Origin of the sequence: Burkholderia sp. JKS000303 (assembly GCF_002563755.1) — a bacterium.
In the GTDB taxonomy this organism is placed as follows: domain Bacteria; phylum Pseudomonadota; class Gammaproteobacteria; order Burkholderiales; family Burkholderiaceae; genus Burkholderia; species Burkholderia anthina_B.
On sequence record NZ_PDBZ01000005.1, the window covers coordinates 110896 to 275371 of the forward strand.

Sequence of the window (164476 nt, forward strand, 5' to 3'; positions counted from 1 at the left end):
CCTTCGTGCTGCAGATCGGCCTGCCTCAGCCGATGATCATCGACAGCGGCGGCGGGATTCACGCCTACTGGCCGCTCGCGCGCGAGGTGCCCACCGCCGACTGGCGGCCGGTCGCCGATCAGTTCAAGAATATCTGCGTGCACGAGAAGTTCCGCGTGGACCGCTCCGTGCCCGCCGACCAGGCACGCGTGCTGCGCGCGTTCGGCAGCTTCAACGTGCGGCGCGGCGCGGCCGTCAAGATGCTGGCTGATGCGCCGGCCATCGCCTTCGAGGATTTCGCGCGGTGCGTGTCGCAGTACGGCGCACAGCACAGCATCAGCGCGCCGGCGCGCGCTCCGCTTGCCGGCTCGGCCGCCAGTGGGGTGTGGGACGACGCGGACAACCTGGGGGCGACGAACGATCCGCTGCACTTCGACCGCATCGTGTTCCACTGCGCGCAGCTGCAGGCTCAGGTCGCCGCGCGTGGCCGCGACGTCGGCGAACAGCTCTGGCGCGCGGCGCTGGGCATCGTCAAGTTCTGCGAGCCGGCCGAGCCGGCATGGCGCGCTGTGTCGGACGGACACCCGGAGTTCAGCGTGCAGGCGACGCTGCACAAGCTGGACAACTGGCGCGCGGGGCCGACAGCCTGCACGCACTTCCACCAGCACAATCCGAGCCAATGTGAAGCCTGCCCGCACTGGCAGAAGATCACGTCGCCCGCGCAGCTCGGCCGCATCGTGGTCGAGGCGCCGGCCCCCGTCGTGACCGTAGTTCCTGCCGCCGGCGTCGCGCCGGTGCAGATCAAGCTGCCCAACCCTCCGAAGGGTTACACGCGGAGTCCGAGTGGCGCGGTTGTGTTCGAGACGGAGAACCAGGACGGCACGCCGGTATTCGTCGAGGTTTCACCGTACGACCTGTACCCCCTGTCCATCGGCCGACAGAACGGCCTGGACAACGAGGTGGATGAGGCAAGCCGCTGGCGAGCGCACCTGCCGCTGGAGCCCGGCAAGCCGGCCACCGCATGCGATTTCTCGGTGCCAAGCGGACTCTTTGCTGATTCGCGCGCGCTGGCAAAGCTGCTCTTTTCTCAGGGGATTATCTTGGTGGACGATCAACCGAAGCTGACCCAGCGGTACATGGGCGCATACCTCCAGAAGCTCGCCAGCGAGCAAGGCCGCGAGCGCATCTACGAACGTCTTGGCTGGCACGACGACCGAGACGCGTTTGTGCTCGGCACGCGCGCAGTCCATGCCGATGGCACCGTGACACAACATAACGTGAGCGCCAATGTCGAACAGGTGACGAAAGGCGGCATGACCCAATCCGGTACGCTCGATGGGTGGAAGCGTGCGATGCAGTTCTACGCGCGGCCGGGCTACGAGGCGCACCGCTTCTTCATCTACTGTGCGCTCGGCGCCCCGCTGCTCCACATGAGCGGCCACAAGGGCATCATGATCTCGGCAGTCGGCGAGTCAGGACGCGGCAAGACCACCTGCCTGAAGGCGTGCAGCTCGATCTGGGGCACGCCGGACGCGTTGGTGATGAACGGCAACGCCAATGGCTCGACCGTCAATGGATTGCGCCGCCAGCTCGGCATCACCCATTCGCTGCCGTTCCTGTGGGATGACATCACCGAACGCAACCCGAAGGAGGTCGGTGAATTTCTGCTCGAAGTCCCGCAGGGCACTGGCAAACAGCGACTCAAGCAGGACGGTACGCTGTCGAAGATCCGCGATCACTGGGAGACGATCGTACTGGCGTCATCCAACGTGGACGAGATCTCGCGGCAGACTGCCGAAGGTAAGGATTCTGACGCTCACCTGAAGCGCCACCTGGGCATTGAGTTCACGCTGCCAGACACGAGCGCGCAAGCGAAGACCGATGCGGACAACTTCCTGCGCGCGCTGGCTGAGCACCACGGGCATGTGGGCGCGGCGCTGATGTCGTATGTGTGCAAGCACTACGCGGTGGTCATGGTCGAGTACACCGCGTTTCTTAAGAAGGTCGACCGCGATCTCGCGGCGCCGGACGCGTCCGCAGAACGATTCTGGGCCGCCGCCGTAGCTGCGGCGTGCCTTGGGGCCGCGATCGCTGAGCGGCTCGGGCTGTTGCCTTTCTCACCCAGGGCTGACTATCAGTGGATGACCGCTCAGATTACCGCGCAGCGCGCCGCCGTCAAGTCGGCGCGCCTGACGCCGGTTGAGCATCTGGTGGAGTTCCTGAACGCCAACCTGCGAGGCACGATCGCCGTATCATCACCACATGCATCGAACCTCGCCAACGTGGTGGTGACGCCGTACGACAAGCTGATCATTCACCGCGACCTGGACGCTAAAGTCATTTACGTCGCGGCGCGCGCAGCCGACGAATACTTCGCCGTACGGAACCTGTCGGCTCGCACGCTGAAATCCAAGCTGAAAGCTGCCGGCATCGTCTTGCAAGGAGATCGCTTCTGCCTCGGCGCGGGCACTGTCCACGCTGTCGGCCAATCTCAATGCTGGAAGATCGACGCCACGAAACTTGACGGTCTTGCCACCCCGCAGGTGCCGCCTGCAGTCGCGCAGGGGGCGAGCAACGTCGTGCCCATCACCGGAGGTAAAGCAGCATGACTATCAATATCCCGAACACGATCTCGCAGATCGGAGCGCAGATCCAAAAGGAGCGGCGCGAGGCCGAACAGCGCAGGCAATTCGACCAATTAGAACAATTCGATCAGATCGCCCGCGAAGTGCAGGTCACGCCGTACGAAACGGTCATTCCCTACGCGCCGGGCGGCCCGGTCCCAATTGCCGGCCTCGGCGACGTCACGTCGGACGCCAAGGGCTCTGGCGCTCGGTTTAATGCCGGCAAGCCTGCGCTGGACCTGATCCCGCTGCGGCTGATCCACGACCACATGCGTGGCGCCTGCATCCACGACGGCCGCGTCCTCGACGCGCTGCTCGGTCTAGCCGAGTTCCAGGAAGGTGGCGGCGCGATGTGCCTGCAACAGGCGATCGACGCAGTCGGCCCGGCGTGGGACGAGTGCGCGGCCGTGTTCGAGTACGGCAAGCGCAAGTACGCTGCGTGGAACTGGGCCAAGGGCATGCCGTGGAGCGCGCCGATCGCCTGCGCCGCGCGGCACCTCGTGTACGGCATTCTCGCCGGCGAGGAAAACGACAAGGAGTCGGGACTGCCGCACCGCGGGCACTTCCTGTGCAACATCGTGATGCTGCTAACCTATATCCGCACTTACCCGGAAGGTGATGACCGCCCCTCGCAGTGGCTTTCGGTTGCGAGTAAAACTCAGGAATCCTAATGTATTTCGCGGGGCGCCCTATCCTTCGCCGCGGCCGGCACCGCGGCACCTAGCCCTGGCTCGCTAACTGCTGCCCCCCGCCGGATCTTTCTCAGGGCAGCAGGATGCGCAAACCGCGGGCGCTGAAATCAGACAGCGGAAAGCCAGGGAACGCCGGACTTATCCAAGGAGATCATGATGGACAGCCACAAGAGCCGCGCTGATGCGCTGACCGAAGCTGCAACGGTTTGTGACCGGCTGGCGAGCGCCAATGAACGCCTCGGGCCAGCAACCGGACGGGGCAGCTATATCCAGAAGATCGGCACCGACTCGATGCGGCGATGCGCGGCAGCAATCCGCGACCTACACGCCGCATCCCCTGTCGAGCGGCCGCGCACGCATACCACTCAGCCGGGCGAATCGGTGGCGGGCATCGCACTTCGCCAATGTGGCAACGAGGACCAGTGGCGCAGCATCATCGCGCTCAACCCGGAATTCAGCGATCACACGGCATGCGATTACTTTCCGGTCGGCACGGTCCTGACGCTGCCTCCGCGCCCTGTCGAGCAGCACGAAGCAGCGCCCACAGACCCGCAGATTTTGAGCAAAGCCGCTCATCGCGCATATTCGCCCAAGATGGCCGAGGTCACGCACTACGACTTCAGCGAAAGCGAGCTGATTTCGTTTGTCCGCGATGTGCTCGCAGTGCCCTCCGCCCCGCGCGAAGGCACGGGCAATGGGGCGGATGCATGGATGACCGACGACGGCCGCGTTATCTCCGACGCCCAAAAGCAGCAGGCACTTCGCGACGGCAGCGCATCGGCGTCGTCGGTTCAGCCGTTCTCGATCGCCCTGTCCCGTGCCCCTCGCACTGAGGTGGCGGGAGCGGTGCCGGATGGGTGGAAGCTGGTGCCGATCGAGCCGACCGAGGAAATGATCGCGGCGTGGACTGCCGCACCAACCTCAAACGTGTCCTATGCAGCGTCGTGGACGCTCGCACATCGCGCCATGCTCGGCGCTGTCCCTACGCCTCCCTCCGCAAATGCAGCGGCAGCGCCGGCAGACGAGCGGGCGGCGTTTGGTTTGGCTGATTTCTGCGAGCTTATAGACGCATACCAGTGCGCGCAAAAGGACGGAACTCATGACGAGCGGGCAAAGGCGCGTATTGCGCTTATGGATGCGTACCGCGCGGCAGCATCGCAGCCCGCAGCGGCAGCGGGGCAAGAGGCGGTAGGCATCGTTCATCGGGCCGCCCCGAACGGCGATGATTTCAGCGTCGAATGGCTGTCGCCGCCTGCCGGCGGGGCGAAGCTCTACGTCGCACCGGCCGCCCCGCCCGCGCAGGTCGACACTCGGCTGTTGACGGACGAGCAGATCACCGCGGTCTGGAACAGCATGCCGGGCGGCTTCGACGGCTTCCTTAAATCGTGGGGCTACATCCAGTTCGCCCGCGCCCTTCTCGCACTGAGGTGGCGGGAGCCACCGACTTTCGAGGCCAAGCACATCAGCCTGAAGCAGAAAGGCATGAAGTTGATCCTGACGCTCGAACTCGACGGCGTGGAAAGCTCCCCCCGCTATGCCGTGACACCGATCAACCCCTGCGTGGTGCGCGCCGGAGTGCCACGATGAGCCGCAGCTACAACGTCCGCTGCAGCCGGGAGAAGTGCAAGCTGCGCTACGTGTTCGCCAAGCACCCCGACGACTACAAGACGCCGCGCAAGTGCGTCGGGTGCAAGGGCACGAAGTTTCGCATCATCCCCAACATGGCGGTCGACCGCGGCAAGCACACGCTCTGTACGTGCGGCGGCTACCAGTGGGGCAACAACTACACCGCGAGCCGGCCGCCGCACCGCATGGGCAGCCCGGCATGTTGGTACCGCGCGGACGGCTCTCAGCGTCTGCCAGGGGACGCCGATTTTGTTGGCAATTTTATTCAGGATTCCGAAGTATTGGAGACGACATCATGAGCACGCAAAAGACGTTCGGTTCGCAGCTGCGCGAGCTGCGCGAGGAAAAGGGCTGGACGCGGGAATACCTCGCGGAGCGGGCCGACATCGCAGGCAGCCAGCTTTCCCGGTACGAGCGCGGTGAGGCGCTGCCGAACTACCGCCCGCTCATCTCGCTGGCTCGCGCGCTCGACGTGGCGCTCGACGAGCTGTGCTGCATGGATCAGGTGTAGGCCGCGCCATGATCCAGCTTTCTTTTTCCGATTGGCACCCGCGGCGCAAGAACACATTCGGCGCGCGGGCCTGCCGCCGCGTCCGGGAGCGGATCCTCGCCGGCGCGATCGACACCCTGCCCCGCACCTGGCAGCGCAAGTGGATCATCCAGCGCATCGTGGCGACCCCACCGTGGGCCGATATGCGCGCCATCCGTACCGTCTACGACGAGGCCGCGCGCCTCACGTTCGAGACGGGCGTGTTCCACGAAGTCGACCACATCGTGCCGCTCAACCATCCGCGCGTGTGTGGGCTGCACGTCCACTGGAACCTGCGCGCCATCCCGGCCGGCCCGAACAACGCAAAGGGCAACACGTGGTGCCCTGAACAGCTGGAGCTGGACCTATGCTGATGTCCTGCCAAGAAAGCGCCGATAAGCGCTTCCGCATGGTGCTCGAACGCAACTGGGACGAGTCGCGCCCGGTCGTGCTGTTCGTGATGCTCAACCCATCCACAGCTGACGGCATGTCCGACGATCCGACGGTACGCCGCTGTGTTGCCTTTGCGAAGGCGTGGGGCTATGGGGGATTGCGTATCGTGAACCTGATTGCGTACCGCACGGCGAGCCCTGACGAGATGTACGCGTGGCTACGGACTGCCAGCGCCGATGAGCTGCGCCAGTCTGTCACTTCGCTTCGTATAGAGGCGTTCCGCGCCGACGTCGATCGCGTGGTTTGCGCGTGGGGCAATCTCCAGAAGGGGCTCGTACCTTACGCGGCTATGGTCGTGGAACGGCTCCGAGCACGGCGGCGCCTGTGGGCCATCAAGATCAACGGTTCGGGCCAGCCCGCACACCCTCTTTATCTGAAAGGCGATCTTCAGCTCGTCGAATTTGCTCGGGAGTCCTAACATGCGCCCGCTTCAACAATCCATCGTCAAGATGATGACCGCCACCCCCGATCGCCACTTCACGATCGAGGACATCCGCAAGCAGATCGGCCACTCGCGCGTGAAGATCCGCTGCGCGCTGACGTCGTTGATGCACGACGGCCACGTCAAGCCCGGCACACCGATCGGCTACAATCGGCTCAACAAGACGTACCGTCTCGCGGAGGCAGCATGAAGCCCATCTACCTCGACCTGCCCGGCGTGGCCGCGGCGCTGTCGCTGTCGGAGTCGACCGTCAAGAAGCTGGTGCGCGAGAAGAACCTGCCGGCGCCGCGCGAGCTGTCCGGCCGGCGCGTGGCGTGGCTCGTGCGCGAACTGGAGGAATGGGCCGAAGGCCGGCCCGTGTCCGCTATGCTGCCGCCGAGCGGGCCAGCAACTCCAGGTGATCTGCAAGGCGCGTGAGCCACACGCGCTTCTCGGCGTCATAAGTATGACGGTTGTAGATGCCCTCGACGCCCGGAAGCATGTGCCCAACGATCGCCTCACCTACCTCCCTCGGGCACCCCAACGCTGCAAGCTGAGTGCGTGCCGTCCGGCGGAGATCGTGCGGCGCCCAGTGCGTCACTGGAACCTGCCCCTCCGCCGGCCGCCGGCCCGAATACGGTTGGCGTTCCCACGCTGCCTGTTGGACATCTCGCTGGGTAATATGTGGGCCTTCCGCGTCGGGGCCCTGATGCGGGAACAAATACCCCTTGCCGTACTGCTTCATGCGGACACGTACAATCGCTTCAGCTCGACCGACCAATGGGACTCGGTGGTCGGTGGCCGCCTTACGCCGCCGGTTCTTCGTCATCTCCTTCGGGATCGTCCACCATAGGCCGTCTGATTCGGCAGTCACGTGCTGCCCTTCCATTGCGACCAGCTCGGCGCCACGGAGCGCAGTCCACAGGTACATCGTGAGCACGTCCCTAACTTCATCACGATAGTTCGGCAGCCACTTTACCAACGTGGCAATTTCATCCTGGCTGAGCACGCGCTTCGCAACAACCTGTTTTCCCGCCACCCTCTTACCCTTGCTCTGCAGCTTCCCTTTCATGACCGTCCGCCACCAGTTGGGCGTCGTCTCGGGTATCCGGCCAGCATCGAGCGCGTAATCCCACGCGGCGCCCAGTTCGTTGCGTAGGCTCGATGCATAGACCGGTGTGGACGACAAGCCAGCGAGCAGGTCGAACGCTTGCTTACGGGTCACGCCGATGGGCGCCACATTTGCGATGGGGGCTATCTTCGCCATAACCCGACGGCGGACAGCGGCAGCGCCGGCCGGCGCCCGGTTCTTGTCGATGTACCCCGACAAGAAGTCGAGACAGAGCTGGCGCACCGTATAGGTGCCATCGTCGCCCCCGCCTCCTTGCCCTGCTTTCCGTGCCTCCCGCCGTGCATGGCGCATATCCTCGCCAGCGGCGCGCTTGGCCCGCGCCTGCTCCCACGCCGATATAGCTGCCGCATATGACATGGCCGGCCACTCGCCTAGCTTTACCTGCCGCATCACCCCGTCTACGGGTGACTTGTACCGGTAGATCCAGCTGCGACGCGTAGCGCTCGCCTGCAGGCGCAGGCCGGGGAAGTCGTCGAACGTGAGGTGGCTGCCAGGCAGCATTTGCTTGGCGGTGCGGGTGTCGAATCGCATGGCGTGGAGTCTCCGGCGTGACTTTTCTTGTCGGCACCAAAAAGTTACGCCTACCCACGAACTTTAGCAACCCGCAGTGAACCGTCAATACCAACAGTATTCCTAACTATTATCCACAAAACCGTTGCCGGATAAACGTTTCACGGAACAACCTATAATTTACGGGGCTGAGCGGGCGATATGGATCTTTCCGTGTGCCGTCTTCAACACCCACTACAGCGCGTCCTGATGCGCTGACTCGCCCGCCGCCGCTCGTGCAGCGGCGGCACGGCATGCTGCGGATGTCCGCAGACCATCACGACCGGGAAGCTGCCGCGCGCATCGAGCATGCGTGCCCGAGTGCGGCACGCCGTCACCGCGCCGGTTCCGTGCGCTCGGTCGTCGCCTGCGCAACGCGCTCCGCGCGCGGACGACGCGTCAGCAGCCAGCGCGCCGCACCGTCGAGCGACGTGCACAGCACCAGATAGATCACCGCGACGAACAGGAAGATCGGCGCCGGGTAGATCATCAGCCGGTTGTTCACCTGCGTCGCGACGAACGACAGTTCCGGCACGCCGACGATATACGCGAGCGACGTGTCCTTCACGAGCGCGACCCACTGGTTGACGAATGACGGCGTCATGATCCGGATCGCCTGCGGCAGCAGCACGTAGCGCACCGTCTGCCAGCGCGTGAGCCCGAGCGACAGCCCGGCCTGCCACTGCCCGTCGCCGGCCGCGACGATGCCCGCATGCACCGCGTGCGCGAGATACGCACCGCCGATGAGTGCCAGCGCGCAGACGACCGTCGCGAGCCCCGGCACGTCCATGTGCAGCAGCATCGGCATCAGGAAGTACGTCCAGAAGATCAGCATCAGCACCGGAATCGCGCGAAAGAAGCCGATGAACGCGAGCAACAGCACGCGTGCCGGGCCGCGCGCGAGCGCCATCGCGACACCAAGCGCCACGCCGAGCACGGCCGACGCAAGCGCCGACGCGATCGCCAGCACGAGCGACAGCGCGGCGCCGCCGAGCGGGCCGTCCGGAAACGCACCGACGAGCAGGTACGGCAGGTTGGAGAGCAGCAGCGAGACATCCATCGTCAGCGCCCCGCCCCGAGCCGGTCGCGCCATTGCGTGGCCGCGTATGCGCCGGCCTCGATCGCGGCGACTGCGGCGACGTACAGCACGGTCGCGACGCCAAACGCGGCAAACGTCTTGAACGTTTCCGTCTCGACCTGCCGCGATGCGTACGACAGCTCGGCGACGCCGATCGCCATCGCGAGCGACGAATTCTTCACGAGATTCATGTATTGACCGAACAGCGGCGGCAGCGCGATGCGCACGGCCTGCGGCAGCACCACGTAGCGCAGCGACTGCAGCGGCTTGAGGCCGAGCGCCGCGGCCGCGTCGTGCTGCGCACGGCGCACGCCGCGCAGGCCCGCTTCGCACTCCTCGGCGACGAACGCGGCCGTATACGCACTCAGTCCGATCCAGCCCGCGACGAATTCGAACGACGGCCATGCGAGCGTGAGCGGCCCCATGCTCACCTCATGCCGCGCGTTCAGCCACGCGGTCCACGTGTCGGGCAGCAGCGACGCGACGCCGAAATACCAGAACAGCAGTTGCACGAGCAGCGGCGTATTGCGAAACGCGATGACGCAACCGGTCGCCAGCCAGCGCGGCGCGTTGCCGCGCGCATGCCGCATCACCGCGAGCAACAGCCCGCCGACGGTCGCGGCAACAGCCGACGCGGCCGCGAGACCCAGCGTGAGCAGAAAGCCCTGCCAGAGCCAGGACAGATATTTGGGAGCCAACCCGAGCATGCTGTGATGCGCGCGCAGGACGCGCGACAAGAAAAGACGGATGGAAACGGAAAACGCCGCGAACCGCGCACACGGGCACGGCCGGCGGCGGAACGCGGCGCACGTCGCGCTCGGCTCAGGTCTTGTCGCCGATACGGAAGATGCGCGTGAGCGGCGTCTTCGTCGTCGGCCCGAACCACGCGTCGTAGATCTGCGTCGCACGGCCGTTTGCCTCGAGCCCCTTGAGCGTGTCGTTCACGAAGCCGAGCAGGCGCGTCTCGCCCTTCGGCACGCCGACGCCCATGTAGTCGTTCGAAATCGTGAACGCCGGGATCTCGTAGTTCTGCTTGTCGGGCACGTTCGCGAGCAGGCCGATCAGCTTCGGTCCGTCCTGCGTGATCGCCTGCACGTTGCCCGCGCGCAGCGCGGCGAATGCGAACGGCGTGTCGTCGTACGCGACGATCGTCGCCTTCGGGAATTTCTCGCGCAGCGTGATTTCGTTCGTCGTGCCCTTGTCCGCACCGACGCGCAGGCCGTTCAACTGGTCGGCCGATTTCAGCACGCCCTTCTTCGCGAGGAACTGCTGGCCCGACGAGAAATACGGAATGCTGAAGTCGACCTGCTTCGCGCGTTCGTCGGTGATCGTGAAGTTCGCGAGCACCAGATCGACCTTGCCGGAGGTCAGGAACGGAATGCGGTTCGCCGGGTTGGTCGGCTGAAGCTGAAGCTTCACGCCGAGCTTGTCGGCCAGCGCCTTCGCATAGTCGATGTCGAGGCCGACGATGTGATTGCTCTTGCCGTCGACATAGCCGAACGGCGGATTGCTGTCGAACGTCGCGACGCGTAGCACGCCGGCCTTCTTGATGTCGTCGAGCCGGTCCGCATGCGCGACCGTGCCGGCCGTCACGAGTGCTGCCCCGACGAGCCACGTAGCGAGAGTGTGGAATTTCATGAGCACGACCTGATTTGTTATGAAGGCCGCCGCGGATCGCGCGGCGGCGGGTTCGAGGAACATCGCGACGCAGTGTGTTGTCGCGAAGCCGCTAACGTATCAGCGCGTGCGGCGAATCCGAACCAACAAATGGTGCTTTGCTCTGCGGCATTCGTGATGAGGCGTGCAGGTCGCGGGCACGCCGATTCCGGCCACCAAAAAAGACGCCCGCTGCACGCAGCGGGCGAGAATCCCAGTCAAGGAGGTGTCACACGAACTACGGGTTCAGAATAAGCGCATCGGCCGCGGCGGACAACGAAGCGATTTCGATAACGATATCGCGCGCGCCGCGATGCGCTTGCACGTGTGGATGCGATCCCGCGCCGGATGAAAAAACGGCGCGCTGCCTGTGTGGCGGCGCGCCGTCGTATTACGTGCTGCGTACTGCCGTGCTGCATGCCGCAGCGGACGACCCGGCCACATCGGCCGGGCTGCCCGATCGATCACGCGATCACGGTTCGTGACGCAGATACCCTTCCTTGCTCGGATCGCGCATCCGCCACGACACGATCAGCGAAATCGCGCACAGCACCGTCACGTACCAGTAGAAGGTTTCCTCGCTACCGATCGACTTGAACCACAGCGCAACGTACTCGGCCGAGCCGCCGAAGATCGCGTTCGCGACCGCATACGACAGGCCGACACCCATCGCGCGCACCTCCGGCGGGAACATCTCGGCCTTGATCAGGCCGCTGATCGACGTGTAGAAGCTGACGATCGCCAGCGCGATCGTGATCAGCACGAACGCAGACACCGGGCTCGTCACCGTCTTCAGCGTATGCATCAGCGGCACCGTGCCGATCACCGCCAACGAGCCGAACAGGATCATCGACGTGCGGCGGCCGATCTTGTCGGACAGCGCGCCGAACACCGGCTGCATCAGCATGTAGACGAGCAGCGCGACGGTCATCACGTTGCTGGCCGTCTTCGCATGCATGCCGGCCGTGTTCACCAGGTACTTCTGCATGTACGTCGTGAACGTGTAGAAGATCAGCGAGCCGCCGGCCGTGAAGCCGACCACCGTGAAGAACGCCCCTTTGTGCTGCCACACGCCGCGGATCGTGCCGGCGTCCTTCTTGTCGCGCGATGCGCTCGTCGACGTTTCGTCGAGCGACTTGCGCAGGTACAGCGAGATCAGCGCGGCCGCCGCACCGCAGACGAACGGAATGCGCCAGCCCCACGCCTTCAGTTCGTCATGCGACAGCGTCTGCTGCAGGATCACGAGCACCAGCAGCGCGCACAGCTGGCCGCCGATCAGCGTCACGTACTGGAACGACGCGAAGAAGCCGCGCCGCCCCTTCAGCGCGACCTCGCTCATGTAGGTTGCGCTCGTGCCGTATTCGCCGCCCACCGACAGGCCCTGGAACAGGCGTGCGACCAGCAGCAGCGCCGGTGCGAGCGCGCCGATCTGCGCATAGGTCGGCAGCACCGCGATCACGAGCGAGCCGCCGCACATCATCAGCACCGAGATCATCATCGCCGCGCGGCGCCCGTGCCGGTCGGCGATGCGGCCGAACAGCCAGCCGCCGATCGGACGCATCAGGAAGCCCGCCGCGAACACGCCGGCCGTGTTCAGCAGCTGCGTCGTCGTATTGCCGCTCGGGAAGAATGCCGGTGCGAAATACAGCGCGCAGAACGAGTAGATATAGAAGTCGAACCACTCGACGAGGTTGCCCGATGAGGCGCCGACGATGGCGAACACGCGCCGCCGGGTGTCATGCGCGGACAGCGCAGCTTGGTCGGTCTGGACGTCCATGGGTTGGTCTGTTCCTTTTAGTGCTTTCTGGGCGAGACGGCTGGGGGCCGCCGCGTGCGGTCGCACGTGGCACCGGTTCCGGCGCACGGCGCTACGGGATTTTAGCGAAATGTAAAGTAACAGGCTCTCCGGGTTCGTCCGGATGTAGAAAATTTTTCTCTCGTCGCGCGCTCGTCATATGAAAACGCCAGCCCTCAGGCTGGCGTTTCATGCAAACAATGTTCGATCGACGCTCAGACGTGCACCTCCGGCGGCACGTAGCGGCACTCGTAGCGCTTGCGCACGGTGCCGGCCTCGTCGACGCTTTCCAGGAACACGTCGAACTGCCAGAGCCGCGCCATGTGCTTGAGCACTTCGTCGCTGTCGTTCGATAGATGGCGGTTGTCGGTCATGAAGTGACGCAGCGTGAGACTGCGGTCGCCGCGCGTGTTGACCGCCCACACCTGGATGTTCGGTTCGCGGTGATGGATGTCGTACTGCCGCGACAGCGCCTGCCGCACGTACTGGTAGCCGGATTCGTCGTGGATCGCCGACACCTCGAGCGAATCGCGCATGTCATCGTCGAGCACCGAGAAGAGCCGCATCTCGCGAATCAGGTTCGGCGACAGATACTGCGCGATGAAGCTCTCGTCCTTGAAGTTGCGCATCGCGTAGTGCATCGCCGGCAGCCACGGCGTGCCCGCGATCTCCGGAAACCACTTGTAGTCCTCTTCCGTCGGCGACTCGCAGATCCGCCGGATGTCGCTCATCATCGAGAAGCCGAGCGCATACGGATTGATCCCGCTGTAATACGGCTTGGTGACAGGCGGCTGGTAGACCACATTGCTGTGCGAATGGAGGAACTCCATCATGAAGCCGTCTTCCAGCTTGCCCTGGTTGTAGAGCGTGTTCAGCAGCGTGTAGTGCCAGAACGTTGCCCAGCCTTCGTTCATCACCTGTGTCTGCCGCTGCGGATAGAAGTACTGGCCGATCTTGCGCACGATGCGGATCACTTCCCGCTCCCACGGCTCGAGCAGCGGCGCGTTCTTCTCCGCGAAATACAGCAGGTTCTCCTGCGGCTCCGGCGGGTAGCGCTCTTCCTGCTCCTCCATCTGCTCGGGCTTCTTGCCCGGCAGCGTGCGCCACAGCTCGTTGACCTGCGACTGCAGATACGCCTCGCGTTCGCGCCGCAGCGCGGCTTCCTTCGACAGCGACGGCTTCTGCGGCCGCTTGTAGCGGTCGACGCCGTAGTTCATCAGCGCGTGGCACGAATCGAGCAATTCCTCGACGCGATCGAGCCCGTAGCGTTCCTCGCATTCGGCGACGTAGTTCTTCGCGTACACGAGATAGTCGACGATCGCGTGCGCGTCGGTCCACAGCCGGAACAGGTAGTTGCCCTTGAAGAACGAGTTGTGTCCGTACGCCGCGTGCGCGATGACGAGCGCCTGCATCGTCATCGTGTTCTCTTCCATCAGATACGCGATGCACGGATTCGAATTGATGACGATTTCGTACGCGAGGCCCATCTGGCCGCGGCGATAGCTCTTCTCGGTCGCGAGGAAGTGTTTGCCGAACGACCAGTGACGGTAGTTGACCGGCATCCCGACCGACGCGTACGCGTCCATCATCTGCTCGGCGCTGATCAGTTCGAGCTGGATCGGATAGATGTCGAGCTCGTATTGCTCGGCGACCTGCGCGATGTGCGTGTCGTATTCCTCGAGCAGTTCGAACGTCCAGTCGGACGGGCACGGCAGCGGCTTGCGTTCGGCAACGTTCATACGCGCTTCCTTTCGCCCGGCTCCGGGCAAGTCGGCGGCCGGCGCCGACGCGTCGGTCCGGCCGCTTTGCTGCGATGCGGCAGGGCCGGTCGTGTCGTCGCCGGAAGGGCGCGGCGCATAGCCGCGCGACTCGTTGTGCAGGTGGCGAGTCGTCATGACATTTCCACCTGTTTTTCGAACAATTCGCGAAACACCGGGTAAATGTCGGCAGCCGATTCGACCTTTTTCATCGCGAGATGCGGTTGCGACAGCGCCAGTTGCGCGTACTCCAGCCACAGGTTCTGCTCTTCCGGTGCGACCTGGATATACGCGAAGTAGCGCGTCTTGGTGAGGATATCCTCTTCCAGCATTTTGCGACACTTCGGCGAATCGTCGGTCCAGTTGTCGCCGTCCGACGCCTGCGCGCCGTAGATATTCCACTCCGTCGGCGAGTAGCGCTCGTTCATCACCTTGCGCATCAGCTCGAGCGCGCTCGACACCACCGTGCCGCCGCTTTCGGTCGAATGGAAGAAGGTGTCCTCGTCGACTTCCTCGGCACGCGTATGGTGACGGATGAACACGACCTCGATGCGCTCGTAGTTGCGCTTCAGGAACAGGTACAGCAGGATGAAGAAGCGCTTCGCGAGATCCTTGCGCTGCTCGTCCATCGAGCCCGACACGTCCATCAGGCAGAACATCACGGCCTGACTCGACGGCTGCGGCTGCTTCACGCGATTGATGTAGCGCAGGTCGAACGGATCAATGAACGGAATCCGCCAGATGCGCCCTTTCAGGTGATGGATCTCGGCTTCGAGCGCCGCGATTTCGGTGCGACGGTCCTCGGTGTCGTTCTTCAGCGTCTCGAGTTGCGCCTCGAGTTCGCGCAGCTCGTTGACGAGCGGCGAGCCGAGCGCGATGCGCCGGCCGAGCGCGCTTCTGAGCGAACGCACGACGTCGATGTTGTTCGGCGTGCCTTCCGCCGACCAGCCCGCGCGCACGTTCTTCCAGCTCGGCACCGTCAACAGGTGCGTCTTCACGAGGCGCGGCAGTTCGAGATCGTCGAAGAAATACTGCATGAATTCGTCGCGGGACAGCTCGAACACGAAGTCGTCCTGCCCTTCGCCCTCGTTGCTCGCCTGACTGCCGCCGCCGCCCGAGCCGCCTTGCGGACGCGGAATCTTGTCGCCGCGGACGTAGTCTTCGTTGCCCGGATGCACGTACTCGCGACGCCCGCCCGGCGCGTGCCGAAAATTCGGCTCCGCGATGTCCTTGCGCGGGATCGTGATGCTCTGCGTGCTCTGGATATCCTTGATGCTACGGTCGCGCACCGCGTCGGACACGGCACGACGAATGTAGTTCTTGACGCGACGCAGAAAGCGTTCGCGATTGGCGATGCTCTTGTTCTTGCCGGCCAGCCTGCGGTCGATGATTTGATGAAGCACTCCCGGTCTCCCGCTCGAAAGTCGATCTGCCGGGGCACTCGCCGCGCATGCCGTCTGCCGTCATGCGGGCGGCGCCTCTGAAGGCGCCCGCGCGGACGAACCGCACGGGCGCGGTACCGCGCGCGTCATGACGACTTGCGCACGCGCAGGTACCAGTCGCAAAGCAGCCTCACCTGCTTCGGCGTATAGCCCTTCGCGACCATCCGGTTCACAAAGTCCTCATGCTTGCGCTGCTCCTCTGCCGAACCCTTCGCGTTGAACGAAATGACCGGCAACAGTTCCTCGGTATTCGAGAACATCTTCTTCTCGATCACGACACGCAACTTCTCGTAGCTCGTCCACACGGGGTTCTTGCCGGCGTTGGCCGCCCGCGCACGCAACACGAAGTTCACGATCTCGTTGCGGTAATCCTTCGGGTTGCTGATCCCGGCCGGCTTCTCGATCTTCTCCAGCTCCGCATTCAGTGCGGCGCGGTCGAAGCTCTCGCCCGTGTCGTGATCGCGGAATTCCTGATCCTGAATCCAGAAGTCCGCATACGTGACGTAGCGATCGAAGATGTTCTGCCCATACTCCGAATACGATTCGAGGTAAGCCGTCTGGATCTCCTTGCCGATGAACTCCGCATAGCGCGACGCGAGCACGTCCTTCACGAACGACAGGTATTTCTGCTCCGTTTCCGGCGGGAACTGCTCGCGTTCGATCTGCTGTTCGAGCACGTACATCAGGTGCACCGGGTTGGCCGCGACCTCGCTCGAATCGAAGTTGAACACGCGCGACAGGATCTTGAACGCGAAGCGTGTCGACACGCCCGTCATCCCTTCGTCCACGCCCGCGTAGTCGCGATACTCCTGGTACGACTTCGCTTTCGGATCGGTGTCCTTCAGGTTTTCGCCGTCGTACACCTGCATCTTCGAGAACAGGCTCGAATTCTCCGGCTCGTGCAGGCGCGACAGCACCGAGAACTGCGACATCATCTTCAGCGTGCCCGGCGCGCACACGGCTTCGGCCAGCGACGAATTGCGGATCAGCTTCTCGTAGATCTTCGTCTCTTCCGACACGCGCAGGCAGTACGGCACCTTCACGACGAAGATCCGGTCGAGCAGTGCCTCGTTGTTGCGGTTGTTGCGGAAGGCCTTCCATTCCGACTCGTTCGAGTGCGCGAGAATCACGCCGTCGAACGGAATCGCGCCGAATCCTTCGGTGCCCTTGAAGTTGCCTTCCTGCGTGGCGGTCAGCAGCGGGTGCAGCACCTTGATCGGCGCCTTGAACATTTCGACGAACTCGAGCAGGCCCTGGTTCGCCAGGCACAGGCCGCCGGAGTAGCTGTATGCGTCGGCATCGTCCTGTGCGTACTGTTCGAGCTTGCGGATGTCGACCTTGCCGACGAGTGACGAGATGTCCTGATTGTTCTCGTCGCCTGGCTCGGTCTTCGCGATGCCGACCTGCCGCAGGATCGACGGATAGCGGCGCACCACGCGGAACTGGCGGATGTCGCCGTTGTATTCATGCAGGCGCTTGACGGCCCACGGACTCAGGATGCTCTTCAGGTAGCGGCGCGGAATGCCGTATTGCTCTTCGAGGATCGGGCCGTCCTCGTCGTAGTCGAACAGGCCGAGCGGCGATTCGTTGACGGGCGAACCCTTCAGCGAATAGAACGGCACGCGCTCCATCAGTTGCTTCAGGCGCTCGGCGATCGACGACTTGCCGCCGCCCACCGGGCCGAGCAGGTAGAGGATCTGCTTCTTCTCTTCGAGCCCTTGCGCAGCGTGCCGGAAGTAGGCCACGACCTGCTCGATCACTTCCTCCATTCCGTAGAACTCACGGAACGCGGGATAGACCTTGATAACCTTGTTCGCGAAGATCCGCGACAGGCGCGGCTCGTTGCGAGTATCGATTTGTTCTGGTTCCCCGATTGCAGCCAGCATGCGTTCGCCGGCCGTGGCGTACGCTGACGGATCGTTCTTGCAGAGCGCGAGATACTCCTCCAGCGAGAGCTCTTCCTCTCGCGTTTTTTCGAAGCGGTTCGCGAAGCTGCTGTAAATATCCATGCTACCTCCCTCGCCTGAGTCTGAAGACGTGCTTGCCTTCGTATGACTGCGCAGAAGCAAGCGCGTTCGAATTCATCCTAAACCCTTTCTTATTTTTTTTCACGAACTCTTCGTATGAAGTTCGTCATTCTCGACAACACCGGTTGGACAATGCATTTCTACGCTTTACAATCAATCTCCCGAGCCGCAGAAACTGCATCCGCGGTGTCTCGTCGAGCATCGGAACATCTCGTGCGTTGGACGCTTCGGTCGTCGTCGCGGCGCCTCCACTTCTTCGTTCACACTCCCCTTCATCCCTATACGTTCGAGCGCTCGTGTGCGATGACGCGCGACGCGCACCGTTACAAATTTTTTTCACATCCTCGGAGATACCCGTACGCAGCACGGCGACAAAAATACGACGCGCGACGATACCCGATCGTTCACGTGCGCTGTCACATTCTGTCGGTCGCCGAAACGACGACGCCCGCATGCCGCGGGCGTCGTGCGCTACCAAATGGGGATAGATGCGCGATGCACGCGAATCAGAACGTCTCCCAGTCGTCGCCGCCGGCGGTGGCTGCAACCGGCGCGGGCGCCGCGGACGCAGTCACGGGTTTGCGAGCCGACGGAGCAATTGCCGTGCGCTTCGCCGGCGCATCGCGATCGTCGCGTGCCGGCGCCGGCGCGGGTGTCGCAGTCGATACAGGGGCAGGCATCGTGCGCGGCGCGTGACGCGCGGCAGCGACAACCGCTGCCGGCCGCGCCGCTTCGTCGTCGATCCGGAACACCGAAACCGTCTGGCGCAGGCGCGCGGCCTGTTCGTCGAGCGATTGCGCCGCCGCAGCCGCCTCCTCGACGAGCGCCGCGTTCTGTTGCGTCACCTCGTCCATCTGCGCGACCGCACGCGCAACCTGGTCGATGCCGCCGCTCTGCTCCTCGGATGCCGCTGCGATCTCGCCCATGATGTCCGTCACACGCTGCACCGCACCGATCACGTCGCTCATCGTGCGCCCCGCTTCGTCGACCAGTGTCGAGCCGATACGGATGCGGTCCACCGATGCGTCGATCAGCGCCTTGATCTCCTTGGCCGCGCTCGACGACCGCTGCGCGAGGCTGCGCACTTCGCCGGCGACCACCGCGAAGCCGCGCCCTTCCTCGCCGGCGCGTGCGGCCTCGACGGCCGCGTTCAGTGCGAGGATGTTGGTCTGGAATGCGATCCCTTCGATGATCGCGATGATGTCCGCGATCTTCGCGGAGCTGTCGTTGATCTCGCCCATCGTACCGACCACCTGGCCGACGACCGTATTCCCCTTGTTTGCAATGTCGGATGCGTTCGCGGCCAGCGAGCTTGCCTGCCGTGCATTGTCCGCGTTCTGCTTCACGGTGCCGGTCAGCTGCTCCATGCTCGATGCGGTTTCCTGCAGCGCCGCCGCCTGCTCTTCCGTGCGCGACGACAGGTCGATATTGCCGGCCGCGATCTGCCGCGCCGCGGTCGCGATCGACTCGCTGCCGCCGCGGACGGTGCGCACCGTATCGACGAGCCCGTGCTGCATCTTCGCGAGGCCCTCGAGCAGTTGGCCCATTTCGTCGCGGCGGCGCACGACGATCGCGCGTCGCAGGTCGCCCGCGGCGATCGCGTCGAAATGCGCGAGCGCATCCGCGAGCGGACGGCCGATCGCACGGCTGAGCGTCAGCCACGACAACGCCGCCGCGCCGAAACCGGCGACCAGCACGACGATCGACAGCACGCGCAGCATCTCGTACACCGATTCCGCGTGATTGAAGCTCGTCTGCGCATCGCGGAACTGGAAGCTGCGTAGCGCTTCGCTCGCGACCGCGAGTTCGTTGTAGCGCACCTGCAACTGTTTCGCGCCGTCGCCGATCCGGTCGTGCTGGTCCGAACCGACGATCCCCGCGAACGCGTCGCACGCGCTCTGCAGCGCCCGTCGCTTCGCGGCAACGTCCTGGGCGAGCCCGTCCTCCTCCGGCCCGCGCGGCAGCGCAAGGTACTTCTGCCACCATGCGTCCGACTGCGTACGCATGCTGCGGCTGCGCTCGACCGCTGCCGCCGCGTCGGGCGTGCCGGCCAGCATCACCGCGCGGTCGAGCGCCAGCCGCTCGCGCGCCGCGTACATTTCCGCGACGGCCACATTGACCGCGCTCGGCATCTGGTCGGTGAAAATTTCGCGCGTCGAGTCGTTCGAGCGCGTCATCCCGTACAGGCCGAGCACGCCGATCACCCCCAGCAGCACGGCGAGAAACGCCATCGTCAAACCGATGCGCGCACGAATCGTCAGGTTTGTGAAGACCATCATCCTTCCTGTTTTGCGTCGTCATGAACGGGCCGGGCCCGTTTTCGAAACAGTGTTTCGCCCGCTGCATTTACGACCGTGCGCCGCTCAACTTGATGGTATTGATCACTCTTTTTTCACCAATCACTCCAATAATTACAGATGCCTGAATAATGGGGGCGATTCAATGCCGATTCACGGAGCAGGAAGACGAGGCCAACGCCGCTTGCGCGACGACGCTCGAAATGAAACGGCCGGCCGCCTGCTGCTGCAGGCGGCCGGCCGCAAGGGAGGCAATCCGGTTTATTCGCCCAGTTCGGCGAGAGTGGGAATCGACGGCTGCGCACCCGCGCGGGTCACCGACAGTGCCGCCGCGCGCTGCGCGAAGCGAATCGCGCTATCGACGTCCTGGCCGGCTGCCAGCCGCGCGGCAAAACCGCCGATGAAAGTATCACCGGCCGCGGTCGTGTCGACCGCTTGCACGACCGGCGCCGGGTAATGCCGCGCCGTCCCGTCGGCCGTCAGCACCAGCACGCCGCGTGCGCCGAGCGTGATCAACACGTTGCGCGCCCCGGCCGCCTGCAGCGCGCGCGCCGCGACCTGCGCGTCGTCCGGATCGCGCACCGGCAGTCCGGTCAATGCGGCGGCCTCGACTTCGTTCGGGATCAGGTAATCGACGAGCGGCAGCCAGCCGTCCGGCAGCGGCGCGACGGCCGGGGCCGGATTGAGCACCACCGTGCGGCCGAGCCGCCGCCCGGCCGACAGCGCCGCGAATACGGCGTCCGGCGGGGTTTCGAGCTGGCAGATCAGCACGTCGGTCGCAGCCAATGCAGCGTCGTGCCGCGCGACCGTATCGGGCGTGACGTCGCCGTTGCCGCCCGCAACGATCACGATCGTATTCTGGCTCGCGTCGTCGACGACGATCAGCGCGACGCCGGTCGACGCCGCCGCACTGGTCGCGAGCCCCGTGCAGTCGATGCCCTCCGCTTCGAGACCGGCCCGCAACGCCGCGCCGTGCGCATCCGCGCCGACGCAGCCGATCATCGCAACCTGCGCACCGAGCCGCGCGGCCGCGACGGCCTGGTTGCCGCCCTTGCCGCCCGCCGCCTGCGCATACGCATGGCCGGCGAGCGTTTCACCCGGCAGCGGCAGCCGCGGCGAGCGCACGACGAGATCCATGTTCAGGCTGCCGACCACCGTCACGCGGCCGGCCGCCGCTGCGCGCGCCGTCATGCGTGGGTGCCGGGTACGGCCGGCTCGCGGTACACCGACGTGGATTCGCGCAGCACGAGGCGCGGCGACACGACGCGACGACGGCTCGGCGCGGACGTCGAGCCGCCGCCGATCCGCTCGATCAGCGTCTGCGCGGCCATTTCGCCGAGCGCGCGCACCGACTGGCCGACCGTCGACAGCGCCGGATACGTGTAACGCGAGAATTCGATGTCGTCGAAGCCGATGATCGAGCAATCGTCCGGCACGCGCATGCCGCGCTCGGCCGCCGCACGCAGCGCGCCGACGCCCATCAGGTCGTTGCCCGCGAAAATCGCGCTCGGATGCACCGACTCGAACAGCCGCGACGCCGCGTGATAGCCACCGAGACACGAGAAATCGCTTTCCGCGATCGCGCCCGGCACGATGTCGATCCCGCGCTCGGCCATCGCGCGGATGAAGCCGTGCACGCGCATTGCGCTGACGGCCGTGTCCGTCGGCCCCGTGATGCAGCCGATCTTCGCGTGCCCGAGTTCGAGCAGGTGGCGGGTCGCCAGGTACGCGCCGCGTTCGTGATCAATCTGCACGAGATCGGCCGCAAGCCCCTCGATGTTGCGATCGACGACGACGAGCGGCGCATGCGCGTCCGCGAGCGTCTGTGCCAGCACCGCGTCCTCGCCCGCCGACGCGACGATCAGCCCGTCGATGCGCTTTTCCTGCAGCACGCGCAGGTAGTTGCGCTGCTTGACGGGGTCGTCGTCCGAATTGCAGAAGAACACGCAATAGCCGTTGGCCGCGCACTGATCCTCGATGCCGCGCGCAAGCTCCGCAAAATACGGATTCGTGCTGTTCGGCACGACGAGGCCGATGGTCGCCGTCGAGCGCGCCTTCAGCGAGCGCGCCACGGCCGATGGCACGTAGTTCAGCTCGCGGATTGCGCCCTCGACCTTCGCACGCACATCCGCGGACACCGGCCGCGAATTGTTCACCACGTGCGAGACGGTCGTAAACGACACGCCCGCCATGGCTGCCACATCCTTGATCGTCGCCATTTCCCGTTTCTCTCTGGTCTGCCTGCTATGTAGTTCTACCGCGCGCGCGTGCGCCGGCTGCGATACGTATCGAGCACGACCGCCACCACGATCACCGCCCCGGTGATGATTCGTTTGGTCGGCTCGTTCGCGCCGATCTGCGCAAGCCCGGCAGCCAGCACGGAGATGATCAACACGCCGAAGAACGTGCTGATCACCGAGCCGCGCCCGCCCATCAGGCTCGTGCCGCCGATCACGACGGCTGCGATCACCTGCAGTTCGAGGCCGACGCCCGCATTCGGGTCGGCGGCCTCGAGCCGCGAAATCTGGAACAGCGACGCGAGTCCCGCGAGCGCGCCCATCAATGCGAATACGAGGATTTTATACGGCCGCGGGTTAACCCCGGCAAGTCTTACCGCCTCCTCGTTCGTGCCGATCCCGACCAGGTAACGCCCGAACACCGTACGCGTGAGCACGAACTGTGCCGCGATCATCACCGCGACCGCGATCAGGAACGCCGGCGAGATGCCGAGCGCGATCGGGTTCGACAGGAAATCGAACGCGTCGCCGATGTACGCGGTGCGCGAATTCGTCAGCTGGTACGCGACGCCGCGCGCCGCCTCCAGCACACCGAGCGACACGATGAACGACGGAATCCGCCAGCCGACCGTGATCGCCCCCGTCAGCGAGCCGGTGACGGTCGCGATCGCGATCCCGCTCAGCGCCGCTGGAAACGGCCCCCATTGCCATTTCAACGCGGCCACGCTGACCATCGACGCGGCCAGCGCGAGCACCGAGCCGACCGACAGGTCGATCCCGGCGATGATCAGCACGAAGGTCATCCCGACCGACATCACGACGAGATCGGGAATCTGGTTCGCGATCGTACTGAACGTATCGTAGGTCAGGAAATGCGAGCTCAGTGTCGAGAACAGCGCGATCATCGCGACGAGCGCGCCGGCGAGCCCGAGATAGTTCGACACGCCGAGCCGCGTGCCGGACAGCGCGCGGGCACGACGGGTCTGCTGGGCGCCTGCATCGGTCGGGGATACGGGAGGCTGGGTCATTGCTGTCGTCCTGTCGTCGAAGTGCCGCTCGGTGTGCCGGAAGCCGCGCGCGGCGCGGCCTGCGCATCCGGCTGCCGCGCGCCGTCCGGCAGCGCTTCGCGGCCGAAGCCGGCGAACGCCGCGGCCAGCAGCGCATCCTGGGTCCAGTTGCCGCGCTCGAACACGGCGGTCATGCGGCCGGCCGACATCACGCCGATCCGGTCGCAGATCAGCATCAGTTCGCGCAGGTCGCTCGAGACGACCACCAGCGCGCGGCCCTCGCGCGCGAGCGCGCCCATCAGCGTATAGATCTCGAATTTGGCGCCGACGTCGATGCCGCGCGTGGGTTCGTCGAACAGCAGCACGCCCATGTCGCGCGCGAGCCAGCGGCCGATCACGACTTTCTGCTGGTTGCCGCCCGACAGTTCGCCGACCGCCTGCGCGGCGCTGTGGGTGCGAATCCGCAGCGCGTCGATCTGCTGCTCGGCCAGCGCCGTCTCGCGCGCCGTATCGACGACACCGCCGCGCGCGAGCTGGTCGAGCTGCCCCAGCGACACGTTCGACGTGACCGACTGCGACAGCAACAGCCCTTCGCCCTTGCGATCCTCGGTGATCAGCGCGATGCCGTGCTTCACCGCGTCGACCGGCGAGCTGATGCGCGCGGGCTTCAGCGGATCGCCGACCGCGATCATCCCGGCGTCCGGCGTATCCGCGCCGTAGATCAGCCGCAGTAATTCGGTGCGCCCCGCGCCGATCAGCCCGGAGATCCCGAAGATTTCACCCGAGCGCACCTCGAGCGACACGTCCTGCACGGCCGTGCCGCGCGTCATGCCCGACACGACGAGTCGCGGCGCGCCGATATGGCGTGCGCCGAGATCAATGTGTTCGCCGATCTCGCGCCCGACCATCAGCGTGACGAGCCCGTCGGACGTCGTCTCGGCCATGGCGCCGACGTGCACCAGCCGGCCATCGCGCAACACCGCGACGCGCTCGGCCACGCGCGCGAGTTCCTCGAGTCGATGCGAGATGTAGACGATCGCCACGCCGCGCGCCTTGAGCCGGTCGATCTGCTCGAACAGCAGTTCGACCTCGCGTGCGGTCAGCATCGCGGTCGGCTCGTCGAGGATCAGCACGCGGCAGTCGCCGATCAGGTTGCGCGCGATCTCGACCATCTGCTGGTGGCCGATGCCGAGCGCGCCGACCGGCGTATCGGGATCGACCGCGTCGAGGCCGACCTGCGCCATCGCGGCGCGCGCGTCCTCGCGCAGCCGCGCGCGGTCGATGATGCCGAAGCGGCGCGGCAAGCGGTTCAGGAACAGGTTTTCGGCGACCGTCAGCGTCGGCAGCAGGTTCAGCTCCTGCATCACCATGCGCACGCCGAGCGCCTCGGCCTGCGTGCGGCTCGCCGGCGCATAGGCCTGGCCGCCGAGCTGCATCGTGCCGGTCGTCGGATCGACGAGCCCGCCGATGATCTTCGACAGCGTGCTCTTGCCCGCGCCGTTCTCGCCCGTCAGCGCGAGCGCTTCGCCGGACGCGAGCGTCAGCGTGACGTCGGCGAGCACCGGTTCGGCATAGGTTTTGCCCACACCGGAGACGGACAGCACGGGAACGGCTGAACGGGAGGGTTGGAAGGTCGGTTCCATCGCGATCCTGGTTGCGGCCGCGCGCACGCGGCGCGCGGGTATGACGCTCACAAGTGCATGTGCATGCAGTGGCCGTGATCGCGCTCACTCCGGATAACGGCCGCCGGCCCGAATACTTGAGGGCGGCGGCCGCGACCGGCAGCGGCGTTACTTCGTCACGAGATCCACCGGCGTCTCGACCACACCGGACAAGTCGGCCTGCTTGCGATGCTCGGCGATCGCCTTGAGCGCCGTGTCGATGCCGAACACCGCCTGCTTCGCCGCGTACTGGTCGGCGGTCGCGAGCACACGGCCGTCCTTCAGCATCGGCTTGATCGCGTTGATGTTGTCGTAGCCGACCACGAACACCTTGCCCTGCTTGCCTGCCGCGCGCACGGCCGACACGGCGCCGATCGCCATGTTGTCGTTGCCGCACAGCAGCGCGCGCAGGTTCGGGTATTCGTTGAGCATCGCCGACGCAACCGCATTGCCCTTGTCGATTTCCCATTCGCCCGACTGCACCGACACGACCTTCATCCCGCCCGCCTTCATCGCGTCCTGGAAGCCGGCCGTGCGCTGCTGCGCGTTGGTCGTCGTCGACACGCCTTCGATGATGCCGACCTGGTCGCCCGCCTTCAGCCGCTTCGCGAGGTAGTCGCCGATCTTGCGTGCGCCCTTGCGGTTGTCCGGGCCGACGAACGGCACGTTCAGGTTCTTCGACTTCAGCACGTCCGGGTCGAGCCGGTTGTCGATGTTCACGACGATGATGCCCGCGTCGACCGCCTTCTTCACGACCGGCACGAGCGCCTTCGAATCGGCCGGCGCAAGCACGATCGCGTCGACCTTCGAGACGATCATCTGCTCGACGATGCGGATCTGGTTCGCGGTGTCGGTTTCGTCCTTGATGCCGTTCGTGATCAGGTCGAACTGGCTGGCGTTGTGCTTCTGGTATTCCTTCGCGCCGTTTTCCATCGTGAGGAAGAACTCGTTGGCGAGCGACTTCATCACGAGCGCGACCTTCGGCTTGGCCGCTGCTTGCGCGTGAACGGCCGGTGCGGCAGCGACCGCGACGGCGGCAAGCGCGGCGGTCAGGAAGCGACGGCGAAAGAGGACATTCATACACATCTCCTGGCGACTGGCCCGACGGGCCGGATGGTTGTTTGACTGTTGTTTTAATGTGAGCAAACGTTTGCGCCACATTTCCCGGATATTGGCCATCGATGCTGCTTGTCGGTACCACGGAATGGAAGCAAGGCAGACGGCCGACTGCCTGACGCGTGCTGTCATTGACGCGCCACCGCCGGCGGGACGCCGGCAGAGTGAGGGCTATGCTGTACCGTTTCGGTTCGACGCGCAACCCGTCTGATCAATATTTAGGGTTTATTCGGAGCGCCCCACCGCAGGCGTCGTGGGGCGACGGCAACGCATGCGCCGGTTGCCGTGCATCACGCCGGACCCTGCGGCGCCGCTTCGTCGCGATCGTCCGACGGCGGCTCGCCGAAGCGGTTCGCGTGCGGCGTGCCGGCGATGAAACCGTTCATCACGAACAGCGCGATTGCGCCGACGATCGGCACGAAGATCCGCAGCATCCACCAGCCCGACTTGTCGATGTCGTGCAGGCGCTTCACGCCGACCGCGATCGACGACCATATCGAGACGACGGCAATCGCGAAAAAAACGAGCAGCACCAGCAGCGGCAGATCCTCGGCCGACGAGCCGCGCTGCTTCGCATCGAAGAGCGCGCTGAGCGCGGCATAGGCGAGCGCGTAAATCCACCACGGCAAACGCCCGATCCGGCCTTCGAAGGAAAAGAGAAACCATTTCAGATTCATTGTTCCGCCCTGTGTCGTGCGCGACGCGCGTCGTGATGCGATGCGCGCCGACGAAGGCCGTGCAGCCTGCGGCGCCGGCCGCCCGGTATTGCGGCGAATTAAATCATATCTTCGTAAAAATGCCGCATGCGACAGGGTCGATGCGAGGCGTTCGAACGTGCCGTCTTGTTTTTCTGTTAATCGGCAAACGCTTGAAAGACCTCGCTTGACGTGAACCGGATCGGGTGCGGCAGGCGCAACCGAGAGCCCAACGCGCCGACGCGCCACGACGCCGTCAAATCCGTCGTCATGGCGCGCCCCTGGAACACATCCGGCACGCGCATGCCGCGCCGCCGACATCTCGCTCCCGCAATCAGACCGCTTCGCGCAGCAGCCCCGCGATTTCCGCTTCGTTCAGATGCGGCGCGAACATCTCGATCAGCCGGTACGCGTACGCGCGCAGGAACGCGCCCTTGCGCAGCCCGACGCGCGTCGTGCTCGCCTCGAACAGATGCTGCGTGTCGAGGGCGACCAGGCCCGTGTCGCGCTGCGGATCGAAGGCCATCGCGGCCACCACGCCGATCCCCATCCCGAGCTCGACGTAGGTCTTGATCACGTCGGCGTCGATCGCGGTCAGCACCACGTCCGGCACCGCGCCGGCCTGCGTGAACGCCTGGTCGATGTGCGAGCGGCCCGTGAAGTCCTGGTCGTACGTGATGATCGGGTACTCGGAAATTTCCTCGAGCGTCAGGTTCTCGCGGCCGACGAGCGGATGCCCCTTCGGCACGACGACCGTGTGGTGCCACGAATAGCACGGGAACGTGACGATGTCCGGATAGCGGTCGAGCGCCTCGGTCGAGATGCCGAGATCGGCCTCGCCGTTCAGGATCATCTGCGCGATCTGCTGCGGGCTGCCCTGGCGCAGCGCGAGATGCACCTTCGGAAACACGTCGGTGAACTGCCGGATCACCTTCGGCAATGCGTAGCGCGCCTGCGTGTGGGTCGTCGCGACGACGAGGTGGCCGCTGTCCTGGTCCGCGAACTGACGCGCGACGCGGCGCAGGTTCTCGGCGTCGAGCAGCATCCGCTCGATCAGCTGGTGCACGGCCTTGCCGGGTTCCGTGAGCCCGGTGAGGCGCTTGCCGCGCCGAATGAAGATGTCGACGCCCAGTTCGTCCTCCAGATCCTTGATCTGCTTCGACACGCCCGACTGCGACGTATACAGCACGTTCGCGACTTCCGTCAGGTTCATGTTCTGACGCACGGCTTCGCGCACGAAACGCAATTGCTGAAAATTCATGGGTATGCCTCTTAGGCTGTCGTTGTTCGAATGTCGATTCGGAGCGGTATCCGCTCTCTTCTCTTTAACTGGTTCGGGCGTCAGTGTGCGGGAAATACGCGCACCGCGCGCGGTACCGCCGTCGCGCCGTCGCCGACCTGCAACGCGAGCGCACGCCACGCGTCGCGATCGAGTTCGGCTTCGAGCGCGCCGCCTGCGCGCGCTTCGAGTTCGACCCGCACCGAGCCGCCGAGCGGAATCACGCGGCGCACGTCCACTGCGATGCCGTCACGATGTCCGTCGCCGACCGGCCAGAGCTGCAGGTCGTGCGGCCGCACGTAGGCGTTCGCGGGGCCCGCGAAATCCGCGTCGACCGCGATCGGCGCCGCCGCACCTTCCGCGACGAAGCCGCGCCCGGCGACCGTGCCCGGCAGCCGGTTCGCCGCGCCGAGGAACTCGTAGACGAACGCGCTTTGCGGATGATCGTAGACGTCCTGCGGGCTGCCGACCTGCTCCACGTGACCGCGGTTCAGCACGACGATCCGGTCGGCCACTTCGAGCGCTTCCTCCTGGTCGTGCGTGACGAAGATCGTCGAAATGTGCAGGTCGTCGTGCAGGCGCCGCAGCCAGCCGCGCAGTTCCTTGCGCACCTTCGCGTCGAGCGCGCCGAACGGCTCGTCGAGCAGCAGCACCTTCGGCTCGACCGCGAGCGCGCGGGCCAGTGCGATCCGCTGGCGCTGGCCGCCCGACAGCTCGGACGGATAGCGCTGCGCAAGCCAGTCGAGTTGCACGAGCTTCAGCAGTTCGTGCACTTTCTCGCGGATCACGGCTTCCGACGGCCGCTCGCGACGCGGCTTCACGCGCAGCCCGAACGCGACGTTCTCGAATACCGTCATGTGGCGGAACAGCGCGTAGTGCTGGAACACGAAGCCGACCTGGCGCTCGCGCGCGCCGACCGACGCGACGTCGAGCCCTTGCAGCACGACCTGGCCGGCGTCCGCGTGCTCGAGGCCCGCGATCACGCGCAGCAGCGTGGTCTTGCCGCAACCGGACGGCCCGAGCAGTGCGACGAGCTCGCCCGGCGGGAAGTCGAGCGACACGTTGTCGAGGGCGGTGAAATCGCCGAAGCGCTTTTGAAGGTGACGGACAGTGATACCCATTCTGGTTGCCTCTTTACGATTTCGACGAAATGGCGGCGACGGGGCCGGCATGAGCGGGAACGTCATCGCGTGCGCCGGCCAGTTCGGCGGCGAGGTGACGTTCGGCGAGCAGCTTCAGCGCGAGCGTGACGAGTGCGAGCAGCGCCAGCACCGACGCCACCGCGAACGCCGCCGCGAAGTTGTATTCGTTGTACAGGATCTCGACGTGCAGCGGCATCGTGTCGGTCACGCCGCGGATGTGGCCGGACACGACCGACACCGCACCGAACTCGCCCATTGCGCGCGCGTTGCACAGGATCACGCCGTACAGCAGGCCCCACTTCACGTTCGGCAGCGTCACGCGGCGGAAGATCTGCCAGCCTGACGCGCCGAGCACGCGTGCGGCCTCTTCCTCGTCGGTGCCCTGCGCCTGCATCAGCGGAATCAGCTCGCGCGCGACGAACGGGAACGTGACGAAGATCGTCGCGAGCACGATGCCCGGCACCGCGAAGATGATCTGCACGTCGTGATCCTGCAGCCACGGGCCGAACCAGCCCTGCGCGCCGAACAGCAGCACGTACACGAGGCCCGAGATCACCGGCGACACCGAGAACGGCAGGTCGATCAGCGTGGTGAGCAGCGCCTTGCCGCGGAATTCGAATTTCGCGATCGCCCACGACGCGCACACGCCGAACACAAGGTTCAGCGGCACCGCGATCACGGCGACGGTCAGCGTCAGCTTGATCGCCGACCACGCATCCGGATCCGCGAGCGATTCGAAATAGAAGCCGACGCCCTTGCGCAATGCCTCGAAGAACACCGCGGCGAGCGGCACGACGAGGAAGAATGCGAGGAACGCCAGCGCGACGCCGATCAGCAGCCAGCGCACGACGCGCGACTCGCTGACGGGGTCGATCTGTTTCGCGGCGCGCGCACGCGAGGCGGACGGATTATTCAACACGACGGTGGACTCCCGGCTCATTACTGGCCTCCTGCTGCGGCAACGGTGACGGTCGTCGGCGCGGGGCCGCTCGCCCCCTTGCTCGTGCGTCGCTGCAGATACCACTGCAGCGTGTTGATCAACAGCAGCATCAGGAACGACACGACCAGCATCACGACCGCCAGCGCGGTGGCGCCCGCGTAGTCGTACTGCTCGAGCTTCGTGATGATGAGCAGCGACGTGATTTCGGATTTCATCGGCACGTTGCCGGCGATGAAGATCACCGATCCGTATTCGCCGAGCGCGCGCGCGAATGCGAGCGCGAAGCCGGTGAGCAGCGCGGGCAGCACGGCCGGCAGCACGACGCGACGGAACGTGAGCCAGCGCGATGCGCCGAGGCACGCGGCCGCCTCTTCCTGCTCGCGCTCGAAATCCTCGAGCACCGGCTGCACGGTGCGCACGACGAACGGCAGCCCGATGAAGGTCAGCGCGACCAGCACGCCGGCCGGCGTGAACGCGATCTTGATGCCCAACGGCGCGAGATACTGGCCGACCCAGCCGTTGGTCGCATAGACGGCCGCTAGCGAGATGCCGGCGACCGACGTCGGCAGCGCGAACGGCAGGTCGACGATCGCGTCGACGACGCGCTTGAACGGGAACGTGTAGCGCACCAGCACCCACGCGACGAGAAAGCCGAACACGGCGTTGATCAAGGCACCGCCCAGGGCGGAGGTGAACGTCAGCCGGTACGACGCGAGCACGCGCGGCGACGTGACGGCGGTGACGAACTGGTCCCACGACAGCGTCGCGGTCTTCAGGAACGTGGCGGCGAGCGGGATCAGCACCACGAGGCTCAAATAGGCCACCGTGATGCCGAGCGTCACGCCGAAACCGGGCAGCGCGCTCGGCTTGCGAAAGGTGTACGTCGTCATCGGATGCTCTTGCTGGGTCGATGCTGCTCACGGGCCCGACGCACATGCCGGCGCGGGGAGTCGCGCCGGCATGTGCGTCGGGGATGCGGCGCGCTGTCGTGGCGCGCCGCTGTCGTTATGGTTCGTTGCGTGGCGTTACTGCGGCTTGTAGATCGAATCGAACACGCCGCCATCCGCGAAATGCGTCTTCTGCGCATTCGTCCAGCCGCCGAAGGTATCGTCGACCGTGTACAGCTTCAGCTTCGGGAACTGCTTCGTCAGCTCCGCCGGCACGTTCTTCGAGCGCGGACGGTAGTAGTTGCGTGCCGCGATCTCCTGGCCCTGCGGGCTGTACAGGAAGTTCAGGTAGGCCTCGGCCAGCTTGCGCGTGCCCTTCTTGTCGACCACCTTGTCCACCACCGCGACGGGCGGCTCGGCCAGGATGCTCACCGACGGCACGACGATCTCGAACTTGTCGGTGCCGAATTCCTTGATCGACAGGAACGCCTCGTTCTCCCACGCGATCAGCACGTCGCCGATCCCGCGCTGCACGAAGCTCGTCGTCGCGCCGCGCGCGCCCGAATCGAGCACGCCGGCGTTCTTGTAGAGCTTCGTCACGAATTCCTTCGCGGTCTGCTCGTTGCCGCCCGGCTTGTGCACGGCATACGCCCATGCGGCGAGGTAGTTCCAGCGTGCGCCGCCCGACGTCTTCGGGTTCGGCGTGACGATCGAGATGCCCGGCTTGGTCAGGTCGTCCCAGTCCTTGATCCCCTTCGGGTTGCCCTTGCGCACCAGGAACACGATCGTCGACGTGTACGGCGACGCGTTGTCCGGCAGGCGCTTTTGCCAGTCCTTGTTGACGAGGCCCTTGTTCGCGAGCGCGTCGATGTCGTATGCGAGCGCCAGCGTGACGACGTCGGCCTGCAACCCGTCGAGCACCGAGCGCGCCTGCGCGCCCGAGCCGCCGTGCGACTGCTTGAAGTTGACCGTCTCGCCCGTCTTCGCCTTCCACTCCTTGCCGAACGCCTGGTTGAAGTCCTGATACAGCTCGCGCGTCGGGTCGTACGACACGTTCAGGAACGTCGTATCGGCCTGGGCATGCGTCGCGACACCCAGCGCCGCCGCCGCGCCCAGCGCGAGTGTTGCGATCAGGCGGCCTACTCCGCCCACCAGCCCCGTATTGCGCTTCGCCATTCTTGGTTCTCCAGTGTTGTCGGTATTGCGATGTCGGGCCAGTCTAGCGAACGGGTTACATGATTAAAAATAATCGTTCTTCATTTTTTAATACTCAAAAGTGCTAACGCATACTGGATGGACGGTTGCGGCAGACGAACCGGCGTCCGGACGTCGCGACATCGCGCCGGAATCGGCGTGATCGCGTCGAATCTCAAGTAACACTTGAAATTCGCGAAGTACTGTATAAAAATACAGCTCACTGTCTATCCATACAGTTAAGCCATGACCAAACTCACTGCCCGTCAGCAGCAAGTGTTCGACTTGATCCGCCGCGCGATCGAGCGCTCCGGATTCCCGCCCACGCGCGCCGAGATCGCGGCCGAACTGGGTTTCAGCTCGCCGAATGCAGCCGAGGAACACCTGCGTGCGCTGGCGCGCAAGGGCGTGATCGAGCTGGCCGCCGGCGCATCGCGCGGCATCCGCCTGCTCGGCCTCGACGACTCGCCGCACCAGTTCACGCTGCCGCATGCCGGCCTGATGCAACTGTCGCTGCCGCTCGTCGGCCGCGTCGCGGCCGGTAGCCCGATCCTCGCGCAGGAACATATCTCGCAGCATTACGCATGCGATCCCGCGCTGTTCACCAGCAAGCCGGACTACCTGCTGAAGGTGCGCGGCCTGTCGATGCGCGACGCCGGCATTCTCGATGGCGATTTGCTCGCGGTGCAGAAGCGCACCGAAGCGAAGGACGGCCAGATCATCGTTGCGCGCCTGGGCGACGACGTCACGGTCAAGCGCCTGATGCGCCGGCCCGGCGGCCTCGAGTTGATCGCGGAGAACCCGGATTACGAAAACATCTTCGTCAAGGCCGGCAGCGCGGAGTTTGCGCTGGAAGGCATCGCCGTCGGGCTGATCCGCTCGGGCGAACTCTGACAATCGGTCTCGCTGAGGAGAACATCATGGAACGCCTTGCCCGTCTGCTGCCTTTCCGTCAATTCGGTCGCCTGCGTCACCTGCGCGGCCGCACGCCCTGCGCGCCGCTGTCCGCCGCAGCGCCCGTGGTGAGCCAAGAAGTCGCAGTTGAACGGCAGGCGTCGCTGCTGCCGTCAGCGCTGCCCGCATTCGCGCGAGTGTCGCTGAACGCCGGCCTGAATCACGCCGAGCCGGCGCGCCGCGCACCCGTGCGCGTGTATCACGGCCGGTCGCGCCTGATCATGGTCGGCACGATCGACGCCGTGTGCCGGATGATCGATCGCTGCATCGCAGAGGAACGATCGGCCCAGCAAGGCGGTCTCTGATTGCGGAACCTGTCCGCACCGGAGTCATCGTGACTGAATCATCGGGCCGCACGTCGCGGCTCAAACCCCTGCTGATCGTTGCACTGGCCGTCGTCGTCATTGCGGCGATCGGCTACGCGTACGCATCGCCGTACGTCGCGCTCGGTCGTCTGAAATCGGCGATCGACGCACGCGATGCGCAGGCGGTCAGTGAATATGTCGATTTCCCGTCCCTGCGCATCAGCCTGAAGCAGCAGGTCACGGACGAATTGATGCGCCGGATCGACTCGGTCAAGAAGAACAATCCGTTCGCGGTGATCGGGGCATTGATCGGATCCGCATTGATCGGCCCGCTGGTCGATGCGTATGCGACGCCTGAGGGGGTGGCAGCGTTGATGAGCGGCATACCGCCGCGCGGCAATCCGGGCGAACGCCCGCCGGAATGGTCTGGCCCGCCGCCGGGTACGACTGCCGGCAATGAACCGGCCGCGCCGGCAAGCGCCCCCGCACCGGGCAGTAACGCCGCGCCCACGGTTGCGTCGGCACCGACACCGTCGTCCGCACCGGCCAGCGCGAGCGACGCAGGCCATCCGCAGCAAACGAGCGCCGGCTACCGGAATATCGATGAATTTGTCGTGACCTACCAGCGCAGCGGCGACGGCACGCGCTATGCGGCGATCTTCCACCGCTTCGGTCTGTTCTCGTGGAAGCTGTCCGCGATCGACCTGCACGGGTAATCGGTCGCAATCGCTACGCATGCCGCTGATACGGCACTGCGCGTGACCGACGTGAATCTCGGGTCGAGTCAGTCGGTCACGCCGTCACTGCGTCACTTGCCGTTCGTGGTCGCCGCTTCGCGCTCGCGCGCCATCTCGGCCTTTTGCTCTTCGGCCGACGAACACGCCACCAGAATGCTGCAGTTCACGCGATCGAGCAGTTGCGTGTTGCCCGACCCCATCCACCATCTCGACAACCCGCTGCGGCATCGATGGCCGACAACGACGAGATCCGCCTGCAATTCCGTTGCGAGATTCGCGATTTCGTCGATCGGATAACCGAACGCGAAATGGCCTTCGGCCTGAACGCCGCGCTCGCGCAGCCAGTTCACGCCTTCCTGCAGGATCTCGCGAGCCGTTTCCTCGAAACGACCGCATGCGACATCGGTCAACAGACCCGCGCTCTGGGCGATGCTCGAGCGCATGTCGACGACCGACAGCAAATGCGTTTCCGCCTTCAGGTCCAGCGCGAGATTAGCGCCACATCGCAATGCCTTGCGCCCTTCGCGCGTGCCGTCGTAGCACAGCAGAATCTTGTTGTAGCAAGCCATGAAGCCTCCCTATCGCGAATACGTACCGATGCTTTCATCATGGTGCGCCGCAATTCCAGACGCAAGGGATGGAAAACGCTGATTCGCCCCGCATGGCGGGTCGGCGATGATGCAGTGCACGATCCGTGCATGCAATCGCCGTGCCGCGCGCGGCATGCCCTGAAGAGACGCAGCCGATGCACTAGAATGGCCCGTTCGTGCCGCCGGCACGCGTTCGCTTCGGTCATGCCCGTGTGACACACATTCGCCCGATCCGTTCGCATGCCGGCACACGCACCGGCCGGCAGCGACACGCACCGCGCCCGCTTACAACGACAAATTGCCCATGTCCGTTGCACCGATCGATATCCGGAACGTCGAAAAACGCTATGGCGACAAGCTCGTCGTCAACGGTCTGTCCTTTCACGTCGAGGCGGGCGAATGCTACGGCCTGCTCGGGCCGAACGGCGCCGGCAAGACCACGACGCTGAAGATGCTGCTCGGCCTCGCCTATCCCGACGCAGGCTCCATTTCGCTGTGCGGCGAACCGGTTCCGTCGCGCGCGCGGCATGCGCGCCACCGCGTCGGCGTCGTCCCGCAGTTCGACAATCTCGACCCCGACTTCACGGTTCGCGAAAACCTGCTCGTGTTCAGCCGCTATTTCGGGATATCGGCGCAGGCCGCGCGCGCACTCGTACCGCCGCTGCTCGAATTCGCGAAGCTGGAAAACAAGGCCGATGCGAAGGTCGGCGAACTGTCGGGCGGGATGAAACGCCGCCTGACGCTCGCCCGCGCGCTGGTCAACGATCCCGACGTGCTGGTGCTCGACGAGCCGACCACCGGCCTCGATCCCCAGGCGCGGCACCTGATGTGGGAGCGGTTGCGCTCGCTGCTTGCGCGCGGCAAGACGATCCTGATCACCACGCACTTCATGGAGGAAGCCGAACGCCTGTGCGATCGGCTGTGCGTGATCGAGGAAGGCCGCAAGATCGCCGAAGGCGCGCCGCACGCGCTGATCGAGTCGGAAATCGGCTGCGACGTGATCGAGATCTACGGGCCGGATCCGGTCGCGCTACGCGACGAGCTGGCGTCGTTCGCGAAGCACACCGAGATCAGCGGCGAAACGCTGTTCTGCTACGTGACCGACCCGGAACCGCTCAGCGCGCGACTCAAGGGTCGCCCGGGGTTGCGCTATCTGCATCGTCCGGCCAATCTGGAAGACGTGTTCCTGCGGCTCACGGGCCGCGAAATGCAGGACTGATCGATCATGGACGTACGCAACTATTCCGCCACCGCGCCGTCCGCACCGCCGCGCGAGTCGCGCTTCGCGATCGCGCTGCCCGCGAACGCGACCAACTGGATCGCCGTGTGGCGGCGCAACTATCTCGTGTGGCGCAAGCTGGCGCTGGCGTCGATGTTCGGCAATCTCGCCGATCCGATGATCTACCTGTTCGGGCTGGGGTTCGGGCTCGGCCTGATGCTCGGCCACGTCGACGGCGTGTCGTATATCGCGTTCCTCGCGGCCGGCACGGTCGGGTCGAGCGTGATGATGTCCGCGAGCTTCGAGTCGATGTATTCGGGCTTCTCGCGGATGCACGTGCAGCGCACGTGGGAAGCGATCATGCACACGCCGCTCGCGCTGGGCGACATCGTGCTCGGTGAAATCGTCTGGGGCGCGAGCAAGGCGATGCTGTCGGGCATCGCGATCATGATCGTCGCGGGGCTGCTCGGCTATGCGCAGTTTCCGTCGATGCTTGCGGCGCTGCCCGTGATCGTGCTCGCCGGCCTCGCTTTCGCCAGCACCGCGATGATCGTCACGTCGCTCGCACCGTCCTACGATTTCTTCATGTTCTATCAGACGCTCGTGCTGACGCCGATGCTGCTGCTGTCGGGCGTGTTCTTCCCGATCACGCAGTTGCCACCGGTCGCGCAGCACGCCGCATATGCGCTGCCGCTCGCGAACGCGGTCGAGCTGATCCGGCCCGCGATGCTCGGCCGGCCGGCGACCGACATCGGCCTGCACGTCGCGGTGCTGGCCGGCTACGCAGTGGGCGGATTCGTGGTCTCCGCGTGGCTGTTCCGGCGGCGGATGATGCGCTGACGGCCGGCGCGCATCGCGCCGGCTCGATACGACGTGGCGACGACCTTACTCGTCGTCGTCGCTCCACGGAATTTCGACGTCGGTCAGGAATGCGACGGTCGCGAGCGGGCCGCCTTCCTGGCGACCGAGCTTGCCGTCCGCACGATGCCATTCGACGCGAAACTGCGTACCCGGATCGTCGGCAACCAGATAGACCGCGCGCAGTTCTTCCGCTTCGGCTTCGTCGACCGGGCCGTCGAACGACACCAGCATCTTCTGCGGCCACAGGCCGTTGACCGGGTCATAAATGCGATCGCCCTGCGGAATGTCGATGCTCGCGTCGACGCCGATCGTGGCAGAGGCTTCGATGATCATCGTGCCGAGCGCGTTCAGCACGGCAGTCGCCCGCGCGGAATTGGCCTGGCGGATCGCGAGATCGCCGCGCGTCAGCGCCTTTTCGAGTCGAGGATGAATCTTCGGTTGGGTCATGCGTTTTCCTGTTTGCTTCTTGTAAAGGGCGCCGCACGCATGAAGCGGCGACGCCGGATGAATATGACTGGCGCGTGGCGGAAGCAGCCTGCGCGTACGTCGGTGCGCCATCACGCCCCCTTCGACGCCGGTGGCCGGGCATCTCGCCCCCGGCTTGCCGACCGCCCACGCGAGCCGGCTGGCCGGGATGGCGCGCCGAATTACCGTCCCGTCCGCGCGTCCGTCAGAACCCGAACGCGATCGCGAGCAGCCCGCTCGCAATCCCGAACACGATGACGAGGCCCGTGACGATCGCCAGCATGGACGGCTTGAACGAGCGCGCGAGCATCGCGAGCGACGGCACGCTGATCGGCGGCAGCGTCATCAGCAGCGCGGCGGCCGGGCCGACGCCCATGCCGAGCGACAGCATCGCCTGGATGATCGGCACCTCGCCGGCCGTCGGGATCACGAACAACGTGCCCGCCACCGCGAACGCGATGATCCAGCCGAGATGGTTGCCGATGTCCGGACCGATATGCGGGAACAGCCACGCGCGCGCCGCGCCGAGCAGCAGCACGAGCACGATGTATTCGGGGATGAGCCGCACGGCCATGCGCGCGAACAGCTTCACCCAGCGCACGAACGGATTGCCCGCCGCGGCCTGCTCGGCCACCAGCGCAGCCAGCTGTGTGTCGTCGATGCCGCGGTCTTCCGGACGCGTGATCCGGTTCAGCAGATAGCCGATCCCGAACACCATCGCGAGGCCGAGCACCAGCCGCAGCGCGCTCCAGTGCCAGCCGAGCACGAATCCCATGAACACCAGCGCGGCCGGATTCAGCACCGTGTTGCCGAGCCAGAACGCGACCGCGCCGCCCGGCGACGCGTGCCGCGCGCGCAGGCCCGCGACGACCGGCGCCGCGCAGCACGTGCACATCATGCCCGGCAGCGACAGCAGGCCGCCTGCGGCGACGCTGCCGAAGCCGGTGCGGCCGAGCATGCGCGCGACCCAGTGCGCGGGCAGCAGCGCCTGCACGGCCGAACCGAGCAGCAGGCCAAGCACCATCGCCTGCCAGATCGCCTTGCCGTACGCCCATGCGTAGTCGAGCGCCGCCTTCAACGACGGCTCGGGTGCCGTCGCCGACGTGCCCATCAGGATCGACTGGCCGATCGAATGATGCTCGGCGGCAACGAACGCCTTGTTGTAGTACGGAAACCATTTCACGTAGAACAGCCCTGCGACCGCGATCAGCAGGAAGGTCATCCAGCCGAGCGCCGGACTGGGTTGGGTGCGTGTGGTCGTCATCGTGTGGTAATCGATTGGTCTTTGTCGGTTGTGGATGCCATGCCTGCCGCCAGCGCGGCCGACGCCGGCAGCCCCGCTTGCGCGAGCCGGGCCAGCAGCGTGCGCGCCTGATCACGCACGTCGGCCGCATTCGGCTGGAACGTGAACGTCAGCGCCCGGTTCGGCTTGTTGTACGTTGCACGGTAGGTGCGCGCATAGGCGGGATCGTAATGCTTGTCGATCAGTTCTGTGAACAGGTCGGCCCGCGCGTCGGCATCGATCAACGCATCCCAGTGCGTCACCTGGTCGCGGCTGTGCAGGCCGATCAGCCGCTGGAGCTGCGCCTTGAACGCGACCGGCGCGTCGAACAGATGGGCATAGTCTTCAAGGAGGAACGCGATGCGCTCGTCGTGCGCCGCGTCGACCTGCACCCACGGCCCGGCATGAAACGCGTCGATCAGCGCGATCGGCAGATGCACGAGCCCGATCCTGCGGCTTTCCGATTCGACGAACACCGGCCATGCGGGGTCGAAACGCCCGAGTGTCTCGACGAGTCCCGAATCGAACCCCTTTTGCGACGGCTGCGGTTTGCCCGGCAGCGCGCCGAGCAGCGAGCCGCGATGACAGGCGAGCGCCTCGAGATCGAGCGTCTGCGCCCCCACGTCGCCCAGCGCGTTCAGCAGTCGCGTCTTGCCGCAGCCCGTATGACCGACGAGCGCGATGTAGCGAAAGCGCGTCGGCAGCGTGTCGAGCGTCGCGCATACCGACTGGCGGTAAGCCTTGTAGCCGCCGTCGAGCTGGCGCGCCTGCCAGCCGATCAGGTTGAACCAGTTCGTCATCGAGCCCGAGCGCTTGCCGCCGCGCCAGCAGTAGATCAGCGGCCGCCAGTTGCGCGGACGGTCGGCGAACGTGGTGTCGAGATGGCGCGCGATGTTGCGCGCGACCATCGCCGCGCCGACGCGCGTCGCTTCGTACGGCGATACCTGCCGGTACATCGTACCGACGATCACGCGCTCCTCGTTGCTGAGCACGGGCGCGTTCAATGCGCCGGGAATATGGTCCTCGGCGAACTCGAGCGGCGTACGCACGTCGATGATCTCGTCGAACTCGCCGGCGCGATCGAGGGTGACAATCAGGTTCTTCAATTTGGCGTCGAACAGGGGCGATGCGGCTCGGTGAGCCGCACGGGCACGGAAGGCGGATCCGCGATTATCTCACGCCCGGGCGTCTCGGGCCGCGCGCGGCAACCGGCGGCGCAGAAGCGGCGCTCATCACGTCGACCAGATGGTCGCGAAACGCGCGCACGGATGCGGGCAGATCGCGCCCCGCCATGGTCTGCACCTGAATGCTGCGCTCGTGCAACTGCGGGTTCGTCACGGGCACGATGACGAAGCCGTCCGCGTCGATACGGTCCCGCACCGACAGCAGGCCCGTGAACATCACGGCCCCGATGCGCTGCGCATAGCGATACATCACCGCGGTGTTGTTGCTGGTCAGCTCGGGTTCGAGCATCAGCCCGTCGAGCACGCACGCGATGTCGATCAACTGGCGCACCGTCGTGCCGGCCTCGGGCAGCACGTGCGGGTGCTGCGCGACATCGGCGAGCGACACCGACTCGCGCGCCGCGAGCGGATGGTCGCGCCGCACGAGCGCGAAGATCGGCGCGCGTTCCGTATGTTCGACCCGCACGCCCTGCTCCGGCGCGAGGCTGAACGTCAGCCCGATATCGGCATCGCCATCGCGCACGCGTCGCGTCGCGTCCGCCGGCGACACGACCCACACCGAGAAATCGACACCCGGATGGCGCGCCTTGAAGCTCGCGAGCGCGCCCGGCAGGAAATCGATCGCGAACCCTTCCGAGCAGGCGACTTTCAACAGGCTGCCGTGCAGCGCCTCGAGCCCGCCGATTTCCTTCATCACGTGCTCGGCCTCCAGCAGGCTGCGCTGCGCGAAGCCGAGCAGCCGCTCGCCCGCCTCCGACAGCGCCATCCCGCGCGGCCGACGCTCGAACAGCGGCGCGCCGAGCTCGCTCTCGAGCTTCGCGATCTGGCGGCTGATCGCCGACACGGCGACGTGCAGTCGCGCGGACGCGTCGCTGATCGACCCGGTGCGCGCCACTTCGACGAAGTACCGCAGTGCAAGACCGTGCAGGAAAGCCGCCATCGTTCTGTCCCCGTGCCGCTGCGGGCTGTCGAGCTTTGCCTTTTCGGCAAAGAAATGTTCGAAATTCGATCATTGTGACAAAAAAAACGGCTTTCTAGAATCGTTCGCACCCCCGGTTGCGCGCACCGTGCGCGCGCTGGCAATACGACAGAGGAGACACGTCTTGAGCCGTACCGCCGCCATCCAGCACGCGCTGAACCAGTTCGAATCGGGCGCGTTCTTCACCACCCTCGGCCGCCGCGTCGGCCTGCGCACCGAAAGCCAGGACAGTGGCACGGGCGCCGCGCTGCGCGCCTACCTGACCGACGAGATCGCGCCCGAGGCCGCCCGCCTCGGCTTCACGTCACGGATCGTCGACAACCCCGTCGACGGCGGCGGCCCGTTCCTGCTGGCCTCGCGCCACGAGGACGACGCACTGCCGACGGTGCTGATCTACGGTCACGGCGACGTCGTGCGCGGCTACGACGCGCAATGGCGCGCGCCGCTGTCGCCGTGGACGCTGACCGCCGACGGCGATCGCTGGTACGGTCGCGGCAGCGCCGACAACAAGGGCCAGCACACGATCAATCTCGCCGCGCTGGCGAGCGTGCTCGACGCGCGCAGCGGCCGGCTCGGCTTCAACGCGAAGCTGCTGATCGAGATGGGCGAGGAAACGGGTTCGCCCGGCCTCGACGTGCTGTGCCGCCAGGAGCGCGACGCGCTCGCGGCCGACGTGCTGATCGCATCCGACGGGCCGCGCCTCACCGCCGAGCGCCCGACCGTGTTCCTCGGTTCGCGCGGCTCCGTCAACTTCAAGCTGAGCCTGCGCGCACGCGACGGCGGCCATCACTCCGGCAACTGGGGCGGGCTGCTGCGCAATCCGGCGACCGTGCTCGCCAACGCGCTCGCGTGCCTCGTCGACGCGCGCGGTGCGATCCGCGTCGCGGGGCTGCGTCCGCCGCCGATTCCCGCCGCGGTGCGCGCCGCGCTGGCCGACCTGAGCGTCGGCGGCGGTCCCGGCGATCCGGCGCTCGACGCCGACTGGGGCGAGCCCGGCCTGTCCGCCGCGGAGCGCGTGTTCGGCTGGAACACGTTCGAGATCCTCGCGTTCAAGGCCGGCAATCCCGACCATCCGGTCAACGCGATTCCGCCCGCCGCGTATGCGCACTGCCAGCTGCGTTTCGTGGTCGGCACCGACTGGGAGGCGCTGCACGCGCATCTGCGCGCGCATCTCGATGCGCACGGCTTCGCCGACATCGAGATCGACGTCGAGCGCGGCGCACCGGCGACGCGCCTGTCGCCGGACGATCCGTGGGTGCGCTGGGCCGTCGCGTCGCTCGCACGCACGACCGGCAAGAAGCCCGCGATCCTGCCCAATCTCGGCGGCACGCTGCCGAACGAAGTGTTCGCCGACACGCTCGGGCTGCCGACGCTGTGGGTTCCGCATTCGTATCCGGCGTGTTCGCAGCATGCGCCCGACGAGCACCTGCTCGCGAGCGTCGTGCGCGAGGGACTGCAGATGATGGCCGGCCTCTTCTGGGATCTCGGCGATGCCGCGCCGCCCGTTCGCCGCGCGGCACCCGCCGCAGCCGGCGCCGCTCTGTAACGCGCTTCGCCCTTTCTCGGGACATGCTCACACGATGAATACGACCACCCTGACCTCGCAGGATGCCGCCAGCCCCAGCGCCGCGAAAATCCGGCGCATCATCTTCGCGGCGTCGATCGGCAACGCACTCGAATGGTTCGACCTGATCGTCTACGGCTTTTTCGCGGTGACGATCGCCAAGCTGTTCTTCCCCGCGACGAGCGAGGCGACCTCGCTGATGCTCACGCTCGGCACGTTCGGGCTGTCGTACCTGATCCGGCCGATCGGCGGCTTCGTGCTCGGCGCCTATGCAGACCGTGCCGGCCGCAAGGCGTCGCTGCTGCTGTCGATCGGGCTGATGATGGTCGGCACGCTGCTGATCGCGCTGATGCCGACCTACGCGTCAATCGGCATTCTCGCGCCGCTCGGGATCATGCTGTCGCGGCTGATGCAGGGCTTTTCCGCCGGCGGCGAATTCGCGAGCTCGACCGCCTTCCTCGTCGAACATGCGCCGCAGCGGCGCGGCTTCATGTCGAGCTGGCAGTTCGCGAGCCAGGGCCTCGCGACGCTGCTCGCGTCGGGGTTCGGTGCATTGCTGACGTCGACGCTCACGACCGCCCAGCTCGAAAGCTGGGGCTGGCGCGTACCGTTCCTGTTCGGCCTCGCGATCGGTCCGATCGGGCTCTACATTCGCCGCTACGTCGATGAAGGCGCCGAGTTCAAGACGCAGGCGCGCTCCGAAGCGCCGGTGCGCGAACTGTTCGCGGACCAGAAGATGCGCGTGCTGCTGTCGATCGGCGTGCTCGTGATCTCGACCGCGATCAACTACATGGTGCTGTACATGCCGACGTATGCGATCAAGCAGCTCGGGCTGCCGGCATCGACCGGCTTTGCGGCAACGCTTGCGACCGGTTTCGTGCTGACGCTCGTCACGCCGCTCGTCGGTCACCTGTCCGATCGCACCGGGCGCATTCGCGTGATGGCGGCCGCGGCCGTGCTGATGCTCGTCACCGTGTGGCCGACGTTCCTGTGGCTCACGCATCACGCGTCGTTCGCGACGATGATCGCTGCGCTGATCTGGATCGGCCTGCTGAAGGCGACGTATTGCGGCGCGCTGCCGGCGCTGATGGCCGAACTGTTCCCGTCGCAGACGCGTGCGACCGGTCTCGCCGTCAGCTACAACACGGGCGTCACGCTGTTCGGCGGCTTCGCGCCGTTCATGATCACGTGGCTGATCAGCGCGACCGGCAACCGGTTGTCGCCGGCGCTATATCTGATGGGTTGCGCGGTGTTGAGTCTCGTCGCGCTGCTCGTCGCGCGCACCCGGCTCGGGATGCGCTGACGACGCAAACGACGCCGCCACGCGCGTCGAACGCGGCCCGTCGCGGCATCGCTGCCGCGCGGGCCGCGCGCCGTTTACGGCGCCGGGTTCGGCTGCAGCTCGTGCAGCGCGTCGATCTCGGCAAGGATCTCGTCGGACAGCGTCACGTCGATGCTGCCGATGTTCTCCTTCAGTTGCTCGAGCGACGTCGCGCCGACCAGGTTGCTGCGCACGAACGGCCGGCTGTTGACGAACGCCAGCGCGAGTTGCGCGGGCGACAGCCCGTGGCGTTGCGCGAGTTCGACGTAGCGCGACGTTGCCTCGACCGCCTGCGGCTTGCTGTAGCGCTGGAAGCGCTCGAACAGCGTGATGCGTGCACCGGCCGGGCGGGCGCCGTTCTCGTACTTGCCGGACAGCCAGCCGAACGCGAGCGGTGAATAGGCGAGCAGGCCGACCCCGTCGCGATGCGTGAATTCCGACAGGCCGTTCTCGAACGTGCGGTTCAGCAGGCTGTACGGGTTCTGGATGCTCGCGATGCGCGGCAGCCCGAGCTTATCGGCTGCATGCAGGAATTGCGCGACGCCCCACGGCGTTTCGTTCGACACACCAATCGCGCGGACCTTGCCGGCCTTCACGAATTCCGCGAGCACGCCCAGCGTTTCCTCGATCGGCACCGTGTACGCGTCGTCGACCCACGGATACGCGGGACGGCCGAACGTCGTCGTGCTGCGATCGGGCCAGTGCAACTGGTACAGGTCGACGTAGTCGGTCTGCAGGCGTTTGAGGCTGCCGTCCAGCGCTTCGGTCAGGTTCTTGCGGTCGAACTGGTTGCCTTCACCGCGAATATGACGCGGATTGTGCGGCTGCCGCGCCGGGCCCGCGATCTTCGTCGCGAGCACGATCCGGTCGCGCTGCGCGCGATGCTGCGCGAGCCAGGTGCCGATGTATTGCTCCGTGCGGCCCTGGGTATCGGGCTTCGGCGGCACCGGGTACATTTCCGCGGCATCGATCAGCGTGACGCCCTGCGCAAGCGCGTAGTCGATCTGCTCGTGTGCGTCGCGCTCCGAATTCTGCTCGCCCCACGTCATCGTGCCGAGACCGATCAGGCTGACCTCGATGCCTGAATCGCCGAGTGTGCGGTATTCCATGCTGCTCCTGTCGCGTCGGTGGAAAGCAGGAACGCTATCACATTGAAGCGAACGCTTCAGATGGCCGACACGGACGCTTACAGGCCGCCTTCGGCTTGCGTGCGCCACGCATGCAGCTGGCACGCGCCGACCCACCCGCGCCGCGTCCGCATTGCGTCGGCGGCTGGAGCCGGCCCGCCGTCGCCCGCCTCGTCATTGCGGCCGCTGGATGAAGCATGTCGCCGATGCATGCGCGACGATCTTGTCGTCCGGGGTCTTCAGCGTGCCCTCCGCGACGCCGAGCGAACGCGACAGGTGAATCACGCGCCCTTCCGCGATCAGGTCGACGTCGCGCGGCACCGGACGCAGCATCTTCACGTGCAGGTCGACCGTGCCGTAGCCAACACCCGCGTCGAGCATCGAATGCACCGCGCAGCCGGTGACCGAATCGAGGACCGTCGCGGCGAACCCGCCGTGCACGCCGCCCAGCGGATTCAGGTGCCGGTCGTCCGCCCGGGCGGACATCTTCACGTAGCCGAGCTCGACGCCCAGCGGTTGCATCGGAATCGTCTCGGAAATCGACGCGAGCGGCACGTCGCCCGACACTGCTGCGCGCAGCAGTTCGATACCGGACAGGGAAAGCGGATTCATCGGGTGGTCTCCTGATTGAAAGCGCGTCGCCGCGCGAGTAAGTTCTAAATTGGAACTCATTATTGACAACCGCACCGGGCTTGTCAATGCAACGCGCGCCCGTCGCAACCGAAGACGGGTTCTATAATCGGTCCCGCTCCTTTGCTGAACCGCCGCACGAGACTCGATCATGAAATGGGATGACATCGGTACGCTGAACTGTTCGGTCGCGCGCACGCTCGCCGTGCTTGGCGACCGCTGGACCATGCTGATCCTGCGCAACGCCTTTCTCGGTTGCCGCCGCTTCGACGCGTTCCAGACGCAGTTGGGCCTCACGCGCCACGTGCTGGCCGAACGGCTCGCACGCCTCGTCGACGAAGGCGTGCTGGTCAAGCGCGCCTATCAGGAGCGTCCGCCGCGGTTCGAATACCGGCTGACGGAAAAGGGCCTCGACCTCTACCCGGCCCTGCTCGCACTGATGACATGGGGCGACCGCTGGAAGGACGACGGCCAGGGGCCGCCGGTGCAGTTGCGCCATCGAACCTGCGGCCAGTTGATGCATGCGGTCGCGGTGTGCTCGGCGTGCGGCGAGCCGCTTGATGTGCACGACGTGCAGCCGGAACCTGGGCCCGGATGGATCGCCCGCGAAGACGCCGGGCCGCTCGATGCGTGACGTCGCGCGCATAGCGCCTGCTGCGTGCGTATAGCAACGGATCCGTCGCGTATTGCGTATCACGTCCCTGTCGGCAGCGTAGCGTCTCGCATGACCGGCATTCGCGTCGCCGCACCCTCCTGCTCCATTCGCATACCGCGCTGAAGCTGCCGATCGCATTCGCGCATGTCGGCATTGCGTCACGCCGGGATCGCGCACGATCCACTTGCGCACGCACGCGTGCGGCATCGCCATCGAACGATCGGCGCGATCATCGACCCCGAACGGATATCGCCGGACGTCACGAACATCGTTGCATCGACACGCCGCAACCCAACGTGGCTATTCGCATTCTGGCGTGACCGCGGCGCCACGTCTGCGTTACACTCACGGCCCGCTGTCTCGAAATTATTCGCTGTCCAAGATGTTGTCGCGCAATCGCCTCGCCGCCACCTGCCTCGCCGCCTTTCTGCTCGCCACACCGTTCGCCGCCTTCGGCAAGACGCACAGCGAATCGCTGTTGCAGCAGGCGTTCGACTACATCGCGCAACTGCTGCCGACCCCGACACATGAAGCGCCGGCCACGCAGGTCGTCGAATCGGCGTTCTCGCCCGATGGCGGCGCCGAAGCGCTCGTGCTGAAGGCAATCGGTGCCGCACGCAGCTCGATTCGCGTGGCTGCCTACTCGTTCACGTCGCCGCCCGTCACGCGCGCACTGCTCGCGGCCAAGCGACGCGGCGTGAATGTCGCGGTCGTCGTGGACGACAAGGGCAATCGCGCGAAGAGCAGCAAGCAGGCGCTGAACCTGCTCGTCAACGCGGGCATTCCTACGCGCACGATCGCTGCCTATGCGATCCACCACGACAAGTACCTCGTGATCGATGCCGAACACGTCGAGACCGGTTCGTTCAACTACAGTGCGTCGGCGGCAAGCCGGAACTCCGAGAACGTCATCGTCGTCTGGAACAATCCGCAGCTCGCATCGCGCTACCTCACGCATTGGCAAAGCCGCTTCGACCAGGGCACGCCGTACCGCTCCTCCTACTGACGCATCCCGCGCACGCAATCGCACGCATCGTTCGCGTGCGGCGCGCCGACTGCCGTCGTCATCGGATATTCGCTTGCGATGTCGTCAATGATCGGCGTCCATCGCGCATCAGGCAACCTGGCCGAATGGCCGGCACACGGACGCTCGGCTCGCGGCGATCCGTGCAGTCAATGGAGGTCGGGCGATCGCGCCGCAAGTTGCGTATCCGCGCCACACCGGCTGCCCGGCGTCGACGCATCGCTCGCCGTACGCTGCGGCATGTTGCGCTCCCCGCCCGGCAGCGCGCTCAGCACGCAGTCCATGCTGAAGTTCAACGTGTTGTGGATCATCGGGTAAAGCAGGTACAGCGCAAATGCGAGATACCCCGCGTACAGAATTCGAGTCATGGTGCGATAGATGAATCATGGATCTTGCCCTGTTTACGGCATCGCACCGCATAGCTTGAAGCATCGGCCACCCGACTACACCATCCGATGCGGCGCACGACGCATCAAGACGGCTGGCGTTCGTCGCGGTAACGCAGCGGAGAATGCTCGATACCGTTCGACATGCGCGGGCCGACCGCCGCGGTATCGGCAAGGATGTGCGGCCGGGCATGCGCAAGCTCCGAGCGACATGCGATCGACGACCGGCGCAGCAGCCGGCACCAGAGACAAAGACCCATGCGAATCGCGCAACGCGGCCGATGCACACGGCTATGCGATTCGCTTCAGCGTCGGCCATGTCGCCTACGATCCCGCGCGGCATCGCACTGTGGCCGGCCTGCTCGAATCGGCCGATCGGCGGATGTATGAGGACAAACAGCGCGGCAAGGCAGCCGGCGGCTGAACACTCACGAACAGCACGCCGGCGTGTGCCGCCGCGCCAGCCCGCCATTCAGCACGATGGATCCGGCTCGATCAGCCCCCGCACGGCGGCGCACTCGCCATCGCGTCGGCGATCTGCTCCGGCGTCAGATCGCGCTGGTGCGTGGCGATCGACCAGCGATGTCCGAACGGATCCTCGACCTGCCCGTAACGATCGCCCCAGAACATGTCGGCCGCCGGCATCGTGACTGTCGCGCCGGCCGCAACAGCCTGCGCGATCGCCGCGTCGGCGTCCGGCACGAACAGATGCAGACACACCGGCGTGCCTTTCAGCGTCTTCGGTCCGAGCGCGCCGTGCTCGGGCATTTCGTCCACCAGCATCAGTGTCGAATCGCCGATTGCGAGGCATGCGTGCGCGAGCCGGCCGTCGGGCGTCGGCAGGCGGAACCGCTCGCTCGCGTTGAACGCACGTTTGTAGAAGTCGATTGCTGCTGCGGCGCCGGCACAGATCAGGTGCGGTGTCAGCGTACGCATCCCTTCGGGGATCGGGTTGACGGACGTGGCCATGGGTGTCGCTCCTTCAGTCGGTTGGTCGTGTCGGAAAGCGGGGCGCACGCACGATGCGCACGCCTCCGATCCTACGACGGACGAGCCCGACGGAAATCGACACGCGTGCCAACATTTTTTTGCTTCAGTCGCCTTCAGCCGCCGATGGGTCGACCGGATCGCGCCTGCGCCCCGGCATCAGTCCACTCGACCGGCGCGATCTTCCGGCCCGCCGAACTGCCGGCGGCACGCCTCCAGCAACGCGGCAACCGCGTCAAGCGGAAGATCGGCAAACCGGTTGATCGGCAGCATCACGCCGCCCGGCACCCGGGTGCGCGACGAATGCGCCGAGAACTGGTAGCCGATGTAATGATTTCCCGCGACGCTGACGATTCCGAATTCGGTGACGTCGCGCCACGGCGTGGCCGGTTTGTCGCGCATCGAGCCCACCAGCCTGAAGCCGGTTTCGTCGACATGCAGTGCCATCTTGCGGCGCGATATCAGGAAGAAGCCGCCGCTCATGAGCGCCAGCAGTACGGCCAGCGCTGCAACCTGCCACAGCGTCACGTCGGCCGCGTACCCGCACGCGGTCAATACGGCGAGCACCGCGCAGACGAGCGCCTTTCGCCGGAAGCTGCGGCTGTCGACCGGCAGCACCACCGGCAATGCGCCCGTCACCGTTCCCGCGACCGGGTCGACATGCCAGACGGCATCGTTCGTTTCGCTTGCGTCGCTCATCGTGTCGGTCGCTCGATCAATTGCACACCTTGACGGCGCCGTCGGACGTGCACGCGTGGGTGGCCCAGTGGCTCTCGCCGGCCAGATGCGGCGCCTGCCCGATGCCACGAATCGGCGTGGCCGGCGACGATGCCGGAATCGCCGTCGATGCAGTCTCGGGCGGCGGCGATACGGTTTCGGTCTGACAGGCCGCGAGCACCAGGCAGGATGCGACGGCCAACGGGGCGATGAAGTGTCTGGACATGGTCTCGTGCGCGGTTGCGTTGTTCGCTCGTTGTCGGCACGACAGAACGCGCGTCGGCCTTCCCGTCGATCCGCTCGACACGGTCGGCAACGATGCAGGACGGTTGCCCGATACTACGCCTCGCGATCGGCGCGCGGCGAATCCGTAAATGTTCGCGTGCGCCCGCCTTTGCAACGATCCGGCGCGCGTCGTTCAGATTTGCGGAAGATCCCGCAACGTACGCGACTCGCTCGTCGCATCGACGTCGAGCTCGATGCCTTCCGACGCATCGCGATACAGCACGCGCTTCAGCTTCGGTCCCACGGCCGTTCCGTCGACTTCGTCGAACACCGCGTGAACGTCGTTGCCGGACGCGAGCGCGTGCGCCACCTCGACCACCGCTGCTTCGCTCGGCGTAGCGGCCCATGACCGGTCGGCCGGATTGACGGCCGCCCAGCGCACGTGCGTCACCCGCGCGCTGAGCGGATCGATTCGGACACCATTCACCGCAAACATCGACATCGCAGTCTCCTCCGAAATTATTGCGGCCCGCCACGCAAAGCGCGTCAGGTGACGTGCGCCGCGGACTCGCATGTATTCGCTGCCGGAGCGGCCACAAGAAATCGCCACCGCACCGTCTCGTAGCCCGGTCGCTCAGCATACTGGCGCGATGCGATCAGGCCGCTCGGCCATCTTGCGCAACGGGCGCAAGCGCCGAGCCATGGAACGCGATAACCGTGCGCCAGCGCTCGAATTCGATCGGCATCAGGATCCCCGGCACACGACCGGGCGCACGATCCAGCGCGCCTCTTCGGCCAACGCGATTTTCGATGATACATTGGGACGCTTTGCAACCGTCAACAGACAATCGTGCACGGGAGAAACACATGACCGACGCCTGGGGAACCTTCCCTGCCAGAATGGGCGACCATCAGGCCTTCATCAGCTTCAATAACAGCTATGCGGAAATCGCCGAAAGCGATCCACGCACGGCGCTGCTCAGCGTGCGCGTCACGCTTGCGCATCCGACGCCCGACGGCCTGCCGAGCGGCGACGAGTTCGCCGATCTCACCAGGATCGAGGATCTGCTCGATGCCGCCGTGATCGCGAAAGACGGGGTGCAGGTTGGCCGCATCACCGTCGACGGCAACCAGGATTTCATGTTCTACGTCCCGTTCGACGAAGCGGCCGCGGCAGAGATCGTCGACTCGCTGGCCGAACAGACGACCTACGCGCTTCAGTACGCGTACCAGGACGATCCCGACAAGGAGACGTACTGGCGCACGCTCTACCCGACCGATGACGACTGGCAGTTGATGCGCGACATGCGTGTGCTCGAAGCGCTGCGGCAGCAAGGTGACATGAGCGACGTGAAGCGGCGCGTGATGCACTGGGCGTATTTCCCGGAGCCGAGCGACGCGCACCAGTTCGCCGACTGGGCCGAAGCGAAAGGCTATCCGGTCGAATCGGTCGCACCGACCGAAGACGGCAAATCGGCCGTGCGGTTCGCGCACGAAGGCGCGACGACGCTGGCCGACATCACGCGCCATACGCTCGCGATCAATCGCGAAGTACGCTCGCTCGGCGGCGAATACGACGGATGGGAAACCAGCGTCGAGCAGGCCGGCTGAGCCGGCGGCAACACGCGCCGCACGTAACCGGGTCTCGACAGGCTCGGGACAAAAAACATCCCGGCAGCGCAGTGATGCGCCACCGGGATCAAGGCATCACCGGCCCAGACCGGCGATGGGCCCAAGCGATCGCTTGGACACGAGGAAAGCGATTCATGCGGAGCAGGCGAACGGATGCCGGGGCGCGAAACGCAGCCTGCCGAACGCCTGTCCGGTTACTCCGACGCGACCTGCATGCGTCGGGCGGCCAAAAAGCCCCGCTCCTGCGCGAGCGAGCGGGGAAACGGTTGACCGGGCCGGGGTAGATCGGTCAACCGGTCAGATTGTGAATTGCCGTCCATGCAATCGTCTGTGCGGCAACTCACCCTTTCAACCGGAAAGCCCGCGTGCCGTGTGAATTGCATTACGTGCCCGAATGCAAGCGCAGCGGCCGGTGCGAGCACCGCGCCGAAATGTCCGGGCCGGTAAAAGATGTCGTGATATTTCTGGCGTCGATCACACCGACACAGCCGGTTTCCCGGGTTTCGAGCATCGCGGTGGAGCGGCAATCGCGATACTCGATCTCAAGCTCCGGCGACATGATTTTTTCCCGCTACTCCGCCCGCTGGCTCTTGTGATGTCCCGCGTCTGTCCGCCTTCACGCGCTGCGTGAATCTTGTGTGACTTTCATAGCACGTGTCATTCCGGCCAGCAGTATCGCGATATTCTCGCAAGATGTGGATGTCGACTGAATACGCATGACCGGATCGCTCCTGCAGCCGTTTCGTGACCGGCTCCTTGCGCCATTCGATCACACCTGATTCGCCGTTCGTATTCCGGGTATCCGCCTGCCAAGCGGCCGTGGCCGTGATTGCGCTGCTACATGCCCCCAACAAAAAAACGCATGCGCCATCAGAGGAAATAATGACACTCGCCCGGGTACAACAAGACGGCGTGGAGGTCTGGATCATCCAGCTTCCCGGGCACGCCGCCTATGCCTATACGCATCTGAAGCGGGTATTCGCCTCCGACGATTCGCGACATCGTGTCGTGACGGTCGACCTGAGGAAACTACTGGCCTGTGCCGACCGCGACACGACCGATTATGTGCTGCCGGCGGTGCAGTACTGGGCGCCCGGCAAGGCTGCCGGTATTCGCGAATTCCTTGACCCGGACGAGGCGAGGATTCCGGACATGCCGTTCATCACGTTTCGCGAGACGCGAACGCGGACGCTGCTCGGCATCCCGGGCCTGTCGAAAATCGGTGTCGCGTCGTTCCGCAACGGTCAGCATCGTGCGCGCTATCTCGCGTATGCGGGAGCGACGAGCCTGCCCGTCGAAGTACATGAAACGGAGGCGGATTTGCTCCTGCGTTATTGCAGCGAGTAACGGATGGTGTGCGGCGATTTTCCGGGACGGACATGTAGCGCGCAGCCGTTCTGTTCGCTGCCTGCCAGGCTCCGCCTTTACGCCTCGATTACGTAGACCCGATCAGTCACTTCTGTCAGGCCGATGTGGCTCGTTTCGACCGTGAGCCATTGCCAGCCGTTGTGCTCGTAGAAACCAATCGCGCGAACATTGTCGTCGAGCACGGACAGATGAACCCTGCCCGAACCGATATGTCGGGCCCATGCGCGAACGGCTTCGATCATGCGCTTTCCCGTGCCGCTCCCGTGATGATTCGGATGTACGTGAAGACAATCGAGCAGAACGCCACGCGCCGAATCGACCGGCCTTTCCGCGCTTACGAAACCAACCGGGACGCCATTCGATTCCGCAATCAGCACGAGGCCCCACTCTGCTTCGGCGCGATCAAAATAATGTCGCCAGCGGGTTGCGTGCTCCGTCGGCGCGTCGTCCGACAGATAAGCCGCCGGAAGAATATGGCTGTACGCGCTCTGCCAGCTCAGCGTATGCAAGCGAGCGATGCGCTCAGCGTCGTGTGGTGTCGCGCTGCGCAGGATGACGGCTCGGTTTTCCGGCATGCGTGATGACTCCCGTTGGGTGATCGTGGTCGGGAAAGTGTAGCAATCGCGATATTTCAACGGTGGATTGAATCGCTAATTGCGCGAGATGGCGCAGCAAAAAAAAGTCCCGACGCCTTCCGGGGCGTCGGGACCGAACGGCCCTGCAAAGCTGCGGGCACGAGGAATTTAATATATTACACGAATGCAAGACTGTGAAGATTTGGCGGTTTGCGTCATATCACGGTTCTATTCCGCCAATTTGCGTGCCGATGATCGTTTTACGACCACCGCTACCGATTTGCATTGCGGATTCGTGAACAAATGCAGGATCGACCAATCGGAAATGTGCGAACGATGTGTATCGGCATCAGGTTGCGCCATCGAGCAGTCTTTCGTGTGGCGCTCGATATCCAGGTATATCGCAATCGATCATCGGCGCGAAAAGCTTCAGCTTAGTGGCGCTTCTGGGCAATGCACCCCCACCCGTCATAATGCAGTCCGTAGAGCAAGCTGACGCACGCCATGAAACCGGAGACGGACAAGATGTTGTGCTGTTGAATCGGCATGTTTATCACGACCAATACCCGATGCTCGTCTCCCGATTGATCGACCGTGGCGCGGCCGTATTGATAGTCATTAATGAAGCCCGCGACGATGGCAGCCTTCTCCGCTGAAGGCCCTCGCATCAGAAACTCGACGTCACGAGGGAGACCAAAATCGTCTCCGCTGGCATCCAGCGTCCGCAATAACTCGACGTCAGCGATGGCGGTGTCCATCAGATTGGCGATAGTCGACACGAGCGTCCTCGCTTTATTTTGAGTCGAGCCCGATCGTATCACCGTCGTCAACTCACGCTCGAGATGGTGACGCTGAACAATGACGCAGAACATCACGGACCGGCAACAAGGCAGCCGTGCGACCGCGAATCGCGGTGACCTTCGCGGTTCGCTTATGCCTTTTCGCAAGCACGGCTTTTCTTCGTGGGAACGCCCCGTGCCACCCAGTGTAGTACCGCAACCCATGCCTAATGGCTTTCCCTACGGACATTGAGCGTGCCCCGCTTTTCCCCTATAACCGAATCGACAACGAGGATGCGCAAATCTTCGGCGGGGAGCACATGAAAGGGACCATAGCCAGTCTGGAGGGGCTGCGCGGGTGCGCCGCGTTACTTGTTGTCGTCTATCACATGCAGTTCTACCTTCCGGGCCGTGGCGTGAGCCGGAACGGCTATCTCGCCGTCGACCTGTTTTTCGTTTTGAGTGGCTTTGTGATTTGCAGCGCGTACGGAAGCAGGATTGGCGACACGAGGCAATGGCTCAGTTTTATGGTGCGCAGGTTCGGTCGGCTATGGCCGACGCATATGGTTGCCAGCGTCCTATACTACGTCATGCTCAACCTGCTGGTCGCGATGGCAGTTGTCCTGCATATTCCGAATGCTCACCCTTTAGTGCCCACCGTCATCGAAGCCGGGTCGATCGCCACGATGACGCAAGGACTCCATCTCTTCCAATACGATATCGGGAATGGTGTCAGCTGGAGTACTGCAGACGAGTTTTACATCTATCTCCTGTTCGGAGCGCTCTGTTTGATAATGCCGGCTCGGCACCGCGCCGCCGGCTTCGCCACATTGGCGATTCTTGGATATGCGATTGCGGTATGGGCATCGCTCATTCCTCGCTCATGCATGACACGAGGCGATTGTCTGGGAACGACATTCGACTGGGGGTGGGCCCGCTGCATGGCCGGCTTCTTCATCGGCGCCACCATTGCGCATTACCGCGACCACCGAATTGTGACAAGTACGACCGGAGCGGCCACGCAAATTTTGATCGCGGCCATCGCCATTGCCTTAATCCTGTTTGCGGATTGCATACCTGGCCTGGCACTCATGGCCCCGTCGGTATTTGCGATACTCATCGCATCACTTAGCCGCGACGAAGGTCCGATTGCACGACTACTTCACTGCCGCGCGACACAGTATCTCGGCGGCGTATCGTATTCGTTATATCTCGGCCATGCCGTTTTTCGGCCGGCGCTCCTCGTCTCGGAAAAGCTCACGACCGGTCCTGTCGCACTCGCGATTGAATACACGGTTTTTCTAGCCGCGTCCTTCGTACTTGCAAACCGGTTGAATCGTTCGGTTGAGACGCCGTTCCGGGAGCGATTCAACTCATGGGCCGATACGGCATTTCGCTCCTCTGCGCTGTCTCGGCCAGCCGTCGACTGACGCTGTTGAGTCGCGACTGCCCCCGCACCCGATTCCGGTTTGGGACTGAAACATCGAACCTTGGAGATCGTTGGCCTGCGGCACCCGCTCGGAAAACGAGCGAGCATTCCGACGAATGTCGGTAGGCGCAGATATGGCGACCGCAACGCCATTCACTGCCGACGCACCCGTGCCGGTGACGCCCGTGAAATACAGCATCTTCCCGACAGTCCAGCCCGACGGCACGGACGCGACGGTGAATTGCGTCGTCGCGCCCGGCGTCCAGCCGGTGACGGCCGCGCTGTTGTCGGCGACGAACGTCACAAGGCCGGTCGTCGTGTCGAGGCTGTAGTTACCGGGCGACGAGCCGGCGACGAGCGTCGCGCCGTTGCGCTGCAGTTGCACCGCGAGCGGCTTCGCGATCAGCCGATAGTCGGCGAGCGGCGCGGCCGCGTACTTCTTGTACAGCTGCAGCGTCGGCGTGCCGTTGCCGGCGCCGGTCGGCACAACGTCCTGGCCGAAGGTCGTCTGAATGCCGAGCAGCCCCTGCCCTTCGTCCATGTAGTCGGTGAAGTCGCGGAAACGGAACCCGTATGCCTGCCCCTTCACGATCCGGAAGAAGTTGCGCAGCGTCTGGACCGAATACGCGTCCTGCACGCCGTCGCCGGTGCGGAAGCAGTTCTGTAGGTCCCACGAACCGCGGCCAAACTTCCACAGGATGTTCCGCTGCTCGCGGCCGGACGTCGTCTCGGCGATCGTCGTGCTGAAACACACGCCGCCGCGCGCCCAATACGCGAGATCGTCGGGAAAGCGCGGCGTCTCGAGGAATGGCGTCGTCATTTACCCGTTCCTCCGCATTGCGAGTTGCATGCCGGCGCCGGCCGCCGCCGCGATCTGGCTCTGCGTGCGCATGTCCATCTGCTGCGGCAGGTGGAAGTTGTTCGTGACGGCGACCGCGCCGAAGTTGTGTTCCGGCCGGTTCAGGTAGGCCGGCGTGATGCGCTCACCCTGGTGAATCTGCGCGATCATGTCGTTTGGCACGAACGGCGTGCCAACGTCGTATGAGGGCATCGTGAAGCCGTACGCATTGCCACCGATCGACGGCATGGTGTCGCCAAGGCTCCCGTCCGGCATCGTGAAACCCCAAGAATTTGAACCGCCAGTGCCCTCACCGAAGAGGCCGCCCAAACCACCGCCAGGCCCCGACAAACCTCCCAGGCTGTTCGACGCTGCAGCGGTCCCCGCCGACACCGTGAGTCCAGCTAACGCTGCAGTGGCAGCTGCAATCGCCGCTGTCATCGCAGTGATGCCTGTTGTGTCAGCTGTAACAGCCGTCGTGTGCGCGGTCGTCGCCGTCGTGCCGGTTGCGTCGCCACCGAGCAACTTCGATGTGCCCGTGCGCAGCAGCGAATCGACCGAGAAGCCGCCGCCGAAGTCCATCTTCGAGACGCTGTTGAACAGTTGCTTCGCCGCCAACTGCGTAAGCATCTGGTCAACGTTCATCGTGAAATCGCGAAAGGCTTGAAGCGCATTTCGAGGCTGCTGCGCAATGTTTGCGAACATCTTCGTGAAGCTCGCCTCGATGTCGTCGGCCGCCTGGCGTGCCGATTGCGATTGCGCGTCGTTCGCCGCGATCGTCAGTTGCAGCTGCTTCGTTTGGCCGTCCTTCCGCGTGTCCGGAGCGTAGCGCTTCCAGCGGTCCGTTTCCTTGAACTCTTCCCAGAGTTTCCCGATCGTGCCCGTGTCGCCGGCCGCGCCGATGATGTCGAGCACCTTGCGCACGGCAGCGACCTTGTCCATGCCTAGGCTGATCGGCTTGGCGCCGACCGGGTGGTAGCGGTAGCTGATCCCCTTCTTCCTGGGGATCGCCTCCATGCGCGGCAGCAGCCCGTCACGCAGGATGTTCTTCTTCCGTTTCATGCTGTTTGCCAGTTGATGTTCGCTTTCTTCTGTGCCGGCTCATCGCGCCTGTTGACCTGGTCCCACGTAAGGAACGGATGCCCGTCGGCCTTCAGCGGTGCATCGATCCCGAGCGCCTTTTTGATCCAGCGCTTCTGCGCGGCACCTTGTTTGAGGCCGCCCGTCAGCTCGACGAGCTGATCGTTCGTGACGATACTCATCGTTCGATCCTCCTGAATTCGACAACCCATACCCATGGATTCGCATCCCAGCCATGACCACGCGCGACGTTCAAGCCGTCCCAGAGCACGGCGAATCGAGAGCGCATGCATGCATCGTCAGATTTGCAATTCGGTTTGTTCCACCCCATCGGGAGGAGTGGTCCATAAATAGCGCCCTCGGCGCACGCAACTCTGCCGACGGCGCCGGCAAAGCGGCCGTGGCAAACGAGTTGTTCGGCGCGGCCGGCGCGCAGCTCATCCCGTTGCTCGATCGCGGGTCCGCCGGGCTCGGCGAGCTGTCGAAGCAGGCTCACGAGGTCGGGGCTGTCATCGGCGGTGACACAATCAAGCAGATGGCGGCGATGAAGGAGCAAATGGACCTCGCGCACGCCCGCATGGATGCCATGTCCATGAGCGCGAAGACCGTGCTGCTGCCGACGATCCTGAATCTCACGCAGGCCCTGTCGGACAACGCCTCGCTGAAGCCGATTCTCGAGGACTTCTATCGCGGGGTATCGGAGGTCGTGAAGGTAGCAGCCTCCGTCTTCGGGACACTGGTAACCGGCGCCGAGCAGGCCGGTATCGCCATCTCCACCGTTGCGACCATTGCGAACCGCGCGGGCGCTGGCGATTTCTCTGGCATGGTTGCTGCCGCCAGCAGGGGCTTCCACGACATCGAGACGAAAGGTGCTCAGTATTCGAGCTTCATGCACAAGGTCTGGTCCGACTCGGCGGCGCCAGCTGATCTTCACGGTGCCGTCGGCACGAAGCAGATCAATTTCTCCAAGGGGACACCGCGCGGTCACCACGGCGGCGAAGTCACGCCGATGCGCGACTACGCCTATGAGAACGCTCAGACGCAGGCGAAGCTCAACGTTCTTAAGGAGGATCTGAAGGCCGAGCAAGCCGAGCTGGATCGGTCCTACAAGTTGCAAGAGATCTCGCTTCGTGACTATTACCTGAAGCGTCTTGAGATCACCTTGACCGGCATGGACGCCGAGCGTGCTGCAATAAAGGAGCAGCTCGACCAGACGACGGCACTCGAAGGGAAGGCTCGGAACCCGGCCGAACGCTTGTCGCTCAAGACGAAGGAAGTTGAGATCAACGGGCGTCTCGCGGTGATGGACCGCCAACGTGCAGCGGCCGCAATTCAGGGTTCGCAGGAGATGCAGGCAGCGATCGCGGCCGAGACGAAGGGACTCGAAGACCTGGCCGCGAAGCGTGCGAATGCCGGTTTCTCGCAGGCGCAACAGCGCGCGCTGATGGCGGCAGAGGAAGAGGTTAAGCAGGGGCGCATGACGCAGGCGCAGTTGATCGAGCTGGAACGGCAATTCGAAGAGCAGAAGACGGAAATCGCGATCCAGGCGATCCAGCACCGGCTCGACACGGAGAAGTCGCTGACGAAGGTCCAGAAGCAGGAGCTGCGCGATCAACAGGTGCAGTTGGCTCAGGACTACGAGCAGTGCGCCGGGCCACTACTCATGCGCTTCAAGGATGCCCGCGCGTCCGACATCGAGGCTCCAGACGTTGCTCGCTATCTACGCAAGGAACGGAAGGACGCACCCGTACGAGCGAACCGCGAGATCGCCCTGCTCTCGAACCTCATCGGTCTCGCGATCGAATTCGGGCAGGCTAAAACGAACCCTTGCCGCGAAGTCCGACGCAACGAAGAGCAGCCGCGCACCGAGACCGCAGATCCGGCGGAGTTCCAGGCATTCACCAGCTGGCTCGCCGCGCAGGGCGGCCAGCGCGCGATGATGGGCATGGCGGCCGAGTACGCCGCGCTCGCCGGTAACCGAAAGATCGAGTTCCTCGACCTCTCATGGCCGCAGGTCGACCGCAAGGCAGGTCACATTCGTGTGAAGCGGGCAAAGCAGCGCGGTAAGAAACGCGGCGAGGTCATCGAGCAGATCGAAATCACGCCGCCGCTCGCCGAACTGCTCGATCGCCTGGAGTCCGTGCGCGGTGAGAAGGAATGCCTCTACGTCTTCACGACGAAGTTCGGCACGCACTACACCCGAGACGGCTTCAAAGGGTTCTGGGGGAAGTTGATGAATGAGGCGATCGAGGCGAAGGTCATCGCCAGCCGATTCACCTTCCATGACCTGCGCGCATACTACGCGACGCAATTCAAGCGTGAGAGCGGCACATTGCCGGACCTTCACGCGAATCCTGCGACCACTGCGCGCGTCTACGATCGAAACAAAATCGTGAAGCGGAAGGCGCTTTAAATTCCATTTTGTGGAATTTCAAAACAAAAACGGCACTGTCTTTTCGAACAGTGCCGTTTCTAACTACTTGATACCGCTAGGAATTCTTTGGGGTGGCTGATGGGACTCGAACCCACGACGACAGGAATCACAATCCTGGACTCTACCAACTGAGCTACAGCCACCACTGATACTGCTTTTTTTCTTCGCTGCTTCGTTTCGTGTTCAGCAGCGAAGAACAAGATTATACGAAGACTTTTCCGTCTTGCAAAGCATTTTTTTCAAAATTTTCGATGGCGTCGTTCAGATGCGTGCGCGCCTCGTCAAACACGGCCAGATCGCCACGCGCGAGCTTCTTGTTGTCGGACAGCACACGACGCCAGCCACGCGCCCCGGCGACGCCACGATAGAGCCCAAGCGCATGCCGGACGATCGCGCCGAGATACGTGCCGCGCTTCAGCTCCGCCGCGCAGTATTCGATCAGTTGCGCCTCGGCCTCTTCACGCGTCGACACCGCCGCGGTCGACCCATAGAAGCGCGCATCGACTTCCGCGAGCACATACGGGTTGTGATACGCCTCACGCCCGAGCATCACGCCGTCGACGTGCTCGAGATGCAGCGCGACTTCGTCGAGCGTCTTGATCCCGCCGTTGATCACGATCTCCAGCGACGGGAAATCGCGCTTCAACTGATACGCATACTCATACTTGAGCGGCGGGATCTCGCGGTTCTCCTTCGGCGACAGCCCCTTCAGGATCGCATTGCGCGCGTGTACGACGAACGTCTCGCAGCCCGCTTCCGCCACCGTGCCGACGAAGTCGCGCACGAACGCATAATCCTCGACCGCGTCGACACCGATCCGGTGCTTGACCGTCACCGGCACCGACACTGCATCGCGCATCGCCTTCACGCAGTCGGCCACCAGTTGCGGCTCGTTCATCAGGCACGCGCCGAACGCACCACGCTGCACGCGCTCGGACGGACATCCGCAATTCAGGTTGATCTCGTCATAGCCCCACTGCTCGCCGAGCTTCGCCGCGCGCGCGAGATCGTCCCGCTCGCTGCCGCCAAGCTGCAGCGCGACCGGCGACTCATTCGGCGTGAACGCGAGATGCCGCTGGGCGTCGCCGAACAGCAGCGCGCCCGTCGTGATCATTTCCGTATACAGCCACGTGTCGCGCGTCAGCGTGCGATGGAACGACCGGCAATGACGGTCGGTCCAGTCGAGCATGGGCGCGACGGAAACGCGGCGGGGAGGAAGCGAGGACGGTGCGAACATGGAATTCGGGGCAGCAAGCGGCGCGGGAGACAACCCGAGATTTTACCGCAACGCGGCCGAACCGGCCCGCCAGCCCGGCTCGACTAGGTTTGACCGCCCTCGCCCAGTTCGGCATCGACGGCACGGCGCGCCTCTTCGAGCACGCGTTCGATCACGCGCCGTTCGGTCAGCAGCACGCCGTCGACCTTCACGAGCCGCCAGTCGATCCGCACGGCGGCGCCTTGCAGCACGCGATAGTGGGCATGCTCGCCGTCCCAGACCTGCTCGGTCTTCACCTCGATCTCGAAGCCGCGGTACGGCTCGCTGAAATCGCCGAGATCGCTGCCTCTCGGTTCCATCGCTCGCTCCGTGGCGACGCAGCGCCAGGCCGTCTCGCGGCCGGCACCGTGCGCTCAATCGTATTCGTTAGACAAAATGGATTTGCCGTCGTCGGTGAGATCGACGCGATCGGCAGCCGCCTGATAGATCAGCCCTTCGTTCAGCAACGCATAGACGACGTCGTCGAACGCAGCGGGAACCGGCCGGCTGTCGCCGAACTGGTCGATCCACTTCAGCGCCTCGAAGGCTTCGGGAGAAAGGATGGGGGTCATGCGTTGGCCTCCGGCATCGGTGTCGTTCCATCCTAGCACTTCATATCGACATCGAATACCGCGACAAACGCGTGACGGAACCGCCCGGCGCCGCAGCCACGCGGGCGGACGAGCGGTCGGCCCGTCCGCGCCGCACGGCGGCGACACGCACTCAGAGGCGCGCGATCGACACTTCCGTCGACTTCACGAGCGCGACGACTTCCGCGCCGACCTTCAGTTCGAGCTCGTCGACCGAACGGGTCGTGATCACCGACGTGACGATGCCGAACGGCGTCTCGACGTCGACCTCGGACACCACCGGCCCGCGAATGATCTCCTTCACCTTGCCTTTGAACTGGTTACGTACGTTGATTGCAGTGATGCTCATCGGGTTGATCGCTCCGAACAAAAAGTCTGAGAACGAGCGGCGGATGCCGCCCGGATTTAAACGGCCCAGCGGATCTGCCCGACCGGTCGTACGTTATCGACGTCAAGCGCCGCGCGCTGATCGGCCGCCCCGGGTCCACCGGCGAGCACGCGTTGCAGCACGTGATCTTCCAGCGCCGCAAACGCGGCCGACGCGCGAGCGCGTGGCCGTTCGAGCGGCACGGGCTGATCGAGGGCGACACGGCCCTGCTCGATGAGCAAGATCCGGTCGCCGAGCGCGACGGCTTCCTGCACGTCGTGCGTGACGAGCAGCGCGGTGAACCGGTGTTCGCGCCACAACCGCTCGATCAGCGCATGCATCTCGATGCGGGTCAGCGCGTCGAGCGCGCCGAGCGGCTCGTCGAGCAGCAGCAACTGCGGCCGGTGCACGAGCGCACGCGCCAGCGCGACCCGCTGCCGCTGGCCGCCCGACAATTGAGCAGGCCAGTCGTTCGCACGCTCGAGCAGGCCGACTTCGTCGAGCACGGCACGCGCCTGATCGCGCGCACCGCGCCCGAGGCCCAGCATCACGTTCTGCAGCACGGTCTTCCACGGCAGGAGCCGCGCGTCCTGGTACATGATCCGCGTATCGAGCGCGCCACCGCCCTCGCCGCGCGTCACGAGCGCGCCGCTGCTCGGTTGCTCGAGCCCCGCGACGAGACGCAGCAGCGTGGACTTGCCGCAACCGCTGCGCCCGACGATCGCGACGAAACTGCTGCGCGCGATGCCGAGTTCGACGTTGTCGAGCACCGTGCGCTCGCCGAAGCGCTTGCTGACGCCGGACAGCGTCACCGCATCGTCCGGTGCCGGGCTGCCGATGCGCCGCCGCGCAAGCGGAACGACGGATGCGCTGCCGTCCCGGTCGACGATCGCCGCGTCTCGCGCGTCGCCGTCGGTCACGCGCGCCTGCGCCAGTTCGGCCTCGAGGTCTGCGCCGGCGAGCGGGCCGTAGACGGCCGCCGAAGTCGTCGCATTCATGCCTTTGCTCCTGATTGATAAGCGGGGTGCCAGCGCAGCGTCACGCGCTCGATCCACTTCGCCAGCACGTCGGCCAGCTTGCCGAGCACCGCGTACAGCAGGATGCCGACCACCACCACGTCGGTTTGCAGGAATTCACGCGCGTTCATCGTCATGTAGCCGATGCCCGACTGCGCGGAAATCGTTTCCGCGACGATCAGCATCACCCACATCAACCCGAGCGCGAAACGCACGCCGACGAGAATCGACGGCAACGCACCGGGCAGGATCACGTCGCGGTACAGCGCGAAGCCGCGCACGCCGTAGCTCTTCGCCATCTCGATCAGGTTCGCGTCGACCGAGCGAATCCCGTGATACGTGTTGATGTACACAGGGAAGAACACGCCGAGCGCGACGAGGAACAGCTTCGCCTTCTCGTCGATGCCGAACCACAGGATCACGAGCGGAATCATCGCAAGCGCCGGGATGTTGCGGATCATCTGGATCGTCGAATCGAGCGCGACCTCCGCCGCTTTCGACAGACCGGTCGCGAGCCCCAGCGCGAGGCCGACGCCGCCGCCAATCACAAAGCCGAACAGCGCTCGCCACGTGCTGACCTTCACATTCGCCCACATTTCGCCGGACGTCACGAGCGACCATGCCGCACGCACGACCGCGACGGGTTCGGGCAGCACGCGGGTCGACAGCCAGCCGACGCGCGCGCCAACCTCCCATGCGACCAGCAATGCGATCGGCACGAGCCACGGCGCGATGGCGCGCCATGCGCGGGCAGCCAGCGCGGCGCCCGTCGTCGACGTTTTCGTTGTCATCGCAGGCCTCCTTCGTTCAGCTCTGGCCGGCCTTCGGCAGATAGTTGTTGCCAACGATCTCGCCGAACGGGCCAGACAGCGGGCCGGCCGCCTTTTCCGCGCCCTTGCCCTTGATCAGCGGGAACACGAGTTCGGCGAAACGGTACGACTCCTCGAGATGCGGATAGCCGGACAGGATGAACGTCTCGATGCCGAGATCCGCGTATTCGCGCATGCGTTCGGCAACCTGTTCGGGGTTGCCGACGAGCGCGGTGCCCGCACCGCCGCGCACGAGACCGACGCCGGCCCACAGGTTCGGATACACCTCGAGCGCGTCGCGGCCGCCGCGCTTGCCGCCGTGCAGCGCGGCCATGCGGCGCTGGCCTTCGGAATCCATGTTCGCGAATGCCTTTTGCGCGCGGGCGATCGTGTCGTCGTCGAGACGGCTGATCAGGCGCTCGGCATCGCGCCAGGCTTCGTCCTCGGTTTCGCGCACGATCACGTGCATGCGAATGCCGAACTTGATCTTGCGACCACGCGCTTCAGCGCGTGCGCGGATGTCCGCGATCTTCTTCGCGACGGCTTCGGGCGGCTCGCCCCAGGTCAGATAGGTGTCGATGTGATCCGCGGCGATCGTGTGCGCGGCCGGCGACGACCCGCCGAACCACAGCGGCGGATGCGGGTGCTGCACGGGCGGATAAAGCGCCTTGCCGCCTTTCGACTGAAGGTGCTTGCCGATGTAGTCGAAACCGCCGTTCTCGTGCGAGGCGGACAGCAGCCCGCGCCAGATATGCAGGAAATCGTCGGTGATCTCGTAGCGCGTATCGTGATCGGCGAACAGGCCGTCGCCTTCGAGTTCGGCCGAATCGCCGCCCGTCACGACGTTGATCAGCAGGCGGCCGCCCGACAGACGGTCGAACGTCGCGGCCATCCGCGCTGCCAGCCCGGGCGATGCGATCCCCGGACGCACGGCGACCAGGAACTTCAGGCGCTGCGTCGCGGGAATCAGGCTCGACGCGACGACCCACGCATCCTCGCAGGAACGACCGGTCGGCAGCAGCACGCCGTCATAACCGAGCGTGTCGGCCGCAACGGCGACCTGCTTGAAATAATCGTAATCTGCGGCGCGCGCGCCTTCGGCAGTGCCGAGGTAACGGCTGTCGCCGTGCGTGGGGATAAACCAGAAAACATTCATCTGCTGCTCCTGCTTGACTGTCCTTGCCGGAATTCGGATAAAACGAGGCCCTGCTCGCGTCGCGGATGAGCGACGCATGCATGGTGTGCGTTCGAGTCGGGATGGCTCGCCGGTCAGGCCGTGCAGCGGGCGAGTACGCGATTGCACGGCTGTTTCTGGGAAATCAGTCTAGGGATCGGGGCAGGGCTTTGGAACGATTTTTTTGAGCTTAGGTTTTCCGCTTTCGTGATTAGCACGACGCTCCAGCGAACATCGCAGCAGCCGGGCCCTATAATGACGCACCTATCCGAATAACTTCGCGCGGACGGCCCCGGCCAGCCGCGCCTGCAATGCACTCACCGATGCAGAAAGTCATCCTGCCGTTCCTGTCCGGCTTCCTGGCCGCCCTCTTCTTTCGCGAAGCCACGCTCGCACTGCTGCACACGGCCGATCTGATCGCCGCAGCCGGGTTCTCCACACAACCATTCGCGCCGCTCGGCATTCCTGAATTTGTCGCGAACGCGTTGATCAGCGCATGCTGCGCGGTTCCGATGGCGTGGCTGTTGCGCGTGTCGCCGGAACGCGAAGCGCCGTGGATCGGCGCGCTGGTGTTCGGCGGCATCGTGCTGACGGCCGCCCGCGTGTTCGCGATCGATCCGCTGCGCGGGATCTGGCCGTCGGGCAACATGATGCCGGTGCTCGCGGCCGGTTTCGCGGCGAACGCGATCTGGGGCTTCGGCGCGCTCGTGTTCATGCGCGCGTTCATGTCGGATGACGCCGGCGACGAGTAAGACGCACGGCTTCGGCTCGGCCCCTGCCCGCCGCAGCCGAATCGAATCGGCATCCGCAAATGAAAAGGCCGCCTGCACCTGCAGGCGGCCTTTTTGCTTCGTGGCCGGATATCGCGCCGCGTCAGTCCTTCAGGTTGCGCAGCGGATGCGTGTCGGGCGTCCACGGGCTGTCGAACATCGCGAGCACGTCGGCCCGGTCGACATCGGCCGTCGTCTTGAAACGCCAGGCCGGCTGGTGATCCTTGTCGACGATCAACGCGCGCACGCCTTCGATCACGTCGCCCCGCGCAAACGTCGAACGCGTGAGGTCGAGATCGCGCCGCAGGCAATCGGCCATCGTCGCGCCACGGGCCCGCTCGACGACTTCGAGCGACACGGCCATCGACAGCGGCGACAACTGGCTGCGCATCGCGTGCGCTGCCTTCTCGACCCACCCGTCCACTGCCGCGCAATCCTGCTCGGCGTCGAGCGACGCGAGGATCGTACCGATCTCGGGTTGCGCGAAATGCCGGTCGATCCCCGCGCGCGCGTCGGCCAGCGCCGACGTGTCGGGCGTCGGCACGACCTTGTGCGCGGCGGCCGCATCGGCCACGCACGCGACGGCCTGCGCGCCGCTGTCGATGCGCGCGCTGCGCAACGTGTCGAGCAGCGCCGGCAGCGCGGCGTCCGGGAGATAAACGTCGGCGAGCTGCGCATACAGTGCGCCAGCCGCGTCGAGCGTCGCGCCGGTCACCGCGAGATAGCGGCCGAGTGCGCCCGGCGTGCGCGCGAGGAACCAGCTCATCCCGACGTCCGGGAACAGGCCGATGCGCGTTTCGGGCATCGCCATCTTCGTCGAATCGGTAACGACGCGCAGGCCGCCCGTATGCCGCGCCGCCTGCGAAATGCCCATGCCGCCGCCCATCACGACACCGTGCATCAGCGCGATGTACGGCTTCGGATAGGCGAAGATCGTATGGTTGAGCGTGTATTCCTCGATGAAGAACGTGTCGACCGCATCGCGATCGCCGCGCTGCCAGGCGTCGTGGAAGAAACGCACGTCGCCGCCCGCGCAGAACGCGCGCGGATGCGGGCTGTGCACGACGACTGCGACCACCTCGGGATCGTCGCGCCATGCGTCGAGCGCCTGCTGCATCAGGCAGATCATCCCGACCGACAGCGCATTCAGCGCTTTCGGCCGGTTCAGTTCAAGAAACCCGATACGGTTCGCAACATACGTGCGCACGTCGGGCTGAGCGGATTCAGCGGAAGGGGAATCGGTCATGTGAGCCATCCGGCGTATCGCGGGCGCACGCTCAGTGCGCCTGCATCTTCGAGAACAGGTTCAGCACCACGACGCCCGCGACGATCAGCCCGAGGCCGATCACCGCCGGCAGGTCCGGCACCTGACGATAGAGGAGCATCGCGACAAGCGTGATCAGCACGATGCCGGCGCCTGACCACACTGCATAGATGATGCCGACCGGCATCGTGCGCAGCGTGATCGACAAACAGTAGAACGCGACACCGTAACCGGCCACGACGAGCACCGAGGGCCAGAAGCGCGTGAAGCCGTCGGCCGCGCGCAGCGCGGACGTGCCGATCACTTCCGCGACGATCGCGATCGCGAGCCATGCGTAACCCGGCAGTTGCATCGTTCAGCTCCTTGCGAGCGCCAGCACGGCGTAGTCCTGCCCGAGCTCGGCGCAGAGCGCTTCGACGACGAACTCGTGATCCGCGCGCTGCGGCAGCCCCGATGCGGTGATCGAGCCGATCACGCCCGCCCCCGCCACGGTCAGCGGAAACGAGCCGCCGTACGGCGAGTATTCGGCGAGCGGCAGCCCGTGCTTGTCCGCGAGCGTGGCGCCGGCCTGCTGCATGCGCAGGCCGATCGCATACGAGCTGCGGCGGAAATGCGCGACGACGTTGCGCTTGCGGCGCACCCAGTCGGCATTGTCGGGCGTCGCACCCGCGAGGGCCGCATAGAACAGCGGCTGCCCGAACGTGACGATGTCGATCGCGACCGCGTGGCCGCGCGACGTCGCGAGCGCATGCATGCGGTTGCCAAGCGCCCACGCGCGTGCCGGGTCGAAATGGGGAAACACGAGCGCCTGTTCCTGCGCGCCGATCGATTGCAGATCGTGAGCGATGTCCATGAATCCGTCGATGCAGTAGTGAGGGTTGCAACGGCACCGACGCAATCGCGCGCGACGCCGCTGCAGGAATGACGACACAAGCAAACCGCACGATTCTAGCGCACGCGCCTGCCGTACCGGCCCCACAAGCGAAGTACAAGGGATTGCAACGCGATTGTCAGAAAGTGCTTGCATGCATTAGGGTTAGTCCATATAATTCAATTCCTCGACGGACGCGGGGTGGAGCAGTCTGGCAGCTCGTCGGGCTCATAACCCGAAGGTCGTAGGTTCAAATCCTACCCCCGCAACCAACGTCCCGATTCGATGCAAAAAGCCCGGCCCAACGCCGGGCTTTTTGTTTTTCCGCGCACGATCCTGGCACTGCCCGCCGCACTTCGCGCAGCATGCGGCACACATGCGCGGCCGTTCGAGAATGCCCCGCCCCGGTGATACACTCGCATCACCTCGTCCCTTCCACTCGACATGAAATTCTGCTCCGTCTGCGGTCACGAAGTCATCGCGCGCATTCCTCCGGGCGACAACCGCGAGCGCTTCGTTTGCGATCACTGCGGCACGATCCATTACCAGAATCCGCGTAACGTGGTCGGCACCGTGCCGGTCTGGGGCGATCAGGTTCTGCTGTGCCGCCGCGCGATCGAACCGCGCTACGGATTCTGGACGCTGCCGGCAGGCTTCATGGAAATGGGCGAGACGACGGCCGAAGCCGCCGCGCGCGAAACGCTCGAGGAAGCCGGCGCACGCGTCGAGGTGCAGAACCTGTTCACGCTGCTCAACGTACCGCACGTGCACCAGGTCCATCTGTTCTACCTGGCACGGCTCGTCGATCCGGCCTACGAGGCCGGCGAGGAAAGCCTCGAAGTGAAGCTGTTCGACGAAGCCGACATTCCGTGGGACGAGATCGCGTTCCCGACCGTCAGCCAGACCCTGCGCTTCTTCTTCGCCGATCGCGCCGCCGGCGACTACGGCGTGCATACCGGCGATATCTTCCGCTCGCTGCGCAACGGCTGAGCCCGCGACCCATGGTCCCCTGGCTCGGTCCGGACGACCCGTTCCCGCCCATCGAGCGCGCGCTCGGCCCCGAAACCGGCGCGCCAGGGCTGCTCGCCGCGAGCGCCGACCTGCTGCCTTCACGCCTCATCGACGCGTACCTGCGCGGCATCTTCCCGTGGTATTCGGACGGCCAGCCCGTGCTGTGGTGGAGCCCCGACCCGCGGATGATCCTCGCGCCGGCCGAATTCAAGGTGTCGCCGTCGCTGCGCAAGACGCTCAAGCGCGTGCTGCGCGAGCCGGCGTGGGAAGTGCGCGTCGATGCCGATTTTCCGGGCGTGATGCGCGCGTGCGCGCAGGCGCCGAGGCGCGGACAGCGCGGCACGTGGATCACGGCCGAAATCATCGACGCCTATACGTCGCTCTATCGCTCCGGCAACGCGCACAGCATCGAGACATGGCACGACGGACGCCGTATCGGCGGCCTGTACGGTGTCGCGTTCGGGCGGATGTTTTTCGGCGAGTCGATGTATGCGGACGCCACCGACGCGTCGAAGATCGCGCTGGCCGCGCTCGTCGCCCACCTTCGCGACCAGGGGCTGGAGATGATAGACTGCCAGCAGAATACGTCGCATCTAGCGTCGCTCGGTGGCCGCGAGATCGCACGCAAGGCCTTTGTCGCTCACGTGCGCCGCGCGGTAACCGAACCGCCGATTCCGTGGCAGTTCGACAAGCGCGTGCTCGCCGCGCTGACGGGCCCCGCCGAACCGGCGGCTCCCCCCGAGATCGAGCGCTAGCGCGGCACTCCTTCCCTGCATCGAGAGCTGCCCATGACTCACCCGACTGAGCTGCCGCTTTCACCGCTTTCGGCGTTGCAATTCTATGCAACGGCGCCCTATCCGTGCAGCTATCTGGACGGCCGCATCGCACGCTCGCAAGTCGCGACGCCGAGCCATCTGATCAACTCCGACATCTATACCGAGCTCGTGAAGGCCGGCTTCCGCCGCTCGGGCGTGTTCACCTATCGCCCGTATTGCGACGGCTGCCGTGCCTGCGTTCCCGTGCGCGTGCCCGTCGGCGCGTTCACGCCGTCGCGCACGCAGCGCCGGATGTGGAAGCGGCATCGGTCGCTCGTCGCGACGGTCTCGCCGCTGCACTACGACGAGGAACACTACGCGCTCTACATGCGCTACCAGTCCGCACGTCATGCGGGCGGCGGAATGGATCGCGACAGCCGCGACCAGTACGAGCAGTTCCTGCTGCAAAGCCGGATCAATTCGCGCCTCGTCGAATTCCGCGACCTCGACGCACCGAGCGGCGAGCCCGGCAAGCTGCGTATGGTCAGCATGATCGACATCCTCGGCGACGGGCTGTCGTCGGTCTACACGTTCTTCGAGCCCGACGACCAGCACACGAGCTACGGCACCTACAACATCCTGTGGCAGATCGAACAGGCGAAGAGCCTCGGCCTGCCGTACGTGTATCTCGGCTACTGGATCCGCGAAAGCCCGAAGATGGCCTACAAGGCGAACTTCCATCCGCTCGAAGGGTTGCTCGACGGCCGCTGGAAGACGCTCGATCCGGATCGCGTCGACCTGCCGCCGGTGGACGCCGCGCTCGCCCGTGCGCCGCTGCCCGGCGGGCATTCCGGCTCGAACTGACGCGCGCGCCGGCGCCCCGGCACCGGGGGCTGCTGCACAACACGAGAGACACGCCACAGGCGCCCGCAAACCGAACCCCGCCCTTGCCGCGCAACTCCCGGTAAAATAGCGGGTTGTCATCCATTCCGGCCGTTCGCCCAATTCCCGTGTTCAGTTCCCTTTATCCGCTGGCCCGCGCATCCCTGTTCAAGATGGATGCGGAAGACGCTCACCACCTCACGCTGCGCGCGCTCGGCGCGGCCGGCCGCACGGGCCTCGCCTGCGCGCTGTCGGCCCGCGTGCCCGACGCACCGCGCACCGTGATGGGGCTCACGTTCCGCAACCCGGTCGGCCTCGCCGCCGGCCTCGACAAGGACGGCGCGGCCATCGACGGCCTCGCGTCGCTCGGTTTCGGCTTCATCGAAGTCGGCACGGTCACGCCGCGCCCGCAGCCGGGCAACCCGCGCCCGCGGATGTTCCGCCTGCCGCAGGCCGAAGCACTGATCAACCGGATGGGCTTCAACAACCACGGCGTCGACCAGTTCGTGAAGAACGTCCAGGCGGCCCGCTATCGCGGCATCCTCGGCCTGAACATCGGCAAGAACGCCGACACGCCGATCGAGCGCGCGGCGGAGGATTATCTCTACTGCCTCGAACGCGTGTACCCGTTCGCGAGCTACGTGACGATCAACATCTCGTCGCCGAACACGAAGAACCTGCGCCAGCTGCAGGGCGCGGGCGAACTCGACGCGCTGCTCGCCGCGCTGAAAGACAAGCAGCAGCGCCTCGCCGACCTGCACGGCAAGCTCGTGCCGCTCGCGCTGAAGATCGCCCCCGATCTCGACGACGAACAGGTCAAGGAAATCGGCGACACGCTGCTGCGCCACAAGATCGAAGCGGTCATCGCCACCAACACCACGCTGTCGCGCGCTGCCGTGCAGGGCCTGCCGCACGCGGACGAAGCCGGCGGCCTGTCGGGCCGCCCGGTGTTCGACGCATCGAACGAAGTGATCCGCAAGCTGCATGCGCAAGTCGGCAGCGAAGTGCCGATCATTGGCGTCGGCGGCATTTTCTCCGGCGACGACGCGCGCGCGAAACTCGCGGCCGGCGCATCGCTCGTCCAGCTGTACACGGGCTTCATCTATCGCGGCCCGGCGCTGGTCGCCGAGTGCGTGAAGGCCATCGCGCGCGAACGCGCCGCGTAATATAGCCATAAACAAACGATATTTAGTGGTCGATTGCATTTTTGCTATCATCAACCACGCAGTCAGGATCATGAGCCCCGCTGGGGCAAGGAAGCTCACACGATGAAAATTTCGCTGCTGAAGAAGCTGCTGGTTGCCGGCCTGGTCGGCACGTCGTTCGCCGCGGCCACCGCGCATGCGGCCGACCTCCTCGACCAGGTGAAGCAACGCGGCACGCTGCGCGTCGGCCTCGAAGGCACGTTCCCGCCGTTCAACTCGAAGAACCCGCAAGGCGAACTCGTCGGCTTCGACGTCGACATCGCGAAGGCCGTGGCCGCGAAGCTCGGCGTGAAGGCCGAATTCGTCACGACCGAATGGAGCGGCATCATCGCGGGCCTGCAGGCCGGCAAGTTCGACGTAATTGCCAACCAGGTCGGCATCACCGACCAGCGCAAGGAAACGCTCGACTTCTCGCCCGCGTACACGTATTCGTCCGCGCAGCTGATCCAGCGCAAGGACGACCCGCGCCAGTTCAAGTCGCTGGAAGACCTGAAGGGCAAGAAGCTCGGCGTCGCGCTCGGCACCAACTACATGGACATGGCGAAGTCGGTGCCCGGCATCGACGTGAAGACGTATCCGGGCGCGCCCGAATACCTGCGCGACCTCGCGGCCGGCCGTCTCGACGCGGCACTGAACGATCGCCTGATGCTCGCGTATCTGACGAAGAACGCGCAACTGCCGCTGCGCCCGGGCGCGAACGTCGGTTCGGCGAATCCGTCGGGCATCCCGTTCAAGAAGGGCAACCCGAAGTTCCAGAAGGCGATCGACGACGCGATGGCGCAGCTCGAAGCCGACGGCACGTTCACGAAGATCTCGGACAAGTGGTTCGGCATCGACGTGACGAAACCGATCAAGTAAGCACGCCTCTGTTTCCCGCCTGACGGCGGGCCGGAAAGGGCGGCATCCGCGACGATGCCGCCCTTTGTTTTATTGGTCCGGTTTATGATTGCGCTTTCGCGCACGCATTCGATTCGTATTCCATGTCGACAACGTCCCTGCTCGTCCAATCGCTGCCCGTGCTCGCGCAAGGTGCCGTCCTGACCGTCAAGTTCGCCGTGCTGTCGATGGTGTTCGGCCTGCTCGGCGCCGTCGTGCTCGCGATGATGGGCATCCGGCAAAGCGAACCGCTCGAAGGCTTCGAGCGCATCTGGGTGAACGCGCTCGCGTGGCTCGCGCGCGGCTACGTGAGCCTGATGCGCGGCACGCCGCTGCTCGTGCAGATCTTCGTGATCTATTACGGGCTGCCGAGCCTCGGCATCTCGCTCGACCCGACGCCGGCCGGCGTCATCGCGCTGTCCGCGAACGTCGCCGCTTACATGTCCGAAAGCATGCGCGGCGCGATCAACGGGATCGCGCGCGGCCAATGGCTCGCCGCGTACAGCCTCGGGCTGTCGTGGAGCCAGACGCTGCGTTACGTGATCGGCCCGCAGGCGCTGCGCATCGCGGTGCCGAGCCTGTCGAACAGCCTGATCAGCCTGATCAAGGACACGTCGCTCGTGTCGGTGATCACCGTGACCGAGCTGCTGCGCAGCGCGCAGGAAGTGATCGCGGCGACCTATCAGCCGCTGCCGCTGTACCTGGCCGCCGCGGCCGTGTACTGGGTGCTGTGCCAGATCCTCGAATGGGTCCAGCGCTGGTACGAAAAGCGCCTGTCGCTGCCCGCGCGGCACTGAACACACGCATCGGCCGGGTCGCGCTTGCGCGCCCCGGCATCCGCTTTTCCCGCCGTTCTTCCTGCTTACTCGCCCGAATAACGCACACCGAGCGCCGCACGTGCCGCGTCGGTCATCGCGATCATCTGTCGCGAGTGGTCGTGCGTCATGATCGGACTCTCCCGTTTGCCCGCGCGCAGCAAGTCGCAGAAATGTTCGGTCTCGTAGTTCAGGCCACCGCCGTCGACCGGCGCATCGAGCTCGACGGTGCGGCCGTCGGCATAGCGGATCGTCGCACGCGCGGGGTTCCACCACTTCTCGTGAATCGTCACGTGCCCGCCCGCCGCGGCGATCAGCGCGTCGCCGCGCCCCATCACGTCGAGCCCGCAAAAGAGCTGTGAGATCCCGCCGTTCGCGTGATGGCTGTTCAGGCTCGCGAACATGTCGACACCCGTTGTGCCGATACGGCCGAGCGTCTGCACGTCGCGCGCCGCACCCAGCCAGTCGACCGCGAGAAACGCTTCGTAGATCCCGATGTCGAGCAGCGCGCCGCCGGCGCGATCGAGACGATAGACGGAATGATCGTCCGGCACCGACGACGATGCGCAACCCGCCCGCACGAGCCGGATCTCGCCGATCGGGTCGTCTTGCAGGTGCGCACGCAACTGACGGTACAGCGGAAAGAACGGCGGCTTCATCGCCTCCATGAAGAGCCGTCCGGTGTCGCGCGCCGCATCCAGCACGGTGCCGAGCTGCGCGGCGTTCAGCGTCGCGGGCTTTTCGCACAGCACGGCCTTGCCGGCCGCGAGCGCGGCCAGCGCGTACTGCGCATGACTGTCGTGGAGCGTCGCGATGTAGATCGCATCGATGTCGCTCGCGAGGAGCGCATCGAGGCTGGCGGCAGGCGTTGCGCCGCTGCCGTCGCAAAACGCGATGGCGGCGTCGGGCCGGCGTGCCCACACGCCGGCGAGCACGGCACCCGGCACGTGAGCGAGGCTTTGTGCGAAACGGCGTGCGATGCTGCCTGCGCCGATGATGCCGAAGCGCACCGGGCGCTTGTCGAGGTCGTTCATCCGGATCTTCCGTGTCGGTCGTATAACGGCGGCCGGCATGTTGCCGGCCGGCCGTCATGATAAACGGCTCGGCGACTCACGGATGCAGCACGGATGACGATGCGCGCCGATTCAGGCCCGCACGGGCACGTCGACGGAGAAATCGCGCGAGATCTCGTCGGCGCTGAAATCGATCAATGCGAGCGACGCCGCTTCGGCTTCACGCGGATCGCGCCGTTCGATCGCGTCGACGACGCGTGCATGCGCCTTCACCGCGATGTCGTGCGCACCGTCCTTCTGCGCGACGCGCGGATTCACGAGGCGCACTGCACCGCGCACGATCGCCGCCATCTGCTGGAAGAACTGGTTGCCGCTCGCCTGGACGATCCGCGTGTGCAGCAGTTCGTCCGCGGTGTCGTAACCGGGGTCGCCCGGCTGCAACGCCTTGAACGCTTCGAACGCTTCCCGAATGCCCGCGATGTCGACAGCCGTCGCGCGTACCGCCGCCTGCGCAGTCGCGCGCGGTTCGATCAGCATCCGGAATTCGATGACGTCGCGCATGAACTGGGGATCCGGTTTCGCGCGAAACCGCCAGCTCACCACATCCTCATCGATCATCCGCCAGTCACGCATCGGTCGAACGCGCGTACCGACTTTCGGACGCACGTCCAGCATGTCGCGTGCAAGCAACATCGACAATGCTTCCCGCATCACCGTACGGCTCACATCGAACTCTTTCGACAGCACGTCCTGCGGCGGCAGAATGCCGCCGTACTTGTCTTCGACGATACCCGCGACAAGCCCATCCATCACTTTGGCGACCAGTGACCGGTCTTTGCCCTGCTCCATGACACCTCCCCGTGCGTCGATTTGCGAACACCTGCTCCGCAGTTCCGCCGGCCCTGGTTACGACTGTTCTTATGATCTATAAGTTGGCGAGTTCGGGGATATTTCGCTATCTGGTAAACACCTGACAGGGTTATCCCTCTTTATAAAGGGGTGATTTATAAGGCCACAAAAAAAGCCCGGGAAGCGCTCTGCGCTTGCCGGGCCGCGATTTCGACGCGATTTGAACATGCAATCCATTACGGGTTATTACGCCCCGCATGAAATGCCTTTCAACCTGCCAATTTCATTTCAATTCTTTCAATCAGCCGAATAAACGATCGTTTCAACACCGGCTTCCGTGCCGAGCAGGCACAGGTTCGCGCCGCGCTGCGCGAACAGGCCGACCGTCACCACGCCCGGCCATGCGTTCACCTGCGCTTCGAAGCCGCGCGGATCGGCGATCTGCAGGCCCTTCACGTCGATGATTTCGTTGCCGTTGTCGGTGATGTACGGCGCGCCGTCCTTCGTCACGCGCAGAACCGGCACGCCGCCGAGCGCGGTCACGCGTCGGCCGATCGCCGTGCGCGCCATCGGCACGACCTCGATCGGCAACGGGAACCCGCCGAGCACCGGCACGCGCTTGCTGGCATCCGCGATGCACACGAACGTCTCGGCCACCGACGCGACGATCTTCTCGCGCGTGAGCGCGCCGCCGCCGCCCTTGATCATCGCGCCGCTCGCGTCGATCTCGTCGGCGCCGTCGACGTACACCTGCAGCGACTCGATCTCGTTCAGATCGAACACCTTGATGCCGTGCGACTTCAGGCGCTCAGTGGTCGCGATGGAGCTCGACACGGCGCCGCGATAGCGCGACTTGACGACGGCGAGCGCGTCGATGAAGCAGTTGGCTGTCGAGCCGGTGCCGACGCCGATCACCGCGCCTTCCGGCACGGTGTTGATCACATAATCGGCGGCCGCCTGGCCGACCAGGCGTTTGAGTTCGTCTTGAGTCATGGGGAGGAAATGCTGCGGGATTGCGGAAAACCGCCAGTTTACCGGACTCGGCTGACAGGCCGGGCTTTTTCAGCGGCGGCGGCGTCAGCGCCTTGCACACCGATCGTCAGGGTGCGCCCGCCGCGGATCCGTCGTCGGCCGGCGCCGCGCCGGGGAAATACTTGTCGAGCAATGCCTGCGCGATTGCGTCGGTTTCGGCATCCGGATTGCCCGCATAGTCGGACGGCCGGAAATGCATCTGGAATGCCGCGAAGACGCGCCGCGTGCTGGCATCGAGCACCCCGTCGGTCGGCACGTCATAGCCGTAGCGCGCGAGCTTGAGCTGCAACTCGCGCACATCGACGAGCGCGTGCGGATCCCTGCCCGCGAGCCGCGCGGCGACGGTCGCGCCGTCCGGCCATGCACCAACGCCGGCCTGCGCGAGCGCATGCCACGGGAACAGCGGGCCCGGGTCGATCTTGCGTTGCGGCGCGATGTCGCTGTGCCCGACCACGCGCGTCGGCGGAATCGCGTAGCGCGTGACGATGTCCTTCGATAGCCGGATCAGTGCATCGACCTGGGGCGGCGGATACGGCTGCCACGTGCGATGCTCCGGATCGAGCGGGCCGCGGTTCACGTTCTCGATGCCGATCGACGCCGCGTTCAGTTCGGTCGTGCCCTGCCATTCGCTGACACCGGCATGCCACGCGCGCATCGCTTCCGGAACGAGCTGATAGACGACCGGCATCCCGTGTTCGACACGCGGTTGCGGCGGGATGACGTAATGCACGCTGACCGAGTCGCCCGTCAGCGTGCGCAGCGATTTCGCTTCGTCGCTTTCGGTGTAGTGCATCACGAGAAAGCGGATGCGCGAATCGGCGCCGCGCGCGTGCAGGCTCGTGTCGGCGTAGTAGGTGCCACGCTCGACCAGCGACGGCGACGTGCAGGCAGCCAGCAGGCAGAGAACGGCGCACGATGCGCCGAGACGGAACAGGGTCATGGTTCGCGCGTTCCGGAGAACCGTGTGCCGCGCGCGATCGCGGCACACGTCGTTCGGGTCATGGCGGCCCGCGCAGCGCGCAGGGCCGCGTGCATCAGCCCTTCACGCGCCGCTGCCGCACCGCTTCGTACAGGCACACGCCGCTGGCAACCGACACGTTCAGACTTTCCACGCTGCCGGCCATCGGGATGCTCATCACTTCGTCGCAGGTGTCGCGCGTCAGCCGGCGCATGCCTTCGCCTTCCGCGCCCATCACGATCGCGACCGGGCCGTCGAACTTCGTTTCGTACAGCGTCGACGACGCTTCGTCCGACGTGCCGATGATCCACACGCCCGCTTCCTTCAGCTCGCGCAGCGCGCGAGCGAGGTTCGTCACCGTGATGTACGGCACCGTGTCGGCCGCGCCGCTCGCGACCTTCGCCGCGGTCGCGTTCAGGCCAACCGCGCGATCGCGCGGCGCGATCACCGCATGCGCACCGGCCGAATCGGCGACGCGCAAGCAAGCGCCCAGGTTGTGCGGATCGGTGACGCCGTCGAGCACCAGCAGCAGCGCCGGGCCCTGGATGCCGTCGAGCAGCTCGGACAGGTTCTGCGCGAGCGGAACGTCCTCGACGCGCGCAACGACGCCCTGATGGCGCTCGGTATGCGCGAGCCCCCACAGGCGCGTTTCGTCGGCCGCGATCAGCCGCACGCCCGCTTCCTTCGCGGTGTGCAGGAAGTCCTGCATGCGGCGGTCGCGGCGCGTCTGGTCATACAGCACCTCCGCAACCGTCGATGCATCGTGCCGCAAACGTGCGGTCACCGCATGAAAACCGTAAAGAACCTTCAGACGTGACATGACTGGAACAACCTTCGATCAAACGTGCAGCCGCGCAACGCGCGCAGCCGCGATCCATGGAAAAGGAAAGCGCCGCGTTGCCGGCCGGTGACCGGTAGAACGCGGCGTCTCTCGATACTGCAAGGGCGTGCGCTGCGCGCCGCCCCGAACGCTCAATACTTCTTGCGCGCGTGCGGCTTCTTCGCGGCCGTCTTCGCCGCCGTGCCGCCCTTCTTCTTCGCTGCACGCGCAGCACGCGCTTCGTTCACCGCGACGGTCGGCGCGCTGGCCGCCCTCTTGCGACGCGGCACGGCATCCTCCGCCGGCGGCAACGAGCGCACGCGCGGGCCGCCGCGATCGTTGCCGGCAACAGCCGGCGCCGGTGCCGGGCGAGGCGCCTTCACCGGCGTATCGCGCACGAGGCGGAAGTCGATCTTGCGCGCGTCGAGATCGACGCGGCTCACCTGCACGCGCACGCGATCCGACAGGCGATAACGGATGCCCGTGCGCTCGCCGCGCAGCTCGTTCTTGATCTCGTCGTACTGGAAGTAGTCCGAGCCGAGTTCCGTGACGTGCACGAGGCCTTCGATGAAGAGCGTGTCGAGCTGCACGAAGATGCCGAACGACGTGACGCCGTTCACCATCCCGCCGTACTCCTCGCCGAGCTTGTCGCGCATGAAGTAGCACTTGAGCCACGCTTCGACGTCGCGCGACGCTTCATCGGCACGCCGCTCGTTCGCCGAGCAATGCAGGCCAAGCTCTTCCCAGATCGCCGTGTTCGAGCGCGACCGGCCGCGCGATTCGTCGTCGGCCTGCTGCATCGCGCGGGCGCGCGGCGACAGCGCGGTGTTCAGCTCGAAGCCTTCCGGCGCCTTCGGCGTGTATTTCTTGCCCGACAGGATCGCGTAGATCGCGCGGTGCGTGAGCAGGTCGGGATAACGGCGGATCGGGCTCGTGAAGTGCGCGTACGCCTCGTAGGCGAGACCGAAGTGGCCGATGTTGTCCGGGCTGTAGACGGCCTGCTGCATCGAACGCAGCAGCATCGGCTGCAGCATCTGCGCGTCGGGCCGGTCGCGGATCTGCGCCATCAGCGCCGCGTAGTCGCTCGCGTGCGGCTTGTCGCCGCCGCCGAGCGACAGGCCCATGCCGCGCAGGAACGCGCGCAGGTTTTCGAGCTTTTCCGGCGTCGGCCCCGCGTGCACGCGGTACAGGCCCGGATGCTTGTTGCGCTTCAGGAAGTCGGCCGCGCAGACGTTCGCGGCCAGCATGCATTCCTCGATCAGCTTGTGCGCGTCGTTGCGCTGACGCGGCACGATCTGCTCGATCTTGCCCTGCGAGTTGCAGACGATATACGTCTCGGTCGTATCGAAGTCGATCGCACCGCGTTTTTGCCGCGCGGCGAACAGCGCCTTGTAGACGCCGTAGAGATCCTGCAGGTGCGGCAGCACGTCTGCGCGACGCGCGGCCTCCGGCCCCTTCGTGTTCGACAGCACGGCCGCGACTTCGGTGTACGTCAGACGCGCGGCCGAGTGGATCACCGCCGGATAGAACTGGTACGCCTTGATCTCGCCGCGCGCGGTGATCACCATGTCGCACGCGAGCACGCAGCGGTCGACCTGCGGATTCAGCGAGCAGAGGCCGTTCGACAGTTTCTCCGGCAGCATCGGGATCACGCGGCGCGGGAAGTAGACCGACGTGCTGCGCTCGAGCGCGTCGACGTCGAGGCTGCTGCCCGGTTGCACGTAGTGCGAAACGTCGGCGATCGCGACGATCAGGCGGAAACCGTCGCCGCGGCCAACCTTGACGGGCTCGCAGTAGACGGCATCGTCGAAGTCGCGCGCGTCCTCGCCGTCGATCGTTACGAGCGGCACGTCGCGCAGGTCAACGCGGAAGCGCAGATCGGTCGGGCGTACCTTGTCCGGCAGCGCGGCGGCTTCGTCGAGCGCCGGCTGGCTGAATTCGTGCGGCACGCCGTACTTGCGCACCGCGATCTCGATTTCCATGCCCGGATCGTCGATGTCGCCGAGCACTTCGACGACGCGGCCAAGCGGCTGCGAATGGCGGCTCGGGAAATCGGTCAACTCGACGACGACGACCTGCCCGACCTTCGCCTTCTTCACGTTCTGCGTGATCAGGATGTCGTGGCCGATGCGCTTGTCTTCGGGCGCGACGATCAGCGCGCCGTTCTCATTGAGCAGGCGGCCGATCACGCGCTTGTTCGCACGCTCGGTGACTTCGACGACGTGCCCTTCGGGCCGGCCGCGGCGATCGTAGCCGACGATCCGCGCGAGCACGCGATCGCCATGCATGACCTTCTGCATTTCGCCGTTCGGCAAAAACAGATCGTCCTGGCCGTCATCGCGAATCACGAACCCGTAGCCGTCGCGATGCCCCTGCACACGACCGGCAACGAAGTTCGAAGGATGAGTGAGCTGGTAGTGACCGCGCTTGTCGAGACGAATCTGGCCGTCGCGCTCCATCGCGGCGACACGCCGGAAGAAGCCCTCGCGCTCCTGGCGCTTGATCGACAGCGCTTCGGCGATATCGTTGGCGGCCAGCGATGCGTCGCTCGTACGCAGCACGCCGAGAATTTCTTCACGGCTCGGAATGGGGTACGGATATTTGCTCAAGGGCTTGTCGATGATTGTTCTCGTTGCGTTGACTGATGGTGCACGGCATCAACATAGAAGTGTCCGTCAGACAGTTCTATAGTGACGGCGGCGGATCATTCTATCACCCGCCTGTGTTGCCAAATGACGCGAATGCCGCGTGCAGGCGCCTCGGCGGCCCGTTTGCGGCCCATCGCAAAAAAGTGTTGACACGAATAATTGGGGCGCTATAATTTCGCTTCTTTGCAGCAAGCAGCTAACTGCAAAACGTGCCCAGGTGGCGGAATTGGTAGACGCACTAGGTTCAGGTCCTAGCGGTGGCAACATCGTGGAGGTTCGAGTCCTCTCCTGGGCACCATCTGTTTTTAAAAAGGTCGGCTTTTAGCCGGCCTTTTTTCATTTCAAGTCGCGCATCGCGCACACCGGCACACCCTTATGCCGGCCACTCCGATCAATAGCAGAATTAATCGTTTATCGATCACCGCCCCCCGTTGGTACGTTAGCCGCCTTGTTTGCAACGAACCCAACGAGGAGCACCCTCCATGACGCCGATGAACCGCCGCGCGTTCGCATGCGCAATGCTGGCCGCCGGCCTGAGCGCCGCCGGCATCCGGGCACACGCCGAGAGCACACCTTCCACGCTGCGCATCGGATACCAGAAATCGTCGACGCTCATCACGCTGCTCAAGACCCGCGGGACGCTCGAGCAGTCGCTGGCACCGCTCGGGCTGCGCGTGTCGTGGCATGAATTCGCAAGCGGCTTGCCGCTGACCGAAGCACTCAACGTCGGCGCGGTCGATTTCAGCGCCGACGTGGCCGACACGGTACCCGTATTCGCCCAGGCCGCGCACGCACGTTTCGTGTACGTCGCTCAGGAAGCGCCGTCGCCGAAGGCGCAGGCCATCATCGTCAAGAACGACAGCACACTACATGCGCTCGCGGACCTGAAGGGCAAGCGCATCGCCGTCACGAAGGCTGCCGGCAGCCACTATCTGCTGCTCGCCGCACTCGCACGCACAAAGCTCGCCCCTGCCGACACGGCGATTCACTACCTGACGCCGGCCGATGGCCGCGCGGCGTTCGAGCGCGGCAGCGTCGATGCATGGATCACGTGGGATCCCTATGTCGCATCGGTCGACTCGAATCCGGACGTGCGGATTCTGGCCGACGGCAGCGGGCTCGCTTCATACCAGCGTTATTACCTCGCATCGAGCAGCTTTGCCGCCGCGCGCCCCGACGTCATCCAGATCGTGTTCGACCGGCTGTCGCAGGCCGGCGCGTGGCTGCGCGCACACCCGCTGGAAGCGGCCAATACGCTCGCGCCGATCTGGGGGCTCGACGCAACGACGATCGCGCGCGCCAATGCGCGACGCAGCTATCTCGTCCGCGCCGTGGTCGCGCAGAACTTCGCGGAGCAGCAGAAGATCGCCGACACGTTCCTCGCAGCCGGCCTCCTGCCAGCCCGCGTCGATACGAGCGAAGCGCTGCGCTGGAATTTCACGTCGAAGCGCGCGGATCCGATCGGCGCCTGATGCCCGAACGCGCAACGCGCGATATTTTTATCGCCATCGAATAAATTGTGTTGACAGGCTCCTCGGACACGCTACAATAGCGGTCTTCGCATCGCAGCAAGCGAAACGTGCCCAGGTGGCGGAATTGGTAGACGCACTAGGTTCAGGTCCTAGCGGTGGCAACATCGTGGAGGTTCGAGTCCTCTCCTGGGCACCATCTGTTTTCTAAAAAAGGTCGGCTTTTAGCCGGCCTTTTTTCATTTCCGGCGCCGAAGCGATACACGCACCTGCGCGCATGCCCCGGTCCGCATCCGCGGAATCACGTCGCATCGTCGATGAGCCCACCTCACTTCGACACCCCTCTCCTTCGACCGAGCAAGCAAACAAGGCCGCCGCAAATTATTTGCGTTCGCAACCTCAAATTGTATTGACAGATGTCCCAAACACGCTAGAATAGCGGTCTTCGCATCGCAGTAAGCGAAACGTGCCCAGGTGGCGGAATTGGTAGACGCACTAGGTTCAGGTCCTAGCGGTGGCAACATCGTGGAGGTTCGAGTCCTCTCCTGGGCACCATCTGTTTTCTAAAAAAGGTCGGCTTTTAGCCGGCCTTTTTTCATTTCCGCTTCCGAAACGCGGCATCGTCACCACCTCGCGACTCACGCCACTTCCACGACATGGACGGTGTGCCGAATCCCCTCTCTCGCCATCTTCGCGTACGGACAAATCGCCTCGGTCTCCGTAACGAGCTCACGCGCCTCCTCGACGCCAACACCCGGCATGCTGACCTCGAGATCGAGCGCGATCGCAAACAAGCCGTCGGCAGGATCGCATTGAAACGTTGCGCTGGCCGAAATCGAAAGATCCGCCGGCAGCCGAGTCCGCCGCTTCATCGCAACCAGCGTCAACGCGCCATGAAAACACGCGGCGAAGCCGGCCGCGAACAACTGCTCCGGATTCGTGCCGCCACCCGTGCCGCCCAGCTCAACGGGCAGACGCAACGACACATCGAGTTCGCCGGCCGTTGCAGCGCGCGCATGTCCGGACGATCGTCCGTGAGCCGATTCGCCGCCGGTAACGGTCACCGTCGCCGTGTAAAGCGGCAACGGCTCGCTGCCGGCGTAAGGATCGAGCAGCGATGTCGAAGGCCGCGTCGGACGATGCATGGACTTTCTCCCAAAAGCAGGCGCAGGACGGCTTCTACCGCACGACGCCGAATGAACGAGCAACGCAGCCAGCGCCCCACTATCGCGCGCAGCAGACATCGCCTTCTTCGAACCGTCATGTCGCAAGCAGCCCGTCAGGCCATCCTGGCGCGTTGCGAATCACAAATCCATCGGACGAATTCGAAATCCCGCCCCTCCTTCTTCCCCGGACAAAACCGGGATTTCCCTAGGCTGACATGCGGTCTGTCACGCGGTTAAATAAATCAACGTGATTTATTTAATGCGTCAGCCGACGACGCACCATGGAAGGAGACACCATGAGAAGCCCGCACATCGGCCAGGGAAGCAACTCGGCCAACGTGCGTCGTTATAACGAGCGCCTGCTGCTGAAGACGCTGCGCCGTGCCGGCAGCGCGTCGAAGGCCGACCTCGCGCGTCTCGCGAACATGACGGGCACGGCAGTCGGCAGCATCATCGCGTCGCTCGCGGATGCGAAGCTGATCGAATTCGCCGGCCGCACCGAAGGCCAGCGCGGCCAGCCTGCGTCGCTGATCCGTCTCGACCCGCGCGGCGCGTTCGGCATCGGCGTCCATCTGGACCGGATGCGCATCGAAACGGCACTCGTCAATTTCGCGGGCGACGTGCTCGGCCGCCGCTCGCACGACACGCTGCTCCCCCCGCCCGCCGACGTGCTCGACATCGTCCGGCGCGACATCGACGCGATGCAGGATCTGCTCCCCGACCACGAGCGCGCACGCCTGACGGGGGTCGGCGTCGCCCAGCCGTACAACCTCGGCGCATGGATGCGCGAGCTCGGCCTCGCGCCCGACACGTTCCGTGCATGGGAAGACGTCGACTTCGCGAGCGACCTCGGCCGCACGCTGTCGCTGCCCGTGTTCGGCGAAAACGACGGCAACGCGGCCGCGATCGCCGAGCTGTTCTACGGATATGGCCGGCAGTGCGACGACTTCGTCTACCTGTTCATCGGGCCCGCGATCGGCGGCGGCATCGCGATCGACGGCGACTGCCTGCGCGGCGTAACCGGCAACGCCGGCGACATCGCCGTGATTCCCGTCCCGCCGAGCCGGCTCGTGTCCGCGCCGCCGCCGCGCGGCCCGTGGGACATCCTGCTCGCGCGCGCGTCGCTGCATGCGCTCGTGCGCCATCTGCGCCATCACGGCGAGACGGTCGAGAACCGCGCCGATCTCGAGGCCTGCATCGCGCGCGGCCTGCCGGCCGTCGACGAATGGATCGACGACTGCGTCGATGCGCTCGCACCGGCCTTGCGTGCGGTGCTGTGCGTCGTCGATGCGCCGGTCGTCGTGCTCGACGCCGATACCGATGCAGGCCTGCTCGATGCGGTGACGAGCCGCCTGCGCGCCGCGCTCGTCGCCACCGCCCCTGAAGCGCGCGGCACGCCGACGCTCGTGCGCGGCACGTTCGGCGCCGACGCCGGCGCGATCGGGGCCGCGACGCTACCGATGTTCTTCAACTTCTCTCCGCGGGCCGGCATCCTCAAGGGCGCCCGCACCGAATCGCAGGAGGTCAACCATGTCGCGATCTGAGTCGCCCCGACCGCTGCTCGAGATGCGCGGGATCAGCAAGACGTTCCCGGCCGTGCGCGCGCTCGACAACGTCAGCCTGACCGTCTATCCGGGCGAGATCCATTCGCTGATGGGCGAGAACGGCGCGGGCAAATCGACGCTGATGAAGATCCTGTCGGGTGCGTATCGCGCCGACGCCGGCGGCGAGATCCTGATCGACGGCGAGCGCATCGACATCGACGGCCCGCTCGCCGCGCGCGATGCCGGTGTCGCGGTGATCTACCAGGAGCTGTGCCTCGCGCCGAACCTGAGCGTCGCGGAAAACATCTACGTCGGCCGCGAGCTGCGCCGCGGCAACCGGCGCTGGGGCACCATCGACCGCGCCGCGATGGCGCGCGGCTGCCAGGAGGTGCTCGCGCGTCTCGGCGCACCGTTCGGCCCGGATACGCTCGTCGACACACTGTCGATCGCCGAGCAGCAGCTTGTCGAAATCGCACGCGCCGTGCACACCCGTGCCCGCATCCTCGTGATGGACGAACCGACGACGCCGCTGTCGTCGCGCGAAACCGAGCACCTGTTCGGCCTGATTCGCCAGCTGCGCGAGGAAGGCCTCGCGATCATCTACATCAGCCACCGGATGGCGGAGATCTACGAACTGTCCGATCGCGTGTCGGTGCTGCGCGACGGTTCGTACGTCGGCACGCTCGAGCGCGAATCGCTGTCGGCCGAGCGGCTCGTCGCGATGATGGTGGGCCGCGACATCTCCGGCTTCTACAAGAAGGAACATGCGCCGTACGATCCCGGCCACCTGCTGCTGTCGGTCCGCGACATCGCCGACGGCGTGCGCGTGCGCGGGTGCAGCCTCGATCTGCATACCGGCGAAGTGCTCGGCATCGCGGGACTCGTCGGCGCGGGCCGCACCGAGCTTGCACGGCTGATCTTCGGCGCGGAGCCGCGCACACGCGGCGACGTGAAGCTGGGCGATCGTACGTTCGGCGCGCATTCGCCGCGCGACGCAATCGACGCGGGCCTCGTCTACCTGACGGAAGACCGCAAGCGCCAGGGCCTGTTCCTCGACATGAGCGTGCGCGACAACATCAACATCTCCGTGTGCAACCGCGATGCCCGCCTCGGCGCGCTCGACCTCGCCCGCGGCGCCGAACGCGCGCGCGACGCGATCGCATCGCTGTCGATCCGCGTGCCGAACGCGAACGTGAACGTCGGCGCGCTGTCGGGCGGCAACCAGCAGAAAGTGCTGCTGTCGCGCCTGCTCGAGACGAAGCCGCGCGTGCTGATCCTCGACGAGCCGACCCGCGGCGTCGACATCGGCGCGAAATCCGAGATCTACCGGATCATCAACGAGCTGGCCCGCGCGGGCGTTGGCGTGATCGTGATCTCGAGCGAGCTGCCGGAAATCATCGGCGTCGCCGATCGCGTGCTGGTGATGCGCGAAGGCGAGATCGCCGGCGAACTCGGCGGCCACACGCCTACCCCCATCACGCAGGAAGCGATCATCGCGCTCGCGACCGGCTCGCAGGCCGAACTCGCCGACGCGCACTGACCACGGCCCCTTCATTTCCCTCTTCATTCAAGGTACCGAAATGATCAACCCGACCAAGCAGCGGAACCTTGCTTCCGCGACGGCCCATCCGGTCGCCAACCGTACGCCCCTGATGCGCGGCGCCGATCATCGCGCGCGCATGCAGTCGCTGATGCGCACCGCCGGCATGCTGCCGGTGCTGCTCGTCCTGTGCATCGGCTTCGGGTTCATGACCGACGGTTTCTTCACGCTGCAGAACCTGTCGATCGTCACGCAGCAGGCGTCGATCAACATCGTGCTCGCCGCCGGCATGACCTTCGTGATCCTGACGGGCGGCATCGACCTGTCGGTCGGCTCGGTGCTCGCCGCGTCGGCCGTCGCCGCGCTGCTCGCGTCGACCATCCCCGGCTGGGGCTGGCTCGGCGTGCCGTTCGCGCTCGCCGTCGGCCTCGTGTTCGGTGCGATCAACGGCGGCCTGATCTCGTTCCTGCGCCTGCCCCCGTTCATCGTCACGCTCGGCGCGATGACGGCCGTGCGCGGTGTCGCCCGCCTGATCGGCAACGACACGACGATCTTCAATCCGCAACTGCCGTTCGCGTTCATCGGCAACGGCACGATCCTCGGCGTGCCGTGGCTCGTCGTGATCGCGTTGGCGGTGATTGCGCTGTCGTGGTTCATCCTGCGCCGCACGGTGCTCGGGATGCGGATCTATTCAGTCGGCGGCAATCCGGAAGCGGCGCGGCTGTCGGGCATCAACGTGCGCGCAATCCAGTTGTTCGTCTATGCGGCGTCGGGCCTGCTCGCCGGTCTCGGCGCGGTGATGTCCGCGGCACGGCTCTATGCGGCCAACGGCCTGCAGCTCGGCCAGTCGTACGAACTCGACGCGATCGCCGCGGTCATCCTCGGCGGCACGAGCTTCGTCGGCGGCGTCGGCTCGATCGTCGGCACGCTGATCGGCGCACTGATCATCGCGGTACTGACGAACGGCCTGGTGCTGCTCGGCGTATCCGACATCTGGCAATACATCATCAAGGGCCTCGTGATCATCGGCGCCGTCGCGCTGGACCGCTATCGCCAGCGTGACTCCGCCCGCACCTGACATCGTTTCCTCGCCACTCAACCTCGGGGCGCAGGCCGATCCTCCCGCGCCCGTCCGCCAAAGAACCCTCCGGAGACACCACGACATGTTCAAGCACAAAGCCGCCCTGACCGCCGTCGCCTGCGCACTCGCATTCGGCGCGGCCGCCGCCCACGCCGCCGACAAGCCGCTGAAATCGATCGGCGTCACGGTCGGGTCGCTCGGCAATCCGTACTTCGTCACGATCGTCAAAGGCGCCGAAGCGCGTGCAAAGCAGATCAACCCGAACGCGAAGGTCACCGCGGTGTCGGCCGACTACGACCTGAACAAGCAGTTCACGCAGATCGACAACTTCATCTCCGCGCACGTCGACATGATCCTGCTCAACGCGACCGACCCGAAGGCGATCGAGCCGGCGGTGAAGAAGGCGCAGGCGGCCGGCATCACGGTCGTCGCCGTGGACGTCGCGGCTGCCGGCGCGAACGCGACCGTGCAGACCAACAACGTGAAGGCCGGCGAACTCGCGTGCGACTACCTCGCGAAGAAGCTCAGCGGCAAGGGCAACGTGATCATCGAGAACGGCCCGCAGGTGTCGGCCGTGATCGATCGCGTGAACGGCTGCAAGGCCGTGCTCGCGAAGAACCCCGGCATCAAGCTGCTGTCGAGCGACCAGGACGGCAAGGGCTCGCGCGAAGGCGGGATGAACGCGATGCAGGGCTACCTGACGCGCTTTCCAAAGCTCGACGGCGTGTTCACGATCAACGATCCGCAGGCGATCGGCAGCGATCTCGCGGCGAAACAGCTGAATCGCCCGGGCCTCGTCATCACGTCGGTCGACGGCGCGCCCGACATCGAGGTGGCGCTGAAGTCCAACACGCTCGTGCAGGCGTCGGCGAGCCAGGATCCGTGGGCGATGGCGCAGCAGGCCGTGAACGTCGGCTACGGGATCATGAACGACCAGAAGCCGGCCAATCCGATGATCCTGATCGAGCCGACGCTCATCACGCGCGACAACGTGAAGAACTACAAGGGCTGGAGCAGCCCGCACTGATCGCGCCGCGCGCCCGCTGTACCGGGCGGCGCCACACGTCGTCGCCCGCCCGTTCACCTCAACTGCTGCTGCGCCGCGCGACACGTCGCGGCACAAGGTTTCGACATGACGACGACGTTTCCCCGCCTGATCGTATTCGGCGAAGCTCTGACCGATTTCATCCGCGACGACGCGCAACACTGGCGCAGCGTGGCCGGCGGCTCGTGCTGGAACGTGGCGCGCGTCGGCGCGCGGCTCGGCGTGCCGACCGCATTCGCCGGCACGGTCAGCCGCGACATCTTCGGCGACGAACTGGTGCGCAAGAGCGCCGATGCCGGACTCGACCTGCGCTTCATCCGGCAGGTCGAGCGCGCGCCGCTGCTCGCGATGGTCGTGTCGAAGCAGCCGCCCGCCTACTTCTTCATCGGCGAGAACAGCGCCGATCTCGCGTTCGATCCGGCCGACCTGCCCGGCGGCGCGCTCGACGCGGCCGAAATCGTGCATGTCGGCTCGCTCGGCGTCGTGCGCGAACCGCTCGCGTCGCGGCTGATCGACGCTGTGCAGGCCGCGCGTGCTGCCGGCAAGCGGATCTCGTTCGACCCGAACTACCGGGCACCGATGGCCGCGCCGGCGTACCGCGACACGCTACGCCGGCTGGCCGCACTCGCCGACTGGATCAAGGTATCCGATGAGGATCTGCGCGGCCTGTTCCCCGAACTCGACGAAGCCGCCGCGCTCGCGCAATTGCGCGCATGGGCGCCCGATGCGGCCGTGCTGGTCACACGCGGTGCGTCCGGCATGCAGCTGCTGCATCGCGATGCCGAGCTGTTTCAACCGGCATTTGCGACCGAGGTTGCCGACACCGTCGGCTGCGGCGACGCCAGCATCGGCGGCTGGCTCGCCAGTCAGCTCGCCTACCCCGATGCAACGGCGGCCGAGCATCTGCGCTATGCGGCGGCCTGCGCAGCGGTCGCCTGTGCACACGCAGGCGCCTATGCGCCGACGGCCACCGAGGTGGCCGACGTCATCGCGAACCGCGCTGCCGCCGAACCGGCGGACGCCGCGTTATCCCGCTAGACGGGATCGAACGACACCACGCGGCGCGCGTGCGCGCCGCATCGTCACGCGCCGCCCTTCGCGCCGTTGCCGCGTGCCTGCAGCACCTGCAGACTCTCGTCGACACTCAGTTCGGACATCGCATCATCGTGCAGCGTATCGTCGGCCGCACGCCGCAATGCATGCAGCGCGTGCTCCTTGAGCCGCACGATCGCGAACTGCAGCCCGCGCGCCGCGCATTCGGCCGCGAACGTACGCAACGACTCGATCGTCGTGCCGTCGACGTCCGGCGTTTCCTCGAGGCTCAGCATCACGGTATGCGTATCGGGCGCGGCCTTCATCAGCGCACGCACGCGATTGAGCATCCGGTCCGCGTTCGCGAAGAACAGTTGCGCCTCGGGCCGCACGATCAGCACGCCCGGCACGGGCTTCGCATCCGCATGATTCGCGACGTCGACGAAGTCGTGACCATCGCGCAGCCGGCCGAGCACGCCGACGTTCGGCTCGGACAACTTGCGCAGCGTCAGCAGCAGGCTCACGCCGATTGCCGCGAGCAACCCGTGCAGCACGCCGAGCACGAGCACCGCGAGCAGCGCGGCGATCACCACGAGCCGGTCGCGATGCCACACCCAGTACGGCCGGAACACCGCCGGATGCAGCGAATGGCTGACCGCGAAGATCACGATCGCCGCGAGCACGGGTTCCGGCGTGCGGGCGAGTTGCGGCAGCAGCAGCCACACGATCAGCGCGACCACGCCCGCGGCCCATAACCCCGCGAAACGCGATTGCGCACCGGCGGCCTCGTTCGCGGACGTCGCCGAATAGCCGGCGCCGACCGGCATCCCGTGCAGCAATCCCGACACGAGGTTCGCGCACCCGATCGCGACGAGGTCGCGGTTCGACGACACGCTGTCGCCGTGCTTCAGCGCGAAGTTGCGGATCGAGCCGTACGACTCCGCGTACAGGATCAGCATCAATGCGAACGCGAGCTCGATCGTCTGCATCCACGCATTGCGGTCGAGGTGCGGCAACCCGAATTCGAGGTGCCGGAAGTCGATGTGCCCGACGATCGCGATCCCGTAGTGCTGCCAGTCGAACACGTAGCCGGCCGCAATCGACAGCACGATCACGACGAGCGTCGCCGGCACGCGCGAGCGACGCCCGAGCACGAACAGCAGTGCGAGTGCGGCCCCGCCGAGCGCGACACTTGCGAGGTTCGCATGCGGCGCGCCGGTAATGAGATCGAGCGCGACATGCGGCGCATCGCTGTGCTGCACGGAGATCGCGAGAATCTTCGGCAACTGCTTGATGACGATCGTCAGTGCCAGCCCGAACGTGAAGCCGCGCAGGACCGGACGCGCAACGAAGTCCGACATGCCGCCGAGCCGCGCGACACCCGCGAGGATGAACAGCACGCCCGTCATCGCGACGAGCGCGGCCGCCAGCGCGAGCTGCGCGGCAAGCGCCATCCCCGACTCGGCCAGCACCGTCGCCGCGAGCACGGCTGCCGACGACGACGTCGACGACACGATCGCAAAACGGCTGCTGCCCGTCAGCGCATAGACGACGAGCCCCGACAGCAGCGCGATGAGACCCGCCTGCGGCGGCAGGTTGGCAAGGCCCGCATAGGCGACGGCCTCGGGAATCAGCAGGCCCGCGATCGACAGGCCGGCCAGCGCATCGAGACCGATGCGCTGCGTCGGAGGGGGCGGCGCCGCATCGACTGCAGCGAAATGGTCGGCATGCTGCGGGCCGGCATCCGGGCGGATCGGGGCGGTCGTCATGGGGCGATGGGCGCCGTGCGCGTGTCAGGGTTTAACGGCGATGACACCCGACCAGCCGGGCAGATAGCGCGCGTCCTGGTCGTGAGCGCGATGCAGCGCGACGTCGAGCGCCTTCGCGAAGTTCTTGCGGATCTGGTCGAGCGTGACGTGCTGGCGCAGGTAGTCGGCCCACAGGAATTCGCTGAACGGCGTCGCGTCCTTCGCATAACCGCCCGCGGTGCGCAGTTCGCCCGCGAGGCTGCGATACGGATCGTCCTCGAGCCCCGTCAACGACTTCGGCAGATGCGCGTAGTCGCGACGCGAACCGTCTGCGCCGAACGGATGCACCCACTGGTTGTGCTCCATCATCCGCCAGAAGATCGTGTCGTCGAGCCAGGACAGATCCTTCAGCAGCATCGCATTGATGCGCGACTCCCCTTCCTCGATCAGCGCGAGGCCAAGGTGATGATGGTCGGTGATGTAATGCAGGCCGTCCGGGCCGAGGATGGCCGGAAACCAGTGCGATTCGATCGCGGCCTTGCGCGCGCGCTTGTCGAGCGCCTTCCAGTGCTTGCGCTTCGCTTTCACTTCGCGATAGCCAACCGTCATCTGCGTCGGACGCAGCGCGTCGAGCCTGACGGGAATGAGATGAACGTCGTTGCCAAGTGCCATGGTCGTACCCCATGTTGCTGATTTCCGGCAACGATACTCCTGATCCTGCAAGCCGTTAATACGTCACGACCTCGATGCGCGCGTGATTGACCATCTCTGACAACCGGCCGCGCCGGCGCACGGCAATTACGCGCGCAGATCGTCGCGCTCGAGACGGTGACGAACGTAGGGCATCCCGTCGTGCACGACGCTCACGCGACGCATGCCGAGCTTGCGCGCGACGTTCAGCGAACCCGTGTTCGCCTCGGCGATATCGGCGATCACGCGCGGCAGCCGCACGGTATCGAACGCGTGCCGCACGACGGCCGCCGCGGCTTCACACGCGATGCCGCGCCCCCATGCCGCGCGCACGAGCCGCCAGCCGATCTCGACGTCGCGCGCGCCGTCCACATAGTCGGGAATCAGCAGGATCCAGCCGACGAACACATCGGGCGCGTGCTTCTCGAAGATCGACCAGTAGCCGAGACCCGGCGGATAGTCGCGCGTGATCCGGTGCGTGACGAAGCGGCGATGCTCGACCGGATCGTGCCACGGCCCCGCGATATGCCGCGTGACTTCGGGATCGCGATCCATCGCGATGCTCGCATCGAGATCGGCCAGCACGCGCGGACGCAGCCACAGCCTCTCGGTCTCGAACACGGGCAACGCAGCAGCGAAACGTTCGGTCATCCGGACTCCTGATTCGATGGCGATGTGCATCGCATACATTACATAACAGATACAAAACACCTTCATGAATGATACATCCGCCTGTCGCTTTGCTCGCCGGACCCTGTTTTCGCTTTCGCAACAGTTCATTTCGTAGGGATTATTCCCGATTCGGCGTTATCGCGCCCCACATCGCACGACGCTGCGGCCTACACTCGATCCATGCCCGCGCGCCGCGCGTCGCCGGGCCGGCATCCGTCTGCACATCGGGAGCGCGCGAGCCAACGAGGAGACTTCGGACATGAGCTGGACCCGCGAACAACGCAACGTCACGATCGCCGCCTATCTGGGCTGGACGCTCGATGCGTTCGATTTTTTCCTGATGGTTTTCGTGCTGAAGGACATCGCCGCCGAGTTCGCGTCGACGATCCCCGCCGTCGCCTTCGCGCTTACCCTGACCCTCGCGATGCGCCCGCTCGGCGCACTGATCTTCGGCCGGCTCGCCGATCGTTTCGGCCGCCGTCCGACGCTGATGGTCAACATCGCGTGCTATTCCGTGCTCGAACTCGCATCCGGCTTCGCGCCGAGCCTGACCGCGCTGCTGGTGCTGCGCGCGCTGTTCGGGATCGCGATGGGCGGCGAATGGGGCGTCGGCTCCGCGCTGACGATGGAAACCGTGCCGACCCACGCACGCGGCATCGTGTCGGGCCTGCTGCAGGCCGGCTATCCGAGCGGATACCTGCTCGCGTCCATCGTGTTCGGCCTGTTCTACCAGTACATCGGCTGGCGCGGAATGTTCATGGTCGGCGTGCTGCCCGCGCTGCTCGTGCTGTACGTGCGTGCGCACGTGCCGGAATCGCCGGCCTGGAAGCAGATGGAAAAGCGCCCGCGGCCGAGCCTGTGGGCCACGATGCAGCAGAACTGGAAACTCACGATCTACGCGATCGTGCTGATGACCGCGTTCAACTTCTTCTCGCACGGCACGCAGGATCTCTATCCGACCTTCCTGCGCGAACAGCACCATTTCGATCCGCACACCGTGTCATGGATCACGATCGTGCTGAACATCGGCGCCATCGTCGGCGGCCTGTCGTTCGGCGCGATCTCGGAGCGCATCGGCCGCCGCCGCGCGATCTTCATCGCGGCGCTGATCGCGCTGCCGGTGCTGCCGCTGTGGGCGTTCTCGAGCGGCCCGATCGCGCTCGCCGCCGGTGCGTTCCTGATGCAGATTTCCGTGCAGGGTGCATGGGGCGTGATCCCGGTCCACCTGAACGAGATTTCGCCCGACGAGATCCGCGCGACCTTCCCCGGTGTCGTCTATCAGCTCGGCAACCTGCTCGCGTCGGGCAACGCGACGATGCAGGCATCGTTCGCGGTTTCACAAGGCAACAACTACGGTTACGCGCTCGCGCTCGTCGCCGGCACCGTGGCCGTCGTGATCGCGGTGCTGATCCTGTTCAGCCGCGAGCGGCGCGGCATCGACATGACGCAATCGGTCAATACGCGTACCACCGTCACCTGATCGCACGCATTGCCGCATCGCATCATCGCGCGCGTCCCGTCCCGCCGGGGCCGCGCGCATGATTTTCCGCATCCGCACATCGAACTAGAGGAATTTGTCCAGATTCCCCGCTTGCCCGCCCCGCCCGCGTTTTTTTATCTTAATAAAAACGGCTGTTTGAATCAGATAATCAAATCACCAGTTCGCGGCCGGGAAACCGGCGTGGGAGGCGGAGCATGGCAGTAAGTCAGGAGGGGCGACCGTCTGCGGGACGGCCGTCCGGCGGGCGGTCATCCGGCACTCGGCAGGCCGGCGGAACGAAGGCGCGCATTCTCGATGCGGCCGAGGATCTCTTCATCGAACATGGCTTCGAGGCGATGTCGATGCGGCAGATCACGTCGCGCGCGGCGGTGAACCTCGCAGCGGTCAACTACCACTTCGGCAGCAAGGAAGCGCTGATCCACGCGATGCTCTCGCGACGGCTCGATCAGCTCAACCAGGAACGGCTCGGCATCCTCGATCGCTTCGATGCGCAGCTCGGTGAGCACATCACCTGCGAGCACGTGCTCGGCGCGATGTTCATTCCCGCGCTGAAAGCGTCGCGCGACCCCGAACGCGGCGGCCCCGCGTTCCTGCGGCTGATCGGCCGCGCGTACACCGACCCGTCGCCGTTCGTGCGCAACTTCCTGACCGCCCACTACGCAAGCGTCGCGGGCCGTTTCTTCGACGCGTTCCAGCGCGCGCTGCCACATCTGCCGCGCACGGAACTCGGCTGGCGGCTGCACTTCGCGATCGGCGCACTGTCCGGCGCGCTCGCCGGTGCCGAGACCGAAAGCCTGATCGACGAATTCTCGCAAGGCCGCACGATGAACGACGTGCAGATGATCGCGCGGCTGTCGTCGCTGATCGTCGCCGCGCTGAAGGCCCCGATGCCCGACAGCGCGCAATTGTCGATCTTCGCGGCGGTGCTCGACGATGCGGGTGCGAGCGAGGTGTTCGGGCTGACACCGAGTACGGCAGGCGCCGATACGACCGCGCTGCACCCGGCGAACTGATCGCGCCGACGGCCGCGCCGGCGGCATTTCACTGATGACTTGCGGGTGCGGGATCGCGCGGACGTGCAAGCGTTCGCGCCGGTTTGGCGCCCAGGTATGCGGCCCGGGCCCACGTTCACGCGCGGACCCGGGCCGAACGAATGTCATGCGGCGCAGTGCTGGCGCGCGGGCGTTCGTCGACTGCACAACATCGAGCGGGAACAAGCGCCAACGCGCTCGCGCTCGCCGAGACACCGGAGACCCATCATGTCCTCATCCGCAGCCACCGCAGCGGCCCAGCTCCCGCCGAACACCGACGGCATCTGGTACGCGTCGTACCCGCCCGGCGTCCCGCACGAGATCGACGTCACGCAATACGCATCGCTCGTGCAGTTCTTCGACGAATGCACGACCCGCTTTGCCGAGCGCGTCGCCTACGTGAGCGCGGGCGCATCGATGACCTATCGCACGCTCGCACGGAAAGTCGATGCATTCGCGTCGTATCTGCAAAGCACGGGCGTGAAGCCGGGCGATCGCGTCGCGATCATGCTGCCGAACTCGTTCCAGTACCCGGTCGCACTGTTCGGCACGCTGAAGGCCGGCGCGATCGTCGTCAACGTCAATCCGCTCTACACCGCACGCGAACTCGCGCATCAGCTGAAGGACAGCGGTGCGCAGACGATCGTCGTATTCGAGAATTTCGCGCGCACGCTGCAGGACGCGCTGCCGGAAACGCAGGTGAAGAACATCCTCGTCACCGCGCTCGGCGACCTGCTCGCCGACGGCTTGAATGCGAAAGGACGCCTGATCAATTTCGTGCTGAAGCACGTGAAGAAGCTCGTGCCGGCCTACCAGCTGCCGCAGGCGATCCGGTTGCGCTCCGCACTCGCGCTCGGCGCGCGCGGCAAGCCGCAGCCGGTGCCCACGACGCGCGACGACCTCGCGTTCCTGCAATACACGGGCGGCACCACCGGCGTCGCGAAGGGCGCGATGCTCACGCACGGCAACCTGATCGCCAACCTGCTACAGGCGAAGGCCTGGATCGCCGATCAGGTCACCGGCGACGTCGAAACGGTGCTCACGCCGCTGCCGCTCTATCACATCTATTCGCTGACGGTGAACGCATTCATCTTCATGGGGCTCGGCGGGCGCAACATCCTGATTGCGAACCCGCGCGACACGAACATGGTGATGAAGATCATCCGCAACGAGACCTTCACCGGGATCACCGGCATCAACACGCTGTACAACGCCTTCCTCGACAACGAGGAATTCCGCAAGCGCGACTTCTCGAAGCTGAAGCTCGCGATGGCCGGCGGGATGGCGATGCAGCGCGCGGTCGCGGAGCGCTTCCAGCAGGTCACGGGCCGGCCGGTCGTCGAAGGCTACGGGCTCACCGAATGCTCGCCGATCGTCACGATGAACCCGGTGGACCTGACCGACATGGCCGCGTTCAGCGGCTCGATCGGCCTGCCCGCGCCATCGACGGTCGTGCGCTTTCGACACGAGGACGGCACCTGGGCCGGCATCGGCGAGCCGGGCGAGCTCTGCGTGCATGGCCCGCAAGTGATGCGCGGTTACTGGCAGCGGCCGGACGAGACCGCGAAGGTGATCGACGCCGACGGCTGGCTCGGCACCGGCGACATCGGCGTGATGGACGAGCGCGGCTTCATCCGTCTCATCGACCGCAAGAAGGACATGATCCTCGTCTCGGGCTTCAACGTGTATCCGAACGAGATCGAGGAAGTGCTCGTGATGCATCCCGGCATCAGCGAAGCCGCGGCGATCGGCATCCCTGACGAAGTCCAGGGCGAGCGAATCAAGGTATTCGTCGTGCGCCGCGATCCCGCGCTGACCGTCGACGACGTGCTCGCGCACTGCCGCAAGAATCTCACCGGCTACAAGATGCCGAAGTTCGTCGAATTCCGCGACGCGCTGCCGCAGACGAACGTCGGCAAGATCCTGCGCCGTGCGCTGCGCGACGAGGAAATGGCCAAGCTCAAGGCCGGGAAACCCGGTTAAGCGAGCCGAGCGGGACGCGGCCGGACGATCCCGGCCGCGCTCCGGCGACGCGCGCCGCCGGCTCAGTCGTCGTCATCGTCGTCGTGATGGTCGTGCCAGTGCCGCTCATGGTGCCTGCGCCATTTCCGGTAGCGATCGTCGCCGTCGTCGCCGTAATAGCCGTATCCGTCGTCCGGATACGCGACCACCGCCGGCTGCGGCGCCACATAGACCGGGGCCGGCTCGGCATAGACCGGTGCGACCGGCACGCCGATACCGACCGACAGGTCGACGTGCCCCGCCATTGCACTGCCGGAAGCGAGCAACGCTGCACTCCCGAGCCATCCCGCGATTGTTCTCGTGTTCATGTTCCGTATCCCTGATCTGCCGGCCTGCCCGACATGCGCGACGACTTTAATCGCGCCACGCCTCGCCAGGTGCTACGCCGCTGCGAGATTCGTAACGCACCGTAACGAACGGGTACTAGCCATTCGACCGAATCGCGAAAACGCGCGGGAACGTCTATAGTGGGTTACGGTTCGACACAATCACGACCGCGCGCTGGCGGAACGAACAGGGTAAAATCCCGCCAAACCCTTGGTGGGCGAACACGCCACACACACGCACAACATATTCTCTGACGCAGGCTCCTGCCGCACCTCAATGGCCAATCCCGCAGAATCCCATCCGCAAAACGACTTCATCAATGCGGCGCGCAAGGAACGTAAGCGCGTTGAAATTTACCTCGTCAACGGCATTCGTCTGACGGGCTGCATCGAGTCGTTCGACCAGTATCTGGTGATGCTGCGCACCCCCGTGGGTCTGCAAGGCATCTACAAGCGTGCCATTTCCACGATCCAGCTCGACACCGGCGGCTCGCGCCCCGGCGGCGGCGGCGGCCCGCGTGGCCCCCGCACCGGCGGCCGGCCGGGTGGCCGTGAAGGCGGCGGCCACAGCCCGTACGGCTCGCACGGCGGCTCCCGCGAGTCGCGCGGCGACGGCGGCGGCTACGGTTCGCGTGAACCGCGCGAAGGCTACGGCTCCCGCGAACCGCGCGAGGGTTATGGCGCGCCGCGTGAACCCCGTGAAGGCTATGCTCCGCGCGAACCGCGCGAAAGCTACGGCGCACCGCGCGACGCCGGCGACGCATCGAGCAACACGTCGCCGTCCGATGCACGCGGCGGCAACGGGCCGGTGATCGTCACGCGCCGCCGGCGAATCGTGCCGGACGGCCAGTAAAACAAAGGGCAAGCCAATCGGCTTGCCCTTTTTCCTTGTCGGCCGGCGCGGCATGTCGCCGCACCTGCCCTATCCCGTTTCTGCTCAGCGTGCCGTCGTCGGCAAGCCCGCGTCGGCCTCGCGCTGCAGCGAACGCACCTGCTGCTGCAATGCGCGCAACTGCGACTGCAGTTCTGCCTGCTGCGACTGCAATGCCGCCGTTTCGTTACGCACCGTCTTCTGTCGATCCGCGACCGCGGCTTGCTGCTCGCGCGCGATCGAGATGTCGGCCTGCAGGCGTCGTGCGCGCTCCTGCGTGACTTCGATCTGTCGGTCCGTTTGCGCCTTCTGCGATTCCAGCTTCGCCGCACGCAACTCGTTGACGGCCAGCCGTTCGGCCTGACGCGAGAAATCGCGATAGATCGCTTCCGCCCGCGTTTCGTCGTAAGTCTTGATCACGCGCCAGAACGCCTTCTGCTGGAACAGCGCAACGAAATACGACCCGTCCTTGACGCTGAACAGCTGGCTCGCGCCATAGCTGCCGTTATAGCTCGTGCGCATTTCCGTCAGCGAATGCGCCTGGATCTGGCGCTGCAGCTCGTCAACCGTGCTCTGCCCGGTCGTCTCGCCGGCCTGCGGCTGCACCGACGTCTGACCCTGCTGATCGATCACCGGAATCGCCGCCACCGGCGCGGACGCCTGCTGTACCGCCGGCACTCCGTTGCCTGCCAATCCCTGCGCGAACGCGCCCTGCATGCCCCCTACCACGGCGAGCAACGCACACGCCCGCCCCAACCCCGTCATATGGCTCATCAATTTTGATTCCCGCCCGTATCGTTGTAATTCAGCGCGATTTTATCTCATTAATTACTCGCTTTCGCGCGTCTCGGGCTCCTCGTCGAAGATCTGATATTTCCGCATTTTTTCCCACAGTACCTTGCGACTGATGCCGAGTTGCTGCGCCGTATCCTGACGCCGCCAACCGTTTGCGTCGAGGGCCGCGATCACGCGGCTGCGCTCGTTCATATCCCATTTGCTGCGATCGACGAAGACTTCCGCCGCGCTCTCCACCGGCACCGGCTGTGCCGAGCTGCGCGCATGCGCGACCAGCCGCTGCAAGCGCGCCGCATCCCACCCACCCGTCTGCCGCACCGTCACGCCGACGCGCTCGGCCAGGTTGCGCAACTCGCGCACATTGCCCGGGAAATAACTGTCCGCGACCGCGTCCGCGAGCCAGTAAGGCAGGTCGGACAGTTGGGTGAGCCGGTCCTCGCCCACCACCTCCGCGACGAACGACTTGAACAGCGCGATCTTGTCGACCGCGCCTCGCTCTTCGAGTGACGGAATGCTCAGTTCGATCACCGCGAGCCGATAGTAAAGATCCGCGCGGAACAGGCCTTCCTTCACAAGTTGCGGCAGCTTCTTGTTGCTGGCCGCGACCAGGCGGAAATCGACCTTGATCGACGTCGCGGCGCCGACACGCAGCACCGCGCCGTCCTCGAGCACGCGCAGCAGCTTGACCTGCTGGTACAACGGCAGGTCGCCGACTTCGTCGAGGAACAGCGTGCCGCCCGCCGCCTGCTCGAAATAGCCTTTATGCGCAACAACCGCGCCGGTGAACGAGCCTTTCGCGTGTCCGAAGAACAGCGATTCGAACAGGCCGTCCGGAATCGCACCGCAGTTGACCGGCACGAATTCGCCCTGCCGGTAACGCGAGTGCTTTTCGTGGAGCAGTTGCGCGATGCGCTCCTTGCCGACACCGGTTTCGCCGTGCAGCAGCACGTTGGTGTCGCAGTCGGCGAACGTGTCGACTTCGTGCAGCAGCGCCTGCATCGACTCGGAGTGCGCGACGAGTTCGGACGGCTGCAGCGTTTCGGCCGCGTGTGCGCGCAACTGCGTGACGAGCTTGCCGACCATGCCGCGCAGTTCGGCGCACGTGAAGTCGAGCGGCAGGATATGCGAATAGTCGGGCGGATACTGCGACGCGTCGTGGTCGCGCGCCGCGCCGACCCAGACGACCGGCATGCCGATATTGGCCTGCCAGTCGCGCAGGAACGCCGCGCCGGTTTCGATCATCGACACGCTGATGATCGCGAGCGACGGCCGCAATGCGGCGCGCTCGGGCGAGATCTCCGCGTTGTCCGCACGGATCACTTCGACGTCGAAGCTCGCCATGCACCGGGCAACGCGGTCGACGATGTCCGCCTTGCCTTCCCAGACGTAGAGGTCGAGTTCTGCGATTGCGGGGGTGGGTCTCATTCTTTGGGTACGGCTTCGGTTAATGACAAGGTGCGCGGTGTGGCTGTACTGATCAACAGCATATCCAGGGGACCGAGAGGGTTGCCATCCCTATTCGTCGCCGGAACGCTCAATATTCATTTAACAAGCATAGGATCACCACACTTGATCGCGTCCGGGGCATTCGTCACATAGGCATTGCCCAGGCCCAGGCCGAGCAGGCCGGTGACGCTGGTCAAAAGCGAATCCAGCGGCTGCATGACGAGCGGAAGCAAGATCGGCGACAACAGCGACAACAGAGGCCCCGTCAAAGTCTCAAGCAATGGATTCAACGCTAACGCGAGGACCCCCGCCAAGCCCCCGTTCGGTACCAGCGTCAGCGAAAGACTGTTGTTCAACAGGCTCTGAGTGGCAGGCGCGAGGAATTGATCGGTGCCAACGCACAGCATATATGGATTGCTCGTGCTCGAAGCAGGACACGCATACGCCGACGATGCGAGGGTCGGCGGCGTGGTCGCCATGGAATACGTGAACGTCAACGGCGCCGTGTTTTGATTGGCAATCGGGACAACCAGTTTTCCCGTCTTCAGGCTGATCTGCGCCGTCAGCGAGTTCAGACCCACGAGCGCCAGGATGGGTTGCAGCAAAGGCCCCAGCAAAGGTGCGTTTGTCAGGCCTGTGAGATTCAGCAGACTCCCCACGCTGACGGACAGGAGCTGTATCGAGTTTCCATCCGGCGTGTACGTCGGCGGGCCCGAAGGTACCTGGAGGCTCGGTTGAGTGGTCGGAGGTGATCCTCCAATCATGGCGACGAGCACACCGGTCTGGGTATTCACCGTTGCGGTCTTTGTATTCGCCGTGCAGGTTACGGAAGGCAAACCAGCCGCTGCCGGCGCCACATAGGCAGAGACCGGCAGATTGACGGCCGCCACCGGTACGGGCGTACTGCCATTGGAGCAAGCGCTCCCTGAATAGACGAGCGCCCCGTCCGAACAGGTCGACAGCAGGGAAATCTTGGTGGAAAGGAGGACCTGCCCTTGAGCAGTCGACGTATTGGTCGTGCAGTTGGATGTCCCGCAGTTCGACGGGCCAGCCGGGCCGGTTGCAGTGGCCGGTGGCGTGCCCGCGAGCGACACCGAAGCCGACACGGTCATGTTCAGTAGTGGCGCAAGCGCGGTCGGGGTCTGGACCAGCAAGTTCTTGATGATGATCGGATTCGTCCCGTTCGCGACCTGCAATGCCGTCGACAACAATCCGAACGCGTTGACACTGGCATCGACGGCGGAACTTCCTCCGGAAACAGCCGCGGAAACCAGCTGGCCAAGCGCAATCTGGGGACCGCCGCAAACGTTGCCGGTACAAAGCCCCGCGACGATTGCATTCAGGACGTTCAGATTCACGCTCGCCGGGTTCTGCTGCGTCGCGACTTGCACCATCGCATTGGCCAACTGGCCAAGCGTCACGGTGCCGTTCAGTACGGACGTGCTCGTGCCTACCGGCAAATCGGCGAGAATGTCGCCGAGTTTCAGGTTGACTTGCGCCAGCCCCTGATAATCGACGGCATTCAGACTCAGTACATTAGGTGAACCTGTCAGCGCCTGAAGCAACTTGTTGGCCAGTCCGCCGTTCAAACTCAAAAGCGACGTGGTAAGCGTAAAGGTATCGGTCGGCGTAGCCTTGGCAATCGCCGACGCCCCGACCGTTCCGCTGCGGAAGATACCGGTCACCGGCTCGGAAACGGTCACGCATACGGCATTTGCCGCGGCGCCGGTTGCCGTGCCCGCCGACAGGCCATCGCATTGCCCGTTGGTGGCAAGCTGATCGCCGCTGATTCGCGTAAATGTCGCGTTGCTGCTGCCGGCTTGAGGCGCAGCCCAAACACCGCAGGTCACGGAAACGGTCGCGTTTGCCGGTACGGAATTCGCCGATGGGGTCGCGACTTGCTGGACTGCAGCCTTCGCCGCCACGCAAGTCTGATCGGCGGCAGCCTGCGAAACCGCCGAAAGCGCGGCCAAATCGGCCGCCGCCTGCATTTGGCGTCGTTCAGCATAAAAGCGACCGATATCGATCACGCCCAGCACAATGACCGCGATTGCTATCCAGATCGCCGCCATCACCGCAAACGAGCCACGCTGACGCCGTCGTCCCGGCCAGCCGGCACCGCCCCGCGAGGCCACGTGTGATTGATCTGCCCGCATCGTCATCTCGCTTACTGCGCGCCCGACCCGCCGCCGGACATACCGCCCGACATCCCCCCAGAGGCGCCGAGCTGCGAACTCATCGAATCCGGAATCTTGTTCTTGAACGAGTCGAGATAACGTTGATAAACAAGCGTAGCGACATCGCCGAGCATCGGCTGGGTGGGCGCGGCTGCGCGATTGTCGCGCTGCATCGCGAGCCATTCCCTGGTCGAGCGATCAACATCGGACACCTTCGGCGTCACGACCGCTTGCCCATATGCCGTCACGGCGCTCGCTGCGATACAGGCGATCGCCCCCAGCACCGCGATTCGCCCCGCCCGCATGTTCCGATGATGTTTGTTGTTGTCCATGTCGTTCCCCGCCTGTCTGTTCATTGTGCAAACCGTTGCAACAGCGGCACGGTCTGGTCGTAGCCAAAATTGTTCGCCATCGGCGTGATCTGCCCATTCACGCTACGCCGCGACACCACCGGCGGCGTCGCCACCGCCCGCTGCTGCGCACGTACCGCAGTGGCGATCCTGGCGGCATCGTTGCTGATGTCCTTGCGGATATCTGCCGACAGATGCTGCTGATTCATCAATCGCTGCGCATCCGGCGCGTGACCTGCCGCAAGCAGATAGAGCACCAGGTTGCTGACGATCTTCGGATTGTGCTGGTCCAGTTCCGCCGCCTTCATCAGCGGCACCCGCGCACCGACGACATCGCCGTTGCGCAGCTTTGCGTACGCGAGATCGGACAGCAGCGATGCATCGGTTGGCGCGAGGTCCGATGCCTGCGTCAACGCCTGTACCGCCTGGCCGAAATCGCCGGCTGCCCCGGCGATCAATCCGAGCCCGCGATAACCGCGTGCGGCCAGCGGCGTCTTCAGCAATTGCGTATACGCCGCCGCACTCGCGGCCGGCTGGTCGGTCATCCGCAACGCGTCCGCGCGCAGCAGAATCGTGTCCGGCGACGCGCCGTAGGTCTTTTCGTACGCATCAATGTGTGCGAGCGACGCGTAATAGAGGCCCTGCGTCTGCATCCGCTGGATCAGGTTCAGATACATCGCCGGCGTATCCGGCACCGCCTGCTTCTGATCAGCCGCCTGGATCAGCGCCGCGCGCTCCGCCTGCGCGCTGACGCCATATCCGCTTTCCTTGGTCGCGCACGCGCCGAGCAACACCACCACCGTTGCCACGCCCGCACGCCCCACCATCCCGCTGATCCGCTTCATCGTCTTTCCTTCCACCCATCAATGATGCGTCGCCAGCGCACGTATCACTGCGACAAACCCAGGCCCGGCCGTCACGATCAGCAGCGCCGGCAACAGCGTCACCACCATCACGCCCGTCATCTTCACGGTCAACTTGCCGATCCGCTCGCGGAGCATTGCGCGCCGCGTCTCACGCAGCCGGTCGCCGAATTGCTTGAGCGGCTCCTGCACCGCGCCGCCGTGCTTGTCGACCTGGACCATCAACCGCACGATCGCCCGCAAATCCTCGTTTTCAAACCCGCCGGACAACCGTTGCATCGACTGCTCGCGCGAGCGGCCCGCCACGAACTGCCGCTGCGCGACGCCCACCTCCGACGACAGCACCGGCATCATTCCGCGAAAATCGTTGGTCACGACCTGGAGACTCTGATCAAGCGACAGTCCCACACCCTGCAACAAGCGCAGCATGTCGACGAACAGCGGCAATTCGTCGTCGACGCTCTGCCGGCGTGCGGCGGCACGGCGTTGTACGTAGAGCTTCGGCAGCATGAAGCCCAGCCCGAATGCGACGAATACGCCGATCATCCAGTACCCGCCCTTCATGCGTCCGCTGGCGAATATCGCGAACAACAGCGGCAGCCCGATCCCGCATGCGATCCGCGCGCTCAGGAACAACCCGCGCGAGCGCGCGTCGACGTAGCCGCATTGTTCGAGCAGACGGCGATCCTCGTCCGCGACGATATATTTGCCAAGCCCCGTATCGAGCCAACGCATGCCCGTCGCCGACAGCCGTTCGAGCAACCGCTCGACACGCTGCCGGCCGTGCACCTCGGGTTTCGCCGCGGCTTCGCTACCCGGCATGGCCTGCGCCTTCGCAGCTTCCAGCGCGGCCATGCGCCGATCGAGCGCATCGACCAGCGCACGCTCGGCACGCGATGCGGCGGTCGCACGCAACAACGCGACGATCCCGAACAACAGCACGCCGAGTGCGCCTAGCGCCAAAGCGAGCGATCCGATCTGAGTTGCTGTCATCGCATCACCTGAGTCGAGCCATTCGATACAACCACACGCTGCCTGCCAGCTGCATCAGGAACGCGAACATGAGCAGCAGTCGTCCACTCGAATCGTTCCACATGCCTGCCAGATAGCTCGGATTGGTCATGACGACAAAGCTGCCAATCGCGATCGGCAGCATCACGAGCACGAACGCCGACAACCGCGTTTCCGCCGACATCGCGGTCAACTCGCGCTCCGCCTGTTCGAGATCGCGCATGAACACGGCCATGCGTTCGAGCATCACGTCCGCCCGGCCACCATACTTGACCGACAATCGCAGCACCGAACCCAGGAGTTCGAACTCCTCGGCCCGATAGATCTTCGCGATATGCAGCATCGCGCGATCGATTTCCACACCGGTACGCAGCATCCGCGATACATGATCGAGACAGCCCCGCAGCGGCTCCTCGGTCGTCAACAGAGCGGACTGAAACGCGGCCGGCACGCTGTTGCCGAGCGTCACCAGTCGCACGATCCCGTCGAGAAACGACGGGATCTGCCGGACAATCTTCAACCGTCTCCGCTGGATTCGCGACGTAAGCCAGACTCCGAATATCGTGCTCCCGCAGGCAAATGCCGCGAAACCCGCGAGCAAGCCACCACGACTCCCCGCGATCGACACGATCGCAACGAGTACGATGATCGCGGCGATCGCTTTGCCGCGCGCGCCTTCGATCCCCGCGCGACTCACGAGATTGCCCAGGTACTCGCTGGTCACGGCATACCAGTGCACCCAGAATGCGCGTGACGTCACACTTTGCGCACCACCGGGCAGCGGTGCAGTACGCGCGCCGCCGGTTGCGACCGGCCGCGCCACCTGCGCCGCCGCACGGACACCGGGCTCGAGCCGGCTGTCGATAAAACGCTTCGCGTCGGTACGCACGCGTCGGGTCTCTGCGTGCCGCCACAACATCAAGGCCGACGCGACGCACAGCATCGCAATCGCCAGCGCCCAGATCATCGGGCTATACATTGAAGCCTCCGCCGCGACCGAATCCGCCGCCGCCAAAGCCGCCACCGAAACCACCGCCACCGACGCCGGTGTTCGCCAGCACCTGACGGAAGCGCGCAAGCTTCGGTGAATGCGGATGGATGCCGAGCGACTCCCAGTGATCAACCTCCTCGCCTTCCGGGGTCACACGCGCTTCGTAGCGATAGAGCTCCTGCGTCGCGATGATGTTGTCGGACAAACCGGTCACTTCGGTAATCGACAGGATCCGGCGACGCCCATTCGACAGACGCCCGATCTGTACGATGAAGTCGATCGCGTTCGCGATCTGCCGGCGCAGGCTCGACTCGGTGCCCTGGAAGCCCGCGAAGCCGGCCAGCATCTCGAGACGATACAGACACTCGCGCGGCGAACTCGCGTGCACGGTGCCCATCGAGCCGTCGTGGCCGGTGTTCATCGCCTGCAGCATTTCGAGCACCTCACCGCCGCGGACTTCGCCGACGATGATCCGGTCCGGCCGCATCCGCAGCGTGTTGCGCAGCAGGTCGCGGATCGTCACGACACCGGTGCCGTCGAAACCGCCGGGCCGGCTCTCGAGCCGCACGACGTGCGGGTGGTTCAGCGACAGTTCGGCCGTGTCCTCGATCGTCACGACACGCTCGGCGTCGGGAATATGGAACGCCAGTGCGTTGAGCAGCGACGTCTTGCCGGAGCTCGTCCCGCCCGACACGAGCACGTTGCAGCGCGCTTCGACCGCGGCCTCGAGCAGCGCACCGATTTCTTCGTTGTACGTGCCGTTGCCGAGCAGGTCGGACGGCTTCAACGGATCCTTGCGGAATTTCCGGATCGACACGATCGGACCGTCGATCGACAACGGCTCGATCACGACGTTCACGCGACCGCCATCGGGCAGCCGCGCGTCGACCATCGGATTCGACTCGTCGAGACGGCGCCCGATCGGCGCGAGAATGCGGCGCACGATCCGCAGCAGATGCGCGTTGTCGGTGAACCGTACGGGCAGCTTCGCCAGAATCCCGTGACGCGACACATACACGTCGTTGTAGCCGTTGATCAGGATGTCCTCGACCGCCGGATCCGCCAGCAGATCCTCGATCGGCCCGAAGCCGGCAAGCTCCTTCGTCAGCGCCTCGGCAATCGCACGCACCTCGTTCTCGTTGAGCGGGATGCGGCGCAGACGCACGAAGCTGTCGATCTCGAGATCGACGAACTGGTTGATCGCCTGGCGGGACCAGCGCCCGAATTCGGCGCCGAGTTCCTCGATGCGCGTCAGCAGATGCTCGTGCGCGGCATTCTTGATGTCGTGAAATTGCTGCGTCTGGGAGAACGGCGCTGCGCCGTCGGCGAATTGAATGTCGTGTGCCATCGCTTACGACCGCTTGGACGAAGGTTGAATGAAACGTTTCAGTGCCGACAGGCCCGGCGCGACACGCGACGCCCCCGCCATGCCGGACACCCCGGGCAATCGTGTAGCCAGCGATTCAAGCGCTCGCACGTACGGATCGCGCTCGGCCATATCGACAATGAGCCGGCCCTGGTTCGCCGCATGGCCGATCGCAACGCGGCGCTCCGGCAGCGTGCCGACCAGCGCCAACCCGAGACGCTCGGCGATTTGTCCGGGCATCAGGTTGAGCGCAGGATCGTACTGGTTGACGACCAGCCGCACGCGGTCGGTATCGATGCCGGAATCGCGCAGCCCGGTCAGCAGATCGGCCGCCGACACGATCGACGCGACGCCCTGATCGCAGACGAGCCACGCTTCGTCAGCCGAGGCCGTGATCTGCGTGACGAACTCGCGATTCGAAAAGCCGCCGAGATCGACGACCTGCTGGTCGAAGAATGCGCGAAACCGGTTCAGCAAGCCGATGCACGATGAATACGACACGTCGCGCAGACCGCCGAGATCGGGCGGCAGCGTCGTCAACGCGAGGCCGCTCTGGTGTCGTGTCAACGCGGTGTTGACGAACGTGCGGTCGATACGGCGAAGGTTTTGCACCGCGTCGACAAAATGGAATTCGCAGCGTGTGTTCAGGAACAGCGCACCGTCTCCGGCCGGCAATCCCAGATCGACCAGCGCGGTCTGACGTCCGGGCGGCACGCTGCTGCCATCCACCGCTTCCACCGCGCCCGGGCCGAGCGCGCGCTTTTGCAGCCAGACGGCGAGATTCGCTGCAAGCGTACTGACGCCCATGCCGGCACGCGCGCCGAGCAGCGCAACGACCTTCCCGTGGCGGCTCGCCGGCTCGCTGACATGCGCGAGCAGTCCACGCGTCGTCCGCAATGCGTCCTCGGCTGACGCCGACACGTCGATGAAGTCGCGCACGCCGGCACGCAGCGCAGCGAGCGTGCTTTCCGGCTGTGCGAGCGAGCCCAGCGCGACGATCGGCAACCCCGGATGCGCGGCACGCACCATCGCCGCGGCGACACTCGCCGCTTCCCCGCCTTCCGAGAAATCGATGAACACCAGCGCCGGATTGACGCCCGTGATGCGCTGGGCAAGCATACCCGGCTCGAGCGACGTCGCCTCGACCGAGCCGGCCGACACGAGCGTATCGGCAAGCCAGCGGACGTGCGCTTCCTTCTGCGACGCGCAAACGAAATAATCGGTCACGGCGGGTTCACACAATGATTGGGTTCGTGCATTCATGTCGAACACCCCCGATTACGCAAGGCTTGGCAGCGCGCCGGAGCGCGCGATGCTTCGCGTTCATTTCGAAAATCCCGGCGCGGCATCCGGTGCCGCCATGCCGCCCAGATACGATCGCCAGACCGGCCCGTCACGCTGCTCGGACAACTCGCCGGGCGTCGACGGCAACGCCGCGCCCTTCGCGATCGGCGCAACGAGGTGCGGCGTCACGATGATCAGCAATTCCTTGTCGTTCTGCTGATAGTTCAGATTCTTGAAGAACGTCCCGATGATCGGCAGGTCGCCGAGCAGCGGAACCTTGCTGACGTTCGACATCGTCTGGCGATCGATCAGGCCGCCGATCACGAAGCTCTCGCCGTCACCGAGCTCGACCGTCGTGTCCGCGCGCCGCGTCGTGATCCCCGGCACGGCGACACCGCCGATCGTCACGCTGTTCACGAAGTCGAGCTGGCTCGACTCGGGCGCGACCTTCAGCGCGATCCGCTGCGGGCTCAGCACCGTCGGCGTCAACGACAGCCCGACACCATATTGCTTCCACTGAATTGCGGTCGAACCGAGTCCTTGCGGTGACGGGAACGGAATTTCACCGCCCGCGAGGAAGCTCGCGCTTTGACCGGACAGCGCCACGAGCGTCGGTTCCGCGAGCACCCGCGCGAAATTGTTCGCCTCGAGCAGCGACAACTCGCCGAAGATGCCGCGCCCGGCTGAATTCACGACCAGGTTGAATGCCGACATCACGGGCGAGCCGAGCGTCGGAATGTAGCCTGCAGTGCCGGGACCGGAGCCACCGTTATACGACTGCACGCCGCCCGGAGAAAACGAGCCGAACGAAAAACCGTTGTTCTGCTTGAAGAAGTTGAAGCCGACCTGCTTGAGCACCGACCGGCTGAATTCGACGACGCGCACGTCGACCTGCACGACGTTCTTGCCGGCAAGCGTCGACCGATCGATCACCGTGCCTTTCCCGGCCATGTTCTTGGCGACTGCGACTGCGCGTTCATGGGCGTCGAGCGATGCCGATGCCCCGCGCAGCACCGCCGTTCCGCCATAGGCATTCACGCTCGGCGTGGAACCGTCGAGCACCGCTTGCGCAGCTGCATCGACGACCTCGATATTCCAGACCGTCGGCTCGTCGTGACCGCGCTCCCACAGCATCACATTCGTCGCGCCGGGCGCTTTCGCGGTCAGCAATACCGAGCCGGACCGGCTGCCTTTCATGATCAGCACGTCGGCGATCGCCGGATCGCCGACCGCCACGCGCTGCAGTGCGTGGCCAGCCGAAATCTGCCGCTGCGCGCCGACCGGCAGTTCGATCTTGCCGCTCGCGCTCGCGAGCGATGCGAATGTCATGGTCCAGATAGCAATCGCGAATGCAATCAGTGTGTTTTTCATTGTTTGGTAGACCGTCACACGGCCTTTACTTGTCGTCGCTGATATCGATGGCCATCGATGTCGTTCAATACGCAACCGTTTCCGACCGGCCGCCGCGGATCACTTCGATACTGCCGCCGCCTCCGCCCCCGCCCGACCGCACTGCCGGCGGCAGTCGCGACGGCAACGGCGGCACGTTCACGTTGGCCACGGCAGTCCTCGGCGTGCCGGACAGTTGTTGCAGCGATACCCCGGTCGCGGCCAGTGCCGACGGCGACAGCTTGTTGTCCGTGCGCACGGCAACCGTCTGCACCGCGAGTTCGTCGTCGCGCGGGTTACGCAGTGCGAGCGTCAAGCGGCCGCTGGACTCGCCAAGCGTCAACGCATCGACCTGAGCGGTCGGTACGGCGAGCACCGCGATACGCACATTGCTCGGCTGACCGTTGTTGCCGTTCGTGTTGTTGCCGCTGTCGTGCTCCGGCGTCGCATCCCCGAACGACAACACCCGGACCTTCGACATCAGCAGTCGCGCTTGCGTCTGCGAGACTTCGCCGTCCATCATCGTGCCCCCTTCGCGCTTCAGGTTCACGAAGACGTCCACGAAGTTACCGGGCCGCAGCCGATTGCCAACCGCGTTGGTCTCGTCGACGCGAACTGCAATCGCTCGCTCGCCCGGTTGAATGTCCTCGGCGAGCCCCGACACCAGCGCGTCCGACACGACCGGCGCCGACGCCAGGATGTCCCTCGCAGGAACGCGGCCGATCAATTCAGCCGGATCGGCAAATGCGCCGGCCGGTGCGGGTGCGGTGGGTTGAACTTTCAACGCGTCGGCAGCAATCGGCTGCCCGACGGGCAGCGTACGCGTCGCGAATACGACCGGCACCGGGTTCACGGCGACCGTCTGCGGTGCCGGCGCGGGATGGGGTGCGCTGCGTCCAAGCATCCATGCATAGATTCCGAGCAGAACAGCGATCGCAATCAGCAACCCCGCGATGATTTTTGTCAGATTGTTGGCCATGTTGATATTGGAATGCCGGAATCAGGTTCTGGAGCGTGGATACGGTCGAAGGACTGCGGTCATGGAAAGAGATAGTTCACGCGCATCAAAGCATGTTGGGCGAAATCTGCACGGTCGCATTGCTTTGCAGCTGGGGCGCCGAGACGATGAAGAGCCACGGAATCAACGGGTTGTTCGCGTACGAGTAAGTCATCGTCACCATGACGTTGAACGTGGATGCAGCCGTCGGCGTGAACGCTGCAGCGCAGGAGCTGGGCGCCGACGCCGTGAAAGATGCGCCGCAACTCACGGGCTGCGTCGATCCCCCGGCTACCTGGGTCGCGACTGTCGCGAGCGGCCCCCACGGCGTGCCGCCTCCGTTGACCGCCGAGCACGCAGTCGTCGCCGCGGCTTTCAGCCGATCACAGGGTGACGACGTGTAATTCAACGCGGCGCGCGCACCTTCGGACGCTGCGAACGTCAGGTTCTGCTTGACGACGAAAATCAACCCGAACGAAACGATCGCGTAAAAAATCAGGAAGAACAGCGGGAACACGATGGCGAACTCGATTGCCGCCACTCCCCGTTGCCGGCGCCATTTGCACGATTGGCGCACTTGCTGCCATCGAGCCATTACATTCCCCTCGCAAACATAAGACGTAGAAGCCATACGGCCGCAGGCAACACGAGAAACGCGGCATAAGGCGTCGCGCGATGACCGCCGAGCACCATCGTGGGCGAGCCACGCTTGCAGAGCGCGACTATCGACGTACGTGACAGAAACATCAGCCAAAGAGCGTGCAAACCCGCAGCGAGGCTCGCGGCAATCCAGAACCACAACAACGCTTGCGCACCACACCACGCACCGAGAACGGCAAATACCTTGACGTCGGCCGCGCCCATTACGCGCAATACGAAGAAGGGAGAAAAGCCAATCAAACCTACGGATACACCGACCAACGCCTGAATGACGGAAATACCGAATGGATTTTCATTAAAGGCCCCACTCGCGAATGCGCCAATCAAACCCGCAATAACGAGCGAATTCTGAATACGCCGAAAACGGATATCAGAAATTCCGACGAAGGAAGCCCACGCCAGAAAAATTCCGGCGAAGAAGAGATGCGCCATGGAAGCACCCAGCTATCAGGTGGGCAGCAAGCAAATCCACTGCGTGGCTTGCCGCCCACCGTCAAATTAGGTCTTGGGAGCCGTGTTGGTACAACCCGTACCACACACCTGAGTGGCGACTTGATTGAACAGGCCGTTTAAGCCACCGCTAAGCTGGGTCAACCCGGTGATGAGGGCAATTGCGACCAGCCCCGCGATCAGGCCATATTCGATCGCGGTAACCCCGTTGTCTTCCTTAAGGAAGCGCTTGATGAGTGCTTTCATTTTGTTTCCTCGTGCCTATATATACGTTTTTTGGCCTTTTATACGTCGTACATCCCCGCATATCTGGCCGCTTGCCCCACGTCGTTCGTCACATTTGCTGCAACGACGACCAGGTGCGCTTTCGTTATAGTTCGCCCCGAAGGGCATGTATCACAATTTGATGCAAGTTAACATTCGCGATAGGAACCCTCCTCGAACGTCGTGTACCGAACTGTACATTTGCTTACATCTGACCTGAATCTTATCTCTGATTCTCTCCAATTTCCAACCCCTTTTTAGCGATCGGGATCGAAATTTTTTCCGTAAGCACAGCGTATTTGTACGGCGTTTCGGCACGTCTTACACATAGGACTTACGATAGGTTAGATGTGCACACCTATTCCACCAGTAAAACAATCGCCCGCCCAGCCTGCAGCCCCCGCATAAACCCGACGTTACGTCGCACGCGTAACGCCAATGTTGTGACGTTACGTTACGAAACGAGCGAAACCGTTCTCATCCGACTGCTTTTAAATAATTTCAACAGTCTTTCAATTTCCACGAAATCCTTTTCCAACAAGGAATTACCCCGTTTAAAGCCAATCATCGAACTGCCGGCCATCGAAATGGCACGACAGTTGCAGAGTAGACCTCGCATTACTCAACACAACACAACTTCAATGCGAGGACGAAATGGACATTCAGGTTATCCCTCATGGCACGTTCCGGGCGACTATGATCGCGGCCACCGTGGCAGCCATGCTTTCCCTCTCCGCGTGCGGCGGTTCCGGCTCGATCAGCCAGGGTCTCGGCGGCGGCTCAAGCTCGGGCGGCGGCGACTCCATCTCGACTTCCGGCGGCGGCACCTCGGGCGGCACGTCCGGTTCGACGAGCGGCAGCACGTCGGGTAGCACCAGCGGCTCGACCAGCGGCAGCACGAGTGGCTCGACGAGCGGCACCACCAGCGGAACGACGAGTGGAACGACCAGCGGCAGCACGAGCGGCACCTCAGGTGTGTCGGCGAACCCGGTAGGGAATGTCCTCGCAGGCGGCGGCAACATCATCACCAATATCGGCGGAACCGTATCGGGCCTCGGCGGCGTCGTCGCCAGCCAGTCGCTGCCGGGCGTCAACCCGGCCACGACGCAAGCAGCAGGCGGCGTCGTGCAGAACGTCGGCGGGGCGGTAACCGCGCTCGGCAATGGCCTCGGCAGCGGTCTCGGCCAGCTCGGCGCGGTGAAGGACCCCGTCGGCGTCACGGTCGCCAGCACCGGCGCCGTCGTGAACCAGCTCGGCGGTGCGGTCACGCAAACCGGCAACCTGGTCTCGAGCCTCGGCAGCGGCCCGCTGACGCCGCTCGCCCCGGTCACGGGCGCCGTCGGCGGCCTCGTGACGACGCTCGGAAATGCCGTGTCGGGCGGCGGCACCACGCTGACCAACGCCCTGTCGACGGGCCCGATCCAGCAGGTCACGCAAACGGTCAGCTCGGCCATCACGCCGATCACGACGATGGTCGGCCAGACGACGCAGACGGTCGGCACGGCCACGGGCCTCGGCGCGCCCGTCAACACGCTGCTCGGCACGCTCGGCAACGGCCTGAACCAGGCCGGCGCGATGCTCGCATCGACGGGCGGCAACCCGGTCACGACCGGCCTCGGCAACACCGTCTCGTCGACGGGCAACACCGTGAAGGCAGTCGGCGGCCTCCTCACGGGCGGCACCGGCGGCGTCACCAACCCGCTCGCCCCGCTCACGGGTCTCCTCACGACGGTTTCCGGCACGCTGGGCGGCGCAACGGGCGGCACCAGCGGCGGCCCGCTCGCACCGGTCACCGGCCTCGTCTCCACCGTCACCGGCGCTCTCGGCGGCGCAACGGGCGGCACCAGCGGTGGTCCGCTCGCACCGGTCACCGGCCTCGTCTCCACCGTCACCGGCGCTCTCGGCGGCGTAGCAGGCGGTACCAGCGGCGGCCCGCTCGCTCCGGTGACGGGCCTCGTCTCGACCGTTACCGGCGCACTCAGCGGCGCAGCAGGCGGCAGCAGCGGCCCGCTCGCCCCCGTCACGGGTCTGGTGTCGACGGTCACCGGCGCACTCGGCGGCGCGACGAACGGCAGCAGCCCGCTCGCTCCCGTCACGGGCGCGGTTTCCGCGGTCACCAGCACCGTCGGCGTCCCGGCACTCAGCGGCGGCACCGGCACCGTCACGAATTCGGGCTCGGGCTCGAATCTGCTCTCACCCGTCACGTCGCTGATCGGCGGCCTGCTCGGCGGCACGCACGGCAAGTAATCCGATATCCATTCATCGACAAGACAGCGAGGAGTCCATCATGTCCCAGCAACGTTCCATCACGACCGCCGCCCTGCGCCAATGGCGCGTGCCCCTCACCGCCTTCGCCGCAGCCTGCCTGCTGGCCGCCTGCGGCGGCGGCGGCGTCAGCTCGCCGCCGACGAGCAGCAACGGCGGCAGCTCCAGCGGCACGAGTGGCACCAGCGGAACGAGCGGCACCAGCGGCTCGCCGACCGGCACCAAAGGTGTCATCAGCACGGTCGGCCAGACGGCTACCGATCTGGGCAGCACGGTCGGCAACATCAGCCTGCCGGGCCTGGGCGACGGTGTGACGAAGGGTATCGGCAGCACCGTTTCCAGTACCGGCACGATCGTCGGCGCAGCCGCCGATGCCGTGAGCAACGGCCTGGGACAAATCGGCACGACGAAGGATCCGGTCGGCACGACGGTCGCCGGCCTCGGCAATGTGGTCGGCGCGACGAGCAACACCGTGTCCGGGCTGAGCCAGACGGTCAAGGCGCTGGGCACCGGTCAGCTCTCGCCGCTGGCCCCCGTCACGACGCCGGTCGGCACCGTGCTCGACACGGTCGCCAACGGCCTCTCGGCCGCCGGCACGACGGTCGGCTCGACGTTGTCGTCGGGCGCCGTGCAGCAGATCACGCAACCGCTCAGCTCGGCCATCACGCCGCTGGTGATCACCGCGGGCCAGGTCACGCAGCAGGTCGGCACGACCACGGGCCTCGGACAACCGGTGTCAGGCCTGCTCGGCCAGGTCGGCGGCGCCATCAGCTCGGCGGGCAAGCAGGTTGCCGGCACGTCGAATCAACCCCTCGTCGGCGACGTCGGCCAGCTCGTCACCGCGGTCGGCAATACGGTGACCAACGCCGGCGGCCTCGTGAACCCGAACGGCCCGAACGGCGCAGCACCGATCCCCGGCCTGATCACGAGCCTCGTCGGCGGCTCGACGGCGACCGTCCAGAACGGCACGGCGTCGGGCTCCAGCTCGACGAACCCGCTCGGCGGCCTGCTGTCCGGGCTCGGTTCGACGCCGCTCGGTTCGCTCACGGGCGCGGTCGGCGGCGCAACGGCTGGCTCGGGCAGCAGCCCGCTCGCACCGGTCACGGGTCTCGTATCGACTGTCACCGGCGCGCTGGGCAGCGTCGGCGGCTCGGGCGGCGGCAGCCCGCTCGCGCCGGTGACGAACCTCGTGTCGACCGTCACGGGCACCCTCGGCGGCGCAACGGGCGGCGCCGGTGGTGCAAACCCTCTCGCGCCCGTCACTGGTTTGCTGAATACTGTCACCGGAGCAGCAGGCAGCGTGACGGGTTCGGCATCGTCGGGCGGTTCGGCGGGCCTCCTGGCACCGGTAACGGGGTTGCTGGGTAGCGTTGGCAAGTAAGGAGGACGGTCGCGCCCTTGCAGCCGGAGGAGGAGGCGCGGCCGTATAAACACAACCGGCAATGCGGCACGCGGCGCGCGACACCCAGATGTCGCGCGCCCGCATTACAAAGAAGACGCCAAGCAAGGCCTACGAGGAAGAACAATGAAATCCAGACTGGACAGATGGATGATGCTGCTCGCCATCACGGCGGCAGGCACGGCACATGCGCAGACGCGCGCGGCGGGCAACCCGCTCGACTCCCTGCCCCAGATCAACGCACCGAAGCAAGGCCCGAGCGTCACCGTCCAGGTCGCGCCGCAGGCACCGCAGCTTCAGGAATTGCTGTCGCGCCATCTCACGCCCAAGACGTTCCAGGTCGAAGGCGTGAAGTCGATACCGTTCGACGAAATCTCGCGCCGCTTCACGCCGCTCGTCGGCAAGGACATCACGATCGGCGAGCTGATCGAAACCGCCAACGGCGTGACCAAGCTGTACCAGGAGCGCGGCTACGCGTTGTCGTTCGCATTCATTCCCGCGCAGACGTTCGAGAACGGCGTCGTGCGCGTGACGGTCGTCGAAGGCTACGTGTCGGACGTCAAGGTCACCGGCAAACCCGGCGCGATGGAGTCGAAGATTCGCGCGATCGCCGCGCACATTACGGCCGACCGGCCGCTGCGCCGCGCCACGTTCGAACGCTATGTGAACACGTTCGGCCTGCTGCCCGGCGTCACGGTGAAGGCCAACGTGCCGCCGCCGCAGACGACCGATGGCGCGACGACGCTCGAACTCGCGGTCGACCGCAAGGCCTTCAACGTCAGCACCGGCATTGATTTCAATCACCCGGGTGTCCAGGGTCTCATCACCGCCACCGAAAACGGCCTGACTTCGTTCGGCGAGCAGTTGAGCATTTCCGCGCTGGCGCCGCCGGGACGCGACAAGCAGACCTACTTCGCGTTCAGCGGCTCCGTGCCGGTGGGCAGCAACGGGCTCGTCACGCGCCTCGATGCAAGCACGTACCGCGGCAAGCCGACCGACAACCCGGGCCTGCCGTCGAGCGTCCAGCGCACCGTCAAGAGCGAGAAGCTCGGTCTTTCGGCTTCCTATCCGATCCTGCTGAACAACCAGCGCAGCCTGCTCGGCACCGTGTCGGGCTATGCAGCGCACAACGAAGACCGCTACCAGAGCCAGGTCAACGGCAACGTGCTCGACAACCGCTCGCAGGTTCGCGTGATGCAGTTGCAGCTCGACTACACGAGCGTCGAGCCGAAGCAGGTGCGCAAGCTGAGCGTCAACGTCGCAAAGGCGTTCGACATCCTCGGCGCATCGAAATCGCAGACCGGCCTGGTCGATGGCGTACCGATTACGTACGCAGACCCGACGTCGCTGACCTTCGTCCGTACCGGCGCGACCTTCACGCAGACCAACGAATGGCCGCTCAAGATCGGCACGTCGGTCTCGGTGACCGGCCAGTACAGCGCCGACTCGCTGCCGACGTCGGAACAGATCTCGTTCGGCTCGACACGCTACGCGCTCGGCTATCAGCCCGGCGAAACGTCGGGCGACTCGGGCTGGGGGATGTCGCTGGAGGTCAACCGCGGATTCACGCCGGGCTGGACGTACCTGAAGTCCGTCACGCCGTATGTCGCGTACGACATGGCGCGTGTGTATCTGCATACCGGCACGCCGTCGCCGAGCCGCCTGTCGTCCGTCGGTATCGGCGTGCGGTTTACCGACAGCCGCTACTACAGCCTCGACCTGAACATCGCGAAGCCGGTCGGCGATGCGCCGGTCGAAAGCGCATCGCGCAGCCCGCGCGTGAATGCCGCGTTCTCGTACCAGCTCAACTGATCGGGCACCGAACGGTCCGCATCCCGCGGACTGTTTGGATTAGAGCCCCCTCTATCAAACGCAGCGCACGGTTTCACGTATTCTGGCAAAGCTCGCAACATGCCACCGCCCCATGCAGACGGTCGTGCGGGCGAATCGAATACGACGTGAAACAAGGAGGAAGACAATGATTCAAGTGACCCGCCCGCTGCGCGCATTGGCGATTACCGGCGTATTGCTCGCCTGTGCCGCTCCGTCGTTCGCGCAAGCCGACAGCCCGATCGGCATGTGGCAGACGATCGACGACAACACCCATCAGCCGAAGGCACTCGTGCAGATCGCCGACGACGGCGACGGTTCGCTGTCAGGCAAGGTCGTCAAAGGCCTCGGCCCGAGCGACACGCCCGATCGCCGCTGCACCGCCTGCACCGACGAACGCAAGGATCAGCTCATCAAGGGCATGACGATCATCAAGGCGATGAAGAAGGACGGCGACCAGTGGGACGGCGGCAACATTCTCGATCCGGAAAACGGCAAGGTCTACAAGTGCAAGATGACGCTTGAAGACGGCGGTCAGAAGCTCGTCGTACGCGGCTACATCGGTGTATCGCTGCTCGGCCGGTCGCAGACCTGGGTTCGCGCACAATAACGCGGCGCGTGTCGAAGCGCGATGCAATGAACAATCGGCCTGCGACGACGTCGTCAGGCCGATTTTGTTTTGGTGTGCGTGGCGATGAAGTCCACCGCGATCACGCCGCGTGCTCCAACGTATTCGACGCAAAGCTGCCCGGCGCACGATAGGCCGGTGCTGCGGTACTGCGCGCCTCCGCTGCTTTCGACTGCGTGTGCTTGCGCATCCGCGTGGATAGCTCGTTGCAGAGATTAACGCCTGCGTCGCTATACAGCTCGCGCATCACGTGCATCAGCGTACCCGTGTCGTGCCACACCTTGAAGCGGCGATGGCAGGTCTGGTACGACGGGTAGCGACGCGGCATGGCGGACCATGTCGCGCCGCTGTATATCACCCACAGCACGCCGTTCAGGACAGCACGCGTGTTGGCCAGCGGCCGGCCGCGCAATTCGGCGCGCGGCTGCATTTCAGGCAAAAGCGGCACGACGCGGCGCCACTCATGATCGGTCAGATCGCGATACGGTGTCATGGACATCTCCAGCCTTAGGAACCATGACACAACGATATCGGCTGGCCTCAGCAACGAATATAAGACAAGTCCGAAAATACTCTGATATCAGCAGAATTTGACCGGAATTGACGTTTAAAGCATGTCACGTTCCGAAAGCTGCGGTCAGGTCAGCGACGTATCGACGATGCGACGCGGCGTTTCGATGTACTCCTTTGACTGCATCTCGACGATCCGCGATACCGTGCGCGCGAACTCGTTCGCCATCGGGCCTTCGACGTACAGTTGTTCCGCGGGCACCGCCGCGGACATCAGCAGCTTGACCTTGTGATCGTACAGCACGTCGATGAGCCACGTAAAGCGGCGCGCCTCGGACGCCATCCTCGGCGACATCTGCGGCACCTCGGACAGGACGATCGCATGGAAGCGGCTGGCGAGTTCGAGATAGTCGTTCTGCGAACGCGGCCCGCCGCACAGCGTCGCGAAGTCGAACCACACGACGCCGTCGGCCTTGCGCAGCGCCTTCAGCTCGCGCTTCTCGATATGCAGGATCGGGCTTTCGTCCGGCACCGCGGCAAGCTTCGCGAATGCATGGCGCAGCTCGCGATCGGCGTCCGCACCGAGCGGCGTGTGATACATCTTCACCTGTGCCAGCGTGCGCTGGCGATAGTCGACGCCTGCGTCGACATTCAATACGTCGAGCTTTTCCTTGATCAGCGCGATGGCCGGCAGCATGCGATCGCGATGCAGGCCGTCGGGATACAGATCGTCCGGATCGTAGTTGGACGTCATCACGAACTGCACGCCGTTGTTGAACAGGCGATCGAGCAACCGGTACAGGATCATCGCGTCCGCGATGTCCGACACGTGAAACTCGTCGAAGCAGATCAGCCGGTAGCGCTTCGCGATGCGCCGCGCCAGTTCGTCGAGCGGATCCGCCTGTCCTTTCAGCTCCTCGAGTTCGCGGTGCACTTCGCGCATGAATTCGTGGAAATGCAGACGCGTCTTGCGCTGCACGGGCACCACCGCGTAGAAGCTGTCCATCAGGAAGCTCTTGCCGCGGCCGACACCGCCCCACATGTAGACGCCGCGCGGCAGGTCCGGATGATTGATGAGCTTCTTGAACGCATTCGAGCGGCGCGCCTTGTAGTCGACCCACTCGTCGAAGCAGCGCTGCAGACGATCGACGGCCGCGCGCTGCGCGGGATCGGACTGATAGCCGCGCGTGGTCAATTCGCGCGTGTAGTATTCGGTGACGTTCATCAGGGCAAACCGGAAAAAACAAAGGCGAGCGGGAAAAACCCGCCCGCCTTCGTCATGAAACGGCTGCGCCAGCCGATGGCCGGCCGGCGCTAGACCGCGCTCAGCTGTTCAGCGAGCGCTTGTCGACGGCGAGCGCCGCTTCGCGCATCACTTCCGACATCGACGGGTGCGGATGGCAGATGCGGGCGATGTCTTCCGACGCCGCCTTGAACTCCATCGCCACCACGGCTTCCGCGATCAGGTCCGACGCGTTCGCTGCGATCACGTGCACGCCGAGCAGTTCGTCGGTCTTCGCATCCGCGATCATCTTCACGAAACCGTCCGGCGCGTTCATGCCGAGCGCGCGGCCGTTGATCGAGAACGGGAACTTGCCCGACTTGATCTCGCGGCCTTCCGCCTTCAGCTGCTGCTCCGTCTTGCCGACCCACGCGATTTCCGGGTACGTGTAGATCACCCACGGAATGCAGTTGTAGTCGATGTGCGGCTTCTGGCCATCGATCACTTCCGCGACCAGCACGCCTTCGTCTTCCGCCTTGTGCGCGAGCATCGGGCCACGCACCACGTCGCCGATCGCGTAGACGTTCGGCACGGCCGTACGGCAGTGGTCGTCGACGTCGATGAAGCCGCGCTCGTTCGCCTTCAGACCGATTGCCTCGAGGCCGAGGTTGTCGGTGTTCGGCACACGGCCGACCGACACGATCAGGCGGTCGGCGTCGAGCGTCTGCGCGTTGCCGTCCTTGTCCGTGTAAGCGATCGACACGCCGTCGGCGGTCGTCTTCACGTCGCCGATCTTCACGCCGAGATGGATGTCGAGGCCTTGCTTCTTGAACAGCTTGGCCGCTTCCTTCGCGAGCGCTTCGTCAGCTGCGCCAAGGAACGCCGGCAGCGCTTCGAGCACCGTCACTTCGGCACCCAGACGACGCCACACCGAGCCGAGCTCGAGGCCGATCACGCCTGCACCGATCACGGCGAGCTTCTTCGGCACTGCGTCAAACGTCAGCGCGCCTTCGTTGTCCGACACGATCTTGTTGTCGACCGGCAGGTTCGGCAGGTGACGTGCCTTCGAGCCCGTCGCGATGATCACGTTCTTCGCGGTGACGACTTCGGCTTCACCTTCGCCGCTCACTTCGATCTGCACGCCGGCGTCGGTCTTGCCGGTGAACTTGCCATGGCCTTTCAGCCAGGTGATCTTGTTCTTCTTGAACAGGAACTCGATCCCGCTCGTCATCTTCTCGACGATCGCATCCTTGCGGCCGAGCATCTTCGCGACGTCCATCTTCACGCCGTCGACGGTGATGCCGTGGTCGGCCAGGTGATGCGACGTGTTCTCGAACTCTTCCGACGACGCGAGCAGCGCCTTCGACGGGATGCAACCGACGTTCAGGCACGTACCGCCGAGCTTCAGCGCGCCGGCCGGGTTCTTCCACTTCTCGATACAGGCAACCGTCTTGCCGAGCTGCGCGGCGCGAATCGCGGCGATGTAGCCGCCGGGGCCGGCGCCGATCACGACGACGTCAAATTCCTTGGACATGACAATCCTTTCTACTTGTGCGTCCGCACGGTCGCGCAGGTGCGCGAGCGTGCGGAGCGGGTCAATGCAGTGAGACTCGGCTTACAGGTCGAGCAGCAGGCGCGCCGGATCTTCCAGCGCATCCTTCATCGCGACGAGCGACAGCACCGCTTCGCGGCCGTCGATGATCCGGTGGTCGTACGACAGCGCCAGGTAGTTGATCGGACGGATCACGATCTGGCCGTTTTCGACAACCGGACGCTCCTTCGTCGCGTGCACGCCGAGGATTGCCGATTGCGGCGGGTTGATGATCGGGGTCGACAGCATCGAGCCGAACACGCCGCCGTTCGAGATCGAGAACGTACCGCCCGTCATTTCTTCGATCGACAGCTTGCCGTCCTTCGCCTTCTGGCCGAATTCGGCGATCTTCTTCTCGATTTCGGCGAGGCTCAGCTGATCCGCGTTGCGCAGGATCGGCACGACCAGACCGCGCGGCGAACCAACTGCGATACCGATGTCGAAGTAGCCGTGGTAGACGATGTCGTTACCGTCGATCGACGCGTTCACCAGCGGGAACTTCTTCAGCGCGTGCACGGCCGCCTTCACGAAGAACGACATGAAGCCGAGCTTCACGCCATGTTCCTTCTCGAACTTGTCCTTGTACTTCGAGCGCAGGTCCATGACCGGCTGCATGTTGACTTCGTTGAACGTCGTCAGGATCGCGTTGGTCTGCTGCGATTCGAGCAGACGCTCGGCGATACGCGCACGCAGGCGCGACATCGGCACGCGCTGTTCCGGACGGTCGCTCAGCCACGTCGTGGCCGACGCCGGCACCTTCACTTCCGGCAGCGACGGCTTGGCAGCGGCGGTCTTCGCCGGTGCGGCGGCCGGAGCAGCCTTCGGTGCGCTGCCTGCGGACAGCGCGTCGCCCTTCGTGACGCGGCCGTCGCGGCCCGAACCTGCGACGTCGCCTGCCGACAGGCCCTTCTCGGCCAGCAGCTTCGCTGCGGCCGGCGATGCGGCAGCCGAGCTCGATGCGGTTGCAGCAACCGGCTGCGCTGCCGGTGCGGCTGCAGCAGGCGCTGCTGCCGGCTTGACTTCTGCGGCGCCCGCCGCTGCTTCGGCCGCGCCGGCCTTCGCTTCGGTGTCGATCGTCGCGATGATCTGGTCGGCAACGACCGTGTCACCGTCGTTCTGCAGCACTTGCGTGAGCACGCCCGCTGCCGGTGCCGGCACTTCGAGCACGACCTTGTCCGTCTCGAGTTCGATCAGGATTTCGTCCTGCGCGACTGCTTCGCCCGGCTTCTTCTTCCACTGCAGCATGGTGGCTTCCGAAACCGACTCCGAAAGCTGGGGGACTTTGACTTCTACGATAGCCATGTGATTTTCCTGGATGCTTAATCTGGGTAATGACGAGGTTCGTGCGATTCCTTCGGCCGGTGCGGCGCGCAACGCGCCCGGCGGGCCAAAAGAGACGGGAAAGCGCAGCGCGCCTTCCCGTTTCGCTTGACGTCGATTATTTCGCGATCGATGCGCTCTTCAGGCGGCCGAAAGCACCTTCGATGAGGGCCTTCTGCTGCTCGTAGTGCTTCGCGTAGTAGCCAACCGCCGGCGAGGCCGAAGCCGGACGGCCGCTGTATGCCAGCTTCTGCCCTTCCTTCATGCCTTCCTTCAGGTGGTGCTCGACGTAGAACCAGGGACCCTGGTTCTGCGGCTCGTCCTGCACCCAGACCACTTCAGTCGCGTTCTCGTACTTCTTCATTTCGGCTTCGAACTGCTTGTGCGCGAACGGATACAGCTGCTCGATACGGATGATCGCGACGTCGTTCGCCTTCGCTTCGCGGCGATGCGCAACGAGGTCGTAATACACGCGGCCCGAGCAGGCCACCACGCGCTTGACCTTCTTCGCGTCGATGCCGCCGTCGGTTTCGCCCAGCACCGGCTGGAACGAACCCTTCGCGAGTTCCGACAGGTCCGACACCGCTTCCTTGTGGCGCAGCAACGACTTCGGCGTAGCGACGATCAGCGGCTTGCGGAACAGGCGGATCATCTGGCGACGCAGCAGGTGGAAAATCTGCGCCGGCGTCGTCGGCTGAACGACCTGCATGTTGTGGTCAGCACACAGTTGCAGGAAACGTTCGATACGGGTCGACGAGTGCTCCGGACCCTGGCCTTCGTAGCCGTGCGGCAGCAGCATCGTGAGACCCGACACGCGGCCCCACTTCACTTCGCCCGACGAGATGAACTGGTCGATCACGACCTGCGCGCCGTTGACGAAGTCGCCGAACTGCGCTTCCCACAGCACGAGCGTGTTCGGCTCGGCGGTCGAGTAACCGTATTCGAAGCCAAGCACTGCTTCTTCCGACAGCACCGAGTCGATCACCGTGAACTTCGCCTGGCCTTCAGCGATGTTCTGCAGCGGCACGTACGTGCCGTCGTTCCAGCGCTCGCGGTTCTGGTCGTGCAGCACCGCGTGACGGTGCGTGAACGTGCCGCGGCCCGAGTCCTGGCCCGTCAGGCGCACCGAGTAGCCCGATGCGACGAGCGACGCGAATGCGAGGTGTTCGCCCATGCCCCAGTCGAGCGGCTGGTCGCCACGCGCCATGTTGCGGCGGTCGTTGATCACGCGCTCGACGAGCGGGTGAACCTTGAAGTTTTCCGGAACCGTCGTGATGCGTTCGCCGAGACGCTTCAGTTCGGCGAGCGGCACGGCCGTATCGGCTGCGTCCGTCCACTTGCGGTTCAGGAACGGAACCCAGTCGACCGCGTACTTGCTCTTGTAGTTCGACAGGACCGGATCAACGGTATGGTGGCCGTCGTCCATCGCCTTGCGGTACGCCTTCACGTAGCCGTCGACGTCTTCCGCGGCGATCACGCCCTGCTGCACGAGCTTCTCGGCGTACAGCGCACGGGTGCCCGGGTGCTGTGCGATCTTCTTGTACATCAGCGGCTGCGTGACCGCCGGCGTGTCCTGCTCGTTGTGACCCAGCTTGCGGAAGCAGACGATGTCGATCACGACATCCTTGTGGAACTGCATCCGGTAGTCGATCGCGATCTGGATCGCGAGGACGACCGCTTCCGGATCGTCGCCGTTCACGTGCAGCACCGGCGCTTCGATCATCTTGACCACGTCGGTACAGTACAGCGTCGAGCGCGCATCGCGCGGGTCCGACGTCGTGAAGCCGATCTGGTTGTTGATGACGATGTGCAGCGTGCCGTGCGTGCCGTAACCGCGCGTCTGCGCGAGGTTCAGCGTTTCCATCACGACGCCCTGGCCAGCGAAGGCCGCGTCACCGTGGATCTGCACCGGCAGCACTTGCAGGCCGTCTTCGTCGCCGCGACGGTCCATCCGCGCCTTCGCGGAACCTTCAACCACCGGGTTCACGATTTCGAGGTGCGACGGGTTGAACGCGAGCGACAGGTGAACCGGGCCACCTTCCGTCGACACGTCCGACGAGAAGCCCTTGTGGTACTTCACGTCACCCGCCGGCAGGTCGTCGACGTGCTTGCCTTCGAATTCGGCGAACAGGTCAGCCGGCATCTTGCCCAGCGTGTTGACCAGCACGTTCAGGCGGCCGCGGTGAGCCATGCCGATGATGATTTCCTGCACGCCGCTCTTGCCCGCGTGCTGGACGACTTCGTCCATCGCCGCGATGAAGCTCTCGCCGCCTTCGAGCGAGAAGCGCTTCTGGCCGACGTACTTGGTGTGCAGGTAACGCTCGAGGCCTTCAGCGGCCGTCAGGCGATTCAGGATGTGCTTCTTCTTGTCGGCCGAGAAAGCCGGCGTCGCGCGGGTCGATTCCAGGCGCTCCTGCCACCAGCGCTTCTGCTCCGGGTCGCTGATGTACATGTACTCGGCACCGATCGTGCCGCAGTACGTGTCACGCAGGCCCTTGACGATGTCGCGCAGCGAAGCCTGGTCGAAACCGAAATACAGGTTGCTCGCGCTGTACGTCTGGTCGAGGTCGCCTTCCGAGAAGTCGTAGAAAGCCGGTTCGAGTTCGGGAATGGCGGGACGTTCGCGACGCTTCAGCGGATCCAGATTGGCCCATTGCGAGCCGAGGAAGCGATAGGCGCTAATCAGGGACTGGACGTGAACCTGCTTGCGCGCGGTTGCCAGATTGCTGGTGCTTTCGCGCGGGATGAAGGCATTGGCCTTCGCACGCTCGGCGAACGATTCGACGATCGGGAAATGAGCAACGTCATTGGCATTCGAGCCGTCGGTTGCAGGAACGTTCTGCAACGCGTCGAAATACTCGCGCCAGTTCTCCGGCACCGATGCCGGATTGTTGAGGTATGCATCGTACAGTTCTTCAACGTACGAAGCATTGCCGCCGAACAGATAGGAGTTCAGCTGAAACTGCTTCATTACATCTGACATTTTACGCTCACCTTTCTTCGAGCTTCTCGAGAAATAGCGGGTTACTCAACCTTCCGCGACACGGCCTGACCGTTTAGCGGATTGCGAATCAAGTCTTGCTTGGAAGGACCTAAACTTGCGTGCGCGCAGCATATCACAGAACCGATACCGAAGTTCACGACGAAATGTGCCTGAAAGCACCGCGCGACGGGGTTTCGCCCGATTGCAGCGACCCGTGGAAACAGTGTTTTGCAGGCCATCCGGTTGCACATTGCGCAGATGCAAAAAAGGCCACCCGTAGGCGGCCTTTTTCGTCATGCACGAGAACAATCGACGCTTAGTCGACCGCGCCTTCGCGGCTCGCGCGACGACGCTCGTGCTCCTTCAGGAAGCGCTTGCGCAGACGGATCGACTGCGGCGTCACTTCGACGAGCTCGTCGTCGTCGATGAATTCGACCGCGTATTCGAGCGACATCTGGACCGGCGGCACGAGACGCACGGCTTCGTCGGTACCCGACGCACGCACGTTCGTCAGCTGCTTGCCCTTGATCGGGTTCACGACGAGGTCGTTGTCGCGGCTGTGGATGCCGATGATCATGCCCTCATACAGCGCGTCACCCGGCTTCACGAACATGCGGCCGCGATCCTGCAGCTTCCACAGTGCGTATGCCACCGCTGCGCCGTCGTCCTGCGAGATCAGCACGCCGTTGCGACGCTCGAAGACCGAGCCGTCCTTGACCGGTGCGTACGAGTCGAAGATGTGGCTCATCAGGCCCGTACCGCGCGTGAGCGTCAGGAATTCGCTCTGGAAGCCGATCAGGCCACGCGCCGAGATCTTGTACTCCAGACGCGTGCGGCCGCGGCCGTCCGACGCCATGTCGAGCATTTCGCCCTTGCGGCGACCGAGCTCTTCCATCACGCCGCCCTGGTGTTCGTCTTCGACGTCGACGGTCAGTTGCTCGAACGGCTCGTGACGCACGCCGTCGATTTCCTGCATCACGACGCGCGGACGCGACACGGCCAGCTCGTAGCCTTCGCGACGCATGTTCTCGACGAGAATCGTCAGGTGCAGCTCGCCACGGCCCGACACTTCGAACACCGTTTCGTCGCCCGTGTCCTTCACGCGCAGCGCAACGTTGTGGTTCAGCTCCTTCATCAGGCGATCGCGGATCTGGCGGCTCGTCACGAACTTGCCTTCGCGGCCAGCCAGCGGCGACGAGTTGACGAGGAAGTTCATCGTCAGCGTCGGCTCGTCGACGGTGATCATCGGCAGCGCTTCCGGCGTATCGACCGCGCAGATCGTCGCGCCGATACCGACGTCTTCAATACCGTTGATCAGCACGATGTCGCCCGCTTCGGCCGACTCGACCTGCACGCGCTCGAGGCCCTTGAACGACAGCACCTGGTTGATCTTGCGGTTCAGCACGTCGCCTTCCGGGCCGAAGCGCATCACGACCGGCTGACCCGGCTTGATGCGGCCACGCGTGATGCGGCCGACACCGATCCGGCCGACGTACGTCGAAAAGTCGAGCGACGTGATCTGGAGCTGCAGCGGCGCTTCCGGATCGGCCGGGCGAACCGGCACGTGCGAGAGGATCGCCTCGAACAGCGGACGCATGTCGCCTTCGCGAGCCGCCGGGTCGAGCGACGCGTAGCCGTTCAGGCCCGATGCGTAGACGATCGGGAAGTCGAGCTGCTCTTCGGTCGCGCCGAGCTTGTCGAACAGGTCGAAGGTCTGGTTGATGACCCAGTCGATCCGCGCGCCCGGACGGTCGATCTTGTTGACGACGACGATCGGCTTCAGACCGAGCGCGAGCGCCTTCTTCGTGACGAAGCGCGTTTGCGGCATCGGGCCTTCGACGGCGTCGACGAGCAGCAGCACCGAGTCGACCATCGACAGCACGCGCTCCACCTCGCCACCGAAGTCCGCGTGCCCCGGCGTGTCGACGATGTTGATGTGCGTGCCTTCGTATTCAACCGCGCAGTTCTTCGCGAGAATCGTGATCCCGCGCTCTTTTTCGATGTCGTTCGAGTCCATCACGCGCTCGGCAACCTGCTGGTTCTCGCGGAAGGTGCCGGACTGGCGGAGCAGTTGGTCGACGAGCGTAGTCTTGCCGTGGTCGACGTGAGCGATGATGGCGATATTGCGAAGGGCGCGGGTCATAGAAACCTGGAAATCGTTGAACGCGCAAACGCGCACGCTCGTTCGACACGTGCGCGCGCATTGCAGCTTGGAAACCACAAATTATAGCACGTGCGAATGTCGGGAGCCGGACTGCCCACCGCAACGCAACAAACAGCACGCCTCTTCCCCTTTCCCTTGCGCGCCGAATCGACCGTTCGGGGCCTCCGCCAGCCGACCGAAAACCCTTACTTCGACAAGGGGATTGGGGGCCACGGAGCGCACCCTGGACGGTTCGATTAACATTTGCCGCGGCAAACAATTGTGCCTATACTGCTGCCTAGTCAACTATTGCAGATTCAGGGTTTTATGTCGGATTCCACTTCCCAACCGCCCGTTTCGCCGCTGTCTTCGTATCAGATGAACGACAGCGTCGGTTATTTGATGTCGCGCGTGAAGTCGGTCATGACCAACCTCGTCACGCAACGCACGCAGGAAGAGCTCGGCATCACCGGCACGCAGGCGAGCATGCTGTTCATGATCGCGGTCGGCAAATGCTCGACGGCCGCCGAACTCGCGCGGGAATACGGAATCGACGCGAGCGCTGTCACTCGCCTGCTCGACCGCGTCGAGAAGCGCGGCCTGCTGTGCCGCGTGCGCAGCATCGAGGATCGGCGGGTCGTGCGTCTCGAACTGACCGACGAAGGCCGTGCGCTAGCCGAGCGGCTGCCGCCGGTGTTCCGCAGCGTGCTCGACGAACTGCTGGGCGGATTTACGCCGGAGGAAGTCGGGTTCCTGAAGAGCATGCTGCGCCGCATTCTCAGCAACTATTGCGAGACGGCAGGTGGCAGTGTCACGTAATAGTTGCCATAACAATAACTTTTGACAGATTAATGTAAGGAAATCCTTGCAGTGTCCATCATTCATTCCGAGTCAGGGCTCAGCGCGATGAAATCTACTCCGTTGTCCGTGCGCGCCGGTTCGTGCCGCGCCGCCGTCGCCGCCGCGGTTGCCGCGCTGGCGCTGGCAGGCTGCGCGAACTACATCGGCATCAAGAGCGACAAGCAGATCGCTCCCGCGTCGCAATTCGAAACCACCCAGAGCCTGCCGGCCCAGGGCGGCCACTGGCCAGCGCTCGACTGGGCCAACCAGTTCGGCGATCCGCAGTTGCCGAAGCTGATCGACGAGGCGCTCCAGGGCAACCCGTCGATCGCGCAGGCGCAAGCGCGTATCGCGAAGGCGTCGTCGTACATCGAGACGTCGCGCTCCAACCTGATGCCGAAGGCCGAGGCCAGCTACTCGTGGACGCGCGAGCTGTATTCGTCGAACGCGCTGTTCCCGCCGCCGTACGGCGGTCAGTGGTACAGCGAGAACAATGCGCTCGCGAGTGCATCGTGGGATCTCGACCTGTGGGGCAAGAACCGCGAACGCCTGCACACGGCCGTGTCGCAGGAAAAGGCCGCCGAAGCCGACATGCAGCAGGCGCGCGTCACGCTCGCGTCGTCGGTCGCCCGCACCTACAACTCGCTCGCGCAACTCTATGCGCTGCGCGACATCGCCCAACGCGAGATCACCAACCGCCAGACGGTCGGCAAGATCACCGACGGGCGCGTGTCGGCCGGCCTCGACACCAACGTGGAACGTCAGACCGCACGCGGCAATATCGCGACGACCCAGGCGTCGCTGTCCGACCTCGACGGCCAGATCACGACCGTGCGCTACCAGCTCGCCGCCCTGCTCGGCAAGGGTCCGGACCGCGGGCTGCAGATCGCCGCGCCGGTGCTGAACCCGACCGCCGATGTGGCGCTGCCCGGCAACCTGCCGGCCGACCTCGTGGCGCGCCGCCCCGACATCGTCGCCGCGCGCTGGCAGGTCGAAGCCGCCATGCACGACGTGAAGGAAGCGAAGGCGGAGTTCTTCCCGGACGTGAACCTCGCGGCCGGCTTCGGCTTCGATGCGTTCGGCTGGGGCAAATTCCTGAACTTCGCGAGCCGTCAGGCGCAGTTCGGCCCGGCCATCCACCTGCCGATCTTCGATGCCGGCGCGCTGCGCGCGCAGCTCAAGGGTCGCTATGCGGACTTCGACCTGTCGGTCGCGAACTACAACCAGACGCTGATCAACGCACTGAACGACGTCGCGACGCAAGTTGCGTCGATCCGCGCGGTCGATCGCCAGATGGACGACGCGCAGCGCGCGCTCGACGCGTCGACGCGTGCGTACGACCTCGCCGTGATCCGCTACAAAGCCGGCCTGTCGCCGCAGCTTCAAGTGCTGACCGCGGACAGCAACCGCCTCGCATCGGAACAGACCGTGACCAACCTGAAGATGCGCCGGCGCGACATGCAGCTCGCGCTGATCAAGGCGCTCGGCGGCGGGTTCGACGCGACCGGCACGCGACTCGCGGCGCCCGACGCGCCCGACACCGGCAAGCAGACAAAACAGGCCGCCAACTGATCCGGCGCCACCACTACGCAGACACTCGAAATAACGGACGGAGAAAATCGCCATGAGCGACCCTCAACAAAACGCCGCCAGCGCACAGCCGCAGAACAACGGGAAGCGCAAACGGATGATGACGCTGCTGATCGCGGTCATCGTGATCGCGGCCATCGCGTACGGTCTGTACTACTTCCTCGTCGCGCGCTTCCATGAAGAGACCGACGACGCCTACGTGAACGGCAACGTCGTGCAGATCACGCCGCAGGTCACGGGGACGGTCATCGCCGTGAAGGCCGACGATACGCAGACGGTCAAGGCCGGCGATCCGCTGGTCGTGCTCGATCCGGCCGATTCGCAAGTCGCGCTGCAGCAGGCCGAAGCGAACCTCGCGCAGACGGTGCGCCAAGTGCGCGGCCTGTTCGTCAACGACGACCAGTACCGCGCGCAAGTCGCGCTGCGCGATTCCGACCTGTCGAAGGCGCAGGACGACCTGCGTCGCCGCCTGGCCGTCGCGCAAACGGGCGCCGTGTCGCAGGAAGAGATTTCCCACGCACGCGACGCCGTGCGCGCCGCACAGGCGTCGGTCGACGCGGCACAGCAGCAGCTCGCCTCGAACCGCGCGCTGACCGCGAACACGACGATCGCATCGCACCCGAACGTGATGGCGGCCGCAGCGAAGGTGCGCGACGCGTACCTCGCGAACGCACGTAACGTGCTGCCCGCGCCGGTCACCGGCTATGTCGCGAAGCGCTCGGTGCAAGTCGGCCAGCGCGTGTCGCCGGGCAACCCGCTGATGTCGGTCGTGCCGCTGAACGCCGTGTGGGTCGATGCGAACTTCAAGGAAGTCCAGCTCAATCACATGCGCATCGGGCAGCCGGTCGAACTGACAGCCGACATCTACGGCTCGTCGATCGTGTACCACGGCAAGGTCGTCGGCTTCTCGGCCGGCACGGGCTCGGCATTCTCGCTGCTGCCGGCGCAGAACGCGACGGGCAACTGGATCAAGGTCGTGCAGCGCCTGCCGGTGCGTATCGAAATCGATCCGAAGGACCTCGAGAAGCACCCGCTGCGCATCGGCCTGTCGATGCAGGTCGACGTCAACATCAAGGATGAGCGCGGCGACCAGCTCGCCAACGCGCAGAACACGGTCTACGAGACCAACGTGTTCGCGAAGTACGGTGACGAAGCCGACGCCGAAATCGCTCGCATCATCGCGGCGAACGCCGGCGGCAACGCGGCAGCGGCACCGGCCGCGGCGAAGTCGAACGGCACCGCCAAGATGATGTAACGGCTCGATTCCGGAAAAACTACCGACATGGCACAGGCTCCTGTCTCCCACCCGCCCTTGCAGCGCGGGCAACTCGTGCTCGGAACGATCGCGGTATCGCTCGCGGTGTTCATGAACGTGCTCGACACGTCCATCGCGAACGTCGCGATCCCGACCATCTCGGGCGACCTCGGCGTGTCTTCCGACCAGGGTACGTGGGTCATCACGTCGTTCGCGGTCGCCAACGCGATCTCGGTGCCGCTGACGGGCTGGCTGACCGACCGCTTCGGGCAGGTTCGCCTGTTCCTCGCGTCGATCATCCTGTTCGTCATCTCGTCGTGGATGTGCGGGCTGGCGCCGACCCTGCCGTTCCTGCTCGCGTCGCGCGTGCTCCAGGGCGCGGTCGCCGGGCCGATGATTCCGCTGTCGCAATCGCTGCTGCTGTCCAGCTATCCCCGCGCGAAAGCGCCGATGGCGCTCGCCCTGTGGTCGATGACGACGCTGATCGCGCCGGTCGCCGGGCCGATCCTCGGCGGCTGGATCTCGGACAATTATTCGTGGCCGTGGATCTTCTACGTGAACATCCCCGTCGGCATCGCCGCAGCGCTTGCCACGTGGTCGATCTATCGCACGCGCGAATCGACGGTGCGCCGCGCGCCGATCGACGGCGTCGGCCTCGCGCTGCTCGTGCTGTGGGTCGGCTCGCTGCAGGTCATGCTCGACAAGGGCAAGGATCTCGACTGGTTCGCGTCGACCACGATCGTCGCGCTCGCGCTGATCGCGATCATCTCGTTCGCGTTCTTCGTGATCTGGGAGCTGACCGCGGAACATCCGGTCGTCGACCTGTCGCTGTTCCGGATGCGTAACTTCACCGGCGGCACGATCGCGCTGGCGGTCGGCTACGGGCTCTACTTCGGCAACCTCGTGCTGCTGCCGCTGTGGCTGCAGACCCAGATCGGCTATACCGCAACCGATGCGGGCCTCGTGATGGCGCCCGTCGGGCTGTTCGCGATCCTGCTGTCACCGCTGACCGGCAAGTTCCTGCCGCGCACCGACCCGCGCTACATCGCGACCGCCGCCTTCCTGACGTTCGCGCTGTGTTTCTGGATGCGTTCGCGCTACACGACCGGCGTCGACGAATGGTCGCTGACGCTGCCGACGCTCGTGCAGGGCATCGCGATGGCCGGCTTCTTCATCCCGCTCGTGTCGATCACGCTGTCCGGCCTGCCCGGCCACCGCATTCCCGCGGCATCGGGCCTGTCGAACTTCGTGCGGATCATGTGCGGCGGTATCGGCACGTCGATCTTCCAGACCGCGTGGGATCATCGGAACAACTTCCACCACGCGCAGCTGGTCGAGCAGACGAATCCGTATAACCCGACGTTCAACCAGGCCGTCACGCAGATGGGCAACCTCGGGCTCACGCAGGAGCAGGCTCATGGCCTGATCAACAACATGGCCACGCAGCAGGCTGCGCAACTCGGCGTGAACGATCTGTTCTACATTTCGGCGGCGATCTTCGTGCTGCTGATCGGGCTGATCTGGATCACGAAGCCCGAACGCGCGGGCGGCGGCGATGCGGGGGCGGCGGCGTCGGCTGCGCACTGAGCATCACGCTCAAAGCAACGCGCCAAACAAAAAACCCGGTCGATTCCGACCGGGTTTTTTTCGTTCCGACGATGGCGCTTGCGCGCCTCACGTCACTCAGCCGTCACGACGAGACGTTCGGGGGCGAGCACGCCGTTGGCCTTGCGCGCCACGCCAAGCAGGCGTTGGGCGTCGTACACGCGTACACGGTCGCCTTCTGCCGCGTCGATCGCATCGAGCGCCGACAGCGGCAGGCGCTGACCGTGCAGGAAGCGCTTCGCGCTGGCTTCGTCGAGCCGCACCAGCGGAAACGTCGACAGCAGCGCGTCGACCGGCTGAAGCCACGCGTCGCGTGCCGCTTCGGCCGCGTCGGACAGCGTGTCGAGCGTCACCGCATGCTCGAGGGTCAGCGCGCCGACACCCGTGCGGCGCAGCATCGTCAGATGCGCACCGCAACCGAGCGCTTCGCCGATATCTTCCGCGAGCGTCCGCACGTAGGTGCCCTTGCTGCAGGTCACACGAAACGTCACATCCGGCAGTTCGCAAGCGAGCAGATCGAGCGCATGGATCGTCACGTTGCGGCCTTCCCGCTCGACGGTCTGGCCCGCGCGTGCGTATTCATACAGCGGCTTGCCGTCGCGCTTGAGCGCCGAATACATCGGCGGCACCTGCACGATCGCGCCGGTAAAACGCGCAAGCGCTGCTTCCACCGCCGCGAGGTCGCATTCGACGGCACGCGTGTCGAGCACATCGCCTTCCGCGTCGCCGGTCGTCGTGCGCACGCCGAGACGCATCGTCGCTTCGTAGGTCTTGTCGGCTTCGAGCAAGTCCTGCGAAAACTTCGTCGCCTCGCCGAAACACAGCGGCAACAAGCCCGAGGCCAGCGGATCGAGCGTGCCGGTATGACCCGCCTTCTTCGCGAGAAGCAGGCGCTTCGCGCGAATCAATGCATCGTTGCTCGACAACCCGATCGGCTTGTCGAGCAAAAGGACGCCGTCCAGCGCGCGCCGCGGCACGCGTGGACGCTGGTTTGCTGCAGTCGTCATAGGGCGTGCGAGCTCAGTCGTCCTTCGCGGGCGCGTCGGCTTCGTCGTCGTCCTTCGCGCGCGTCGAGTTGGCTTCCTTGATCAGGCGCGACATTTCCACCGCCTTCTCGATCGTCTGATCGTAGTGGAAATGCAGCGTCGGCACGGTATGAATGTGCAGGCGCTTGAACAGCAGGTTGTGCAGGTGACCCGACGCGTGATTCAGCGCTTCCTGCGTCTTGTCCGGATCGCCGGTGAGCGCCGTGAAGTAGACCTTCGCATGCGCGTAGTCCGGCGTGAGTTCGACGCTCTGGATGGTCACGATGCCGACGCGCGGGTCTTTGACCTCGCGCATGATGAGTTCGGACAGATCGCGCTGAATCTGGTCAGCAATCTGAACGTTGCGATTGGGGGAGGTACGTTTCCTGGACATGATCGATCCGTGATCCGTTTATCAGGATAAAGCGGCGCGCCGTTGGCACGCCACCATGAAAATGGGCGGGACAGGCCCAAGCCTGCCCCGCCCCATGAGCCGATACGCGACGATTACAGCGTCCGTGCGACTTCGGTCACTTCGAATACTTCGAACTGGTCGCCTTCGGTGACGTCGTTGAAGTTCTTCACCGACATACCGCACTCGAAGCCTTGCTTGACTTCCTTCACGTCGTCCTTGAAGCGCTTCAGCGATTCGAGTTCGCCCGTGAAGATCACGACGTTGTTGCGCAGCACGCGAACCGACGACGAGCGCTTGACGATACCGTCGGTGACCATACAGCCAGCGACCGTACCGATCTTCGGCACCTTGAACACCTGGCGCACCTCGACCATACCGGTGATGACTTCGCGCTTCTCCGGCGCCAGCATGCCCGACATCGCCGCCTTCACCTCATCCACTGCGTCATAGATGATGTTGTAGTAGCGGATGTCGATACCGTTCGACTCGGCCAGCTTGCGCGCCTGTGCATCCGCACGCGTGTTGAAGCCGATGATGACCGCCTTCGATGCCGTTGCCAGGTTGACGTCGTTTTCGCTGATGCCACCCACCGCGCTGTGCACGATCTGCACACGCACTTCGTCGGTCGACAGCTTGAGCAGCGACTGCACGAGTGCTTCTTGCGAGCCCTGCACGTCCGCCTTGATGATGAGCGGCAGGTTCTGCACTTCGCCTTCGCCCATCTGCTCGAGCATGCTTTCCAGCTTCGCGGCCTGCTGCTTCGCCAGCTTGACGTCGCGGAACTTGCCCTGACGGAACAGCGCGATTTCGCGCGCCTTGCGCTCGTCCGGCAGCACGATCACTTCCTCGCCTGCACCCGGCACTTCCGACAGACCCTGGATTTCGACCGGGATCGACGGGCCAGCTTCCTTCGTCGGCTTGCCGTTCTCGTCGAGCATTGCACGCACGCGGCCATAGGCCGTGCCTGCCAGCACGATGTCGCCACGATTCAGCGTACCGGACTGCACCAGGATCGTCGCGACCGGGCCTTTGCCCTTGTCGAGCTTCGCTTCGATCACGATGCCCTTGGCCGGCGCTTCGACCGGTGCCTTCAGTTCCAGCACTTCGGCTTGCAGCAGCACGTTCTCGAGCAGATCGTCGATGCCCGCGCCCGTCTTTGCCGACACCGCCACGAACGGCGAATCGCCACCGTACTCTTCCGGCACGACGCCTTCCGCGACCAGCTCCTGCTTGACGCGATCGGGGTTCGCGTCCGGCTTGTCGATCTTGTTGATCGCGACGACGATCGGCACGCCACCCGCCTTCGCGTGAGCAATGGCTTCCTTCGTCTGCGGCATCACACCGTCGTCGGCAGCCACCACCAGCACCACGATGTCGGTCGCCTTCGCGCCGCGTGCACGCATTGCCGTGAACGCTTCGTGACCCGGCGTATCGAGGAACGTGATGACGCCACGCGGCGTGTCGACGTGGTAAGCGCCGATGTGCTGCGTAATGCCGCCCGCTTCACCCGCTGCAACCTTCGCGCGGCGGATGTGGTCGAGCAGCGAGGTCTTGCCGTGGTCGACGTGACCCATCACCGTGACGACCGGCGGACGCGGCAGTTGCTCTGCGTCGGTGCTGGTCTCGCCTTCGACCAGCAGCGCTTCCGGATCGTCCAGCTTCGCGGCAACCGCGCGGTGGCCCAGTTCTTCGACGACGATCATCGCCGTTTCCTGGTCCAGCACCTGGTTGATGGTGACCATCTGGCCCATCTTCATCATTACCTTGATGACTTCCGAGGCCTTGATCGACATCTTGTGCGCAAGATCGGCAACCGAAACGGTTTCCGGCACGTGCACTTCACGCACGATCGGTTCGGTCGGTGCCTGGAACGTCGACGAGCTGTCCTGGTGACGGCCACGACCCTTCGGGCCGCCGCGCCAGCCGCGGTCAACACCGCCGCTCGAATCGCCACGCGTCTTGATGCCGCGGCGCTTCGCTGCGTCGTCCTGCCAGCCGCCCTTGCCGCCGCCCGGCTTCTTGTTGCGATCGCCCGCACCTGCCGGAGCCTGCGTCGTCGCCGGCGCTGCACCTGCCGGCTTCTTCACGGCCGGACGTGCTTGCGCGCCTGCACCAGCAGGCTTGGCCGGCTTGTGCAGCGTGCCCTTCGCTTCGGCCGGCTTCGGCGGTTCCACCGGCTTCGGCGGCTCGACTGCCTTGACCACGGCCTTGCGCGGCGTGTTCATCATTTCGCGGATCGCGCGTGCTTCGGCTTCTGCTGCCGCGCGACGCTTGCTGATCTCTTCCTGCTCGGCGCGCGCCTTGTCCGCCGCCTCGCGGGCAGCGTCTTCGGCCTTCTTCGCCGCTTCGCGCTGCGCCGCGCGTTCTGCGGCCGCGCGTGCTTCATCCTGCGCGGACTGCGCACCCGCCGCTTCCTGCTTGGCCTCGGCGGCCTGCTGGGCAGCAGCCTGCTGAGCTGCAGCGGCTTCGGCCGCGGCACGCTTCGTCGCAGCCTCTTCCTCGGCGCGACGACGCTCGGCTTCAGCCGCTTCCTCGCGGGCACGACGCTCGGCTTCTTCGCGCTCGAGGCGCTCTTGACGCTCGCGCAGCTCCTGCGCCTGCTTCTCGAGCAGCTCGGCCTCGCGGCGCGCCTCTTCCTCGCGACGCTTCAGTTCTGCGTCGTCATCCGCTTCGGCGACCTGCGCCTGACCCTGTTCCGCACCCTCGCTCACTTCGTCGCGCTTGACGAACGTGCGCTTCTTGCGGACCTCGACCTGAATGGTGCGAGCCTTGCCCGTCGCGTCAGATTGCTTGATCTCCGACGTATGCTTGCGGGTCAGCGTGATCTTGCGCTTGTCGCCGTCGGTTGCGCCATGCGACTTGCGCAAATGATCGAGCAGACGCGCCTTGTCCGCTTCGGACAGCGCATCGTCTTCACTCGCTTTCTGGACGCCCGCTGCCTGCAGCTGTTCGAGCAGCACACCAGCAGGCATTTTCAGTTCCGCGGCAAATTGGGCTACGTTGTTACTCGCCATTCATTCCTCTTAGTGCAAGGACCGATTCCTTGCTGTTAGCATCGGGTCAGGCCATACGGCCGCCATCAAATCAGTGCGCCATGGTCATTTCTCACTGGAACCAATGTTCACGTGCTTTCATGATCAACGCCTTAGCGGCATCTTCTTCCATCCCGGTCATGTCGACCAGTTCATCCACGGCCAGCTCGGCGAGATCGTCCCGCGTCTGCATGCCATGTTCGGCCAGCTTCGTGAGCAACTCCGGCGTGATGCCGTCGAGGCCCTTCAAATCCAGCGCTGCATTCTCGACCTTTTCTTCGTTCGCGATCGCCATCGTCAGCAATGCGTCGCGTGCGCGGTTGCGCAGCTCATGCACGGTGTCCTCGTCGAATGCCTCGATTTCGAGCATTTCGTTGAGCGGCACATAAGCGATTTCTTCGAGACTCGTGAAGCCTTCGTCGATCAGGATGTCGGCAACTTCTTCGTCGACGTCGAGACGCGCCATGAACAGCGCACGCAGGCGGTCGCGTTCCTCACCCTGCTTCAGGGCGGACTCGTCCGGCGTCATGATGTTGATCTGCCAGCCGGTCAGTTCGCCGGCAAGGCGAACGTTCTGACCGCTGCGGCCGATCGCGACAGCCAGCTCGTTCTCGTCGACGACGACGTCCATCGAGTGCTTTTCTTCATCGACGACGATCGACTGGACAGCTGCCGGCGCGAGCGCGCCGATCACGAACTGGGCGGGATCCTCCGACCATAGCACGATGTCGATGTTTTCGCCACCGAGCTCGTTGCGCACGGCCTGCACGCGCGAGCCGCGGATGCCGACGCAGGTGCCGATCGGATCGATCCGCTTGTCGTAGGCGATCACGCCGATCTTCGCGCGCACGCCCGGATCGCGAGCCGCTGCCTTGATCTCGAGCAGGCCCTGCTCGATTTCCGGCACTTCCATCTCGAACAGCTTCATCAGGAATTCCGGCGCCGTACGCGACAGTTCGATCTGCGGGCCGCGCGCGGTGCGGTCGACCTTCGCGATGTACGCACGCACGCGGTCGCCCACGCGCAGGTTTTCCTTCGGGATCAGCTGGTCGCGGCGCAGCAGCGCTTCGACACGGCCCGATTCGACGATGAAGTTGCCCTTGTCCAGGCGCTTCACCGTTCCCGTCATGATCTTTTCGCCACGCTCGAGGTAGTCGTTCAGGATCTGCTCGCGCTCGGCATCGCGCACCTTCTGCAGGATCACCTGCTTCGCAGCCTGCGCGCCGATACGGCCGAACTCGATCGACGGCACCGGCTCCTCGATGAATTCGCCGACTTCGACGTCGGACTTCTGCTCACGTGCTTCGAACAGCAGGATCTCACGATCCGGCTCCTGCAAGCCTGCCTCGTCGGGGACGACGAGCCAGCGACGGAAGGTTTCGTGCTCGCCGCTTTCGCGATCGATATGGACGCGGATTTCGGCGCCTTCGTCGAACAGCTTCTTGGACGCGGACGCGAGCGCAGCCTCGAGGGCGCCCAGCACCACATCCTTGTCGACGTTTTTCTCGCGCGCCAGCGCATCCACCAGCATCAACACTTCGCGACTCATTATTTGCGGCTCCTAAAGTCAACTTGCGGAATCAGGCGGGCTTTATCGATATCGGCCAGCGTGAAATCCAGCATGGCTGCCTCGCCCTTCTCCCTCTCAAATTCCAAACCGATCGTTTCGCCATTCGGCGCGTGCAGAATGCCCCGGTACGTCTTGCGCCCGTCCAGCGGCTTTTTCAAGGTCACGGAAACTTCGCTGCCGGCGAAGCGCTCGAAGTCGGCCAGCTTCTTCAACGGGCGGTCGAGCCCCGGGGACGAGACTTCGAGCCGTTCGTAATCGATATTTTCGACCGTCAAGACGTGCTGGAGCTGACGCGTAACCTTTTCGCAATCTTCGAGCGAGATGCCGGCAGGCTGATCGATGTAGATGCAAAGCATGCCGCGCCCAGTGCGCTCGAGTTCCACCAGCTCGTAGCCGAGCCCGGTGACCGTGGTTTCTATCAGTTCCGTCAGTTGCACAGTGTCCTCTCAGGTGTTCGCGCCCGCCGCTCGCGATTCACCCGCGGGCGCGCGCCTTAGCCGGCGCAGGAAGCGCTACCCGAGATGCCTAACCGTTTCAGCAAAAAAAAATGGGCTGAACGCCCATCTTCTTACTGGTGGTCGCACCTGAGCCGCACATTGAATCCGTACGCCCAGCGACTCCGCGATTATAGCGATTTTTGGCGCAAACGCCAAGCCAGCCGGTAAAAGCGGCGTCCAGCCCGCCTTTACCGACCAAAAATACGAAACCGGATCACCCGACGAAGCGGGACAATCCGGCTGCGCGATATATATAGTCAGCGACGTGCCGACCAAACCGAAACGACGTCGATTCCGTCGGCACACCGCGGCTTCACGCCACGGTACGCCAGAAGCGCTCAGCGACCGCGCGAGCGGTTGCGCTGCGGACGCTGCTGACCGCCACGGCCACCACCGCCACCGCCGTTACCGGCGCCTTCGGCACGATTGCCGTTCGGCGTGCGGTTGCCGCCCTTGCCGCCGCCGCGCTTGCCACCGGCGCCTTCACGCTTCGGACCGGCGCCATACGACGCGCGGTTGCCGTCGACATCGCGACCGCCGCCCGAGCGATTGCCGTGACCCGACGGCGAAACCGGCAGGCTGCCGTAGCCGCTCAGACCCGGCAGGCCCGGGCCGCCGCGACGACCACCGCCACCGCCGCGACGCGGCTGATCGAGCTGACCGTGCGTCGTCAGCACCGGCTCACGGCTGATGAAGCCCATCGACGTCTGCATCGGATCCGGCTGGCGGCGCTCGGCCTGGCCACCCGCGCCGCGCTTGCCCTTTTCCTCGGTCGGCGCCTTCAGGCCGACGGTCGCCAGCAGCTTGCGCACCTGCGCCTCGTCGAGCTCTTCCCAGCGACCACGCTTCAGGCCGCGCGGCAGCGGAATCGGACCGTGACGCGTACGGATCAGGCGGCTCACCATCAGGCCGGCCGCCTCGAACATCCGGCGCACTTCGCGGTTGCGGCCTTCGGCCAGCGCGACGTGATACCAGTGGTTCGTGCCCTCGCCGCCGCCATCGCGAATGCGCAGGAAGTTTGCCGGACCATCATCGAGTTCGACGCCGTGCAGCAGCTTCTGCCGCATGCCTTCGGACAGCTCGCCGACGACGCGCACCGCATATTCGCGCTCGACGCTGTAGCGCGGATGCATGAAGCGGTTCGCGAGATCGCCCGAAGTCGTCAGCATCAGCAGACCTTCGGTATTGAAGTCGAGACGGCCGACCGCGAGCCATTTCGCCGTCTTCATCGGCGGCAGGCGGTCGAACACCGACGGACGGCCTTCCGGATCCGCATGGCTGACGATCTCGCCGGTCGGCTTGTGATACAGCAGCACGCGCGGCGGCTTGTTCGGCAGCTTGCGCTTGACCGGCTTGCCGTTGATCCGGACCTGGTCGGTCGGCATGATGCGCTGGCCGATGTGCGCGGGCTCACCGTTCACCGACACGCGGCCGGCGACGATCAGCTCTTCCATTTCGCGACGCGAGCCCATGCCCGCTTCCGCGAGCACCTTGTGAAGCTTCGGCGCGTCGTCGTCCGGTGACAACACGCGCTTGTTCGTCGGCTGGCTACGGCCGCGACGCAGCATCGGCGCACGCACGCCGCTACCGCCCGCCGAGTTGTCCGCGTCGAAGGCCGGCGACGTCACATAGGCAAACAGTTCGTCCTGCGACGCCTCGCTGTCGGCCTTCGCTGCGCCGCCCTCGGCTTTCGCCGCACCGCCGCGCCGCCCCTGGCCGCCTTGCGCGCCCTGGGCAGCCTTGGCTGCGCCTTCGCGCTTGCCGGCCGGCTTGCGCGCGCCTCGGGCCGCACCTTCCTTGCGCGGCGCACGGGCAGGCTGCTGCGCTTCCGCGGCTTCAGCCGGCTGCGCTTCCGCGCCTTCACCGCCCTGCGGCTCGCCGTCGGCGCCCTTCGACTTGGCCGCCGCGCGGCGACGTGCGATCAGGCTGCGCGGGCCGCGCCGCAAGCCGCGGCGGGGACGCTCGTCACCACCCGCGGCCGAAGCATCCTGCTCCGGCGCATCGTCGGCACGCGCAGCCTGCACGGCAGGCGCGGACGATTCAATATCGTGGATATCTGTCAAAACAACCTCAAAATGTCAGGTCTCGCGCCCGGCGGGGGCGCGGCAAGAAGTCGGCCGCGATCAGGCGCGGCGCTGTTCGGGTTCTGCTTCGTCGTCCGGCAGTGCGTCGGCGTCGATGGGCGCACTGGCACTACGTACGGCATCGGCAAGACTGTCGGACGTATCGTCCAGCATCTCGCCGTCCGCGGGACGGGAGCGTGAGGCGTCGGCTTGGCCAGCCTTGTCCGGCATGTCGCCGGCCGCTTCCGCTCCGTCTCCGGCAACCGCGTCGGCGGCCGGCTTGCGATCTTCCTCGTTCCATTCCACGCGCAGCGGCTCGGGCCGCACGCCGGCCGGCGCTACTTCGGCGCCGCCCTGTTCCGCTTGCCCGCGATCAACGTCCAGCGTATCGCGGTTCGGCATTTCCTGCGTCGCCGCGACGTCGCTCGCGGCGTCATTCGACGGCTCGTCGGCCACCGCTTCGCCTGCTTCCGGCTGATCGTCGGCAACCGGCGCATCGCCGTCGAAGTCCATCGCCTGCTGCGCGAGCAGCGCGGCCTCGATGTTTGCGGCAGGCTCCTCGAGTGCGGGCAGGTCGTCGAGCGCCTTCAGGCCGAGATCGTCGAGGAACTGCTTGGTCGTCGCGTACAGCGCCGGGCGCCCCGGCACGTCGCGATGTCCGATCACTTCGATCCAGCCGCGATCCTCGAGCTGCTTGACCACCTGCGTATTGACCGTAACGCCGCGAATCTCTTCGATGTCGCCGCGCGTGACGGGTTGCCGATACGCAATGATCGCGAGCGTTTCGAGCACCGCGCGCGAATACTTCGGCGGCTTCTCGGGATGCAGGCGGTCCAGAAAGTGGCGCATCGCCGGCTTGCTCTGAAAACGCCACCCGGTTGCCAGCGCCACCAGTTCAACGCCGCGACCGGACCAATCCTGTTTCAGATCTTCGAGCAACGTGCGGACCGTGTCAGCCGACACGCCGTCGGCAAAGAGCTTGCGCAAATCGCCGAGCTTCAGCGGTTCCTGCGCGCAGATCAAAGCAGTCTCGAGGACGATCTTCGCCTCTTGGGTATTCATGCAGCTAGGCCAGACCCTGTGGTCAAACGAACCGGATCAACAAACAGACGAAAGGAACGGAAGACGCGCTCGCCCGATTCTGATCGGTCATATTGATGGGAGCACGAACCGGGGGCGGCGAAACAACTTCAGGCCAGGCCCAAACCGGACGGAAACAGCACGGCTCAACGGCGGAACCGCGTGACTGAACGCCATATTACGCAAAATTGCCCGGTGCGTAAAGACACGCCGAACGCGCCGCCGCCCGCACGCCGCGCCCGCTCCGTCCCCGCTTCAGCGCAGGGCCGCGCCGCGCGCCAGGAAGTTGCGCAGGCGCTCGACGCCGGCATCGAGCCGCGCGGGATCGCACGCGTAGCACCAGCGCACGAAGCCTTCCCCCTCGGGGCCGAATGCGCGCCCCGGCGCCAGTCCGAGTCCGGCTTCGCGCACCAGCGCCTTGCAGAACGCGAGGCTGTCGTCGGCGCCCGGCACACGCAGGAACAGATACATCGCGCCCGGCGGAGGCGGCACGTCGACACCCGGCAACGTCCGCAGCGCGGCGACCAGATGATCGCGCGCGTCGCGCAACGCCGTGACGAACGACTGCACGAACGGCTCGCCGTCACGCAGCGCGACCTCGCCCGCGGCCTGCACGAAAACCGGTGCGCACGACGTGTTGTACTCGACCAGCTTCGACAGATCGCCCATGACCGACGCCGGCGCGACGAGCCACCCGAGCCGCCAGCCCGTCATCGCCCACGCCTTCGAAAACGAATTCACGACGACCACCCGGTCGTCACGCGCTGCGATATCGAGGAACGACGGCGCACCGCCCGGCCCGAACGCAAGCCGTTCGTACACTTCATCGGCAACCAGCCAGATGCCATGCCGCCGGCAATGCGCGAGCACGGCCTGCTGATCGTCGCGCGACAGGGTCCAGCCGGTCGGATTGTTCGGCGAATTGACGAGCAGCATCCGCGTGTCGGGCGTCAGCGCCGCGAGCAGACGATCGACGTCGAGCCGCCAGCCCGCATCGCCGTGGCCGAGCGGCACGCATTCGACATGTGCGCCGAGGATCTTCGGGATTTCGACGAGATTCGGCCAGAGCGGCGTGACGGCGACGACGCGGTCGCCAGGACCGACCAGCATCTGCGCGGCCAGCATCAAGGCGTTGACGCCCGAACTGGTCACGGCGATCGTATCGGCCGACGTCGCGCCGTGACGTGCGCTCACGTAGGCTGCGATCGCGTCGCGCAGCGACGCAGTGCCGAGATTGTGCGTGTAGAAGGTCGCGCCGTCGCGCAGCGCCGCGGCGGCCGCGTCACGAATGAACGCCGGCGTCACGCGGTCCGATTCGCCGAACCAGAACGGCAGCACGTCGGGCACGCCGAAACCTGCGTTCGCGACGTCCCTGATCAGCGACGCACGCAGCCCCTGTACTGCGCTGCGTGCGGCCGGCTCGCCCGTCGCCGGGCCGAAATCCGCGGAATGCGCCATCGAGAACCACCGCCGAGGAACACGATCCGCGTAGTGTACCGGCCCGCGCGTCGGACCGGTGCCGTCAGTCGAGGTCTTCCGCCCGTGCCGGCATCTGGCGCGCGAGCTCCCAGATCGCCTGCGCAGCCGGCGACAGCGACCGATCGCGGCGCCGCACCAGCTCGACGGTCCGCTCGGTGCGCGGCGTCAACGGCCGCGCGACCAGCGTCGATCCGGCCGGCAGCGGCAGCGACAGCCACGGCTGCACGCTCACGCCGACGCCGGCCTCGACGAGGCCGAACACCGTCGCCGAATGCCCGAGCTCCTGCATGACCGTCGCGTTCACGCGGTGGGCGGCCAGCGCGGCGTCGATCAGCGGCCGGCTTCCGGACGCATGGTCGAGGAGCACGAGACGCTCGCCGTCGAGCGCGGTCCACGGCACCTCGGCACGCGCGGCGAGCGGATGATCGGCACGTGCGACGAGGCAGAACGAGTCCGTCATCAACGGTTCGCACACCAGATCGGCGACGGTGAGCGGCCCGATGACGACGCCGAAGTCGACCTCGCTCGACTTCACCTTGCGCAGCACATCGCTCTGCACGTCGTCGCGCAAGCCGAGCGTGACGAACGGGAACTGGCGCTCGCACGACGCCACGACACGCGGCATCAGCCGGCACGCGATCGTCGGGCTCGCCGCGACGATCACGCGCCCGCGCCGTTGCTCGCCGATTTCACGAATCTCGCGCAGCGTGTCGTCGAGATCGTCGATCAGACGCGACACGCTGGCGATCAGGTTCGCGCCGACGTCGGTCAGTTGCACGTCGCGCGTCGTCCGGTCGATCAGCTTCAGCCCGAGTTCAGCCTCCAGTTCGCGCACGCAGCGGCTGACCGCGGACTGCGTCAGGCCGATCTCGTCGCCCGCGCGACTGAAGCTCTTCAACCGCGCAACCTCGATGAATACGCGAAGCTGGCGCAGCGTAACGTTCATCACCTCACCTCATCAATCGTGGATACCGATGCGCGATTTTAATGCGCGAAACCCGCGTCGATGCGCAATTCCGGCACCGGTTGCACATGTTTCGCTGCGGTGCAATATCCGCGCAAACGCACGTGGCGCGGGCAAATTGCACAAGATTGGTGATTGTCCCGATTTGCTGCGCGGTTATTTTGGCGTCTTATACGCCCCTAGCTGACTTAGCCGTTAGCTCGCTGCCAAGCGGCTCTCGAGGGAATCGCCCCCGACGTGGCACGCTTCGTGCATTACCTGGCGCACAGGGCGCAGGTTATGTCGGACGGAAGGTAGTGACGACGCCGCCGGCCAACCGGACGCCCCCACCCGGCACTCGACGCTCGAGTGCTTGAAGAGTGCGCGGCGCAGGGCAGCGCACCGGAGTTAGCTTCGCTGAGGTGAGGACATGATGCTGTTCGACGATTTGAGAGATAACGAGTGGGCGCTGGTCGAGGGTCTGTTTTGCTCGGAACCCGAACGGAGCGAACGCCGCGGCCGTCCCCGCGTGGAAGCCCGCTCGGTAGTAAATGCAGTGCTGTGGGTGCTGTCGACGGGTGAAGGCTGGTCGAAGCTGCCGGGCCGCTATCCGTCCCCGCCGACCTGCCGCCGCCGCTTCGATGAATGGCAGGCAGACGGCACGCTCGCCGAAATCGTCAAGCGACTCGGCACGAGCGGCCGCCAGATTTCGCTGCGCGGACGCATCGGCGCGAGCGCGGCAAAGCCGCCCGCACCGCCGAGCCGCGACCGGTTGCGCGGCGCCTTCTGGACCAACCCGGAATCCTGGCGCGCCCCTGTGAAGATGGCGTAACGCATGCTCGATCGGGCGGCCTCGGCCGCCCGGTTTCTTTTCGGCGCCGCGCGTTTGCATGGCGCCGTGTTGCCGTCGATTACCGTTGTCGTGCCGCGATACATCTATTTACCAATATTTACAGCAACCCTGCACTCCCACGCTTACCTTAGCGACATATCAACAGGCCACTTCGATGGCTTGAAGGGAGCCCCGCCATGAAATCAATGTCACTGCTCGTCGCATGCGGCATTGTCATTTCGCTGGCGCTGACCGCCCCCGCTCACGCAGACGATCGCGCGAAACCGCCTCACCGCCAGCAGGATCACAGAAACACCCTCCGCCAGCAGCAACCCGTTGCGCCGCCGAACCGACAGACAGTGCCGCGCGGCGACCTGCGCGGCGACATCGCGAGCAACGCGCGCGCGCGTATCGGTTCGCAGCCGTCCGACATGCCGCGTCATCCGTAACGCAAGGACTTCTGCAGGATTTCGTCAAAGAAAATTCCCGGATCCGGGAACTGCCCGGCATACGATGAGTCACATCGTTGCCATGAGCACAGCGTGGCAACAGCAAAAGTATCCGGTACGCCCGTATCCTCGTGATACGGGCTTTTTTTTGGCGCCGACGACGGCGCACACGAGGACAGGAAGACGCCGCTACAGGCGGCTTTCGAGGATCGCCACGGCGCTTGCGTCGCTCAGCACGTAGTCGTCCGTACGGCGATCGGTCCAGGACAGTAATTTCTCGTCGCGCTCGAGGCGCGCACATTCTGCTCGACCATTGTCGGTGAGCACCGCGATGTCGACCGGTGCATGAAAACCCGGTGCGGGCGCAACGGTCTTCTGCCTGACCGTGTCCATCAGCCCAAGCGACCGAAGATACTCGAACACGCCCGGGCGGCGCGCCCACGGTACCTGGCGGTACTGCACTCGTCTCAATGCGTCGAGCACCGCTTCGTTGGAATACGTGGCCATCTCGATTCTTTCTTAAAGTGCAGCGACAATGCGAAGCGGTGCGCCGGGCAGGGTCCCCGCCCGCCGATACCGCCACCGATTCTGGAAGCCGACGTTCGGCGTCGCGTCAGGGCCGGATCGTCAGCCGTCCATAAAAAGACACCATACCCCAATCAAATTGATTCTGTTCGATTCATTTGTACTTCTCTTCATCAGTTTCATGCTCTGCCGCAAGCGGCGTCGACTCATTGCAATCGTCGCTGCGGCCCTGTTCTGGTTGCTCGCCACAGGCTGGCTCGCCGCCCCGCTCATCGCCTGGAGCGAAGCCGGCGTCACCCCCGTCGAGCACCCCGACATGCACGGCAATACGACGCTGATCCTGATCGGCGCCGGCACGCGACGCACCGCTTCCGGACTGCGGCCACCGCCCGACGGCGACTCACGCATCCGCAAGACCGCGGCGCTCTACCGCACGTGCAGACAACAAGCCACCCGCTGCACCGTCGTGATGTCCGGCGGCGATCCGCAACATCACGGCGACACGGAAGCAGCCGTCTACGGGCGCCAACTCATCGCGCAAGGCGTCGATTCCCACGATCTCGTTCTCGAGCCTAAGAGCCGCACGACCTATGAAAATGCGCAATTCACTGTGTCTATACTACGCTCACAACATGACGACTCGCTCATTCTCGTTACGTCGTCATACCAGATGCGTCGCGCGCTGCTCGATTTCCGCCGTTTCGGCCTCGATCCGCAACCCGTGTTCTCGAATCGCCGGCGTGCGCAGACGGGCTGGCTGCCTCGCCGGCACAACCTGGTCGACGCCGAGCAGGCGCTGCATGAATTGATCGGCATCGCGCAGTTTCACGTGTACCGGATGCTCGGATGGTTTTGACCGGTGACACGCATCGGGCGTGCAACAGCCGCCCTGCCCGCGATGGCATCCGCGTGACGGAATGCGCGAAGTGTTGCGCGACTTCAACGGGGTCTTGCGCAGCGTGGCGATCCGGTGCACATTGATCCGTCACTTTTGTTACACTCGACACGCACTCGATTGCAGTCGCCAGACAAAACGGCAACACTCGGGTTCATCACCACTTAGCGGAGGTAAAGCAATGAAGAAGACGTCCCTGGCTATCCTGGTAGCGATGTCGGCGCTGACTGGCGCAGCGTATGCGCAAGAGAGCACGCAAATCCAGACCATCACCGATCCGGCCAAGATCGCCGAGATCGAGCAGCGCGCCCAAGCCCTGCAACAGCAGCAAGCAGCCGAGGCCGCACAGCCGGCAGCGCGTGAAGAAGAGCACCACCATCATCACGGCAAGAAGGCTGCTCATCACCACAAGGCAGCAAAGAAGGCTGGCAAGGCCGCGCCGGCAGACGCCGCAAGCCAGTAAGTTCGGCGGCACCGCACAAGCGAAAAGCCGAATCCGGGCAACCGGATTCGGCTTTTTTGGTTGCGGCGCCTGCGCGCTGTGCTAAAGTCGCACACCGAAATTTTCCACCCGTGCGCACCCCGGTGCGGAGGACAGCATGAGCAACATTCAACTCGACATCGAGTGGACCGAAGCCGCCACTCGCCAGATCAAGCAACTGATGCCCCGCGGCTCGGCCGACGCATTCCTCGCGCTGCCGCCGATCGAGTGCCTGCCGATGGAAGGCGACGTGCTTTTCCTCGGCCCGCAAGGCAAGCAGCAGCCGTTCATCGTGGCTGAACGTCAGTATCACCACGACGGCGACGCCGACTGGACGATCATCCTGATCCTGGACGTACCCAGCGCGTCGCACTGACACGCCGCGGCGGCCGGCAATGCGTCCGGCCGCACTGCCCTGCTCACACGAGCTTCGACAGCACGCGGACCTCGGAACGATCGATCCAGTCCGCGGCCGCCTCCCGATAAGCCAGAATATGCGCGGAACGCGCATGCGCGGCCAACGCCTCCTCGCTCTCCCAGCGCTCGACGAATACGAACCGCGCCGGTTCCTTCAGGTCCCGGTGCAAGTCGTACTGCAATGCACCCGCTTCCTTGCGGGTCGGCCCGACGATTCCCTCGAGCACGCCACGCAACTTCTCTTCCGCGCCCGGCTTTGCCACGACCAGCGCGACGACTGCGATTTCCGCCATTCCCGGCTCCTTCATTCAGAAAAGTCCGAGAATACGTGAATCCCGCATCGGCCGGATTGGCACATCTTCGATGACGGCCCCGCAAAAAAAATTGCCCGCGCTTCAGACGAAGCGCGGGCGAAACCGTCGCCCTACGAGGATAGGCGACGGGGCCATCGGGACCCGCGCATCGGCACGGATCGTCATCGGTTGTGCCGGCGCTCGCTGCGCCTGCGTTTGGAGGTGCCGGTACCGTTGGTCGCGCGCTCGCGACGCGCGCCCGATATCTGACACCGCCCTCCCTGCTCCAACAATCTCGACTTATGAAGCAGGTTTCGTGCCAGCTTTGGATTTGTCGTCACACCATTGATCCATAAGGATATTTTCAAGAGTCATGACGATGTAACACCCGCTCTGCCGCCGTAACGCGCGGATGTTACGTAACGTCACGCGGAGGGACCGAACCTCGCGCACACACGCCCATACCGCGATACGCGCGGACATGAAAAAAGCCCGCCGGATGGCGGGCTTTTCAGGATCGGGAACGGACCGCGATCAGCGCAGCTGATTCACGAGCAGTGCCATGATCTGCCGGGCCGGCGACGACGTATCGATCGCGCCCGAATCGTCGATGACCGCAACACGCGTCTGATCCGGCGTCAGCGCCTTCACGTTCACGCGATATTGCTTCGCCTGCTTTTCCTTCTTGCCGTGGAACAGCTGGCTCCAGAAACCCTGCTCGGCCGCGCTCAGATCCTTCGGATCGACGTAGCGCACGAAATACAGGCCCTTCGTGCGATCGCGATCGTCAACCGTGAAGTTCGCGCGGTCGAGTGCGAGGCCCACGTGCAGCCACGACCGGTCGTACGGCTCGCCCAGCGTGACTTCGGATGGCACCGCGCCGGACGAGTCGACGTCGTTGCCTTGCGCGGACGCACGCGCGACGTTCTGCGCGGCGATCGCCGCGGCGGCGGCCTTCGATGCGTCGGTGTCGGCCTTCTTGTCCTTCGACACTGCGTTGTCTTTGATGTTGGCGATCGGCGGCTCGCCGTTCTTCGCACGCTGCTCGTTCTGTGCGAGCACCGCCATCAACCGCTTCAGGTATTCCGTCTCGAGCGCCGGATCGTTCGGCTTCGCTTCCCACTTGCTCGAATCGTTGTTCGCACCGGTGAGCGCCTCGCGCATGCCCTTCTGGCTGATGAACACGTAAGTGCCGCCGTCGGGCGCCGAATCGAGACGCGTGCGGTACTTGTTGCGCTCGGCCGTCACGTACGAGTTGCCCATCGCTTTCGAAATCACGCCACGGATCAGGCCGTCGTTGATTTGCGGATGGGTTTCGTTCCAGTCGGTTTCCATCACGCCCTTGTCGCGCTGGTCGACGACCAGCAGGAAACCCTGCTCCTGCCAGAAACGGCGAACCTGCGGCCAGATGTCGGCGGGCTTCTTGCCGTCGATCACGAGCCAGCTCTCGGTGCCGTCACGCTGGATATGCATGCCCGAAACAGCGGGCACGACGGTGTCCGTCGCGGGCGCCGCCTGCTGAACCTGCTGGAGCGCAGACAGGGAAGTCGCGCCGCCCTGTGGCGGCAGCGAGCGCTGATCGGCCGTCTCGTCGAGCATGTTGGGCGGCACTGCGAGCGACGCTTCCTTCGATTTCGAATCGCTCTTGTAGTCCACTTTCGTGGGCGACGACGTACCGCAACCGGCAACGAGCGCGCCGATGGCGAGCACTGCAGCGAACCGCATGGTAAGACGAAGATCAGTCATGTTCGGGGAATCCTCTTCCGCTAAATCACGGCGCTTTCCGTGGATCAACCTTGCATTTTACCGGGGCCGCGCCGGGATGTGCAAAAAAGCGACGGGCAAGAAAAAACCCGCGTCAGCCTGAACTGACGCGGGTTCTTGTCTGGTCGGGGCGAGAGGATTTGAACCTCCGACCACCTGCACCCCATGCACCAACGGAAATCGGCCGAATCGGCCGTCCAGCATGGCGTTGCGGCCTTTACTCTCTAACGGAATGCTCAGAAATTGGGCACGACGCGACAGGCTCTTCATAGATGCGGCGACGTGCTAATTAGAGGCAGACCCGCGCGGTTCGTGGCACACACGCAAGTCTAGGCTGCCTTCGAAGGCACCGGCTCAGCCACCATTTCGTCGGCCGGATAGAGCTGCAGCATCGCGCGCGCCGCCTCGACGTTCGGCGTCGTCAGCCACTCCTCCCAGTCGTCGGGCCGCAAGATCACGACGGAGCGCTTCTCGTCGAACGGCTTGTGCATGCGCGACATGAACGGATGGCCGTCGGCGTTCACCGTGATCATCGACATCACGTGATGGTCGGTGCCGTCCTGATTCGTCAGCGTGCGCCAGATCCCCGCTACGCACATCGTCGGCCGGTCGGCCACGCCGATCCGCTGCCACACGCACGGACCGAGCACCCAGTCGCCATTCGCTTCTTGCCGCGCTTCCGGATATGACGGCTCAACCACGGATCGCGCCGGAATCAGGCAACGCCGGCCAGCGCGCCACGTCGGGCCGTACAGCGGCGACTTCCCGAGGTTGTCGTCGCGCACGTTCATCGTGCTGCGGATGATCGGCGGCTTTCTGCCCTGCTCCTTCGCCTTCTCGACGTTCGCCTTCTGCAGCGCGCGCGGCCAGAAGCCGAAGCCGGCGATCAGCGGCTTGAACTGCCCGTCGATGCTCGCGACGATCGGCGCGTCATAGTCCTGGTAGATCTCCGGCTTCCATGGCGTCCATCGGTATAGGTCGCGGAAATTGTCGATCTTCAGCTCGTTCAAGCCCGGATCCTCGCCGGGCGCGACGTAGTTCGTACACATCGCGGTCCCCTATTTTCATTCTTGACGGGGCCATCTTACCTCGCGATACACTGTACAACCATACAGCACCATATCGCATCATGAAACCGCGCTGGGCCTATATCTGGGAGTACACGCATCTTGAGTCGGGCGAGCGACGGCGCACGTACATCCCAGTTACGGCCGGCGAGTTCTTCGGGCTTACGGAGCAATTCCTCGATGAGTCAGACGCGCGCGCGATTGAGGAAACGAAGGTTGACCGCAATGTCGTCCGGCTTGCGGTGCCGTATGGCAAGCGCAAGCCGGAAATGCCAGACTTCGTCGCGCCATCCGAAAGCGAATTGCGCGAGCTGTGGAGAACCAATCGTGATCCGGAGGTCCGACGCCTGATCCTCGAAATCGTCATGCTCCGGAAGTCGCTCCAGAAGGTCATGGACTGGTGGAAAACCGCATCCGATGCCGGGAGCGATAAAGGCGACCTGGGCGGCCCGTTCGGCCATTTCCAGCGCCTTTACCATATGCTGCGCGAGGAACTGCGGCGCGCCGGCATGATGTGACCGACTACGCCGCCACGAGCAACGGCTCGATCGCGGCGGCAGTCACCTTGTACCCGTCGTCGTACAGGCGCTGACGCGTCGCGACCGCCATGTGACGGTCGAACGAGCTGGCATATCCGGTCGGCACGCGCACGATCGTCGCGCCGTTGACCGTGTCGAGCGCGACGTGCGTCGCTTCGCAGGCCGCCAGCATCAGGTCGATGATGCGCGGCGCGAGCGTAGGCAGGCCGTACGCGCCGGGCGGCAGCGGATCGTCGTCGGACACGAGATAGATCCCGACGCGCGGCACGCTGTCGACCGTCAGGTCGCTCACCGGCATGTTGTCGCACGTGCCGCCGTCGACCATCAGGCCGCCGGCCACCGCGACCGGCGCGAACACGATCGGGATCGATGCACTCGCGCGCGCGGCCAGAGCGACCGGCACATCGGGCGTCGTCTCCTTCGAGAACTGAAACTCGCGCTCGGTCAGCAGGTTCGCCGCGATCACCTTCAGGTCGACGTCGAGCTGCGCGAACGTCTTGCTGCCAGTCACTCCGAGCAGGTACTGCAGCAGCGCGTCGCCCGAGCACAGCGCCTGGTGCCGAATGAGCGCCCACAGCGAGAACCCCATCATGCGGGACCAGTCGAGCTCCATCAGGATCTGTCGCATGACGTCGAGCGGCATCCCGCTCGCGAACAGGGCCGCGATGATCGAACCGCCGGACGTGCCGGCGAGCTCGACGATCGTGTACCCGGCGTCGACGATCGCCTGCAGCGCGCCGAGGTGCGCGCCGAGGCGAAAGCCGCTGCCGCTCAGAGCGACGCGGATCGGCTTGCTCATTGCAGCGCGCTCCCGGCGAGCGGCGTCGACGCGGCCGCCGGGGGCGCCGCAGCAGCCTGGTGCATCGAGATCGCCATGTTGAACGCGAGGACCGCCGAATCAATCGCCGCGTCGGCCGTGCCCTTGTTCTCGAGCGACGACGCGTCGACGAGCGCCTTGATCGCCGGCATCGCCGTATCGACAATCGTCTGCAGGTCCGGCGCGGTCACGGTCGCGCCGGCCGCGCATACCTTCTTGATCGCCGGCTGCACGGTCTTGCTCAGCGTATCGGCCGCGCCACCGGTGAACACACCGTCTAACGTCAGGATGGCGACCTCACCGTTCGCCGCGCCGCACGCGATCGCGACCTGCTGCTGGAACGTGAGCGTGGGCGCTGACTGGCAGCCGGAGAGGATGGAAACGGACGCGACAACGCCTGCCGCGAGCAGCATCAATGCCTTCTTCATGGAATTGCCCCTTACGGTTTGAGAGAGAACTTCGCCGCGGCGGCTGCCGCGTTACTGACGGCCGTCGCGACATTCGAAACGACGGCACCCTGCGCGGCGGCCGGCGCAGTTGCGCCGACGCCGGACTCTTGAAAATGGACCGTCACCGTTCCGTCCGGCGACGTGCTGACGTCGAGCGCAAGCGCGGCGATATCCTTGCCGTTGAAGGCGATCGCCTCGCAGCAGATGACGCGGCCGGTGCCCGGCTCGTAGAACGGCCGCACTGAGTACGTCGCGGTGCCGGCGCATCCGGTCAGCAGCAGCGCGAGCGCGGCCGCGCGAATCACTGCTGCGCTCCGTCGGCGCGCGCGGCCGGCACAACGGCCGGCATCGGCGGCGGCGCTTGCCGCACGGGCGGCAACGTGTCCGGCGTAGCGCGCGGCGCCGGCGGATCGCCAAGCGGACCGTCGACCGGCTGATAGCCACCCAGCGTCGCGACGCCGACCAGCGGCTGCGCCGCGCGCCGATAGCCGCCCCACTCATTGATGCCGTGCCAGCCGACCACGACGCCAATCAGTGCCTTGATCACGTCGATCAGCGTGTCGTCGCGGATGTCTAGCTTGATCAGCACGGCCCACAGGATCAGCAGGAAGCCGACGTAGACGGCCTTCGCCACGCCTTCGAGATTCAGTTTCATGACGCCTCCGTTTCGGCCAGCGGCCGGTGGGTGATCTTGTCGTTCCAGCGCGCGGCGTCCGCGACGACGTCGACGTTGAAGCTGCGGAAGTTGCCGAGGTGCCCGAACAGCAGGTGGCAGTTCGCGCCGCCGCGGTCGGCTTCGCACAGCGTGATGAGGTTGGCCGGGTCGAGTTCGAGCTCCGGATGGAGATGGAACGGCCGTATGTGATGCACCTCGAGCTTTTCCCTGCCGCCGCACATCGCGCAGGCCGGATGCAGTTCGAGGTGCTGGCGGCGCACGGCCGGCCACTGGCCGGAGCGCTTCGCTCCGAGCGGGTGCTTGCCCTTCGCCGCATCGATGAGGTGCTTGATGATCGTCATGGCCGTAAACGAAAAAAGCCGCCCGGAGGCGGCTGATTGCGAAATTGCGAAAAATCGCAAACTGACGTTTCACGCGATGCCGAGCGCAGCGCGCGCCGCCTTGTACAGCGCGTCGCGGTGCTCCTTCCCTTCCATCGCCTTGTTGATCCGGCGCGTGATCGAATCGAACGACTGCGCGTCGGCGAGCGTGTTGCAGCCGTTCGCGAACCAGAACCAGGCGGCTGCGAGCGCGGCGGTTGCCGGGTCGGTGCGCACCAGGTCTGGATTTCCCAGCGCGTCGATCCCGCACGCGGTGCCGAACGCCTCGAAGTTGTCGTGGAACGTGAGCTGGAGCATCCCGGAACCCCGATACTTCCAACCGTCGCCGCTCGCCGCATCGCCGTTGCCCATCTGGCCGGCGTAGACGATGCTCGCGATCTTCTGCTGCGTGGCGGCCTGCAGTGCCGGCGCGCCCGGCTGCCGGCCGAGCGTCGCGGCGAGCGCCGGCGTCATCCGGCGGAACGTCGCGCGCAGCCCGGCGACGCTGTAGTTGAACGATTCGGAGAACTGCGACAGCCCGGTCGACTCGTGACCGATCTGCGCGAGAAACGCCGCGACGCGCAGCTTCGACGCGCTAATCGAGAAGCGATCGCATGCGGCCTGCACCGGCCCGAGCATCGCGGCAGCGCGCGCAGGCGTCGCGCCGCAGCCGCACGCGATGAGGTTGGCGGTCAGTTGCATTGCGGCCCCCCGACGATCTTGCACGGGATGTCGGCGTCCTCGTCATAGCCGTACACCGCGCATAGCCGGTGGTAGCCGTCGGCGACGATGACGCGCGCGCCGATGCGCACGAGCAGGATCGGCGACAGCGGTTTGCCGTCGCGGATCTTCGCGCGGTTCTTCTCGACGTGGCTGTTGCTGACGCCGAGCAGCGCGAGGCCGGATGCACGAAAGATGTCCTTCGCCTTGAACGAGCGCATCGGCGCGCCGCGCAGTCGGCACGCGAGAGCGCGCGCGACGCTGCGGGAGAAGAGCAGCGACAGGTAAGACTGCGCGGCCGGATAGTCGTGGTGCTCCGGGTGGCCGAGCCATCGAATTTCATGGTTCATGACGGGGTCCCCTTGCGCCGCTTCAGCAGCTTGTCGCGCACGAGCACGTATGCACTCAACACGCTGTAGACCGTGGTCGCCGCGAGCGCGATATTCGCCATCGTGACGCTGGAAATTGCGTGACCGATCGAGAGAAAAATCCACGCGAAGATCGCCTTCAGCGTTTCTTGCCAGTGGCTGTTCATCCGATACCCCGTAATGAAAAAGGCGCCCGAAGGCGCCTGTGAGTTTTTTCATAGCGAACGCTGCTGGTCTACGTCATGTTCCAACGTACATCGAGAAGATCGTGGTCGCGGCCGTGTACCCAGTGGACGTCAAAGACCCGTGCCCGACGTGCGTCGGCGTGAGGTAGGTGTTGCGTGCTTCCGAGTAAAGCGGCTCCCAGATGTTGCCGTCGGGCGAAACCTCGTAGTACCAGTTCGTGCCGTTGTCACGGATGCGGATGTAGAAGAAGTCGCTCGGCGCGCCGAAGGTGCCCAGCGTTGCCGCCACGGTGCCGGCGGCGGACCAGTTCTGGATCACGAGGCGCGGGCCGCTGTTGTTGTAGTACTCGAAGAACTTCCACTTTCCAGAGCCGCTGTCGTACAGCACGGGGCCGCCGCCCTGCGTGCTGATGGCCGTCGGTTGCGTGTTGAACCGGAACTCCGCGCGGTACGGCGCGCCCGGCACGGCCACGCCGAGGCCGGCCAGCGTGGCGGCCGTGGCGTTGGTGAACTGCACGCCCCACGCCTGCTGGGCGGACGTCACGGTGGCGGAGGCGGGATTCAGCGTAGTGAGGCCGGTGAGCGCGGGCACCGTATCCCCGGGCCCCATCGCGGCCACCGAGAAATTGGCGACGCCGGCGCCGCCGGACGCCGCGGATAGACGACCTGACGGGCGCAGCAGCGTCGTGGCCGCCACCACGGTCGACCCGGCCTGCTGCGACGCCAGCGGCGCGCCGGTCAGCGAGAGGATAGCCTCCGTGCCGCCGTCGGTCACGGCCATGGTGCCGGTGCCGGACAGGTTCTTCGTGGTCAGCGTCGGGCTCGTGCTGGTCGTGTCGAGGACCGGTGCCCCGGCGCCCTCGTTCGAGCCGGTCTGGACCGTGCCGCCCGCGCCGCTGATGGTGATCGACGTGGTGCCGGAGGTGATCCCGATGACGCCGCTGCTGAGGAGTGACTTGAGCAGCGCCTGCGACAGCGTCGAGTTCGTTGCGTCGTACACGCCGACGCCGGTCGCGCCCTCGTTGGCGATGCTCTGCACGGCCCCGCCCACGGCTGAAGGCTGGTAGCTCCGATAGTCCAGGTAGCTCGAGAACGTCGTCGCGCCGCTCGGCACCACAACCGAGTACAGCGGAACTTTGCCGGTCGGGAAACCCGTCGTGTTGATGCCGACGGCGCCCGTCCCAGGGTCGGCGAAGATGTAGTTCGTCGCGTTGGCCGTCAGCGTCACCGTGCCGTTGGCGATCGCCGTCGGCGAACTCGCGCCGATGGGCCAGTAGCTGCCGCCGAAGTAGCCCCACGTGAGGCCGGAGCACGCCGACGCCTGGCGTCCCCACAGCATCGCCGGGCTGGCCGCATCGAACAGCGCGTTGAGCACCGCCTCCTTCGTGGCACTCGTCGTCGTGACGAGGTCGAGGATGGAACTGCTGCCGGCCATGTCACACCCCCGCGTAGAAGGAGAAGAAGCAGGCCGCGGTCGCGATGCCGTTCGCGTTGACGAACAGCCCGATCTGGTTCGGGTTGGCGAGGAACGCGGTGCGGGAGAACGACGCCAGGTTGGTCCAGAGGACGCCGTCCGGGCTAATGTCCCAGTACATGGTGGTCCCGTTGTCGCGGACGCGAATCCAGTTCGGCGGGATGATGACGGTCAGGGCGTTGTACTGCCACCCACTGTACGAGGTAGGGCTGTTGTAGTTCTTAACGCCGACGTACCCGGCACCCGTGCCCTGGCTATGCAGGCCAAAGCACATGACCTTGCCCGTGCCGCTGTCACGGATCGCGATGCCAGCGCCGTTGAAGTTCGTCAGCAGCGGCATCACCTTCAGGCGCACGACGCACTGGAACGGCGTGGATGGGTAGGCCGACATGTACGCGGCCGCGACGTACTCGCTGCCCTGCGACGTCTCCGAGAGCTGCGCGCCCCACGACTGCTGGGTCAGCGTGGCGCTGGCGAAGTTCACGGTGTTCGGGAAGCTCGACGTCTGCGGCGGGGTGTCAGGCGTACCGTAGGGAGAGTTGACCGTCACCTGCGCGACGCCGGTGCTCGGCTGCGTGACCACGAACCCATTCGCGAAGTTGACCGTCGTGGCCGACGACACGACGGTGCTCCCGGCCTGCTGCACTGCCGGCCCCGCGGAGGCCGCAGCAGAAGCCCCGAGCGCGATGCCAGAGGTGCCGTTGTCAGTAACGGTGACCCCCGTGCTGGCCACGACTGTCTTGTACTTCAGCGTGGAGGCCGTGGAGTTGGCGGCGTCGAAGAGGCTCACGCCCGCGCCCTCGTTCGCGCCGCCCGTCACGGTGCCCGATGTGCCGGATGCGCCGATGGTGATCGTGCCGTTGCCGTTGTCGACGACCGAAATGCCCGTACCTGCCACGAGGCTCTTCAGCTTCACCGCGCCGCCAGTCGAACCCGTGTCGTAGATGCCGACGCCAGTACCCTCGTTGGCCACGCTCTGCAGCTGGCCGCCGGTGATGGACGGCTGGTAGCTGCGGTAATCGAGGTAGCTCGTGACGCCGGTCGTGCCAGTGACGATGGAATACAGAGGCACGAGCCCGGCCGTAAAGCCGGTCGTATTCGACGTCACGGCGCCCGTGGACGGGTTGGCCATGAGGTAGTTCGTGGTGCTCGCAGTGAGCGTCACCGTACCGTTGGCGATGGTGTTGGCCGTGCCAGCGTTGTTCACGAACGTCCCGCCGAAGTAGCCCCACGTCAGGCCGTTCGTGGTGCTCGCGCGGCGCCCCCAGATCATCGACGGACTCGCGGCGTCGAAAAGCATGTTCGCAAGCATCTCCTTGAATGCCTGCGCCGTCGCAATGAGATCGAGGTTGGAAGTCGAGTTGGCCACTGCTTACCTCACGATGGTGGTGGTGGACAGGTCGCCAAGCAGACCTTGGTCGCTGTTCTGCGCCACCTTGATGGTGATCGTCTGGCCCGAGCCCTTCACGCCGAAGCCGTCTGCCTGGATGTTCGCGTCGGTATAGACCCATGTCGGGTTACCCTGCGCGGCGGACGGCTGAGCGTTCGTCGCAGTGAACGGGCCGCTGACGACGGTCGTGCGCTTGAGCGTTGTCCCTGCGTACACGTACACCTGATACGTCTCAGCACTCTCATCGAGCGGCACGTCTGCGCCGTCGACCCACTGGTTATTTACGCGCGCCCGGCGGATCCAGTTCACCGTCACGTCGTTGAGACTGGACGCCGACCCGTACAGTGCGCGCAGCAGCGGCGGCGAGAACGGTTTGCAGCAGCCGTTGGTCACCTGCTGCTGAGCGATCGGCGTCGGCTGCGCGTAGAACATGTCGGCCAGCTGGTACTCGTAATAGAGCGTGTTGCCGAGGTCGGTTACCTGCAGCCCCTCGAGGTACAGCTTTGTCGGGTCGAGCAGCACGAACCGCTCGTCGGCCGCGTGAGCGTTCACGAAGGCTTCGGTGCCGTACAGACCGCGCAGCAGCCCGCTCAGCGTGTACTGATTGGCCGCGGTCAGCACGGCGTTGCGGAAGATCAGGATCTCGCCGCCGACGTAGGCGACGTTCGAGCCGCCGGCGAGCGCAGCCGTCATGGAGATCGAGCCCAGCGTCCCGTTGTTCATGTTGACCACGATGGTGTTGCTCTCGTCGGGAATGCCGACGCTGGCCCACGCGCCGAGCGTTCCATAGACGATGCCCATCGTCGCGGCCGAGCGCATCGTCGTCAGCGACGAGTACGTCGAGCCGTCGCGGCTCACTTCGACCGCGATGCCGGGCCACGACGACGCCAGCCCGCACGCTGCGAGATAGATGCCGGGTGCGGTGTCCTGGTTGCGCAGCGGCGGCACGTTGAGCGGCACGAGGATCGACGGACCGCTATACGGCAGCGTCTGCTTCGTGAACCCGGCCGACGCGCCGCCGCCGGCGATGAACTGCGACAGGTTCGGGTAGGTCTGCCCTTCGTACGCGGCCGTCCACGCGAGCATGCCCTTCCCGTCGTACTGGCATTTCTCGAGCCGACACTGGTACTGCGTGCCGTCTTGATCGGTCAGCGTCACCACGTCCGTCGGCTCGTACACCAGGTACGACATCGTCGTCGAGAAGCTGAACTGCCGCCGGTTCATCCATGCGGTCCAGAGCATCGACTGAACCCGCGTCGCGGCTTCGCCGTCGGCCAGCACGATCGCGACCTGCGCGGCACTGTCGAGGTTCGATTGCGTCGTCGACCGGAACGCGCGCTGTGTCGCTTCGAGGTAGTCGGTGGACGCGCCCTTGTAGGTCAGCGTGAACGACCGCGGCAACGTGTGCGTATCGTCGATCTGCTCCTGGATCGGGTCCGAATTCCCACCACTGACCACGCCGAGATCCGACCACGGGACCGTCACGGCAGCTGCACCACCTCGCTTCACGAACTTGATCTTCCCCTCGCTGTCCACCGCGTCGAAGAAGTACATCGCCATCAGATAGTCGAGCGCCGCGCGCCCGGACGCGTAGTTCGTGACCGCATACCCCAGCACCGTGTCGGTGAGCTGCGACACGTCGAACTGCGTCGGCAGCAGCCCCGCGCCCTGGCAAACGTCCGAGACGATCGCGCTCAGGGGCACGCCGTTGCCGAGGCCACCGACGGCGAAGTATCGCAGCGTGTACGGGTTGCCCCACTGTTGCGCGGTGCCCGTGCTGCTCCACATCACCAAGTTCTGGCTGATCGCCGTCATGGAGTACGGGTTCGTGTCGCCGATGCTCCCGAGCTGCGTGGTCGTGTTCTGGGACGGCCGGAACATGTACAGCAACTGGCCGGACCCGCCGGCATAGAGGAAGATGTGGTCGTCGTCGAGGACTGCCCCGGTGACGACGCTGACCGCGAGCGGCCACGTGGTCACGGTGGCGAGCGTGTTGCGGTCGAGCCGGTAGAGGTTGCCGTCGCCGCCCGCGGCGTAGACGTAGCTCGCCGTACCGCCGACGATGGTGAACCCGTTCGCGATCGACACGCTCGTGGCCAGCACGATCCCCGCAGGCTGCACCGTCTTGAACGCCGCCGGCATCGACGACCGCACCACCGGGCGCGACGCGCCCAGCGAGCTTGTGCCGGACGCGTAGAAGTCGGCGCCGTTGCGCCAGTAGCTGTTGAAAGACCCCGAGAAGAACCCGCTGGCGAACGTCGAGTACGTCGCGTCGACCATCACCCAGCGGTTGTTGTTGATGTCGATGAAGCCCGGCACGTCGGACGTGCCCTTGAAGTCGCCGAGCGGGTTGTAGCCGAATGACGAGCTGATGGAGGGCAGCTGCGTAGACCCGTAGGCCGACATCTGCGCCTCGATCGCGCGCGAAGCACCGAACGGATTCTGTGCCACGCCCATCGCGATTCCGCCGCTGGCCGTGATGTTCGGCATCTGCCACGCACCGGCGGTGGACTGCCCGTCGGTGAACGAGTAAGAGAAGCTCGACGCGATGCCCCCCACACCGTTCATCACCGCGGCTGTCGTCACCTCGAACTCGAACTGCGGAATGACGTTGCCGTAGTTCAGTAGGTCCAGCGCCGAGAAGACCACGTAGGCCATGCCGCGGTGCGCCGGCACGTTGCCCGTACCGAGATACGACTGCATCGTCGCGTCGGGCATCTGGTTCTCGTCGCCGTTGTAGACGGTGAAGCCGGAGATCATCTGCGCCGAGCCGGAAATGCTCTGGAAGTTCGCCGGGTTCGTGACGTCGTATACGAGCTTGCTGTTCGCCCAGATGCGCGTCACGCCCGTGATCGGCCCCCGGCACAGCGCGATGGCGAGCGGAATGATGGCCGCCTGCATCGGCGCCTTCTTCTTGTCCTCGGTGACCTGCGTCGCCGGGCCGGCCCAGATCACGGTCCCTGCGACGCGGTACCGGCCGTAGAGGCGCGGGATGAACTTGCCGTAGCCACCGCTCTGGATCTTCAGGTCGGGCAGTTCCGGCGGTTTCGGCTGGAACAACAGGGCGCCGATCATCGAGCCGAGCAGGAACCCGGCCTGCGCACCCGGCGCGCCGCCGAAGAATCCGCCGACCGCGCCGCCGATGACGCCCAATGCGAGCTGCATTAGACGATCCCCCGGATGTGATACGCGCGCTCGAGGAAGCGGAGCATGTCGTCGGACAGGTCGTGCTCGACCACCTTGCGATTCGGCGCATGCGCATGGATCACCGACCGCGGTCCCGTAAGCAGCGCGATATGCGTGCTGTGGTTACCCCACCGAAACAGCATGACGTCCGCCGCGTCGGCCTCGTCCGCCCGGATCGGATCCATCAAGTCGTCAGCGAACTCGCGCATCATGTCGCCCTTCGGCCGGCGGTACGCGGTGTAGTCGAACTCGGTCAGGCCGAGCACGCGCGCGGTTTCGATGATCAGGCCCGCGCAGTCGACGCCGACGCCCTTCAACCGCCCCTGCATCTTGAACGGCGTGTCCATCCACGTCCGGGCCTCGGCCACGAACTGCTTCCGCGTGACGATGCGGTCATTCATAGCGTTCCTCACGAGTCGACGTGGATCTTGAGAACGGTGTCGTTGCCCGGCATGTACGGCTCGCCGCGGAAGTTCAAGACGTTGTTCCACCGGTTTTTGCACGTGCCGAACTGCTTGTCGCAGCCGGCGACGATCTGGTACGTGTCGCCGACCGCGATCGGATGGATCATCGGCAGCGCGAGAACGACGAGACCCGGTGAGAACTGCTTCACCTCCATCGAATAGCCCGCGTTCGCGCCCGTGAGCCACTTCACGGCCCCGTATGCGAAGTAGCCGATGCCGTAGCTGTAGTTGATGAAGACTTCCCAGTTCGCGTTTCCGGCGTTGAACGTCAGCAGGCCGGTCGACGAACAGCTGTACTGGCCCGACGCAGGCGAGCCAGTTACCTGCGTCAACACGTTGCCGCCCGAGTCCAGCACCTGCACGGTGCCGGCACCTGCAAACGAACCGCCGTCCGGAGGCACGATCTGGATCTGGTACGGCGGTGTCGACGGCACGCGCTGCCCGACGGTGTCCGTGTATGTCGACGTCGGCCCGGTCTGCGTGAGCGACGGGTCGGTCCACGATGCTTGCGACGACACACCGGCAACCGTGCCGGTGAACGTGAGCGGTCCGAGACCGCCCGGGAGATTGCACTGGAAGTTCCCGGTCTGGCCGAACGTCGCGCGGCACGTCGGCGAGAAGAAGTCGCCGAAGCCCTGCTGCATGATCTGCGCGAGCGAGCGCAGCTCGACCTTGAACTTCGCGTTGAACAGCTGGAACTGGCCGAGCTGCCCGGACGTCAGCGTCGCCTGGCCTGCGGTCAGGTCGCTGGGGTTCACGAGGAAGATCGTGATCGTCGCGAGATCCCACGCGCCGGCCTGAATGTCGCTGCGCAAGACCGTCCCGTCGAACAGCGCGTCCGCCTCGAGGTTCGTCACGGACAGATCGCTGTTCGACTCGATCGCCGACGACGAAAAGCCCGCCGCCGGCTGGTAGATGTTGCCGTTGTACAGGATCGGCGCGTCGTGGTCGGTGAAGTAGAACGCGTTCCCGTCCGTGCGTACGATCGCCCAGCAGGTCGACAGAGTTCGCACATGCGCCTGGAGGTAGCCGAGCATCGCCGTGTGATGTTCCTCACGTGCGAATCTCCACTAGCGTCAGCGTCTGGAACCCATAAAGCGCGCCGGTGCCGATGTCGGGCTGCGGCTGGAAGCTGTCGGTCGCGAAGCGGGCCGGCGTATCGAACGTGCCGGTCCACGTCAGCGAATCAGTCACCTGCGGGTACAGCGCGGCGGTGCCCCCGCTCAGCGTGAGCCCCGTCGTGCTGACGCCGAGCGTGATCGTCGTCCCGGCTACCGCGGTTATGGCGACCGCAACGCCATTCACTGCCGACGCACCCCGTGCCGGTGACGCCCGTGAAATACAGCATCTTCCCGACAGTCCAGCCCGACGGCACGGACGCGACGGTGAATTGCGTCGTCGCGCCCGGCGTCCAGCCGGTGACGGCCGCGCTGTTGTCGGCGACGAACGTCACAAGGCCGGTCGTCGTGTCGAGGCTGTAGTTACCGGGCGACGAGCCGGCGACGAGCGTCGCGCCGT

160 protein-coding genes, 5 tRNA genes and 1 pseudogene (1 of these 166 cut by a window edge) are annotated in these 164476 nt (G+C 65.2%); 58 read left to right on the top strand and 108 right to left on the bottom strand.

Going from position 1 to position 164476, the window contains the following annotated elements; all coding sequences use genetic code 11:
* From BX604_RS36870 to BX604_RS36905, 9 genes are all read left to right on the top strand, one after another.
* Positions 1-2588 carry the 3' portion of a DUF927 domain-containing protein gene (locus BX604_RS36870; RefSeq protein ID WP_098556815.1) on the top strand. Its footprint begins 355 nt before the window's first position, so the window shows 2588 of its 2943 coding nt (coding positions 356-2943); the start codon falls outside the window, past its left edge; its stop codon occupies positions 2586-2588.
* Positions 2585-3274 carry a dATP/dGTP diphosphohydrolase domain-containing protein gene (locus BX604_RS36875; protein ID WP_098556818.1) on the top strand — a complete coding sequence of 230 codons (690 nt, stop codon included), beginning with the start codon at positions 2585-2587 and terminating at the stop codon, positions 3272-3274. The genes BX604_RS36870 and BX604_RS36875 overlap by 4 nt, the downstream gene beginning before the upstream one ends.
* A 177-nt stretch (positions 3275-3451) precedes the next feature.
* Complete coding sequence (locus BX604_RS36880; protein ID WP_143748203.1) at positions 3452-4882, top strand: hypothetical protein; 1431 nt, start codon at positions 3452-3454, stop codon at positions 4880-4882.
* Positions 4879-5220, top strand: coding sequence for a hypothetical protein (locus BX604_RS39300; RefSeq protein WP_179894962.1), 342 nt, complete (start codon positions 4879-4881; stop codon positions 5218-5220). Before BX604_RS36880 ends, BX604_RS39300 begins: the two co-directional genes overlap by 4 nt.
* A complete protein-coding gene (locus tag BX604_RS36885; protein ID WP_179894963.1) occupies positions 5217-5432 on the top strand; it encodes a helix-turn-helix domain-containing protein in 216 nt (71 codons plus the stop codon). Before BX604_RS39300 ends, BX604_RS36885 begins: the two co-directional genes overlap by 4 nt.
* Before the next feature lie 8 nt (positions 5433-5440).
* Positions 5441-5824, top strand: a complete 384-nt coding sequence (locus BX604_RS36890) for a hypothetical protein (RefSeq protein ID WP_098556824.1) — start codon at positions 5441-5443, stop codon at positions 5822-5824.
* Positions 5818-6321: a DUF1643 domain-containing protein gene (locus BX604_RS36895; protein ID WP_098556826.1), complete on the top strand. Its 504-nt coding sequence runs from the start codon at positions 5818-5820 to the stop codon at positions 6319-6321. The genes BX604_RS36890 and BX604_RS36895 overlap by 7 nt, the downstream gene beginning before the upstream one ends.
* A 1-nt stretch (position 6322) precedes the next feature.
* Positions 6323-6535 carry a hypothetical protein gene (locus tag BX604_RS36900; RefSeq protein WP_098556828.1) on the top strand — a complete coding sequence of 71 codons (213 nt, stop codon included), beginning with the start codon at positions 6323-6325 and terminating at the stop codon, positions 6533-6535.
* The gene (locus BX604_RS36905; RefSeq protein WP_098556830.1) at positions 6532-6762 is read left to right on the top strand and encodes a helix-turn-helix transcriptional regulator; all 231 of its coding nucleotides are present in this window, start codon (positions 6532-6534) and stop codon (positions 6760-6762) included. The genes BX604_RS36900 and BX604_RS36905 overlap by 4 nt, the downstream gene beginning before the upstream one ends.
* Here BX604_RS36905 and BX604_RS36910 read toward each other — a convergent pair.
* The 20 genes from BX604_RS36910 to BX604_RS37010 form a co-directional block, all read right to left on the bottom strand.
* Positions 6710-7987, bottom strand: coding sequence for a tyrosine-type recombinase/integrase (locus BX604_RS36910; RefSeq protein WP_098556832.1), 1278 nt, complete (start codon positions 7985-7987; stop codon positions 6710-6712). The two genes, BX604_RS36905 and BX604_RS36910, sit on opposite strands and share 53 nt — an antisense overlap.
* Before the next feature lie 352 nt (positions 7988-8339).
* Positions 8340-9065, bottom strand: a complete 726-nt coding sequence (locus tag BX604_RS36915; protein ID WP_098557139.1) for an amino acid ABC transporter permease — start codon at positions 9063-9065, stop codon at positions 8340-8342.
* 2 nt (positions 9066-9067) lie between these two features.
* Positions 9068-9790 carry an amino acid ABC transporter permease gene (locus tag BX604_RS36920; RefSeq protein ID WP_098557137.1) on the bottom strand — a complete coding sequence of 241 codons (723 nt, stop codon included), beginning with the start codon at positions 9788-9790 and terminating at the stop codon, positions 9068-9070.
* 115 nt (positions 9791-9905) lie between these two features.
* Positions 9906-10721 (bottom strand): ABC transporter substrate-binding protein, encoded by an 816-nt coding sequence (locus BX604_RS36925; protein WP_098557142.1) that lies wholly within the window; start codon positions 10719-10721, stop codon positions 9906-9908.
* 490 nt (positions 10722-11211) lie between these two features.
* Positions 11212-12516: an MFS family transporter gene (locus tag BX604_RS36930; RefSeq protein ID WP_098556834.1), complete on the bottom strand. Its 1305-nt coding sequence runs from the start codon at positions 12514-12516 to the stop codon at positions 11212-11214.
* Positions 12517-12749: 233 nt separating this feature from the next.
* A complete protein-coding gene (locus BX604_RS36935; RefSeq protein ID WP_098556836.1) occupies positions 12750-14429 on the bottom strand; it encodes a SpoVR family protein in 1680 nt (559 codons plus the stop codon).
* Positions 14426-15694 (bottom strand): YeaH/YhbH family protein, encoded by a 1269-nt coding sequence (locus BX604_RS36940; RefSeq protein ID WP_098556838.1) that lies wholly within the window; start codon positions 15692-15694, stop codon positions 14426-14428. The genes BX604_RS36935 and BX604_RS36940 overlap by 4 nt, the downstream gene beginning before the upstream one ends.
* 125 nt (positions 15695-15819) lie before the next feature.
* Positions 15820-17742, bottom strand: a complete 1923-nt coding sequence (locus BX604_RS36945; protein ID WP_098556840.1) for a PrkA family serine protein kinase — start codon at positions 17740-17742, stop codon at positions 15820-15822.
* A 524-nt stretch (positions 17743-18266) separates the two neighbouring features.
* Positions 18267-20036, bottom strand: coding sequence for a methyl-accepting chemotaxis protein (locus BX604_RS36955; RefSeq protein ID WP_098557145.1), 1770 nt, complete (start codon positions 20034-20036; stop codon positions 18267-18269).
* Positions 20037-20318: 282 nt separating this feature from the next.
* On the bottom strand, positions 20319-21248 hold the full coding sequence (gene rbsK / locus BX604_RS36960) for a ribokinase (protein WP_098556844.1): 930 nt from the start codon (positions 21246-21248) through the stop codon (positions 20319-20321).
* The gene (locus BX604_RS36965; RefSeq protein WP_098556846.1) at positions 21245-22276 is read right to left on the bottom strand and encodes a LacI family DNA-binding transcriptional regulator; all 1032 of its coding nucleotides are present in this window, start codon (positions 22274-22276) and stop codon (positions 21245-21247) included. Before BX604_RS36965 ends, rbsK begins: the two co-directional genes overlap by 4 nt.
* 35 nt (positions 22277-22311) lie before the next feature.
* Entirely contained in the window at positions 22312-23322 is a 1011-nt protein-coding gene (locus BX604_RS36970) for an ABC transporter permease (RefSeq protein WP_098556849.1), read from the bottom strand.
* Positions 23319-24944: a sugar ABC transporter ATP-binding protein gene (locus BX604_RS36975; protein ID WP_098556852.1), complete on the bottom strand. Its 1626-nt coding sequence runs from the start codon at positions 24942-24944 to the stop codon at positions 23319-23321. Before BX604_RS36975 ends, BX604_RS36970 begins: the two co-directional genes overlap by 4 nt.
* Before the next feature lie 147 nt (positions 24945-25091).
* Positions 25092-26042: a sugar ABC transporter substrate-binding protein gene (locus tag BX604_RS36980; RefSeq protein WP_098556855.1), complete on the bottom strand. Its 951-nt coding sequence runs from the start codon at positions 26040-26042 to the stop codon at positions 25092-25094.
* A gap of 326 nt (positions 26043-26368) precedes the next feature.
* Entirely contained in the window at positions 26369-27094 is a 726-nt protein-coding gene (locus tag BX604_RS36985) for a DUF805 domain-containing protein (RefSeq protein WP_098556857.1), read from the bottom strand.
* 13 nt (positions 27095-27107) lie between these two features.
* A complete protein-coding gene (locus tag BX604_RS36990) occupies positions 27108-28034 on the bottom strand; it encodes a CysB family HTH-type transcriptional regulator (protein ID WP_098556859.1) in 927 nt (308 codons plus the stop codon).
* Positions 28035-28114: 80 nt separating this feature from the next.
* Positions 28115-29173: a sulfate/molybdate ABC transporter ATP-binding protein gene (locus tag BX604_RS36995; protein WP_098556861.1), complete on the bottom strand. Its 1059-nt coding sequence runs from the start codon at positions 29171-29173 to the stop codon at positions 28115-28117.
* A gap of 13 nt (positions 29174-29186) precedes the next feature.
* Positions 29187-30134: a sulfate ABC transporter permease subunit CysW gene (gene cysW, locus BX604_RS37000; RefSeq protein WP_098556863.1), complete on the bottom strand. Its 948-nt coding sequence runs from the start codon at positions 30132-30134 to the stop codon at positions 29187-29189.
* A complete protein-coding gene (gene cysT / locus BX604_RS37005) occupies positions 30134-31024 on the bottom strand; it encodes a sulfate ABC transporter permease subunit CysT (protein WP_098556865.1) in 891 nt (296 codons plus the stop codon). Before cysT ends, cysW begins: the two co-directional genes overlap by 1 nt.
* Before the next feature lie 135 nt (positions 31025-31159).
* Positions 31160-32197 (bottom strand): sulfate ABC transporter substrate-binding protein, encoded by a 1038-nt coding sequence (locus tag BX604_RS37010; protein ID WP_098556867.1) that lies wholly within the window; start codon positions 32195-32197, stop codon positions 31160-31162.
* Between the two features lie 264 nt (positions 32198-32461).
* Here BX604_RS37010 and lexA point away from each other — a divergent pair, with 264 nt between their 5' ends.
* Genes lexA through BX604_RS37025 form a run of 3 tightly spaced genes read left to right on the top strand, consistent with a single transcriptional unit; the run spans position 32462 to position 34190 of the window.
* The gene (lexA, locus tag BX604_RS37015) at positions 32462-33109 is read left to right on the top strand and encodes a transcriptional repressor LexA (RefSeq protein ID WP_096505428.1); all 648 of its coding nucleotides are present in this window, start codon (positions 32462-32464) and stop codon (positions 33107-33109) included.
* A gap of 26 nt (positions 33110-33135) precedes the next feature.
* Positions 33136-33474: a hypothetical protein gene (locus tag BX604_RS37020; protein ID WP_098556869.1), complete on the top strand. Its 339-nt coding sequence runs from the start codon at positions 33136-33138 to the stop codon at positions 33472-33474.
* A 29-nt stretch (positions 33475-33503) separates the two neighbouring features.
* Positions 33504-34190 (top strand): DUF2939 domain-containing protein, encoded by a 687-nt coding sequence (locus tag BX604_RS37025; RefSeq protein WP_098556871.1) that lies wholly within the window; start codon positions 33504-33506, stop codon positions 34188-34190.
* A gap of 92 nt (positions 34191-34282) precedes the next feature.
* Here the strand turns inward: BX604_RS37025 and BX604_RS37030 are convergent, their stop codons facing one another.
* Positions 34283-34780 carry a universal stress protein gene (locus tag BX604_RS37030; protein WP_098556873.1) on the bottom strand — a complete coding sequence of 166 codons (498 nt, stop codon included), beginning with the start codon at positions 34778-34780 and terminating at the stop codon, positions 34283-34285.
* 325 nt (positions 34781-35105) lie between these two features.
* On the opposite strand from BX604_RS37030, the gene nodI reads away from it, so the two are divergent.
* Together nodI and BX604_RS37045 are read left to right on the top strand one after the other, a co-directional pair.
* Positions 35106-36020, top strand: a complete 915-nt coding sequence (gene nodI, locus BX604_RS37040; RefSeq protein WP_098556878.1) for a nodulation factor ABC transporter ATP-binding protein NodI — start codon at positions 35106-35108, stop codon at positions 36018-36020.
* Positions 36021-36026: 6 nt separating this feature from the next.
* Complete coding sequence (locus tag BX604_RS37045; RefSeq protein ID WP_098556880.1) at positions 36027-36860, top strand: ABC transporter permease; 834 nt, start codon at positions 36027-36029, stop codon at positions 36858-36860.
* A gap of 45 nt (positions 36861-36905) precedes the next feature.
* Here BX604_RS37045 and BX604_RS37050 read toward each other — a convergent pair whose 3' ends face one another.
* The 4 genes from BX604_RS37050 to BX604_RS37065 form a co-directional block, all read right to left on the bottom strand.
* Positions 36906-37328 (bottom strand): hypothetical protein, encoded by a 423-nt coding sequence (locus BX604_RS37050; protein WP_175802820.1) that lies wholly within the window; start codon positions 37326-37328, stop codon positions 36906-36908.
* Positions 37329-37551: 223 nt separating this feature from the next.
* Positions 37552-38610 (bottom strand): permease, encoded by a 1059-nt coding sequence (locus tag BX604_RS37055; RefSeq protein WP_098556882.1) that lies wholly within the window; start codon positions 38608-38610, stop codon positions 37552-37554.
* Positions 38607-39734: a tRNA 2-selenouridine(34) synthase MnmH gene (gene mnmH / locus BX604_RS37060; RefSeq protein ID WP_098556884.1), complete on the bottom strand. Its 1128-nt coding sequence runs from the start codon at positions 39732-39734 to the stop codon at positions 38607-38609. The genes BX604_RS37055 and mnmH overlap by 4 nt, the downstream gene beginning before the upstream one ends.
* Before the next feature lie 64 nt (positions 39735-39798).
* Positions 39799-40752 (bottom strand): LysR family transcriptional regulator, encoded by a 954-nt coding sequence (locus BX604_RS37065; protein WP_098556886.1) that lies wholly within the window; start codon positions 40750-40752, stop codon positions 39799-39801.
* Positions 40753-40915: 163 nt separating this feature from the next.
* On the opposite strand from BX604_RS37065, the gene BX604_RS37070 reads away from it, so the two are divergent.
* Positions 40916-42337, top strand: a complete 1422-nt coding sequence (locus BX604_RS37070) for a M20 family metallopeptidase (protein ID WP_098556888.1) — start codon at positions 40916-40918, stop codon at positions 42335-42337.
* Between the two features lie 34 nt (positions 42338-42371).
* A complete protein-coding gene (locus tag BX604_RS37075) occupies positions 42372-43658 on the top strand; it encodes an MFS transporter (protein ID WP_098557151.1) in 1287 nt (428 codons plus the stop codon).
* 74 nt (positions 43659-43732) lie between these two features.
* Here BX604_RS37075 and BX604_RS37080 read toward each other — a convergent pair whose 3' ends face one another.
* Positions 43733-44785, bottom strand: a complete 1053-nt coding sequence (locus BX604_RS37080; protein WP_098556890.1) for an NADP(H)-dependent aldo-keto reductase — start codon at positions 44783-44785, stop codon at positions 43733-43735.
* 192 nt (positions 44786-44977) lie between these two features.
* On the bottom strand, positions 44978-45415 hold the full coding sequence (locus BX604_RS37085) for a PaaI family thioesterase (RefSeq protein WP_098556892.1): 438 nt from the start codon (positions 45413-45415) through the stop codon (positions 44978-44980).
* Positions 45416-45584: 169 nt separating this feature from the next.
* On the opposite strand from BX604_RS37085, the gene BX604_RS37090 reads away from it, so the two are divergent.
* The gene (locus tag BX604_RS37090; protein ID WP_098556894.1) at positions 45585-46067 is read left to right on the top strand and encodes a winged helix-turn-helix transcriptional regulator; all 483 of its coding nucleotides are present in this window, start codon (positions 45585-45587) and stop codon (positions 46065-46067) included.
* Positions 46068-46470: 403 nt separating this feature from the next.
* Positions 46471-47094: a phospholipase D family nuclease gene (locus BX604_RS37095; protein WP_098556896.1), complete on the top strand. Its 624-nt coding sequence runs from the start codon at positions 46471-46473 to the stop codon at positions 47092-47094.
* Positions 47095-47261: 167 nt separating this feature from the next.
* Here the strand turns inward: BX604_RS37095 and BX604_RS37100 are convergent, their stop codons facing one another.
* Entirely contained in the window at positions 47262-47480 is a 219-nt protein-coding gene (locus BX604_RS37100; RefSeq protein ID WP_098556898.1) for a hypothetical protein, read from the bottom strand.
* A gap of 229 nt (positions 47481-47709) precedes the next feature.
* On the opposite strand from BX604_RS37100, the gene BX604_RS37105 reads away from it, so the two are divergent.
* The gene (locus tag BX604_RS37105) at positions 47710-47922 is read left to right on the top strand and encodes a hypothetical protein (RefSeq protein WP_373562457.1); all 213 of its coding nucleotides are present in this window, start codon (positions 47710-47712) and stop codon (positions 47920-47922) included.
* Positions 47923-47993: 71 nt separating this feature from the next.
* Here BX604_RS37105 and BX604_RS37110 read toward each other — a convergent pair whose 3' ends face one another.
* From BX604_RS37110 to BX604_RS37125, 4 genes are all read right to left on the bottom strand, one after another.
* Positions 47994-48467, bottom strand: coding sequence for a VOC family protein (locus BX604_RS37110; protein WP_098556900.1), 474 nt, complete (start codon positions 48465-48467; stop codon positions 47994-47996).
* A 177-nt stretch (positions 48468-48644) separates the two neighbouring features.
* On the bottom strand, positions 48645-49184 hold the full coding sequence (locus BX604_RS37115; RefSeq protein ID WP_098556902.1) for an aspartyl-tRNA synthetase: 540 nt from the start codon (positions 49182-49184) through the stop codon (positions 48645-48647).
* A gap of 16 nt (positions 49185-49200) precedes the next feature.
* Entirely contained in the window at positions 49201-49428 is a 228-nt protein-coding gene (locus BX604_RS37120; protein WP_098556904.1) for a hypothetical protein, read from the bottom strand.
* A gap of 192 nt (positions 49429-49620) precedes the next feature.
* The gene (locus BX604_RS37125) at positions 49621-49929 is read right to left on the bottom strand and encodes a phosphatidylserine/phosphatidylglycerophosphate/cardiolipin synthase (protein ID WP_098556906.1); all 309 of its coding nucleotides are present in this window, start codon (positions 49927-49929) and stop codon (positions 49621-49623) included.
* Positions 49930-50294: 365 nt separating this feature from the next.
* Between BX604_RS37125 and BX604_RS37130 the strand changes: the two genes are divergently transcribed.
* A complete protein-coding gene (locus tag BX604_RS37130) occupies positions 50295-51038 on the top strand; it encodes a DUF695 domain-containing protein (protein WP_098556908.1) in 744 nt (247 codons plus the stop codon).
* Positions 51039-51441: 403 nt separating this feature from the next.
* Here BX604_RS37130 and BX604_RS39305 read toward each other — a convergent pair whose 3' ends face one another.
* Entirely contained in the window at positions 51442-51618 is a 177-nt protein-coding gene (locus tag BX604_RS39305; RefSeq protein ID WP_179894964.1) for a hypothetical protein, read from the bottom strand.
* Between the two features lie 323 nt (positions 51619-51941).
* Here BX604_RS39305 and BX604_RS37135 point away from each other — a divergent pair, with 323 nt between their 5' ends.
* Entirely contained in the window at positions 51942-52406 is a 465-nt protein-coding gene (locus BX604_RS37135; RefSeq protein ID WP_098556910.1) for a plasmid fertility inhibition factor family protein, read from the top strand.
* Between the two features lie 77 nt (positions 52407-52483).
* On the opposite strand, the gene BX604_RS37140 is transcribed toward BX604_RS37135, so the two are convergent.
* Positions 52484-53002 (bottom strand): GNAT family N-acetyltransferase, encoded by a 519-nt coding sequence (locus BX604_RS37140; protein WP_098556913.1) that lies wholly within the window; start codon positions 53000-53002, stop codon positions 52484-52486.
* 434 nt (positions 53003-53436) lie between these two features.
* A complete protein-coding gene (locus BX604_RS39310; protein WP_179894965.1) occupies positions 53437-53781 on the bottom strand; it encodes a ribonuclease E inhibitor RraB in 345 nt (114 codons plus the stop codon).
* A gap of 230 nt (positions 53782-54011) precedes the next feature.
* Here BX604_RS39310 and BX604_RS37150 point away from each other — a divergent pair, with 230 nt between their 5' ends.
* The gene (locus BX604_RS37150) at positions 54012-55211 is read left to right on the top strand and encodes an acyltransferase family protein (protein ID WP_257146509.1); all 1200 of its coding nucleotides are present in this window, start codon (positions 54012-54014) and stop codon (positions 55209-55211) included.
* Here the strand turns inward: BX604_RS37150 and BX604_RS37155 are convergent.
* Genes BX604_RS37155 through BX604_RS39315 form a run of 3 tightly spaced genes read right to left on the bottom strand, consistent with a single transcriptional unit; the run spans position 55155 to position 57310 of the window.
* Positions 55155-56030: a DUF2460 domain-containing protein gene (locus tag BX604_RS37155; RefSeq protein WP_098556918.1), complete on the bottom strand. Its 876-nt coding sequence runs from the start codon at positions 56028-56030 to the stop codon at positions 55155-55157. The two genes, BX604_RS37150 and BX604_RS37155, sit on opposite strands and share 57 nt — an antisense overlap.
* Positions 56031-57110, bottom strand: a complete 1080-nt coding sequence (locus BX604_RS37160) for a hypothetical protein (RefSeq protein ID WP_098556920.1) — start codon at positions 57108-57110, stop codon at positions 56031-56033.
* Positions 57107-57310, bottom strand: a complete 204-nt coding sequence (locus tag BX604_RS39315) for a DUF4224 domain-containing protein (RefSeq protein WP_175760457.1) — start codon at positions 57308-57310, stop codon at positions 57107-57109. Before BX604_RS39315 ends, BX604_RS37160 begins: the two co-directional genes overlap by 4 nt.
* 53 nt (positions 57311-57363) lie before the next feature.
* Here BX604_RS39315 and BX604_RS39865 point away from each other — a divergent pair, with 53 nt between their 5' ends.
* Positions 57364-59541 carry a tyrosine-type recombinase/integrase gene (locus BX604_RS39865; protein WP_257146510.1) on the top strand — a complete coding sequence of 726 codons (2178 nt, stop codon included), beginning with the start codon at positions 57364-57366 and terminating at the stop codon, positions 59539-59541.
* An 88-nt stretch (positions 59542-59629) separates the two neighbouring features.
* Here BX604_RS39865 and BX604_RS37175 read toward each other — a convergent pair.
* From BX604_RS37175 to ssuD, 8 genes are all read right to left on the bottom strand, one after another.
* Positions 59630-59705 (bottom strand) — tRNA-His (locus BX604_RS37175).
* Positions 59706-59764: 59 nt separating this feature from the next.
* Entirely contained in the window at positions 59765-60751 is a 987-nt protein-coding gene (dusA, locus tag BX604_RS37180; protein ID WP_244109167.1) for a tRNA dihydrouridine(20/20a) synthase DusA, read from the bottom strand.
* 131 nt (positions 60752-60882) lie between these two features.
* Entirely contained in the window at positions 60883-61137 is a 255-nt protein-coding gene (locus BX604_RS37185; RefSeq protein ID WP_098556926.1) for a hypothetical protein, read from the bottom strand.
* 54 nt (positions 61138-61191) lie between these two features.
* Complete coding sequence (locus BX604_RS37190; RefSeq protein ID WP_098556928.1) at positions 61192-61389, bottom strand: hypothetical protein; 198 nt, start codon at positions 61387-61389, stop codon at positions 61192-61194.
* Between the two features lie 151 nt (positions 61390-61540).
* Positions 61541-61756 (bottom strand): TOBE domain-containing protein, encoded by a 216-nt coding sequence (locus BX604_RS37195; RefSeq protein WP_006400187.1) that lies wholly within the window; start codon positions 61754-61756, stop codon positions 61541-61543.
* Between the two features lie 56 nt (positions 61757-61812).
* Positions 61813-62772 (bottom strand): ATP-binding cassette domain-containing protein, encoded by a 960-nt coding sequence (locus tag BX604_RS37200; RefSeq protein WP_098556930.1) that lies wholly within the window; start codon positions 62770-62772, stop codon positions 61813-61815.
* Positions 62769-63581 carry an aliphatic sulfonate ABC transporter permease SsuC gene (ssuC, locus tag BX604_RS37205; protein ID WP_098556932.1) on the bottom strand — a complete coding sequence of 271 codons (813 nt, stop codon included), beginning with the start codon at positions 63579-63581 and terminating at the stop codon, positions 62769-62771. Before ssuC ends, BX604_RS37200 begins: the two co-directional genes overlap by 4 nt.
* A gap of 16 nt (positions 63582-63597) precedes the next feature.
* Positions 63598-64755, bottom strand: a complete 1158-nt coding sequence (ssuD, locus tag BX604_RS37210; RefSeq protein WP_098556934.1) for an FMNH2-dependent alkanesulfonate monooxygenase — start codon at positions 64753-64755, stop codon at positions 63598-63600.
* Between the two features lie 341 nt (positions 64756-65096).
* Between ssuD and BX604_RS37215 the strand changes: the two genes are divergently transcribed.
* Entirely contained in the window at positions 65097-65525 is a 429-nt protein-coding gene (locus tag BX604_RS37215) for a hypothetical protein (RefSeq protein WP_098557160.1), read from the top strand.
* Between the two features lie 121 nt (positions 65526-65646).
* Here the strand turns inward: BX604_RS37215 and BX604_RS37220 are convergent, their stop codons facing one another.
* From BX604_RS37220 to BX604_RS37230, 3 genes are read right to left on the bottom strand one after another with little or no spacing between them, the layout of a single operon-like run.
* Positions 65647-66798 carry an enoyl-CoA hydratase/isomerase family protein gene (locus tag BX604_RS37220; RefSeq protein ID WP_098556937.1) on the bottom strand — a complete coding sequence of 384 codons (1152 nt, stop codon included), beginning with the start codon at positions 66796-66798 and terminating at the stop codon, positions 65647-65649.
* A gap of 22 nt (positions 66799-66820) precedes the next feature.
* Entirely contained in the window at positions 66821-67153 is a 333-nt protein-coding gene (locus tag BX604_RS37225) for a DMT family transporter (protein WP_373562458.1), read from the bottom strand.
* A 9-nt stretch (positions 67154-67162) separates the two neighbouring features.
* Positions 67163-67660, bottom strand: coding sequence for a heme-degrading domain-containing protein (locus BX604_RS37230; protein WP_098556942.1), 498 nt, complete (start codon positions 67658-67660; stop codon positions 67163-67165).
* Between the two features lie 213 nt (positions 67661-67873).
* Here BX604_RS37230 and BX604_RS37235 point away from each other — a divergent pair.
* The 7 genes from BX604_RS37235 (at position 67874) to BX604_RS37265 (ending at position 73204) form a co-directional block, all read left to right on the top strand.
* A tRNA-Met gene (locus BX604_RS37235) sits at positions 67874-67950 on the top strand.
* 172 nt (positions 67951-68122) lie between these two features.
* The gene (locus tag BX604_RS37240; protein WP_098556944.1) at positions 68123-68668 is read left to right on the top strand and encodes an NUDIX hydrolase; all 546 of its coding nucleotides are present in this window, start codon (positions 68123-68125) and stop codon (positions 68666-68668) included.
* An 11-nt stretch (positions 68669-68679) separates the two neighbouring features.
* Entirely contained in the window at positions 68680-69444 is a 765-nt protein-coding gene (gene aat / locus BX604_RS37245) for a leucyl/phenylalanyl-tRNA--protein transferase (RefSeq protein WP_098556946.1), read from the top strand.
* A 33-nt stretch (positions 69445-69477) separates the two neighbouring features.
* Positions 69478-70308 (top strand): arginyltransferase, encoded by an 831-nt coding sequence (locus BX604_RS37250; RefSeq protein WP_098556948.1) that lies wholly within the window; start codon positions 69478-69480, stop codon positions 70306-70308.
* A gap of 146 nt (positions 70309-70454) precedes the next feature.
* Positions 70455-71492: a quinone-dependent dihydroorotate dehydrogenase gene (locus BX604_RS37255; RefSeq protein ID WP_098556950.1), complete on the top strand. Its 1038-nt coding sequence runs from the start codon at positions 70455-70457 to the stop codon at positions 71490-71492.
* Positions 71493-71594: 102 nt separating this feature from the next.
* Complete coding sequence (locus BX604_RS37260; RefSeq protein ID WP_098556952.1) at positions 71595-72389, top strand: cystine ABC transporter substrate-binding protein; 795 nt, start codon at positions 71595-71597, stop codon at positions 72387-72389.
* 122 nt (positions 72390-72511) lie between these two features.
* Complete coding sequence (locus BX604_RS37265) at positions 72512-73204, top strand: amino acid ABC transporter permease (RefSeq protein WP_096508325.1); 693 nt, start codon at positions 72512-72514, stop codon at positions 73202-73204.
* A 65-nt stretch (positions 73205-73269) separates the two neighbouring features.
* On the opposite strand, the gene BX604_RS37270 is transcribed toward BX604_RS37265, so the two are convergent.
* The 6 genes from BX604_RS37270 to rnr all read right to left on the bottom strand — a co-directional run bounded on the left by BX604_RS37270 (position 73270) and on the right by rnr (position 80503).
* Positions 73270-74256, bottom strand: coding sequence for a Gfo/Idh/MocA family protein (locus tag BX604_RS37270; protein ID WP_098556954.1), 987 nt, complete (start codon positions 74254-74256; stop codon positions 73270-73272).
* A 111-nt stretch (positions 74257-74367) separates the two neighbouring features.
* A complete protein-coding gene (locus BX604_RS37275) occupies positions 74368-75084 on the bottom strand; it encodes a FadR/GntR family transcriptional regulator (protein ID WP_098556956.1) in 717 nt (238 codons plus the stop codon).
* Positions 75085-75381: 297 nt separating this feature from the next.
* Complete coding sequence (rpiA, locus tag BX604_RS37280) at positions 75382-76077, bottom strand: ribose-5-phosphate isomerase RpiA (RefSeq protein WP_098556959.1); 696 nt, start codon at positions 76075-76077, stop codon at positions 75382-75384.
* 106 nt (positions 76078-76183) lie between these two features.
* Positions 76184-77056, bottom strand: a complete 873-nt coding sequence (locus tag BX604_RS37285) for an N-acetylmuramoyl-L-alanine amidase (RefSeq protein WP_098556962.1) — start codon at positions 77054-77056, stop codon at positions 76184-76186.
* Between the two features lie 94 nt (positions 77057-77150).
* Positions 77151-77894 carry a 23S rRNA (guanosine(2251)-2'-O)-methyltransferase RlmB gene (gene rlmB / locus BX604_RS37290; RefSeq protein WP_098556965.1) on the bottom strand — a complete coding sequence of 248 codons (744 nt, stop codon included), beginning with the start codon at positions 77892-77894 and terminating at the stop codon, positions 77151-77153.
* A gap of 152 nt (positions 77895-78046) precedes the next feature.
* Positions 78047-80503, bottom strand: a complete 2457-nt coding sequence (gene rnr, locus BX604_RS37295) for a ribonuclease R (protein WP_098556968.1) — start codon at positions 80501-80503, stop codon at positions 78047-78049.
* A gap of 250 nt (positions 80504-80753) precedes the next feature.
* Here rnr and BX604_RS37300 point away from each other — a divergent pair.
* The 4 genes from BX604_RS37300 to BX604_RS37315 all read left to right on the top strand — a co-directional run bounded on the left by BX604_RS37300 (position 80754) and on the right by BX604_RS37315 (position 82566).
* A tRNA-Leu gene (locus tag BX604_RS37300) sits at positions 80754-80840 on the top strand.
* 184 nt (positions 80841-81024) lie between these two features.
* Entirely contained in the window at positions 81025-82014 is a 990-nt protein-coding gene (locus BX604_RS37305; protein WP_098556970.1) for an aliphatic sulfonate ABC transporter substrate-binding protein, read from the top strand.
* Positions 82015-82123: 109 nt separating this feature from the next.
* Positions 82124-82210: transfer RNA gene (locus BX604_RS37310), tRNA-Leu, on the top strand.
* Between the two features lie 269 nt (positions 82211-82479).
* Positions 82480-82566 (top strand) — tRNA-Leu (locus tag BX604_RS37315).
* Between the two features lie 83 nt (positions 82567-82649).
* Here the strand turns inward: BX604_RS37315 and BX604_RS37320 are convergent.
* Positions 82650-83156, bottom strand: a complete 507-nt coding sequence (locus BX604_RS37320; protein ID WP_098556972.1) for an Ohr family peroxiredoxin — start codon at positions 83154-83156, stop codon at positions 82650-82652.
* A 317-nt stretch (positions 83157-83473) separates the two neighbouring features.
* Between BX604_RS37320 and BX604_RS37325 the strand changes: the two genes are divergently transcribed.
* The 5 genes from BX604_RS37325 to BX604_RS37345 all read left to right on the top strand — a co-directional run bounded on the left by BX604_RS37325 (position 83474) and on the right by BX604_RS37345 (position 89425).
* Positions 83474-84721 (top strand): ROK family protein, encoded by a 1248-nt coding sequence (locus BX604_RS37325; protein WP_098557163.1) that lies wholly within the window; start codon positions 83474-83476, stop codon positions 84719-84721.
* On the top strand, positions 84708-86261 hold the full coding sequence (locus BX604_RS37330; protein WP_098556974.1) for a sugar ABC transporter ATP-binding protein: 1554 nt from the start codon (positions 84708-84710) through the stop codon (positions 86259-86261). Before BX604_RS37325 ends, BX604_RS37330 begins: the two co-directional genes overlap by 14 nt.
* 40 nt (positions 86262-86301) lie before the next feature.
* Positions 86302-87339, top strand: coding sequence for an ABC transporter permease subunit (locus tag BX604_RS37335; protein WP_098556977.1), 1038 nt, complete (start codon positions 86302-86304; stop codon positions 87337-87339).
* 85 nt (positions 87340-87424) lie between these two features.
* A complete protein-coding gene (locus tag BX604_RS37340) occupies positions 87425-88369 on the top strand; it encodes an ABC transporter substrate-binding protein (RefSeq protein ID WP_098556980.1) in 945 nt (314 codons plus the stop codon).
* A gap of 105 nt (positions 88370-88474) precedes the next feature.
* Positions 88475-89425: a carbohydrate kinase family protein gene (locus BX604_RS37345; RefSeq protein ID WP_098556983.1), complete on the top strand. Its 951-nt coding sequence runs from the start codon at positions 88475-88477 to the stop codon at positions 89423-89425.
* Positions 89426-89469: 44 nt separating this feature from the next.
* Here the strand turns inward: BX604_RS37345 and BX604_RS37350 are convergent, their stop codons facing one another.
* The 3 genes from BX604_RS37350 to BX604_RS37360 all read right to left on the bottom strand — a co-directional run bounded on the left by BX604_RS37350 (position 89470) and on the right by BX604_RS37360 (position 92508).
* Complete coding sequence (locus BX604_RS37350; protein WP_098556986.1) at positions 89470-91188, bottom strand: SulP family inorganic anion transporter; 1719 nt, start codon at positions 91186-91188, stop codon at positions 89470-89472.
* A gap of 24 nt (positions 91189-91212) precedes the next feature.
* Entirely contained in the window at positions 91213-91839 is a 627-nt protein-coding gene (locus BX604_RS37355; protein ID WP_098556989.1) for a ParB-like protein, read from the bottom strand.
* Between the two features lie 126 nt (positions 91840-91965).
* Entirely contained in the window at positions 91966-92508 is a 543-nt protein-coding gene (locus tag BX604_RS37360; RefSeq protein WP_098557166.1) for a GNAT family N-acetyltransferase, read from the bottom strand.
* Positions 92509-92788: 280 nt separating this feature from the next.
* Between BX604_RS37360 and BX604_RS37365 the strand changes: the two genes are divergently transcribed.
* The 3 genes from BX604_RS37365 (at position 92789) to BX604_RS37375 (ending at position 97044) form a co-directional block, all read left to right on the top strand.
* Positions 92789-94009, top strand: a complete 1221-nt coding sequence (locus tag BX604_RS37365; protein WP_098556992.1) for an MFS transporter — start codon at positions 92789-92791, stop codon at positions 94007-94009.
* Positions 94010-94224: 215 nt separating this feature from the next.
* A complete protein-coding gene (locus BX604_RS37370) occupies positions 94225-95043 on the top strand; it encodes a TetR/AcrR family transcriptional regulator (protein WP_098556995.1) in 819 nt (272 codons plus the stop codon).
* 246 nt (positions 95044-95289) lie between these two features.
* Entirely contained in the window at positions 95290-97044 is a 1755-nt protein-coding gene (locus BX604_RS37375; protein ID WP_098556998.1) for an AMP-binding protein, read from the top strand.
* Positions 97045-97106: 62 nt separating this feature from the next.
* On the opposite strand, the gene BX604_RS37380 is transcribed toward BX604_RS37375, so the two are convergent.
* A complete protein-coding gene (locus BX604_RS37380; protein WP_098557001.1) occupies positions 97107-97391 on the bottom strand; it encodes a hypothetical protein in 285 nt (94 codons plus the stop codon).
* A gap of 295 nt (positions 97392-97686) precedes the next feature.
* On the opposite strand from BX604_RS37380, the gene hfq reads away from it, so the two are divergent.
* A complete protein-coding gene (gene hfq, locus BX604_RS37385) occupies positions 97687-98262 on the top strand; it encodes an RNA chaperone Hfq (protein WP_098557004.1) in 576 nt (191 codons plus the stop codon).
* 84 nt (positions 98263-98346) lie between these two features.
* Here hfq and BX604_RS37390 read toward each other — a convergent pair whose 3' ends face one another.
* The 14 genes from BX604_RS37390 to BX604_RS37455 all read right to left on the bottom strand — a co-directional run bounded on the left by BX604_RS37390 (position 98347) and on the right by BX604_RS37455 (position 112305).
* Positions 98347-99054 carry a DUF2968 domain-containing protein gene (locus tag BX604_RS37390; protein WP_098557007.1) on the bottom strand — a complete coding sequence of 236 codons (708 nt, stop codon included), beginning with the start codon at positions 99052-99054 and terminating at the stop codon, positions 98347-98349.
* 54 nt (positions 99055-99108) lie between these two features.
* Positions 99109-100500, bottom strand: coding sequence for a sigma 54-interacting transcriptional regulator (locus BX604_RS37395; protein WP_098557009.1), 1392 nt, complete (start codon positions 100498-100500; stop codon positions 99109-99111).
* 116 nt (positions 100501-100616) lie between these two features.
* Positions 100617-102677: a pilus assembly protein TadG-related protein gene (locus BX604_RS37400; protein WP_257146511.1), complete on the bottom strand. Its 2061-nt coding sequence runs from the start codon at positions 102675-102677 to the stop codon at positions 100617-100619.
* A gap of 11 nt (positions 102678-102688) precedes the next feature.
* The gene (locus BX604_RS37405) at positions 102689-103030 is read right to left on the bottom strand and encodes a DUF3613 domain-containing protein (RefSeq protein ID WP_098557013.1); all 342 of its coding nucleotides are present in this window, start codon (positions 103028-103030) and stop codon (positions 102689-102691) included.
* 20 nt (positions 103031-103050) lie between these two features.
* Positions 103051-103893 carry a tetratricopeptide repeat protein gene (locus tag BX604_RS37410; RefSeq protein ID WP_098557015.1) on the bottom strand — a complete coding sequence of 281 codons (843 nt, stop codon included), beginning with the start codon at positions 103891-103893 and terminating at the stop codon, positions 103051-103053.
* Positions 103894-103911: 18 nt separating this feature from the next.
* The gene (locus tag BX604_RS37415; protein ID WP_098557018.1) at positions 103912-104904 is read right to left on the bottom strand and encodes a type II secretion system F family protein; all 993 of its coding nucleotides are present in this window, start codon (positions 104902-104904) and stop codon (positions 103912-103914) included.
* Positions 104905-104908: 4 nt separating this feature from the next.
* Entirely contained in the window at positions 104909-105901 is a 993-nt protein-coding gene (locus BX604_RS37420; protein ID WP_098557020.1) for a type II secretion system F family protein, read from the bottom strand.
* Positions 105894-107261: a CpaF family protein gene (locus tag BX604_RS37425; RefSeq protein WP_098557023.1), complete on the bottom strand. Its 1368-nt coding sequence runs from the start codon at positions 107259-107261 to the stop codon at positions 105894-105896. The genes BX604_RS37420 and BX604_RS37425 overlap by 8 nt, the downstream gene beginning before the upstream one ends.
* A 3-nt stretch (positions 107262-107264) precedes the next feature.
* Complete coding sequence (locus BX604_RS37430) at positions 107265-108542, bottom strand: fimbrial protein (protein WP_098557169.1); 1278 nt, start codon at positions 108540-108542, stop codon at positions 107265-107267.
* Positions 108543-108602: 60 nt separating this feature from the next.
* On the bottom strand, positions 108603-109934 hold the full coding sequence (locus BX604_RS37435) for a type II and III secretion system protein family protein (RefSeq protein ID WP_098557172.1): 1332 nt from the start codon (positions 109932-109934) through the stop codon (positions 108603-108605).
* A gap of 64 nt (positions 109935-109998) precedes the next feature.
* Positions 109999-110931, bottom strand: a complete 933-nt coding sequence (gene cpaB, locus BX604_RS37440; protein ID WP_098557026.1) for a Flp pilus assembly protein CpaB — start codon at positions 110929-110931, stop codon at positions 109999-110001.
* 85 nt (positions 110932-111016) lie between these two features.
* Positions 111017-111544 (bottom strand): TadE/TadG family type IV pilus assembly protein, encoded by a 528-nt coding sequence (locus tag BX604_RS37445; protein WP_098557028.1) that lies wholly within the window; start codon positions 111542-111544, stop codon positions 111017-111019.
* Positions 111544-112041, bottom strand: a complete 498-nt coding sequence (locus BX604_RS37450) for an A24 family peptidase (RefSeq protein ID WP_098557031.1) — start codon at positions 112039-112041, stop codon at positions 111544-111546. Before BX604_RS37450 ends, BX604_RS37445 begins: the two co-directional genes overlap by 1 nt.
* A 66-nt stretch (positions 112042-112107) precedes the next feature.
* A complete protein-coding gene (locus BX604_RS37455) occupies positions 112108-112305 on the bottom strand; it encodes a Flp family type IVb pilin (RefSeq protein WP_098557034.1) in 198 nt (65 codons plus the stop codon).
* 672 nt (positions 112306-112977) lie between these two features.
* Between BX604_RS37455 and BX604_RS37465 the strand changes: the two genes are divergently transcribed.
* The 4 genes from BX604_RS37465 (at position 112978) to BX604_RS37480 (ending at position 118427) form a co-directional block, all read left to right on the top strand.
* Entirely contained in the window at positions 112978-114570 is a 1593-nt protein-coding gene (locus tag BX604_RS37465) for a collagen-like triple helix repeat-containing protein (RefSeq protein ID WP_098557036.1), read from the top strand.
* A 40-nt stretch (positions 114571-114610) separates the two neighbouring features.
* Positions 114611-115969, top strand: a complete 1359-nt coding sequence (locus BX604_RS37470; protein ID WP_098557038.1) for a collagen-like triple helix repeat-containing protein — start codon at positions 114611-114613, stop codon at positions 115967-115969.
* Between the two features lie 144 nt (positions 115970-116113).
* Positions 116114-117799, top strand: coding sequence for a ShlB/FhaC/HecB family hemolysin secretion/activation protein (locus BX604_RS37475; protein WP_098557041.1), 1686 nt, complete (start codon positions 116114-116116; stop codon positions 117797-117799).
* A gap of 166 nt (positions 117800-117965) precedes the next feature.
* Entirely contained in the window at positions 117966-118427 is a 462-nt protein-coding gene (locus tag BX604_RS37480; protein WP_098557044.1) for a DUF2147 domain-containing protein, read from the top strand.
* A 100-nt stretch (positions 118428-118527) separates the two neighbouring features.
* Here BX604_RS37480 and BX604_RS37485 read toward each other — a convergent pair whose 3' ends face one another.
* From BX604_RS37485 to typA, 6 genes are all read right to left on the bottom strand, one after another.
* Positions 118528-118938, bottom strand: coding sequence for a transposase (locus BX604_RS37485; RefSeq protein WP_175802123.1), 411 nt, complete (start codon positions 118936-118938; stop codon positions 118528-118530).
* A gap of 144 nt (positions 118939-119082) precedes the next feature.
* The gene (gene zapE / locus BX604_RS37490; RefSeq protein WP_014897207.1) at positions 119083-120180 is read right to left on the bottom strand and encodes a cell division protein ZapE; all 1098 of its coding nucleotides are present in this window, start codon (positions 120178-120180) and stop codon (positions 119083-119085) included.
* A 100-nt stretch (positions 120181-120280) separates the two neighbouring features.
* Positions 120281-121711: a dihydrolipoyl dehydrogenase gene (lpdA, locus tag BX604_RS37495; protein ID WP_098557050.1), complete on the bottom strand. Its 1431-nt coding sequence runs from the start codon at positions 121709-121711 to the stop codon at positions 120281-120283.
* An 81-nt stretch (positions 121712-121792) separates the two neighbouring features.
* A complete protein-coding gene (gene odhB, locus BX604_RS37500; RefSeq protein ID WP_098557052.1) occupies positions 121793-123070 on the bottom strand; it encodes a 2-oxoglutarate dehydrogenase complex dihydrolipoyllysine-residue succinyltransferase in 1278 nt (425 codons plus the stop codon).
* 136 nt (positions 123071-123206) lie between these two features.
* The gene (locus tag BX604_RS37505; RefSeq protein WP_098557055.1) at positions 123207-126071 is read right to left on the bottom strand and encodes a 2-oxoglutarate dehydrogenase E1 component; all 2865 of its coding nucleotides are present in this window, start codon (positions 126069-126071) and stop codon (positions 123207-123209) included.
* Between the two features lie 316 nt (positions 126072-126387).
* Complete coding sequence (gene typA / locus BX604_RS37515; protein WP_098557056.1) at positions 126388-128214, bottom strand: translational GTPase TypA; 1827 nt, start codon at positions 128212-128214, stop codon at positions 126388-126390.
* 327 nt (positions 128215-128541) lie between these two features.
* Here typA and BX604_RS37520 point away from each other — a divergent pair, with 327 nt between their 5' ends.
* From BX604_RS37520 to BX604_RS37535, 4 genes are all read left to right on the top strand, one after another.
* On the top strand, positions 128542-129033 hold the full coding sequence (locus BX604_RS37520; RefSeq protein WP_098557057.1) for a MarR family winged helix-turn-helix transcriptional regulator: 492 nt from the start codon (positions 128542-128544) through the stop codon (positions 129031-129033).
* Between the two features lie 87 nt (positions 129034-129120).
* Positions 129121-130626 carry an efflux transporter outer membrane subunit gene (locus BX604_RS37525; protein ID WP_098557058.1) on the top strand — a complete coding sequence of 502 codons (1506 nt, stop codon included), beginning with the start codon at positions 129121-129123 and terminating at the stop codon, positions 130624-130626.
* 52 nt (positions 130627-130678) lie between these two features.
* A complete protein-coding gene (locus BX604_RS37530; RefSeq protein ID WP_098557059.1) occupies positions 130679-131899 on the top strand; it encodes an HlyD family secretion protein in 1221 nt (406 codons plus the stop codon).
* Positions 131900-131926: 27 nt separating this feature from the next.
* Positions 131927-133486: a DHA2 family efflux MFS transporter permease subunit gene (locus BX604_RS37535; protein WP_098557060.1), complete on the top strand. Its 1560-nt coding sequence runs from the start codon at positions 131927-131929 to the stop codon at positions 133484-133486.
* A gap of 92 nt (positions 133487-133578) precedes the next feature.
* Here the strand turns inward: BX604_RS37535 and truB are convergent, their stop codons facing one another.
* The 9 genes from truB to BX604_RS37580 all read right to left on the bottom strand — a co-directional run bounded on the left by truB (position 133579) and on the right by BX604_RS37580 (position 145611).
* The gene (gene truB, locus BX604_RS37540) at positions 133579-134511 is read right to left on the bottom strand and encodes a tRNA pseudouridine(55) synthase TruB (RefSeq protein WP_098557061.1); all 933 of its coding nucleotides are present in this window, start codon (positions 134509-134511) and stop codon (positions 133579-133581) included.
* A gap of 13 nt (positions 134512-134524) precedes the next feature.
* A complete protein-coding gene (gene rbfA / locus BX604_RS37545; RefSeq protein ID WP_050012484.1) occupies positions 134525-134923 on the bottom strand; it encodes a 30S ribosome-binding factor RbfA in 399 nt (132 codons plus the stop codon).
* Between the two features lie 113 nt (positions 134924-135036).
* On the bottom strand, positions 135037-137958 hold the full coding sequence (gene infB, locus BX604_RS37550) for a translation initiation factor IF-2 (RefSeq protein ID WP_098557063.1): 2922 nt from the start codon (positions 137956-137958) through the stop codon (positions 135037-135039).
* Positions 137959-138049: 91 nt separating this feature from the next.
* Entirely contained in the window at positions 138050-139525 is a 1476-nt protein-coding gene (nusA, locus tag BX604_RS37555; protein WP_098557064.1) for a transcription termination factor NusA, read from the bottom strand.
* Positions 139525-139983, bottom strand: a complete 459-nt coding sequence (rimP, locus tag BX604_RS37560) for a ribosome maturation factor RimP (protein WP_098557065.1) — start codon at positions 139981-139983, stop codon at positions 139525-139527. The genes nusA and rimP overlap by 1 nt, the downstream gene beginning before the upstream one ends.
* Before the next feature lie 398 nt (positions 139984-140381).
* A complete protein-coding gene (rluB, locus tag BX604_RS37565) occupies positions 140382-142106 on the bottom strand; it encodes a 23S rRNA pseudouridine(2605) synthase RluB (protein ID WP_098557066.1) in 1725 nt (574 codons plus the stop codon).
* Positions 142107-142166: 60 nt separating this feature from the next.
* On the bottom strand, positions 142167-143168 hold the full coding sequence (gene scpB, locus BX604_RS37570) for an SMC-Scp complex subunit ScpB (RefSeq protein WP_098557067.1): 1002 nt from the start codon (positions 143166-143168) through the stop codon (positions 142167-142169).
* Between the two features lie 273 nt (positions 143169-143441).
* The gene (locus BX604_RS37575) at positions 143442-144644 is read right to left on the bottom strand and encodes a pyridoxal phosphate-dependent aminotransferase (RefSeq protein ID WP_098557068.1); all 1203 of its coding nucleotides are present in this window, start codon (positions 144642-144644) and stop codon (positions 143442-143444) included.
* A gap of 64 nt (positions 144645-144708) precedes the next feature.
* A complete protein-coding gene (locus BX604_RS37580; protein WP_098557069.1) occupies positions 144709-145611 on the bottom strand; it encodes a LysR family transcriptional regulator in 903 nt (300 codons plus the stop codon).
* A 430-nt stretch (positions 145612-146041) separates the two neighbouring features.
* Between BX604_RS37580 and BX604_RS37585 the strand changes: the two are divergent.
* Together BX604_RS37585 and BX604_RS37590 are read left to right on the top strand one after the other, a co-directional pair.
* A pseudogene (locus BX604_RS37585) lies at positions 146042-146437 on the top strand (transposase); the annotation flags it as partial.
* Positions 146438-146637: 200 nt separating this feature from the next.
* On the top strand, positions 146638-146889 hold the full coding sequence (locus tag BX604_RS37590) for a hypothetical protein (protein WP_096506833.1): 252 nt from the start codon (positions 146638-146640) through the stop codon (positions 146887-146889).
* A 189-nt stretch (positions 146890-147078) separates the two neighbouring features.
* On the opposite strand, the gene BX604_RS37595 is transcribed toward BX604_RS37590, so the two are convergent.
* On the bottom strand, positions 147079-147396 hold the full coding sequence (locus BX604_RS37595; protein WP_096506834.1) for a hypothetical protein: 318 nt from the start codon (positions 147394-147396) through the stop codon (positions 147079-147081).
* Positions 147397-147553: 157 nt separating this feature from the next.
* Between BX604_RS37595 and BX604_RS37600 the strand changes: the two genes are divergently transcribed.
* From BX604_RS37600 to BX604_RS37610, 3 genes are all read left to right on the top strand, one after another.
* Positions 147554-148270 carry a YdcF family protein gene (locus BX604_RS37600; RefSeq protein ID WP_098557071.1) on the top strand — a complete coding sequence of 239 codons (717 nt, stop codon included), beginning with the start codon at positions 147554-147556 and terminating at the stop codon, positions 148268-148270.
* A gap of 220 nt (positions 148271-148490) precedes the next feature.
* Positions 148491-148772 (top strand): hypothetical protein, encoded by a 282-nt coding sequence (locus BX604_RS37605; RefSeq protein WP_098557074.1) that lies wholly within the window; start codon positions 148491-148493, stop codon positions 148770-148772.
* Between the two features lie 136 nt (positions 148773-148908).
* Positions 148909-149166 (top strand): hypothetical protein, encoded by a 258-nt coding sequence (locus tag BX604_RS37610; RefSeq protein ID WP_011884572.1) that lies wholly within the window; start codon positions 148909-148911, stop codon positions 149164-149166.
* A 43-nt stretch (positions 149167-149209) separates the two neighbouring features.
* Here BX604_RS37610 and BX604_RS37615 read toward each other — a convergent pair whose 3' ends face one another.
* The 3 genes from BX604_RS37615 to BX604_RS37625 all read right to left on the bottom strand — a co-directional run bounded on the left by BX604_RS37615 (position 149210) and on the right by BX604_RS37625 (position 152313).
* Positions 149210-149500: a putative quinol monooxygenase gene (locus tag BX604_RS37615; protein WP_098557077.1), complete on the bottom strand. Its 291-nt coding sequence runs from the start codon at positions 149498-149500 to the stop codon at positions 149210-149212.
* 534 nt (positions 149501-150034) lie between these two features.
* Positions 150035-151246, bottom strand: coding sequence for an outer membrane protein assembly factor BamC (gene bamC / locus BX604_RS37620; RefSeq protein WP_098557080.1), 1212 nt, complete (start codon positions 151244-151246; stop codon positions 150035-150037).
* Positions 151247-151593: 347 nt separating this feature from the next.
* Positions 151594-152313 carry an SOS response-associated peptidase family protein gene (locus BX604_RS37625; protein WP_098557083.1) on the bottom strand — a complete coding sequence of 240 codons (720 nt, stop codon included), beginning with the start codon at positions 152311-152313 and terminating at the stop codon, positions 151594-151596.
* An 80-nt stretch (positions 152314-152393) separates the two neighbouring features.
* Here BX604_RS37625 and BX604_RS37630 point away from each other — a divergent pair, with 80 nt between their 5' ends.
* Positions 152394-152849, top strand: a complete 456-nt coding sequence (locus BX604_RS37630; protein WP_098557085.1) for a hypothetical protein — start codon at positions 152394-152396, stop codon at positions 152847-152849.
* Positions 152850-152853: 4 nt separating this feature from the next.
* Here the strand turns inward: BX604_RS37630 and BX604_RS37635 are convergent, their stop codons facing one another.
* From BX604_RS37635 to BX604_RS39390, 15 genes are all read right to left on the bottom strand, one after another.
* Positions 152854-153669, bottom strand: coding sequence for a patatin-like phospholipase family protein (locus tag BX604_RS37635; protein WP_098557088.1), 816 nt, complete (start codon positions 153667-153669; stop codon positions 152854-152856).
* On the bottom strand, positions 153666-154115 hold the full coding sequence (locus BX604_RS37640) for a hypothetical protein (protein ID WP_098557091.1): 450 nt from the start codon (positions 154113-154115) through the stop codon (positions 153666-153668). Before BX604_RS37640 ends, BX604_RS37635 begins: the two co-directional genes overlap by 4 nt.
* An 11-nt stretch (positions 154116-154126) precedes the next feature.
* Complete coding sequence (locus BX604_RS37645; RefSeq protein ID WP_098557093.1) at positions 154127-154441, bottom strand: hypothetical protein; 315 nt, start codon at positions 154439-154441, stop codon at positions 154127-154129.
* Positions 154438-154791 (bottom strand): hypothetical protein, encoded by a 354-nt coding sequence (locus tag BX604_RS37650; protein WP_098557095.1) that lies wholly within the window; start codon positions 154789-154791, stop codon positions 154438-154440. The genes BX604_RS37645 and BX604_RS37650 overlap by 4 nt, the downstream gene beginning before the upstream one ends.
* Entirely contained in the window at positions 154788-155153 is a 366-nt protein-coding gene (locus BX604_RS37655) for an HNH endonuclease (RefSeq protein WP_098557097.1), read from the bottom strand. The genes BX604_RS37650 and BX604_RS37655 overlap by 4 nt, the downstream gene beginning before the upstream one ends.
* Positions 155154-155222: 69 nt before the next feature.
* On the bottom strand, positions 155223-155873 hold the full coding sequence (locus BX604_RS37660) for a glycoside hydrolase family 19 protein (protein ID WP_098557099.1): 651 nt from the start codon (positions 155871-155873) through the stop codon (positions 155223-155225).
* Complete coding sequence (locus tag BX604_RS37665; protein ID WP_098557101.1) at positions 155864-156241, bottom strand: hypothetical protein; 378 nt, start codon at positions 156239-156241, stop codon at positions 155864-155866. The genes BX604_RS37660 and BX604_RS37665 overlap by 10 nt, the downstream gene beginning before the upstream one ends.
* Positions 156238-156426 (bottom strand): hypothetical protein, encoded by a 189-nt coding sequence (locus tag BX604_RS37670; RefSeq protein ID WP_098557104.1) that lies wholly within the window; start codon positions 156424-156426, stop codon positions 156238-156240. The genes BX604_RS37665 and BX604_RS37670 overlap by 4 nt, the downstream gene beginning before the upstream one ends.
* Before the next feature lie 73 nt (positions 156427-156499).
* Entirely contained in the window at positions 156500-157879 is a 1380-nt protein-coding gene (locus tag BX604_RS37675; RefSeq protein WP_098557106.1) for a hypothetical protein, read from the bottom strand.
* A 1-nt stretch (position 157880) separates the two neighbouring features.
* On the bottom strand, positions 157881-159287 hold the full coding sequence (locus BX604_RS37680; protein WP_098557109.1) for a hypothetical protein: 1407 nt from the start codon (positions 159285-159287) through the stop codon (positions 157881-157883).
* 3 nt (positions 159288-159290) lie between these two features.
* Positions 159291-162473, bottom strand: a complete 3183-nt coding sequence (locus BX604_RS37685) for a phage tail protein (RefSeq protein ID WP_098557111.1) — start codon at positions 162471-162473, stop codon at positions 159291-159293.
* Positions 162473-162895 (bottom strand): NlpC/P60 family protein, encoded by a 423-nt coding sequence (locus BX604_RS37690; RefSeq protein WP_098549013.1) that lies wholly within the window; start codon positions 162893-162895, stop codon positions 162473-162475. The genes BX604_RS37685 and BX604_RS37690 overlap by 1 nt, the downstream gene beginning before the upstream one ends.
* 8 nt (positions 162896-162903) lie before the next feature.
* Positions 162904-163995 carry a DUF2163 domain-containing protein gene (locus BX604_RS37695; protein ID WP_098557114.1) on the bottom strand — a complete coding sequence of 364 codons (1092 nt, stop codon included), beginning with the start codon at positions 163993-163995 and terminating at the stop codon, positions 162904-162906.
* 16 nt (positions 163996-164011) lie between these two features.
* Complete coding sequence (locus BX604_RS39385; protein ID WP_218926900.1) at positions 164012-164152, bottom strand: DUF2460 domain-containing protein; 141 nt, start codon at positions 164150-164152, stop codon at positions 164012-164014.
* A partial coding sequence (locus tag BX604_RS39390) for a hypothetical protein (protein WP_218926901.1) occupies positions 164145-164476 on the bottom strand: 332 nt, incomplete at its 5' end. The genes BX604_RS39385 and BX604_RS39390, both read right to left, overlap by 8 nt.

Coding starts and splice junctions, on each gene's coding strand:
- BX604_RS36875 (WP_098556818.1), top strand. CDS start 2,585: ATGACTATCAATATCCCGAACACGATCTCGCAGATCGGAGCGCAGATC.
- BX604_RS36880 (WP_143748203.1), top strand. CDS start 3,452: ATGGACAGCCACAAGAGCCGCGCTGATGCGCTGACCGAAGCTGCAACG.
- BX604_RS39300 (WP_179894962.1), top strand. CDS start 4,879: ATGAGCCGCAGCTACAACGTCCGCTGCAGCCGGGAGAAGTGCAAGCTG.
- BX604_RS36885 (WP_179894963.1), top strand. CDS start 5,217: ATGAGCACGCAAAAGACGTTCGGTTCGCAGCTGCGCGAGCTGCGCGAG.
- BX604_RS36890 (WP_098556824.1), top strand. CDS start 5,441: ATGATCCAGCTTTCTTTTTCCGATTGGCACCCGCGGCGCAAGAACACA.
- BX604_RS36895 (WP_098556826.1), top strand. CDS start 5,818: ATGCTGATGTCCTGCCAAGAAAGCGCCGATAAGCGCTTCCGCATGGTG.
- BX604_RS36900 (WP_098556828.1), top strand. CDS start 6,323: ATGCGCCCGCTTCAACAATCCATCGTCAAGATGATGACCGCCACCCCC.
- BX604_RS36905 (WP_098556830.1), top strand. CDS start 6,532: ATGAAGCCCATCTACCTCGACCTGCCCGGCGTGGCCGCGGCGCTGTCG.
- BX604_RS36910 (WP_098556832.1), bottom strand. CDS start 7,987: ATGCGATTCGACACCCGCACCGCCAAGCAAATGCTGCCTGGCAGCCAC.
- BX604_RS36915 (WP_098557139.1), bottom strand. CDS start 9,065: ATGGATGTCTCGCTGCTGCTCTCCAACCTGCCGTACCTGCTCGTCGGT.
- BX604_RS36920 (WP_098557137.1), bottom strand. CDS start 9,790: ATGCTCGGGTTGGCTCCCAAATATCTGTCCTGGCTCTGGCAGGGCTTT.
- BX604_RS36925 (WP_098557142.1), bottom strand. CDS start 10,721: ATGAAATTCCACACTCTCGCTACGTGGCTCGTCGGGGCAGCACTCGTG.
- BX604_RS36930 (WP_098556834.1), bottom strand. CDS start 12,516: ATGGACGTCCAGACCGACCAAGCTGCGCTGTCCGCGCATGACACCCGG.
- BX604_RS36935 (WP_098556836.1), bottom strand. CDS start 14,429: ATGACGACTCGCCACCTGCACAACGAGTCGCGCGGCTATGCGCCGCGC.
- BX604_RS36945 (WP_098556840.1), bottom strand. CDS start 17,742: ATGGATATTTACAGCAGCTTCGCGAACCGCTTCGAAAAAACGCGAGAG.
- BX604_RS36955 (WP_098557145.1), bottom strand. CDS start 20,036: ATGGTCTTCACAAACCTGACGATTCGTGCGCGCATCGGTTTGACGATG.
- rbsK (WP_098556844.1), bottom strand. CDS start 21,248: ATGACGGCGCGCGCAGCGGCGGCCGGCCGCGTGACGGTGGTCGGCAGC.
- BX604_RS36965 (WP_098556846.1), bottom strand. CDS start 22,276: ATGGCGACGATCAAGGATGTGGCAGCCATGGCGGGCGTGTCGTTTACG.
- BX604_RS36970 (WP_098556849.1), bottom strand. CDS start 23,322: ATGACCCAGCCTCCCGTATCCCCGACCGATGCAGGCGCCCAGCAGACC.
- BX604_RS36975 (WP_098556852.1), bottom strand. CDS start 24,944: ATGGAACCGACCTTCCAACCCTCCCGTTCAGCCGTTCCCGTGCTGTCC.
- BX604_RS36980 (WP_098556855.1), bottom strand. CDS start 26,042: ATGAATGTCCTCTTTCGCCGTCGCTTCCTGACCGCCGCGCTTGCCGCC.
- BX604_RS36985 (WP_098556857.1), bottom strand. CDS start 27,094: ATGTCGGCGGCGCGGCATGCGCGTGCCGGATGTGTTCCAGGGGCGCGC.
- BX604_RS36990 (WP_098556859.1), bottom strand. CDS start 28,034: ATGAATTTTCAGCAATTGCGTTTCGTGCGCGAAGCCGTGCGTCAGAAC.
- BX604_RS36995 (WP_098556861.1), bottom strand. CDS start 29,173: ATGGGTATCACTGTCCGTCACCTTCAAAAGCGCTTCGGCGATTTCACC.
- cysW (WP_098556863.1), bottom strand. CDS start 30,134: ATGAGCCGGGAGTCCACCGTCGTGTTGAATAATCCGTCCGCCTCGCGT.
- cysT (WP_098556865.1), bottom strand. CDS start 31,024: ATGACGACGTACACCTTTCGCAAGCCGAGCGCGCTGCCCGGTTTCGGC.
- BX604_RS37010 (WP_098556867.1), bottom strand. CDS start 32,197: ATGGCGAAGCGCAATACGGGGCTGGTGGGCGGAGTAGGCCGCCTGATC.
- lexA (WP_096505428.1), top strand. CDS start 32,462: ATGACCAAACTCACTGCCCGTCAGCAGCAAGTGTTCGACTTGATCCGC.
- BX604_RS37020 (WP_098556869.1), top strand. CDS start 33,136: ATGGAACGCCTTGCCCGTCTGCTGCCTTTCCGTCAATTCGGTCGCCTG.
- BX604_RS37030 (WP_098556873.1), bottom strand. CDS start 34,780: ATGGCTTGCTACAACAAGATTCTGCTGTGCTACGACGGCACGCGCGAA.
- nodI (WP_098556878.1), top strand. CDS start 35,106: ATGTCCGTTGCACCGATCGATATCCGGAACGTCGAAAAACGCTATGGC.
- BX604_RS37045 (WP_098556880.1), top strand. CDS start 36,027: ATGGACGTACGCAACTATTCCGCCACCGCGCCGTCCGCACCGCCGCGC.
- BX604_RS37050 (WP_175802820.1), bottom strand. CDS start 37,328: ATGACCCAACCGAAGATTCATCCTCGACTCGAAAAGGCGCTGACGCGC.
- BX604_RS37055 (WP_098556882.1), bottom strand. CDS start 38,610: ATGACGACCACACGCACCCAACCCAGTCCGGCGCTCGGCTGGATGACC.
- BX604_RS37065 (WP_098556886.1), bottom strand. CDS start 40,752: ATGGCGGCTTTCCTGCACGGTCTTGCACTGCGGTACTTCGTCGAAGTG.
- BX604_RS37075 (WP_098557151.1), top strand. CDS start 42,372: ATGAATACGACCACCCTGACCTCGCAGGATGCCGCCAGCCCCAGCGCC.
- BX604_RS37080 (WP_098556890.1), bottom strand. CDS start 44,785: ATGGAATACCGCACACTCGGCGATTCAGGCATCGAGGTCAGCCTGATC.
- BX604_RS37085 (WP_098556892.1), bottom strand. CDS start 45,415: ATGAATCCGCTTTCCCTGTCCGGTATCGAACTGCTGCGCGCAGCAGTG.
- BX604_RS37090 (WP_098556894.1), top strand. CDS start 45,585: ATGAAATGGGATGACATCGGTACGCTGAACTGTTCGGTCGCGCGCACG.
- BX604_RS37095 (WP_098556896.1), top strand. CDS start 46,471: ATGTTGTCGCGCAATCGCCTCGCCGCCACCTGCCTCGCCGCCTTTCTG.
- BX604_RS37100 (WP_098556898.1), bottom strand. CDS start 47,480: ATGACTCGAATTCTGTACGCGGGGTATCTCGCATTTGCGCTGTACCTG.
- BX604_RS37105 (WP_373562457.1), top strand. CDS start 47,710: ATGCGATCGACGACCGGCGCAGCAGCCGGCACCAGAGACAAAGACCCA.
- BX604_RS37110 (WP_098556900.1), bottom strand. CDS start 48,467: ATGGCCACGTCCGTCAACCCGATCCCCGAAGGGATGCGTACGCTGACA.
- BX604_RS37115 (WP_098556902.1), bottom strand. CDS start 49,184: ATGAGCGACGCAAGCGAAACGAACGATGCCGTCTGGCATGTCGACCCG.
- BX604_RS37120 (WP_098556904.1), bottom strand. CDS start 49,428: ATGTCCAGACACTTCATCGCCCCGTTGGCCGTCGCATCCTGCCTGGTG.
- BX604_RS37125 (WP_098556906.1), bottom strand. CDS start 49,929: ATGTCGATGTTTGCGGTGAATGGTGTCCGAATCGATCCGCTCAGCGCG.
- BX604_RS37130 (WP_098556908.1), top strand. CDS start 50,295: ATGACCGACGCCTGGGGAACCTTCCCTGCCAGAATGGGCGACCATCAG.
- BX604_RS39305 (WP_179894964.1), bottom strand. CDS start 51,618: ATGTCGCCGGAGCTTGAGATCGAGTATCGCGATTGCCGCTCCACCGCG.
- BX604_RS37135 (WP_098556910.1), top strand. CDS start 51,942: ATGACACTCGCCCGGGTACAACAAGACGGCGTGGAGGTCTGGATCATC.
- BX604_RS37140 (WP_098556913.1), bottom strand. CDS start 53,002: ATGCCGGAAAACCGAGCCGTCATCCTGCGCAGCGCGACACCACACGAC.
- BX604_RS37150 (WP_257146509.1), top strand. CDS start 54,012: ATGGCTTTCCCTACGGACATTGAGCGTGCCCCGCTTTTCCCCTATAAC.
- BX604_RS37155 (WP_098556918.1), bottom strand. CDS start 56,030: ATGACGACGCCATTCCTCGAGACGCCGCGCTTTCCCGACGATCTCGCG.
- BX604_RS37160 (WP_098556920.1), bottom strand. CDS start 57,110: ATGAAACGGAAGAAGAACATCCTGCGTGACGGGCTGCTGCCGCGCATG.
- BX604_RS39315 (WP_175760457.1), bottom strand. CDS start 57,310: ATGAGTATCGTCACGAACGATCAGCTCGTCGAGCTGACGGGCGGCCTC.
- BX604_RS39865 (WP_257146510.1), top strand. CDS start 57,364: ATGACCACGCGCGACGTTCAAGCCGTCCCAGAGCACGGCGAATCGAGA.
- dusA (WP_244109167.1), bottom strand. CDS start 60,751: ATGCTCGACTGGACCGACCGTCATTGCCGGTCGTTCCATCGCACGCTG.
- BX604_RS37185 (WP_098556926.1), bottom strand. CDS start 61,137: ATGGAACCGAGAGGCAGCGATCTCGGCGATTTCAGCGAGCCGTACCGC.
- BX604_RS37190 (WP_098556928.1), bottom strand. CDS start 61,389: ATGACCCCCATCCTTTCTCCCGAAGCCTTCGAGGCGCTGAAGTGGATC.
- BX604_RS37195 (WP_006400187.1), bottom strand. CDS start 61,756: ATGAGCATCACTGCAATCAACGTACGTAACCAGTTCAAAGGCAAGGTG.
- BX604_RS37200 (WP_098556930.1), bottom strand. CDS start 62,772: ATGAATGCGACGACTTCGGCGGCCGTCTACGGCCCGCTCGCCGGCGCA.
- ssuC (WP_098556932.1), bottom strand. CDS start 63,581: ATGACAACGAAAACGTCGACGACGGGCGCCGCGCTGGCTGCCCGCGCA.
- ssuD (WP_098556934.1), bottom strand. CDS start 64,755: ATGAATGTTTTCTGGTTTATCCCCACGCACGGCGACAGCCGTTACCTC.
- BX604_RS37215 (WP_098557160.1), top strand. CDS start 65,097: ATGCAGAAAGTCATCCTGCCGTTCCTGTCCGGCTTCCTGGCCGCCCTC.
- BX604_RS37220 (WP_098556937.1), bottom strand. CDS start 66,798: ATGGCTCACATGACCGATTCCCCTTCCGCTGAATCCGCTCAGCCCGAC.
- BX604_RS37230 (WP_098556942.1), bottom strand. CDS start 67,660: ATGGACATCGCTCACGATCTGCAATCGATCGGCGCGCAGGAACAGGCG.
- BX604_RS37240 (WP_098556944.1), top strand. CDS start 68,123: ATGAAATTCTGCTCCGTCTGCGGTCACGAAGTCATCGCGCGCATTCCT.
- aat (WP_098556946.1), top strand. CDS start 68,680: ATGGTCCCCTGGCTCGGTCCGGACGACCCGTTCCCGCCCATCGAGCGC.
- BX604_RS37250 (WP_098556948.1), top strand. CDS start 69,478: ATGACTCACCCGACTGAGCTGCCGCTTTCACCGCTTTCGGCGTTGCAA.
- BX604_RS37260 (WP_098556952.1), top strand. CDS start 71,595: ATGAAAATTTCGCTGCTGAAGAAGCTGCTGGTTGCCGGCCTGGTCGGC.
- BX604_RS37265 (WP_096508325.1), top strand. CDS start 72,512: ATGTCGACAACGTCCCTGCTCGTCCAATCGCTGCCCGTGCTCGCGCAA.
- BX604_RS37270 (WP_098556954.1), bottom strand. CDS start 74,256: ATGAACGACCTCGACAAGCGCCCGGTGCGCTTCGGCATCATCGGCGCA.
- BX604_RS37275 (WP_098556956.1), bottom strand. CDS start 75,084: ATGGAGCAGGGCAAAGACCGGTCACTGGTCGCCAAAGTGATGGATGGG.
- rpiA (WP_098556959.1), bottom strand. CDS start 76,077: ATGACTCAAGACGAACTCAAACGCCTGGTCGGCCAGGCGGCCGCCGAT.
- BX604_RS37285 (WP_098556962.1), bottom strand. CDS start 77,056: ATGACCCTGTTCCGTCTCGGCGCATCGTGCGCCGTTCTCTGCCTGCTG.
- rlmB (WP_098556965.1), bottom strand. CDS start 77,894: ATGTCACGTCTGAAGGTTCTTTACGGTTTTCATGCGGTGACCGCACGT.
- BX604_RS37305 (WP_098556970.1), top strand. CDS start 81,025: ATGACGCCGATGAACCGCCGCGCGTTCGCATGCGCAATGCTGGCCGCC.
- BX604_RS37320 (WP_098556972.1), bottom strand. CDS start 83,156: ATGCATCGTCCGACGCGGCCTTCGACATCGCTGCTCGATCCTTACGCC.
- BX604_RS37325 (WP_098557163.1), top strand. CDS start 83,474: ATGAGAAGCCCGCACATCGGCCAGGGAAGCAACTCGGCCAACGTGCGT.
- BX604_RS37330 (WP_098556974.1), top strand. CDS start 84,708: ATGTCGCGATCTGAGTCGCCCCGACCGCTGCTCGAGATGCGCGGGATC.
- BX604_RS37335 (WP_098556977.1), top strand. CDS start 86,302: ATGATCAACCCGACCAAGCAGCGGAACCTTGCTTCCGCGACGGCCCAT.
- BX604_RS37340 (WP_098556980.1), top strand. CDS start 87,425: ATGTTCAAGCACAAAGCCGCCCTGACCGCCGTCGCCTGCGCACTCGCA.
- BX604_RS37345 (WP_098556983.1), top strand. CDS start 88,475: ATGACGACGACGTTTCCCCGCCTGATCGTATTCGGCGAAGCTCTGACC.
- BX604_RS37350 (WP_098556986.1), bottom strand. CDS start 91,188: ATGACGACCGCCCCGATCCGCCCGGATGCCGGCCCGCAGCATGCCGAC.
- BX604_RS37355 (WP_098556989.1), bottom strand. CDS start 91,839: ATGGCACTTGGCAACGACGTTCATCTCATTCCCGTCAGGCTCGACGCG.
- BX604_RS37360 (WP_098557166.1), bottom strand. CDS start 92,508: ATGACCGAACGTTTCGCTGCTGCGTTGCCCGTGTTCGAGACCGAGAGG.
- BX604_RS37365 (WP_098556992.1), top strand. CDS start 92,789: ATGAGCTGGACCCGCGAACAACGCAACGTCACGATCGCCGCCTATCTG.
- BX604_RS37370 (WP_098556995.1), top strand. CDS start 94,225: ATGGCAGTAAGTCAGGAGGGGCGACCGTCTGCGGGACGGCCGTCCGGC.
- BX604_RS37375 (WP_098556998.1), top strand. CDS start 95,290: ATGTCCTCATCCGCAGCCACCGCAGCGGCCCAGCTCCCGCCGAACACC.
- BX604_RS37380 (WP_098557001.1), bottom strand. CDS start 97,391: ATGAACACGAGAACAATCGCGGGATGGCTCGGGAGTGCAGCGTTGCTC.
- hfq (WP_098557004.1), top strand. CDS start 97,687: ATGGCCAATCCCGCAGAATCCCATCCGCAAAACGACTTCATCAATGCG.
- BX604_RS37390 (WP_098557007.1), bottom strand. CDS start 99,054: ATGAGCCATATGACGGGGTTGGGGCGGGCGTGTGCGTTGCTCGCCGTG.
- BX604_RS37395 (WP_098557009.1), bottom strand. CDS start 100,500: ATGAGACCCACCCCCGCAATCGCAGAACTCGACCTCTACGTCTGGGAA.
- BX604_RS37400 (WP_257146511.1), bottom strand. CDS start 102,677: ATGCGGGCAGATCAATCACACGTGGCCTCGCGGGGCGGTGCCGGCTGG.
- BX604_RS37405 (WP_098557013.1), bottom strand. CDS start 103,030: ATGGACAACAACAAACATCATCGGAACATGCGGGCGGGGCGAATCGCG.
- BX604_RS37410 (WP_098557015.1), bottom strand. CDS start 103,893: ATGAAGCGGATCAGCGGGATGGTGGGGCGTGCGGGCGTGGCAACGGTG.
- BX604_RS37415 (WP_098557018.1), bottom strand. CDS start 104,904: ATGACAGCAACTCAGATCGGATCGCTCGCTTTGGCGCTAGGCGCACTC.
- BX604_RS37420 (WP_098557020.1), bottom strand. CDS start 105,901: ATGTATAGCCCGATGATCTGGGCGCTGGCGATTGCGATGCTGTGCGTC.
- BX604_RS37425 (WP_098557023.1), bottom strand. CDS start 107,261: ATGGCACACGACATTCAATTCGCCGACGGCGCAGCGCCGTTCTCCCAG.
- BX604_RS37430 (WP_098557169.1), bottom strand. CDS start 108,542: ATGAATGCACGAACCCAATCATTGTGTGAACCCGCCGTGACCGATTAT.
- BX604_RS37435 (WP_098557172.1), bottom strand. CDS start 109,934: ATGAAAAACACACTGATTGCATTCGCGATTGCTATCTGGACCATGACA.
- cpaB (WP_098557026.1), bottom strand. CDS start 110,931: ATGGCCAACAATCTGACAAAAATCATCGCGGGGTTGCTGATTGCGATC.
- BX604_RS37445 (WP_098557028.1), bottom strand. CDS start 111,544: ATGGCTCGATGGCAGCAAGTGCGCCAATCGTGCAAATGGCGCCGGCAA.
- BX604_RS37450 (WP_098557031.1), bottom strand. CDS start 112,041: ATGGCGCATCTCTTCTTCGCCGGAATTTTTCTGGCGTGGGCTTCCTTC.
- BX604_RS37455 (WP_098557034.1), bottom strand. CDS start 112,305: ATGAAAGCACTCATCAAGCGCTTCCTTAAGGAAGACAACGGGGTTACC.
- BX604_RS37465 (WP_098557036.1), top strand. CDS start 112,978: ATGGACATTCAGGTTATCCCTCATGGCACGTTCCGGGCGACTATGATC.
- BX604_RS37470 (WP_098557038.1), top strand. CDS start 114,611: ATGTCCCAGCAACGTTCCATCACGACCGCCGCCCTGCGCCAATGGCGC.
- BX604_RS37475 (WP_098557041.1), top strand. CDS start 116,114: ATGAAATCCAGACTGGACAGATGGATGATGCTGCTCGCCATCACGGCG.
- BX604_RS37480 (WP_098557044.1), top strand. CDS start 117,966: ATGATTCAAGTGACCCGCCCGCTGCGCGCATTGGCGATTACCGGCGTA.
- BX604_RS37485 (WP_175802123.1), bottom strand. CDS start 118,938: ATGACACCGTATCGCGATCTGACCGATCATGAGTGGCGCCGCGTCGTG.
- zapE (WP_014897207.1), bottom strand. CDS start 120,180: ATGAACGTCACCGAATACTACACGCGCGAATTGACCACGCGCGGCTAT.
- lpdA (WP_098557050.1), bottom strand. CDS start 121,711: ATGTCCAAGGAATTTGACGTCGTCGTGATCGGCGCCGGCCCCGGCGGC.
- odhB (WP_098557052.1), bottom strand. CDS start 123,070: ATGGCTATCGTAGAAGTCAAAGTCCCCCAGCTTTCGGAGTCGGTTTCG.
- BX604_RS37505 (WP_098557055.1), bottom strand. CDS start 126,071: ATGTCAGATGTAATGAAGCAGTTTCAGCTGAACTCCTATCTGTTCGGC.
- typA (WP_098557056.1), bottom strand. CDS start 128,214: ATGACCCGCGCCCTTCGCAATATCGCCATCATCGCTCACGTCGACCAC.
- BX604_RS37520 (WP_098557057.1), top strand. CDS start 128,542: ATGTCGGATTCCACTTCCCAACCGCCCGTTTCGCCGCTGTCTTCGTAT.
- BX604_RS37525 (WP_098557058.1), top strand. CDS start 129,121: ATGAAATCTACTCCGTTGTCCGTGCGCGCCGGTTCGTGCCGCGCCGCC.
- BX604_RS37530 (WP_098557059.1), top strand. CDS start 130,679: ATGAGCGACCCTCAACAAAACGCCGCCAGCGCACAGCCGCAGAACAAC.
- BX604_RS37535 (WP_098557060.1), top strand. CDS start 131,927: ATGGCACAGGCTCCTGTCTCCCACCCGCCCTTGCAGCGCGGGCAACTC.
- truB (WP_098557061.1), bottom strand. CDS start 134,511: ATGACGACTGCAGCAAACCAGCGTCCACGCGTGCCGCGGCGCGCGCTG.
- rbfA (WP_050012484.1), bottom strand. CDS start 134,923: ATGTCCAGGAAACGTACCTCCCCCAATCGCAACGTTCAGATTGCTGAC.
- infB (WP_098557063.1), bottom strand. CDS start 137,958: ATGGCGAGTAACAACGTAGCCCAATTTGCCGCGGAACTGAAAATGCCT.
- nusA (WP_098557064.1), bottom strand. CDS start 139,525: ATGAGTCGCGAAGTGTTGATGCTGGTGGATGCGCTGGCGCGCGAGAAA.
- scpB (WP_098557067.1), bottom strand. CDS start 143,168: ATGAATACCCAAGAGGCGAAGATCGTCCTCGAGACTGCTTTGATCTGC.
- BX604_RS37575 (WP_098557068.1), bottom strand. CDS start 144,644: ATGGCGCATTCCGCGGATTTCGGCCCGGCGACGGGCGAGCCGGCCGCA.
- BX604_RS37580 (WP_098557069.1), bottom strand. CDS start 145,611: ATGAACGTTACGCTGCGCCAGCTTCGCGTATTCATCGAGGTTGCGCGG.
- BX604_RS37590 (WP_096506833.1), top strand. CDS start 146,638: ATGAAATCAATGTCACTGCTCGTCGCATGCGGCATTGTCATTTCGCTG.
- BX604_RS37595 (WP_096506834.1), bottom strand. CDS start 147,396: ATGGCCACGTATTCCAACGAAGCGGTGCTCGACGCATTGAGACGAGTG.
- BX604_RS37605 (WP_098557074.1), top strand. CDS start 148,491: ATGAAGAAGACGTCCCTGGCTATCCTGGTAGCGATGTCGGCGCTGACT.
- BX604_RS37610 (WP_011884572.1), top strand. CDS start 148,909: ATGAGCAACATTCAACTCGACATCGAGTGGACCGAAGCCGCCACTCGC.
- BX604_RS37615 (WP_098557077.1), bottom strand. CDS start 149,500: ATGGCGGAAATCGCAGTCGTCGCGCTGGTCGTGGCAAAGCCGGGCGCG.
- bamC (WP_098557080.1), bottom strand. CDS start 151,246: ATGACTGATCTTCGTCTTACCATGCGGTTCGCTGCAGTGCTCGCCATC.
- BX604_RS37625 (WP_098557083.1), bottom strand. CDS start 152,313: ATGTGTACGAACTACGTCGCGCCCGGCGAGGATCCGGGCTTGAACGAG.
- BX604_RS37630 (WP_098557085.1), top strand. CDS start 152,394: ATGAAACCGCGCTGGGCCTATATCTGGGAGTACACGCATCTTGAGTCG.
- BX604_RS37635 (WP_098557088.1), bottom strand. CDS start 153,669: ATGAGCAAGCCGATCCGCGTCGCTCTGAGCGGCAGCGGCTTTCGCCTC.
- BX604_RS37640 (WP_098557091.1), bottom strand. CDS start 154,115: ATGAAGAAGGCATTGATGCTGCTCGCGGCAGGCGTTGTCGCGTCCGTT.
- BX604_RS37650 (WP_098557095.1), bottom strand. CDS start 154,791: ATGAAACTGAATCTCGAAGGCGTGGCGAAGGCCGTCTACGTCGGCTTC.
- BX604_RS37655 (WP_098557097.1), bottom strand. CDS start 155,153: ATGACGATCATCAAGCACCTCATCGATGCGGCGAAGGGCAAGCACCCG.
- BX604_RS37660 (WP_098557099.1), bottom strand. CDS start 155,873: ATGCAACTGACCGCCAACCTCATCGCGTGCGGCTGCGGCGCGACGCCT.
- BX604_RS37665 (WP_098557101.1), bottom strand. CDS start 156,241: ATGAACCATGAAATTCGATGGCTCGGCCACCCGGAGCACCACGACTAT.
- BX604_RS37670 (WP_098557104.1), bottom strand. CDS start 156,426: ATGAACAGCCACTGGCAAGAAACGCTGAAGGCGATCTTCGCGTGGATT.
- BX604_RS37675 (WP_098557106.1), bottom strand. CDS start 157,879: ATGGCCGGCAGCAGTTCCATCCTCGACCTCGTCACGACGACGAGTGCC.
- BX604_RS37685 (WP_098557111.1), bottom strand. CDS start 162,473: ATGCAGCTCGCATTGGGCGTCATCGGCGGCGCGGTCGGCGGATTCTTC.
- BX604_RS37690 (WP_098549013.1), bottom strand. CDS start 162,895: ATGAATGACCGCATCGTCACGCGGAAGCAGTTCGTGGCCGAGGCCCGG.
- BX604_RS37695 (WP_098557114.1), bottom strand. CDS start 163,995: ATGCTCGGCTACCTCCAGGCGCATGTGCGAACTCTGTCGACCTGCTGG.